We start from the raw sequence: 230,686 nt of genomic DNA on the forward strand, positions 1-230,686 counted from the left end.
CTCTCAACCCGGCGGCCGGTAAGCCGTTGTTCCGTGTCGATGGAGGCGCATTATAGGGAGTTCTCGACGGCTGACAACCCCTAATTTTAGAAAAATAGCGCGTTCGCTGCATTCCACAGCAAAAGGGCTATTTATACGCATTTACCCACAAACTTATCCACATTCGTCGGCGCACTTAAATTTAGACGAGCATCACGCAAACGTTTTCGCTACAATGCCCCCGAAAAATCCCGGCCCCCATTTGGGGGCGTTACCTGAATCTTCGCGTGCTTCTTTCTCTATATAGAAGCGAAAAGCTAAGATTGATGTAACGCTCTTATCTATGCGAACCAAAGCCAAGGGATAAAACCTCATGCAACAACCTCGTCCTGTACGCCGCGCTCTGCTCAGCGTGTCCGACAAAGCCGGTATCCTCGAATTTGCTCAGGCGCTGTCAGCGCGCGGTGTTGAGCTGCTTTCCACTGGCGGCACCGCCCGCCTGCTGGCAGAAGCGGGCCTGCCCGTTACTGAAGTGTCTGACTACACCGGTTTTCCGGAAATGATGGATGGACGCGTCAAAACACTGCATCCAAAAGTACACGGCGGCATTCTGGGACGCCGTGGCCAGGATGACGACATTATGCAGCAGCACAGCATCGCGCCTATCGACATGGTTGTCGTAAACCTTTATCCCTTTGCCCAGACGGTCGCCCGCGAAGGCTGCTCGCTGGAAGATGCGGTAGAAAATATTGATATCGGCGGCCCAACGATGGTGCGCTCGGCGGCCAAGAATCATAAAGACGTGGCTATCGTAGTAAAGAGCAGCGACTACGCGGCTATTATTGCGGAGATGGATGCCAACGATAACTCGCTGCAGCTGACCACCCGTTTCGATCTGGCTATTAAAGCTTTTGAGCATACCGCAGCCTACGACAGCATGATCGCCAATTACTTCGGTAGTATGGTTCCTGCTTATCATGGCGAAACCACCGAGCCTGCCGGACGTTTCCCGCGTACGCTTAACCTGAACTTTATTAAGAAGCAGGATATGCGCTACGGCGAGAACAGCCATCAGGATGCTGCCTTCTATATAGAAGAGAACGTCACCGAAGCTTCCGTTGCCACCGCGCAGCAGGTTCAGGGTAAAGCGCTTTCCTATAACAACATCGCGGATACCGACGCCGCGCTGGAGTGCGTGAAGGAATTCAGCGAACCGGCCTGCGTGATCGTCAAGCATGCTAATCCTTGCGGCGTTGCGGTCAGCGATTCCATTCTGGGCGCTTACGAGCTGGCTTACAAAACTGACCCAACTTCTGCTTTTGGCGGCATCATCGCTTTCAACCGCGAGCTGGATGAAGCCACCGCACAAGCCATCGTTAGCCGCCAGTTTGTTGAAGTGATTATTGCGCCTTCAGCAAGCGAAGCTGCATTAAAGGTTACCTCGGCCAAGCAGAACGTTCGCGTCCTGATCTGCGGCCAGTGGCAGCAGCGTCAGGCTGGTTTAGATTTCAAACGCGTTAACGGCGGTCTGCTGGTACAGGATCGCGACCTGGGCATGGTTGAAGAAAGCCAGCTGCGCGTGGTCAGCAAGCGCCAGCCAACCGAGCAGGAATTGCGTGATGCGCTGTTCTGCTGGAAAGTCGCCAAGTTTGTGAAGTCAAACGCCATCGTTTATGCACGCGACAACATGACCGTGGGTATTGGCGCGGGCCAGATGAGCCGCGTTTACTCCGCTAAAATTGCCGGCATCAAAGCAAAAGACGAAGGTCTGGTGGTGGAAGGCTGCGCGCTGGCCTCGGATGCCTTTTTCCCGTTCCGTGATGGCATTGACGCCGCCGCCGCTGCTGGCGTGCGCTGCGTTATCCAGCCTGGCGGTTCCATTCGTGATGAAGAAGTTATCGCTGCCGCTGACGAACACGACATCGCGATGATCTTTACTAACATGCGCCACTTCCGCCATTAATTAAGGAACCAGACTATGAAAATTTTAGTAATCGGCAATGGCGGCCGCGAGCATGCGCTGGCATGGAAAGCTTCTCAGTCGCCGCTGGCGGAAACCGTTTTTGTCGCGCCCGGCAATGCCGGTACCGCACTTGAGCCTGCTTTGCAGAACGTGGCTATCAGCGCCACCGATATCCCCGCTCTGCTGGACTTTGCACAGCGTGAAAATATTGACCTGACCATCGTTGGCCCGGAAGCCCCACTGGTGATTGGCGTCGTGGATGCTTTCCAGGCTGCCGGACTGAAAATTTTTGGCCCAACCCAGGCTGCCGCCCAGCTGGAAGGATCTAAAGCTTTCACTAAAGATTTCCTGGCCCGTCATAAGATCCCAACCGCGGAATACCAGAACTTTACCGATGTAGACGCCGCGCTGGCCTACACGCGCAGTAAAGGCGCACCGATCGTTATTAAGGCCGATGGCCTGGCGGCGGGTAAAGGCGTGATTGTGGCGATGACGCTACAGGAAGCAGAAGAAGCGATTAAAGATATGCTGGCCGGCAACGCGTTTGGCGACGCTGGACACCGCATCGTGGTGGAAGAGTTTCTGGACGGTGAAGAAGCCAGCTTTATCGTGATGGTTGATGGTGAAAACGTTCTGCCGATGGCAACCAGCCAGGATCATAAACGCGTAGGCGATGGCGACACCGGCCCGAACACCGGCGGCATGGGCGCGTACTCTCCTGCTCCGGTGGTCACCGATGAGATCCACCAGCGCGTAATGGACGAAGTTATCTGGCCAACCGTTCGCGGCATGGCGGCCGAAGGTAACGTTTATACCGGTTTTCTGTATGCCGGCCTGATGATTGATAAAAGCGGCCAGCCGAAGGTGATTGAATTTAACTGCCGCTTTGGCGACCCGGAAACGCAGCCGATCATGCTGCGTTTGCAGTCGGATCTGATCGAGCTTTGCCTGGCGGCCGTTGACGGCAAGCTGAACACGAAAGATTCGGTCTGGGATCCTCGTCCTGCGCTGGGCGTGGTTCTGGCGGCTGGCGGCTATCCTGGCGACTACAGCACCGGTGACCAGATCCACGGTTTACCGCTGGAAGAGACGCCAGACGGCAAAATCTTCCATGCCGGCACCAGAATGCAGGATGATTTAGTGGTGACTAACGGCGGCCGCGTCCTGTGCGTAACGGCGCTGGGTGAAGACGTTGCGGCAGCACAGCGCCATGCCTACGAACTGGCTAAGCCTGTTTCGTGGAACGGTAGCTTCTGCCGTAAAGATATCGGCTATCGCGCCATCGGCCGTAAATAAGACAGACCAGCAGGGGATGAAGCTTTTCGTCCCCTGACCTCCCCCCTTTCCGCTAACTCCCTGGCAGAACGTTACCACGCGGCTAGAAACTGTCGGCCTGCGGTTCCTCAGGGCAAATGTCTTTGGGCGTTGCCAGCAGCAGCTGTGTGCCACCCGGCGCTTTCAGCCATGCGATGCTGAGCGGCTGACCTGACTCCTGCTGATGCTGAGTAATATAGCGAGCGTCGTTACTTTCGAAGTCTGGCGTGGTTTTCCCGCCATGGCAAAGCATAACCGTGCCTGAAGGCGTCCAGTGCCCCTGGAGAAGCGTAACCCGGCCTTTCAGCAGATCGTCGCTGATGGCCCGCATACGGCCTGCATCAAACTGATAGAGCGCTATCGCATCGGCGGAGAGCGATTCTCGTCGACCCGCCAGCTGACGCTGCATAAAGTTCAGGCTACCATCGCGATCGAAGCGGAGAGTGACGCTTTCCTGCTGTTTCCCGGCAATATGTCGCGCAATCGAAATCAGCTTATCCTGTTGCCAGTAATAGTCGGTTGTTTCTTCGCCCTGCCCGGTAAACGGGGTATAGACGGTTTGCAGATGGGTAGTATGAGAAGGTGCTTTGCGCCAGATACGGACCGCGCCGCGATCGGCCAGATAACCGCTGGCGGTAAAATCAGGCGTGTGCCGAGAGCTACAGCCTGCTAACAGCAGGAGCGGCAAAAACAGTAAGGTACGGGAGGAAAGGTTCACGAGCCCCTCAAAGCGAGAAGAACGTCGTCACAGCTTGCAAGGTTTAACAAAAGGGGCTTAACGCCCCCCTGTTTAAAACTTTTCACTGTCGATTATTTAACAGCGTCTTTCAGAGCTTTACCAGAAACGAATGCCGGTACGTTAGCAGCTGCAATTTTGATTTCGTTGCCAGTCTGCGGGTTGCGGCCAGTACGCTCAGCACGGTGGTTAACTTTAAAAGTACCAAAACCAACCAGTTGTACAGCATCACCTTCTTTCAGAGACTCAGTAATCGCAGCCAGGGTGGATTCCAGAGCAGCTTTAGCCTGGGTCTTAGACAGGTCCGCTTTGTCCGCAATTACATCAATCAGTTGAGTCTTGTTCATAAGTTATCCTTACAGTGTATTTATCGCTTGCTAAGCATCGAGTGCGAGGGAAAAACCAGTTTCTGGCACTCTCCTGCATACACGCACCGATAGCCACATTTTTCAGCCCCCCAAATGTAGACCAGACTGGGGGCGAATGTGAAGCCTTAAGGCGCTACAAATCAGGCCTGAAGTCACGTTTTATCGTCTTACTGCTGAAAATTTATACCGATATTGCTGATCCCCGATTCCCGCAGGTCAGAACGCAGTCCTTTTATCAGTTCGAGATCCCTTTCCTCACAGGCGCTGAGCAGGCGAAAAATTTCCCACTGGATGTCCCATTCCTCTTCGACGGCGGGATTCGCTTTTAGCTCTTCATCGGTCATTTCGCGTTCGGCCTGGGTCATTTCCAGCATCGCAACGCTGGTGACAGATGCCTCGCTAACGGCAATTGCATGCACCAGCGTTTCGCCACTCAGGCGAGAGTGCAGCAGTTCGCTTAATGCCACGCAGGCATCGATAGCAGGATAAACGCCGTAAAGGTCGTAATCCTCAGCGACCGGAATCGCCTCTTCCAGCTTTTCCAGCTGCGAGTCGAAATTAACTTTGGCATCCTTCACGACCAGCGTTTCCCATATCAGATCGAGAATACGGCGATAAAGCTGGCCGTCGCCAAAGCCGGTCTGCTGGCAAAACGCCCAGTAATTGGGATACATGCGCTCACACAGGCAGGCCATAAAAGTAACGTGCTGCCAGCTTTCCAGCTTTTCGAGCCGCAGGTGAATCGGATTACGTAACATGTTGGGATCTCATAAACAAAATTGCGCGGCCTGCAGTGTAACCGAAAAGCGGACGCCTCACACCGTTATAGCGGGATGCCAAGCCGCGCAAAAGCGGGCCGGTTTGATGCCACTGCGTCGGCCCAGCGCGTCGGTTCGGGTAGACGATAGCCTTGCAGACAGGTTTCGACCCACTGCAGCGCCGTATCGACGCTGACGCGATGGCCCGGCGAGATAAAGAGTGGGTTACAACGCTTCTTACTGCGCAGTACCCAGCCAATCTGCTCACCTTTGTCGATCAAAGGTTGCCGGGAACCCGGCTCCTCGTCCAGAGGCTCAAACTTGCCGCACAGGCGCCGCTTGGCCACGCCGATGGTCGGCACGTCCACCAGCATACCAAAATGGCTGGCAACACCCAGGCGGCGTGGATGCGCAATGCCCTGGCCGTCAACGAACAGCAGATCGGGCTTTTGTTCCAGCAGCTCCCACGCGGCCAGCAAGGCGGGATATTCACGAAACGACAGGAAGCCGGGTATATAGGGCATGGTTGTGGCTATTCGCGCAACGCGATGTTCAATCATCTTTAGCGACGGATATTCCAGAACCACCAGCGCGGCGCGTGTTACCTCGCCGCCCTGTTCAAATCCTACGTCCGCCCCTGCAATGTAGCGCGGCGGCATTACGTCAAAATCATCAGCGCGTACCACTTCTGCCGCACGCGTTGTCTGTTCCTGCTTTAATGCCTGTATATCCATAACTAATCCTGGTGATACTGTGGTGACAGTTTGTGAACGGCCTCCACAAAAGCACCCGCGTGTTCTGGCGGCACATCCTGATGAATGCCGTGGCCCAGGTTGAACACGTGGCCCGTGCCGTTGCCGAAGCCCTGAAGTATACCCGCAACTTCTTGTTCAATACGGGCAGGAGAAGCATAGAGCATAGAAGGATCCATGTTGCCCTGCAGCGCCACTTTATGACCAACGCGACGGCGCGCTTCGCCGATATCTGTGGTCCAGTCCAGACCCAGCGCGTCACAGCCGGTTTCCGCCATCGCTTCCAGCCACTGCCCGCCGCCCTTGGTAAACAGCGTCACGGGAACGCGGCGACCGTCGTTTTCACGCAGCAGGCCGTCAACGATTTTGTGCATGTAGTGCAGCGAGAATTCCAGATAATCGCGCCCGGTCAGCACGCCGCCCCAGGTATCGAAAATCATCACCGACTGCGCGCCAGCGCGGATCTGCGCGTTCAGGTAGAGCGTGACGCTGTCCGCCAGCTTATCCAGCATCAGATGCAGCGTTGCCGGCTCGGCGTACATCATCTTTTTCAGTTTGGTAAAGGCTTTGCTGCTGCCGCCTTCCACCATATAGGTTGCCAGCGTCCACGGACTGCCGGAGAAGCCAATCAGCGGCACCTGGCCCTGCAGATTCTTGCGGATAGTGCGCACCGCGTTCATCACGTAGCCCAGCTCCTGTTCGGGATCGAACACGGGCAGCTTTTCTACGTCGGCGCGGCAGGTAACCGGCGAGGAGAAGCGCGGGCCTTCGCCAGCTTCAAAATAGAGTCCCAGCCCCATCGCATCAGGAATGGTCAAAATATCGGAGAAGAGGATCGCCGCATCCAGCGCATAGCGCCGCAGCGGTTGCAGCGTAACTTCACAGGCCAGCTCGGCATTTTTACACAGCGACATAAAGTCGCCGGCCTGCGCGCGCGTGGCTTTATACTCTGGCAAATAGCGTCCGGCCTGGCGCATCATCCATACGGGCGTAACGTCTACCGGCTGACGCAGCAGAGCACGCAAATAACGATCGTTCTTCAGTTCACTCATCTTCAGGACTCTTTTTCATTCAGACGCACAGTATATCAGTTATTCCGCCTCGGCGCGGCAGAGCGCAACCGTGTCTTCAATCAGCCGACGGGCCACGGTTCCGGCTGGCGGCAGCTGCGGCAGGGCGTCAAAGCGATACCAGTTAGCGTCCAGCAGCTCTTTAGGATCGATAACGATTTCGCCGCTCTCAAAGTCGGCCATAAAAGCCATCATCAGCGACTGCGGGAAAGGCCAGGGCTGCGAGGTAACGTAGCGCAGATTTTTGACTTTAATACCGCTCTCTTCCATCACTTCCCGTGCAACGGTCTGCTCCAGCGTTTCGCCCACTTCAACAAAGCCCGCCAGTACCGTATAAATGCCGTTGCGATGGCGAGTATGCTGAGCAAGCAAAATTTCATCACCGCGACGAATGGCCACGATGATGCAAGGAGAAATTTGCGGATAATAGCGCTGGCGGCAGTGGCTGCACAGGCAGGCCCATTCCGTTTTGCTACGGTGCATGGTATGCCCGCAGTAGCCACACCACTTGTGCGCACGATAGAATTCCGCCAGCTGGACGCCGCGTCCCGCAAGCTGAAACAGAACGGCATCCTGATCAAGAAGTTGTCGTAACGAGGCCATTCCCTCGGGGCGATTTTCACACACCAGCCGTACCGGTTCGCCTTGCCATTCTCCGATAAGCGATGCGGTTCGGCCCGTCAGGTCTAAATCTTGTGCAGTACCGTACGGTAATTGACCTTTCGGCAACCAAAGTTTCTGTTCATGGCTGACAACCCACCAGCCAGCGTCTACGCTTGAAATCTCAAGTTCCATAAATTGCTCATCCTCACTTCACGTACTACCGGATCGGGATAGACAGTTAAAAATAACACTTTTGGAGTCACTCATGCTTGACCAGCTGGAAGTTCTGACCTCACGCGTAGGCGGATGTAGCGAACTCGTAGATTTTTGTCTTCACTCACGCAAGCAGTTATTAGTTGCTTATTATCAAATGGTTGGCATTAAGCCTAACAAGGAATCGCTGACCACGCTCGACGAAAATGCGCTGGATAACTTTTGTCAAAGCCTGGTAGATTATTTGTCAACCGGCCACTTTACGGCGTATGAACGTTTTATTCAGGAGATGGAAGGCACTGAGCAGCTGGCGAAAGCCGCGCTAATCTATCCTTCTTTGCAGGGAAATACCGAGCACATTATGAGTATTTATGATGCTCATCTGGAAAATGCTATCGACCACGATAACTACCTGGAGTTTCAACAGGCGCTCTCCATGGTTGGCGAAGCGCTGGAAGCCCGTTTTACGCTTGAAGATAAGTTTATCCAGCTGGCGCTGGAGAAGTTTGCAACCACCCCGGCCGCCAACGATGCCGCGATGGCTCGTCCTGCCTGAAAAGTTATAAACTTGTAAAATCCTTGAGCTTTCCATAAAGCCCCTTTATGCTGAATGGGCAATCACCTAGCGATTGCCTGGCAACAGCCAGAATTCTTCTTGTCGGAGTGCCCTTTGGGGCTGAGACCGTTTATTCGGGATCCGCGGAACCTGACCAGGTTAGTACCTGCGTAGGGAACAAGAGTAAAGATTCAAGTCGGGGCTTTGACTGCCCGCGCTTACTCCTCCGAACTCCGGACAAGCAAATTTCCCTTATATCAGGAACTTGCTATGTCTACCCATACCAAACCCACTCGCCGCGAACAGCGTGCCGAAGCCCAGCAGTTTATCGACTCTTTACAGGGCACCGCTTTTCCCAATTCAAAACGCATTTACCTGACCGGCTCGCGGCCCGATTTACGTGTGCCAATGCGCGAGATCCAGCTCAGCCCCACGATGACCGGCAGCAAAGATAATCCGCAGTTCACCGAGAACGAGCCGGTGCCGGTTTACGATACGGCTGGCCCTTATGGCGATCCTGAAGCCACCATTGACGTTCACGCCGGACTCGCCAGGCTGCGAGAAGCGTGGATAACCGAGCGCGGCGATACGCAGCCGATAGAAAAACTCAGCTCGGTTTATACCCAGCAGCGACTGGCTGACGAAGGGCTGGATCATCTGCGTTTCGATAACCTGCCTTGCCCGAGGCGCGCGCTGGCCGGACGCTGCGTTACCCAGCTGCACTATGCCCGCCTTGGCGTCATTACGCCGGAAATGGAATTTATCGCCGTGCGTGAAAATATGGGTCGCGAACGTATCCGCAGCGAAGTGCTGTTACAGCAGCACCCAGGAGAGGCTTTTGGTGCCCATCTGCCGGAAAATATCACCGCTGAGTTTGTCCGTCAGGAAGTGGCCGCCGGACGTGCCATTATTCCGGCCAATATTAATCACCCCGAATCGGAGCCGATGATCATTGGCCGCAATTTTCTGGTGAAGATTAACGCCAACATCGGCAACTCTGCGGTCAGCTCCTCCATCGAAGAAGAAGTTGAAAAACTGGTCTGGTCGGCACGCTGGGGCGCAGATACGGTAATGGACCTCTCCACCGGCCGTAATATCCATGAAACGCGCGAGTGGATTTTGCGTAATAGTCCGGTGCCGATCGGCACGGTTCCCATCTATCAGGCGCTGGAGAAGGTAAACGGCGTAGCGGAAAATCTTAACTGGGATGTCTTCCGCGACACGCTGCTGGAGCAGGCTGAGCAAGGCGTGGATTACTTTACTATCCATGCTGGCGTTCTGCTGCGCTACGTGCCAATGACCGCCAAACGCCTGACCGGCATCGTCTCGCGCGGCGGTTCGATTATGGCGAAATGGTGCCTCTCCCATCATCGTGAAAGCTTCCTGTACGAACATTTCCGCGAAATCTGTGAAATCTGTGCCGCTTACGACGTCTCGCTGTCGCTGGGCGATGGCCTGCGCCCCGGCTCGATTCAGGATGCCAATGACGAAGCCCAGTTTGCCGAGCTAAGAACGCTGGGCGAGCTGACAAAAATCGCCTGGGAATATGACGTCCAGGTGATGATTGAAGGGCCAGGCCATGTGCCGATGCAGATGATCCGTCGCAACATGACCGAACAGCTGGAACACTGTCACGAAGCGCCTTTTTATACGCTTGGCCCGCTAACCACGGATATCGCGCCGGGTTATGACCATTTTACCTCCGGGATTGGCGCAGCGATGATCGGCTGGTTTGGCTGCGCCATGCTCTGCTACGTCACGCCAAAAGAGCATCTTGGTTTGCCTGACAAAGAAGACGTTAAGCAGGGGTTAATCACCTATAAAATTGCGGCGCATGCGGCTGACCTGGCGAAAGGCCATCCTGGCGCACAAATCCGCGATAACGCCATGTCGAAAGCGCGGTTTGAATTCCGCTGGGAAGATCAGTTTAACCTGGCGCTCGACCCCCATACCGCTCGCGCCTATCACGACGAAACGCTACCGCAGGAATCCGGCAAGGTCGCCCATTTCTGCTCAATGTGTGGCCCTAAATTCTGCTCGATGAAGATCTCTCAGGAGGTGCGCGAATACGCGGCCAAACAGGAAGAAGCCCAGCCCATCGAAATTGGCATGAAGGAGATGTCGCGGGCGTTCCGCAGCCGCGGCGGTGAGCTTTATCATTCTGCCGATAGCCTGAACACAGAGGAGAACGTATGAGTCGCGGTGCCTTTCCCCTGACTAAGGAAAAACTGGGCCTTTATCCGGTAGTGGATACGGTGGAATGGATTGAGCGCCTGTTAGAAGCGGGTGTACGTACCCTTCAGCTGCGTATTAAGGATCTGCCGGAGAAAGCTGTCGAGCAGGATATCGCCGCCGCTATCGCGCTGGGCAAACGTTATAACGCCCGGCTGTTCATCAATGACTACTGGCGGCTGGCGATCAAACACCAGGCTTATGGCGTGCATCTCGGTCAGGAGGATCTGGATATTGCCGATCTGGATGCAATTTATCATGCCGGACTGCGTCTGGGCCTTTCCACGCATGACGACGCAGAGCTGGATCGCGCGCTGGCCGAACGCCCTTCCTACATTGCGCTCGGCCACGTTTTTCCTACCCAAACCAAAGAGATGCCTTCTTCACCTCAGGGACTCCATGAGCTGAAGCGGCACGTTGCGCGCCTGGCGGGCGTTTCTACCGTCGCCATTGGCGGAATTTCTCTGGAAAAAGCGCCTGACGTGCTGGCAACCGGCGTCGGCAGCATCGCCGTGGTCAGCGCTATTACCAAAGCCGCAGACTGGCGCTCGGCCACGGCACAGCTGCTGGCGCTGGCCGGGACAGGAGATGCCCATGCTTAACGACAGCGAATTTATGCGCTACAGCCGCCAGCTGCTGCTGGAAGAGTTTGGCGTAGAGGGTCAGGAAAAGCTCCGGGCAGCCAGCGTGCTGCTTGTTGGCCTGGGAGGGTTAGGCTCACCCGCCGCGGCTTACCTTGCCGCAGCGGGCGTGGGAAAACTGCTGCTGGCCGATGACGATAATCTTCATATCAGTAACTTACAGCGGCAGACCCTGTATGACAGCAACAAGATCGGACAGCCAAAAGCTGACCTGGCGAAAGAGCGTTTACAGGCGCTCAATCCGCAGGTTGAGTTTATTGCGCTTAAGCAACGTATGGATGCCAGCACCTTACAGGAAGCGGTGCAGTGGGTCGATCTGGTACTGGATTGCAGCGATAACATGCAAACGCGTCATGCCGTTAACGCTGCCTGCGTAGCAAGTAATACGCCGTTGATCAGCGCCAGCGCCGTGGGTCTGGGCGGTCAGCTGCTGGTGATTACGCCGCCGTTCCACCATGGTTGTTATTGCTGTCTGTGGCCGGATGAGATCGAACCGCAGCGCAATTGCCGCACGGCGGGCGTACTTGGGCCAGTGGTAGGCGTAATGGGAACGCTTCAGGCGCTGGAAGCGTTGAAAATGCTGGCGGGTCAGCCGTCGACGCTTGATGGCAAGCTCCGACTGTTTGATGGTAAGCAGCAAACATGGCGCACGCTTAATCTTGAACGTAGTCCGGGCTGTCCGATTTGCGGAGGCGACCGTGAACGTCATCATTAATGATGAAGCGCATACGCTTGTCCCGCCCCTGACGCTGGCCGACCTGCTGACGCAGCTTTGCTGTCAGCAGGCCGGTACGGCGCTGGCCGTCAACCAACAGATTGTGTCGCGCGATCGCTGGTCCACTTACCCCTTACAGGAAGGCGATGAACTGGTGATTTTCCAGGCTATTGCCGGAGGCTGAGTATGTTGCAGATTGCTGATAAAACCTTTTCTTCCCGGCTGTTTACCGGCACGGGCAAATTTTCCAGCCCGTCCGTCATGCTCGCGGCGTTAAAAGAATCCGGCACGCAGCTGGTTACCATGGCCATGAAGCGCGTGGACTTACGCGGTGGCGATGACGGTATCCTGCGGCCTCTCCAGCAGCTGGGCGTACAGCTTTTGCCTAACACTTCAGGTGCCAAAACGGCGGAAGAAGCCGTGTTTGCTGCACGTCTGGCACGCGAAGCGCTGGGAACCCACTGGGTTAAGCTGGAAATTCATCCCGACGTTCGCTATCTGCTGCCCGATGGTATCGAAACACTGAAGGCGGCCGAAACGCTGGTCAGAGAGGGCTTCACCGTGCTTCCTTATTGCCACGCTGACCCGGTGCTGTGTAAAAGGCTGGAGGAAGCTGGCTGTGCCGCCGTCATGCCGCTTGGTGCGCCTATCGGCAGTAATCAGGGCCTGAAAACCCGCGATCTGCTGGCGATAATCATTGAGCAGTCTGGCGTACCTGTGGTGATCGATGCCGGTATCGGCGCGCCCAGCCATGCCAGCGAAGCGTTAGAAATGGGCGCTGACGCGGTGCTGGTTAATACCGCTATGGCTTCAGCACGCGATCCGGTGCAGATGGCACGCGCTTTTCGTCTGGCGGTTGAGGCGGGTAGCCTGGCGTGCGAAAGCGGACTCGGCAGTCAACAGCAGCAGGCTATTGCCACCAGCCCGTTAACCAGTTTTCTGCAAAGCGGAGCAACAGCATGAAGAGTTTTGTAGCGCAATGGGAAACGCTGGAGTGGGACGACATTCGGCTACGGATCAACAGCAAAACCTCTGCTGACGTGGAACGGGCGCTTAATGCCCCTAAGGTTGGCCGCGAAGAGCTGATGGCGCTGCTTTCCCCGGCCGCGCAGGCATGGCTTGAACCGATGGCGCGCAAAGCGCAGCTGCTGACGCGACAGCGCTTTGGCCACGCCGTTAACCTTTTCGTCCCGCTTTATCTTTCTAATCTGTGCGCCAATGACTGCACCTACTGCGGCTTTTCTATGAGCAATCGTATTAAGCGTAAGACGCTGGACGCGCAGGAAATTGAGCGTGAGTGCCGGGCGATACGGGCAATGGGCTTCGATCAGCTGCTGCTGGTCACCGGCGAGCATCAGAGTAAGGTTGGGATGAACTATTTTCGTCAGCACCTTCCCGCGATCCGTTCTCACTTTAGCTCGCTAATGATGGAAGTTCAGCCACTGGGTGAAGAAGAGTATGCCGAGCTGAAGACGCTGGGGCTGGACGGCGTGCTGGTCTATCAGGAAACCTATCATTCTGCGGTTTACGGCCAGCATCACTTAAAGGGTAACAAGCAGGATTTCTTTTTCCGCCTGGAAACGCCGGACAGGCTGGGGCGCGCGGGTATCGATAAAATTGGTCTTGGTGCGCTGATTGGCCTCTCGGACAGCTGGCGCACCGACTGCTATATGATGGCAGAACACCTGCTCTGGCTGCAAAAAACGTACTGGCAAAGCCGCTATTCCGTTGCTTTCCCGCGGCTGCGTCCCTGTGCTGGTGGCATCCAGCCGGCCTCTCTGATGGATGAAGCCCAGCTGGTGCAGGTTATCTGCGCGTTTCGGCTTTTTGCGCCAGAAGTAGAGCAGTCATTATCAACACGTGAATCACCGCAGTTCCGTGACAAAGTGGTGCCGCTGGCGATCAATACGGTTAGCGCCTTTTCAAAAACGCAGCCGGGCGGCTATGCTGACGGACAAAGCGAGCTGGAACAGTTTTCTCCGCACGATAACCGTCGTCCACAGCAGGTCGCCGAGGCGCTTATCCAGGCCGGCATGCAGCCGGTCTGGAAAGACTGGGACAGCTGGCTGGGCAGAGCACCGGCTACTTAAGCGTTACCGGCGCGCGGCCAGGCATCTCGGCTATCGATGTGTCTGGCTGCTTTTGCGGCACGTCGGCAAACAGGACCTCGCCCAGCAGACTGTCTTTATTGATTACGCCATACTTCAGGTTAGTGCTGAGATATTTACGATCGAGCCCGGTCAGCTTGATAATCGGCGGCAATACCTCAGGTAATTTATCGACCATTATCATTCGACTTAGCTGAACCGCGTCCCAACTGACCAGCCGCTGATAGTAGATAGCGTTCGCCTCGCATTTCCTTAAGTAAAAATTATACTGATTATATTCACGCAGTGCCTGCTGCTGAGTAATATTCAAAATAAGATATTGTGGATTGGTGATCTTCTGGGCAATCTCTTTGTAATTCGGCAGCTGTTGTAATCGATTGAACATGGCTGCCGCGCCTTCCTCAATAATAGGTTTAAAATAGCGCAGCCAATTTTCAATAAAATGGTTCTTTTCAGGTACCGCCATAAACCACGTTTCAATAACTGGATAACGTTGATCAACGGTTGATACTTCACGATAAAAGGCGATCATGTCATAGCGGTTATCTTCGTTAACCGCTAAAAATGCATCCAGCGGCTGATTGAGTATGATGCTGGCGTCCATCCAGACGCCACCGTATTTGTACAGCAGCTCAAGACGAATAACGTCGCTACGGTGTGCCACCAGCAGATCCTGACGTGTAAACGTTAGCTCCGGCAGATACTGTGACAGGTTGCTGTCGTTCACTACGTTCACCGTCCAGGCTGGATTTTCACGTGCCACCTTATTGACGAAACTCTGAATTTCAACGGGTACCAGGGTTCCAGCCCAAAACATCCAGACTTTTTTTGGAATAGCATTTAATTGCTTATTATGAATAACGATATTCAGATCGTGTTCAAGAGCTGGATTATATTCCGCCATTTTTCTGCGCCTGGCTAACGCTTTTTCAATACGTAAACGCAGCGACACCGCATTTTTTAAAACGGGAAGCGCAAGCGCTTTTAGCTTGTTTTTATTCATAATTACCTCAAAAAGCGGCTGGCATAATTGAATAAAAAGCAGCGCGCCATTTACCGCAGAGTGGCAGAAGGTTTTTATAAAATTAGCAGGGGAGTGAAATAACCACAACAGCCAAAATGCCTGGCAAATAAGTTTAAGATAAAGCTCAAGGAGATATTTAAATTTATAAGGCGTTTTATATCCAGCTTACTCCAGTTGGAACTATTATTATTTAATAATATTCGGACCATCTGAAAATCAATGTAGCGATATCGACACTTTTTAATTTATTGAGATAAGCGGCAAGACTATAAAAAATCTTCGGCACGGCTTCCACAAACGATCTCTTTTTCTGACCGGATCTGTTAACAGGCGTAGAGTTGGTGCTGGCGTTATCAGCTAGCGCCCAGGCCCGGAACCGCCTTCCCTTTTCCCGGGCCTGCCTCACCTTACCGCTTGCTCAGAAAGGCTTGCTTCCATCGCCTCCTCTATCATCTTGCCCAGCAGCTTCAGCGCTTCTTCTGTTTGTTCTGTAAAGGGTAACCCGTAGTTCAGCCGTAAGCAGTTGTCATACTTGCCGGAAGCGGAAAACATTGAGCCTACGGCAATCTGAATTCGATGCTTACGCATTTGCTTATCCAGCCATGTCGTGTCCACGGTTTCCGGTAGCTCTATCCACAGCAGGTAACCCCCCTGTGGACGAGTCACACAGACGCCACAAGGGAAATGCTGTAATACACAGGCGGTAAAAACGTCCAGGCTGCGCTGGTAACACTGCCTCATTCGCCGAAGATGCGCGTGGTAAAATCCCTGACGGACAAACTCCGCTACGGCAAGTTGCGTGTGCTGGACGGTGGCCCCCGTGACGATGTATTTCATGTGCAGTACGCGGTCCAGATAACGCCCGGGACTAACCCAGCCTACGCGAAGGCCCGGGGCCAGCGTTTTGGAAAAAGAGCTGCACAGCAGGACGCGACCTTCCTGATCGAATGATTTTATGGTGCAGGGCCGTGGATATTGCCACGCCAGCTCGCCATAAACATCGTCTTCAATAATGGCGATATTAAAGCGTTGCGCCAGCGACAGTAGTGCGCGCTTGCGCGCTTGCGGCATAATAAACCCCAGTGGATTATTACAGTTGGGCACCACAATAGCCGCCTTAATCGGCCACTGCTCCAGCGCCAGCTCCAGCGCTTCAAGGCTGATACCCGTTTGTGAGTCTGTCGGAATTTCAATAACCTTAACGCCAAAGCCGCGAAGGGTCTGCATGATGCCGTGATAGGCAGGCGACTCGACCGCTACGATATCGCCAGGCTGGCAAACCGCACGTACAGAGACCGAGAGCGCTTCCTGGCAGCCGTTAGTGATAACAATTTCTTCCGGCATCAGCTGGCAGCCGCTGTCGATAGCCAGACGCGCTATCTGTTCCCTCAGCTCATACACGCCATAAATGTCGTCGTAATCCAGCATTGCTGCATCCTGCTGCTGCCCGATGCGGGTGATAATTTTCCATAGCGGCTTGAGGGTAGGCTGCGTCAAATCAGGTCTGCCGTAGCCAAGCCGAAAAAGACCTTTCTCCTGTCGCGTGCTCAGCATCGCCAGGACTTCGTCCCACTGGGTGACATCCACCGGCTGTTGAACCGGGCGCGTTAAAGCAGGTAAAGGATGCCCCAGCTTATGCGGCGTCACAAAATAGCCAGAACGAGGCTGGGGCGTAATCAGCCGCTGCTCTTCCAGCAGATAATAAGCCTGCTGTACCGTACTGATACTGACGCCATGCTCTTTGCTTAGCGCTCTGACTGATGGCAGCCGTTCGCCACAGAGATAAAGCCCCTGGTTGATTCTCTCCGCCAATAACTTAGCCAGATGCTCGTAACGTGTCATCGCTTCCTGTCTCTTTCAGGTAGAAAACCAGTACAGATCCTAAGGTAGATCGCCATTCAGAACTACTATCGCGCAGACTGTATGTTAAATAAAAGTGATTATTGCATCTGTCTCACTGATTTCTTTCCGCGCAGAATAAACCTACGGCGGAACAGTGGGAGGCAGGCATGGAATTCAATGAAAACAAGGGCGGAAAACCTTTTAGCGCATCACCTTTTGTATTGATGTTCAGGTTACCGCGGCGATTGTGGCTGGCCTGGCGGCACCGGGTGCAGAGCCAAAAAGTATTAGCACGACTGAGCGATGCACAGCTAAAAGATATTGGGCTGACCAGCGAAGACGTAAAGAGATTCAGATAATCAGGACCAGTAATACCCGGATAATGCAGGGCAGACAGAAATAAAAAACCCCGTCAGAACGGGGTTTTTTATTTCAAAACAGAATTGCCGTCCCGTTTTGAACTGTACAACTTAAAGTGCAAAAGCAAGCCAGTCGATGGTTAATATATAGACAGCAAGAGTAAAAGACCAGCTATTTTTTGTGGTGAAGTCTTTAGAGGTTATTAACGCTACTAAGATCACGAAATTGCCGTGATATTATAATAAATACAATAATTTAATGCGTAAAATATCGCATATTGTTGATGAAGATATGCCGCTCGGTCTTACAGTTGTTATTGTGGCGGCGGGACCATCTCACCTGTTGCCGCAGGCCACCGGAGTAAGGAGAAGGGTTCTGCTATACCGTGAACGCAAGCCAGTCAATGTGCTTGTTTCGTTTGTAGCGTTCCGGTGGGCCATAAACGATAGCGGTTCCTGAGAAAGGAATCTCCCATGCAAAGACGCTATTTTTTTCTGTTGGTTGCGTTATTCATGGTACTGATGCTGAGCGGGAAAGGAAGCTGGCAGGTACACGTGTCAGATATCCATATCTTGTTCAACGTGCATCAGAACAGGTAAGGCCGTAAGCCGCTCTTCGGAGCGGCTTTTTTAATATCTGCGGCCAGCAATAAACGTAGCGTATTTTTTGCTCTGTATCCTTAAATTATGGGTATAAAAAAACCCCACCGAGGTGGGGTTTTTACGGTCAGCAAAAACGGCGATTAATCGTCGTTTCCACCCAGACCCGCGTTCAGCAGTTCCGCCAGGCTGGCAGAAGCTTCGTCTGCGGTCACCTGAGGCACAACCGGCGCTTCGCCTGCCGCTTTACGACGCATACGATCCTGGTGATAGGCGTAACCGGTACCGGCTGGGATCAGACGGCCAACGATAACGTTCTCTTTCAGGCCGCGCAGTTCGTCGCGTTTGCCCGCAACAGCTGCTTCGGTCAGTACGCGCGTCGTTTCCTGGAAGGATGCAGCCGAGATAAAGGACTCGGTTGCCAGCGACGCTTTGGTGATACCCAGCAGATCGCGCATATAGGTTGCCGCGATTTTGCCGTTGGCTTCCAGTTCACGGTTAGAAATCTTAACGCGTGAAACTTCAACCTGCTCGCCGTCCAGGAAGTCGGAGCTGCCTGCGCTTTCGATGGTTGCTTTACGCAGCATCTGACGAACGATGACTTCGATGTGCTTATCGTTAATCTTAACGCCCTGCAGGCGGTAAACTTCCTGCACTTCGTTAGTGATATAACGGGTCACCGCATGCACGCCACGCAGACGCAGAATGTCATGTGGAGACTCTGGGCCATCGGAAACCACGTCACCACGCTCCACGCGCTCACCTTCGAACACGTTCAGCTGACGCCATTTCGGAATCATCTCTTCGTACGGATCGCTACCGTCAACCGGCGTAATGACCAGACGACGTTTGCCTTTGGTCTCTTTACCGAAGGAGATAATACCGCTGATCTCCGCCAGGATCGCTGGCTCTTTCGGACGACGCGCTTCGAACAGGTCAGCAACGCGTGGCAGACCACCGGTGATGTCCTTGGTACCGCCAGATTCCTGCGGAACACGAGCCAGGGTATCACCCGAGCTGATCTTCACGCCATCTTCCAGCTGCACAATCGCTTTACCCGGCAGGAAGTACTGAGCAGGCATATCGGAGCCTGGGATCATTACATCGTTACCGTTAGCATCAACGATTTTCAGCGCAGGACGCAGATCTTTACCGCCGGAAGTACGTTCTGCACTGTCCAGGATCACCAGAGAAGAAAGACCGGTCAGGTCATCCGTCTGGCGGGTAATGGTCTGGCCGTCAATCATGTCGGTGAAGCGAATGAAACCGCTCACTTCGGTGATTACCGGCATGGTGTGCGGATCCCAGTTTGCTACGGTTTCGCCCGCTGCAACCTGCTCGCCGTCGCCTTTCGCCATGGTAGAACCGTAAGGAACCTTATAGCTCTCTTTGGTACGACCGAATTCATCGATCATTTTCAGCTCGGTGTTACGCGAGGTGACAACCAGTTTGCCAGCGGAGTTGGTAACCGACTTGGCGTTAGAGAGTTTAATGGTACCTTTGTTCTTCACCTGAATGCTGGATTCGGCTGCCGCACGCGATGCCGCACCACCGATGTGGAACGTACGCATGGTCAGCTGAGTACCCGGCTCACCGATGGACTGTGCTGCGATAACGCCGATGGCCTCACCTTTGTTGATGATGTGACCACGCGCCAGATCGCGTCCATAACAGTGGGCGCACACGCCGAAGTCAGTTTCACAACTAACAACGGAGCGGACTTTCAGGCTGTCGACAGAGTGCTCTTCCAACAGGTCACACTGCTGTTCGTGCAGCAGGGTGTTGCGTGGCAGCAGGATGTCGGCCGTACCCGGCTTCAGCACGTCTTCTGCGGTTACACGACCCAGTACGCGTTCGCGCAGCGGCTCTTTCACGTCGCCACCTTCGATAACCGGAGTCATCATGATGCCTTCGTGCGTACCACAGTCGTCCTCGGTCACCACCAGATCCTGCGCAACGTCTACCAGACGACGAGTCAGGTAACCGGAGTTCGCGGTTTTCAGTGCGGTATCCGCAAGACCTTTACGAGCACCGTGGGTCGAGATGAAGTACTGCAGTACGTTCAGACCTTCACGGAAGTTCGCGGTAATTGGCGTTTCGATGATGGAGCCGTCTGGCTTCGCCATCAGACCACGCATACCGGCCAGCTGACGGATCTGCGCAGCAGAACCACGAGCACCGGAGTCGGCCATCATAAAGATGCTGTTGAAGGAAACCTGACGCTCTTCTTCGCCGTCGCGGTTGATCACGACTTCGGTAGAGAGGTTTTCCATCATCGCTTTCGCAACGCGTTCGTTGGCCGCAGCCCAGATATCGATCACTTTGTTATAGCGTTCGCCAGCGGTTACCAGACCAGACTGGAACTGCTCCTGGATTTCGGCAACTTCGGTTTCCGCTTCGCTGATGATCTCGACTTTCTTCTCCGGGATCACCATGTCGTCGATACCCACAGACGCGCCGGAGCGTGCTGCATAGGCAAAGCCGGTGTACATGGTCTGGTCAGCAAAGATAACCGTCGGCTTCAGGCCCAGGATGCGGTAACAGGTGTTCAGCATCTTAGAGATCGCTTTCTTACCCAGCGCCTGGTTGACGATAGAGTAAGGCAGACCTTTCGGCACGATCATCCACAGGATCGCACGGCCTACGGTCGTATCGATCAGGCTGGTTTTCGACGTCCACTCGCCCTGCTCGCTTTTCTCGTGTTCGGTGATACGCACCTTAACGCGAGCGTGCAGAGAGGCCAGGCCAGCACGGTAAATGCGCTCGGCTTCTTTTGGACCAGTCAGCACCATGCCTTCGCCTTTGGCGTTAACACAGTCGCGGGTCATGTAGTACAGACCCAGTACAACGTCCTGAGAAGGAACGATGATTGGCTCACCGTTCGCTGGCGACAGGATGTTGTTGGTAGACATCATCAGCGCACGCGCTTCCAGCTGGGCTTCCAGCGTCAGCGGTACGTGAACAGCCATCTGGTCACCATCGAAGTCGGCGTTATAGGCCGCACAAACCAGCGGGTGCAGCTGGATAGCTTTACCTTCGATCAGGACTGGCTCAAATGCCTGGATACCCAAACGGTGCAGCGTTGGTGCACGGTTCAGCAGTACCGGGTGTTCGCGGATCACTTCATCCAGGATATCCCAGACGACAGCTTCTTCACGCTCAACCATTTTCTTGGCGGCTTTGATGGTGGTAGCAAGACCACGCAGCTCCAGCTTGCCGTAGATGAACGGTTTGAACAGCTCCAGTGCCATTTTCTTCGGCAGACCACACTGGTGCAGACGCAGGTATGGACCAACGGTGATAACGGAACGGCCAGAGTAGTCAACACGTTTACCCAGCAGGTTCTGACGGAAACGACCCTGCTTACCTTTGATCATATCGGCCAAAGATTTCAGCGGACGCTTGTTAGAACCGGTAATCGCACGACCACGACGGCCGTTATCCAGCAGCGCATCAACCGCTTCCTGCAGCATACGTTTTTCGTTACGTACGATGATGTCAGGTGCAGCCAGATCCAGCAGGCGCTTCAGACGGTTGTTACGGTTGATCACGCGACGGTACAGATCGTTCAGATCGCTTGTCGCGAAACGACCGCCGTCCAGCGGCACCAGCGGACGCAGATCCGGTGGCAACACAGGCAGCACGGTCAGGATCATCCACTCTGGCTTGTTGCCAGACTGTACGAACGCTTCCAGCAGCTTGATGCGCTTGGTCAGCTTTTTACGCTTGGTTTCAGAGTTGGTTTCGTTCAGCTCTTCACGCAGCTGCTCGCACTCCTGCTCCAGATCCATGTTTTTCAACAGGGCCTGAACCGCTTCCGCACCCATCTTGGCGTCAAATTCGTCACCGAACTCTTCCAGCGCGTCCAGATACTGCTCTTCAGTCAGGATCTGACGGCGCTCAAGGTTGGTCATGCCGCCTTCAACAACCACATAAGATTCGAAGTACAGCACGCGTTCGATGTCGCGCAGTGGCATATCCAGCAGCAAACCGATGCGTGATGGCAGCGATTTCAGGAACCAGATGTGCGCAGTAGGCGAAGCCAGCTCGATGTGGCCCATACGCTCACGACGAACCTTGGTCTGTGTAACTTCAACGCCACACTTCTCACAGATCACGCCGCGATGTTTTAAACGCTTGTACTTACCGCACAGGCATTCGTAATCTTTTACCGGCCCGAAAATACGCGCACAGAAAAGCCCGTCACGTTCTGGTTTGAACGTACGGTAGTTAATGGTTTCTGGCTTTTTAACTTCACCAAAAGACCAGGAACGGATCATGTCTGGCGAGGCCAGAGCAATTTTGATCGCATCAAACTCTTCGGTCTTAGTTTGCGCTTTCAGAAACTTAAGTAAGTCTTTCACGGATTAGCTCCCGTCGGAGTGAGACTTCTCAAGATGGCCCGGCAAGCCGGGCCATCCTGTAACCAGTACGAACTCGAGATATTCCCGACTATCTTTCAGGCCGCGGCGGTATCGACCGCAGCCCGAAATCAGGGAGTTACTCGTCTTCCAGCTCGATGTTAATGCCCAGCGAGCGGATCTCTTTCAACAGTACGTTGAAGGATTCCGGCATGCCCGGCTCCATCTGATGGTTGCCGTCAACGATGTTTTTATACATCTTGGTACGGCCGTTTACGTCATCAGACTTCACGGTCAGCATTTCCTGCAGGGTATAAGCGGCACCGTATGCTTCCAGTGCCCACACTTCCATCTCACCAAAGCGCTGTCCACCGAACTGCGCCTTACCACCCAGCGGCTGCTGAGTAACCAGGCTATAAGAACCGGTAGAACGTGCATGCATTTTGTCATCCACTAAGTGGTTGAGTTTCAGCATGTACATGTAGCCAACGGTAACCTGACGCTCAAACTGCTCGCCGGTACGGCCATCAAACAGCGTAATCTGACCGGAAGAAGGCAGGCCGCCGAGCTGCAGCAGCTCTTTAATCTCGCTCTCTTTCGCACCATCAAACACCGGAGTGGCAATCGGCATACCTTTTTTCAGGTTCTCAGCCAGACGCAGCACTTCATCGTCGGTGAAGGTATTCAGGTCAACTTTCTGACGCACGTCGGTGCCCAGATCGTAGGCGCGCTGAATAAACTCACGCAGCTTGCTCACTTCTTCCTGCTTTTTCAGCATGGCGTTAATTTTCTCGCCGATGCCTTTTGCAGCCATACCCAGGTGGGTTTCAAGAATCTGACCAATGTTCATACGTGACGGTACGCCCAGCGGGTTCAATACGATGTCGACCGGCGTGCCGTTCTCATCGTATGGCATATCTTCGATCGGGTTGATCTTGGAGATAACACCTTTGTTCCCGTGACGACCTGCCATTTTGTCACCAGGCTGAATCTGACGCTTAACGGCCAGATACACTTTAACGATTTTCAGCACGCCAGGTGCCAGGTCATCGCCCTGAGTGATTTTGCGGCGTTTCGCTTCGAGTTTCTTCTCAAACTCGTGCTTCAGCTCGTCGTACTGCTCCGCCAGCTGTTCCAGCTGACTCTGTTTTTCTTCGTCGGTCAGGCCGAGTTCCAGCCAGCGCTCGCGCGGCAGCTTGTCCAGTTTTTCCGCTTCAACGCCGCCGGAAACCAGCAGGTAGTTGATACGGCTGAACAGGCCAGCTTCGAGGATCTGCAGTTCTTCAGACAGGTCTTTCTTCGCCTGCTTCAGCTGCATCTCTTCGATTTCCAGCGCGCGCTTGTCTTTTTCCACGCCATCGCGGGTAAAGACCTGCACGTCGATAACGGTACCGGACACGCCGTTTGGTACACGCAGAGAAGAGTCTTTAACGTCAGACGCTTTCTCACCGAAGATCGCACGCAGCAGTTTTTCTTCTGGCGTCAGCTGGGTTTCGCCTTTAGGCGTTACCTTACCGACCAGAATGTCGCCGCCGGTCACTTCAGCACCGATATAGACGATACCGGATTCATCCAGCTTGGAGAGCGCTGCTTCACCCACGTTAGGGATGTCGGCGGTGATCTCTTCTGGCCCCAGCTTGGTGTCACGAGACACGCACGCCAGTTCCTGAATGTGGATGGTGGTGAAGCGATCTTCCTGTACCACGCGCTCGGAGACCAGAATGGAGTCTTCGAAGTTGTAGCCGTTCCACGGCATGAACGCGACGCGCATGTTCTGACCCAGCGCCAGCTCACCCAGATCCGTTGAAGGACCATCGGCCAGCACGTCACCACGTTCAATTGGTTCGCCCAGGTTGACACACGGCATCTGGTTGATACAGGTGTTCTGGTTAGAACGGGTGTACTTGGTCAGGTTGTAAATGTCGATACCGGCTTCGCCCGGGTACATTTCGTCTTCGTTAACTTTAATAACGATACGGGATGCATCCACGTACTGAACGGTACCACCACGTTTCGCTACGGCTGTTACACCGGAGTCAACCGCTACCGCGCGTTCCATACCGGTACCAACCAGCGGCTTATCAGCACGCAGAGTAGGAACCGCCTGACGTTGCATGTTTGCACCCATCAATGCGCGGTTGGCGTCATCGTGCTCCAGGAACGGGATCAGTGACGCACCGACGGAAACCACCTGCTGGGTGGAAACGTCCATGTAGTCAACCTGATCGCGGCTGAACAGGCTCGATTCGCCTTTGCTACGGCAGGTCACCAGGTCGTCTACGAAGTGACCTTCGTCGTCGAGGTTGGTGTTCGCCTGAGCGATAACGTAGTTACCCTCTTCAATTGCAGAGAGGTAATGAATTTCGTCGGTCACCACGCCTTCGCGTACGCGACGGTATGGGGTTTCCAGGAAACCGTACTCGTTGGTCTGTGCGTACACGGACAGCGAGTTGATCAGACCGATGTTTGGACCTTCAGGCGTTTCGATTGGGCACACGCGACCGTAGTGAGTCGGGTGAACGTCTCGAACTTCAAAGCCTGCGCGCTCACGCGTCAGACCGCCCGGGCCAAGTGCCGAGATACGACGCTTGTGCGTAATCTCAGACAGCGGGTTGTTCTGGTCCATAAACTGTGACAGCTGGCTGGAACCAAAGAACTCTTTCACTGCTGCAGAAATCGGCTTGGCGTTGATCATGTCCTGCGGCATCAGGGTATCCAGATCGCCCAGAGACAGACGCTCTTTCACCGCACGCTCAACGCGCACCAGACCTACACGGAACTGGTTTTCAGCCATTTCGCCGACGGAACGGATACGACGGTTGCCGAGGTGGTCGATATCATCCACTTCGCCAATACCGTTACGGATACCGATGAGCTTCTTCATCACTTCAATGATGTCGTCTTTGCTCAGGATACCGGAACCTTCGATCTCGTCACGCAGCAGAGAACGGTTGAACTTCATACGGCCAACCGCAGAAAGATCGTAGCGGTCTTCAGAGAAGAACAGGTTCTCGAACAGGTTTTCAGCCGCTTCACGCGTTGGCGGTTCGCCAGGACGCATCATGCGGTAGATCTCAACCAGCGCGCTCAGGCGATCGGTGGTTGGGTCGACGCGTACGGTCTCAGAGATGTACGGGCCGTGATCCAGATCGTTGGTAAACAGCGTTTCAATGCGCTTGTGGCCGGACTGGCTCAGTTTGGCCAGCAGATCCAGCGACAGCTCCATGTTCGCGGCAACGATCAGTTCGCCGGTGCTTTCGTCGATGTAATCTTTAGCGACGACTTTACCTGCGATGTATTCAACCGGAACTTCGATGTGCTCAACGCCATCTTTTTCCAGCTGACGAATATGACGTGCAGTAATGCGACGGCCTTTCTCAACGTAGGTCGTACCGTTGGCTTCGATATCGAAGGAGGCAGTTTCACCGCGCAGGCGCTCTGGCACCAGTTCCATCTGCAGCTTGTTGTTGCGGATTTCATACACGACTTTTTCGAAGAACAGGTCAAGGATCTGCTCAGTGGTGTAGTTCAGCGCGCGCAGAATGATGGTCGCAGGCAGCTTACGGCGACGGTCAATACGAACAAACAGGTTGTCTTTCGGGTCAAACTCGAAGTCTAACCAGGAACCACGGTAAGGGATGATACGTGCGTTATACAGCACTTTACCCGATGAGTGGGTTTTACCCTTATCGCTGTCAAAAAAGACGCCAGGACTACGATGCAGCTGAGAAACGATAACCCTTTCCGTACCGTTGATGACAAAGGTACCGTTATCGGTCATGAGCGGAATTTCGCCCATGTAAACTTCCTGCTCTTTGATGTCTTTAACGGTGCCTTCCGGCGCTTCACGCTCGTAGATCACCAGACGCAGCTTAACGCGCAGAGGCGCAGAATACGTGACGCCACGAATCTGACACTCTTTCACATCAAAAACAGGTTCGCCTAAACGGTAGCTGACATACTGCAGCTCGGAATTACCGCTATAGCTTTGGATAGGGAACACGGAACGGAAGGCAGCTTCCAGACCATATTGACCTTCCGGATCTTGCTCGATGAACTTCTGGAACGAGTCAAGCTGGATAGAAAGGAGATAAGGAATGTCCAGAACTTGTGGACGCTTTCCAAAATCCTTACGAATACGTTTTTTCTCGGTATAGGAGTAAACCATAGGGTTCCTCAGCTCGCTGAAAAGTAGAACCTCTCTGTCCGTCCAGGGGGGACAGTTCATGCAACACTATTTTGTTGGCCCGGAATGACTATCTTCCGTAATACCTCTTTCTATCACTCTTAAATCATTTCATCGCCGTTGCCCGGCAGGGAACCGTGCAGGAAGGCAGTATATTAAGGCGTCGATAGAGAAAGATATTAAGCAAATCAACAGCTAAACAGTGTGAAAGGCCGTTGACGCTGTAGAGCGCAAAAAGGCTGGTGACCGAAAAGTCACCAGCCATCAGCCTGATTAACTCAGGCTGCAACCTGAAAGGTTGGCTTATTTAACTTCAACTTCTGCGCCAGCTTCTTCCAGTGCTTTCTTCAGAGCTTCTGCGTCGTCTTTGCTGATGCCTTCTTTCAGGGCAGCAGGTGCAGACTCAACCAGGTCTTTAGCTTCTTTCAGGCCCAGACCAGTTGCGCCACGTACTGCTTTGATCACGGCAACTTTGTTAGCGCCGATAGCTTTCAGTACAACGTCGAACTCAGTTTTTTCTTCAGCAGCTTCAGCAGGGCCAGCAGAAACAGCTACAGCGGCAGCAGCAGAAACACCGAATTTTTCTTCCATAGCGGAAACCAGCTCAACAACGTCCATTACAGACATAGCCGCTACTGCTTCCAGAATTTGATCTTTAGTGATAGACATGACAATTGTTCCTGTGAATCAGAAATAGTTTATACGTTAAAGTGCAACAGGCAAAAAAGCTTATGCAGCTTCTTTTGCGTCGCGTACGGCAGCCAGAGTGCGGACCAGTTTGCCTGCAGCGGCTTCTTTCATGGTCGACATCAGACGTGCCAGTGCTTCTTCGTAAGTTGGCAGAGTTGCCAGACGGTCGATATTCGCCGCCGTGATCAGCTCACCTTCAAAGGCCGCAGCTTTGACCTCAAATTTTGCATTCGCTTTCGCGAACTCTTTGAACAGACGAGCAGCAGCGCCCGGGTGTTCCATAGAGTATGCAATCAGGGTCGGACCAACAAACGTGTCTTTCAGGATCTCAAACTGAGTTCCTTCAACGACGCGGCGCAGCAGGGTGTTACGAACAACACGCATGTAAACGCCAGCTTCACGACCTGCTTTACGCAGTTCAGTCATTTTGCCTACTGGTACGCCGCGAGAATCCGCAACTACCGCAGACAGCGCGCCTTTGGCTACTTCGGTGACTTCAGCAACAATCGCTTGTTTGTCTTGAAGATTTAATGCCATTAGCTTTTGCTCCTGGATTTTTACCGGAGAAGGATTCCTCCGGAACTCACATCACCTGCCGACATCACTGAAGGCAGGCGCTCAAACACGGTGAGCAGAATCCAGCAAAGACTATAAAAATATTCTTCAGGTTCTGTCACCGTCTACGCAGGAAATTAAGTCTCTCGCGAAACACCTGCGGTCTTGGACGGAGGCCTGGATAAGGCCAGGCTCCAACCGAAAATTCTTTCTGCTCTGTATAAATACAGGACAACGGGCGTAAGATTCTAGACGAAACTTTCGCCCGCGTAAAGCAGATTAGTTAGCAGCAGCGTTCAGGCCAGCCTGATCAACCGCCACACCTGCACCCATAGTGGTGGAGATGCTAACTTTCTTGATGAAAACGCCTTTCGCCTGAGACGGTTTCGCTTTTTTCAGCGCAACCAGCAGGGATTCCAGGTTTTCTTTCAGTTTGTCCGTATCGAAATCAACCTTACCGATAGTGGTATGGATGATGCCGTTTTTGTCGTTACGGTAACGAACCTGGCCCGCTTTAGCGTTTTTAACCGCTTCAGCAACGTTAGGAGTAACGGTGCCTACTTTCGGGTTTGGCATCAGACCGCGTGGGCCCAGAACCTGGCCCAGCTGGCCAACAACGCGCATTGCATCAGGAGATGCGATAACCACGTCAAAGTTCATTTCGCCTTTTTTGATCTGGTCAGCCAGATCTTCCATACCTACCAGCTCTGCGCCAGCAGCTTTAGCTGCTTCGGCGTTTGCGCCCTGGGTAAATACGGCAACGCGTACTGAACGACCGGTACCGTGTGGCAGTACGGTTGCACCGCGCACGTTCTGGTCAGATTTACGAGCATCAATGCCCAGGTTTACCGCTACATCAACGCTTTCTACGAACTTAGCAGTTGCCAGTTCCTTCAGCAGAGCGACAGCTTCGTTGATGTCATACTGTTTAGTTGCATCAACTTTGTCACGGATCACGCGCATGCGCTTGGTCAGCTTAGCCATTTCTTAGTCCTCTACCACCAGGCCCATGGAACGAGCAGTACCTTCGATTGAGCGAGTCATCGCTTCAACGTCAGCACCAGTCATGTCCGCAGCTTTAGTTTCTGCGATTTCACGTACCTGAGCACGTGATACTTTACCTACTTTGTCTTTGTTCGGCTTGCCGGAACCAGACTTGATACCAGCCGCTTTCTTCAGCAGTACTGCTGCCGGAGGCGTTTTGGTAACGAAGGTGAAAGAACGGTCGGAATAAACGGTAATAACAACCGGAGTAGGCAGGCCTTTTTCCAGGGATTCTGTTTTGGCGTTAAACGCTTTACAGAATTCCATGATGTTAACGCCCTGCTGACCCAGTGCTGGACCAACTGGTGGACTCGGGTTTGCCATACCGGCTGCAACCTGCAGCTTAACGTAGGCTTGTACTTTCTTAGCCATGATAATTCCTCTATTGGGTGCGAACGCTCCGTAAAGAGCTCCCCGTGATTAATATTCACGCGCTGAACCAGCGCATAAAAACAAAAGGCGCGAAATTGTAGGGCAATTTCGCGCCTCTCGCAACTGATATCTGTATTCCGGCCTACATTTTGCGCAAGCCGGACCCAGCGTCAGCCTTTCTCAACCTGTCCAAAATCCAGCTCTACCGGCGTTGCACGGCCAAAGATGGAAACGGAAACTTTCAGGCGGCTTTTCTCATAGTCCACTTCTTCAACCACACCGTTAAAGTCGGCAAACGGGCCGTCGTTAACGCGAACCATTTCACCTGGTTCAAACAGGGTTTTCGGACGTGGCTTATCACCCGCAGACTGCAGGCGATTCATAATCGCGTCGACTTCTTTATCGCTAATAGGTGCCGGACGATCGGAGGTACCACCAATGAATCCCATGACGCGGGGCACGCTGCGCACCAGGTGCCAGCTTGCATCGTTCATGACCATTTGTACCAGAACATAACCGGGGAAGAACTTGCGTTCGCTTTTACGACGCTGCCCGCCACGGATCTCAACCACTTCTTCGGTTGGAACCATGACGTCGCCAAAAAGCTCTTCCATGTTATGTAATTTGATATGCTCGCGCAGCGACTGGGCTACACGGCCTTCAAAGCCGGAAAACGCCTGAACGACGTACCAGCGCTTTTTTGGAGCTTCAGACATCTCAGAACCTCAGGCCAGTGATAAACGATACGAGACGAACCAGAATACCATCCAGTCCCCACAAAATCAGTGACATCACGGCAGTAACCGCGGCAACGATTAACGTGGTATGCAACGTTTCCTGACGAGTCGGCCAAATAACCTTGCGAACTTCCGTGCGCGCTTCACGGGCAAATGCCAGCGTTGCTTTGCCTTTCGTCGTCAGCAGCGCAATGCCACCTGCTGCTGCGATCAGGATTACAACGGCCAGCGCGCGCAGTGGGAGGGTAACTTCACGGTAATAGTAGTTGCCGACAACGGCCACGAGCAGCAGCACAGCTACCGCTAACCATTTTACCGTTTCCAGTCCGCGCCCGCTCCCTTGAGCTTCGGTATTAGCACTCATAAACCAACCTGCCACAATAGATCAGAAACTATTTTGCCGCGTCATACGCGGCAACCGAACCGAATGATGCTGTCAGGCGAAACTCGGCATATAACGCCGTGCTACAGAGCCTGCCTCAGCAATGATTATGGTTGAAAATCACTGATGAGCCAGGTTCTATGTTACAGCGTGCAAAAAGGGCATCAAATGATGCCCTCTTCTTGTGCGTTGCGTCAAATATTATCAGCGATTAAGCGATAACTTTAGCAACAACGCCCGCACCAACAGTACGGCCGCCTTCACGGATTGCGAAACGCAGACCGTCGTCCATCGCGATTGGGTGGATCAGGGTAACGACCATCTGAATGTTGTCGCCTGGCATTACCATCTCAACGCCTTCTGGCAGTTCGATGGTACCGGTCACGTCAGTTGTACGGAAGTAGAACTGTGGACGGTAGCCTTTGAAGAACGGAGTATGACGGCCGCCTTCGTCTTTGGACAGGATGTACACTTCAGATTCGAACTTGGTGTGTGGCTTGATTGAGCCTGGCTTAGCCAGAACCTGACCACGCTGGATATCTTCGCGCTTGATACCGCGCAGCAGGATACCACAGTTCTCACCCGCACGGCCTTCGTCCAGCAGCTTACGGAACATTTCAACGCCAGTACAGGTTGATTTCACGGTATCTTTGATACCAACGATTTCAACTTCTTCACCAACTTTAACGATACCGCGCTCTACACGACCGGTAACAACGGTACCACGGCCGGAGATAGAGAACACGTCTTCGATTGGCAGCAGGAACGGCTTGTCGATTGCGCGCTCTGGCTCTGGGATGTAGGTATCCAGGTGACCAGCCAGCTCGATGATCTTAGCTTCCCACTCTGCTTCGCCCTGCAGTGCTTTCAGTGCAGAACCGCGAACGATTGGCAGGTCGTCGCCAGGGAAATCATAAGCAGACAGCAGCTCACGCACTTCCATTTCAACCAGTTCCAGCAGCTCTTCATCATCAACCATGTCGCACTTGTTCATGAACACGATGATGAATGGAACGCCAACCTGACGACCCAGCAGGATGTGCTCACGGGTCTGCGGCATTGGGCCGTCAGTCGCAGCAACAACCAGGATCGCGCCGTCCATCTGCGCAGCACCGGTGATCATGTTTTTCACATAGTCGGCGTGGCCTGGGCAGTCAACGTGCGCGTAGTGGCGAGTCGGGGTGTCATATTCAACGTGAGAGGTGTTGATGGTGATACCACGAGCTTTTTCTTCTGGTGCGTTATCGATCTGGTCGAATGCACGAGCAGAACCGCCGTAGGTTTTAGCCAGAACGGTGGTGATAGCAGCAGTCAGGGTAGTTTTACCGTGGTCAACGTGGCCGATAGTACCAACGTTGACGTGCGGTTTGGAACGTTCAAATTTTTCTTTAGACATCGCTTGTCCCTCTAAGACACGGATAAATCGGTGATATCACCACATCAACCAGGCAGTGCCTGAACTGTTGAATTTTAACGTACAGAGAAGAATCAGGGAGGGAGATTTAGAAGTGGTGCTGATACCCAGAGTCGAACTGGGGACCTCACCCTTACCAAGGGTGCGCTCTACCAACTGAGCCATATCAGCACGGCTTGGAGCGGGCAGCGGGAATCGAACCCGCATCATCAGCTTGGAAGGCTGAGGTAATAGCCATTATACGATGCCCGCATCCTGGAACTCGGCTACCTGTTCTGTCTGTAGCTTATGAATAACAGAAATGCTTTCCTGCTACTCGAGTCAACCCGCATTTGCTTGATGACTCTGACTGTGCTTGTGCTCAGCCTGAAATCTGTATTTGCAGCCTGATGGTGCAAGGCTGAAATGGTGGTGGGAAAAGGATGAAGTCGCGCTGCTCCTTGCCCTACCGGGTCAAACCTTCGAGGTCGAAGCTTCTCGTCCTTCCCCGTGGGGAAGCTGGAGAACTTTGCCTCTTATTAACACTGCGAACAATGTTAATGGTGGTGGGAGAAGGATTCGAACCTTCGAAGTCGATGACGGCAGATTTACAGTCTGCTCCCTTTGGCCGCTCGGGAATCCCACCTGGGGTACTTGATGGTGCCGGCTACCGGAATCGAACTGGTGACCTACTGATTACAAGTCAGTTGCTCTACCAACTGAGCTAAGCCGGCATCAAGTGGTGCGCATTCTAGGAAGACTGGAGGCGGGATGCAACAAAAAAATTGCGATAAAAGTTCTTATGCCTGTTATTTGTGCAATTCTTCGCAAAATCCTGCTTTGTATCAATGGAAATGCGCAAAGAAACAGCGATAGCGTTATTTTTTAACCAGCACGAAGGCGCGGATTTCGGCGGTTTACCCATGAACTATCGTCGCGTTTTTCTAAATGTCCGAAGAATCGCGGCTTGTTTCAGAGAATCGTAGCGCTAATTTTTCAATAAATGCGGCGGCCGTTGCGTTTGCACCCGCAAATTTTATTTTTCCTTCTGGTTACGCCCCGTCTGGTGTTAACCTCCTGCCCATTGTTTTCTGAAATTTACCTTAGTTACGCGTTTAGAAAGAGCCGATACGTTCGCTCTGTCTATCCTGGCGTCACCACAGGCGAGTTCTTGCTGGCAGAAGCATGCATATGAAAAAAGAGTCCTTGTTGACCACACCCTATCTGCAATTTAATCGTTCGCAATGGGCCGCGCTGCGTGATTCCGTGCCGATGACCCTGAGTAAAGAAGAAATTGCGCAGCTGGAAGGGATAAACGAAGATCTCTCTCTGAATGAAGTCGCAGAGATTTATCTGCCGTTGTCCAGACTTCTTAACTTCTATATCAATTCTGATTTACGTCGTCAGGCGGTACTTGAACAGTTTCTTGGCACTAACGGCCAGAAGGTTCCTTATATTATAAGTATCGCTGGCAGCGTGGCCGTAGGAAAAAGCACGACCGCACGCGTTTTGCAGGCGCTGCTGAGCCGCTGGCCGGAACATCGCCGCGTTGAGCTGATTACCACCGACGGCTTTTTGCATCCAAACCAGATATTAAAAGAACGCGGGCTGATGAAGAAAAAAGGCTTCCCGCAGTCTTACGATATGCATCGCTTAGTGAATTTTGTATCCGACCTTAAATCAGGCGCGGCGCAGGTCACGGCCCCCGTTTATTCGCATTTAATTTACGACGTCATTCCCGATGGCGATAAAGTCGTACAGCAGCCGGATATTTTGATTCTGGAAGGATTAAATGTTCTGCAAAGCGGCATGGATTATCCACACGATCCCCATCACGTGTTTGTCTCGGACTTTGTGGACTTTTCCATTTATGTCGATGCGCCAGAAGATCTGCTGCGCCACTGGTATATCAATCGCTTCCTGAAGTTCCGCAAAGGCGCTTTTACCGATCCGGATTCTTATTTTCATAACTATGCGCAGCTGCCTGAAGATGAAGCCGTGGGCATCGCTACTCAGCTGTGGGAAGAAATTAATCTGATGAACCTGAAAGAGAATATTTTGCCGACGCGTGAGAGAGCCAGTCTGATTATGACCAAGAGCACCGATCACGCGGTGGATCTGGTCAGGCTCAGAAAGTAGCGCCTACCGGTTACGCCACGGATGGCGTGTAAACCCCTACCGCTGCCGGGAAATCTTTCTCTGCTTAACGGCGCGAGGCCAGCCAGACGGCATAGGCTTCGTCCCAGATAGCCGCAGGCGTTCCTGCCCTGCCCAGTCCAAACCCGTGCCCACCCCGCGTAATTTTAATCTGCTCAACCGGTACGCCCATGCGGCGACAGGCATCGTGCATAATCTGCGTATTGTGCGGATTAGAGGTATGGTCATCTTCCGCCTGCGCTAAAAACGTCGGCGGAAACCTGCGCGTAACGTAATTTTCTACCGACCAGCCGGCTTCGTCAGCCGGTGAAGCATTTTTCCCAACAAGCTCGATATGCGTATGCGTGTGGGTATAAGGTGCTTCCAGCGTAATCACCGGATAAATCAGCCCGACGCTGTCCGCAACCGGCGCGACGTTGTCCAGGGCATCCCGTGGAGAGTAGGTGACAAAATCTGGCCGCGCGGCCGTCATCCCCATCAGGTGGCCGCCAGCAGAAAAGCCCAGTAAGTGCACTTTTCTTTCCATAGACCGTACCAGCCTGATAGCGCGCTGCGCATCCTGGAAAGGCGCCAGCCTGCCCGCGTGCCATTTTTCGTGTGGCAGACGATAGCTCAGCACATAAGCCGTATAGCCGCGAGCGTTCAGCCAGCGCGCCACGGGCCACGCTTCGCCGCCCATCCCTATCCAGCGATAGCCGCCGCCCGCCGCAATCAGCACGGCCGAACCGTTCGGCTCCTGCGGCTGAAAGCGCTGGATGGCCGGACTGACAATGTTTGACCAGGAACCGTTCGAGGAAATATGCAGGTCGCCGCTGGGGCCGCCGCCGCCCGGCGGTTCATCCTGCCATAAAGGAATGATGTCCTCTCTGGCAAACAATTTCCCGGCCGTCATGGCAAGCATCGCTGCGCCTGTTCCCATTATTAACCGACGTCGACTAATCATCTGACAGAGTTTTCCTCAGTAACCTAACTATGCTGTCCCGTTTCGGGCACGGTTCGTCCGCTCATTGATGCGCCAGATGCCAGAAAGTAACGGCAGTGCAGAAGATAATGGCCGGGCTTTTTATTTATCGGTCAGAAAAACCGTTTTTTTATGCGATTTTGCCCTGTACAAGCAAGCAAAATTAACGATGCGGGGAAAAACAGGTGAATATGCCCGGAACAGGCCGGGCAGAAGACAAAACGATCAGTGAATGCTGCCTTTTTCCCTACGTGACATGGCGTCCAGGTAACCCATGACGAAAGCGGAAAGAACAAAGGCCAGATGGATAATCACATACCACATCAGCTTATTGTCGGGAATGTTTCTCGCGTCCATAAATACGCGCAACAGGTGAATAGAAGAAATCGCCACAATAGAAGCGGCTACCTTGTTTTTCAGCGAGCCGGAGTCCATTTTTCCCAGCCAGCTCAGCTTTTCCTTGTGCTCGGAAATATCCAGTCTGGAGACAAAGTTTTCATAACCGGACAGCATCACCATAACCAGCAGGCCGCCAACCAGCGTGAGATCGATCATCGACAACAGAACCAGCACCAGATCGTTCTCCGCCATGCTCAAAATGTTTGGCAACAGATGAAAAACTTCCTGGAAGAATTTGATCGCCAGCGCCAGCAGGCCTAATGAGAGGCCAAGGTAGATGGGCGCCAGCAGCCAACGCGAGGCATAAATAAGGTTTTCAGTGAAACGTTCCATAGCATTCCGTCAACAAATTAACACGGGCGTTAGTATACCTGATGGAATGTTAAAATTTTCACGCTTGCAGCGCGGCCGGCCGCAATTCTCCGGGTTTATTCTGTCACGGCATCCGCAGCCCCGGTGGAGGCAGGTTCAAGGACGCGGCGTATCTGGCGATCGAGACCGCGTATTCCCTGCACCAGCTCATTCCCCGCTTTCACTGAAGTGAAGCAAAAGCCCGGATCGCATTGAGCAGCTTCAGCCAGCGTCGGCGGGTTACCGACGGCAGCAAAGCTGGCATTGTTGATAACCAGCAACATAAGAAGACAATATTTTTTCATGGGATGCTTCTGCCTGCGCGAGTGGAAAATCAGTGCAGCTCGCGATGCTGATTGCGATAGTCTCTTGGCGTCACGTTAAAATGCTTTTTAAATACGCGCTGGAAACACTGTTGTGAAGAAAATCCCAGATCCATTGAGATGGTCATAATGGTTTTATGCGATGTTACCAGGCTTCTGGCCGCTTCATCCAGGCGACGGCAGCGGATAAAACTGCCCAGCGTCATACCTTTTTTCTCTTTAAAGGCGCGCTGTAAGTGCCATTTAGAATAACCAGAGCGAGCCGCTACGGCCTCAATATTTAAACCATCGTCCAGATGCGCCTCGATCCAGTCGATAATGACGTCTACGATTTCACCTTTCACTTGCTTTCTCCTGCGACAGCACGCTGCAAACCGCGCCGCCCGCCCACGATGTAATTTTATATCTATATGTTTTTATTAGTTAAATTAAGATATGCAAAAAAGTACGTAACATATCAAAATTTGATGGCAGGAAGGATATAAAGAAGCATAAAATAGTTCAAATAGATAATTTTAATCTTCGTTTATAGATATCATCTATAGAGGCAGGAAATGTTAGATCTCAACCTGGTGCGCGTTTTCACCGCTATCTATGAAACCCGCAGCGTCAGCGGTGCCGCCGATCGTCTTTTTATCACTCAGCCTTCCGCCAGCTACGCGCTGGCCCGCTTGCGCAGTGAAACAAATGATGAGCTGTTTAAGCGCAGCCGCAAAGGAATGGAGCCTACGCCAACGGCTACCCAACTGTATAAAGTGTTTAAAAAATCGCTAACCGGCATTGAAAAAGCCGTAGCGGAAACGCGGGTCTTTTCGCCGGAGACCTCGCGCTATAAGTTTCGCCTCGCGCTTTCCGATTTGGGCGAACTGTTATTGCTGCCAAAACTGATCGCGCTTTTCCGCAATGTCGCGCCGCATATCCAGCTGGAAGTGGTGCCGGTAGATGTGCACAGGCTGGATGAATGGCTGCTCACGGGAAAAATCGATGCGGCGCTCTGTAGCCGCAACGAATCCGTTTCTTCCGCTCAGCGCGAACTTATGGTGTATGAACGTTACGTCTGCCTGTTGAACGTTGATCATCCCCGCATTGGCGAAACCCTGTCGCTGGATGAATATATGCAGGAGCGCCATGTGGTGGTTGCCGCCACCAGCGGCCATCATATTGTGGAAGACAGGCTGAAAGAGTTTGAGCTGGAAAGGGAAATTGCGCTGGAGGTTCCGCATTTTGCCGCGCTTGGCGAACTGATCGCTTCCAGCGAACTGCTGGTCACGCTGCCTTCCAGCGCCGCCAGAATTTATGCCCGCCGTGGCAATGGCCGCATGCTGGAGCTGCCTTTCCACGTTCCCAATCAGGAGGTTTTTCTCTACGCGCACACGGAAATTGGCGACATCACCGCAAAAACCTGGTTTTACAACGTTTTAAGAATTGCCGGCCCGACCATGATCGATCCCTGACGGCCCGCCGTCATAGATGAGTTTTTCTACAGAAAAGCAGACGGAGACCACATTCCCCACGGCCCCTTTCGCTGGTAAAGCGAATAACTCACGGAATGTGAACCGCTTCAAGCCGCCTTGTGCATTCCTCCTGATTTACCGCTTTTTCGAGGTACCAATTCCGGCAATCGCATAATGACCCGCCGTAAAGCCTCTTCCTATAGTTGATCCAACCCTCATCAGCGGCGGTTTTCTTCGCTGCCTGCCGCTGTGACCAGTGTCGAATTCCGCTATCTGTGCGCGCGGTTGTAGCACGATCAATAAAAGGTTTATCACTATGATTGCCAAAAACGGATCGCACGTACGCGTGTGGATACTCATGCTGATACTGTTTCTCTCCGTCATCGCCTACGCGGATCGCTCAATTCTTTCTATTGCGGGCGGCGCTATTAAAGATGAATTTGGCCTGTCGCCAGTGCAGCTCGGTTTTATTCTGTCGGCTTTTAGCTGGGCCTACGTGATTGGCCAAATCCCCGGCGGCCTGTTTCTCGATCGTTACGGCACGAAAAGGGTGTATGGCGTCACGCTGGTGCTCTGGTCGCTTGCCACGCTGGCCATGGGATTTATCGGCGAATTCTCTTCGGGCGTGACCGGCGCGCTGATACTGATGTTTACGCTGCGCTTTCTGCTGGGATTGATCGAAGCGCCCAGCTTTCCCGCCAACGCCCGCGTCGCCATTATGTGGTTTCCCAAAGCCGAGCGCGGCCGTGCCTCGTCGCTGTTTGCCTCTTCGCAATATTTCGCCGTCGCGATTTTCTCACCGTTGTCGGGCTGGCTGGTTTCGCGGTTCGGCTGGCCGTGGCCGTTCTTTGTTCTGGGAACAATCGGCATCGCCGCTTTCTTTGTCTGGCTCTGGTATATGCAGGAGCCGCGTACGCATCGCAGCGTTTCCTCACAAGAGCTGGACTATATTGCAGCAGGCGGCGGACTGGTTGATATCGACTCCGTTGCGCAGCGTAAAGAGAAAGCGCCCGTTTCACGCGATATGTTCCGCAAGCTATTAACCAATCGCATGTTGTGGTGCGCCTATATTGGTCAGTACTGCATTATAGCGCTGAGCTACTTCTTTATTACCTGGTTCCCCATTTATCTGGTGCAGGATCGCGGGATGGATATCCTGCACGCCGGATTTGCGACCGTAGCCCCTGCCCTGTTTGGTTTTGCGGGCGGTATTTCCGGCGGCATTATCTCTGACTATCTGATCCGTACGGGCTGGTCGGTTTCCTGGGCACGAAAAACGCCCTATATCGTCGGCATGCTGATGGCGGCCACGCTGATTGCCGCAGCGGGCGTTAACAGCAACTTCTGGGTAATTGCCATTATGTCTTTTGCCTTTTACGGCAAAGGCGTGGCGGCGGGAGCGGGGACCTGGGCAGTGATTAGCGATACGGCTCCTAAAGAGGCGGTCGGCCTCGCCGGTGCCATTTTTAACTGCGTCGGCAATATCGCCGGGATCGTTACGCCGGTTATCTTCGGTTATCTGGTTGCGCTAACCGGCAGCTATAGCGTGGGTCTGTTCTTTGTTGGCGCTCACTGTGTAGTGGCGGCGTGCTGTTTTCTGTTTGTTATGGGGCCAATTGAGCGCGTCGGCGGCGAAACGCGGGAAGATAAGCCGCTGCCCGGCGGGATTTCCGTACCGCGCCAGCTTTAACGGCCCGTGCGGTAATGGCGGAAGAGATTGATCCCGGCTCGCAAAATCGTCACTTTAGCGTCATGGTTATCGGATACGCATAAAGATGGAGTCTCCCGATGTCGCTAACCCTCCTGACGCAGTTGGCCTCACTTCCCGCCAGTCAGTGGGATGCTTTGCTCCCTGACGATCAGCCTTTTCTCCGCCACGCCTTTCTCAGCACGCTGGAGGAGAGCGGCTGCGTGGGCCGGGGAACCGGCTGGCAGCCCGAGCATCTGCTGTGGGAAGAACAAGGCGAAGTCCGCGCCGCGCTGCCGGGCTATCGGAAAAGCCATTCGATGGGTGAATACGTTTTCGACCATGCCTGGGCAGATGCCTGCCAGCGTGCAGGCTTGCCCTACTACCCTAAATGGCTGGCCGCCGTACCGTTTAGCCCCGTTACCGGCGCACGCCTGCTGGGCGAGGCCGGGATGGCAGCAAAGTTGCTGCATCACGTGCCGGATTTTTTACAGCAGCGCCAGCTGCACAGCGCCCATATCAATTTTGGCAATGCGCAAACCCGCGAGCTGCTGGCGGGCGAGGAGCACTGGCTGTCGCGTTTCGGCTGCCAGTATCACTGGCACAACCCGGGCTACCGTGATTTTCAGGATTTCCTGGATACGCTGATGTCGCGCAAGCGCAAGCAGATGCGCAAAGAGCGTGAGCTGGTCGCCAGCCAGGGCTTTGAATTTGAGTGGCTGGCTGGCCATCAGCTTAGTGAAGCGCACTGGGATTTTGTCTACGCCTGCTATGCCAACACCTATGCGGTTCGCGGCCAGCGCCCTTACCTGACGCGCGAATTTTTTAGTCTGTTAGCGCAAAGAATGCCGCAGGCTATTCGCGTAGTACTGGCAACGCAAAACGGCCTGCCGGTGGCAATGGCGTTTAGCCTGGTTGATGGCGAGACGCTTTATGGCCGCTACTGGGGCTGCCTGGAGGAATTTAACCGGCTGCATTTTGAAACCTGCTTTTATCAGGGCATGGACTATGCCATTGCGCACGGTTTGAAGCGGTTCGATGCGGGCGCGCAGGGGGAGCACAAGCTGGTGCGAGGCTTTGAACCGGTGATCACTGAATCCTGGCACTATCTGCGCCACGAAGGTTTATACGAGGCGGTAGCCGATTATCTGCAACAGGAGCGGCCCGGCGTGCAGGCCTGGGCAGAAGAGGCCCGTGAATCGTTGCCTTATCGCAGGGAAGAGAAATAGAAAGGCCGTTTACGGTGTTTAAAGCGTGCCGCGCGATAAACTGCGCGGCACGAATTACAACAGGCAGTCAGGATTCACCCACAAAGCCGCCGGTCTGATGACGCCACAGTCGGGCATACAGTCCGTTGTGCGCCAGCAGTTCGCTGTGGCTGCCCATCTCGGCGATGCGGCCATTTTCCAGCACCACCAGCCGGTCCATTTTGGCGATGGTGGAGAGGCGGTGCGCGATGGCAATGACCGTTTTACCGCCCATCAGCGTTTCCAGGCTCTCCTGAATGGCCGCTTCTACCTCGGAATCCAGCGCGGAAGTCGCCTCATCCATAATCAGAATCGGCGCATCTTTCAGCAGCACCCTGGCGATAGCGATACGCTGACGCTGGCCACCGGACAGCTTCACGCCACGCTCACCGACATGCGCGTCCAGCCCCAGGCGGCCCTGCGGATCGGAAAGCAGCGGGATAAACTCGTCGGCTTTCGCCCGATGAATCGCCTGCTGTAGTTCCTCTTCCGTGGCGTTGGGACGACCGTACAGCAGGTTGTCGCGAATGGAACGATGCAGTAGCGAAGTATCCTGCGTAATCATCCCAATCTGCGCGCGCAGGCTCTCCTGGCTGACCTGAGCGATGTCCTGGCCATCAATCACAATACGCCCGCCATCAAGGTCATACAGCCGCAGTAGCAGATTAACCAGCGTCGATTTACCCGCGCCCGAAGGCCCGATCAGACCAATTTTTTCGCCGGGACGGATAGTCAGCTGGAAATCTTCGATTACCCGACGCTCTTTGCCGTAGTTAAAGTTAACGTGGTCATAACGGATTTCCCCGCTGTGTACCTTCAGCGCAGGCGCCTGTGGCTTATCCGCCACGCTGACCGGCTGAGCAATAGTCTGTAAACCATCCTGCACCATGCCGATATTTTCAAAAATGCCGTTAACCACCCACATAATCCAGCCGGACATATTGACGATGCGGATAACCAGACCGGTGGCCAGCGCGATAGCGCCTACGCTGATCAAGGATTGCGTCCACAGCCACAGCGAGAGGCCGGTTGTCCCGACAATCAGCAGACCGTTCAGCGTGGTGATGGCCACATCCATATTGGTGACCATGCGGCCCTGCTGGCGGGTTTTATCGGTTTGATCGCCAATCGCTTCCCGCGCATAGGCGCGTTCCAGATCGCTGTGCGCAAACAGTTTGAGCGTGGTGATGTTGGTATAGCCATCCACGATGGTGCCCATCAGCTTTGAGCGCGCATCGGAAGAGGCTACCGAGCGGGCTTTTACCCGCGGCACAAAATACTTCAGGCTAATAATGTAACCGGCGATCCAAAGCAGCAGCGGGATCATTAGCCGCCAGTCGGCTTCGGCAAACAGCACCAGCGAGGTGATGGCGTAGATCAGCACGTGCCAGAGTGCATCCACGGCCTGCACTGCGGAATCACGCAGCGCGTTGCCGGTTTGCATGATGCGCTGCGCGATGCGGCCGGAAAAATCGCTTTGAAAAAAATTCAGGCTCTGGCGCAGTACGTAGTTATGGTTCTGCCAGCGGATCATACTGGTCATGCCGGGGTTGATCGTTTGATGCACCAGCAGATCGTGCAGCCCGATAAAGATCGGCCGCATGACCAGCGCGACGACCACCATCCAGATTAGCTCGCCGGCATGCTCGCTGAAAAAGCTGGCGGCTGGCGTCGTGTTAACCATATCAATAATGGTGCTGAGAAAACGGAACAGCGCGACCTCAATCAGCGAGGCGATTAGCCCTATCACCAGCAGCAGGGCAAAACTTGGCCAAACCTGGCGTAGATAGTAGACGTAAAAGGCCCAGACGCTATTTGGCGGCGTGTCGCTGGGGGCGTCCTGAAAAATGTCGATCAGTTTCTCGAAGCGGCGATACAGCATAGTCAACTCACTTTCCCAACCAAAAGAACTGATAGTAGTGCATATTTTTATTTCCTGAAGGCAGAGGCACGCTGGCGGCAACAAGGCGGCGGCAACGTTGGCTGGCTTGCCGACGCTTTTTTTTATACTCTCGGACGGCCCGGTAAACGAGGCGACGGCTGGCGCGGGGAAGTGCTGGCGATACCTTTCAGGGAAGAAAAACGACGGACAGAGAGGGAAAAAGATGGAACGGCTTGATTGCGATCGCATGCTGGTGGCGGTAATGGAGCTGGGCAGCTTTGCCGCCGCGGCCGAACGCCTTGGTACCAGCAGCGGCCAGGCGTCTAAACTGATCTCCCGGCTGGAGAGCCAGCTGGGCGTACAGCTGCTGAAGCGCAGTACCCGCGCACTTTTCCCTACCGAAATCGGCCAGGCTTATTTTGAACGGATCAAAAGCATCCTGGATGAATTTGACGCGCTGGACGCCTCCGTGCGCCAGGCTTCCGGTAAACCTTCCGGCCGGTTGAAGCTGACTGCGCCCCTTACTTTTGGTACGCATAACCTGGCGCCCGTGCTGATTGCATTTGCCAAAGAGTATCCAGAGATAGAACTGGACGTCAGCTTTTCCGATCGTACGGTAAATATCGTCGACGAAGGCTTCGATCTGGCGCTGCGCATCGGCAAGCTAAACGACAGCAGCCTGATTGCCCGTCGGCTTAGCGATATTCGCATTATTGTCGCGGCCAGCAAAGCGTGGCTGGACAAGCACGGCGCGCCTGACGATCTGCACCAGCTGGCGGAGCATGACTGTATTATTGATACGAACTTTCGCGACCCTTTTAACTGGCAGTTTCAGGATGAAAATAGCCGTATCCTCTCTGTCGCCGTTACGGGCAGGCTTCGTTTTGCCAATGCCGAAGCCTGCCTGAAGGCGGCGCAGGCGGGCCTGGGCGTGGTGCGGCTGCCCACTTTTATTGCCGGAGATCATCTGCGTAGCGGCGCTATCATCCCGCTGTTCCGCGAGTATGAAATGCCGCCGCTGGGTCTTTATGCCGTTTATCCGCCTGCAAGGCACCTGGCGCATAAAGTTCGTACGCTGACGGATTTTTTGGAAGCGCACTTCTCTGGCGAAGCAGAATGGGATCGCGGCTGGTGATTCATTCCAGAACGGAAATAATATCGGTTTTATAACGGGTATTATCATCATAATGGAATCAGTGTAGCCTTGTCGGCGACCGTTTCCGTGGGGGAAAGCGGCCGAGCCGGAGAATGAAGATGACAAAGGGACTGATCGTTTTGCTGCATGGCGTAGGGAGCAATGGCCGGGACCTGGCCGATTTGGGTGAATATTGGGCCAGTACGCTACCGCAGATTGCCTTTGCCAGTCCTGATGCCCCAGACCTTTTTGAACACGGCGAGGGCTATCAATGGTTTAGCCTGAGCGGCGTCACGCCCGCCAATCGTGCGCAGCGGGTTTTTAACGCGCGGCAAGCGTTTGACCAAAAGCTGGCTGCCATTCTGACGCAGCATCAGATGCAGGATCGGCTGGACAGAGTGGTGCTGGTTGGCTTTTCTCAGGGAACCATCATGGGGCTGGATGCCGTCGTGTCCGGACGCTGGCCGGTCGCCGGACTGGTAGCCTTTTCAGGTCGGCTGGCCTCGCCTGCCCCTTACCAGCCCGCAAAAAACACGCCCGTTATGGTGGTCCACGGCATGGCCGACAGCGTTATCCCGTATGCGGAAAGCGAAGCGGCGGCGGCGCAGCTGCGCGATCTGGGGATGGTCGTTAGTACGCAGTTTGAGCCGTCGGTTGGCCATACTATCTCTGCCCGGTCTGTTCGCAGCGCAGGCGAATTTATCGGGCAATGCCTGGCGCAGTAGCCTCGTCATTCAGCCGCTTTTGATAAAACGCGAGGTTCAGCCAGCGATCGAATTTCCAGGCAACCTCGTGTAGCGTTCCGGCCAGCGTGAAACCCTTTTTCTCATGCAGCGCAATACTGGCGCGGTTATCCGCATCAATACTGCCAATCATCAGATGCATCCCTTTCTCACGCCCTTGCTGAATAATTTCATCAAGCAGCAGATTGCCGAGGCCCTGGCCGCGAAAATCGGGATGGATATAGATAGAGTGCTCCACCGTAAACTGGCAGGCCGCATGCGTGCGGAAAGTGCCGTAGCTGGCAAATCCCATCAGCCTGCCTTCGTCATTCTCAACGCCGATAACCGGAAAATCATTCTGCCGTTTGCTGGCGAACCAGCTCTGCATACTTTCCGGTGGACGCGGCTGATAATCATAAAGCGCGGTGGAGTTGACGATAGCATCGTTAAATATGGCCAGAATCCCGGCGCTGTGTCGGTCTTCATCACAAATAATAAGCTTCATTGCAGGCTACTGTCCTCAGAAACGAGATAAAGGCGGCGGCTGGCATACGAACACACCCGGACGGCGCTCGCCCCGCGCCGTCCGGGGCATTAATCGTGTTTTGTGCCAGCCATACCGTAAATTTTTCCGCATATTGCTACGACCCGGAAGCCGTTTCGGCGTGGCGTCAGGTTGTTAATAACGTATGTAGCGCCTGCAGATTACGCTTAACTACAGCGGCATCTTCCGCAAACTTTTCATCAGAGGTAAACGGCTGGCGGAAAAGCGTAATCAGCACTTCTGCCCCTTCTTCATTCCCAACCACCCGCATGGGTACGTAGATCTCCTTGCCAAAACCGGTATCCACATAGTGATCCATTACGCCGAAGGGATTGTGCTCGGTAAACCGAATTTTTACTTCGCCTTCCGGCCCGACAGCTTTCCAGTAGCTACCGTCCTGTTCCAGCGCCGACTGGCTAAGGCCGCTGGCCCATTTGGGAAAATAGTCGGGTTTCCAGATGGTTTCGTACAGATCAACCCAGTTACGGGGGATGGTGAGACTGATGGTTTGCGATGGCAGCACAGGACCTCCTGAATTTTTATCGTTCGGAGATTTAACCATTCGCACGTGAGGATGGAAAGGGCGGCGCGCCGCCCTTAGTCAGATTTTAACGCCACTTTTGCCGTTTCTGCGTCATAGCTCCCATTGAGGCTGAGATCGATGGGGTGCGGCTGCCAGCGGATCAGGCCGCGGATTTCAAACAGGATCTGGCTGTTTTTTCCGGCATGCTCTTTATCCGGCCAGGGACGAACCAGCAACGTCTCCGGGATAATGCGTGGTTCGAAACGCAGCAGAGCATTCCTGATATTTTTCTCAATAATCGACCAGTTGTGATGATGGGAATACTTTCCTACCAGTGGCGCAACGCCATAATTGATTACCGAAGCCATCACCAGACCATGCTTATCTTCATCGAGTAGCTCTTCAAGATTGGCGCTGTTAAGCAAGCAGGCGATATCCTTTTGCACCAAAGCGCGCATTTGCCTGGCGTCGATATAGACAGCATCGTAACTTTCATGCTGTTTTTTTGGCTCGTAGTCCAGCAAGCGTTCAAGCAACGTTGGGGTAAATCCTTGTTTTTTGTCTGTTATCATAATTATGCAAAGCTGATTTCTGCAATTTCCAGCAGAGAAAACTCACCGCTGTCGGTAATCAGCACTTTCCTGCCTGCGCCTGTCGATAAGCTTGCCGAAACCTCCTGCCATTCACTGCGCCACCCCAGCTTTTCACTTTGTGCCGCATTGGCAGAAAGCGGATAGCGAGACGGTACATAACCGTAGTAAAACTGTCCGCCTGCTTGGATATGGGCGGGTGCCCAGACCAGATCCAGTAAATCGCCGGGCCGTTTAACGTGCAGCAGCTGCAAGGAAGCAAACGGCACCTGCCGATAGCCGCCCGCGCTGATAAATTCGCACGCTGGCCCAATACGACCGTCGCTATCTGCGATCCAGGCAAAGTCTCCCGTTATCCGACCGCCGCCAGCGCTTTCCGGGGCAAGCTGAAAGGCCTTCTGGCGTAGGGTTTCAGCACGCTGGTGCTCGTTTTGCATATGGGCGCGGTTTGCCTGCTGTGTAAGCGACATCCATTCGGGAAAGTTCTCTTCCAGTAATCCGGGGCTGCGCGCGCCGGTCAGCACCTCTTCTCTGATCAGTTCGCTGAACACCAGGTTTTTATACAGCTCGCACTGCTTCTGCGCGGCGTCATCCAGCAGCGCTATTGTTTGCAGCTGCATTAACGCCTTTTCCCATTCTCCTTCAATGCAGTAAAGTCGAAACAGCGTATTCCTTAACATCAGATTGTCCGGCTTCGCTTTTACCTGGCTCAATACATCGGCCAGGACCTCATCCAGCCGCGAAGTCTTCAGCTGTTCGCTTAACGAATTAGCATCACACATTTTGTCTACCTCTCCCTGGTTAATAAGGGCTGTCCAGCCCCGGTTTATAAAGATCGTGGAACACCAGTTCTGGAACCGGCTTTTTCTCTCTGGATGAGATATTTTCCGGGGCCAGCAGTTTTAAAATATCGGTTTTTTCTTCTGCAAAAAGCAGCTCGTCTGAGGCGCCGTCTACGTTGAGTTCATCCCAGACCTTATCGATAAGCGAAGGCGTCTGGATAATGCACTCCGTCAGCGTCTTAGCTTTCATCTCTTCACGTACGGCCTCAAAGTAATCGTCACTGCCGGGCAATCTGCTGTTTAAAATGGCGTTATCGGCCGAACTGGTTCTGGACTGCTCGCCCCAGATAAGGAATTTTTTATATTCAATTTCCAGATTTTTGAGCACGTCGCGCTCCGTTTCTGCCACATCCGCATCGCTAAGATAGCGGTAGTCGCCGGTAAAATGGCCGCCGTTTGGCAAGATATCTTCGACTTCCGGTACGATAAGATTGGCCTGCTGCTGCTCAGAACGAGTATCAAACAGGTCGTGAATAATATCCTGATGCGCTTCTTCGCGGTCGCCTGCGTGGAGTTCAAACGCATAGTGGCCAACCTGCACGATTGAATTAAAGCGCAAAGCATAATGCTGCCCGGCTTCAACCGTCGTTTCGTCAACCCGGCAAATGCTCTCCCTGCAGGTATTGAAAATAACCGGTCCACCAGCCGTATGATAGAACCACACGACCTCTTCCTGTTCAGCGGGCCTGGCTTCACTAAATTGCCCACTCTTCAGGCTAAAACAGGCCGGGTTTTCCTTGTTAAAACGCTCAAGCGCGAAAGCGGGCTGGTTAGCGGGCCAGATCGTTAGCAATTGCATCGTTTAGCCACCAATAAAAACATCACCCGAACCGCTGACGACGGGGGCGCCGCAGCCGGTTATATCTCCCATCCGCGCCGCGTTACAGCCGTTGATAAATACGCTGCCTGAACCGGTGACGACGGGAGCCGCCCCGTGAAACGGGCAAGGCGCGACGCTCATCCCTACTGCGGCGGCAGAACAGTTATTGGTATTTACATCTCCGGAACCACTTACCAACGCTCCACCGTGCCCTGTAGCATCCCCTACTCTCGCAGCCGCTTGCGACATAACGCTCTCCTTTAAAAGTCCTTTAAAATCAGTTCATTAAAACATTCATCCCGTTAACTCTGCGGATCGCCTTTTTCATCCTCTGCGGATGGGTTGTCAGGAATAACGTCATCTTCGTCATTGCTCAGCACAAGGTGCCTTAATAACCAGGTGGTGGTGGTGGTGGGCGTAGCCGTTGGCATGTTTGTTATGGTTGGCGTAACGGTAATTGTTGGCGTAATGGTGATGGTGACCGTTTTCGTTACCGTCGGGAGAGGCGGCAACGGCAGGATCACGCCAATAAAGCAGAAAGGTTTCAGGCTGGGTACGCCGCAAACTGCACCGCCGCCACCGCCGCCACCGCCGCAACTGCAGCAGCAGCTGTCGCCGGGGTTCAAATCAACCTGACCGCCCTGAAGCACAATGTGGTTAGCCACCAGCTTGATCTTACCGGCACAAATGCAAAGTTCTCCGCCAGCTGAAATCATAAAAGCACCGCCAGCTGCCATTGCAGCCGCACCGCCCACGGCCAGAGAATAATAACCGCCAACGGCCAGAGAGTAATAACCGCCGACGTTGTTCATAAAGGCACCGCCGACGTTAATCCCTTTTGCGCCACCGACATTGTCAGCCTGTAGCCCGGCAACGTTGATGGTATAGGCTCCCCCGATGGCCAGCGTACTGGCCCCGCCGATGGTCACGGCCTGCAAGCCGCCTACGGTTCGCGTATTGACGCCCACCACGCTAACGGAACGATCGGCCCCGACTAAAATGTCGGAGTTGACCCCTATCGTTTGCGACTCATTGCGCTTGGTCAGCCGCGACATATCCCGCTCGGCCTGTTCCCAGTACTGTTCCCGCCCCGGTTTATCCTCAAACTGGATACCGTTAAAGTTGGTGCGGCCCCCGCCCACCGTTCGGCTCACCAGCCCGCTTTGCGTAGCGTTTGCGGGAAGATCCCAGGGCGGCATCGTTACATTGTTATAAAGGTTACCCAGCACCATCGGACGATCCGGATCGCCGTTAATAAAATCGACGATCACTTCATGTCCCACGCGGGGAATATAAATGGCGCCAAAATTATTGCCGGCCCAGGCCTGATTAACGCGTATCCAGCAGGAATCCGTTTCGCGGTTTTTACCATAACGATCCCACAGAAAGCGGACTTTGATGCGGCCATAGGTGTCAGTCCAGATATCTTCGCCGGGCGGTCCCACCACGACAGCGGTTTGCGGGCCGCAGGTTTTTGGACGTTGTGCGAGCTGAGGATGACGATAGATTTTGGTGGTGGGCTGCACCACAAAGTTGCATTTGTAGTTAAACTCGCCCAGCCCCGTAACCTGGCTGACCTCTGTAATGATTAACTCGCTGGTCAACACCATATATTCGCGGTTGGCCTTGTCCAGCGGGCAGCCCTGCAACTTAAAATTGGTTCCGCAGACGATGCCTCTTAACTCACCCGAGCCTGCCGCGCGCGAGCCCAGCGCGCCCCGCTCTTCAATGCGGATCTTCGCCAGCTGCTCCCCCGTTCCCGGCTGGTCGTAGTCTCCCGGCCAGTGATAAAGCTCCATATCGTTAAAGCTGGTATGGCGAGGCTTGCTGTCGGCGGCCGAGATATCCGCGCGCGATTTGGTAAAGTCATAATCGTTTGTATACCATCTGCCGGAAGCGATCGTTTCCTGGTGCTCAAAGCTGCTGATATATTCCCGATCGGCCTTGGGTTCACTCGGCATATAGTGGATAACGTGATATGCCTCGCTGGAAAAGCGTTTGTGCGCGCCAACGTGATCCACCAGTACCAGCTTGTGCTTTTGATCCTGGTGTTCAAAAAACCAGTAGATCCCCCACTCTTCCATCAGGCGCTCAATAAAATTGAAATCCGTTTCGCCATACTGCACCTGAAAATCCAGCGAAGGGTAGATTGCGGTTAAGCGCTTTTCGAGCGGGAAATTATAATCGGCCAGCACTTCGTCAATAATCTCGACTACCGTTTTCTGCTGGAAAATTTTAAAGTCGGAAGTGAGTTCAGCCAGGTAAAGCCACGGCCTGATAATAATTTCAAAGATGGCCTGATTGGCGTCCTGGCCTAAAAATCGCGCTCGCTGCACCAGACCAGAAATTTCTCGCGTGCCGCCGCCAGTACCGATTAGTTCATCCAGACCATTGCCGTCCAGCTCAATGGCAACCGTCATCTCTTTTCCGATCAGTGCCTTAATATCGACATTTGAGGCGGTCTGCCACGGGATGAGATCGTTGGCAGGCGTCTTAACGGTCAGCGTGTAGGTATAGAGGGTAGAAAAAGATTCCTCACCTTCGAGCTTTGTTAACAATAACGCCGCCTCACCCAGCAGCTGAGGCATGGCGGGGCTGATTAGAGTAATGGTTCTTGACATAGAAATACCCGATCCTTGGTTTATTTTATGACGAGGGAAAAATCGCTTTCTCGCTCACAGTAGAAACTTTTGCGAATCAATAATCTTTCCATAACGGCTCTGCCGCCAGAGCCAGGCTTGTTTATCTGCCTGAATACAGTCAGGCCATCCTTGCCATGGCATTACGCTAACCCCTTCTTTTTCAGTTAACTTTTCATCATACCTACACAGACCAGAAAGCAGCAGATCTGCGTTATTGGCAAATTTATAGCGGTCGTTCAGCAAGAATTCTTTTATCGGTGCATAAGAACACTGCAAGGCATTGAGCCACTTTCTCAGCGTCATTTCCGCGTGGATAACGCCGCTTTTATTTTGTAAAGCGAGGGTTATACGGGCCAGCCAGAAAGCCAGATGAAAATCAGACTGCAGGTTTTTACTAAGCCACTGTTGGTTGACCTGTGCATAAAAAGCAAAAACCGGGCAGCTTTCCTCCTGCTTTTCACAGGCGTTCAATGCGCCAAGCAGATAATCTTTCCGGTTAGCGGCTGGCAGTACGAAACACCAGGGATAATCCGCAGGAATATCCTCTCCGGGTAAAGTGACGCCTATCCGTGCAATCACTTCTTCTTTTAACCGCACGGCCGTTTTTTTACGTTCTGCCCGGCCGGGTAAGAAATAAGACCTTTCTTCCAGCGCAACAATTTTTATAGCCATATCTCTTCCCTGAAAAACGAGCTGTTAAAATGCACCGGGACAATGAAAGTTTTTTAATAAATCGACGATCAGCTCCTCACCCGACGTTAAGCCTGATACCTCTATTTTAATATTTCGCTTGTCCAGGTGAAAAATCAGTATTGGCTGGCCGGTGTCCGAGGTAGCAATATCTTCTACCGTGTCCAGCCATCTCATTAGTGACCAGGGCCCGGTTAGCGTCATTCCATTAGGTTGGGCAATAGCGCGCGGTTTGGTACTCATATTGACGACGGATTCGGCGCGGTTTCCCGGCCAGTGGAATAATCTGGGCGTTACCGGGCCGTGGGTATAGGTCATGCTGCTGCCGTCAAAGTTCAGATTGAGCTGGGTGATAGCCGGATCCATATAAGGAATGGCAACGGAAAAATTTATCCCCAGCTGCGTGCCGTTGTTCTGGAAAAAAGCCGCACGGATCGCTTCGGCACGTTCAAAAACATCCAGCGCTTCCGAATCCTGCGTATCAATGTCGCCACGGTAACGCCAGGGACTGGCCGACGTATCTACTTTGTCGGCCAAATTCTTTTTAAAGTAATTATCCGCCAGGCCGCCAGTAGCAAAGAAGCGCTCAAAATCCCGCATGCTGACTTCTTCGCTATTATCCGCAAAGGGATAACGTCCCTGTAAGGTATTGCGGCATATCTCACCTAATCCTGCTGCAATCGTCTTGTTGCTGCTGTAAACAACCTGATGATTAACGCGCCGGTACGCGCCGTTCAGCAGCGGGGCAATAATATATTTAAACGGATCGGGCCAGACGGCGGATTCCGCACTCAGTCGCTGGCCGGCATCCGAGACGGCAGGCTGATTGCCGTTTTTTATGGCGCTGTCGGAAATCACCAGCAGCGTATACTGATCGTTTAATACGCCCATCACCTGATGCAGTTTGGTGCCGGTGGCCGCCCCCGTTCCCATTTCGCCGCCGCCGACAAATTCCCGCAGCGGCAGGAAATAGTTATCCACCCCCTGCCGCAGGATCTTTTTTTCGTGCGCCGCCAGCGCCAGGTTGAGTTTTGATGCTGCGTCCAGCAGCTGGCTGTTTGCCAGACCAGTTCCGCTAAGACCTTGCCCTTTGAGCAGGCCTTCAGGGCGATCTTCCGCTAACGTCGTTTCTCTTACCGCTCTTCTGGCGAGATTGATCAGAGGTGAATTCACAGACACCAGCGTGCGCATCATATAGATGTCAAAAGAGAGCCCCACGTTGTTATTATCCAGGCCTTCGGTTTTCAGCCGGATATTTTGCAAAAATGCCTGCCAGCGCCGGGTATAGTCTTTTAAATAAAGCTTCATCAGCGCGTCACGAACGGGATCGACAAACCCGGCTTCACGATCGATCCCGATCGTCTTTAACGGCTGCGGATCGCCCATTATCCAGCGATCTTCCGCCTGTAGCGCCCTGACCATTTCACCCAACTTTTTTTTAAAAACCTGATGATACCCTTCATAAGTGAAGAGGCCGGAAATGCCTTTTTCCGCCAGCTCTGGATCGATAACGGTAAAGATTTGCCCCGCTTCCTCGTCGGTCATCTTTCCCAACGTCAGGTTTTCCGGGGCCTCCGTTTGTAGCTGGCTCATCACGCGTTCGTACAGACGGCTACCAATCTGTTTACGGCCCAGAAGATAACGCGCCTCCTCGACCAGTTCCTTATCGAGCGGCTGACCATACTGGCGCCAGTCCGCCAGGCCGAACAGCGTATTCAGATGGGCGATAAACAGGCTTCTTTCTTCGTAGGGCTGGAGTTTGCCGGCGCTATCCCAGGATTTGGCAATTTCGCCAGTCAGATATTGCTGATTCAGTTTCCCCTGGCCGGAAAGCATCAGATAGATTTTAAGACTGTTATAAATATCGCTATTGTCGCGTCCGTAAACCGCGTTGCGTAACGTCGTCAGCGCCTGGCTTTCAATCAGCGGAAACAGGATCCGCCGCAGGAAATAGTGATATAGACCGTCGGCGTTTCTGGCCAGCTCTTTTCCCGTATACAGTCCATAGCGGAAAGCAAGTTCGGGATGAAGCACGTCCAGGCCGCGAAATTCCGGCAGATACTGCGCCATATTGAGCAAAAGAGGCAGCCGGTTGGGGTTGGCGTTCTTTTGATAGGTTTTGACTTCGCCTTCCAGCGTGAGAAGCCTGGTTTCTACCGCGTGCAGATAGTCGCCGTTGTTGTGGTAACTTTGATAAAATCCCTTTAATAACAGTACACTGACGCCAATACAAAGAGCGTGCCCAAAGAAGTTCTGGAACCGGTATTTTGATTCCACCCGCAGGTTATGACGAACCAGATCGACATCTTTCAGGATAATTTCTGAAAACAGCTGCTTGAGAAAATATTGCCTCCCCCATGAAACATCCGTTACCAGCGCATTATCCTGCTGCTGTAAGGTAGCGGGACAGGCCTGTGCGGCCGGATGGTGGTTGCCGATAAAATTACGCCATTTCTGTACGAGCGTGCTGTTATTGACCATCACCACCTCTTCAGGCTGATGGCTGCTGACAAAATAGATGCCGCGCAACGAGGTGTAGCCCTGATTTTCGTCATAGCGAGAAGCCAGGAAGGTGTTTTTCATCACCTCTGTAACGCCTTCCAACAGCATCCTGAAATCCTGCGGCAGGGCGTACATCCGTTTCCTGTCCGCATTGTCATACTCTTCCTGCTGGCGCACGGTCATGTATCTTTCCAGACGTTTTTCCAGCAGCAAAAGCTCTGTTTCGACACGTTCGTGAAGATCGCCATGCGCTGTTTTTATCTCTTCACCATAGGGGAAGGTTACCCCCCAGAGCTGTTCCCGCTCCTGCTCCGTCAGGCTTCTGAAATATTCGGCAAACCCCGACAGCTGGTCCAGCCGGGTGATCAGTACATAAACCGGAAAGCGCACGCCTAACATTTTGCGTATGTCATCAAGCCGGGCGCGGATTTTAGCGGACAGATCGTAAAGCTCCGTTTTTCCGCGGCCCATAATGTCCGTCATACTTAAGGTGACGATAGCGCCATTTATCGGCTGGATAGCCCGGTATTTACCTATCGCTTTTAAGATGCCGTTCCATTCCGGCAGGTGGCTGTGCGCCTGCTCAACATACTTTCCTGCGGTATCGATAAACAGCGCTTCGTTAGCAAACCAGCACTCACAGTTGCGGGTTGGCGTACTTTCTTTGCAGACGCGGTTTAGCTGTTCCGGCAGCGGAAAATATTGTCCCGAAGACAGGATGGCGGTGGTTTTTCCTGCGCCTGCCGTACCGATAACCAGATACCAGGGAAGTTCACCGTCTGGTTTCCCCGGCAAAAAAAAGCGCCGGATAAAAGAAGCGTTTTTACGAATCTTTCTGATATAAGCCGCGGCATCGCGGATGGTCGCGTTGACTTCTGAAGCGTCATCATCGGGTTTAGCTTCTTTACTGCCGAACAGGGTGTCGAGCAGCCTGGGATTATTTTTTAACGCCAGCAGAAGCTTCCAGATACCGTAGAGCAGCGTAAAAAACAAAATAATGCCGATAAGGGTCAGCCGGTTCGTGATATTTCCCAGCGGGTAGCCATTACCAATAAGAATATAAGGGCCGATGACCCAGACAACGACGCAGGCGGTTGCTGCCATCAGGACAAAAATCGGTACGTTGAACCACAGTCCGGTCAGACAGAGCAAGGCCAGGCAGATAAAAATAATGCGGGCTTCCATGCCTTCCAGCGGCCGCGTTTCGCCAAATCCCAGTAAAGGTCCAAGAAACCAGATTGCCGCAACGATCAGCGCAAACAGCACGATGACCATTAAAATCTTCATGGAGCGACGCGAGAACATCCTGTTCAGATTAACCATGTTTTACCCATCAATAAGTCACAAAAAATTCCACACGCCGATTTTGCGCACGCCCTTGTTTATCGTTATTACTGCCTACTGGCTGGCTGTCTCCGGCTCCCTGAATCTGGATTTTACCAGGCGTAAGGCCGGCTTCGGTAAAATAGTGAGCCACCTCAGCGGCGCGTTTTTCTGATAACACCTGGTTATTGGGGAAAGTTTTTGACCTGACCGGTGTGGAGTCGGTATGGCCAACAATAAGCACCTGACCTTTTACGCGGTGCACCTCTTTCGCTACACGCCTGATAATCGGCTCCATTTCCGGAATGACCTTGTCCGATCCGGATAAGAAAACGGAATCGCCGCGAAAGACCACCTTGCTCTGGGTCTGCGTTTCATCCACGCTGACCAGCCGCTTTTTTATCTCCTCTTTCAGCAGGATGGCCAGCCTTAAGCGTGCGGCGATAACCGGCTTATTAATCGTAAGGTGCTGCATGGCGTAAATTCGCTGCTGCAGATTGAGCTGCTGCGTGGACAGCCAGTATTTGCACCAGATGTAGGTCATCCCGACCAGCAGCAGCGCCAGCAAAAAGGTGATGCGTACCGGCAGGATTAGCCGCTCTCGCTTTTTCTTACCGCGCGTTACCAGACCATGAGGCGAGAGCGCCGTTGGCATAGAGTCGCGCGTACTCTGAATAAGCGTCAGCAGGCGCTGACGAATTTTAGTGAGCTGGCGGTCGCCGTCTTCAAGGATGCTGTAGCGCCCTTCAAAACCCAGCCCAAGGATGCGCAGCAAGACTTCCAGCACATCCACATACTCGTGGGGATTCATCGACAGGCGGCCGACCAGCAGGAAAAACTTATTCCCCCCGTCGTTGTCGCCCTCAAAGTGGTTGAGAATATTGCTTTGCGACCATCCTGTTTGCAGGCCCCACGGCGTCGTGTGCGCTGCCTCATCCAGCGCCGTACAAATGCAATAGCGTACGATCGCCATTTTTTTCCAGGATATGTTTACTTCATCGCAAACCACGCTGAACAGATTGATTTCATTTTTCAGGCTGCGTTTAAGAAGTTCGACATGTTCAGGCACGGAGACGGATTCTGGCATATCGCTCAACGCGCGTAACAGCGGCTGCGCCGCCTCCAGCAACGGATTGTCCGCCATTTTCACCTTACGCACGCGCTGCTGCACACCTTCGCTTTTCAGCGTGCTCTCATTTTTCTGGTAATGATCGATAAGGATAAAATCGTCCGGACCGGCCTGGATGCTGTCAGCCTCTGCCCCCTCATCAAGCAGAAATTTACCCAGAGCCTGGGGCGTCAGCTCCTCTTTTTCCGCCGGGTCGGGCATAGCCTGTGCCCGTGCCAGGTTTTCCTCGCTCATCAGCTTCTGACTCCCCAAAGCTCCATTTTCAAATCAGGGAAGTCACCCGCAACGTGTAAAGCCAGCGCGCCGGTGGCGGCAATTTTCTCCCAGAAAGGGCCGCTTTTTAGCAGATCGAAATAGACATAACCGGAGCTGTAAGGGATCTGCCGAGGTGGCACGGGCAGTCCCTGCAATACCAGGCCAGGCAAATGCGAACGAACCAGCTCGTGCAGCTGCTGCGGCGCGCTAATTTTGGCCTGTGCCGAAAACTGCTGTTGCAGGACATCCATCGGTAGCTGGGCATGAACAGCCAGCACCAGGTTGGAGAAATCGCGAAGCTCTCCCGGCAGCATGGCGGCGGTCCAGACGCCGTTACCTTTCGGATGAAGGTCTATCAGCTGACCTGCACGAATAAGAATTTGGTTCAGCAGATAGTGAAGCTCTTCCACCAGAGGACGAATTGAGTGATAAAGCCTGGCGTGATCGTATCCCGGCGCAGCGACTGGCCGACGGGTTTTGGTACGGATAAAGGTCGACAGCTCGCCCGAGAACTTAGCCAGCTCCTGGTAAAGCATAATCGGCGGCAGCTCAGGAATATGGCGCAGATGATCCAGGATCGGCTCGTATTTGTTGAAGATCTGCAATAGCAGATAGTCCACGACCTCTGCGCTGGCGCTCGCTTTGCCGTCGCTGTTGGATAAACGCGCCGCCAGCATTTCGGCCCGCATTTTCACCAGGCCATTCAGATGAGTGAGCCACTCGACCAGCAGCGTATTAGCGGCGTAGCTGGTCACGGGCGGAATATAATCCTCTGTATGCAGCAATACGCTGCCGTCCGGCTGGATAGCCCTGACCTTTGCCAGCGGCAGACCAATCCAGGACTCCGTCATTTCGCTTTCAGACACCAGATTTAGCCGCAGCCGTGCCAGCTGCACGGGCTTTGGCCCCTGACGGATAGCATTGGTGTCGCTTAGCTCCGTTTCAAAAGCCGCAAACCGCGCCAGCGAGCCGCGTTCGCTAAGGTCGAAGATAGTCTCATCGCTGTTATCCAGCCGTAGCGGAACCGCCAGCCAGATAGTTTTCCCCAGGTGTTCTGCGGCAATCGTCAGCGGCTCGGGCAGTTCGGCATGGCCAGGAATATCAAAAGGCGTGCCGTCCGGCAGAACGCCGCGCCCGGTGCGTAAAACCAGCTTGCCGTAGGACAGCGCCTCGCGATCGATTTCATAGTGGGCGAATCCCCAGAAGAAAGGCGTAATCGTTGCCGCTCGCTTGTGAGCATAATATTCAAAATAGCGTTCCTGCTGCTGGAATAATTGCGGGCGCAGGAAGAGTCCTTCGCTCCAAATCACTTTATTTGTTCTCATTGGCTAGTCCATTTTATCCGTTGAGATGGCTAATTCGTCAAAATGCACCGTCAATGCAACTGATTGACCAGGGATAACTTTTCTCCACCAGGATTGCTTCTTATGTTTTTTGTACATTTCCCATATGTCGCTCCAGCCAGCCCGGTCGATTTCGCGATAGGCAGCGACAATACCCAGCGCGACGGTTTCGCTGGCTGGTGACAGGCTGATTATTCTGTTTTCACCAGGTTGTAATATGCCTTCATAAACCTTTCTGGCTTCCGCCTTTAACGTCTGGCTGCTGCCATCGCTGATAGTAAAAAAGTCGCTGTTTACAAAATTATCTGCCGACTTAAGCTCATAGAGGGAAACAGCAAGCGGTGCGGGCTTTCCCTTTTCATTGGGATTAATATTATCTGCTGCGACAAGGCGCACCTGAAACTCTGGCGGCTTGCTGGTAGAAAAAGGGGAGCGGCAGCCCGCTAATAATAAAATAACGATAATAATAATCCCGCTTGCGTAGCTGTTTTTTTGTTTTAATTTCTGCATATTTTTACCTCGGATAGCAGAACCAGCACACGTCCATATTAATAATAACTATGCTACCAACACGCCGGTAAAAGCTTGCCCTCTACAGGGCAAGCTTTTATTTAAAGGCCAGTCAGCTACTCTGGTTAGCCTTGACGTCATAGCTTGCAGAGATCACGCCAGACTTCGTACCTTCAGAATTTTGCATAACATAATCCTGAGTGACCTTAGTGAAGGAGAATTTAATCTGCTCGCGAGGACGGCTTTCATCTTCAGAACTTCCACACATATCTACGCGAGTAATAATCGTATCGGTAAAAGTAATCGTCAGATATTCAAGCGGATCGCCCCCCGCTTTACGTATAACAAAGACAATCTTTTTAATGTGCTTACCCGTCAGGCAATAGCTCAACAGGTTTGGACTTGCTTTGTCGGTATAATGCGTAAAGCAAAAATCATCGACCGTCGCTTTGCCCGACCCGCCGCCTGAACCCGCGTGCATATTAGAATGCTGAGCCACATCCCAATGCCAGTCCAGCACCTCTATTTCGTTGGTATGTGCAGCATCCAGTGATTCACCTTCGATGCCGTCAATCTTAATAAACATATCTTGTGCCATGATATTTCCCTTATTCAGCACTGATAGAATTGTTGCATTACTATGCAACACGCGCAGTTAACGACAGCGGTAACAAAAAAGAGTTACCTGATTTATCCGCTGCCGATAACACTACTTCCTGGATATCACTCTCTTGTTAATACGTTATTCAGGCTGCGCCTTTTAGCGAAGGCAGTTTTGCCACCATCCGCAGTGAAACGGTCAGGCCCTCCAGCTGGAAATGCGGACGCAGGAAAAATTTTGCCTGGTAATAGCCGGGGTTGCCTTCAACGTCTTCCACTATCACTTCTGCCGCAGCCAGCGGACGACGAGCCTTGGTTTCAAACGTAGAGTTTGCCGGATCGCCATCGACATAGTTCATGATCCAGTTATTTAGCCACTTTTGCATTTCGTCACGCTCTTTAAAGGTGCCGATTTTGTCGCGGACAATACACTTGAGATAATGAGCGAAACGCGAGCAGGCAAACATATAGGGCAGACGCGCAGAAAGATTGGCGTTAGCGGTAGCGTCGGCATCGTAATATTCCGCAGGCTTTTGCAGCGACTGTGCGCCGATAAAAGCGGCATAATCCGTATTTTTACGGTGGATTAACGGGATAAAACCGTTTTTTGCCAGCTCCGCTTCGCGGCGGTCGGAAATAGCAATTTCCGTCGGGCATTTCATATCGATGCCGCCATCATCCGTCGGGAAAGTATGGCACGGCAATCCTTCGACTACGCCACCGCTTTCCACACCACGGATCAGCGTACACCAGCCGTAATGCTTGAATGAGCGATTAATATTAACGGCCATCGCATAGGCCGCGTTTGACCAGGCGTATTTACTGTGGTCCGCGCCATCGGTGGTTTCTTCAAAATTGAAATCATCAACGGGATTAGTGCGAATACCATAAGGCAGACGCGACAGGAATCGCGGCATCGCCAGGCCGATGTAGCGTGAATCTTCCGACTGGCGCAGCGAATTCCAGGCGGAATATTCCAGATTCTGCGTAAAGATTTTGGTCAGATCGCGCGGGTTTGCCAGTTCCTGCCAGGAATCCATCTGCAGCACGGACGGTGCCGCGCCGGTAATAAACGGCACGTGGGCAGAGGCGGCCACTTTACCAATGGAAGCCAGCAGGTCAACGTCCGGCGCAGTATGGTCAAAATAGTAATCGGCAACCAGACAGCCATAAGGTTCGCCGCCCAGCTGTCCATATTCTTCCTCATAAATTTGCTTGAAGAGCGGGCTTTGATCCCAGGCAATACCCTTGTAGCGCCGCATATTGCGCCGTAGTTCATCCTTTGAGATATCCATAAAGCGTAGCTTCAGTTTCTCATCGGTTTCGGTGTTATGAACCAGGTAATGCAACCCGCGCCAGGCGCTCTCCAGAGCCTGAAACTGAGGGTGATGTAAGATCAGGTTAATCTGTACGGAGAGCTTACTGTCTATCTCGGCAATAATCGCCGCAATGTTTTTATAGGCATCGTCTGCCATAGTAACCGAGCTGGAAAGCGCCTGTTCGGCCAGCGTTTTTACCGCGCTCTCTACGGCCGACTTTGCCTGCTCGGATTTGGGTTTAAATTCTTTGCTCAGCAGCGATGCAAAATCGCTATGGCTAACCGCAGGCTTAGTTTTCTCAATTTGCAGTGACATGATATCCCTCTCACGTATCAATCTTTTGATGGTGCGCTACGGTTCGGCGTTTCGGGTTTAGGTGCCGATGCCAGGGTATTAAGCAGCGTTTTATCCTGCAGCACTTTCATTACCAGCCCCTCGGCGCCTGCCTTTCCATCCATATAGGTTTGCAGGTTGGCCAGCTGGGTCCGCGCCTCCAGCAGTTGCGCCAGCGAATCCACTTTTTTTGCTATTTCGTCCGGAGAAAAGTCGTGAATACTCTCAAACGTCATATCAATCATCAGTTGCCCTTCACCGGTTAAGGTATTGGGAACAGCAAAGGCAACGCGTGGCTTCATAGCTTTCATACGTTCGTCGAAATTATCGATATCAATGCTCAAAAACTTTCTGTCCGCCACGGGCGGCAAAGGTTCCAGCGCCTTACCCGATAAGTCAGCTAACACTCCCATAACAAAGGGCAGCTCAATTTTCTTTTCGCTACCGTAAATTTCAACGTCATATTCTATCTGCACGCGTGGTGCCCTGTTGCGGGCAATAAATTTTTGCGAACTGCTTTTATTTACACTCATGATTTCCCTTTCACCGAGTAGAATTAACTGTCAGACAGAGCATCTGGCCCCGCTCTGCTGCTTTGATTAAAATAATTTTCATTCAGTATGTTAATAGCAATATCCCCCTGACCTCTCCTATTTGTAAACCAATTCAACGCCAGCTATTGCTCTTATATTTCCCGCCGTTACGGCAGAACCTTTGGCATAATAGCTTGCCCGATAATAGTGATTAACATCTGAACCTGATGAAGAAATCTGGTAATCTTGCCCGCTACTGGCGTTATCGATAATTATCCGCGAACCATTTTCTTTACGAATCCTTATCTGCACATGCTGACTGTAACCTTCTCCCACCGTATTCAAAAGATTACCCGTTATGGTATCTGCGGAAGATAAATTGCTAATGAAGGTTACCGCAACCGTACGATCGGCCGGGCATTGTTTTAACGCAATAGCAAATTGCCTGCTGCCCGCTTCGTTGCCGTCTTTATCTAATGAAGCAACGGAAACAGGGGGTAAAGATACGGTTTCCGTGTAGGTTCCACCATTAATACTGATAATGCAGGTTTCGTCTGTGTAGGTCCCCTGGAATAAAACACTTATGCTACAGGATGTGCAGTTAGTATCGGCGCTCACGTAAAATACGGGCAGCAGAAAGACAATCAAAATATGCCACTTCCTTTTCAGCGTACGCATATAACCTCCAGCCTGGCAATACTATTTTCGGGCGTTATTTCGACGCGGCTTTCCGGCACTGCCTGGCATTTTACAGACTTATCGTCCGCTACAAACAATGCACCGCTTGCTGCCGTCCAGCCACGGATAAAGGCCTGGCCTTGTTGGCCTACAATGGTCTGGCTGATGGCCTGAGCATCGATCAGTTCCGTACCGATAGGCATATAGGCATGGTTTGCATCTCTGACGGTCAATATCATCGGTTTACCGACCAGCGTTTTCATCGTAATAAAAAGCGCGGAACCCGCTCGCGGTACGACGATATCCTCATTCTCTAAAATATCGAGCGTGTCGGGTAATCCTTTGGCATCAACCGAAACGGTGTTTTTTCTGTAAGCCGTTAGCGCAGGCATTATGGCGTAGCCGTGGCTATCGACAACCGAGCCGTAGCCGTTCAGCAGCTTCGCCCCTTCGCCGCCAGGCACATTAACGATAGCAAAAGCAGAGTCGCCCAGCTGCGGCCCCAGCGTTACGCCGCCCTGATGTATTACCGCGCTGCCGCTCGCCAGCAGGGAGAACTGTTTAGCCGAATTATTAGTAGCGGAACCGGTCAGGCCAAACTGGCCATAAGAGGATCGGTAACGCATATTGCCCGTTACCCTCTTCCTGTCTGAAGCGGAACGGTAGCGTCCCACAGATGTCCCCATGCCATAGGTCAATTCATTCCGCTCCCCCTGAGAGCCGTTAGCACTGGCCTGCAGTGAAGCGTTACCCGCGTTATCGCGCGAATAAGAGCTATAAAGCGAGCTGAACAGCGGTTTTTCGTTAACATTAGCGGCCCCGAGCGGCACATTGACGGAAAACATTACGTTATTCAGGTTTTCACCGTTACCGCGCCGCGAGCGCGTTGCCGACAGAGACCAGGAAAAATAGCGCTGCGACTGGCTGTAACCTAGCGCATATTGCTTAGCCGAAGTGCGGTTATCCCAGTAGCGATACAGGCTGCCGGAAAGGTTAAGATAAGCACCGTTCCACAGGCGCTGCCCCATCGTTATCGCCAGGCGCTGGCGCGTACGGTAATCGGACTCATAGCGATCATAGTGAGAACCGTAGCGAGCTATATTCGCTTCCCGCAAAGAATAAAAACCCTGGGTAGAATAACGCCAGGCGGCTAGCGTGACGTTGGTGTCGGTTGGTTCCAGATATTTGCTGTAGGCAAGCCGAAAACTGTTCCCGCTGGTGGTTTTGTTATTCGCCAGATCGCTGGTGGCGTGGGTAGCCTCTACAGAAATCCCACCAGCCGGCGTGTTAAAAGCGTTACCCGCAGCCAGTGCCCGATAGTGCTCAGCTATCTGCGCACCGCCATAGAGCGTGTACATATTAGCCAGACCATACTGCCAGATACCCTGCATGATTTTCGGATGCTTGTTCAGCGCAGTATCTTTCACCTGGCCAATAGAGAAGCCGAATCGGGAAGTCCCCTGGTGCAACAGCATCGGCGGCGTAGAAAAGGGAATAGTTTGACTACGTTCGCTACCGCTGGCCTCGGTAATGGTCATCGTTAAATCACCGCCATAGCCCATTGCGCCCACGTCCATCAGCTCAAAAGGCCCCGGCGGCACGGTAGTTTCATAAATGGTTTGCCCGCGCTGCGTCACTTTTACTCTGGCATTGGTCTCTGCCGTACCGCGCAGTACCGGTACATAATTACGCAATCCTTCCGGCAACATACGTTCGTCAGACTGTAGCTGTATGCCACGCAGCGTAAAGCTATCGAATATTTCACCACGCGTGCTGCTGTCGCCAATGGTTAGCTGGCTACTTAATGCGGTGATATCCGTCTGACCGTAGCCATAAAGACTGCTGGTGCTCATCCCTTCGCGGTTTGACCATCCTGTATTGAGCCGTTTTCTTAAACGCCACCGGCCAATATTGGCTGCCATCGTTAAATTAAGATTATTACTGTAGATATCTTTCTGCTTGCCCGATCCTGAATAAAAGCTGTAAAGGTTATCGCTATAATCAAAGAAAAGAGCAGGTACGCCAGCATCCCAACTGTTTGGATCAATATAGCCGCGCGGTAAATTTCTCAGATAAATTTGCGGAATAACCAGTGAAAGGCGTAGATTGCCGCTGTCGTAATTTTCACTGCTGCCATTAATAATTTTTCCTATAGGCAGGCACTGATTGGTTTGCAGTGCTTTTTCCGCAAAGTTTTGCTTTATTTCCTTACTGATTTCTACGCCCAGTTTTTGCAGATCGTCCAGTAAAAAACAGGGCGACGCGCTGGTCTGCCCCGCCTGGAGGCCAAAGTTAAGATTATGCTGTCCACGGCTTTCATTATTCACCAGCACGGTTACGCGATAATTACCTGGCGCAATAAAATTCCCTGCAGAAAAGCGGGAAACATCGACAACCGTGCCGTGAATAAAAACAGGATTATATTCAACAAAAGCAGAATTCGGCACCACTTCGCTGTCTTCAGAGACGGCAAGCGTTGGCGAAGCCCAGCCTGCGGGGCAAACTATCATGGCATATACCATCCCTGTTGTGATGAGAGTCCTGTTCGCACAAGGGCATAGCTGCTTTTTGTGGAATATCTTTTCTGCATGCCGCACCTGATAAACTCCTTTTCCAGCGGACTATCTGCCGGCATCTTGCTGGCCTGGCCGCTTTCCCTGTTCGGCTTTTATACGTTTCAGCGGAAGGATCCCTGTAGCACTAACTCTTTGCCATTCTTCGGGATCAGCTTTCCTTCATAAGCAGAGCCATAATCATTAATGAGACGAAACGAGGCTCCCGTGACGCCCGATATCGTTCCTTTCTTTAACGGGAAAAACTTACGGCTAAAAGGTGCGATCATATCTGTTTCCAGTTCGCTAACGCGGGTAGCGTTTTGTAAAGTAGCGCTATCGAAAGACAGGTAGTACGCCGTTGGGTTAGTGACATTAATCCCTTTATTTTCTGCCAGTTCCCACTGAACTTTTCCTACCTGCGCCGTACCTGAACTTAAAAGCGAGGCAGGCCGATAAAACAATTTAATCCGTGTTCTGAAAGCCAGTTCCAGGCGATCGACGTTAGTCATTTCTTTATGCAAAGGGGGAACTTCCAGCATGTTAAACCAGAAAACAGACTCCCGATCGGCGGGCAACGCCGCCCCGTTATAGATCAGGCGGACGCTTTGTCCTTTGCCTGGCTCAACCCGGAAAACGGGCGGCGTAATGACAAAAGGTAGATTGACAGCATTAAGATCGGCTTTGAGATCGCCATCATCTATCCATACCTGCACCAGAGCCGGTTTTTTACCTTTATTATTCATGCGGACGCTTTGCTCTTTCTGATTGCCCGGAAAAATAATACGCGTGCCGCCGATCGTCATGGCTGCCGATACTTCAGTAATAAAAAACAGGAAAATAATGAAAGAGATTATTCTGACAAGCATGCCGTCACCCGTTCGGATAAAATTATATTGCTAATAATAAAACCAGGCTAAGGATTCGCGTTTTATAATATGCAGAATCAAGAGCGGCCGTTTTATTATCTTCTGGCCGCTCTTCTCAAACCTGCTCTTTTATTATGGGTAGCTTAACGTATATCGCGCTTTAGCATGAACGAGACCGGCAGTGGTTTTCCCTGTCGCGTAATAGCCACCGTAATAGCGCATTGATGCTTTACCCGTGGAATCGACCGCCGCTGCACTGCCTGTAGCGCCTAACGCCAGCGGTTTTTCATCTGAATTGTACAGGCGTATCTGTACGTTAGTGGCCGCCACATCATCTCCTGATGCCTTAGCATCATTCGTTAAGTTACCGGTAGACGCATCAGAGCCTGAACCACCGATAGCTTCAAAATGCGCGGCAACTTTAGTAATAGAAGCGGGACATGAATTTACGCTGATATCAAAAAGCCTGGAGCCGCCGGTATCGCCTGCTGCGGTTAAAGTTTGTGTAGAAAGCGTAGGCAGCTGAACAACAATATCAACGCTGTCGTCGTCAATTTTACAGGTTTCATTAATCAGTTTGCCGTTGAATTCAACGGTACCCTGGGTTGCTGCATGTGTAAAACCAGATACCAAACCCAGCGATAAAACGCACAGAGCCAGTTTAAAATTACGCATATAAGACCTTTTGAGATATGAATTAATTGCATTGGCCTACACGCAACGCGTGTGCCTTCCCTTGCTACTCATATTTTTTTTGGGACGTTCACTCCTCTGTTTGAAAAATAATTTCTATATTTTCTTTATTGTCGATAGTTATATAAATGCTGTGCCCCTGAAGGCTTTCTTCGCTGCTTAATAAGCGACGGCTGGTTTCCGGGACAATATTTTGCTCAATAAAACGTATCAACATTCTTGCGCCGGTTTCAGCTACGGGACAGCTATCGACAATATGCCGGACCAGCTGGTCACTGTAGCGCAGCGCAGCACCGTGCTGTTCCCGTAGCCGCTGGCCGATTCTGTCGAGATGCAGGCGTACAATACGTATCAGCGACTCCTGCTGGAGCGGCAGATAAGGCACCACCGCGAGGCGCCCTAAAAATGCCGCAGGGAAGGTCTTCAGCAATTCCGGCTGCAGCATTTTCCTGACGCTTTCGGCTTCGGGCGCGGTATCCGCATCGGCAAACAGCGTGCTCATCATTTCGCTGCCCACGTTGCTGGTCAGCAACAGAACGGTATTTTTAAAATCGATATGCCGCCCTTCGCCGTCTTCCATGCTGCCTTTATCAAATACCTGGAAAAACAGCTCGTGCACGTCCGGATGCGCCTTTTCGATTTCATCCAGCAGTACGACACTGTAAGGCTTACGGCGTACGGCTTCCGTTAACACACCACCTTCACCATAGCCGACGTAACCCGGCGGCGATCCTTTTAGCGACGAGACGGTGTGCGCCTCCTGATACTCGCTCATGTTAATGGTGATTAAGTTTTGTTCGCCACCGTAAAGCTGCTCGGCAAGCGCCAGCGCCGTTTCGGTTTTGCCTACGCCAGATGGTCCCACCAGCATAAAGACACCGACAGGCTTGCGGGGATCTGCCAGCCCAGCCCTGGCGGTCTGGATACTTTCGCTAACCTGATGAAGCGCATAGTCCTGGCCGGTAACCCTTTCCGCCAGTCGCTGTGGCAGTTCCAGTACGGCGCGAATATCGTCTTTAAGCATCTGCCCGACGGGAATACCCGTCCAGTCGGACACGATAGCGCCGATAACTTCAGCATTCACCTCTGCCTGTACCAGCGGCTGCTCCTGACGAACTTCCCGTAAACGGTTTTCCAGTTCCGCAAGCTCAGTTTGCAATTCCGATGCGGATTTCATCCCTCGCGTCGCCGGTGCCGGTGCCTGTGCCTGTGCCTGTGCCTGTGCCTGTGCCTGTGCCTGTGCCTGTGCCTGTGCCTGTAGCTCATTACGAACCGCCACAATGGCGTTGACCAGCTCTTTTTCCTGCTCCCAGCGGCGCTCAAGCTGCCCGGCGGCGTCTGCCTGCTCACCAATCTGCTGCTGAAGCTGGTCAGCATATGATCGTTCGCCCCTGCCAAAATGCAGCGCTTTTTCAACCAGCGTCAATTCCGTACGAGCGGTTTCGGTTTGAAACTGGAGGATCTGTAGCGCTGTCGGCGGCGCATGCTGTGCGACGGCCACGCGTGCGCAGGCCGTATCCAGCAGGCTTATGGCTTTGTCCGGCAGTTGGCGAGCCGGAATATAGCGATGTGAAAGCCGGACGGCTGCCTGCAAAGCCTCGTCCATTATCCAGACGCCGTGGTGCTTCTCCAGCACGGGAAGCAGGCCACGCAGCATGCAAACTGCCGTCGCTTCATCAGGCTCGGCCACCTGCAATACCTGAAAACGGCGGGTTAGCGCCGGATCTTTTTCAATATGGCGTTTAAACTCGCGCCAGGTTGTAGCACCAATAGTACGCAGCTGACCGCGAGCCAGCGCTGGCTTTAGCAGATTCGCCGCATCGCCTGTTCCGGCGTTACCGCCCGCACCGACCAGCGTATGGACTTCATCGATAAAGAGAATCACCGGCTCGGGAGAAGCGATGGCCTCATCCAGAACGGCTTTTAGCCTGGCTTCAAATTCGCCTTTCATGCTGGCCCCGGCAGCGAGCGCCACAACGTCCAGCGCCAGCAATCGCACTTTCGCCAGCGCTGGCGGCACGTTGCCGGCCACAATCGCCTGCGCCAGTCCCTCTACTACGGCCGTCTTGCCTACTCCTGCTTCGCCAGTCAGCAAAGGATTGTTCTGTCGCCGACGCAGTAAGATATCCGTTATGGTGCCAATTTCACGGTCGCGGCCCAGCACGGGGTCGATTTTTCCTTCGCGTGCCAGAGCGGTCAGGTCTGTGGAATAGTGCACCAGGCCACCGCTACTCTTCTGACCAGCCAGCGCGTTATTTACCTCACCCGGCAGAATACCGTCCTGAGGGATGCTGCCGTCGTTAGCGGCCTCTGAAACTTCAGGAGAAGATTGCGTGATATAACCAAAATCGCTGGTCAGGTGTTCCAGAGAAATACGCTCAAAAGCCGGAGAGATGGCGAACAAAGCGCGACGCAGTTCCATTGTGGTCAGCATTGCAATCAACAAATGGCCACTGCGAATACGGCTATCAAAGCATTCCAGGCTGGCATAAATCCAGGCCCGCTCAATAGCCAGTTCGATATGGTATGAAAAATCGGAGATCGTACTGGCTCCGGCAGGCAACCGCGTTAATGCCTGAGAAAAACCTCTTTCCAGTGCTTCCGCATCGACTTCAAAATGACGGGCAATAAGACGTAAATCATTTTGCTCTTGCTGCCAGAGCTGATTGATCCAGTGAACTAATTCAACATAAGGATTTCCGCGCAATTTACAAAGCGTAGTTGCACTTTCAATACTTCTGAACAAGGTTTCGTCCAGCTTGCCAAATAAGTTCTTCCTTGTCACCGCCACTTTTGATCCCTCTCTTATAATAGCCTTACTCTAAAACCGAGCCGACACCGGATTTATCCTACCCATAAAAATAAAAAAAAAAAGCTTTGTTTAAAGCAATTTTCCTATTTAGGAATTTCGCCCGAAAATTATTCCTGGAATAAATAAAACCTCAAGAAGATAGTTACATAACTGGTTGATTGTTTTTATAAAAAAACAAAAGGCACTGGCAGCGCGCTAAGTCATAAAGATAATAGTATTGAGCGAGCATGGTTCGCATGTTATAAACCAAGCCAAATAACAAGGGGAGATCCCTTTATTAAAACCAAGTTTCCAGATAGCAAAAAATATATTGAATATTTCTAAAGCGGTGATTATATGGTGCGAAATCGCTTTACAGCCATCTAAATATAAGAACATTTACTATGGGGAAGGTCAGTGGATCATAAATTTCTTGATTATTATAATCAGGAACTCACCTTTATGAGAGAAATGGCGCGTGAGTTTGCTGAAAAACATCCTAAAATAGCGGCGCGCTTAGGTATGCACGGCATTGATACCGCCGATCCGTACGTTGAAAGATTAATTGAATCTTTTTGCTTTTTATCCGCGAGAACGCAAATAAAGCTGGACGCGGAATTCCCAAAATTCACGCAAAGATTACTGGATATCGTTTACCCCAATTATAATTCACCCACTCCCTCCATCGGCGTGGTTCAGCTTACGCCTGATGCTAAAGAAGGCGATTTGAGTCAAGGCTATCGGGTTCCTCGCGACAGCGCTTTTTATTCCAGGATCTTGCCTGGCGAAAACAGCCGCTGTGAGTTTCGCAGCAGCCAGGATGTCAGGCTCTGGCCGGTAGAAATAGCAGAAGTGCGCTTGACCTCTGTCCCACCCGATATACCGAGCCTGGAAAAATACCATATCCCTTATGCCAGCTTAAAGGGCGCATTGCGCATCAGGCTACGTGTCCAGGACGATAAGGTTTTTTCGCAGCTGTCAGGTTTCGACCAGCTGCCTGTCTATATCAACGGGGATGAAAGAATCGTTTCGCACATCTTTGAACTGCTGCATACCAGTAGCGTAGCGATGATTATTCGCACCGGCGATACAAAAAAGAATGATGTGGTTATCAGCAAAAAGCCGTTAATTTTTGAAGGAATTAATCCCGATCAAACGCTGCTTCCCCTTGCCTGGAATATGTTCCACGGCCATAACCTGATTCATGAATACTTTGCCTGCCGCCAGCGCTTCTACTTTTTTACTCTTACTCAGTTGGCCGCTGGTTTTCAACACAATCATACTGGTGAGGCCGAACTGATTATTCTGCTGGATCGCCTCCCGCCAGAGCTAACGGGCCATATCAACCCCTCTAAATTTCTGCTGTTTTGTACGCCAGTAATCAATCTCTTTCCTAAGGTTGTCGACAGGATTGAGGTCAACAGAGCCCTGAACTTTTTTCATGTAGTACCGGATCGCAGCCGCCCGCTGGATTTTGAAATTTTTTCCATTCACAAGGTATTAGGCCAGCAGGCAGAAAGCAGCCAGGAGGTAGTGTTTAACCCGCTTTACCAGACGCGCCACTGTGATTATGGCAATTTTGGCCGTTATTTTTCGCTTACCCGTGAAATCAGGGCAAAAGGCGAAGGAAAAAGAAAATATGACACCAGAACGCCTTATCTGGGTACCGAAGTCTTTGTTTCTTTGGTCGATCAGCAGGAAGCACCCTACGCCGACGCTATTCGTTATCTGACGGTGGAAGCGATGGTCACCAACCGGGACTTGCCTCGCCTGATAGCCAGAAGCGGTAGCTTTGATCTTACGATGTCTGATGCCGTTCCCGTCACGGGCGCGGCCTTTATCTGCGAACCCAGCACGCCGCGTGAGCCTTTTGCCCGGGGCGAATCGGCCTGGCGTCTTATTCGCCAGCTTAGCTTTAACTATTTACCGCTTTCAGACATGGAGCATGGGTCAGGTGGAGAATCTTTACGCAATATGCTGCGCCTGTTTTTAAACAGTGCCGACCGGGAATCTAACGCGCAGGTAGATAGCCTGATTGGCTGTAAAACGGAATCGGTCACGCGTCGTCTGCCGGGTGACGGTTTATTGGTTTATGGCCGGGGCGTCCGCTGTATGTTAACGGTGGATGAAGAAGGCTTTTCCGGCATTAGCCCCTATTTATTTGGGCTGATTATGGAAAATTACCTTTCACGTCATGCCGCCATCAATATTTTTACCGAAACAGAGCTGCATTCAATGCAGAGAGGAAAAGTGGCCTCGTGGCAGGCTCGCCCGGGAAAAAGAGGGGCGTTCTGATGAAGGAGAAAAGCCCGCAACGCGATACGGCATCGCTGCTGTCAGTCTGGTTCGACGAAGCAAAGCCCTGGAAGGCAGGGTTTATCAGCATGATGCGCGCTATCGCGGCTAAAAATGCCGAAATGTCTTTGCCCGGTACCGCCACCCTGCCCAATCAGGAACCGTTTCGCATCGGGCAGATCCCTGTGATGGCCTTTCCTCCACGTGAAATAGCTTATATAGAGAGGGAACAGGGTCTGCTCAGGCTACAGCTTTTTGGCCTGGGCGTCTGGGGTCCGCAAGGCGCTCTGCCGCTGCATCTGTCGGAGCTGGCGCTTTCGCGCTCGGCAGCACAAGATGAGACGTTAACGGATTTCCTCAACATTTTTCATCATCGCGCCTTAGCCCTTTTCTACCGTGCCTGGTTCACCGCTCAGGATACCGCTTCGCTGGACAGACCCGACGATGAAAAATTCTCTTTCTATATTGCCAGCCTTATTGGCATGGATCCGCAGGAGCTGAACGGTGAACGCCTGCCCACGCATGCCCGCCTGGCCTCTTCTGCCCATCTGGTTCGTGAAGCCCGTAATCCTGAAGGCCTGCTTGGCGCGATTCGCTACTACTTTCAGGTGCAGGCAAGCCTGGAAGAGTTTGCCAGTCAGTGGATTGTACTCGACGTGCATGACCAGTCCATTTTGGGCGAGGTCAATGCGGCCATGTCGCTGGGCGATGGCGCGATTCTGGGCAATACGGTCAGAGACAGGCAGCACAAATTTAAGCTCGTTCTCGGCCCATTGACGCTGAATCAATATATGCGTTTTAGCCCCTGGGGCAGGGATCTACCCGTCTTAAAAGAGTGGGTACGCAACTTTGTCGGCTTTGAATATGCCTGGGATACGCAGCTGGTGCTGGCCGCCAGTGAAGTGCCGCAGGCGACGCTCGACGGCGGTCACCAGCTTGGCTATGCCACCTGGCTGGAAAGAGCAGACGACCAAACGCCGGTATACGGCATGAGCTTCGAGCCAGAACGCTATCACTAACAGGTAATCACCGCGCCTGACGGCAAGCCGTGCGCGGCAAAGCAAACAAGGACACTATTGTGGCGGAAAAAAACAGAACGGGCGCGTGGTATCAGGAACTGCTACAGCCGATCTCAGACGAGATGCCCTGTGGAGAAAATCTGGAATATGACGCCGGGTTTATCATGTTGCAGTCAAAGTTACAGCCCAGGCTGGATGCCGAATATGGCAGCTTTGTTGAAGCAGCGGAGCCGATAAACTGGGCGGAAACGGAGCGTGACTGCCTGGCGCTGTTGCAAAGAAGCCGGGATATTCGGCTCATCATCATCCTCATGCGCTGTCGTATCAGGCAGATTGGCCTTGGTGCCCTGACGGAGGGCTTACGGGCTTTACGTGATTTACTGATCGCCTTTCCAGCCGCTATTTATCCGCAGCTATCGGAAGAAGGCGTATACGATCCTGTTATGCGAGCGAACGCTTTATCTGAACTGGAAGACATCAACGGTTTGCTAGCTGATATCAGAAACCAGCCCCTGCCGAAAGCCGCCGGTTTACACATCACTATCAAAGAATTTGAGAAAGCGCATGCCTTTCCGCGAGAAGAAGGCGCTTTGCCAGAAGGCACCATTACCGCTTTGCTTCACGAGTGGGCCATGCAGGAAGAGCCGACCATTTCGTTGCTGCAGGAAGCATGGCACAACTTAACGGAACTCAGGCGGTTACTGGCCGAGCCGTTAGGCAACGAAACGCCCGACTTTGCCCATCTGGAACGTCTTCTGCATTTATTTGTTATTAATGCCGAAAACGATGAGGCTGCACTTCCCTGCCCCGTACAGCAGCCGACTGAACAACAGCGGCCACAGAATGAGGAGCCGCAGCCGCAGGATCTTCCGGTCGTTACGCCAAAAGAGATGGGGAACCGCTCAGATGCGCTGCATAAATTAAGAGAGCTACGGTTATGGTTTATGAAAATGGAGCCCAGCAGCCCGGTTATTCAGCTGCTCAAATTTGCTGAAGCAACCGTGGGGAAAAGCTTTGCTGAACTGCTGAAAATGCTGCCGGCCGAAATCATCGAAAAACTGGATGTCGAGAAGGAATAACCATGTTAAGGATAATTTTGTTCCTGATAGTACAGGCGCTGCTGGCCGAAGCGGCTCACGCGCTCTGTCAGCTTGCTCCTGACTCTGCCTCGCCGCAAACGCTCACCATTGCTGCACAAACCATCATAATCAGAGCGGATGCGCCCGGCGATACCACCACGCCAATCGCCAGCTATGACTCTTCTGCTACCGCAGGAACGATCAGATACATCAACTGCAGTCAGGGCAACGTACACGGCAAAGATGTTACCTATCTGACCGGTCAGGATACCTCGACAAAAATTTATCCGACACGATTGCCCGGCATTGGCATAAAAATAAAAGATTATAATGGCTTCGCCATGAGCGATCTGCCCTCGTCCGGAACCATCGCCGAATTTGGATCGGCAGCCTTTGCATCAGGTTCTTTCTTCCGTATAGAATTTTATAAAACTAAAGAGACGTTAACTTTAACTCAGGCCACGGGTGATGAGCTGCTACCCGGTGGCGATCTTGCCTATAGCTATATCAACTCAAAAGACGTGGCCTATTACGCTAAAAAACTTAATACCGGTGTTTTTAAAATAATCAGCACACCCGTTTGCTCGACCGATAATGCCAGGACGATTGATTTTGGCACCGTTACGCCAGCAATAATGAAGGCGGGTGGCGTTGAGCGCAACCTTGATTTTTCTTTAAGCTGTAAAACTGATTACGGCAGCTGGTCTGCTATCGCCGGCATTATCACTACTACGCCTTCTTCTAATGGTAAATACATAAAAGTAACGGATGCGGCCAAAAATAGTGACGCATTGGGAATAGAAATATACGACAGCACTAACAGATTACTTACCGTCGACGGATCTACAACGGAGCAATCGGCGGCCACGGTTAGTAACGCCTCAGTACAGTTTAACTGGAAAGCTAAACTTATCGATACGCTCACCCGAAACGCCCGCCCGCAAAATGGACAGTTCACCGCGCGCGCCGAAATAGTGATACAGATTAAATAAGATTAAAAAGGTGATTATATGGAAATAAAGCCTGAAATTTTTATCAGTATCGCCAGCTATCGTGATACCGAACTGATACCGACGCTGCGCGATATGATCCAACAATCGTCAGGGAAATATGCTCTTTCTGTTGCCGTTTGCTGGCAGGATGAAGAAGATACCACCCTGTTTAATCAGGCCGGTATGAAGCTGTGTGAAAAGAAAAACTTTGAAGGAAATGTTTTATATATTTACCACTATGAAGGGGCCAGGATTCAGATAATTAGCCTGCACTATTTTCAAAGCCAGGGCGCGTGCTGGGCAAGACACCAGAGCGAAAAGCTTTACCAGCAAGAAGACTATTTTCTCCAGATAGATGCCCATTGCCGTTTTATTGACAACTGGGACTGTGAAATCGTCACTATGCTACAGCAGCTCAAACAGCACAGTGAAAAGCCCGTCCTCTCGACTTATCCGCCAGGCTACGAGCCTGATAAAGAAGAAAGAACGCACTCTGTCTTCAGGCTAGGTCTACGTGGCTTCACCAGTGAAGGCATTCCTCAGTTAAGCAACGCTATGGTAGAGGGAGATTCGCCGGTACGTGGAAGCTATCTGGCGGGTGGGTTTATCTTTGCCGATGGCTCCTTTGTTAATGAAGTCCCCAACGATCCGCATATCTTTTTTGAAGGCGAAGAAATCTCCATGGCTATACGCGCCTTTACGCATGGCTACGATGTCTGGCACCCGCATAAAATTCTTCTGTGGCATTATTACGGCAGAGAGGAAAGCGCCCGCATCTGGAGCGATCATACCGATAAAGCAAAAAGCGCCGGCTCCGTCTCGCAAACATGGTATGAAAGGGATAAAAAATCCAAAAGGAAAGTCAGAACGCTTCTTGGCCTGGAAGAAGGCAATGATTATTTACAGAGTATTTATAAAACAGGAACCGTACGGACGGTTGAACAGTTTGAAGAGATAACCGGGGTTGATTTTAAAAAACGTCTTGCGCTTCCTGAGGCAACAGATAGCCGGGCTATTGCATGGGTCCCTCTTCCACGTGAAAAGAGCTGGCGTCGCAGGTTGACCAATACAGTAAAAAAACAGATTTCTGTTTCTCAAAGCGAACTGGATATCACCTGGGATAACGTAACGACTTTATATGTGGGCGTTTACAGCAGCAATAATGATTTAATGTACAAAAAAAACCTTACCAAAAAGGATATTGCTACAGCCCTTGTCGGTGAAGATCTTAATCTTTTTCTCACTCTTTCTTTTGCCGCAATGCTTACGCCAGACGTTATTCGCTTCAGCTCTTACGATACCAACGAGGGTTGGGGAAAAACAGTGGAGAAGCCCTGGTGAACAGTGAAGCTATTTTTAAGCGACTGCTGTGTATAGATGCGCTGATTTTTTTTGATGGTGTTATTCCATCGCTGCCAGACTTTCAGCTAAAGATGGTAAATCTCATTGAGCTGTTCAGTAAAGCATTGATATCTGAAGGCGAAGATGAACAGCTTAGCGACAGGTTGTGTAACAGCATTTGCTGCTATTTCGACGGCCAGATTTCCTTATGCCTTAGCGAACCCAACCTCTCCTGGCAGCGCTATTCCCTACAGCAATATTTTTATGGGCCTGAAAATATTCGAGAAAACCTCGCCGATAAAATCACCCCGCTATTACTAAATGAAGTAGGTAAAATCTTTAGCTATGCCTGTAAGCTCCTTACGCTGATCAACGCCTCGGCTGTCTCGGACGATAAAACAGGCGTTCTTATAAAAAAATATCTTTCAGTGAATAACAGCAGCGAAAAAGTACAGGAAGAAGACGCGAAGAAAGAGTCTACCGAAAAAGTTTTTTTACCCACGGCGCGACGCCGTATGGCCAGCAGCAGGCTTTTCCTGGAACTCGCTATCCTGACAACAGGATTATCGATCGTTTGGCTCTTCTGCTTCATTTATCTGATGGGCTTATATTGAATGCTGACAGCTACGATACCAAAGGCACAGCAAAATGCTGTTGAAGAGGCAAAGCCAGTCATTTTCGTTATTGGCCCGTGGGCCAGGAAATGGTTTACCAATGTACAGTCAGCGCAAGCGCGCTGGATAGTCGTGCCGGAAGATGAAGATCTACAAAAAACGCTAAGCCGTCTGCGAAGAGAAAACCAGTGCGTCAAGGTCAATACGTTTTTCCCCTTCCTTCCGGACGGCCAGGAGGATGACGAACTTACGCTGGCACAACTGGCTAAATGGCAGCGAAAATTTCAGCAGGCAGAAGCTTTTCCCTGCGTTTTTGCTGTTTATGCCCGCCTGAGCAAGAAACCTTCCGCTCATCATCTTCACCACAACTGGTGGTCGGGTCGGTATGAAACAAACAAACGCGTGGCCACGACCATGGAAAGCGAAGCTCGCCAGCTGCTTACCGTGCTCAAACAGGATGCTGCCGGTAACGAACATGCTGCCATACATCGCTACGTTATGGCCGACGCGCTGTTCCTCTGGATGAAAAAGTCAGGCGTAATGGCAGCGCTGCAATCGCTTTTTTCTACCACTTCGTTACGTCTCTCGGCGGTTCTGCTGGCCGACTATGGCGATGGCTTTGTCCGTCACGGCGCATGGGCCCGCTGGATAAATAAAACGTTTCAACTTTACCCTGGCCTCTCATCCGCCGTTGTTCGCCCGCCTTTGCCGTCCGTAGTGGCCGGGTGCCCGAAAGTGAAAGCTTCTACTTTTCCTGCAAAAGCGTCCCCTTTTTGGCGCTGGTTGCCGGTAAGCCTGGCATTATTAATCGCTTTCTATTTAACGAGTGCGGCCTGGTTACAAAGCCAGCATATAAAAGAAGCCAGGCTAGCCCTTGCTGCTTTTACGCAAGCGGATGTTATACGCCCGGAAACGAGGCGCGAGGCTTTTGAAAGGTTATCGCGACAAGGCCAGAAGCTATCAGGTACCTGTAAAAACAGCCTTATTAATTTATGGGGAGAGAAAAACTGCCAAAACATGCTGGATAAGATAGAAACCGCGCTTCGCCACTATAAAAGTTTACCTGCCCTTTTTGCTTCGGTTCCCGCCGCTCTTTTCGCTCCGGGAAGCGCAGTTATCCAGCCAGGCAGTGAGGAAAAATTACTTATGCTATTGCCTTTGCTAAGCAGCGCACGGCAAACAACTTTTATGGTGACGGGCCATTCAGATAATACCGGGACAGACCAACTCAACCGGCAAATCTCTATTCAGAGGGCGACAGCAGTAAGGGACTGGCTTGTCCGGCATACTCGCCTCCCGGCAGAAAACTTTATCATTAAAGGCATGGGCGACGCTGTGCCAGTAGCCAGTAACGAGACCGAAGCGGGCCGTAGAAAGAACAGACGCGTGGAGTTAATACCTTTATCACAGTAAACAGGGATGAAAAAAGGATGAGTAAGAAACAGCCATACATTATCTATGAAGGGAATTTTTTGACAGAGGCCCCAAACTACGACCAGAGCATCAACGTCTTACGTTTTCTGGAGCCTGACGGTGAAGAGTATTCAATTATGGTTAATCGTTCTTTCAAGGTGCAGGATCAGACGCTGGAAGCCTTTTGCGAAAACCAGATGAATTTTTTGGCTAATACCTTGCCCGGTTATGAAAACGAAGGAAAAATGCTACATAATCAGCTGGGCCCGGAAAAGCTCCCGGTTATTCAGATAGCAAATAGTTTTCTGGATAACGGACAAAGGATCAGGCAGGTACAATCTTTTGTTGAGCTACCTTATCACCCTGTTATCAATCCATCGCGGTTAAATCTGATTATTTTTAGTTTGATAGCGCAAAAAGAGTTTACCGAGTATCAGCGAAAACATTACGTGCAAATTATCAATAGCTTTACGCCGGAAACTAAGGCGTTATAAAAAATCCATGCTGAGTTGTTAAAAGAAAAGCGGCCCGTAATAAATGGGCCGCAAATGAATGATAAAGTTAAAACGGGCTTAAAGGGTTATGGGCTTATGGGCTTATGGGCTTACATGCTTATATGCTTACATGCTTACATGCTTATATGCTTATATGCTTATATGCTTATATGCTTATATGCTTATATGCTTACATGCTTACATGCTTACATGCTTATATGCTTATATGCTGCGCGCTTACAGGCACAGCGTATTCCATTCTTTATTTGTACAGCTGGCAACAAAGGAAGCATACTTATAAAATTCGACCCGATTGATCATACCCAGCTTACGAATCGCATTGCGACAATGCGTATTAATGGTTTTTTCAGAGCGGTTAAGCATTCTGGAGATGCACTCTGGGCGATATCCCTTCCCTATTAAAAATATAATTTTATTTTCGGTAGCGGATAGCTGCATAAAATCTTTTAAACCTATTGACCTGTAGTTTCTCTGTCGGGAAAACTGCGTACACTCCGTTTCAGAAATTGTCAGTATTTTCCTTATTTTCCCTGTAATTGCAGGCAGGTTCTCGTTACGGCAAATAAAAGGGATATGCAAAACCACCGTTTTTCCTTCCCCCTCATGCCTGTACCAAAGCTTTTCTTTCTTGTATAAAAATATACTTACCATCATATCTCTGAAGACAATATTCGTTACGCCGGGGGCTTGTTCGTTTTTCGCAGCGACAAAAGAAAACTTTTCCCGCTCATGAGCGTCCATCACATCTTTTATTAATGACTCCAGCCCGCTTATATAATAGATATTATCGCTTGCGATACGGATAGTAGACATAATACAGGCCCCTAAAAAGTAGATAGCGTGATGAAATGAAAAGATTCAGTTTGGCACAGGTTTAAAACCAATAATTTCCCGTAAAAACCATTCAATAATAGCTATACATGCCGAAAAAAACGGTAAAAAATAAATTTTAACTTAAGCGAAACGATGTTATTTACTAAATTAACTAACACTCGTCAAAAATAACCCCCCTTTCTCCCATGACCACCCAACAGGTTATAGCCTGCCAGCAGGCACAAAATGCCGTAACAAGGAGAAACATGACGAAAGAGGGAGTTATTTTCACTGTATAAGGGGAGGGATGCCCTGAGTATTTAATGTCTTTTTGCATAAACTCACCTGTCGGTTACAATCCTTGTATCCATATCACTTAATTAATATCACCAAATAGCCTTAATGTATACCCTGGATTTTATATAGATTAATAAACCGAGAATCATCTGAACAGAAGCTAACAGGGTAAGGACATAAATAGTCTACCCCCGAATTGAAGTGAATACGCAAAAAATATAACAATTTTTATTGTGTAGAAACCTTTCCGGAAACTGTATTTCCTGCCTTAATGTTTAGCGGGTTACTGCCTGCCGCCATCTTTATGGTCGTTTACAGGAAATAAATAAGCAGTAGCGCTTTAACTTAAAAGCGCCAATTAAATCCTGCTCTGGATATCTTACTTTTACCGATTTTTAACGCCGCGCAGAAGGTTTGACGCCTGTCGGACTATGCCTGGTACCCGCGTGAACGACAGGAACACGCGAAGTAGAAAGGCAAAATAATGTGACGTTAATCACGTTCTGGCCGTTAACATCCCTCGTCCGTTAAGGCTTTGTCAGTAGCAAGTGCTGAACTTTACCCTTGCGCACTCGTTATATACTTTACAACATAGCGTTATGCTACCCTTTGCGCGTTCTTTACTTTTACTTTCATTCTGACAGCACTTTACTGCTGCAATACGGGCAAGGCATTACAATAAAATGAGCATTATTCAATCACCGCGAGCGGTTAAAAGCACGCTATGCGTACTGATTTTTATGGCAATCCAGGCACAGGCACAGGATAAGACACTTACCGTTAGCGCCGCACCATCAACGGAAGTCGCAGCGCCGGATAAACAGGCCACGCTGGGTAACCTTGGCAAGCAAGACATTCGTAATACCCCTTATTCCGTGCAGGTCGTTTCCCCTTCGCTGATGAAGCACCAGCAGCTAAAAAGCATCACCGATATTTATCGCTATATGCCTTCCGTTCAGGGCGATGGCGCGCGCCCGCAAACGCGCGGTATGCAGGGCAGCGTCGTGCAGAACTCGATGATTGACGGCCTGAATGTCGTCTCGACTACCGATTACGCCGCCGAGCAGTTTGATCATATAGAAGTATTAAATGGCCTGGGCGGCTCACTATACGGTCCGGCTAATCCCGCTGGACTGTTTAACTTTGTGGCAAAACGTCCGGCCGATATTGCTCAGCACAGTCTGACCTTTGGTGCAGGCACTGGCCTTAGCCATCTTGTCTCCGGCGACTTTAGCGGCCCGCTGGACGATAACGATCGCCTGCGCTATCGCGCTAATTTTCTGGATGATGAGGGCAACGGCTACGTTAGCGGCAGTAAAAAACGTCGCCAGCTGTTTAGCCTGGGGCTGGATGCAAACCTGACCGACCGCACCGTACTGGAAAGCAACTTCAGCTACTACCACTATTACGAGAAAGGCCTGCCGGGCAAATTTGCCTTAGGCAACGGGCTTTCTTTCCCCTCTGCACCCAATCCTAAAACGGCGCATTTGGGGCAATATTATGCCGGAAGCGATAACCATACGCTGACTGCCAGCCTGCATCTGAAGCACGATTTTGATGGCAACTGGCAGGGCGAGCTGGGCGTCCTGCGGCAGATTGCCGACCGGGAATCGACGGCGGTGACCAATACGTTTACCGATCGCGCAGGTGATTACAAAACGACAACTTCATCTTCTACTGCCAGCCGCTTTACTATTAACAGCTATATGGCGAACCTGAATGGCGAAGTTGAAACCGGCTGGCTACATCACCAGATTTCCACCGGCGTGCGCGGCTTTGTCTGGAAAAACTATAATCCGCTTAACGGCGGCACCACTACGCTGGGCAGCGCTTCGCTTGACGATCCGCAATCTTTTGCCGAGCCGGATTATCCTGATTTTAGCCATCGCTACCATTCCGCCACCGCCACGCAGCAGGCATTTCTGTTAAGCGATACGCTGACCTTCTCGCCACAGTGGAGCCTGCTGCTGGCAGGCAGTGAAAGCTTCCTGACCTCTGCCAACTATGCCAAAACCGGCAGTCGCAGCAGCCATTCCGACGACAGCGGCTTTAGCGGTTCGGCCAGCCTGATGTATAAGCCTGTTGATCCGTTAACGCTATACGTCACCTGGGCTGACAGCCTGCAACAGGGCGATACGGCCCCGTCAGGTTCAAACAACGCCGGTTCCATTTTGTCGCCTTATCGCAGTAAGCAGGTAGAAGTGGGCAGCAAGCTGGCGGTAGATAAAGTGCTGCTGACCGCCGCACTGTTTCAGATCGACCGTCCTTTTGCCTATACCACGACCAGCGGCGACTATGCAGTAGATGGCAACCAGCGTAACCGTGGACTGGAGCTAATGGCCGATGGCGATGTGACCGACAACCTGCATCTGTACGGCGGCATGACCTGGCTCGATCCACGCCTGCGCGATACCGCCAGCGCGGCGACAACCGACAAGCAGATTGTGGGACTGGCTCGCTACACCGCCAGCCTGTTTGCGGCCTACGACCTGCCTTTCCTTAGCGGCACAGATGTGCATGGCGGCATGCATTACGTAGGACGCCGCAGCACGGACAACGCCAATGACAGCTGGGTCGGCAGCTACGCTACTTTCGATATTGGCAGCAGCTATAAAACGCGCCTGTTCAACACCGATACCACCTTCCGACTGGATATGACCAACCTGACCAATCGCCACTACTGGACAAATATTGTGCCAGGCGGCCTGAACGGTTATAGCGGTGCCGGTTATGCCAGCGCCCAGCTGGGTGAGCCGCGCATGGTGCAGGTGTCAATGCAGCTGAATTTCTGAGGAGATTTTTATGAAGATGCGCCTGATTATGCCGCTGCTGGCATTGAGCCTGGCTTTTGGCCCATCAGCCTTTGCCCGCACGGTGACCGATGACGCCGGTAATAAAGTAACGGTAAAAGCGCAGGCCCATCGTATTGCCGACGGCTGGTATGCGCATCACTCGCTGTTAATGACGTTAGGCGCAGGCGATCGCATCGTGGCCACGGTTAACCATGCCAGCGATCGCCCCTGGATGTTTAAAATCCAGCCGTCGCTGAATCAGGCGCTGTCCGTTCATGGCCGCAGCTTCAATAGCGAAGCGCTGCTGGCCGCGAAGGTAGATACGGTATTTGTGGCAGCAGAGGATGCGGATGCCGACGCCTACCGTCGTGCCGGACTGCCTACGCTGGTTATGCGTTTTGACGATTTTCCGTCAATGGAGCACTCTTTGCTGACCACGGCTGACGTGGTCGGCACACCACAGGCCCGGCAGCGTGCTGACGCCTATAACGCTTATCTTGAGCAGCAGATTGCGGCTATTCAGGCAAAAACCGCCGGGCTTAGCGATAGCCAGCGCCCGCGCGTGTTACATATTCAGTCGCTACATCCGCTGAAAGTCGACGGGCGCAACACGCTGATCGATACCTGGATAAAACTGGCTGGAGGCCGCAACGCCGCGGCGGAAGTTAATGGCAATATGAAGGAAACGTCGCCAGAAAATATCCTTTTCTGGCAGCCGGACATAATCATTATTGGCGCTGGCGCCGGTTCGCTTGCCGATTCTGATTACGCGACGCTGTTCAGTAACCTGAAAGCGGTTAAAAATCATCAGGTATGGCAAAATCCAGCGGGTGTCTTTCCATGGGATCGCTACGGTACGGAAGCCGCGCTGCAGATCCAGTGGGCGGCTAAACTGCTGCATCCGCAGCTTTTTCCGGCGCTGGATATGATAAAAACGACGCAGGATTTTTACCGTCGCTTTTTTGATTACCCGCTGACGGCCGTCCAGGCCCAGCGAATATTGCAGGCTAAAGGGCCGGAGTAAGCTTAAGCGGCTAGCCGATCCCTGTTTTTCCCCATCAGGTTACCAATATAAAGCCGTTATGGGTTACCCGGTACGTTCCAGTCGCAGTCAATCTCATCACTGTGGCTGGAACATTCGGCCATACTGGCCTGGCTATCTCTAAAGCCAGCCGTTTTATTCTGCCCCATGCAGCCGCACAGACAAAAAAAGCAGCTTATAATCAGAATCATTTTTTTCATAGCTATCGCGTCAACGGAAACCCCTGTTTAATCCGTAGCGATAATAAAAAGTGATGATTCAATATTACATCAATCGACCTTGCGAATAATTAACTTCCCTTTTTAAATTACAACGAAGCAACAAAACTTATAAATAATAAACACAATCACTCTTCATAAAGTAATAGAGCTAACTTGTTATTGCAGATGGAAAATTTCTTATAAATAAAGTATGCGACGTTCGTTTAATAAGAGTTAATAAGAATAAATTTGTTTGTCATGCTCTGAGCATGCAACCCGCGACCGGCGCGGGTCATCCATTGACGGCGAGATCTGGCCCGCTTCCGTCATTGACGCAAATTTTTAATCAATGCCTGGTTAAACATAACCGGATCTTCCATTTGTGGTGCATGTCCCATGCCTTTAAATTCTATCAGCGTGGCGTGCGGGATGGTGTTTGCGGTTTCTTTGCCTAAACGATCGTAATGGCCAATTTTTGCTTTCACTTCCGGTGGTGCAATATCGCTGCCAATCGCGGTCGTGTCCGCTGTTCCAATCATCAGCGTGGTGGGAACGGTCAAATTTTTGAATTCATAATAAACAGGCTGGGTAAAAATCATGTCGTACAGCAGCGCAGAATTCCATGCCACCTCTTTTTTCCCCGGACCGTTATTAAGACCAGCCAGCATAGTTACCCAGCGATCGTATTCAGGTTTCCAGCTGCCGCCGTAATAGGTTTTCTGCTCATACTTTTTAATGCTCTCTGCGCTGGTTTTTAATTCACGCTGATACCAGTCATCAACGCTGCGCCACGGTACGCCTTTCGCCTTCCAGTCCTCCAGCCCAATAGGATTAACCAGCACCATCTTTTCTACCTGATCGGGATACATCAGCGCGTAACGCGTAGCCAGCATGCCGCCGGTGGAGTGGCCGACCAGCGTGATTTTATCAATATGTAAGCTGGCAAGCAGCTGATGGGTATTCAGAGCCAGCTGCTGAAAACTATATTGATAGTGCCCGGGTTTGCTGGACGTACAGAAACCAATTTGATCCGGTGCAATAACCCGATAACCCGCGCGTTTCAGCGCCTCAATCGAATCCTGCCAGGTTACGCCACAAAAATTTTTGCCGTGCAGCAGCACAACCGTGCGGCCATTCGCCTGATGTTCAGGTTTGACGTCAATGTAGCCCATCGACAGCGTCTGTTGCTGAGAGGAAAAGGAGTAGCGGGCAATGTGATAAGGAAAATCAAAGCCTTGTAATTCGATACCGTACTGCGGCGTAGGCTGCGCCCCAGCGCTAAAAGCAACCAGCATGCCGGCAGCCATAAAAATTCGGGTTCTTTTTAACACGTTAATTATCCTCAATATTATGCTGAAACTATTGGGCTTACGCGTTTAACCTTAGCGGATAAAATGAATAATAATGACTATTTTGCTGCGTTTCAGAACGGTTTACCCCTTCTCTGTCACGTTAGCAAAAAGAGCTACAGGTGTGGCGGATTTTAATCTGGCGATTAAAGTTAATTTGTTAAGGCGTGTTAAAAAGGAAAGGAAATGTTAAACAATACGGCCTGGATGATGTCGCTGCTGTGGCTAAGCCTTTGCTGCCGCCTGGAACCACAGGCGCCAGAACGATCAAGCTTTTTTATGAGCGCATAGCCATGCGGCTAAAAACTTGCCTGTAGAAGGCGACTGCCTGACGCTTCTACAGGCAAGTTATTTACTGACCCTGTGAAAAATCGATAACCATACGGCCCTTAATTTTCCCTGCAATCATCTCCTCAAAGATATCATTAATATCCTCTACGGGACGCCTGGTCACTTTAGGCACGACTTTTCCTTCCGCAGCAAACTGGAAAGCCTCAGCCAGATCCTCACGTGTGCCAACCAGCGATCCCACAACCTGAATGCCGTCCAGCACCAGCCGTGGAATATTCAGGCTCATCGACTCCGGCGGCAGGCCTACGGCCACAATGCGGCCGCCTGCACGCATGGCGTCTACGGCAGAATTAAAGGCGGCTTTCGCGACGGCCGTGACTACCGCAGCATGCGCGCCCCCCGTTTTCTCCTGAATGACCTTAGCCGCATCTTCTTTAGCGGAGTTAACCACCAGATCGGCACCCATTTCCGTCGCGAACTGGAGCTGAGCATCATTAACATCAACGGCAATCACTTTGGCATTAAAAACGTTTTTTGCGTACTGCAACGCCAGATTGCCCAGACCGCCTAAGCCATAGATAGCTATCCACTTGCCGGGCTGAATACCGGAAACCTTAACGGCCTTATAGGTTGTCACTCCGGCACAGGTTACGCTGCTCGCCGCCGCCGAATCCAGACCGTCCGGCACCTTCACCGCATAGTCGGCTACCACGATGCACTCTTCCGCCATACCGCCGTCCGCGGTAAAACCGGCGTTCAACACATCACGGCACAGCGTCTCATTGCCCGTGGTGCAATACTCGCAGTGCCCACAGCCTTTATAAAACCATGCCACGCTGGCGCGATCGCCCGGCTTGAGCGACGTGACGCCCGGACCGATTTCCTTTACCACGCCCACGCCTTCATGACCGAGCACAATGCCGGTACGGTCACCAAAGTCGCCATTTTTAACATGCAGATCGGTATGGCACACGCCACAGCAATCCATTTTCAGCAGTGCCTCACCGTAGGCCAATGCTCGCAATTTTTTATCAACGATATCAACAGAATGATCTTTATTCACCACGGCAGCTTTCATTGTTATTTCCTCCTGAAGGTTGTTTGCCTTTTAACTATAGGAATATTTACGAACGCAACTTTGATTTAACACGATATAGTCTGCTTTATCTGTCTTCTGCCGCACAGAAAAAGAAATGGCCCTACGATTCAATAAAAATGAAACGCTATTTTATTAAACGGCGATCCTGGCCATCAGCATCTTCTTTTTTCCGCCATTTCCACCTGCCCGTTGGCAAAATCGCAAAGGTTTTCCGGCCGCCTTAAAACTAACTTAGCTCATCCCCCGACATACAGCCGGGCTGTGCAGGTTGGCTAATCAGGACGGAAACTATGACAACACGTAAACCAGGAACGCTTAATTACCTTGCCTATGGATCAGGAGATTTTCTCGGTGCCGGAACAATGGCCCTGACGTCAGCCTGGCTGCTGTATTTTTACACCACGTTTTGCGGCCTCAGTCCGATTGAGGCGACCTCGATTTTTGCCATGGCCCGTATCGTCGACGGCGTGGTCAGCCCGCTGATGGGCTATCTGACCGACCACTTTGGTTCGACACGGCTCGGTAAACGGTTTGGCCGTCGTAAGTTCTTTATTCTTATTGGTATTCCGCTGGTCTTTAGCTATAGCCTGATGTGGGTCGGTGAGATGACTTACCTCTATTACTTGCTGACTTACCTTGTTTTTGAAGTGGTCTATACCTCTATCCTGGTGCCGTATGAAACGCTGGTGCCGGAAATGACCGACGACTTCAAAGAAAAAACGAAGTTCTCCGGTGCGCGCATCGCGCTGGCTCAGCTTTCCGCTATCCTGGCGGCCTTTTTGCCGGGGATCTTGCTGAGCTGGTTCGGCAAAGATAATCCGCTCTCCTTTTTCTACTCCAGCCTGGTGTTTTCCGTACTCTGCGCGGTAGTGCTGACGCTGGTTTACCTCTATACGTGGGAACGCCCGGCAGAAAAAAAATCTGCGGCTGCGCTGGCGGCGGAGCAGCAAAAGCTCACGCTGGGACAGAGCCTCAACCGCCTGAAAATCGAGCTTCTTTCTACGCTGCGCATCCGTATTTTCCGCCAGCATTTGGGAATGTACCTGGGCGGCTATATCGCGCAGGACGTTTTCAACGCCGTCTTTACCTATTACGTCGTCTTCGTGTTAATGCAGGAGGCAACCGTCGCTTCCAGCCTGATGGGCACCATGGCCACCCTGCAGTTTGTAGCCGTCATCGGCATGATCCCACTCTGTATCCGCATTGGGCCCGCGCCTTCTTACCGTATCGTCGTCGCACTGTTTGCCCTCAGTACGCTTTCTTATGGCGTGCTCTACTACAGCGGCATGAGCGACGTCTTCTCTCTGTTACTGCTGATTTCTGCGGTGGCGGGACTGGGACGCGGCGGCATTAACTATGTTCCCTGGAATATTTATACCTATATCGCCGATGTGGACGAAGTCATCACCGGCCAGCGCCGGGAAGGTATCTTTGCCGGCATTATGACGCTGACGCGCAAGGCTTCCCAGGCGGGTGCCGTCATGCTGGTCGGTATCCTGATGCAGCTTTCCGGCTTCGTGGCGGGCAGCGCGGAGCAAACGCCCGAGGTCGGCCATGCCATCCTGCTGATTATGTGCGGCGGTACCCTTATCGTCCTTTGCCTGGGCTTTCTGATCTCCCTGCGCTTCAGGCTGAATCTGGCTACTCACCGGGTGCTGCGTGAAGAAACAGAAAAAATGCGCCAGGCCGGCAACATTGTGCCTGCAAACGTAACGCCAGAGGCACGCGCCACCGTCGAAATGCTGGCCGGAATGCCCTACGAATCGCTCTGGGGCAACAACAATATCGGTTACCTGAACCGTAACAAGCCCGCCGCTGGCCCTCTGCCCGCCAACGCCGCCAGCCCGAGAGATAACCCGAGCGACAACCTGACCCATTTATAAACCCTGGAGCCACGAGGACAGCGCAATTATGGTCGTATACCCAGTAAAACAGAGTCCGCTTCTGTGCCAGCCGGAAAGATTTATCGCCGGCCACGAACTTCATCAGCTGATCAATAAGCTGGTAGATAACCTGGTGAATATTACCGACGAAACCGGCGAATTTTTACTGAGGCTGGATGATGGTCGGGTAATAGACACCAAGGGCTGGGCTGGATGGGAATGGACGCACGGCATCGGCCTGTACGGCATCCATCAATATTATCGCCAGACGGGTGATGACCGCCTGCGAGCCATCATTGATGACTGGTTCAGCGATCGTTTTGCGGAAGGGTCAACCACCCGCAACGTTAATACGGTTTGCCCGTTTCTGACGCTGGCTTACCGTTATGAAGAAACACGAGATCCCCGCTGGCTACCCTATCTCGAAAGCTGGGCGGACTGGATCATGCATAGCATGCCGCGCACGCGGATGGGCGGCCTGCAGCATATTACGCTGGCGGAAGAAAACCATCAGCAGCTGTGGGATGACACGCTGATGATGACCGTGATGCCCCTGGCAAAAATTGGCAGGTTGCTCAATCGTCCGGCCTATGTCGAAGAAGCTAAATATCAGTTCCTGCTGCATACCCAGCACCTGATGGATAAGGAAACCGGACTGTGGTTTCACGGCTGGACTTTCGAGGGTAATCACAATTTTGCCAACGCTCGCTGGGCGCGCGGTAACAGCTGGCTGACGATTGTTATCCCGGAATTTCTGGAACTGCTCGATTTGCCCGAAACGGATGCGACTCGCCGCTATTTACAGGAAATCCTGGCATGCCAGCTGGCCGCACTCGAAAAATGCCAGCACGAAAGCGGCCTTTGGCACACACTGCTTGACGATCCGACCTCTTATCTTGAAGCCTCCGCTACCGCTGGTTTTGCTTTCGGCATGCTGAAAGCGGCCCGTCGCCACTACGCTGACGCTCGCTACGTCGCCGTGGCGGAAAAAGCCATTAAAGGAATAATTTCCCGCATCAATAAGGAAGGAGAACTGACTCAGGTCTCCTTTGGCACAGGGATGGGTAAAGACCTCGACTTCTACCGCCAGATACCGCTTACCTCCATGCCTTACGGGCAGGCGATGGCGATCCTGTGCCTGGTGGAATACCTGCATGTCTATTTATAAAAAAGGAAAGCCGCATGATTCTTGAAGATTTCTCTCTGCAAGGGAAGGTGGCCGTGGTCACCGGTTGCAATACAGGCCTGGGGAAAAGTATGGCCGTGGGTCTGGCCCAGGCGGGCTGTGACATTGTGGCCATTAACCGCAGTGAACCAGACGAAACCGCTGGCGAGGTACTGTCGCTGGGCCGCCGTTTTCTTAGCCTTAACGCCGACCTTGGCCGTCAGGAGGAACTCTCCTCGCTGTTGGAACGTGCAGTTCAGGAAATGGGACACATCGACATTCTGGTCAATAACGCGGGCCTGATACGCCGTGAAGACGCGCTGAACTTCAGCGAAAAGGACTGGGATGACGTAATGAATGTGAATCTCAAAACGCTGTTCTTTCTTTCGCAGCTGGCGGCTCGTCAGTTTATCCAACAGGGCCACGGCGGCAAAATTATTAATATCGCCTCCATGCTCTCTTTTCAGGGCGGCGTGCGCGTCCCCTCTTACACCGCATCTAAAAGCGCGGTCATGGGCCTGACGCGCCAGCTGGCGAACGAATGGGCCAGATATGGCATCAATGTGAACGCGCTAGCGCCGGGTTATATGGAAACCAATAACACAAAGCAATTGCGTGATGATGAGGCGCGCAGTGGAGAAATCCTGGCGCGTATTCCTGCCGGACGCTGGGGCATACCGCAAGATCTTATGGGGCCAGTGGTTTTTCTGGCGTCACCGGCAGCAGATTACATTAATGGTTACACCCTGGCAGTCGATGGCGGCTGGCTGGCGCGCTAGTGCGCCGTTCCCCAAACAACCAATGAACAGCGGAGATAAAAATGAATATTGCCCTGATGATGGAAAACAGCCAGGCGGCGAAAAACGCCATGGTGCTGGAACAGCTACAGGCCGTGGCCGCAGAGAATAAAGATACGGTATTTAACGTTGGTATGAGTGATGAAAACGATCATCATCTGACCTATATCCACCTGGGTATTATGGCCAGCATCCTGCTAAACGCCAAAGCGGTAGATTTTGTCATAACGGGCTGCGGTACGGGTCAGGGCGCAATGATGTCGCTGAATATCCATCCGGGCGTGGTTTGCGGCTATTGCCTGGATCCAGCGGATGCCTTTCTGTTTTCGCAGATTAACAACGGCAACGCGCTTTCTCTGGCTTTCGCCAAAGGTTTTGGCTGGGGTGCAGAACTGAACGTCCGCTATATGTTTGAAAAGGCGTTTACCGGCCGCCGTGGCGAAGGGTATCCCGTTGAGCGTAAAGAACCACAGGTACGCAATGCCGGCATCCTCAATCAGGTGAAAAGTGCAGTCATGAAGGACAATTATCTGGATACGCTGCGTGCCATCGATCCTGAGCTTATTAAAACGGCTATCAGCGGAGAACGTTTCCAGAAGTGTTTGTTTACGCAAGGTAAAGATGCAGAAATTATCGCCTGGGTTAAGCAGCAGCTGCTGAAATAAGCGCTTCGCAGTGGTCACCCGACGGTGGCCACACTTTCATATAACGCACAGATAAAAGGTCAATGAGCGCCTCTGCCTGACATTATTTCCGCATACTTCTACTTTTTTATAAAATATATCTTTTGATTTTAATAAATAAATATTCCCCGGACGCATCCTTACAAAAAACAACGCTCAATCACTTATTTATGTTTTTACAAAATTAATAACCCTGGCAACTATTAGGGCGCACTTAAATAATAATGATCCTAATCAACCTCTGCCACGCAATATTAATCATTAATAATGGCGTTTAATTATCATTTAGCTTTCTCTGCTATTTTGGTTTTTATTATAGACACAACACCACGGAGAGAATGAATGAAAACGGGATTAATAGGTTTGATGATTGCTGGCGTGCTGACCAGCTCTGCGGCTTTTGCCCACGAAAAAACAGCCTGCGTTAAAATGACGGAGCAGGAAGTTGCCGCCATGTTCGACCGCTGGAATGATTCGTTGAAAACAGGCGATGCGGAGAAAGTCTCGCAGAATTATCTTTCTGATGCCGTACTGCTGCCCACGCTGTCGAACAAGGTTCGATTGACGGACGAAGAACGTATTGATTATTTTAATAAGTTTCTGGCGAAAAAGCCGACGGGCCATATTGATAGCCGTACCATCCGCACCGGCTGTAATAAAGCTATCGATACCGGCACCTACACGTTTACCTTTGGCGACGGTTCTAAAGCCGCTGCACGTTACACCTTTACCTATAGCTGGGACGGTCAGAAGTGGTTAATTTCAAGCCATCATTCTTCTGCCATGCCTGAAGGTTAACGATAACGAGTCGAAAAAAGGTTATACATCATTATTTATTATCTTTTTTGACATTATAGTTACTTCTGCATATTGCGTTTTTTCTCGCCTGTTGAGAAAAAGTCGGGCTGGCAGGGAAAATTTAGCCAGCCCGAATTATTATTTTTTTGATTCAGCTTCCGGCAACGCATGCTCTCATTATATAAAATCTACGGGTTTCTATCACTTTGTCTTTTAACCCGGATAAATACAGGGAGTTTTTATGCAGCTATCCACCCATAAATTGTCTGGCGATATCGCCGTCACTATGCGTACCCCCGCCAGCAATTCTGCACCCGCTATTATTCTTTGCCACGGATTTTGCGGCATCCAGGAAATTTTGTTACCCGCTTTTGCCGAGGCTTTTACCCGAGCGGGCTTTATTACTCTTACTTTTGACTATCGTGGTTTTGGTGCCAGCGGCGGCGAACGTGGTCGTCTGGTGCCTGCCATGCAAATCGACGATATCCTGACCGTCGTTGACTGGGCCAGCGCGCTACCCAACGTGCAGCATGTTGGCCTGTGGGGCACGTCGTTTGGCGGATGCCACGTTATGGGCGCGGCCGCGCAAAGCCCTGCCGTAAAATGCGTGGTCAGCCAGCTGGCCTTTGCCGACGGCGAAACAGTGGTCACGGGCAAAATGACGGCGGACGAAAAAGCCGGTTTTGTCGCCGCGCTGGATAAAATGGCGGAGAAAAAGGCGGCAACCGGTAAAGAGATGTTCGTTGCCATTACGCGCGTGCTTAATGACGATGAGTCAAAGACCTTTTTCGACAGTCATAAAGCGCAGTTTCCGGCGATGGATATTAAAATCCCCTTCCTGACAATACGTGAAACGCTGCATTACCAGCCGGCGGAAAATGCCCGTCAGGTTTGCTGCCCAGCGCTGGTAGTCGTTGCGGGCGCTGACAGCGTAAACCCACCGGAACAGGGTATTGCCCTGTTTGAGGCGCTAGGATCGCCTGAGAAAAAGCTGCACGTTGAGAAAAATGCAAAGCATTACGATATGTATAGCGGCAGCCACTTTGACAATATCATCGGACAGCAGATCGACTGGTTCAGGAACTGGCTGTAAATTAAGATTTTCTGTAGCCTTGCCATGCTGAGATATCGGCCGGATAAACGGAAACAATGCGGTTATCCGCTACCCTTAACGGGTAACGCAGAAAAAACTTACCGTACGACGGTACGAATTGCTGAACGACAATCCTTTAGAAGGAGCAGGTATGAAAAAAGTTATGCTGCTGCTTGCCGCTCTGGCGGCGACCAGCGCAGCGCAGGCTGCGGACTCAGACTCAGATGCAAACGATCCAGCTCAGGGTTACATCGCTAATCTTTGTACGCTAGTCACGCAGGAGAAAACCACGGGTTCGGCGGACAGCTACATTGCGAAACTGAAAGCGCTAAACGTACGTGGCCAGTCGCCTTCCGCGCAGGAGAAACCAGATTTTGATGAAGACGAAGCCAGAACCGTCGTTGCCGCCTGGCTAAACCTGAACGAAGATCAGAAAAAGCAGGCTCGCCAGAGCACGGAAGCCTGCCAGAGCGCGACGCTCGACGAGTATCAGAGCCAGGATTAATCTCTCTTTTTTCCGCCCTGTTGTTTGCCAGACAAGCAACAGCGGCGGCTTTCCCGTCCTGTATAACGGCAAAATAAAGGTGCGCAGAAGAAAACAGAACGCCCGGTGAAACGGCCAGCGCAAGCGTATAACGAAAAAAACGATAGCAGGCGAGAATAAATCAGGCAGACAGAATAAGCATTATCAGCCAGGCAGATTAAGCATTATCAGTCAGGCAGAGAAAGCATTACCAGCCAGGCAGAGAAAACATTACCAGCCAGGCAGAGAGCGGGATACGAAGCGAGACGATTTACAGCGAAGCGGGAGTGATAACCATCGGTCTTTCCCTGACCGCGGCTATCGAGGGTTTCTGGCCAGCACCATTAATACATGGCGCCTGGCGGTACGTGTTTGAAGGTTTCAACATAGCTACGGAACACGTACTTAAAAATCTTTTTCATCACTTCACCTGGTTAAACTTTTATTGAAAAACGCAAAAAAATTATACAAGAAGAGCAAATTCCAGGCAAATAATTTTGAAACAGATCACAAAATCAGCGCAATTATGGCGAAAGAAACGTAAACAGAAGCTAAACGACCTGCCCACAAACGTTACAGCAGACCCAGATGCTCTACCAGGATGCTGGTGCCAATACCAATCAGCACGACACCACCGAAAATCTCCGCCCATTTCCCCATCACCGGTCCCAGAAAGCGGCCCAGTAAAATGCCGGCTGAAGCCATAATCATGGTAGAAGCACCGATCGCCAGCGCGGTCGTTACAATATTAACCTGCAAGAAGGCCAGACCCACGCCAACCGCCATAGCATCCAGGCTGGTTGCTACCGCCGTCGTGGCCAGTACCCAAAAACCATGACGTTCCGGCGCTTCACAAACTTCATCTTTTTTACGGAAGCCCTCAACGATCATGCGCGCGCCAAGAACAAACAGCAGCGTAAAAGCAACCCAGTGATCCCATGCCATCACATAGCGGCTGGCGGCAATGCCTACGGCCCAGCCAATCAGCGGCGTCAGCGCCTCAATGACGCCAAAGATTAAGCCCGTACGCAGCGCTTCTTTCAGGCCGGGACGCTGCAGGCTTGCGCCTTTACCGATCGCGGCGGCAAAAGCGTCCATCGACATACCAAAGGCCAGGATAAGGGTTGCATATAGATTCATTGTGGTTATACCCATCTGACGGTTATCTCACCGCTCAGACATCAAAAGAGCTGTTTTAGTCGAAAAAATAAGCGCACCAGGCGCAATGTGGGTGCATCCTACCACGACATTTGAAAATAAAAAAGACAATAAAATCATGTGTTTAAGTATAGCCTTGGCTATACTTTTTAACGAATGCTAATTTCGCCTTAAAAACAGACTGAAAAACTCTAAAGGAATTACTGGTTTATCTTATTCATCCTTTCAGCTACCAGAGGATTAAGCGGCGCTATGGCTTAAGGTTGAACCCGTTAGCGGTTTACCGGAAAATGGCGGCTCCTGAGCTAAATGGAACCGCCATGAACAATCCTTTTGTGACCTTTTTAATGCCGATGAGCACGCTGATGCTGGGTTTCCTTTCCGCACTGCTGCTGCCCGCGCCCTGGTTCGGCCTTGCCCTGACCTACAAACTTATGGCGATGTTCCATCTACATGACGTCAATCAGCTTTATACGCTGGTCTTCTGCCTGTGGTTTTTGCTGCTGGGCGCGGTTGAATACTTTGTTATCCGTTTTGTTTACGTGCGCTTTTTCAAGGTGTAAAAAAGGCGGACCTGTTGTCCGCCTGAATTTATTGCCCGTTTTGCCTTTTTAAAACCACTGACCAAAACGGCGGATATAGATGTGCTTCATTCCCTGAGCCACGACGCAATAGCCAAACAGCGTTGCCACCAGCCATGGGAAGTAAGACCACGGCAGCGGCACCAGTCCGACAGTACTGCCCAACGGTGAAAACGGAATATAGATCCCCAGCGCCATCACCAGGCCGGTCATTACCATCACCGGCAGGGCTGCGCGGCTTTGAATAAACGGAATCTTTTGCGTACGCAGCAGATGCACGACCAACGTTTGCGACAGCAGCCCTTCAACAAACCAGCCGGACTGAAACAGCGCCTGATGCTCGACGCTGTTAGCAGCGAAAACGTGCCACATCACTAAAAAAGTCGTGATATCAAACAGCGAAGAGGTTGGCCCCATCCACAGCATAAAGCGGCCGATGTTTTTTGCGTCCCACTTACGCGGCTTGCGCAAAAACTCTTTATCCATTTTGTCCCAGGGCAACGCCAGCTGGGAAAGGTCATACATCAGGTTCTGAATCAGCAAATGAATAGCCAGCATCGGTAAAAAAGGAATAAAAGCGCTGGCGACCAGCACGGAAAAAACGTTACCGAAGTTGGAGCTGGCGGTCATATTTAAATATTTGATGATATTACCGAAGGTCTCGCGGCCTTTAATAACCCCCTGCTCCAGCACCAGCAGATTTTTTTCGAGCAGAATAATATCGGCAGATTCTTTGGCGATATCCGTGGCGCTATCAACGGAAATGCCGATATCCGCGTCCCGCAGCGCGGGCGCGTCGTTAATGCCGTCGCCCAAAAATCCTACGGTGTGGCCGTTCTGCTGCAATATCTGTAGCACGCGCGATTTTTGCTGTGGCGTCAGGCGGCAAAAAATCGTGCGCGACTCGACCAGCCCGGCCAGCTCCTTATCATCCAGCCGCTCAATATCGTTGCCGCACAGCGGCTCGCCAGGTGCCAGCCCCACGTCACGGCAGATCTTGCTGGTAATGGTGGCGTTATCACCGGTCAGTACTTTCACCGTGACGCCATGCTCGTGCAGCGCGGCAATCGCTTCTCTGGCGCTCTCTTTAGGCGGATCGAGAAAAGTTAGCAGGCCGCAAAGCGTCAGATCCCGCTCGTCGTCTTTATGCAGCGGCAGCGACAAAGGCGTATCGCCCAGCTCTCTTTCGCCTACCATCAATACGCGGAAACCTTGCTGATTCCAGCCTTCAGCCTGCGCAAGCCACTGCTGACGCGCGGCTTCATCCAGCGGACGCCGTTCGTTACCGTCCAGCCAGTGAGTCGCGACCGACAGCATCTCTTCTACCGCACCTTTGCAAATTAACTTTTGCTGGTTATTGCCATCGGCAACCACCACAGAGAGGCGGCGGCGCTCAAAATCAAACGGCAGCTCGTCGATTTTCCGATAGCGCCACAGGCCGCTGACCGCTTTACTCCCGTGGCTGAAGCTGAGGATCGCTTTATCCATCAGATTTTTGACGCCGGTTTGATGGCGGCTGTTCAGCCAGGCGAGCTGTAAAACATGTTCGTTGTCCTGACCGTGCACGTCCAGATGATGCTCCAGAATAATGCGGTCCTGCGTCAGGGTGCCGGTTTTATCGGTACAAAGTACATCCATCGCGCCAAAGTTCTGAATGGCATTCAAGCGCTTAACCACAACTTTACGCTTTGCCATGGCAATAGCGCCTTTTGCAAGGTTAGAGCTGACAATCATCGGCAGCATTTCCGGCGTCAGGCCAACCGCAACGGCCAGCGCAAACATCAGCGCGTCCGTCCAGTCGCCTTTGGTAAAGCCGTTAATAAACAGCACCACGGGCACCATCACCAGCATAAAACGGATTAGCAGCCAGCTGACGCTGTTCACACCGCGATCGAAAGCCGTCTGTGGTCGACTACCGACCAGGGATTTGGCCAGCGAGCCAAACCAGGTATGGCTACCGGTTGCCACCACCACCGCCGTGGCCGTGCCGCTGGCGACGTTGGTGCCCATCAGGCAAATATCGGGCTTATTCAGTAAATCTTCTTCGTCCGTCGCCGCTCTCCCCTCCGCCTGCGGATCGTATTTTTCAACAGGAACCGCCTCACCGCTGAGCGAGGCCTGGCTGACAAACAGATCGCGTGAAGAGAGAAGACGAACATCCGCCGGGATCATATCGCCGGCTGACAGGAAGATAACGTCGCCCGGGACCACTTCCTGCAGGGCAATTTCCATTTTGACCGGCTGACTACTTTCGCTGCCGCGACGCATCACCGTAGCGGTCGTGCGCACCAGAGATTTCAACGCTTCCGCAGCTTTATTAGTACGATACTCCTGCCAGAAACGCAGCACGCCGCTCAGCGTCACCATCACCACCATGATAATAACGCCGGTCAGATCGGTCTCTTCGCCATGGCGCAACGGCAGCAGGTAGTCAGTAAAAAAGCTGATGGTCGCCAGCGCCATCAGTACCCAGATAAAGGGATTATTAAAAGCCTGTACCAGCTGGACCAACGCATGCGGCGCTTTTTCGGTGGCTACCTGATTTTTGCCATATTCTTCCAGCCGCCCGGCGGCCTCGTTGAGGGTTAATCCGTTGCGCTGTACGTTAAGGCGGGCCAGGGTGCTGTCCAGACTCTGCCTGGCTTCGCGAGCGATAGCCAGATCGCAGGCGTGTTTGATGTTGGCGTTTTTCATTTGCCGAATCCTTAATTTATTTTTATTCAGGCGCGGGGAAAGAGTCCTGCGCGCTGGAAAATTGTTTATTTCGGGATTGGGCGAGGCGGGGAAGAAGAAAAGAGGAAGATTACGGGAAGCTTGCGCTCCTTACTCTGCCTGTTTGCCATCGCCCGTCGCTGGTCGGAGGTTCTTTCATTGTTAATCCTTGCCCGGCGGCTGCGCGGGGAGAAAATGAAATACGGGGAGGTCATTCAGGACACTGCCCGCCGAGTTTCGGCAAGCAGACTGCGGAGTTAGCTTGCCTTGTTTAATTGTTTAAAACGTAAAGGGTGACTGTCCAATTTTTGGCTCCGTAGGAAAAATCGCCGTCACTATAATCCCGGCAGGTGGCGAAGTAAACGCAAAATAAGCCGCTTAGAATAGTCAGATAAATTAATAATAAATGTTAATAATCAATATATTAAAAGCACCACCTGCCATTTTTCATCCTAAACCGTTTCTCAACGTTTTGTATTTAGCGCGCTTGTCGACGAACGGACGCGAAATAATGTCGTTTAATGCTAACTGCCTGATCCACTCTATACTCTCAGCGAACCGGGCCGGAAAGGATTGATCATGTTACAACGCACCAGATTTTGGCTGCGGCGCATAGCGATACTGTTGACGATAGTCTTGCTGGTATTGCTAACGCTGCGTGTTGCCATGACCGAACGTGGGCCGGCACTTCAGCTGTGGCATACGTGGCTGCCCGATGAGCTTAGCGACAGCGAGATGGATAACACCGACTGGGCTGGTTATCTGCAAAACGAACAGCAAATTTTCGTGCAGATGAAGCGCAACGTCAGCGACAAAATTCAGGACAGCAGCGGGGAAACCTACAACCGCTACGCGGAGAACAGTCCGGTCTATCCGGGCCATTTTGCTACCGACTGGAACCGTTCTTATCAGCTTCTGCCAAAAGGAAAACCACGCGGTGCGGTTGTCCTGTTGCACGGCCTGACGGATTCGCCCTATAGCCTGCGCCATTTTGCCGTCGACTATCAGCAAAAAGGTTATGTGGTGGTGGCAATACGCTTGCCGGGTCACGGCACCGTACCCGCCGCGCTGACGCAGACGGAATGGGAGGACTGGATGGCGGCGACAAGACTGGCCGTACGTGAAGCACATCGACGCATTCCTGCTGGCGCACCGCTGCAAATCATGGGCTTTTCTAATGGCGGCGCGCTGGCGATGAAATATGCGCTGGATGCGCTGGAAGACCCGGCACTGCCTGCGCCCGGTCGCCTGATTTTGATTTCGCCGATGATCGGCGTCAGCAGCTATGCCCGTTATGCAGGACTGGCCGGGCTGCCCTCGCTACTCCCTGCGTTTGCACAATCGGCGTGGCTAAGTATTCTGCCGGAGTTTAACCCCTTTAAATACAACTCCTTTCCGGTAAAAGCCGCTCGCCAGTCGTGGCTGTTAACCCGCGCATTACAAAGCCAGCTGCATCGGGAACAGGATAGTCATTTACTCAATAAGTTACCGCCGGTGCTGACGTTCCAGTCGGTGGCCGACGCGACGGTCAGCACGCCCGCAGTCGTGCGTGGACTCTATAATTTACTGCCTGCTAACGGCAGCGAACTGGTGCTGTTTGACGTCAACAAATCCGTGCGTCTTTCTCCACTAATGCGTCCCGGAGCTCTGCACGCGGCGGACAATCTGTTGCCGCCCCCGCCCCGCAACTACAGGGTCACGCTGGTGACGGATGCCACCCCAGGCAGCAGCGCCGCCGTCGCGCAAACCACGCCTTCAGGTTCGACTATCACCACCAGCGTGCCGCTGGGACTAAGCTATCCGCCAGACGTTTATTCCCTTTCACACGTTGCGCTGCCCTTTCCGCCTGATGATTCGCTCTATGGCCGCCAGCCTGAGCATCCTGGTGAATTTGGCGTTAGCTTTGGCATGCTGACGCCACGCGGCGAACGTTCGGTGCTGATGGTCAGTCTGGATATGCTGATGCGCCAGTCTTCCAACCCTTTCTGGCCGTGGATGCGGCAGCGCGTTGATCAGACGCTGCAATAAGCCCGTCGTAGGAGCAGCGCCGGTTTTTATTTCTCCGGCGTTGCTCCGGCGCAATCTTATCTCTGTACCAGGCCGCCGATGCTAAAAAGATAGCAATCAGCCTTCGCATATTGATTAGCGGCCATAATCACCTATTTTCATCACGTCTTCGAACGCCGGATTCTTATTGATGACCTTGTACATCTGCTCCATCACCTGCTGCGTGATGGGTAAGACCGCGCTATCCGGGAGCTGAACGCTAATCAGCAGATAGCCTTCCTCTTCCTGAGCCACAAAACCGCCGGTTAACTGCTGATAGCCAAACCAGGTAACGGCCCCTGCGGCCAGCATAACGATCGCAGTAGTAGCCGCATAGCGATTGATTTTTGTGCTCACCCACCCGTAGCCGTCACGCCATCGCCTGACAAGCAACAAAGGTAAATAGCGCGTTAGCGCACGAGGACTTATTGATAGCATCCGGACGACACCTTGCATTCTGGAAACGTAAACAGAACAAGTTTAATTACCGTTGCCTGTTGCGGGCTGTTTTCGATCACGGAAAGGTTACATGGCGTCAGGAAAAACGTCTTGATTTAAGGATGATTTAGTCTGCACTGCGATGATGGGTAATCGCTTCTGGCAACTGGGAAAAAGCGATATGGATAGCGTAAAATCTGGCACCCTGCGCAAATAACAGACAAAACCAGGCATTTTTACCTGAGACGATACTTTTTATTAGCCCTTTCTTAGTGAATATTGCCATAAAAAGCCCTTTTCCCCTCGCTATCAGCCAGCAATGACGACATCTCACGAACGATCCTCTTTTCCGGCGCCAGGGCACGCCGCTGCTGGCTTTTCGGCATTGAACGTGCGGGATCCAATGCGTAAGATTATTTTTCACGTATTACAAATAAGAAACAATTATGCAAGCCTCCATCGCACCAACGCTCGACGCCGACAACGATACCCAGCCCGTAAATTCACGCGGTAAAGTGCTGGTCGCTTCGCTGGTCGGCACCGCTATCGAATTTTTTGATTTCTATATCTACGCCACTGCGGCAGTGATCGTTTTTCCGCATATTTTCTTTCCACAGGGAGACGCCACCGTTGCCACCCTACAGTCGCTGGCCACTTTTGCCATCGCCTTCGTTGCGCGGCCGATCGGCTCGGCGCTGTTTGGCCATTTTGGCGATCGCGCTGGCCGCAAAGTCACGCTGGTGGCTTCGCTGCTGACGATGGGAATCTCTACCGTAGTCATTGGCCTGCTGCCGGGATATAGCACTATCGGCGTTTTTGCCCCGATGCTGCTTGCGCTGGCGCGTTTTGGCCAGGGGCTGGGACTGGGTGGTGAATGGGGCGGCGCGGCGCTGCTGGCTACCGAAAATGCACCGGCAAAAAAACGCGCGCTTTATGGCTCCTTCCCGCAGCTTGGCGCACCCATCGGTTTCTTTTTCGCTAACGGGACTTTTCTGCTGCTTTCCTGGCTGCTGACCGACGAGCAGTTTATGCAGTGGGGCTGGCGCGTGCCTTTTATTCTCTCTGCGGTGCTGGTGCTGATTGGCCTGTACGTTCGTGTTTCACTGAACGAATCGCCGGTTTTCGCGAAGGTAAAAAAAGAGAAGAAACAGGTAAAAGTGCCTATCGGCACGCTGCTGTCAAAGCATCTGAAAGCCACCATTCTGGGGACGTTCATCATGCTGGCAACCTATACGCTGTTTTACATCATGACCGTTTACTCAATGAGTTATGGCACCGCGCCTGCACCAGACGGCCTTGGATTCCCACGTAATACCATGCTGTGGATGCTGATGCTGGCGGTGCTGGGCTTTGGCGTTATGGTGCCGATTGCCGGGCTGCTGGCGGATCGCTTCGGCCGTCGTAAGACTATGATAGTTATTACGCTGATGATTATCGTTTTTGCGCTGGTTTTCCCTTTCATGCTCGGATCCGGTAATGAGCTGCTGGTGATGGCGTTTCTGCTGTGCGGACTAAGCGTGATGGGACTGACCTTTGGCCCTATGGGCGCGCTGCTGCCGGAGCTGTTTCCAACCGAGGTCCGCTATACCGGCGCGTCGTTCTCTTATAATCTGTCGTCGATTCTTGGGGCTTCCGTTGCGCCCTATATCGCGGCCTGGCTGGCACATACCTACGGGCTGTTTTACGTTGGCGTTTACCTTGCGGCAATGGCTTGCCTGACGCTGTTTGCTCTGCTTGCCAGCCGGGAAACCCAACACGAATCGCTGTTCGACTGATAGCGCAAAAATATTAAAGGCGCACTGGCTGGTAACCGGAGCGCCTTAATTACGTTTTACCGACTATTTTTTCTCGTAATCACTCGCATCACTGCGACGATGATTTCGACGACCAGCCTGATAATGGTCAGGATCGTTATCATCCGCTTTTCTTTTCGGAAAAAGGAAGCGGCGGGTTTTACTTGCACACTGCAATTTTGCAAGTAACCTTGCCTTTGTTGGGGATTGCTTGCCTTCCTTTCAGGAACGTAGCGTTAAGCGATGCAAAAAAAATCCGGCACGATGGCCGGATTTTTACGTCAGCAGTAAAGTGCCTGCCTCATTTTTACTTTTTCATTTCCCGCAGTACGTTAACGCACTCATTTTTTTCATTGTCGCTGGGTGAAATCAGCGCCAGCAGCGCGGCGGCAGGTGCAACTACCGTTCCCAGCGCGGCCGCGGCAACGCCACGAGCAATCAACGGCCCGGCTTTTACGCCTGCATCCGGATTTTTAAATGTGCCTTTCACATAAAGCGGCGAACGCAACGTGACGATTCGCATACCTTTGCTGTCAGGATCGATCGACAGATCCATACGCTCATTAGCAAAGTTGGTGGTTCCGCTGATGTTGATTACCGCGTTTTCCGTATCGAACACGAAGAGTTTGGTTGAAGCCAGCCCGTTTTCGATATTTAAATCGGCGGCCGCACAGTTGATACGCACCTCGTCGTCACCAAACAGCTTGCCGACTACATAGTTACCGACGTTAAGCCCAACGATTTCCATCAGGTTGCGGCTAATCACGCCGTCGTTCATTAACAACTTCAGGCTACCGTTGCTGGTTGCCAGAATATCGGCAACGGAATTCCCTGTTCCGCTTAGCGTGGCGTCGCCGTTGATCTGCCCCATGCTGCTTTGCATCGACTGCACGCCAGGGAAAAGCTGTTTAAGCTTGAGATTACGTGCATGAAGATCGGCCCGAGCGCGCATAGGCGTATGGTCGCCTTCCATATGAATAGTAGAGTTAAGGTTGCCGCCAGCTACACCAAAACGTAGCGGATCGAGCAGCAAATCACCGTTTTTCAGTACCAGATGCGTATAAAGATCGCTGACAGGTAAAGAATCACTGTGTTCGATACGTTTGCCGCTAAACTTCACGTCGGCATCCATCACGTCCCAGCTTTTGGTATCAAACTTATCGTGCGGCAGGACGCGGTCGGCAGGCTGGCTGGCCGAATCGCCTCTTTCCGACTTCGCTTTCGCCGTTTTTGCGCTGCCCTTGCCGGAATTAACGCCAATCAGCGGCCCAAGATCGGCCATACGCAGCTGCCGGGATTCCAGCGAACCTTCCAGCTTCGGACGCGGTTTGCTCTGACTGTAGGTTAGTGAGCCGCGAATATCGCTGTCGCCAATATGCCCGTTAAAATCGTTATAGTGGAAAACCGGGCCGCCTTTCTGCTGAAAGCGCGCAATCAGGTGCCCATCGGTTTCGTAGGGAGGTGTATCCGGCAGCAGGATACCGGTCAGACCGTACAGATTGGCCAGCGTATCGCCGGAAAAGCGCAGCCGGATATCCAGCCCGCCCAGGTTCATAGGATCCTGTAAACTACCGGCCACCTGCACCCGGGTCGTGCCGTTATGTACGTCCGCCTGAACAGGGAAAGGATTGGTTTTACTACGCAGCGACAGCATGCCGCCAATTTTACCGTCTCCGGTTAGCTTCTCGCCGTTGTAAGTGCCCACGGCTTTCCAGCCAAAGACAAAATCGGACGCGCCTTTCTGCCCCGCTTTATCCTTGCCGCCAGCAACCTGCTCATAGGGAACCGGTTTGCCCAGCGGATCGACCGTAACCTGTACATCCGCTTTATTGATGGCGTCGCGATAGCCAATTTTGCCCTGGTCGAAGAGGACGTTATCAAGGCGAAAGCTCCAGGCCGAAGGCTGCTGGTTTGCCGCAGCGTTATCGCTGGCAGCCAGATCGAACGTCCAGTTGTTTTTACCTTCGGCAGTTTGAATCAGGCGCGCGTTCGGCTGCTGTAGTTTGATCCACGGTAAAAAAACTTCTTTATGCAGCAGCGCCAGCGGCGACAGGGTCGCATCCACGCGCTGCAGATGTACCATCGTGACATCGGCAATAGCCGGAGGATTCCCCAGCATAATATCTTCAGCATGCACATGCGGCCACGGTACCCAGCTGCGCCAGCCCGGCTCGTCGCGGTTACGTTCCCAGGCAACGCCCAGATCGCCACGAATGGCAAAAGGACGATTCAGCTCCGCTGAAACTTTCTGATTAATAGTCGGCTTGAGGCGATTCCAGTTAAATGTGGCGATAATGATGACTAATGCCACGATCAGCAACAAAAAAACCCCGATAATCCAACTAATTACTTTTCCCGTGCGCGACACTTGTTATCTCCTTACTCGCTTCGTCTTCTGTAAAGATAGACGAGGGGAAGGAAAAGGGGATCACGCCAGCGTCAACGGCAGTGCCTCCAGCTGATCAAAAGGCAAAGGCCTGGCAAAATAGTAGCCCTGAGCTGCGCAGGCAAAAGAGTTCTGCACCTGGGTCCACTCTTCAAGCGTTTCCACGCCTTCCACGATGACGCCTTTGCAGTAGCGATTGATCAATGCCAGCAGCATATTAAACAGGCTGCGGCCTTCTTCCGATTTCCTTAACAGGATAAACAGCTCGCGCGCCAGCTTAATGTAATCGTACTTAAGCTCGGAAAGCGCTGAAAAATTAGCCAGACCCGAACCGAAATCGTCCAGCCACAGCGGCCCCAATTCCGGCATCTGTGCAACCAGCTCTTCCTGCGGTAAGACATGATGTTCCACCAGCTCAAAACGTACCCACGGAGAACGGGCGATTAGCTGGCGTACCGCCGGGTTGTGTTGTACAGCCTGAAGCGTCGGTCCATCAATATTGACCGAGGCGACGACGTCGCTATCGATAAATTTTGTTTTCCACGTTTCCAACAGCTCCAGCTGTTCACGAATAATCAGCATCCGCTCCGTGGTATCAAGCGCAGCAAAATAGGACTCCGGCGATAATCTTTGGCCCGGCGCGGCAGGATGAAAAACCGCAGTGAGCAACTCAATTGCCATCAGGCTGCCGGTTACCCGGTAGATAGGCTGAAACGTATAGGTGCGCTGGCACTCTCGCCAGTAAGAATGCTCCTCTTGCTGCTGTTTCACGACAATTGAAGGAGAAAGCCGGTGTCTGATGTTCTTCAGCACCATGTTGAAATCCTTAATTCAATGGGGGACCGCGTTGGATAAGGTCTCTGCATGGGTTATCGGCATGCGGCTGCATAACTTTAAAACGTTCTTTACCACGGGCTCTGTTGCTGGCGTCACCTCTACAAAATTAAAACAGTGTTTTAAAAACATTGACTGCGGCTGACGGCACAGCGAAACTGGGGTCAAAACGTAGCGAGCGGATAATCATGAACAGAATAAATATCGCCGTTATTGGCGAATGTATGATTGAACTTTCTCAGAAAGAAAACGGACTGAACCGGGGTTTTGGCGGCGACACGCTGAATACGGCAGTATACCTTGCGCGGCAGAACAGCAGCCTGTCGGTAAATTACGTGACCGCCCTGGGTACGGATAGCTTCAGCGATGAAATGATCGCGGCCTGGCAGCAGGAAAATATCCATACATCGCTGATCCAGCAAATGGAAAACAAATTACCGGGTCTGTATGTCATAGAAACCGACGCGCAGGGCGAACGTACATTTTACTACTGGCGCAATGACGCTGCCGCGCGCTACTGGCTGGAAAGCGACAGGGCAGATGAAATCTGCCAGCAGCTGGCCCATTTTGACTATCTCTACCTGAGCGGCATCAGTCTGGCAATCCTGACGCCATCGGGTCGGGATAAGCTCATGGCACTGCTGGTTGCCTGTCGCCGTAACGGCGGCAAAATCATATTCGACAATAACTATCGTCCACGCCTCTGGCCTTCTATAACGGATGCGCAGGCTGCTTATGCCGCCATGCTGGCCTGTACGGATATTGCTTTTCTGACGCTGGACGACGAACAGCTGCTGTGGGGAGAAAACCCCGTGGATAAGGTGATTGCCAGAACGCATGCGGCGGGCGTAGCGGAAGTGGTTATCAAACGCGGCGCGGAATCCTGCCTGGTATCGCTGGCCGACCAGCCGGTAATTGAAGTTCCTGCTATGCGTTTACCGCCCAACCGCATTGTGGACACGACCGCAGCCGGTGACTCTTTTAGCGCGGGTTATCTGGCCGTTCGCCTTGGCGGCGGCAACGTGCAGGAAGCCGCCAGACGAGGCCACCTGACGGCCAGCACGGTTATTCAGCATCGCGGCGCAATTATTCCTCTTTCTGCCATGCCTGATTAACTTTCACAGGCAACTGTTTCTCTTCTCGCCATGCCTGATTAACTTTCAGCAGCAGTTATTTCATCCGGCCTGGTGAACCTTCAGGCAAGCCGCAGCACCGTCAGAGCGCTGCGGTTTTTTAAGGCAGATTAATGCGCGATTTGCGTGAGCTTTTCTGCTGAAATCCCTGTGATCTGTTGCACGATGGCAAAGTTCAACCCCTCTTCCAGCATCCGGGCAGCGATTCTGGCCGCTTCTTCCTCGCGACCACGCTGGGCACCCAGCAGAATGCCTTTTTCTATGCCTTTTTTTATGCCTGTTTGTTCCAGTTGTTCTGCAATAGTCATCAGCTTCTCTCCATGTTGCGGTACTTTTTGCACAAGTTGGCGTATTAAGGCGGCGGCGTCTGCCGTTTCGCCGGCCTGGACGATATAGTTTACCAGCGATACTACCTGCTCTTTTGTCAGATGACCAGCCAGCAGCAAAGTTGCCAGCCTGTCGGTTAATTCGGCCAGATCGCGCTGGTGAATATGCTTTTGCAGCAGCGTCAGCGCGGCCATACTGCGATGCTGCATAATCTCGTCATCGGGAATAGCGGTCACATCAACCAGGGGAAAATCGCGGCTGTATACCTGTTTCGCCAGATCGGGGCGCGAAAAATTTTCTAACCAGTTGGTTGAGTAAGGATAAGGCCTGCGTTTTCCGGCATAAAACAGCACGGGGATCACCAGCGGCAGTTTTGTGTGGCCGGCATCAAGATGGCGCTGCATAGCGGCAATCGCATAGCGCATAAGCCTGAACGCCATCTGCTTGTCCGGGCTGCTCTGATGTTCAATCAACACATGGATATAGCCTTCGCCTGCTGACGTCTTCAGGCTATAAAGCACATCGCTGTAGTAAGGACGCAGATCGTCCTCAATAAAGCTGCCTGACATTAGCCTGAGCGTGTTCAAATCGCAGAGCGCCCGCAGGTCGGCAGGCAGATGCAGCAGGATAAAATCCCTGGCCGTAGCCGTCGTGGTTAAAAACTGTTTGAAAGCGGCATCGTGCGGCGTCGGTACACTATTTTTCTTTTTCATCAACCCTGACCCAGAAAAATTTGGCATAGTGCCGTGAGTAATCAACTTCCTCCCTGAACAAGTCCGGACTCTACAACAGGCGACGTTAATAACGAACAGGCAAAACTGGATTGCCCAGCACTGCTCGAAAAAATTAATGGTTCCATGAGGGTGGCTTACATAAAAGTGTGAGAAAGGCAGGAAAAGCCGACCATTAGCTGCTCCAGCCGGAGGAAATTATAAAAGCAGAGGCGTTCAACCAGTCTATTTACAATGCGCGGTGTCGTGATTGACTTCGATAAATTTGCCTAAAGGCAGAATATAAATCTGTGCAAAAAAACTTTAAGCGCTATGTAAAATAAAAACCTAATCAATGCACTTAATTTGCATTAAGAGAAAGCCTCAAGACAGATGAATATCTTTCCCTTTACTGTTAAAGAAATCAGACAGATAACAACATGAGGACTTATTTTAAAACAATCAAATAAACAGCATAAAGTAAAATTAAAGCTCTCAGTGCGAAGATACAAACATAATTATAATAGTGGCAAAATTCTGAAATCCTTTAAATCCATTTTAAACTCTGGACGTTACGTTTATAAATCGGCGATCCTGTATTCTTACAAAAAGATAAAACCTGATATTTTTTCAGGCTTACCTATACTTTTATAAAATGTTGCTCAGGAGCGCTTATGAACACCGAAATAATTAATATCTGGCCTCAAGGCGACGCTCCTGGCGCCAGTGATTCTCGCGTCCGTCCACAAATTGTCGATCTGGCAAAAGAGTATGAGCCTTTCGACCGCGCCGCTTCCGGCGTACGCTGCCCGGAACTCGCTTTCTGGTATCCGGAAACGTCTAACGGCGTTACGCTGCTGGTTGCGCCCGGCGGCGGTTTTGAACGCATTATGATCGATAAAGAAGGCAGCGCGCTGGCGATGTTTTTTACCGCTATGGGCTACACGCTGGCGGTGATGACCTATCGTTTTCCTCAGGACGGCCACCATGAAGCGGCCGATGCACCGCTGGCGGATGCCCAGCGCGCCGTACGTGTTCTGCGCCACCGCGCTGCACGCGGTCTGAACGGTAAGCGCATCGTGATGATGGGCTTCTCCGCTGGCGGTTACGTAGCGGCCAGCGCAGGAACGCGCTTTGCCGAAAAACTTTATCCCGTGCAGGATATCGCCGATTCTCTCGCCGCCAAACCGGATGCTCTGGTACTGCTTTATCCGGTCATCAGCATGCGTGAAGGTCTGGCGCACGCCGGTTCGCGGCTGCGACTGCTGGGCGAATGCCCAACCCAGCGCGAAATCGATGCTTATTCGCTGGAAACCCGCGTTACGGAGCAGACGCCGCAAACGCTGTTAATTCATGCGGTAAACGATGAGTCAGTGCCCATTAACAACAGCATGATGATGTTCAGCGCGCTGCGGGAACATGGCGTCCCCAGCGAGCTGCACTTCTATGAGAAAGGCGGTCACGGCTTTGGCATCCGCAACGTCGCCGATCTGCCGCTCGCCAGCTGGCCGATGCTGGTCAACGAATGGTTACGCGCGCGCAAATGGTAACACGAGCGGCGCGCTTTTCGTCTTAGCAACAGGCGCATAACCTTTTCGTTAAGCTGTCGGGCAGGCGTAAAAACCTGCCCGACTGGCCACTAGTTTTGCGAAGCGGGAATATCTGACACTTCAGGTTTGGTTTCGTCAATTACGGCTGGCGTCGCTTCGGTGGCAGGTTTCATCACCTTATCCCAGCTGTCATAAAGCGTCTGCACGTTGGTTTCTGCTTCACCCTGCGGCTGCATCAGCATCATGGTCAGCGGCTGCGACAGCTGTTGACGCAGCTCCTGATTCATCATTTGCAGCGTCAGCTCCGAAAGGAATTTTTGCCGCAGTTTCTGATATTGTTCTGGCGCAATATCGACGACCGCGTTCTGCTGCGAACGCAGACGCTGGCTCATCAGCACGTCCGTATTGGTACGCGCGTAGGTAGCAAAGAGTTTATTCAGCTCAGCGGTTTTCTGCGCCATCAGCGCGTCAAACTCTTCCTGCGGCAGGCCGTTATCGCGAATATTAGCCATTTCGTGTGCGACCAAGCTCAGGTTACTGTTTAACGAATCGTTATTAGCATCCATATTAATGGCGCACTGCGCACGCTGGTAAAGCACCCGGCAATCGAATCCTACCTGAACTTTCTGCGCTTTATTGTCGCTTAACACGCGCTGCACGTGCCAGAACAGCGCTTCGCGTGCCAGGTCGCTCTGCCAGTAACGTAACAAACTTTGCGAATCGCGGATTGGCTGCCAGGGATTATCCCAGACCAGCGACAGGCGATCCTGACTCAGATTGCTGTTAACCAGGTTAACGGGCTGCTGCGGTAAAGGCGAAAGCGTTGGCACTGGCGCAGGCGTCTGCCGTTTTCCCTGTAACGGGGAAAACGTCTTGTTGATCTGCTCAGCAAGGCTACGGCTTTCAACGTTGCCCACCACAAACAGCGTCATGGCATCCGGCGTGTACCACTGCTTATAAAATTCGTTCAGCTTTGCCATATCAACGGGCACGCTAACCGGCGAGGCGGGATCGTGTCCCAGCAGCGCCGACCCTTTCAGACGGTAGCGCCACCATGGATCCTGCGGACTGGCGGGCCAGGTGGCAATGGGATCGTCTGCATTTAGCGCGGTATTGACCGTTTGCTCATTGACCGTCATATCGCCAATGGTCGCCGCCAGCCAGTTCATCGCTTCTTTCAGCACTTCAGGACGGTTATTCGGCAGGCTGAGGGAATAGAGCGTAAAGTCATAAGAGGTCACTGCCGGCGGCTGCGGCCGATCCGGGTTGATGCTTTGCTGCCACAGCGAGCGCTGCTGCGCCGTATCCAGCCTGGCATTGTGTACCAGCGCCAGGCGAGGCAAAAGATGGCTGTAGCCAGCCTGTTGAGTATTCTCTACCAGCGATCCGGCATCGACCATCAGGCGAACTTCAATGCGGTCACTGGGGCGTTGCGGCGTTGTTAACACCTGCCAGCGAAAACCATTATCCAGTTTTCCCTGCTGCCAGGCAGGATCGGGTTGGAGTGTTTCCGCCTGCACCGTACTGCTGGCGAAGGCCAGCACTATCCCACCGATTAAAAGACGAATTCTGGTGCCCTGCATGTGAACCCCTACTCAATCACAAACCAAAAAAATCACTGGCGATCTACGGCCTGCGGCTATCAGGATGAAGGATAACTCAGGAGGCCAACGGACAGTTTGTTAGACCACGCGTCAGCGGGGATGTCCCAGCGAAAAGTAAAAAATGTTCAAACAATGGGGGTTATTATGCAAATGCCCGTCGCGAGGGCAAGTCGCGATGGGCATTCAGGGGGAATATTTACGCCGTTGGCGGCTTAGCGATGGGTTTCTGACAGATTTTTCGCCTTTTTCGAGGCATTAAGCGTCTCATTTAGCTGTTTCTTATCCAGCTGATCGACCCACTTCGCCACGAATACCGTTGCCACGCCGTTGCCGACCAGGTTAGTCAGCGCGCGCGCTTCGGACATAAAGCGATCGATACCTAAAATCAGCGCCAGGCCCGCCACCGGCAAATGCCCGACGGCGGACAGCGTGGCGGCCAGCACGATAAAGCCGCTTCCCGTTACGCCAGCCGCGCCTTTTGACGACAGCAGCAGCACCACCAGCAGCGTAATCTGATGCACAATATCCATATGCGCATTGGTTGCCTGGGCGATAAATACGGCAGCCATCGTCAGATAAATAGAGGTGCCGTCGAGGTTGAATGAATAACCGGTCGGGATAACCAGTCCGACCACCGACTTCTTACAGCCCAGCTTTTCCATCTTGTCGAGCATGCGCGGCAGCGCCGATTCTGACGAAGAAGTACCCAGTACGATCAGTAATTCTTCTTTGATATAGGCGATAAATTTGAAGATATTAAAGCCCGTGATACGGGCAATCAGCCCCAGCACCACCACCACAAACAGGACGCAGGTGATATAGAAGCAGATAATCAGCTGGCCGAGCTGTACCAGCGAACCGACGCCATATTTACCAATCGTAAAGGCCATTGCGCCAAAAGCCCCGATCGGTGCCAGGCGCATGATCATATTGATAATGCCGAAAATGACCTTCGAAAAGCTGTCGATAAAGTTAAACACCAGCGTGCCTTTATCGCCCATACGGTGCAGCGCGAAGCCAAACAGGATGGCGAACAGCAGCACCTGTAAAATATTACCGCTGGCGAAAGCGCCAATCACGCTGCCGGGAATAATATCCAGCAGAAAAGCGACGATGCCCTGCTGCTCGGCCTGCTGCGCATAAACGGCAACGGCCTTTGCGTCCAGCGTGGCGGGATCGACATTCATTCCCGCGCCCGGCTGCAGCACGTTAACCACCACCAGACCGATAATCAGCGCAATAGTACTGACTACTTCGAAATAAAGCAGCGCTACCGCACCGGTACGGCCAACGGCTTTCATACTCTCCATGCCGGCAATCCCTGTCACTACCGTACAGAAGATGACCGGCGCGATAATCATTTTAATCAGCTTAACAAAAGCATCGCCCAGCGGTTTCATCTGTGCGCCTAACTCTGGATAAAAATGGCCCAGTACTACACCGAGAGCGATCGCGGTTAGCACCTGAAAATAAAGGCTTTTGAACAGGGAAGTTTTCATAAAGTATCCGTTAACACCTGGGGAAGGCGACATTGCTATAGTTATAATGGGCTACAGGCCAAAAATAACACTACGTTAACCGGATTGATATAAATTGACACATATAGCCAGATCGGACATGTAATTTTATGAGCTGAATCACTTCAGCTAGCAAAACATGTCCAAAGCGGGGCGAAGGGACAGAGTAAAAAAGCAGCGTTAACGGCTATCAGGCCACGCCCGGGGGTTGAGCAGTCTGATGCCAGAGGTCTGAAAATGACGTTATCGCGCTCTGGTTCGAATTCGATATCCGCCACACCCGGCATGGCAAGCGCGCCCTGAATATTACGACGCAAGCCGGTCAGCCTTTTATACCCTGCAAAAGTAAGCATACGCGCGCAGGTTTACCTGACGCCGGTTATCAACGCGTGACGGCTCATGCAAAGTAAGCATACGCGCGCAGGTTTACCTCGTTCCGTAATATAAACAGGCCCGGTTTCCGCTGCCTGCCTGGCCGCAGAGTAGCCAGCGGCGTTCCTTTGTTACGCGTCTGGCGCTTGCCCGATACGCACGCCGTCAAAAATAGCGCTGCTCGAACTGCGCAACCGGCAGCGCTTCGGAATAGAGATAGCCCTGGCCGATTTGAATACCCCGTGCCAGCAGCCAGTCGCGCTGGTCGCAGGTTTCTACCCCTTCAGCAATCACGTCCAGCTTGATGATATCCGCGATAGCCGCAACGATGCGCACCATCGTATCGTCTTCCGGCAGGATGCAGACAAAACTGCGATCCATCTTCAGCTTGCTGACCGGCAGTGACTTAAACTGGCTTAGCCAGTTCAGGTTAGCGTAGCCCATGCCGAAATCGTCCAGCGCCACGGAAACGCCCGCCTGCTGTAAGTCGTTCAGCAGCCGCAGCACCAGCTCCGGTTCTCCCGGCTGCGCCGTTTCGGTAATTTCCAGCATCAGGCTGCCCGGCTTGATTTGATACTGCTGGATCAGCTCGCGCAGATGCGCCACCCGATCCGCCTCGCGCAGCTGTACGGCAGAAATATTGACGCTGAGCGGCAGGGTAATCCCGCGCTTTTGCCAGTCAGCCAGCACGCGGCAGGCTTCCTCAAAGACCCAGCGTCCCAGCGCGGTGATCACGCCAGACTCTTCTGCGTTAACAATCAAATCTTCCGGCAGGCTCCAGCTTCCGTCCGGCTGACGCATTCGCAGCAGCGCTTCTGCTCCGACGGGCTGGCCGCTGCGCATATCAATCTGCGGCTGTAAAAACAGCGCAAACTGACCGTCGCTCAAACCTTGCAGAATATCGTGCTCCTGCGTCAGCCGCCTGTGGGCTCGTTCAGTCATCAACGGATTGAAAAACAGAATCTGGTTTTTGCCTTCCAGGCGCGCCGACATCATCGCCGAAGCGGCGCGGTTTAAGAGATCCTGTGCGTTAAGATGGCTATCTTCACGTGCCGCCATGCCAATGCTGATAGTGGGCCGCACCTGCATCTGCTGTAGCGCTACCGCCTGGGTCAGGCGTATCTGCAACAAACGCGCCATGCGCATCGCGCGTTCGGGCGTGCTGGCTCGCTTCATTAACAGCACAAAGTCGCTGTCGGACAGCTGGCCGATAACCGTCTGGCTGTCGATACAGTTGCGGATTTTATCCAGCAGCGCCAGCGCCAGCACGTCACGCTGCTCGTCCGTCACGACGCCGTTGGCTTCCTGTAGGGTTTCAATACGCAGCACCAGCAGCGTAAAAATATCTTTTTCCGCAACGGCGTTTAAATGCTGCTCCAGCAGCGCCAGAAACAGCGTTTGGTTGGGCAGGTTGGTTAACGCAAAGCGCGTGGTCAGACGGCTCATTTCGTCATGGACCGTTTCAATAATCTGCTGGTTATGGTTATAGCTGCGGATCATCATACCCAGCTCATCGTCGCGATGGCGGTCGGGCAGCTTCAACTGATGAGCAATGGTTTCCTGCGGCGGCAGGTCGCGCAGCTCAACCGCGATCCTGCGCAGCGGCCGGACGATCAGCCGGTTGATACACCAGCTGATAGCGACTGACAGGATCAGCGCCAGCAGCAGATAGGTGGTGACCATGGTAGAGAGCGCGCTGAGAATAAACTGGTAAACGCGCCATGAATCCGCCTGCAATACCAGCAGCGCCAGCGGTTTGGGATTGGAAGGCTCTACCGAATAGAGCGGCACGGTGATCTGCACGGGCAGCTCGAAGATTTTAGCAATCAGCTTTGGCACCGGTTTTGTTGGGGCAAAGTCAGCGTGCAGCGCCTGTAAACCACCCGGCAGAACGACGTCGGCACGCGCCAGGATCCCGGCGGGCTTAAGCGAATTCAGAATGCGTTCGGCCTGGCCGATGTCCGCCTTGAGTACCGCCTGCGACAGCGGTTGACGCACGGTATGCGCGACGTTTTCCATCTGCTGGGCATAGTCAATCCTGCGCTGCTGCACAAAATGAAAAAGTTGAATGACGATAAAGACAGAAATGGTGACTACCGCAACGCCCGATACCGTCGCCATCTGTTTTATCGTTAATGAACGACTAACGCGCAAGCCTGTTCTCCGCAAAGCTGAATGCCGCCGGGGACGGCGGCAAAAACAGCCCTGAGTATATCCTATGAGAGGCGCTTGTTAAGGTATCCCTTTTCGGCTGGCGAGCGATTAAGCCTTTTCCGAGGGAAAATTCCCGCAAGAACGACGCAAAACGCTACTTAAAGTCTGCATAAGGCGTCAGCGGCTGAAGCGGCATATCTAAATCCCCTTCCCAACCGGCCATCGAGTAACGCAGATAAATCATGCCGTGGCTTGGCGTATAATCTTTCGCCTGCTGGATATCCATACCCAGCCCCAGCGTCCAGTGTGCGCTCAGCCTGCGTTCCACCGCCACCTGTAGCGTATAGCCAAAACCGCTGCTGCTGCTACTGCTACTGGATGGGTTATCGCTGGTCAGCGTGCCGAAGCTCAACGGATAGCGCGGCTCGCCGCTAGTGCGGGAATGGGACCAGGAAACGGAGCCGCCCAGATCGAAAGACCAGTTGTCCGTGCGCTGACGCCAGGTTAAGGGGACGGACAGCGAGTTATAGGTTTGCGGACTGTAGTAGCCACCCTGGCCCAGAGAATAATCGCTTAAATCACGCGCGTAGTGCCACAGCATGCCGTTCAGGCCGATAGTCGCTCGACGGTTGTTTTCGTTAAGCAGCTTATAGTAGTAGCCCACCATCAGCCGCTCGCGGGAGTTATCCTTGACGTTCTCTCCGGTAATCTGGTGCGCGCTGATGTCGGCCCAGACGCCGTGCGGGCCGCCTTTGTCATAGCTCAGGCCAACCGCGCCGCCGGTCGCGACCACGCCGCCCCAGGTTTTACCGCTGGCGGTATTGGGATCGCGCGCGCCAGCATAGGCCAGCAGCGAACTGGAAATCGGACGGCGCGAAGCGGTCAGTGAGACACCAAGATCTTTTACGCTGGTGTTCCAGGTAAAGCCGCCGACCCAGTTAGTCACCTCAAAGCCCAGTGGCGTGGTACCGATATCCGCTGACCATTTATCACTGTTGTAGCCAATGCCAACGCTGGTGCCGTTCTGATGCTGGCGGAAATCGCGGTTACAGGTTGCGTCGCCGTTAGCGCAGGTGCCGAAGGTTTCATTGATATTGCCAAGGCTGTTCGGCGAAAAAGTGCCTGCCGACAGATCTACGTTATCCAGCCGCAGCCAGCCCTTGCCCTGCGCCAGCGGCGTTTCCGCCTGCATCATAGTGGTATGCGCGGTAAAATCAGAGACGCCGCCGGTGCCTTTATTCCTGGCGTAATCTTCTGCCAGCGTTAGCGTCGTGTCCTGCTGACGTGCCAGGTCGGCCGCTTCGCTGCGGATGCCGCGTTTCAGCCAGTCGTCCTGCTCATTGTTACGCGTTAGCCGCGTGTAATCTTCCGTGCTTTGCGGCGGCGTAGCCGTAATGCCGCTGGCGACCATCGCCTGGCGATAGTCATACTGCGCGGCGGCAGGCTGGTTTTGTGCGGCCTCCAGGCGAGCCGCGTCGCGGAATACCAGCGCGCTGCTTTGCGAAGGCATCTCTTTGGCCGCCTTTGGTTTGAGCAAGCCATACAGCATGGCGGCACGATCGGCATCGCCAACGCTTTGCGCCGCATTGGCCACGCGGCGGCCGGTATTAACGCTCTCTTCCGCCACGGTTGCGGGCAATGCCTGTAGCCGTGCCTTCGCGGCCGGCAGATCTTTTAACGCTACCAGCGCTTCGATTTCCCCCAGGCGGGCGTCGTTGTTTTGCGGCTCTTTTGCGCTGACTTCACGATAGCGTGCCAGCGCCTGCTGTGCGTCGCCTCGCTCCAGTGCCCAGTCCGCTTCGGTCAGCGTAATACGGCTGGAAGGCGGAAGCTGATTGAGTAACGCCACGGCCTGGCTCTCCTGCCCGCTGGCGCGAAGCTGTCCGGCGCGGGCCACTACCGTATCCGTTTCCAGGCGGCTGTTGAGATCTTTAATGTTTTGATCCCATTTATCCGCAGGCAACGCATGCAGCTGCCGCAACGCGTCACTGGCGCGATCGCTGCCGGAAAGATACAGCGCATAGGCATAAACCTGCGTCGGCACGCCCGGCTGCCGCTGTGCCATCGCGGCCATCTGCCGGTCTGCTTCCTGCCGCTGGTCCGCCTGGCGTAGCGCGCCAGCCAGCCGGTAGTTCAGCCAGATATCATCCGGCGCGCCCTGCTGCGCCTGGCGATAGAGTTCCGCCGCCTGCGCCCAGCGTCCTGTCGCCGCCTGCTTATCGCCTTCCGCGCTTAGCGTACTGCTGCGCAGGCTGGCGAGAGTTGTACCGAGCGAACGTTTTTGCGCAGCCGGTAGCCCGTTGATAAAGGCCAGCGCTTTCTCTGGCGACTGCTGCTGGTAAAGGTTAACCAGCCGCTGCACCGCCGTGGTATTACCGGGATCGAGTTGCCGCGCCCGACGGAAAAGTCCTTCCGCCGCCTGCGCATTTTTTTGCGCCAGCGCCACGTCGCCCAGACCGATTAGCGCATAGCCGTCGGTACTGTCCAGGCTTTGTGCCTGCTGATAGCTACGCGTCGCCCCGCGAATGTCGCCCGCAGCTAATGCCTTATCACCTGCGGCGATAGCCAGCCAGTAGCGGTTAGACTGCAACAGGCTTTTCCATTTGCCGATATCTGTCCCTTCAGCGTCTGCCGCGATGGCACGCTGAAAATAGCCGTCTGCCTCTTCGCGATTGTTGGCGCGCGCCAGTGCCTGGCCCATCGCGCCAAGCAGCGCCGGATCGTTCGGACTGGCCTGCAGGGCCACGCGCAGCGCCGGAATGGCCGCATTGCTTTCGCCTTTATCAATCAATGCCAGCCCACGAAGCCGCTGTTGATAAGCGGGATCGGCCAACATTTTCTGCTGCCGTGCCAGCTCAAGCTGGCCGTCGGCCTGCGGTTTGTCGCTGGTAAAAGTAGCCAGATAGGTTTGCAGCTGCGCCACGGTTTGCGGCGTAACCGGCTGTGATTTGATGTCGCTTAGCCATAGCTCCGCGGCCTGGTCGCGGCCAGCCGGTTCGTTAGCCACTTCCTGCAGCTGCTTAATCGCCGCCGCGCGGTTGTCCTGGCTTAGCTGCATCTGCGCAATGGCCATTTCGACATTAATATTGCCCGGCGCATCGCGATCCAGTGCCTGTAACTGCGTCAGAGCCTGCCCCTGTTGGTCAGGCAGACGCGCCACCAGCCGCCAGTATTCCAGCGCCAGGTCGCTGGAAGGAAAAACGCCGTGAAAAAGCTTGTCCCAGGCCGCGCGCGCCTCCGGCAGATGTCCGGAAGCGGACAGCAGCCTTGCCTGTTGCAGCTGCTGTCGGCCTTCGTCGGTGATCAGCAGCAGGTTTGCTTCCGCCTGGCGAGTCGCTGGCGAGTCCGGCGCGATCTTTTTCAGCCTCGCCAGCCTCTCCCGCGCCCGATCCTGCTGCCCCATGCGCAGATCCTGCCGGATCTGCGCCGCCAGTACCTGCGGGTTGTCCGGCGCAATCTTCTCCAGGCGATAAAGCGACTGGCTCACCAGATCGAACTTGTTGCTCGCTTCACCGACCCGCACCTGTTGCAGCAGCCAGTCAAGGGGCGAAACTTCCGCCGCCTGGGCCGACATGCAGCCCAGCGGCAGCAGCAACGCTGGCATTATCCAACGCGAGTTCACTATAGATCGTCCTCATCGCCCAAACGGCGGCGGCTTATGCTGCGCATTAAACGCCACAACAGCAGCGCGAACAGAATCACGACGACGGCGGCAAACAGCGCCAGCAGTACCGGATGCGTTGCCAGCGTGTTCCAGACGCGTTCCCACCATGGCAAATGGCCGACGTACCAGGTATCGCCCACGCGCAGGCTGTTTACGCCGGATTCACGGATAATCGATGCTGAACCAAAAATCGCCGCGCGTTTACCGCTGTCGATCAGCGCGCCGTTCAGCAACTGCCATGCACGCGGACTGTCGGCTAACAGCGCTACGACGCTGCGCTGGTCAAAGAAAGGCGATTTAAAGCTGACGATTGCCGCCATCGGGCCTGCCGAACTAATGGCGGTCTGGCTTTCTGCATGCATGTCGTCATTCGACAAAGGCTGGGTAGAGAAATCGTTCTGGCGGTTAGGCTTGTTAACCTGGCTTTTCGTCGCCTCTACCAGCAGGTTGATTTTGCTGTCGTCCTTTAGCTCCTGCGGAATTTCGCCAATCATCAGCAGATCGTCATCCTGCCCTTTGGCTTTGCTCCAGTCGTCGGTCATTTGCACTTTCAGCGCCGGATAACCGGTTTGCGCGGAAATGTTGCCCAACGCGTTCAGCAGCGCGCTGACCTTGTCCGCTTCAGGATGGCTGTTAACCAGCACCAGCGTCTGCGCCAGATCGGCGTTGCGGCTGAACGGGAATCCCGCATTAGCAAAGGCGCGCAGCGACGGCATTTCCATATAGTGACGATAGCCGGAGAAATCGATTGTGGAATTGTCGTCAATCACCACATGGTTTGGCACCGCACTGACGGTTTCGCAGCGTCCTTCGTTGGTGGCATTGTTATAAGTGCCACCGATAAAGATACTGGCGTAATCAAAGTCGAAACGCAGCTGGTTAACGACTCCCAGACGCAGCGCCGGAATAGTCAGCTGCGTACTGCCGTCGGTAAGTCCCTGAATCAGCGGGATACGCAGCAGCTGCTTGCCGTTATCCTTTTTGCCCGGCAGCGGGTAATCCTGCACAAACTGGTTATTCAGATTAACCGCCAGCCTTGAGCCATCGTCCTGAAGCGGCGTGGTGTAGCGATAGTTAATCTTCATATCGATGCCGCGCGCGCGGACGAGGAAAAGATCCGGCGGCAGTTTCAGCGTCACCGCGATTGGGTTCGGCTGTAACCCATCGCTTTGTAGCTGATTGGCATATTGCTGTAGTTCGCCAAAGGTGGTCGGTCTGTCGGTACGTACCCAGTTTGGAGCGTCATACAGTTTGCGAGGCGCCAGTTCTTTAACTTCATCTACCGTCGCGCTTTGGCCGCGCAGCAGTACGTCGCCCTGGGCAATGCCCTGCACCGCTTTCAGCAAATCGTTATCATCACGGCCTAAAACCAGCAGCATTTTCTCATAAGGATTCTGCGGCTGATTGACGATGGCGATAGTCGGCTTGTCTACCGGCGGCATCGCTTTTAAAAAGTCCGGGCGTTTATCGTTGGTGGCAAACACGACGGCATGCTGCTGATCCGGCAGCTGGTTATAAAGCACCGGGAAGGACTGACCGCGCCAGTCTGCTTTAGTGCCAAACCATGAAGCCAGCACGGCGGCGGCTTTCTGCTGTCCCAGATCGGGCGAGTCGGCGAACACCATCGGCAGGACCAGTGGACGATTATCGCGGGTATCGAAAAACGGTTCCGGGAAGTGAGAGAGGTCGTCCTGTACCGGCAGCTTTTGTAGCGTCAGCGCCAGCGAACTGTCTTTGCCGATATCCATCCAGATAGTGCTGTTAGCCGGGTTTTCACACAGGTTGGTATAGTGGCCGACCAGCTCCAGACGGATGCGGTTAAAGTCGCCGATAAAACGCGGGTCGAGCGGCAGCTGGATCTGGTTGGTCTTGCCCAGTTGCTCTTGAGTAACCGGCACCAGGCCAATCATCTCATCGTTCAGATAGACTTTCAGATGCGAGAGGGAAGGCAGCAGCGAAGGCGAAGGGCGGTAGCTCAAATTTAGCACCGCTTTGGTCACCACTTCGTCACTGCGCACGCCAAATTCAATCTGGCCCTGAGTGCGCGTTCCCGTCAGGTTGAACACGCCTGGCGGCGGCGCAATCTGCGCGAAGGTTTGCGTCACGTCGCGAACCGGCGCAGCAGGAGCAATATTAACAGGTGCGGCAGAGGCAGAATCTTCGGTAGTAGCGGACGTGGAAGATGCGGTAGGCGCAGACTCTCCGGTAGCCACCGGCATAGCCGATGCGGCAGATGCAGCATCCTCGACAGCAACCGGCATAGCCGATGCGGCAGATGCGGCATCCTCGACAGCAACCGGCATAGCCGATGCGGCAGGCACAGGATTTTCAGCGACCGGCATAGCCGATGGAGCCATCGGTGTAGCAGGCATGGAAAGCCCGGCGTCGGCAGGCGCGTCCAGATGGATTATCGGCTGCGGCCCCGCATGCGCCAGCGGCATAGCACCCATTAATAAAGCGGTAAACCAGGGTAATTTTCTCGTCATCGTTTCATCATCAACTTGAGTCAGAGGAGTGTGGGATCGTTGCGACCCACGCCCTTCGGGAAAAATGAAGCCAACCAGGCGGTTAAACGCGTCAGTACGGCAAACAGCCCGCGCAGCGGCTGCGGCCCATACTCTGCCAGACGCAGATAGCCCTTAAAGCCCAGCACCATAATGTCGGCAAAACTTTGCATCGGTTTATCTTCGGGAAAGCTGTCCTGCCACAGCGCCCAGGTGTCGGCGCGCGCGAAAGTACACTGGATAAATTCAACATGCTGTTCGGTGGTCAGCTCATGCAGGCGGATACCGGCACGGCGACCAAAGGTTCGCTGCACAAAACAGGGAAAACTGAACTCCTGCTGCCCACGGCGCAGCAAAAGCCAGACTTTTTCATTCTCTTTCAGCAGGTTCTCTTCCCGTAGCTCCAGGCCCACGCCACCGTCCGAGTAGTCACGCAGCGTACAGGGCAGCATGTGACCATCTTCACGCGCCAGCGCCGCAGGCATGGCAATCTCCACCCTGTGCGCCTCGCGGAGCTGACGCGCTTCAACGGAAACCGCTACCGCGCCACCCAGGATAATCATGTTGTAAATTACCCAGATCACGCTGACGAACACCGTCAGAATTTCGTTCGGCGGACCATAGTTAAGGCGCCAGACCGCAGCGATAAGACCGGCCACGTTAATCAGTACCAAAAACATATAAGGCCGCGTGATCACCCAGTCGAGATGCTGCTGCTCGACCAGGCCGCCTTTCGCCGTCACGTTAAACTTTCCTTTGTGCGGATTGAACAGCGCCACGGTGGTGGGCCGCGCGATATACCATGCCAGCACGGTTTCGTACACTTCACTCCAGAACGAATGTCGCCAGCGCCCCTGAATGCGTGAGTTGGTCAGGCTGGTATGCAACATGTGCGGCAGCACGAAAATGGCAATGGCCAGCGCGGGCGCAAAAATGATGTAGGCGTGACACAACAGGAAAGCCAGCGGCGCCAGCAGGAAGATAAGCCTCGGAATACCCGATAAAAAGTGCAGCATGGCGTTGGCGTAGCAAAGGCGCTGTACCAGTTTTAATCCTTTGCCAAACAGCGGGTTATCCAGCCGGAAAATCTGCACCATGCCGCGTGCCCAGCGAATACGCTGTCCGATATGCGCCGACAGGCTTTCGGTCGCCAGACCCGCCGCCTGCGGAATACGGATATAGGCCGAGGTATAGCCCTTTCGATGCAGACGCAGCGAGGTGTGCGCATCTTCGGTAACGGTATCTACCGCAATGCCGCCAATTTCATCCAGCGCGGTACGCCGAATCACCGCACAGGAACCGCAGAAAAAGGCTGCGTCCCAAACGTCGTTGCCATCCTGTACCAGGCCATAAAAAAGCGTACCTTCATTTGGCGTACGGCGAAAACGGCCCAGGTTGCGCTCAAAAGGATCGGGCGAGAAGAAGTGGTGCGGCGTTTGCAGCATTGCCAGCTTCGGATCTTTCACAAACCAGCCCAGCGCCATCTGTAAGAACGAGCGTGTTGGCACGTGGTCGCAGTCAAAAATCGACACAAACTCGCTGCGGCATGCGGTACGCAAAGCATGGTTGATGTTGCCCGCTTTGGCATGCTCGTGCGTCGGCCGCGCAATATAGTGCACGCCGATCTCCTCGGCAAAGGCACGAAACTCTGCCCTGTTACCGTCGTCCAGCACGTAAACGTTAAGCTTATCCTTTGGCCAGTCGATGCCCAGCGCGGCATACAGCGTAGGCTTCACCACGCTCAGCGGCTCGTTATAGGTCGGCACCAGCAGATCCACCGTCGGCCAGGTCGTAATATCTTCCGGCATCGAAACGGGTGGACGGTTCAGCGGCCACAGCGTCTGGAAATAACCCAGGATCAGCACGACCCAGGAGTAGGTTTCCGCCGCAATCAGCAGGACGCCGAAGGTCAGGCTTAGCGGATCGTCCCAGTTCAGCGTCGAGGTATAGCGCCACCACAGATAGCGGCAGGAGATAGTCAGCGACAGCACGATCAGCATCATGGTCGATAAACGGCCGGGAATGCGCCGCACCACCATCGCCACGCCCCACAGCAGCAGCACAAAAATAAACTGCGTGAAAAGATCGAACGGCTGGGAAATACAGAGGATCGCCAGCGCCGTGGCCATGACGATAGCCACGCCGAACAGCGTTTTCCGCAGCCAGCCGGGCAGGCGCCGCAGCTGCCGCTCGGCTTTACTTTCTACATTGCGCGCTTCGGCCCGTTCCGGCAGCTTATCCAGCCAGTTGTAAAAGCGCTGGCGCCGCGTCCTTAATGTATAGCGGCCCGCGCGGTCGCTGAGCGATACGCCGTTGAACGGGATCACCAGCAGCAGCCAGAGCGTTTGCAGCAGATAGCGCAGAATATCCGCCGGATGCGGCCTTTCCGGCGAAATATGCGGATAAAGACGCCGACGCTGCGCCTGTACGCGCTGCCAGGCAGGCGTTTCAAAACGCAGCAAAGTCCAGCCGAGCGCAACCCAAAAGCACTGGATAGCTGCCGTGACGGAAGCCGCGCCGTGCTGACGATAGCCTGCATAGCGCCGATGAAGCGCCGCGGTGATATCCGGCATTAGTAGCCAGCGCAGCAGCCTCATGATTTTTCCCGCAGATTGATTAGCGCCCAGTTGGCGAAGGTCGTCATACCTTCTGCCGCCAGGCAGTGTGGCCGATATTCGCCCAGCGGCTGCTTATTCAGCAATGCTTCCGCCATGGCTTCATCACGATGAATGGTTAAAGGGATAAAATTTCTCAGGCTGTTAACCCAAAGCTGATGCAGATCCTGCTGCGCCTTGCTGACCGGCGAAAACTGGTTGAGCAAAAACAGCGAGTTGTGCGGAAATGTTTGCTGATGCAGACGAATATGGCAGTTGGCATCCGGCACGACGATGGCCAGCACGCGATCGGCCAGCGCCAGCATGGCTCGCGTCCAGGGCGTATCACCAGCCGGGACATCCAGCAAAATCCAGGGATAGAGCTTCTTTAACTCTGCAATCTGCGTCGCCCAGCTGCGGCTATAGCGTTCCGGATCGCGAATGAAGGTCATCCGCTCATCGTCATTCACTCTGCCCGCAGGAATAAAATCCAGGCCGGGCGCGTAGCGCAATGCGCTTTGCTGCCAGGGCAGGCCGTCGAAGGCGGCACGCAGCCAGCCACGGGATTGTCCAACGGGCATATTAAAGTGCATTCGCAGCAGATTATCGGCGGATAAATCGACGGTGATGACCTGTTCGCCAAGGCGATTGAGCGCCCAGGCAAGGGCTGCGGTCAATGAAGTCGCGCCTGCTCCGCCTCTGACGCCCTGTAGCGCAATAACCGCCATCACTGCCCCTTATGCTGCGATGCGCCGGACAATTCCGCCAGCAGCGGCCAGCGGTTCATAATTCCGGCCAGTCTTTCCTGGCGATCGATATCGATATAGCGCCAGTTTTGTAGTGAAAAAGCGCGCTCCAGCGCCAGAATATCATCCTGCGATTCGCGCGCTGACGGCAGCGCGGTATCCGATAATTGACTCATAGTGATAGCCCCAAGCGGCAGAATAAAAATTATCCGCACCAGAAAATTCTTAGGTCTAGTTTATGTCGGTTTGCTATAAGTTGTAATGTATATTAGCCAGAATACAATGATGCTCCTTCATTTTTTAACTGGGCTACACTCTAGCCGTGGAACAAGCCGGGTTGCGAAATATCTTATGACACCTCCATTTACGTTAGGATTTGCCCAGGTCAGAGATGAGTTGATGCTGATGCAGCCGTCGGGATGCTACTGGCTGACCGCCAACCGGCAGGAAGATGCCCGCGTTTTAGCGCGTCAGTGTATTGCCGCCCAACGCTCGGTAACGCTGATTAGCGCAGGCCTGACGCCCGAATCGCTACTGACGCCAGCCCCTACTGGCGGGCCGGCCTCTATCCCACTTTTTTCTCTGCCGGAAACCCGGAAAGCGTTGCTGGCTTTTACTGACGATTTAGCGCGCGTGCTGCCGGAAAAACCTCGTCTGGTCCTGTTTTTTGCCCCGGCTTCCCTGTGGGAAAAGTTAAGCCCGGAAGAGTTGCGGCTGTGGACAAAACGGCTACAAAACTTTCTTAGCGCTAAACCCATCACGCTGCTAATCATTAGCTTTTCTTCAGTAATCAACGGACTGCGTACGCAGCTACAGACCCTTTATCGCCACGTTGATGGCCTGGCGCAGCTGGACTGGCAGCAGGACAGCTGGGACTACCGCATTAACTGGTGGGCAAACGGCGGCGGTATGCTGGCCGATCGTGCATTACGTCTGGTACTGAATGCGGACCAGTTTACGCTGTTGGAGCAGGCGCAGAGTACGCCGCTGACGCTGAACGACGAAACGCTATATCTGGCGGAAAAATCGGTGCTGGAAGGCGCGCCGCCGCTTTCGAGCCAGTGGACGCTGTTTGATAATAATGGTGAGCTGTATAACCGCGCGCAGCAGGCGAACGCCTCGACGATCATCTTTACTTTGCAGCATAACGACCAGATCCCCGCGCTGGCGGAACAGATCCACGCTCTGCGCCGCACGCGCGGTAGCGGCCTGAAGATTGTCGTGCGTGAAATGCGTCCGTCACTGCGCTACAGCGATGAGCGCCTGCTGCTGGCCTGCGGCGTCAACAGTATTGTGCCGGTTAACGCTTCTATGTCCCGCTTTCTGACCATGCTGGAAGGTATTCAGGGACAGTCGTATAACCGTCACGTGCCTGCCGATCTGCAAGCGCTGATGAAATCAATGCAGCCTTTGCAGGAGCGCGGTTATCTGCCGCTAACGGAGTTTTGCCAGTCGGTGACGCTGCTGGTCAACAACACGCTGCTGCCGGAAAATGGTAAAGGGCTGCTGGTGGCGCTGCGCCCGGTGCCCGAACTAAAGACCGAACAGGCGCTGACCCTTTGCAAACCGCGTCGCTACGGCGATCTGGTCACGCTGCTGGATGACAGGCTTTACCTGTTTCTCTCTTCCTGCCGCTTTAGCGATCTGGATACCGCGCTGAAATTCATTTTCCAGCTGCCGCACGACGAAATCTTCACTAACCGGCTGGTCTGGTATGAAGATTTGCAGATTTTGTCGGAAGTCCGGCAGATGACAACGCAGGTGCCGACCGCCTGGCGCGATGCGCCAGCGCCGCAGCAGGAAACGACGACGCCCGCGCCCGTTACGGCAGAGCGTCGCCAGCCGCACAATATCACTCTGGGCCAGGACCTGGCGGACAATACACCATGACATTAACAGATGACGTGCAGATCCTGATCCTGCTGGTTCTGCTGCTGATTTTATTAAAACCTGTTTACGCTCGCTGGCTGCCCCGGCAGTGGCGAGGGCTGGTGCTGCGGGTCACGCCGCCTCGCGCACTGAAATATGAAGGCATCTGGCGGCGTAACTCTTCAGAATCGGATAAGACATGAGTCAACCAACAAGCCAACCGGCTGTTCTGCTGCGCTGGCGCGGTCTCGGCGGCTGGAATTTTTATTTCCTGATTAAATTTGCGCTGTTGTGGTTTGGTTATCTGAACTTCCACGCGCTGACTAACCTGGTGTTTCTCGCCTGGCTGCTTTTTCCGCTGCCTTCCGCAAGATTGCATCGCTGGCGCAACTGGATCTCTGTTCCGATTGGGCTGGGTCTGTTCTGGCACGACACCTGGCTGCCCGGCCCGCAAAGTATCGCCAGCGAAGGGAGCCAGCTGGTCGGCTTCTCCGGCGCTTATCTGCTGGACCTGGTTAATCGCTTTGTGAACTGGCAAATGGTCGGCGTCGGTTTTGTGATGCTGGTGATCTACCTGTTTATTTCGCACTGGGTGCGCGTGTCTGTACTGGTTTCGCTGATGCTGCTGTGGATCAACGTGGTGAATATGGCGGGGCCTTCCTTTGTGCTTCTTCCCAGTAAAGAAGCGACGCCGCCGGTCGCCTTGAATACCGCAGCCCAGCCCAACAAGGCCGCCGCCAGCGCCAACGCGATGGATCAATCCGCGCCGCCCACCAGCGCCAATCTGACCGCCTATCTTAATAAGTTTTACGAGAGCGAAAAGCAGCGCACCACGCGTTTCCCGGATTCGCTGCCTGCCGATTCCGCGCCTTTCGATATTCTGGTCATCAACATCTGTTCGCTCTCCTGGTCCGATCTGGACGTGGCGCAGCTGCGCGATCATCCGCTGTGGAAGCACTTTGATATCGTGCTGAACAACTACAACTCCGCGACCGGCTACAGCGGCCCGGCGGGTATCCGTCTGCTGCGCGCCAGCTGCGGCCAGACCTCGCACAGCGATCTGTATAAGCCTGCCGATCAGCGCTGCTATCTGTTCGATAATCTGGCGAAGCTGGGCTTTAAAGAGCAGCTGATGATGGACCATACTGGCGTATTCGGTAACTATCTGCAGGAACTGCGCGACGATGGCGATCTGCAAGCGCCGCTGATGTCGCAGGCGGGTATCAATCCGTCGTGGACCTCGTTTGACAGCACGCCGGTCTTTAACGATGGCGAGCTGATGCAGCGCTGGCTGGATAACCGCCAGAAAAGCGCGGATGCCCGTACCGCCACCTTCTATAACCTGATCCCGTTGCACGACGGCACGCGAGAACTGGGCAGCACCAAAACCGCTGCCTGGCAGCCGCGCGCCAAACTGTTGTTCGATCAGCTTGATACCTTCCTGACTAACCTGGAGAAATCAGGCCGTCGCGTGATGGTTCTGGTGGTGCCGGAGCACGGCGCAGCGTTGCAAGGTGACAAAATGCAGATGTCAGGCCTGCGCGATATCCCAAGCCCGAGCATCACGCACGTGCCCGTTGGCATTAAGTTCGTTGGCATGAAAGCGCCGCATCAGGGACAGCCGCTGGTGGTAGATGCGCCAACCAGCCTGCTGGCGATTTCCGACCTGGTCTCCCGCGTGGTGGACGGACAGGTGTTTAACGCCGCTAACGTCAATATGTCGGTGCTGACCGAAAACCTGCCGCAAAGCCAGGTGGTATCGGAAAACGACAACGCCATCGTGATGATGTATCAGGGAAAACCCTGGATAAGGCTGAACGGCGGCGACTGGGTCGCTTATCCACAGTAAGAAAGCAGGCTGGCTGTGCAGTCGGCCATAAGGTTCAAACCGTTGTGGACTGTTAAAAGCCTGAGCAGCGCTAAGCCGCTCAGGCTTTTTTATGCGGTCATTAAAGCAGCCGGCATTCGCCTGTGCTCATCATCCTGTCCTACAGGCGGCGGCACATTTCAGCGTGCGGCACCGCACTCAGCTCATCTTTTCACCGTTCAGATTATAAACCGTGCGCCGCCACTGTGCGTCGGGCCGGTTAACAAAGGAAGCAAGCTCGACCGCTTTTACCGCGCCGGTAACTTTGCCGTCAGCATCCGTCGTCACCGTGTTCCAGTTTGCGGAACAGTGCAGATAGTCTGCCGCCAGCCTGTTAATTTCCGCTTCGGTAAAGCCGACAGTTTCCCGACCATGACGCACGGCGTGGCTCAACGCGATGGCCTTGTCACAGAGATGCTGGAGTTGCGACGGCAAAGCCAGCGCTTCCCCCGCGTCATCAATAGCGTTAAACGCCACGCCCGCCGCCGTAGCGGCATCGATCATCACTCTGAGCGCTATCTTCGCCCAGTCATTGTGCGCCTTGCGCCGCAGCACCACTGCCGCCCCGCTGCGTTTTTGCAGCATCCCGTAACGATCGGCGGCTATACAATCATCAGACCAGGTACAGATTTCTACCTCACCGCTCTCCAGGTAAGGGGCAATGGTCGGATAGCGGCGCAGCGCTTTCAGCTCTTCGCTGGCAGCACGGTAAACTCTGGTTGCATCGTCAGCCGTGGTTAGCGGCACGGTTTCAAACCGTGGGCGGGTTAAAAAGCAGACTTCCTCTTCTACCGCATGATAGCCGCCGCCGATATCCGAGTGCACGCCGGGCAGCGCCACTTCCGGCCAGGCTGGCTGTACGCTGTTTAGCGCAAAGTTAAAACGGCATTCGTGCTGTGCGGTAAGATGAAAAACTTTCTCCGCCACGCCGGGACGCAGTTCCAGCATGACATCGCCATTGTCTGCGCTGTTGGGATCCATGCCGTTTTCCAGCGTGGCGACGGCGGCTACCGTATCGAAAAGCCCCAGAAAGCGCGTTTTTCCGGCGGCCGTCCCGCGATACTCCACGCCCTCCAGTCCTCTTTTAATCGCAGCAATAATTTCATCGTCCCGGTAGAAAACCCGGTTAGCAAAATGGCGGGCGGCGGCGGCGCCACGGCTAAAGCCAAAAATATCGAACTGAAGTTCATTAATAATCAGGTTCGGTTGCCGGATAACGAAGCCGCGCAGAACCTCGACTATAGCGGCAACGGCTTTATCAGTTTTAGCCACAATGCCCCTTTCGCCCGTACCAAACGCCATGCTTAGCGCCGTGTCCGCCTCGCCTTCTGCCGTACCGATGCCTTCAATGTAAAGGTTCTGCTGGATCTGCCCCTCGGTAAGGTCGGTGGCGTACAGCATGTTAAGCCAGTGAATGTTGGTGTAATAGCCGATATGGCTGGTGATGGCCCGACCGCCAAGCCCTAAGTCTGCGCTGGCTGCTTCTGTCCAGGCCTCCAGCGCATCGCTGTCTTCCAGCCGGAGATCGTCCAGCGCGCTGGCTTCCAGCCGACGGCGAATATTCAGCGCATTATTGGTTGTGCCGTCAAAGAAAATGCCAAGGGTAAAAGTGACGGCAGCTTTTTCTGATGCGCTCTGGCCGTCCGCAGAGGCGCGCAAAAACAGGCTCATCTGGGTGTCCGGTGGTTGGTGAAGCGCCCAGTAAGCCCGCCGCTGCGGTGATACACAATGGCCTGGCCCTTGCGAAATTTACGGGCTTTAGCCCAAAAATTGGTAATTTATTCAGAAGGTTGGCTTTTATGGTAAAAAGCTTTTATTAACGGAGGGTCAATGGAGAGTGCGCAGGACAGGACGCATACGACAGTTAAAACACCGCGCAACGATAGCTACCGTTGCGCGGTATAAATCAGCTACTGATTTTTATAAGCCAGCCAGGAAAGCAGCTGCAGGCTGGCGGAATAGTAATCCTGTTTATCCGTCAGCTGATCGTTGAGATAGCCAGTCTGGTTCATCACCAGGTCGCGCACCGCCAGCAGGCCGCCCGCCATATTGTAAGGCGCCTTATTGTTGTTGGTGACGTCGATCCACGCCGGGGTTTTATCGCGGTCGAAGCCCATCCAGAAATGCTGGAAAGGCACCAGCTGTAAGCCTTGCGCGTCATACCAGTAAAGGTAAAGCGGGACGCGAATGGCATCGTAGCTAAAGCGCGGCGGCCAGCCAATGGCAGGCGCGACGCTGCCGTCGGCGTTTAGCGCTACCCAGTCCGTCGGCAGATTTGTTTCGCCAAAGCGCATTTTCGTCAGCAGATCCATACTGCTGTCGATCAGGTTGGTCCAGACTTTCAAATGGCTACGCGCGGCAAAATCACGCCATGCCGGGAACAGGAAATAGGACGGATTGACCACCACGTAGCTGGTTTTATTAAAGCCCTGATCGCCAGGCAGGATCACCGTATGGCCAGCGTAAGTCGTGACTTCTTTATCGACAATAGCCCGCTGAATACGGTCAGATGCCTGCAAATAAGCGTTATTTTGCCATTTCTGGCCCGCTTTCAGCAGCGCCCAGGCAATCAGCAGGTCGCCATCCGACGCGCTGTTTTTATCCGCCACCGGATCGGCAGCGTCAGGAATATATTTCCAGTAAAACAGCCCGTTTTTCTGATTCTTCAGGTGCTTCTGCGTCCAGTTCCACAGGCTGTCAAAACTGCTGCGGTCGTTGGCCGCAACCGCCAGCAACATCCCATAGCCCTGCCCTTCGGTATGGCTGATATTTTTATTGCCGGTGTCCTGAATGCGGCCTTCGCTGGTCATAAAACGGCTTTTAAAGCTGCTCCAGCCGTCGGCGGCGCTGGCCTGCATGCAGCCCAGCATCATTGCAATCATCAACACGCTCGCCCTGAGCAGAATCATAATTATGTTCCTTACATCTGATAGCGGAAAGTAAGCGAAGCCGCGCTGCCGACATCGGAGCAGGTCAGCGCAACGGCGGGACTGCCGCCCTGATCGCTCAGCCAGCGGGCATAAAGTCCGGTCAATACCGCGCCCAGTGCCTGACGCCACTGGCGGGCGTCCATCTGTCCGTCGCCCGGTGGCAGCGCCATATGGCAAATCACCAGCGCGGTTTCATGCGGCTGCACGTCGACAAATCCCCAGTTAAAGCGCGCCAGCACCTGGTTAATCTGCTTTTCCAGCTCGCCCACGGTCAGCGCGGCGCTAAGCGGATAGCGGCTGGCCAGGTTGTCGCCCATCTGCTGTAAAAAAGCATGGCTTTCGCTTTCGCCAGCGTTGCGCAACATGCCGCCAATCATCACGCTCAGCAGATCGAACCAGCCGGGCTGGTACTGCTGCTGGCGATAGTAGCTCAGGGTTTGTTCCTGAATGTCACTCATTATTTGTCTCCGAGCATGTAGCGGAAGTAGAGTTGAGCAGTGCTCTCGTTGTAGTCGCCAAAGGTGTCATAACCCAGCTGGCCCCCAACGGTGACATCTTTACTCACCTTATAATCCGCGCCCGCATGCAGATTATAGCCAATGCCGTTTTTACTGCCGCCCGCATAGTAAGCTTCGGTGGCGTATCCGGCGTCATAATAGCTTTGCAGCTGCGCCTGTTTTGCCGGATCGGTCGGGAAGTACGCGCTGCGATCCTGGGAGTAAGACTGATAACCCACGGAACCGCCGACTTTTACCTTCAGATCGTCGTAGTTTTTGCTCCAGTCCACCGGGAAAGAAACGGCGACAAAATCTTGCGGGCTGAAGTAGCCGCCCTGACCGTAGCTGTAGTAGCTCAGGTTTTTCGAGAAATCCATCCAGCTCATGCTGATGCCGGTTTTCAGCTCGCTGTTGTCGTCGTGATAAGGACGTACGTAAGCGCCCGCCGTGCCGTTCAGGCTCTGGTTGCTGGCCACGTTTTCGCCGATATAGCTGTAGCCGCCTGCGCCAATATAGAAACCGGCATCGCCGTTATCGTAGCTCAACAGCGCGTCGCCGCCGTTTTTGGTCACGCGGCCCCATTTTTTGCCGCTCAGCTTGTCTTCGGTACCGACGTAGGAAAGCAGGCTGTCGGTCACGGCGCGGCGTTCGCCGGTCAGGATCAGCGTCAGATAGTCGGTCAGCTTTGGCGACCACTGAATGCCGCCCACTAGCGTGCTGAGATCCTGGCCCAGCGGCGTGGAACCCAGGTCAACCTTGAAGCTGTCGTTGGTCAGGCCCAGATTGACTTCCACGCCGGAAGCGGTTTGCGCTCCCGGTGAGTCCAGCAGCACGCTGGATGGCGTAATTTTATTCGCCTGCGCGATGCGGCCCTGCTCCAGCGCCTGCGTTCCTGAACGGGCAATAGCGGTGTCCGACGCGCTGCCTGCACTCAGCGTGACCGGCGTCAGCGTAAAGTTAAAGCGCGTGTTGCCATAAGGCACGCTTGACCAGGTCAGCGGCGCTTTGGCTTCGGTCAGCTTGCTCAGGCCGGATTCGCCGTCGCGCCCTCTGACCTGTACGCCACCCTGCGCCCAGGTGCCGGTACGTTCCTGTAAATCGTCCATCATGGTATCGATTTGATGCAGCGTCTGCGCCTGCTGCGAAACGACTTTTGTTCCGTCAGGTACAGAGCCGTCTTCCGTCTGGCCCTGCTGCCACGGCATCACGCCGCCGTAGGCGGACGGCGATTTCCTGGCATTCAGCGTGGTGCGGTTGACGAAAGGATTGTCCGCCAGCGCCAGTCCACCAATAGTTGGCGTCGAGCCGCTTTCCGCCTCCTGCAGGCCAATCATCTTGCCGCGTGCGGTGCGCAGGTAAGCCAGCGCCTGCTGGTGATCGCCCTCGGCTTCGGCCACGCGCGCCATCAGCAGCAGCCTTTGCGGCGTCTGTTCGCCATGCAGCCCGGCCATCAGCGCTTTTGCTTTCGGCAGATCGTGCATGGCCAGCGCCACATCGATAGCGCCGACGCGCGCATCCTGGTCCGGCGTATCGCGCGTCATCAGATAGTCGTAAACCACGCCCGCTTCTTTGTTCATTTTACCGGACTGATAGAGCCGGCCCATCGCGAACATCAGATCGCTGTTTTGCGGATCGTGTTGCAGCGCGCCGATCAGCTTGTCATAGGCCGACGCATATTTACCCTGGCTACGCAGACGATCGGCTTCGTTGATCAGATAGCCGTTCTGAATACCGGCCAGCTGCTCTGGCGTACTTTTTGCCTGAAGTTCAGGATTATTGAGGAAGCTTTGCGCTTCGCTGCTTAGCCCGGCCTGATTAAGTACGGCGACCTGGGCCGCGTAATCGCCCGCGTTGCCCTGTACGCCGCGCTGCATATTATTGCGCACTACGGCGACGGCGCTATTAAGATCGCCAGCGGCGGCCAGCCCTTTCGCCAGCTTCCCTGCATCCGCCGGATTGGCGGGTGGCGTGAGTGCCAGCGCCTTCAGCGTGTTGGCGGCAGCGACGGTAGAACCCTGCGCCAGATACTGCTGCGCTACCGCCATTTGCAGATTGAAGTTAACGCGGCGCGACAGTTCGCGCATTTCACCGTTCTGGTTGTGCAGCCGCGACAGCAGCATTTGCGCCTGCTGCCAGGCACCGCTTTCGCTGGCAAACAGCGCGGCGGCATAGATGTCGTTGCTGCTGGCCGAGGGGCGGAAAGCGGGCTGCATGACGCCAGCCGCCTGCGCGCTATCGCCCTGCTGTTGATAGAGACGCGCCAGATCGAGCCGTAGCCATGGGTCATTCGGAAAGCGCTGGATACCGGTGGTCAACAGTGTAATGGCGCGCTGTGGGTTACCTGCCGCAAGCGCCTGCTTCGCTTCACGTCGCAGCGGATCGCTGGTGGTGCCCGGACGTGGCGCGACGCTTGCACGCACGCTTTCCGGCAGGGAAGAGAGCAACGCGTTGGCCTCGCTACCGCGATTTTGCTGGCGCAGAACGTAAAACAGCCCTTCTTTCGCCGCGCGGTTATCCGCATCGCTTTGTAAAATTGCGCGATAGGTTTGCTCGGCGGCGTCCAGCTGGTTATTGCGGCGCTGCACGTCGGCACGGAACAGCTTCGCCGCCACGCCTTTCTCGCCTTCGGCCTGCGTCAGCGGTTCGCTCAGGCTTAGCGCCTGCGCCGTATCGCCCGTTTTCAGCGCCTGCTGCGCGCTGGCCAGTTGGCCATAAAAACGCGCGTCGGCGGCCTGTTTCTGGCGCTGCTCGCTGTTATCGCCGCCCAGCTTCGCCGCGCGTTCCAGATAATCTGCGGCGGCGGCATAGTTCCCGCTGCGCTGCGCCACGTAGCCCAGCCCCGCCAGCGCATCGGCATCTTCCGGGTTAGCCTGCAAAACGTGAGCGAAAGCGGTCTGCGCGCCGGAAACGTTGCCGCTGTTCAGCTCGGTAAAGCCTTCGCCTTTTTCTGCCCCGCCCGCGTTTTTACGGAAATAGTCCATCACCGCACGATCTTGCGGATGGCGCTGTTGATAAGTCTGGTAAAGCGGCGCGTCTTCCGGTTTCGGGCCAAGCCACAGCAGCGCCTGACGCAGCGAGCGATCGGCATCCTCGTTGCCGTCCGCCATGCCGCTCAGAATTTGTATGCCCTCGTGACGCGTCGATTCCTGATAGGTCAGCGCCTTACCCAGCGCCAGCTTTGCGCCGGTATCCTGCGGATGCGCGGTGGCGAATTGCTGTAGGGCATCGATAGCCTGCGGCAGCAACGTACGATCGCCCGCCATCGTCAGATAATATTCAGCGGCCACGCTGGCTGGCGGCTCGTTACCGCTAAAAGTGTTGCGCCAGGTTTGCAGCGAAGCAGCAATGTTGCCGCCGCGCGCCTGCTGGCGCGCCAGCGCGAGCTGCGCCGTTGGAATAGACTGGAGCTGGCGTGCGTTATCCAGCTCGCTGAGCTTCGCATTGCCGGGAGAAACCTGGCTCAGCCGCTCGCGCCATTGGGTCGAGGCCGCGCTGTCGCCGCTCTGCTGCGCCCACAGCGCCATCAGATAAAGCGCCTGAACGTTGTTGCCGTCCACCATTAACACTTTGTTTAGCGCGTCGCGCGCCAGCTCGTCATGTGCCTTCTGGTGCCAGTAGTTGGCCTGATCAAACAGCGCCTGGATGGCCGGGTTTTCAGCCGCCAGTACCGGAAATGCGCTTGCCGTCAGCACCAGGCCCGGCAGCCACAGCTGACGAAGGGCGATCAGCGTTTTATTTACATTCATCTTCATTTCTTCTCGCCGGAATGGTCATGCTGCGGATTGAGACGCTTCCAGGCATGATGCTTCAACAGAACAAAAGTGCTCAGGCCAACAATAACGGAGATCAGCAGCGCTATCAGCGCCAGCACGACCGCATGCTGATTGGCATACCACACCACCATCATGTACCACGGCATTTCGCCGTTCGGGAACTGCGCGCCCACGCGGAAGCTGCGAATGCCGTTTTCATCGGTGATGATGGCGGTATCGCCGCGAATGCCGGCGTTAATGCGTTGCAGTTTCAAATCGTCATGCAGGCGTGCAAGCTGCGCGTCGTCGGTAGCGATAGTCATTACCACCACGCGCGAGCCGCTCCACGGTGAGCGATAGCTGACAAAGCCGCGCCAGTCTTCATTAGAAGAGAAGTAGCGATCTGCATCCATCACCTGGCGATTCCAGTCGCCGGAAAGCCAGCCGCGCAGGTTGTCCAGCAGCGTTGGTTCTTTCACGCCCAGCGTGCGGCCGTTAACGTCAAAAGGAGAGTGTTGCAGCAGCGCCTGGTTAAACTCGCCCTGCGCCAGCGTGGAGATGGCCAGCACGTCGCTGTTGCGTAAACGTTCCAGCTGCGCGCCGCTTTGCGGTACGCCAAACATTACGCTGTTGTGGCTCAGCGCGACGCCGGTTGCGTTACCAGAGCGTCCGGCCATATCCAGCAGCGCGCCGATTTCAGCATTGCTGGGGGCGGCGGGCAGCATCAGCACAGTTTGTGAATAGTCCGCAAAGCGGCTGAACGGGAACGACGCGCCGACGAAATAGGAAAGATTCGGCAGCAGGCTAAAGTGACGCGTATGGCTCAGGTCGATCCACGAGTCATCCTCAATGCGGCTTTTAATATTGTTGTTAGTCAACACGCTGCACGGCGCGCTGGCCTTGGGTTTGATATTGAAATAGAGCTGCAGCTGGTTGTCGCCGTAAATCAGATACGGATCGAACTTCAGCGTATATTTCTCCTGGCGCGCGTCGCCGCCCAGCCGATGCCAGATGTTTTCCAGCAGGCCGACTTTATTGACCGTCAGATTACGCAAAAAGGTGCCGTTCAGGCCCACGTTCAGGAAGGATTTTTCTTCGTCGATCCAGCTTTCCGCGGGAAAACGGTAGTTCAGCTGCACCGGCACCGTTTCGCCATCCCACAGAAACAGATCGGGCGCGGCGCGGAAGTTAACTCTCAGCGCATCGTGCCAGATCCCTGTAGTCGTCAGGCTTTGATCTTTGCGCAGCAGATCGCTGAGGCGTACCGGACGATCGGTATTGATCCAGCGCGGCGCGTCGTAAGCCTTACTCATCGGAATGCTTTGCGAGGCAACAGACAAGGAATCACTGTCCACGCTCAACGGCTGCGTTAGCCGCCAGGCAGCCTGGCGCAGTTCGTCGTCGCTGTTGCCAATCACCAGCATTAGCTTGTAAACCGGATTGACCGGATTATCGACCATTTGCAGCGTCGGCCCCTTCACCTGCGGCACGGTTAAGCCTGCAATGATTTCGCCCGGTCGGGCAAAGACGATGCCATTTTTCTCGGGCATCTCATTACGCAATACCGGGAAATTGATGCCGCGATAGTCGGTCTGAATGCCCATCCACGAAGAAAGGGTGGCCGCCGCGCTGACTTCGCCCGGCGTCACTTCTGAGCCAAACACCATCGCTACGCTGGACGGCGTCATCCGCTGCCGATCGATAAACGGACGCGGGAAGTTGCGCAGCTTATTGCCTGTATTCAGCTGCTGGCCTTCCAGCGCCAGCGTGGTTTCCGGCAGGATGGTGACCTGGTACTGGCTGTCGCTATCGCGCTCGCACAGTAGCTGGTCTGCATCGTTGATTTTAAAACTCAGGTTATTGCTGGAAACCACCATCGCGGCCGGAATATCCAGCTGATACTCTTCGCTGGCGCTGTCGGAAGCGCTCAGCGGCAGCGTTCCCAGCGGCTGGCCGTTAAGCATCAGCTGCATAGAAGTGTTGCGTGCCGCCAGCGCTTTAGAGACTTTCAGCGACAGGTTCAGATGTGCATTCGTAATCACTTCATCCGCAGGCAGCGTAAAAACGATACCGGACTGTAGCTGGCCGCCGGTTAACAGAATGCCGTTGGTCTGGCCCATCTGTGCGACGGAAATGGTGCTGGCAAGCGGCTGGTTCAGCAAAATAGTGGCCGTGGACTGCGCATCGCCGATGGGCGGCAGCGGCGGCAAATCGCCTGCCTGACCGGTTCCGGCTGGCGGCGGGATCTGCGACAGCGCGCTGCTGTCCTGGGTAACGTTGTCGGCGGCATGGGCATGACCCAGCGTAACGATGCCAAAACAGAGAACGGCTAAAAGCTTTTTCATACAGCGCCGTCCTCTTTCGCTTTCATCGCCTGGCGTTTTGCGCGCCGGTCTTTCCAGGTCAGCCAGAACAGATCAAAAACGGTACGGATAATGGTGACCAGCGAGCGCAGCGGATTATCCTTTGGCCCTTCCGGCTTAAGCCAGGCGTCGGCGCGCGACAGCACCACGCGCACCAGTTCACGACGGCGCGACAGCGGGATTTCAGTAAACATCAAACGGATAACGCCGTTTTCTGCGCCGATAGTGCTGACAGGGAAGGAGATGGTGCCGGACTGCAACATCAGATCGACCGCTTCAATAACGTCCGTTTCATGGCGATTATCCGGTGCCGTTACCTGCGCGCCGCCCATCGACAGGTTCACCGTGGTTGAACGCGAGGAAATGCCGCTGGCGTAGTGAATAATCACCGGAATTTTCACGTCAATACGGATGGTTTTACGCGTTTGCTTAGTTTCGCGCGCCACGGCAATCGCCGCCATCAGAATCACCAGGCTAAACAGCGCCCAGCCAACGTTAAGCGCGATAACGTAAGGGTCAACGCCAAAATAGTTATGCGCCACGGCGCGAATAATGCCGCTCGTGACACCCGCAATCAGCAGCGCGGCACAGATAATATGTGGACGCACGATATTAAGATCAAAGAAGCCAGTATTCAGCAGGCCGCCTTTGTCCGTAACGTTAAATTTGCCGTGCTTTGGCGAAATCATGGTTAGCAGCGTGGGAATAACCAGATGGAAAGCCATCACCGTTTCGTAAATCTCGCCCCAGAAGGTGGCGCGGAAGCGGCCGTTCATACGCGAGTTAACGTACAGCGACATCACCAGATGCGGCAGCACGTAAGCAAAAATCAGGCTGGCGGAAGAGTGGATAATATTCAGGTCGAACAACAGATAAGCCAGCGGCGCGGTCAGGAAGATCACGCGCGGCAGGCCGAACTGGAAGTGCAGCATGGCGTTAAGGTAGCAAAGGCGCTGTTGCCATTTCAGACCACGGCCCAGCAGCGGGTTATCGACGCGGAAAATCTGCGTCATGCCGCGCGCCCAGCGGGTACGCTGGATAATATGCAGGCCCAGACGCTCGGTTGCCAGGCCAGCCGCCAGCGGCAGGGCCAGAAAGGCAGACTTCCAGCCGCGACGCTGCATTTTCAGCGCGGTGTGCGCATCTTCCGTCACGGTTTCAGTAGCAAAGCCGCCAATCTCTTCCAGCGCGCTACGGCGGATTACCGCACAGGAGCCGCAGAAGAAGGTCGCGTTCCAGTTATCGTTGCCCTGCTGAACCGGGCCATAAAACAGTGCGCCTTCGTTCGGGATTTCCCGCGCGCCTTGCAGGTTGCGTTCAAAAGGATCGGGCGAATAGAAATAGTGTGGCGTCTGTAATAGCGCCAGCTTTGGATCTTTCAGGAAAGGCGCAACGGTAGCCTGCAGGAAAGTACGCGTCGCCACATGATCGCAGTCAAAAACGGTAATCAGTTCGCCTTTGGTGATGCGCATGGCATGGTTCAGGTTGCCCGCTTTAGCGTGGCGGTTGTCGTCACGCGTGATATAGCCAACGCCAACGTCGGCGGCGAAAACCGCGAATTCGCTGCGCTTGCCGTCATCCAGCAGATAGATTTTAATCTTGTCGCGCGGATAGTCGATGCACTGGGCAGCCAGCACGGTATCTCGTACCACGTCCAGGCTCTCGTTATAGCTCGGTACGTAGATATCGACGGTTGGCCACAGGCTGACATCATCCGGCATGGGTTCAATCGTTCTTTTTAACGGCCAGGACGTTTGCAGATAGCCTAAAAGTAAAATAACCCAAACGTAAACCTCGGCGATAAATAAGCCGACGCCAAGGATCGCTTCGATTTCGGAATTAAAAGCCAGGGTTTCAGTCGCGCGCCAGTATATATAACGCGTTGACATCAGTGCTGAAAGAAACACCATTACCATAGAGATTTTATGGCTTTTGCTCAGCCCCAGCACAAAAAGAATGGCGATGCCGATCAGGCCGAAAATATATTGTTTCTGGCTGTCCATGGGCGTGATAACAATCACTGCGGCCAGCGGAAATAATATCAGCAGCTGCAGGTAATACAGGACTTTTTTCATAAGTCATCCTGAAAACAAAACGAGAGTTAACGGGGCGCAACAGCGCCCCGGAATGACAGGTATCCATTCCGTACGGCGAAGCCGCGTTACCGCGAGGTCAGCGGCGCCTGCATCTCGCCATCGCCTACTTTGATATCCAGCAGCGCGGCAACTCTTTTGCCGACCAGCTCAATATCGAAAGCGGCGGCGGAAACCGGGCTGAAATCAAATACGGACTGCTGTGAAGCGTTGGCTTCCGCGACGCTTTCGTCACGATTGACCACGCCCAGCAACCGGTCGCCCAGGCGCTGCTGCATAAAAGCCGTCACGTCACGGCTGATATTACGCCGGCTGTCGCTCTGGTTGAGCACGAAGAAGTGACCGGCCCGCTGATTCAGCGCGCCACCGATCATTTTGTCGTTTTCAATCTGCGGCAGCAGCGACAGCGAAGCGGTATCCGCCAGCATCACTACAAGATGTAAATCGGCAAGATCGGTCATGGCCTTTAGGGCTGGACCCGGTCCGGGCGGAAAATCAGCAACAATAACCAGGCCGGGATAGTTGAGGACGGTTTGTAAACCGCGGGCAAGAAAATGGGGGTCGGACAAATTACTTTCAAATTCAACGCGCTGCTCTTCCGACACGTCGCCGTAGGGCAACACAAAAATATTGCCGCCGGTGGTTAAGATCGACTGGCTCCAGTCCGGCGATTCCGCCGACTTCGCCACAAAACCACGGCCATCGGAAAGCGGCACGCCAAAATGCAGGCGCAGCGCGTTCTGCACGTCAAAATCAATTGCCAGTACTTTACTGCCGCCACGCGCCAGGGTATAGGCCAGGTTAGCAGCCAGCGTGGTTTTACCCACGCCGCCCTTCGGAGAACAAACACAAACTAACGGCATGAGGCAATTCGCTCCAGCAGGGGTTGTAGCAGAGTTTCTTTCGGTAACAGGGTAGCATCCCGCGGGCCGGAAGCGCTGAACAGCTGCTTAAAGCGTTCCGGTTCGGCAGGCCGGGCAGCGCCCAGCGGTGAAGCTGGCTGCTGCGAATGTGCGGCGGTATCCAGCGGCGAAGCTGGCTGTTGCGAAGGCGCGGCGGTATTTACCGGTGAAGCTGGCTGTTGCGAACGTACGGCATCCAGCAACGAAGAAGTTGGCGATACGCGCGCTGCTTCTGTCCGTGAAGCGGTTTGCGGTGCGAGCATAGTATCCAGCGGTGAAGCTGGCTGCTGCGAAGGCGCGGCGGTATTTACCGGTGAAGCTGGCTGTTGCGAACGTACGGCATCCAGCAATGAAGAAGTTGGCGATACGCGCGCTGCTTCTGTCCGTGAAGCGGCTTGCGGTGCGAGCATAGTATCCAGCGGCGCTGATTTTTCGAATGGCGTCGCCTGCAATACTTCAGCAGCCCTTAATGACTCTGGCAGCACGGACTGTGCCTGTGCGGTCGGCTTGAGCGAGGCGGCAATGCTGTCCAGCAGCGAACCGCCCTGCGCGACCGGTTTGGCCGTAACAAAAGCAGCCACGCCTGTCGCAGGCGACGCAGAAATTTTCGTCACGCTTTTTTGCGGTAGCGCCGGTATAGCCGACTGATTAAAGAGATCGGCAGCAGGCTGTGGCGCGGTAATATCGGTTCGCTGGCCGTTCCCTAAGGCCGACGCTGCACCCTCGTTCATCAACTGTCTGATGATGGCCCAGTCCGTATTATCGGCATTCCGTGTCTGTTCAGACATATCTTTGAATTCGATATGGTTTGTTTGCGTTTTTTCTTTAAAACGCTGCAGGTCGTCATAACTTTTCATGGGAACGATCGCGGAGAGTGAGGAAACAAGCGGCAATATATCATACAATTTTTATTTACATCAGAATATTCTTACCGCTCACAAAAAAAGCTGAACTGATTAATTATATTAACAAACCATGATGCGGCGATAATTACGCAGGCTATCAATCAGCCCTGTTATTATTTGCCTTAATTAAATAATTTCTCTCAGTTAATTAATCAGCATGCTGCTTTAATAACGGGCAGCGGCGGGCAGAATTACACACATTTTTTTAATCGCGCAATGCGTTAGCAGAATTTAATAAATAATATGCTGATACAGGCATTAATTTGACATAAAACACTTTTAACCGGCCCTGATACCCGGCTTTATGCCACAGCCTGAGCGCATCGTTAAGTGATTATAAAACGAACAAACTAAGTCAAATTGATCACAACCTCTGCTGGTTGCGCGTTTTTGCTAATCGATGGTACAGAAAAGAGAGGAAGTTAAGGCATCTGGCCGCAAGGTCTGCGGCCTGAAATGCATTACTCTCGCTGGGCTACCGTTATTTTTAAATATAAACGACCACCGCTCAGCAAAGGCCTGTAGCCATCCTGGCAGATACGATAATCTGCCTACGTGGTCATAATTTTGTAAAAATCCTCTCTGGTCAGGTTCAGTATTTAGACTGACGGCACAGGTTGCAGCCAGTCTTTGAGGCGGGTTCCAGAAATGTTCTACACGTCATGAACAGGAAAAATTGCAGGCCGCTTTTCGACAATAGCGGCCTGCGGTTAGTTTGGCACCGGCTGTCCTTCATCCTGGTCGACGGCAAAGCAGGCAATCTGCTGGTCGCCATACTGCTTCAGGCGTGGCTGGATACTGGTGCAGGGGCCAAATCGGCGGCGGCAGCGGGCGTTAAAAGCGCAGCCCGCTGGCGGATTAAGCGGGCTTGGCAGTTCACCGGTCAGCTTAATGCGTTCGCGGCGCTCGTCCGGATTCAGCCGTGGCGTGGCGGAGAGCAGCGCCTGAGTATAGGGATGGCGCGGGTTGGCAAAAATCGCCTCTTTACTGCCGCGCTCTACGCAACGTCCCAGATACATCACCATCACCTCGTCTGCAATATGCTCTACCACCGACAGATCGTGCGAGATAAAGACGTACGAAAGGCCCAGCTCCTGCTGTAAGTCCATCATCAGATTCAGCACCTGGGCGCGCACCGAGACGTCGAGCGCAGAAACCGGCTCATCGGCGATCAGCACGTCCGGATCGAGCATCAGCCCGCGCGCAATCGCAATACGCTGGCGCTGGCCGCCGGAAAACATGTGCGGATAGCGATCGTAGTGTTCCGGCTTCAGCCCTACTTTCGCCATCATCGCCAGCGTCTTTTCACGACGTTCCGCTTTGCTAAGCCCGGTATTAATCAGCAGCGGCTCTTCCAGTATCTGACTGACTTTTTTACGCGGGTTCAGCGAGCCATAAGGGTTTTGAAAAACGATCTGAATCTTCTGGCGACGCAGCTTTTGCGCTGACGGATCGTGTTTCAACAGATCCTGTCCCTGATAAAACAGCTGCCCTTCCGTCGGGGTTTCGATCATCGTTAACAGCCGACCCAGCGTCGATTTTCCACAGCCGGATTCACCTACTACCGCCAGCGTCTTACCACGCTCCAGATTAAAAGAGACGCCGTCCAGCGCTTTTACCAGCCGTTCCTGACCAAATAAGCCTTTTTTTACCGGGTAGTGTTTTTTTAAATCAATCGCCTGCATCAGCAGGGTGGAATCAGATGGTTGCATAAGTCGGTCTCCCGGCATCATCCAGAGGGTAATGACATTTGGACTGGCGTCCCGGAATATCACGGAGTTCAGGCTCTTCAACGCGGCAGCGATCGTTAGCGTACGGACAACGCGGATTAAGCAGGCAGCCGTTGGGCCGATCGTATTTGCCCGGCACCACGCCCGGCAGCGAAGCCAGCCGCGCTTTGTCGGCGGCAAACTCCGGCAGCGCGCGCAGCAATGCCTGCGTATAAGGGTGGCGCGGCGCTTTGAAGATATCGGCCGCCTTACCGGTCTCTACCACCTGTCCCGCGTACATCACGATAATATGCTGTGCCGCTTCAGCCACCAGCGCCAGATCGTGGGTGATCAGGATCAGCGCCATATTTTCCTGCCGCTGAAGATCGAGCAGCAGCTCAATGATCTGCGCCTGGATGGTGACATCGAGCGCCGTGGTCGGCTCATCCGCAATCAGCAGCTTTGGCCGACAGGCGATAGCCATGGCAATCATCACGCGCTGGCTCATGCCGCCGGAAAGCTGGTGTGGATAAACGTCCAGCCGCGAGGCCGGATCGGGAATGCCTACCTGGTTCAACAGATCGATAGCCCGCTGGCGGCGCGTGCTTTTATTGCCGCCCTGATGCACCTTGATCGCTTCCATAATCTGGTAGCCTACGGTATAGCAAGGATTCAGGCTGGTCATCGGGTCCTGAAAGATCATCGCCACTTCGGAACCCACCAGCTGGCGGCGCTCTTTTTCTGAAATGCGCTTCAGGTCGCGCTGGTTGAACTCCAGCTTGTCGGCCATCACCTTGCCGGGATAGTCAATCAGCCCCATGATCGCCAGCGAGCTGACCGATTTACCGGAGCCGGACTCGCCGACAATACCAACGACCTGGCCCTGCTCAACCTGATAGCTGATGCGGTCTACCGCACGAAACGGTGCCTTCTCGTCGCCGAAATGCACCGACAGTTTGTCTACATTTAATAACGCCATCGCTGCCTCTTACTGCTTGAGTTTCGGGTCAAGGGCATCGCGTAAGCCATCGCCCATCAGGTTAAATGCCAGTACGGTCAGCAGAATAGCCAGACCCGGAAAGGTCACGACCCACCAGGCACTTTGCGCATACTGCAGCACGTCGGAGAGCATGGTGCCCCACTCCGGCGTCGGCGGCTGCGCGCCCATTCCCAGAAAACCCAGCGCGGCCATATCAAGGATGGCGTTAGAGAAGCCCAGCGAGGCCTGCACGATTAACGGCGCCAGGCAGTTGGGCAAAATATTCACGAACATCTGACGAACCGCACCCGCGCCCGCCACGCTGGAAGCGGTCACGTAGTCGCGATTGACTTCGACCAGCACCGCCGCGCGCGTCAGGCGAATATAGTGCGGCAGCGCCACAAAGGTCAGCGCGATGGAGGCGTTAACGATGGACGGCCCGAAAATCGCCACCAGCACCAGCGCCAGCAGCAGGCTCGGCAGCGCCAGCATAATATCCACCAGCCGCATGATGACCGCATCGGTGGCGCCGCCGACGTAGCCCGCGATCAGCCCAAAAATCACGCCAAAGATCAGCGACAGCACCACCACCAGGCAGCCGACCAGCAGCGACAGCCGCGCGCCGTACATCAGACGCGACAGCACATCGCGACCAACGTCGTCGGTGCCCAGGATATAGTGCCAGCTCCCGCCATCCTGCCAGACCGGCGGATGCAGCAGCGCGTCACGGAACTGCTCGGCAGGCGAATGCGGCGCGATAAAGTTGGCGAAAATGGCGATAACAAACACCAGAACCACGTAAGCCAGGCCAATTACCGCGCCTTTGTTACGTTTAAAGTAGTGCCAGAACTCCTGGAAAGGGGTCATGGGTTTGGGTGCGGCAGGTACGCTGCCCGGATCGACTAAAGACATGCAGCCCCCTATTTTCTGTGGCGAATGCGCGGGTTGACCACGCCGTAAAGCACGTCAACCAGCAGGTTGACCAGAATGATCAAGATCGCCACCATCAGCACGCCGCCCTGCACCACAGGGTAGTCGCGCCGCTGCAGCGCATCGATCAGCCAGCGGCCAAGGCCGGGCCACGAAAAGATAGTTTCGGTCAGAATGGCACCGGCCAGCATGGTGCCGACCTGCAGGCCAATCACCGTTACCACCGGCAGCATGGCGTTACGTAACGCATGCACCACTATGACGCGCATCCGCGTCAGCCCTTTGGCGCGCGCGGTGCGAATGTAGTCTTCGCCCAGCACTTCCAGCATGGCTGAACGGGTCATACGCACAATCACCGCCAGCGGAATCGTCCCCAGCACGATGGCGGGCAGAAGCATATGCATAACGGCATCTTTAAAGTCGCCCGCTTCGCCCCACAGCAAGGTGTCTATCAACATAAAGCCGGTTAGCGGCTTGCTGTCATCCAGGAACACCGTGTCGCCAATACGCCCCGAAACGGGCGTCAGGTTAAGCTGCACCGATACCAGCATAATCAGCATCATGCCCCACCAGAAAATCGGCATAGAGTAGCCGGTCAGCGAGATGCCGACGGCGGTGTGGTCGAAGATGGATCCGCGCTTGACCGCTGCCAGCACGCCAACCGGAATGCCAACCGCGACGGCAAAAATCATCGCGCAGATGCCCAGCTCCAGCGTAGCCTTAAAGCGCGGTACAAACTCCTGCCAGACGGGAAGACGGCTTTTCAGCGAGATGCCAAGATCGCCATGCAGCACGCCCCAGACGTAAGAAACGTATTGTTGCCACAGCGGTTTATCCAGCCCCATCTGGGCCAGCAGCTGGGCGTGGCGCTCGGCGGACATGCCGCGCTCACCGGCCATAATCAGTACCGGATCGCCGGGTATCATGTGTACAAAAGCGAAGGTTAACAGGGTGATGCCAATAAACGTCGGGATGACAAGTCCCAGACGTCGGAGTATGAACTGCAGCATAATCCGGATTCTCTGTAGGTTCCCGCAGGCCGTAACCCGGGGGATTATTATTGCTCACATCTTGCGGTCGGGTAATCCCGTCCGCGACGCCGTTATCGCGTCTTGACCATTTTTTGCTTCCGGACGACGGGCTGACGAACGCAGCCCACAGGGACGGATAAAGCGGCCAGCAAGCTGGCCGCTCCGGTTATTCCTGAATATCGACGTTCTCGAAGTGGTGCTTGCCTAAAGGATCGACCACGTAGCCAGTGACTTTTTTACTGACCGGCTCATACACGGTGGAATGAGCGATAATCAGCGCAGGTGCCTGGTCATGCATCACGACCTGAGCCTGCTTGTAATATTCAATACGCTTGTTGTGATCGGCTTCGGCACGCGCCGGCTGGATCTGATCCTCAAACGGCTTGTAGCACCAGCGAGAGTAGTTAGAGCCGTCTTTCGCGGCGGCGCAGCTAAACAGCGTGGCGAAGAAGTTGTCCGGATCGCCATTGTCGCCCGTCCAGCCCATCATCACGGTCTGATGCTCGCCCGCTTTGGCGCGCTTCAGGTATTCGCCCCACTCGTAGGTGACGATTTTGGCTTTGACGCCGATTTTTGCCCAGTCGGCCTGGATCATTTCCGCCATGCGGCGAGCGTTCGGGTTATAAGGACGCTGCACCGGCATCGCCCACAGATCGATAGAGAAACCGTCCGCCATACCGGCCTCTTTCAGCAATTCTTTCGCTTTAGCCGGGTCGTACGGATAGTCCTGCACCGAATCGTTATAGCCCCACATGGTCGGCGGGATCAGGTTTTTCGCTGGCTGCCCTGCGCCCTGGTAAACCGCATCAATAATCGCTTTTTTATTGACGGCCAGGGTTAGCGCCTGACGCACCTTGACGTTATCCAGCGGCTTTTTCTCGACGTTGAACGACAGATAGCCGACGTTTAAGCCCGGCATCTGCATCAGGTTGATATTTTTATCTTCCTTCATGCGCGCGATATCGGCCGGATTAGGGAACGGCATCACCTGGCACTCGCCTTTTTGCAGCTTGGCGTAGCGCACGGAAGCGTCTGGCGTAATGGAGAAGACCAGGCGATCGATTTTTGGTTTGGTGCCCCAGAACTGATCGAACGCCTTGTACAGAATGCGGGAATCTTTCTGGTATTGCAGCAGCTGGAACGGTCCGGTGCCGACCGGATTGAGATCGACTTTTTCCGGCGTGCCCGCTTTCAGCATGTTGTCGGCATATTCAGACGACAGGATCGAGGCAAAATCCATCCCCAAATCGGCCAGGAACGGTGCTTCCGGACGCGTCAGCACAAAGCGCACCGTGTAGTCGTCCACCTTTTCGACTTTGCTAATCAGCTTTGGCATATCCATGCCTTCAAAGTACTCATAGCTGCCGCCGGAAACGCCGTGATACTTGTTGTTTTTATCCAGCTGGCGCTCAAAAGAGAAGACGACGTCATCAGCATTGAAGTCGCGGCTCGGTTTGAAATCTTTGGTGGTTTGCCACTTCACGCCTTTGCGCAGATGGAAGGTATAGGTTTTGCCATCGTCGCTGACATCCCATTTTTCTGCCAGGCCTGGCTGAATCTCCGTGGTGCCGATTTTGAATTCTACCAGCCGGTTATAAATTGGCACGGAACTGGCATCGTAAGTGGTGCCGGAGGTAAACAGCTGTGGGTTAAAGCCTTCCGGCGAGCCTTCGGAACAATAGACGAGGGTTTTGGCCTGGACGCCGGCGGCCACGGTCATGGCAATCAGGCTCAGACCCGCCAACAGCGTTTTTTTAGCCAGGGAGTTACGCATGCTTCTGCTCCAGTTGTGATGGTGTGTTGTACCTGACGGGCCTGTATTTTTTTATGTTGGCCCGTGCATGTCGCAGACGGTGGCAGCGAGTAAGTTGGCCCGTGCAGGCCGTCTGGCGACGGTAGCGAGTAGGAAGCGACGGCGCTGAGTGCTATCAGACAAATCCGTATCCTTTCTCGGCTTAGCGATCAATTTGTCAACAGTTGCAGAAAACGTCAATACGGTCGTTGGCTATTTACACAGAGTATGCGAGGCAGCAGGCAAATATAAAAAATAACCTAAAGCAGGCAATTGCAGCGCATATAATGCGCCATTAACGTCATATGCCGCTTAAAATGTCGCCGTGGAATTTTTAACCAGTGAAACGCGTTGTAAAAAAACGGCCAAAAAAATTTTCCGTAAGGCTCTTTTTTTAACGATACGCTTTGCTTATACCTGCCATCGCAGGCAAAAATTCTGCAATGGCAGAATAAAAAACGTACAGAGGCGGGCTGAAGCGGCAAAGCGAAACGCGACGCGAATTAACGGGGCGATACAGGACAGACAAGGCTTTTTTACCGCTTTTATCTGTAAAAAAAGGGCAAGGCGAAAAGGCTTAAAAGGTCAGCAACAGCATAATATGCTGACAAAAATAGCGATGCCGTTGTGGCCACGTCAGAGGCGCTGAAAAAGGCTGGCTCAGCGCGGCACGCCTGTCGCGCCGTCACACAAACGGTAAAGGCGACCTGCTTTTAATGCGAGACCGAGCGGGAAAGCGTATTGATAACGATCACCCCGATAATGATAAACGCCAGGCCAATCAGGGCGGGCAGATCCAGCCGCTGGCCTTGCCATAGCCAGGCGACCAGCGAAATCAGCACGATACCGACGCCGGACCAGATAGCATAAGCGATGCCGGTAGGTATATGTTGCAGCGTCAGAGAAAGGCAGTAAAAAGCAATTCCGTAGCAGAGCAAGGTGCCGAGGCTTGGCCAGAGCCGGGTAAAGCTTTCGGATGTTTTTAATAACGTGGTACCAATCACCTCCGCCACGATGGCGATAAAAAGCATGATGTAGTGCATGTTGACCGCTCCCCTGCTCATCCGGCTAAAAGGCTAATACGCGCGGCATATCTTGCAAGAAAATGCCGAAGGATTATTGATCCCGCACATAGCTCCTTCTTTTTCTCTGGAAATCGCTGACGCCTGGGACAATAAAAAACCCCCGGCCTGAAGGCTTCGGGGGTTTTTATCACGCAGCGACAGCGTTAAATTTTGCCGCCTGGCGCCGGCGTCTGAGCCGGATCTGCACACCAGTTATTTGCCTGTTTGATCCCACCGTCAGGAGAAGTGTAGCCCAGGCAGCCCAGGATAGAATCGAACAGCTCAACGTGGCGATGCGTTGTGCCTACGCGCTGCTGCGCCTGTAAACGCTCAAAACGGCTTTTGTTTGCCGCATCGGCCAGATACTTATCCGAAGCCCAGACGATCATCGGCACGCGAAACTGCTCCGGCGGTGCCATCTGTCGCGGCGTGCCGTGCAGGTGCATATTCTCGCTGATCGATTCGCCATGATCGGCGGCATAAAAGACGATGGCTTTTTTGTCGCGCAGCCGGTCGAAGACGCTTTCCAGCACCGTATCCGTATAGAGCACCGAATTATCAAACGCGTTAATCAGCATCGCCTTGCTGCATTTGTCATCGACGCCCATACATTCAGGCTGATAGCGCGCAAATTCTCGCGGATAGCGCTGTGAATAAAGGTAGTGAGAACCTTTGGTGTGCAGTACAACCAGATGTTTACCGTTCGGATGGCGATCCAGCGACTTTTGCAGCTCCGGCACCAGCAGCATATCATCCACCGATTTGCCCTGGTTTTGCTTCTCGGAACCAATCTGTTCGCGAAACGCGAAGTTATCCGCATTGGTATTGTTATAGAACCAGACTTCGCTCTGCATAGCGAAAAGCTCTGAACTAAAGCCCAGCTCTTTCAGTACGGCAAAGACGTTTTGTTCCTTCAGCGTGCGGCCTGGCCCTTCATCGGTGCCGCCTTCACGGACGAACATACAGCGCAGTGAAAGCTTGGTCGCGGTGTCGCAGGACTCGCCGCGAAACGCCACCAGGTTTTTCTCGTGGGAAAGTTTTGGCGTGGTGTCGCGGTTATAGCCCAGCAGGCCCATATGGTCCCAGCGGGTAGTTTCGCCAATCACAAACACGACATAGGTATCATCCAGCCCGGCTGGTGCGGTATAGGTAAATTTCTTTGCCGGATCGAACAGGTCTTTACTGTCCATGGTTTCGTCGTAGCTGGTATAGGCAAACAACCCCAGCGCCGTCAGCCAGTTCGAGGGCAGATAAGAGTGGGCCACCACGCCGCCGTAGCTTGGCAGATCGATATTAGTCAGCTTTTCATTGATGTTCTGCTGCTTGTCAAAATAGCGAATCGGCAGCCAGACCAGCGCGACGGCCAGTAGCAGAATGCCTACCGGCTGTAGTCGATGGCCGGGTGTTTTCAGCTGTTCAATCAGCGTCAGGCGCAGCGAGTTGCGCCAGATCAGCAGCAGCGGCAGCGCGCTGACCAGCACCATCCACAGCAGAAAATGGTAGCCAATCACCTCTTTCGACAGATCGGTATCGGTGGTCATGACCGACGCAACGATGCCGTAGCCGATCACCACGTTAAAGAAGCTCATATAATAGCTGGCCGCGACGGAAATCAGCACCAGCGCGGTGGCGGCGATACGCCAGAAAACCTTGCCGCCGAGCGACAGCAAGCGCATCAGAAAGAAGGTCAGCAGGACAATAGCGACCACTTCCGCCACGGCGGAAAGCCATTCAGAGATATTGAAATGAGCAAGAAAAGGATCAAAACGGCGGTAAAAAACTGGAATATTCAGGAAGATACCGATGTAAAACGCCAGCAAAAACGACAGTTTTTGCTGCGTCAGTGATTTTATATAGTTCATTAAACCTTTATCCCGGCGTAACTAAAAACAGAGATGAAACGCTAATCAGACCGTACCGTTGCGCCAGAGTTCGGAAAGCAGAGCGATTATCACCCGGAGAAACTTTTCCCGGACGATTCTGAAGGACGGAAGCGCCCTCATGCGTAAGCGGCGTAGTTAACCATAACGGCGAAAAAATAGCAGTTCAATTGCGCGGGATAAGGTGAAGTAAGGCCAGAAGTGGTGACAGAACCGCAACAGATTTATGCAGGCGTAGAGAGGCAGTTAGCGGGTTTTATAAAGTAGTGGCGTAGGCCAGCGGTGAGTGAGAGAAAAGCGTCCCGCGCCGGCAAGGGCACGGGACGAACGGGCTTAGTTAATGATGTTCAGCGTCACGTCAATGTTGCCGCGAGTGGCGTTAGAATAAGGACAAACGATATGCGCAGCGTCGACCAGCTTTTTCGCTTCCGCCGCGTCCATGCCTTGCAGATGAATATTCAGCTGGGCTTCAATACCAAAACCGTTCGGAATTGGGCCGATGCCTACTTCACCTTCGATAAAAGCGTCTTTCGGCATAGTGATTTTGTCGCGACCGGCCACAAATTTCATTGCGCCCAGGAAGCAAGCAGAATAACCGGCAGCAAACAGCTGCTCGGGGTTGGTTGCTTCGCCGCCTGCACCGCCCATCTCTTTTGGCACGCCCAGCTTCACGTCCAGCACGTTATCAGAAGAAGTAGCGCGGCCGTCACGACCACCGGTAGCTTTTGCTTTGGCGCGGTAAACAACTTTTTCTAAAGACATCAGGTGACTCCTTTTAAGGATTTATAGTGTCCGCAATTAAATCGCGAACGATTTAAAATGGTATCAGTAGCTTTAACGATTCCTGTTTGGTGGGCATTGCCGCCCACCTGCCCCACGCTAGCCGTTAAGGCTATCGCGTAAGGCTTCTAACTCTTTTTTCAGCGCCTGCATCCTGTCGACGTCGCAGGCTGCGGCACAGCTGACCGCCTGCGGCAGTCCAACCGCTTTATGACGAAGCTCGCGGCCCTGGTCCGTCAGCGTCACTGCGACCTGTCGCTCATCCTTGCGCGAACGCTGCCGATTGACCAGGCCAGCGGCTTCCAGCCTTTTCAGCAGCGGCGTTAGCGTGGCCGAATCCAGAAACAGACGTTCACCAATATCGGAAACCGTAACGTCATCGCGTTCCCACAGCACCAGCATCACCAGATATTGCGGATAGGTGAGATCGAGCTGCGCCAGCAGCTGTCGATAGAGCTTGTGCAGCGCCAGGTTAGCGGAATAGAGCGCGAAGCAGAGCTGCTGGTCAAGCAGCAGTGGCGATGCCTGCGCTTTTTTGTCATCTTTATCTGTGGTCATGTCAAAAATATAGATAGCGCACTACATAATTGCAAGCAAATTTTAACTCTCGGGAGGGGAACGATGTACTCACTGGAAGAACAGGCCCGGCGTTACGCAACCAAAGCGCATGCTGAAGCGGGCCAGCGCCGCAAATATACCGATGAGCCTTATATTGTTCACCCGGCCGCCGTCGTGGAGCTGGTCAGAAGCGTGACGGATAACGAAGCCATGCTGGCCGCCGCATGGCTGCACGATACGGTGGAAGATACGCCCAGCACGCTGGCGGATATCGAAAGCCATTTTGGTGCAGAAGTTGCCGAACTGGTGGCGATGCTGACGGACAGTAAACAGCCCCAGGCAAAAAACCGTGCAGCGCGAAAGGTCGCCCATTTTCAGCACACCGCGCGGGCCTCAAAGGATGCGCAAACCATTAAGCTGGCCGACATTATTGATAATACGCGCTCTATTATTCACTTCGATCCGCATTTTGCCCGCGTTTATCTGGTCGAAAAGCGCGTACAGATCGATTTGCTGCGGGCAGGAAACGCTGACCTTTGGCAGCAGGCTTCCACCATTATCGAACGGGGAATTGAACAGTTAACGCTGGCGCCGCATCATGTGCCGCCGGTCTGGTTTACGCGCCAGCAGGAGAAATACGTATTGCAGGAATAAGCGGTACTTTCGTCCTGACGCCCACTGCTTTTTATAATATCTCTGCCGCCGCTGCGCTATCCGCAGCGGCATTTATTGGTAAACCCTTGCCAGGTAGCTACTTATAATCGTCCCCGACAAGAATAAGGGACATTATGCAAACTGATTTACTTTTTATCCGCCGTAAGGCGCTGGCTTTTATTGGCTGCGCGTTGTTTCTCGCTGCCATGATGGGCATGATTTTCATCGACGTTAGCTGGATGAATGACGGCGTCCATGAAACCTCATTTACCGAAGTTTCCCAGGAATTAATCCTGCTGGTTATTGCGCTGCTGTTTTTTCACCGTGCATATCGCCAGCCTGCGATGCGATCGACACTGGTATTAGTCGGCGGCTTTTTCAGCTGCATGTTAATCCGTGAACTGGACTTTCTGTTCGATGAAATTTCACACGGTAGCTGGGTCTGGTTTGCCCTGGCCGTTACCGCCATCTGCCTCGTTATCGCCATGCTGCACCCTAAACGAGCGATTGTCGGACTTGCTACTCTTCTGCGGCATCCGGGCTGGGGAATGATGAGTGCAGGGCTGCTGACCATACTAGTCTTTTCCCGCCTGTTTGGTATGGGGGTTCTCTGGCGGCATCTGATGCTGGATGGCTATAACCATACGGTGAAAAATATGGTGGAGGAAGGCTGTGAACTGCTGGGCTATAGCCTCTGCCTGCTGGCTTCGCTGAGCTATTTGTACAGCGACCGTATTACCCCGAAGGAAGAACTTTCCTGACGCGAGAGCCTGGCGAGCCTGTTTACCCGCCGGACTTACCAGAACGCTGCAAGCCCGGCCTGATATTGCCGGGCTTTTTATCGCTTACTGCTTATAGAAAATATCGCCGGACTCGGCCTTAAGGATCTTGCCATCCGCTTTGGAAATCAGCACGTAGTTGCCGCCCATATAGGTCCAGTTGGTACCCTGCTCGGGCGCGGGCAGATTACGGGTTTTCCAGTCGACGATTTCATATTTTTTAGTGCGGTAACGATCCGGCACCACGCTGCCGATGGCAAAGCGCTGGAAATCTGCAAAGAAATATTGAATCTCATAAGGATGAGCCGGATCGCGCTGAGGCGCGGCCGTTTCGCCCGACGGCGTTTGCGCCTGTGAAGGCGTCTGCGCTTCTGGCGCAACCGGAGCCTGGGCTGCCGGACTCTGCGGCGCTGTTGCTGCCGGGTCTTGCGAAGCTGGCGCATCCGTTGCTGGCGCTTGTGCATCCGGCGCGGCGACGGCTGAATCCTGCGCGGCTGGCTGGCTATCTTCGGCGAAAGCCGTTGACACTAACGGCATTGCCGCAAATAAAAGGGCTGAAAACAGAACGTGCTTACTCATGAGTTTCTCCGCTGAGAAAATTGATTATCAGGTGGCACCAGTCAGCGAGGAAGCGCCACTTCGTCACGCGCACATTATCTCTTCTTTCCGGGCAAGGGAAGCAGGAAAGCGGCTCTTCTTTCGCCAGGCTGATTAAATCGACTTTTTAATCGGCAGGCTTGCCAGCGGCTTGATCTCTTTCAGCACAAACATGCTTTGCATCTCTTTAATACCGGGCAAGCGGCGAACCACCGACATGGCAAAATCGGCGTAGGCGTCAAGATCCTGCGCCACGACCTGCAGTAAGAAATCCGCATCGCCGCCAATGCTATAACAGGAAACCACCTCCTCCAGCGCGGTTACCTCCTCTTCGAACTTGCGTGCTTCGGCCTCGCTGTGGCTGTCGATAACAACCCGCACGAATACCATCACGCCTAGCCCAATCTTTTTGCGGTTCAGCACCGCTCGGTAGCCCTGAATCACATCATCCTCTTCCAGCTTGCGTACTTTACGCCAGCAGGGTGAGGCCGACATACCGCTCTTTTCCGCTAAAACCTGATTAGTGATGCGAGCGTCATCCTGCAACAGCTTCAGGATTTTGATTTCTGCCGCGCCAAGCGTCATAACGAGTCATTCCTTTCTTTTTTCAGCCTCTGTCAGGTTATTTTTTCCTGATACTGTTTATTAAGCAAGCAATAAAGGCAGCACTTTTCCGTTTTTATCAGGCAAAATAGCCTCACTTAATTAATGACATTATTTCAAAAGGTTACGCACAGCCTCACCCTCCGTTAAAAATACGGAAAAACGGGATGCAACAATTTAAAAAGAAATGCCACCACCAGGGAATGCCTTAAAAGTAAATAAAGCGATTACTATCCCCTCAGTAAGGAGTAAAGATGAAATTCGACGCCAGCCAGCATCGCTGCACGATTATTATTGATAAAGATTTGCCAGCCGGACTGGCCATCAACGCCGCCAGCGTTATCGGCATCAGTTTTGGTCGTACCACGGAAAATCTGGTTGGGCCAGACAGGCAAAGTATGGATGCCGTTAACTACCCCGGCGTCATCTATAGTCCCCTGCCTGTCCTGCTGGCCTCTGGCGAATATATTCAGGAATTGCAGCGTATTGCTAAAGAGGAAGCGATTTATACCATGCCTTTTAGCGCGCTGGCGCAATCCTGTAAAACCTATGATGAATATGGCGCAAGGATTTCTTCTGTTAGCAGCGAAGAGATAGAACTGGTCGCAATAGGGCTGATTGGCCCTAAAAAGAGAATAACCAAACTGACCGGTAACCTGGCTCTTTTTAAATAGGTATCCTGTGTCTGCAACGTTCAGCCTGACGTTATATTGCTGAACGCCGCAGGTATGCCAGCACCAACCTTGTAGCCCTCAGCTTTGGCAGCGAAACGGATGCGATCTTGTCTTGATCAGTAGATTTGAGGATCAAAGATTACCGTTACGGCACCTCGATACGTGTCCGGCCGGGTTTTCAGCATGGTATCCACGTCCCGCTGCTCCACCAGAAAATCGATGCTGCCGCTTTTGTTCTCACCATAGGATTTGGTAATAAAAGTGTTTCTGGTTAAATCTCTACCCAACGCAAGCGGCCTTTGGGAGACGGTGGAACCGGTTGTGCTGTCCACGATATTGTCAGGCAGCGTCAGCAGTGTTTGTACCGGCACCAGCTGCGCCGAGTTGTCGCTTTTCAGCGCGCAGTTTGTGCCGCTCTGCTGTTCACACGCCAGATAAACGGTAAAAGCTCCGGAGCTGGAAAGAGTAAAATTGCTGCGGCCGGTTAGCTGCGGCGTGATGCGGGTAACCATCCAGCGCTCCCAGTTTGCTTTCCCCTCTTCCTCCGTACAGGTTCTTCCCTGTGCACAAGGTCTAAGGTTAACCTTCTGAGCTTCTGCGGTGGTGGTTAATTTCAGTTCATGGTTAACAGAAAGGGTGAAATTGATCGTAAGCTGGCTATCTGATGCCTGATAGTTATCGCCAAAGTCAAAATCGCCACCGGGACCAACGGTTAAATGCAGCGCACCTTTATAAATACCAGAACTCATCCGAAGTGGATCTGGCGATACCAGCTCATATGCCACGCTCATATTAAAAAAGCTTGAGGGTTCAGTTCTGTCTATAGTGCTTATTTTATAGCATGCACCGCTGTCAGAAGTAACTGACCATAAAAAGTGATACCAATTCCCTCCCCCCCAACTTGCCCCACTAGATTTACAAGGTAGATTAGGAAACCTAAAGCTAGAATTTACCCAGTCATATTGGCCGATGTTATTAGTATAACGAGAACTAAATCCACTCACACGAAAGGAAACTTTCGCAATATCACCAGCCTCATTTGTTACATTTAATGTTACGAGTTTATTTGGAAAGGCGAAATAGGGATTATTTCTTGGAGTATCATTTGCTTTTATTGGATTTATTATAGCCAGGTTTAAAGGTAATGCAATGCTGAAAACATTGCTCGAACATGAGTCTGGCCATGTCGCACAATACCCACTCTGTGGCGTAGTGTTGGTAAACTGATTATTCTCCGGTTGACTCATGGATGGCGTAAAAGCGGCAGTGATTTCCATGGTCGCCGCATTAGCAGCCAGCCCTGCGATAAGTAATCCTGCCCCCGCCAGAGCCGATAGCATCTTCATTATTTGTCTGCTCCCGTATTTACTGTCCGGCAGCGGACAGCATCAATAAACTGCACTTTTTTGGCGCGATCGAGACCTGACGGCAGCGTGCAGGTCAGCGCCGGCTGGCCGGGTTCCGCCCTGACCGTCAGCACGCTGTTTGCCACGCCGGAATCCAGCGTCAGCACCCCTTCGGCATTAATCACGCCGCTGGAAACATCACTGCTGACAAAACGATTTTTCAGCAGGTTACCCTGTTCATCGTGCAGCATGCCGACCAGCGTAAAGGTTTTTACCGCCTTCACTTTTATGTACTGCACGCTGCCCCGGTTCATCTGCACGCTCTGGTTCTGTGGAAAGAGCTGTACGCTTTCACCGCCGCGTGCCGCGAACTGAATGTTGTTCTGTTTCCACAGCCCGGTTGGCACGATATTGCGTCCTGCCGACAGCCGCGTTTCCGCCATCGTGCCGGAAGCGATAACACCGGTATCGTCATCCGCGTCCACGTCGACAATCAGCGCCGACTCCATGCTGCGACTGTTGCTGTTTACCGACGCCACTTTGCCGCCGCCCACCACCAGCACCTGGCTCAGGTTTCCACCCAGCGTAGTCGTATCGCCCTGCGTATTGTGCTGCGCATACGCATCGCCGCTGGCATAAGGCGTGTCCACCGAAGCGTTGCTGCTGATAACCGTGTTATGCGGGCTATAAGAAACGCCGCCGCCAAGCGTGCGGATAACGCTCCCTTCGCCCGGCTGCCACTGATAGTTCAGGCTGGAGTATCCCTGATTCTGGTTGATGCCGGTTTCGGCTGAAACAAGATGGCGGGCTGCCGGGGCCAGCGACACGCTGACGCCAAAGGAGACGCCACGGTCTCGGCTATTATTGTTAAAGCCGGGCCGGTCATAAGCGCTGAACCGGAAGTTCATATCGCGTCCTGACAGGTTCGCCAGCGTGGTGACCGATGCGTCGGTGCCAAAGCCTTGCCGCCAGGCGGTATCCATATACTGGCCGTTCAGCATCAGCTGCGTAGAGTGAGGCAGGCGCAGCGACAGCGAGGTGCCCCAGGTATCGCCCTGCTGACGAGACGTGGTACGCTGACTGAACAGGCCGTGACCATATACGTCAGTGGTGGTGGAACGCCAGAACAGACTGGCCGAGCCGCCGCCGGGAATGTTGCGGTAGTAGCGGATGTCGGTGTCCTGGTTTGTGCGGTATTCCGAATTGCCCAGCGTGTACTGGGCAAACAGCGAATCATCTGGCGAAAGCGTAACGTTGGCACGGGTTCTGAGCCGATGCTCTTTCTCCGTCGCCGCGCCGCTAAAACCTAATACGGCGCGCGGATGCACCAGAATATCCACGCCGCCGCCCGCCGCAAAAGGGTTATCCTCACGCACGCGGCCATCACCGGAGGCCAGCGTTCTGCGCTGTCCGCTCCAGAGATTCATGCGCCAGCGCCTGTCCGGATTGGCCCAGCCCTGCGGCTTGTAAATCTGCGCCTGCTGCGTGTCCACCACCTGGCCATTTTCGATAATTTTTATCGTAATATCGTAAATGCCGCCGGGCAGCTGGCGAGTGTTCAGCGCCTGGACACCGGCCTGCAGCTGCTGGGTATGGATAAGCCTGCCGTCGCGCCAGACCTCGGCAATGGACTGATTGCGCCCGGTCACGTAAACCGGCCAGGCGCTGACGCTGTCCTTGCTGGCCAGCAGCGCGTCGGAGGTGGCCCACATGGCCCCCGCCACCGTGTCAAAGCCAAACCCGGCCGTCTGTACGTTGCCGGTATCGCCGTCGGGCGTAAAAAACCCCAACCGCAAAAAACTGCCCTGTAGCTCTTTCTGTGAGTAAAGCTCATACAGGCTCGAACTGCTGTAACGGTAGCGCCCATCCGTGCCGGACGACTGAAAAGACACCTTCTGGCTCCATCCTGCAAAAGATGAAGTCAGGGAAGAGTTAATGCCCCAGCTGCGCATTGTGCCGCTGTTGGTAGCAGACACGTCGTTATACATAATTACGCCGCCGGGCGTTTCAGGTAGCGAGAGAAACGCGCTTTGCGATCGGCTTGTTTCATACTGTGAGGTGTATAGCTTTAATATCGAGTTATCCAGTCGGTATTCCACTGCCATCAAGCCGGACGGGCAAGCTGCTGTGCATTTTCCGACGGTGACACCCTGTTGCAGAATGCCGAACCATAGCGCCCTGACGGCCGGGTCTACCTCCTGCGCATCGCTAACGGTACGCAACAGTCGGATATCGCCGTTCTCCTTCAGGGAAACTGCCGCGTCAAATAGCGGCATGTCGTTCAGATATACCTGAACCATCACTTCAGAGTCATAAAAATAACGCCTGAAATCTTCAGGTAGCCCCCGCGTGTTGACCGCCAGTGACATATCGGCTGCCGACGCAAACAGAGGAGCCATAGCAAGAACAAGCAGAGTTTTTTTCATTAATAAAGCCGCCGCATCCTGCGGCGGCCTCCAGTCAGTTAGCATCAGGACAATGCGGTTACGGCGCAGGGGTGTCGACCACCGGTTCAAAAATCATCGCTACGCTACCGGTAAAGTATCCGTTTACCTCCAGCGCTGTATCGGCAGCCTGAGTAATGCGCAGAGCCGTACGGCCTCCGGCTTTCGCAGCCTCTGCAGCTACTACCGGAACTGCCGTTTTTGTAATGGCGATATTATTAAACGTTACGGCCAGGGGGATGACAGCGGTGCCGTTAGAGAGCTGCGGCTTACCGTCACTGTTCAGGTTACCCGTCAGCTTGGCCTGAATTGCACCGGCAGTATTTTTATACTGGAACTGTTTTTCAAACGGCTGCAGTTTGCTGCTGGCGATGTCGTATCCCATGGTTTGGGTCTGATCAATCCAGCCCGTATCGACTGGAAGAACCTGGAAGTTGTCTGAAGGTACCGTCGCGGTCAGGTTGATGGTATAGCTCTGGCTTTCCGCCGCATGGGCAACGGATGCACCCAGGGCTGCACAGGACAGCAGCGCTACGGCCAGCGTGTTTTTAAATGTTTTCTTTTTCATAACTTGTTCCTTAAGGTTTCAATCTTCCCCAACTATGCGCATTGCCACGCATGGCTCATGTGACGTTAAAACGTTAACGTCCGTTTATTATTTCCCTCAATCAGAGTGAAATTCGTTTTATAACCGATTTTTTTATCAAGGCTGACACTTCTTCCCGGCAAGATAAATTCACGCGTAACGGGGCTACAGTCCGTGTCGATTGATTTACAATGGCGGATATCTTCCAGAGAAATAGTCGTATCGCCGTTATTTTTTACGGTCAACACACCTGCTGAACTGTTATCCATTACGGTTTTAAAAGTGGGGCTATCCGGTTGAACAATCACCACTGTGCCATAGCCTGTCAGCACGTTTAATCCGGCATGCAGACTATTTTTACGATATTCATCTATCGCCTGCTTATTCAGGCCAAAGCTGTCATCGGCTTCGGGCATAACGGGGGTAAACCGAACGCGAAAGTAACGTTCCTTTTCTCTCTCTCCGGGCCACATAATACGTACAGACTGAAAACCAGCGGGCGGAATAATCAGGCGCAGCGGCGTAACTATCAGCCGATTTTTTTCAAGCTGGTTATTAATAGTTTCTTTTTGTGGCGTTTCCTGCGCCTCTTTTTTACCGGGATGAATCTCCAGCAGCTCCACGCGTATAAATGCCGTAGAGTCACCAGTATTGTAAATCCGCTTGGTTATGCTCTGCATTCCGGGCGTCAGCACATCGTACATGCTGCCAATACCGATAACCGGCGTGGCTGGTACCACTGGAGAGAAGGTCAAAAGAGACGCTCCTGCAATCAATAAAAATCTTTTAAACAGATTCATCATATTTTATTCCAGGCTCGTATTCAGGACAATAAAGAAGCCAGCTTGTAAAAATAGTGATATATAATTATCAATCCTGAAAGATTCGTTAACTTAAAAACACACCCTACGTTTACTATGTCACCCACTGATTTATACGGATTACTCCGCCGGGATAGGTTTAATCTGAAAACATTATTTGAAAATATTCATCGCTCGTCAATAGCGGACACAAACCCTATTAACAGCAATATTGGCTATAGGAAAAAACTCAATCTCCTGGTTAAGGCTATCGACTATTTTCATAAAAACGAGATAACCCCAAGTTTTCAAAAGGAAAACCAACCCTGGTATACGGCAATGAGAAAATTGAAATGAAAAAATTCAATAAATCATTAACAGAATCAACAGAGGGGATTTAAAAAAATAAAAGGCAGACTCGTTTAGGTTACGTTTTTACAGGAGACAATCCTGAGACCTTTAAATTACAAATAATTAATTATTAATACTTGCGCAATTTCGGTAAATGTACGCATTCATCACTACCTGTTGTGATTTTTTTAAAAAAAATAAACCGCAATAATAAACCCATATCTTTATGTCTACTTTCGATTGTAATTTATTCTTCCTGAGGAACCGGCAAGATGTTGTCTTTTCCTTATCTAAAGCAGGCCGCTGCTAATATCTGCAAAAAGAACCGGCGCCTCCGCCAGCACTACAGGTTGTCCTGACACAACGTCATCCTGTCCGTTTTTGGCCTTACGCCAGCCTGCACTCCGCGTCATGATTGTGTTCCCGCTATCCCCTGCCGGAGTTGAAAATGACCAGTACCGCCCTTTTAGTAATTGACGCTCAGCAATCCTTCTATCATCGTGGCTATCAGGAAACGGCGGAAACACCTGCCTTTGAGCAGCAAATCCGCAAGCTGATTGCGGGCTGCCAGCGCCGGAAAATTCCAGTTATAGATGTGTTTCATCTCGAAGAGGACGGGCCGTTTTCGCTGGCTTCAGGTTTGGTAAAGCGCCTGCCCTTCCTCGATCATCACGCCACGCTAAGGGTACAAAAGAAAGTGCACAACGCGCTGACCGATTCCGGGCTGGCGGCATGGTTGCAGGAACATCAGATAAAAAACCTGATCGTTAGCGGATTACGTACCGAGCAGTGTTGTGAAACAACGGCACGTGTTGCCTCCGATCTGGGCTATCACGTCACCTTTGTAACCGAAGCGACGCTGACCTTTCCGATTACGCATAATGGCATCACGCTTGATATTGCAGATTTACGCCATCGCACCGAAAGCGTGCTGATAAACCGCTTTGCCACTATTGCTACCGTTGAGCAGTGCTTACACGCCCTGGCATAAAGCTATTGCTAAAAAGGATCGAAAACATGGCTATTCCCGTTTGGTTTTTGACGCTGCCGGGCGTCATGACGCTCGATATAACCGGCCCGGCAGAAACGCTACAGCTGGCCGGTGACGCGTTCGAACTGCGCTACATCGGGCCAGAGGAGAGCGTGATGACCTCAACCAGAATGACCGTCAGCCAGCTTGAGCCATTGCCGGAAAGCTTACCGGAAGGAAGCTTGCTGATTATTCCGGGCATGGCGGATTCCAGCGTCGATTTCGATACGCCAGCCAGCGTCAAAGCACGTAACTGGCTGACGCGCATGCAGCCAATAATCCATGCCGGACGGATTACGCTGGTTTGCATCTGTTCAGGATCTATCCTGGCGGCGCGCAGCGGTCTGCTTTATAACGTGCAGTGCACCACGCATCATGAAGTGATCGAGCGGCTAAGAAGCGCCGAACCGACCGCCATCGTGAAGGAAAATCGCATTTTTGTGGAAGATAACGGCATCTGGACCAGCGCAGGTATTACTGCGGGAATCGATCTGGCGCTGCATCTTATCCAGCGTCTTTGCGGTTCGCAGGCTGCCCTTAACGTAGCGCGCGAAATGGTTGTCTGGTTTCGCCGTTCGGATGACGATCCACAGCTTTCGCCGTGGTTGCGCCATCGCAATCATATTAATCCAGCCATCCACCGCACCCAGGATTTGCTGATTGCCCAGCCGGAGCGCGTTTGGCCGCTGGAAGAGATCGCCAACCGCGTTCACGTCAGCGCACGCCATCTGACGCGCCTGTTCAGACAACATTTAGGCATAAGCGTACGGGAATATCATGAGCAACTAAAACTGGCGATGGCGAAGCAGCGGCTGCAGCAGGGCGAAGGCACAGAGAAAGCGGCCCTGGCGGCAGGATTTACCTCATCGCGTCAGCTAAGGCGGGCCATTCAGCGCTGGGCGAACTAGCACGGCCTTCTTTATGTGGCGCGGCCCTGTCTGCATACGGCGTTTCAACAGGGAGTTGCGCTACATTTTTTCGCCGCGTTAACCGGATGACGGCAGAGCAGTCACCCTTCCTGCTAACTCACAAAGTGGCGCTTATCAAGCTTGCGTAATCCCATCGCCAGCAGCAGACTGCCCAGCAGCGTGCTGGCAAAGACCAGCGGGATATCCAACAGCGGATGACTGGTATGGTCAAAATGATGGGTACGGATAAAGTGAATGAACAGCGCGTGAAAACCGTAAATTGGCAGTGAATAACGCGAGATAGTGCCCAGAACCGGTAAAATTCGCTCATTTAAGGTGTTTTTAAACAGCACCAGCAAACTCACCGCGGCGATAAAGACCACCGGGCCGCAATAGAGATACCAGGTATCGGCAAACGCGCCGTTAATCGCCGTCTGCTGTTTAGTGCCCATCGCAATCCCCGCCACGCAGGCGACAAAAATCACGCCAGCAGCCCAGCTAACACCGCGACCACGGGTATCCATGGTGCCAATCGCCCTGCCAAACAGCGCATACAGCACGTAATAGAAGCTGTCGCCGTTGATGTAGAGATTGAGCGGCAGCCAGTGAAAATTGCCGATGGACTGATCGACCGTATTAGGATTGGCCAGCACCGCCAGTATAAGCGTCACCACGGCAAGGTAGCCCGCACGCACGTTTTTTACCTGAATCAGGGGTGAAAGCAGATAAACAGCGATAATGGCGAAGAAGAACCACAGATGATAGAAAACGGGCTTTTGCAAAAGCATGCGAACAGAAATGCCCTGGCTGATTGGCGTTAGCCAGGTGATATAAAGCAGCGCCACCGCGCTGTAGAACACCAGGCAAAGGACAATACGCAGAAAATGGCGGCCCTGAGCGCTGCGTTCGCCAAAAAACAGATAGCCTGAAATCATAAAAAAGACAGGTACGCAGACGCGCGAGGCGGAATTCAGCAGATTAGAAAGATCCCATGTATGTTCTCCCACTACCGGCGCGTTGGTGATGTACCAGGTCGTGGTGTGGATCATGATTACCATCAGGCAGGCCACCGCGCGCAGGTTATCTATCCAGGCAATCTTCTGCTTCATTTTGTTCCTCGTTTCGCATTAATGCGTATCAGAGGGTAGCCGGACGGTGCATATTCAACAACTTGCGGCAGATGAATTCAGACCAGGCCGTAAAAAAACGGATAGAAAAACATCAGGCCTTCTGATTTTTTTGCGGTTTTCCCTTTCCGGCGTCATCTTTCTTCGCCATCACGTCAGGCACTTTTACTGACTAACCGACGGTCAAAGGGTATACTGACGCCCACTTTTAAAACCGTCTCGCGTGCGAAAACAACATGCAAAAGTTTGATACCAAGACATTTCAGGGTCTGATCCTGACCTTACAGGATTACTGGGCACGCCAGGGCTGCACTATTGTGCAACCGCTGGATATGGAAGTCGGCGCGGGTACCTCTCACCCGATGACCTGCCTGCGCGCGCTGGGGCCAGAGCCGATTGCCGCCGCCTACGTGCAGCCTTCACGTCGTCCTACCGATGGCCGCTACGGCGAAAACCCAAACCGCCTGCAGCACTATTATCAGTTCCAGGTGATTATCAAGCCTTCACCGGACAATATTCAGGAACTCTATCTCGGCTCGCTGAAAGAGCTGGGGATGGATCCGACCATCCATGACATCCGCTTTGTGGAAGATAACTGGGAAAACCCAACGCTGGGCGCGTGGGGCCTGGGCTGGGAAGTCTGGCTGAACGGCATGGAAGTAACGCAGTTCACCTATTTCCAGCAGGTTGGCGGCCTGGAGTGTAAGCCGGTCACTGGCGAAATCACCTACGGCCTGGAGCGCCTGGCGATGTACATCCAGGGCGTGGATAGCGTTTACGATCTGGTCTGGAGCGACGGCCCGCTGGGCAAAACGACCTACGGCGACGTGTTCCACCAGAACGAAGTAGAGCAGTCCACCTATAACTTCGAATATGCCGACGTTGATTTCCTGTTCACCTGCTTCGAGCAGTACGAGAAAGAGGCGCAAAGCCTGCTGGCGCTGGAAAAACCGCTGCCGCTGCCGGCCTATGAACGCATTCTGAAAGCGGGCCACACGTTTAACCTGCTGGACGCGCGTAAGGCCATCTCCGTCACCGAACGCCAGCGCTATATTCTGCGTATTCGCACCCTGACCAAAGCCGTGGCTGAAGCGTACTATGCGTCTCGTGAGGCGCTGGGCTTCCCGATGTGCAATAAAAAATAAGAGGCAGCCATGACTGAAAAAACGTTTCTGGTGGAGATCGGCACCGAAGAGCTGCCGCCGAAGGCGCTGCGTAATCTCGCCGAATCTTTTGCCGCCAATTTGACCGCCGAGCTGGATGCCGCAGGCTTAACGCACGGCGAAGTAAACTGGTATGCCGCGCCGCGCCGTCTGGCGGTGAAGGTTGCCAGCCTGAGCGCCGCGCAACCCGACCGCGAAGTTGAAAAGCGCGGCCCGGCTATTGCCGCCGCGTTTGATGCCAACGGCGTCGCCACTAAAGCCGCAGAAGGCTGGGCACGCGGCTGTGGCATTACGGTAGATCAGGCTGAGCGCCTTAGCACCGACAAAGGTGAATGGCTGCTGTATCGCGCACACGTGAAAGGCGAAAGCGCGCAGTCGCTGCTGCCAAACATGGTCGCTACCTCGCTGGCGAAGCTGCCGATCCCTAAGCTGATGCGCTGGGGCGATTCCGACGTGCAGTTTGTCCGTCCGGTGCATACCGTTACGCTGCTGCTGGGCGAAGAGAGCATTCCGGCCACTATTCTGGGCGTTGATTCTGCACGCACCATCCGCGGCCACCGCTTTATGGGCGAGCCGGAATTCACTATCGACAACGCCGATAGCTATCCGCAGATCCTGCTGGAGCGCGGCAAAGTTCAGGCTGATTTCGAAGCGCGTAAAGCGCAGATCAAAGCCGATGCCGAAGCCGCCGCGCGCAAGATTGGCGGCCACGCCGATCTGAGCGACAGCCTGCTTGAAGAGGTAACCTCACTGGTTGAATGGCCGGTGGTGCTGACCGCGAAGTTTGAAGAAAAATTCCTGGCCGTGCCTGCCGAAGCGCTGGTTTACACCATGAAGGGCGACCAGAAGTACTTCCCGGTCTACGATGACGCGGGCAAGCTGCTGCCAAACTTTATCTTTGTGACCAATATTGAATCGAAAGATCCTGCGCAGATTATTGCCGGTAACGAAAAAGTGGTGCGTCCACGCCTGGCCGATGCGGAATTCTTCTTTAATACCGACCGCAAAAAGCGTCTGGAAGATAATCTGCCGCGTCTGGAAACCGTACTGTTCCAGAAAGAGCTGGGCACGCTGCGCGATAAAACCGATCGTATCCAGGCGCTGGCGGGATGGATTGCCGGGCAGATCGGGGCTGATGTCAATCACGCCACGCGCGCTGGCCTGCTGTCCAAGTGCGATCTGATGACCAACATGGTGTTTGAGTTTACCGACACGCAAGGCGTGATGGGCATGCACTATGCGCGTCATGACGGCGAAGCGGAAGACGTGGCGGTAGCGCTGAACGAGCAGTATCAGCCGCGCTTTGCGGGTGACGATCTGCCGTCCAGCCCGGTTGCCTGCGCGCTGGCAATTGCCGATAAGATGGATACGCTGGCGGGCATTTTCGGCATTGGCCAGCATCCAAAAGGCGATAAAGATCCGTTTGCGCTGCGTCGTGCCGCGCTGGGCGTGCTGCGCATCATCGTTGAAAAGAACCTGCCGCTGGATCTGCAAACGCTGACCGAAGAAGCGGTGCGCCTGTATGGCAGCAAGCTGAGCAACGCGAAAGTGGTTGATGACGTGATCGACTTTATGCTGGGACGTTTCCGTACCTGGTATCAGGAAGAAGGTCACAGCGTTGACACTATTCAGGCCGTGCTGGCTCGTCGTCCTACTCGTCCGGCAGACTTTAACGCACGCATGAAGGCCGTTTCCCACTTCCGTACTCTGGAAGAGGCGGCCGCGCTGGCCGCGGCTAACAAACGCGTTTCGAATATTCTGGCGAAATCGAGCGAGCCGCTGAACGACAACGTGCAGGCTGCGCTGCTGAAAGAGAACGAAGAGATCCAGCTGGCGACCTACGTTTCCGCCTTAAGCAGCAAGCTGGCGCCTTATTTTGCCGAAGGCCGCTACCAGGACGCGCTGATCGAGCTGGCGCAGCTGCGTACCGCCGTGGATAACTTCTTTGAGAAGGTAATGGTAAACGCAGAAGAGAGCGAGGTGCGGATTAATCGCCTGACGCTGCTGACCAAACTGCGCGAGCTGTTCCTGCAGGTTGCGGATATTTCGCTGCTGCAGTAAGTCACACCATGCCCGCCTTTATGGCGGGTTTAGCGGGGAATAATAGATCCAACTAAGTCTGTTATTCCCCGCACCTGACTATGGCTTAATTAATATATACTTTTTTATCCGGCCGAAGCGGGCTGGCGTTAATAATGAACAGGGCCGGTTACAAATGTTCTAATGGGATTATTTCTGACAGGAAATTGCTCGTTTCTCGTTACTGCAATCGCCCATATCTTTTTGACAGGAAAAGCGTTTTTTAAAAAACTGATAAGTTCACCTATCCCTTTTTCAAAAACCCAGGCGCCAAAAGCGGGATTGAAACAGACCCAGAACTCTCTTTTCACCAGAACAATCCCATGTCCGGTTCCATCAAGCAGGCTCATATTAATAAGGTAAACACCGGGGTGTAAATCCAGCAATTTTTCCCAGTGTGGAGTCACTCTGCTTAATCTGGCATTTAAATCGTCTTCCGGTATTATACTTTGCCAGCGTTTAATTCTGTCATACTGGTAATCATACATGTACTTTAACTGTCTTGCTATAAACTTTGCCGATCCAGAATAATAAATAACATATTCAAGAGGCACCAGTGGACGGTGAAATCCTGATAGCTCATTATAACAAAATTCTATTGATGCAGCACTACATACGCCGAGAGAAGCTTCAGTTCCATGAAGCTGAGATATTAATACTCTACGATTTATCTCAAATAACTTTATCATAAAGATCCTTTTCAGAAAGAAGATAATAAGTTCGGATAAAATATTAATTGAATTAAACGGCCTCAAAGAGAAAAGAAGACTAATGCGCAGAATAATTTAACCCTTCGTGCAATGCAATATCTTCTCTATTAAGTATGACTGCAATACACGCTACCAGATTTATTAACTTATAAAAAAATAGCGGCATCGCTACCGCTATTTAGATTAACAAAAATAGTATTGCGGGCTGGTACAGTATCGTGCTATTTATGCCTCTACCAGCCGTTACATATTTTAACTTTTGGCTTTCATATCAATGACGAAACGATACTTCACGTCACCTTTCAACATCCGCTCAAACGCCGCTTCAACGTCATGCAGACGAATCACCTCTACATCCGACACGATATTGTGCTCGCCGCAGAAATCGAGCATCTGCTGCGTTTCCTGAATACTACCAATCGACGTTCCGGAAATGCTCAGGCGCTTAAATACCACTGGCGTCACGTTTGGTGACTTGTGCGGCGCATCGGGAATACCAACCAGCACCAGATGGCCGTTGGTTTTCAGCGTATTAAGGTACGGATCGAGATCGTGCGGTGCGGCTACGCAGTCGAGAATAAAGTCCAGGCTGTTGGCTTCTGCCGCCATTTGATCGGTATCTTTAGAGATCACTACCTTACTGGCACCCAGGCGCAGCGCATCTTCACCTTTCGCAGGCGAGGTGGTAAACAGCACCACTTCCGCACCCAGCGCGCGGGCAAGTTTTACCGCCATGTGGCCCAGGCCGCCCAGACCAATAACGCCTACGCGCTGACCCGGCTGGATGTTCCAGTGCTTTAGCGGTGACCAGGTTGTGACGCCCGCGCACAGCAGCGGCGCAACCGCGCTTAACTCCAGGTTTTCCGGTACGTTAACCACAAACTTGCTGTCGACAACGATGCTTTCGGAATAGCCGCCGAAGGTTTTGCCGCCGATAACTTTTTCTTCGCCGTTGTAGGTAGCGGTAAAGCCCGCTTCGCAATACTGTTCTTCGCCCTGGCTGCACTGCGAACAGTGGCCGCAGGAGTCAACCATCACGCCAACGCCAACCAGATCGCCTGCTTTAAACGCGGTGACATCGCTGCCGGTGCTAATGACACGGCCGACAATTTCATGGCCCGGCACCAGCGGAAAAGTACTGACGCCCCATTCGTTGCGTGCCATGTGCAGATCGGAATGGCATACGCCGCAGTAATGAATATCAATGTGTACATCGCCAGACTGTAGTTCGCGGCGCTGGAATTCGAAGGGTTCGAGAGAAGTGGTGGCAGATTTTGCTGCCAGGCCTTTAACCTGCATGTGGCTGTCCCCTGTTGGGCAAAGCGGCCCAGGATAAAGAAATGTGCAGGCGTTGGCAAGGCGGAATTGCAGTGATGAAGAGAACCAGTCGTGCTAATCATAAAACCCGCCGGGCGGCGGGTTTTTTCTGACTATCCCAGCAGCTCACGGCTGAGACAAGGATTAGACTGAATCAGTAGCATTAATTTTTGAGCACTGCGCGAAGGTTTGCTGCGCTTCGCTTCCCAGCTCTTAACCGATGAAACGCTGACGCCCATTGCCAGGGCAAATTCGTCTACTTCCATGCCGGTAATTTCCCTGATGCGTTTTGGTTCGGGCATGGATACTTCACCCTTTAATGCGGGAGCGGCCTGGATAACTTCACGCGTAAGCACGATGTGCTCAAGACTGGACAACAACTCACTCATTGGGTCTTTTACTTCCATAGAGCACTCCTCATAAAAATCACTAATGTGAACAACCAGAGGGAGGATCTGAGACCCAGATCCCGAATGCTGGCGAACAACAGCCTGAGAAGCTCAATGAGACCGCGCAGGAAAACGCCAGGATTTTTAGTATGGGCGCAAAAGCAGAAATTTGCGCTCAAATTTTTGACTATTTTTTGCACCTGCTTGCTGAAAAAATATACGGGGAGAAGAGGCGCGTCAGGCCAGGCCAGACGCGGCCTGAAGTGGTAGCGATTACAGCGTGGATCTGGCAAGAACAAGGGCAAAAGCCGGTGGCGGAAAACCGGCTGGCAGAAAATTTTTGGCAAGCGTTAAACCAGTAGTAAAAAGCTTTACAGCAGATTAAGCGTGACCGTTATCGCAGTAGTTTTGGTTCCGGTAGTGGGTGCTGTGCCATACAACCTGATATCGATAACCTGACGCTGTTCCACTGCAAAAGGTTCGCCGCTGGCAATCAGGTCGGCGCCGTAATTATAAGAGAGTCGCATATAGACATCGTCGCCCAGAAGAAAATCATTGAGAAGATGCGGGCCTGAAAAAGTCAGAGTAAATTTAGAATTGCCTGCTGCGATGACAGTTATCTTGTGGTCGACGTCCACACCTTTTTTTATCTGATCGGCAGTAAAGTTTCCTAAATCTATATTATTAGGTAAACTTACAGAACAGACTTTCGCTGCCGGGGCAGTTATAGTTGTGGATTGGCCATTTTCCCACGATTCGGAAACATGCTTTGCAGAAAACGTTACCGACCTTGAATCTGCTGAACTATTTTTCATAATTAAAGTGACGCTGACATCTGCATCTAAATAAGCATGCTCATAATTATAACTATAATCTCTCAAGTCACATATTGCAGCGTGCGTTATATGTTCTCCGGTTTTATTATTTGTTATGGAAAAAGTGAAGTCACCAGAGGAATCAATACTTTGGCAACGGTAATTTATAAAACTATTAGCGATGGGATTAAAATCAGATTTTTTTACTCTAAGCGTTCCTTGCTGTTCTGAAGGATTAACAGCTGAGATAATGTCAGCTAAAGAGTAACTGGTCGGCAACAGGATAACCGCGATAAAAAATAAAAATTTCCCTGTGAAATTTCGCACTTTCACTCCTGATAAAAGAGCCAGTGATAAAAAGGGCAGCTATCGCTAAATTTTTTGCGGATAAGCGCCCTTTACATCGTTAAAAACGCCCGTGCAATGGCCAAAATTTATCACCGCGCAGCATTACAAAGGCGCGATAGTTACCGTCATAGATCCGCTATAATCGCCCGCCGTCGGGGCTTTTGACCCACGTGCCGGGACAACTTTAATCGTCTCGGAGGTAACGGTCGTTTCTCTTTCCAGCGTCGTTCCTGCCGCAGCCAGGTTTATTTTGGCTGAGCCGCTATACAGGCAAAATGCCAGCTCTTCGCTGCTGGCGGCCAGACAGCCATTGCTGGTTTTCGCGGGGGTAAGGGTCAAAGAATATTTACTTGCCCCGGCGCAGGATGTCTTGATAGCAAAATTTTTATCGTATCCGCTAATTTCTTCATTTGCACTTTTGTCGTTAAATGCCGTAGCCGGAATATTACCTAATGCGATCAATGGATCTACGGATATATCGCACACTGCCTTGATAGTGGCAGTAATGTTAACTTGCTGCTCCGCCGCTGCGTTTTTAATACCCATACCAGGCAATGCCGCCAATAAAAGCGCAGCTACGCCAGCCGACAGAGAATTCTTTTTTGTTTTCACAGGACACCTTTAATTATGATTAATAATCCGTTGATAGAAAAGTCAGGGACAGGCTATAAAGGAGAAATGGTCACCGTCATTGTCCCGGTTCCCTTGCCTGCCGCCAGTGAAGAAAGACGCATCGGTGTCGCCTTAATAGTGATGCTGCTTCCCTCTGCCTTTACTACTCTTTCCGTCGAGCTGGCCAGGTTAATCCGGCGATCTTCATTGCCCACTACGTCAAGACAAAAGGCGACATTCCCCCCTGACAGGCAACCGTAGTTCACTACCGCCCCGTTAAACGTCAGGTTATAACTGTTTGTGCCAGTGCATGACGTCGATATTGTGAAAGTTTTGCTGTATGCCGGCAGTTCATCCCTGACGGCCAGTGCTGAAAGAGCACTATAGGGTATTTCACCTAAATCGACGTTTCCCGGCGCAGAGATTGAACATACCGCCGTTACCGTTGCGGAAAAATTTATTGTTGTTGACGAAGCTGCATCAGAAGCGCCGGGTAAACAGGCAAGCATACTGGCTCCTGTCAGCAATATTTTTCTGTATGAAAATATCATTTCTTTCCTTTTAACTTTAAGTCACCGTATTAACGGCATTCTGCCTCATGCCGCACCAGTACACTTTTGCTTTCCTTATCGGTAACCCTGTAGACCGCCGTACAGTGCTGCGCCTGGCCTGTCCCCCAGCGCGCTTCCAGCTTGCCTTCGGCTTGCAGGCCGGAAAGAAATACCTGGCCCTCGTCACCGACAATGCTGCTGTTTTCACCTGTGCTGACAGTGGTACCAAACGGTAGCGGTTTTCCTTTATATGTCAGCGTCATCAGCACGCGCAGTCCGCTATGGGTAACGAAATCGGCCCGGCTTATCGCTCCGCGCGTCGGCACCACGCGTCTGACCGCGTTTTCAATCTCCGTTCTGTCATCCAGCCGGCTGGTATCCAGCGCGACGCGGTTTTCGCGATAGCTGATGGCAAAAGGCCAAATCGTATAGCCGCGCCAGTCAGTGGCGATCCCCGTACCGTTCTCCAGCGGAATACCTGCCGCGCCGGGTGCGGCTACCAATACGCTGGTGTCACCCAGCGGCTGCCCCAGCGTCAGCCCGTCGCGATGTAATAGCGCGCCGCCTGATATGCCATAGCTGGTTTGCTGATGGTCATTGCTGTAGCTGTAACCCAGGTTGGCGTTGCCGTAGGTTCCCTGATAACCCAGGCTCGCATTGCCGCTACTGCCGCCGGAACGGGAATAGCCCTGCATCACGTTCCAGTTCAAATTATGCTGTGCCAGCAGAGTGCCGCTCAGCCCGGCCTGCTGCATCACGTCGCCCTGATTGTTCTGGCTGAGGGTTGCCGTGGCAAAAACGTTTTGGTCTCTGCTTTCAGATAACGGCACGGATAAGCTTATAAACAGCGATTTATCAGTACGCGCCAGCCCGGCCGTGCGATTCTGACTTAGCGACAGGCTGTAGCTAACCGACCGCCACGAACTGCTAAAGCCAGCCTGTAGCGATTCGCTGATGCCGCGACGATTCCAGAAAGTTTCGCGGCTGCCGGTCAGATAAAGCGACCCAACATCGCCGAGACGTTGTGAAACGTTAGCCTGTAGCTTTTGTCTTTTATTGTCATAGAGGTTGTAGTAATCCGTTACCGGACGCGGAACTCTGCGCCCTTCGGCATCGACCGTATCTGACTCATAGCGCCAGCCGCTCATGCCCTTAAGCGCCGTTTCATCCAGCGTATAGAATCCCTGCGTGGAATAACGCCAGCCGGTCAGCTGAAAGGTGGTGCCGAAATCATTCAGCGAGCGGCCATATAAAAAGCGCAGCGACTGGCCTTCATGGCGGCTTTCATCCGCCAGTTTGCTGTTGGCATGCGTTACGTCCGCTGAGAAGGCCCCCCACCCGCCCAGGTTAATCCCGAATCCCAGCGTACTCGCCTGATAGTTGTCGGCGTACTGCATGCCACCATAGGCGGTCAGGCCATGCGGTAAACCCCAGACCAGCGTGGACTGGACGAAAGAAGGGTCGCTATAGCGCTCGCTGTTATGGCGCAGCTTTCCGGCGGTGATGCCATATTTGATGCGGCCCTCGCGCAGCAACAGCGGCACAGAGGAATAAGGAACGGTAAACGTCCGCACCGTGCCGTCGGCTTCCGTTACGGTGACTTCCAGATCGCCGCTGTCATACATGGGGAACAGATCGTCAATAACAAAATTACCCGGAGCAACGTTCAGCCGATAAACTTCATAGCCGTTTTGCCGGATACTAATCTGTGCGTTTGACATGGCGGTGCCGCGAATAACAGGCGCAAAGCCGCGCTGGCTGTCGGGAAGCATGCTGTCATCGGTCATTAACCGCACGCCACGAAACCCCACTGAATCAAAAATGTCGCCGTCGGTCGTTGCTTCGCCCAGCGTCAGGCGACTACGCCACGGAACGATGGCTCTTTCCAGCCAGGTACTGCCATGCTGCCAGTACCGATGACGATACTGCCTGTTGCGGTATTCGTTCCAGGTACGATCGTCGCGTAGCCGCCACGGGCCAAGGTTAAAACCACTGGTCAGCCGCAAAAAATGGCTGCTGCTGTTGCCATAGCGACTCCGGTTTTCGCTACCGCTAAAGCTATAGTTGAGCAGTCCGGCCGTAATGCCGTCGTCCCAACGTTCTGGCGCAATCCAGCCGCGCGGCCGGTTGAGCAGAAAAGCCTGCGGGATGCTGAGCATCAGCCGCATCTTTTCAAAATCGAAGCGTGTTGTAGCCTGCGGAATAAAATGTTCCAGCGGCTGGCAGCCCTCGTCTTCATCCACGCCTGCTTTATTTATTACTTCAGGCCGAACGCCCAGCTTCATTAACCCTTTTTTTGTCAGGCACGCCATCAGACCGCTACTGTCCGCTTTATAGAGATCGCCATCCTTTGTTGGCAAAGCAAACCGCACGTTCCTTGTATCTACCTGATTTTCATTTAAAAAGAGTTCAACCTGATAGGTTCCCGGAAGCTGGCCACCTTTTGCGAACTGCGTAAGGTCGGCGACGTTCTGGCTATCTTCAGCAATCAACGAGGGCGGAAACCAGAATTCCGGCTGTTCAGCCGTCGCGTTTTTTATGCCCAGCAAGACCATTAGCGCCAGAAAAGGACAGCGATAAATAAACTGAGAAAATAAACTCCTTTTTATTATCATTCTGCAGCTTTCCTTAAAATACGCTTTGCTTACTGCATTACGCCTTTTTGTGCCGGTGTCACACCACCAAAATCATTAACGGTACTGAAATAAACATCTCCACGGCTTCCTGGCGGTAATGGAACAGAATCGCTGGCCATCGGCGCAACCATAATGTCCTTTAACTCTTTATTGCCTGCTTTTAAATTAGTTACCGTCAGGTAATAGGGCGTTGGATTATATATTTCCAGTTTCTCGCCAGCTCTTTTAAAACGCAACGCTGAAGGCGCGTCATCCGATGAGGGCTTTAACCCTGCCGGGCGAACAAAGAGTTTAATACGGGTAACAGCGGCAAGGATCAGCGTATTTTTCCCTTCCAGCGCCGCTTTATCTACTGAAGGAATGGCCTTTGTATTAAGAAAATAGAGGCTCTCCCTGTCGCGTGGCAGCTCGCTGCCGCTGTAGATTACGCGCAGGATATTTTCGCTGCCTGGCCTGCTGGTATATAAAGGCGGTGTAATAACAAAGTCTTTTGTTTTGCTGCCATCTTTATTTTCAACCCAGGACTGCACCAGGAAAGTTCCTTTCTCTGATGTATTTCTCACCGAAACGCTGCTCTGTTTCGCATCCTGAGGATAAATAACTCTGGTAGTGTTAAGCGTAATTCCGCCAGAAGCGGATGCGCAAAATGGCAGAAGCGTCATCAGGCAGAGCATGACGCCACCAGCTTTACGAGAAAACTTTTTCATTATTATTCACCGGATTTATTGCGGTGCCACAGAAGATGGCACCTTTTTTCACACTATAAATAGGTTACGGTAAAGTTCGCGGTGGCATTAGCTGCACCTGGCGTTACTTTACTGTTCAGAGCAATATATTGTGCCTGGAATGCCAGTGTGTTGTCGCCTACGTTTAAATTAAAGGCAGAGGAGGCGGTAGTTCCGTCTACCTTCAGCGCCTTGTCATTTTGCAGGATTTGAATGCCCACCCCGGTTGCGCCGCCGTTTACTGCCAGTGCTTCACTGTTTCCGCCAACCGTCGCGCCATTAAAGGTGATGGACGCTTTCGAGTAGGTTTCCGTAGCGCAGTTGTCCAGTTTGATATTGAACAGGCGAGCCGCAGAGACATCGCCAGCGGCCTTGAAATCCGCCACGCGATACTGGCCCAACTCAACGCTATGACCTCCGGCACCGATATTAATGGCACAAGGCGCATTAACAATAGAACCGGAGAACTGGACTGTACCGCCGTTAACCGTGACGGGAACAACATCGTCGGTGTCTTCTGCAAATACAGAATGTGAAGCAATGAGGGTCAAAGGTAACAAAGCAGCAATAATGTTTTTTTTCATCATGAAAGTATAACTCCTGGTTAAATTATAAATATTATTCAGCTACCGAGAGCACGCTCCTTTTCGGCAAGCTCTTTATACTTATATTTCCAGAAAATGCAAACAAGCGTATAAGGGTCAATTTGCGTTGACGGACAGTTAAAAATTATTATTTTCCCGTAAATGAATATCTCGCCCGATCATTGCCATAACAGGAGAGCAACGACATATATTTAGCATCAAGGGTTTATCTGATTTACAAAACGTCTGGGAGAGCGAAAATGAACAGGAGAAAAATAAATAACTAACACCTCTTAAACAAGGCGCATACCCTGCAATAAGAAATACCTGTAGCATGTTTAGCTAATGTTTAACGATTGCAAATAAAATCTCTCGGTAAAGTTTTTTTTCACCTCGTTTTTATGAATGTTCAAATCAATACCTTTTAATATTTCCGCTTATAACCACAATGGGCGCAACCAACGACAAGGCTTTTTCCTGTTTTTATCAACCTACGGTTGAAGCAGGAAAATAAAGATGCAGGGTGTTATTTGCCTCTGTAAAACGCCATTTAATTTTTACTTCAATAAACTAAATTTAAAAATAAACCTGGCCAGATAGTAATTTGAGTATCGAAATCTTTTTCCATTAACTCACTTTTGAATTATCCCCTTTTACGACAGGCAGGCTGCCATTATCGCTACGGAGGCTGGTGATAAAATGCAGGCGCAGCGAGCTGATGTTTTTCACAAAGGTTTCCTCGCCGCAGCCGTTCAGCACCGGCCTGCTAAATGGTTTTAACCAAAAAGGTGAAATTTCTTCACGCTAAAGACGCGCTTTACCGTATCCTCACCTGGCGAGTTGAACTATTCTTCAAAGGCGACCTGTGTCGCCCTTATTGCTTGTAAGCCTTTCTATTACAGGAGTTACTTCTGATGACGACAGGAATTATCCGCGGCTGGATGCGGCTGCTGTCCCCTTTTATCGCACTGTTACTGGTATTCCAGTTAACGGGTTGTGGCGATAAAGAAGCGGACCAGCGCAAAGCCTTTATCGACTTTTTGCAGAATACGGCGATGCGCAGCGGCGAGCATCTTCCCGCGCTCAGCGAAGATCAAAAGCAGCGTTTTGGCAATTATGCCAGCGATTACGCGATTGTTTACGGTTTCTCCCGGCAGGTTAACCAGGCGGTAGACAGCGGTATGAAGCCGGTCGTGGACGAGCTGGCGGCTATCCGTACCCCGCAGGATTATCTGACGCGCCGCGATTCTCTCCGTCAGGCCAGCGGTTCGCTGAACGTGCTGGCCCAGCAAATTCAAACGGCGAAAACGCAGGCGGACAGCAGCAAAGCCGGACTGAAGCAGCCGTCCGAACTGAAAACGGTTTACGATAATCTTTATAATAAAGTCGTGACGCAGCCAGCTAATTCGCTGCTGCCGCTGCTGCCTTCTTTACAGAAGCTAAGCCAGGATGCGGTGCAAACGGGTGACTTCCTGCAACAGCAAGGTTCACAGGTGACCTTTAACGGCCAGACGGTTCAGTTCCCCAGCCAGCAACAGGCAACGCAATACAATACGCTGATGAGCAATATCTCTGCCAATGTTCAGGCGTTAAACCAGGCGCAAAGCGCGCTACGTGGTGGCTTCCAGTAATCACACTCTCTATTGTTATGCAGTGACTTTAAGGCGGGCCGCTTTTTCTTCCGGCCCGCTTTTCACAGCAACCTCAGGTTTTAGCGCGTAAATGACTAAATAAGCGCGGGCCGAAAATAAATTGTGATTACTGTCACGCATTGAGCATAAAGTTCGCTGAACAAAGCGTGATATCAATCACATACCGCCCTACCTTTTGCGCATTTATTGAGCGCACCAGCACTGCTTTCCGGCTTTAATGTGATCTTCATCACTTAAATAAACCCCTGATGCGTACGCATCTCGTGACATGGATCACACTTATTGCCGTGACTACGCAGCGTCATATTCGCGTGCTAGAGTCCGCCTGCACAGGGCAACGTTTTAAACAAAATTCAGCGCGCTCTCTTGTCGGCGCGTACCAATAAGGGGTGTGCTTTTATGTCCTCATCAGATATCAAGATCAAGGTACAAAACTTTGGTCGCTTTCTGAGCAACATGGTAATGCCAAATATCGGGGCTTTTATCGCCTGGGGTATTATCACGGCGCTGTTTATTCCAACCGGCTGGCTGCCAAACGAAACGATGGCCAAACTGGTTGGCCCAATGATTACCTATCTGCTGCCGTTACTGATCGGCTATACGGGCGGACGCCTGGTTGGCGGCGATCGCGGTGGCGTGGTGGGTGCAATTACCACGATGGGCGTAATCGTCGGCGCGGATATGCCGATGTTTCTTGGCTCAATGATTGCTGGTCCATTAGGCGGCTGGGCGATCAAGAAATTTGACCAGGCTATCGACGGTAAAATCAAAAGCGGCTTTGAGATGCTGGTTAACAACTTCTCTGCCGGTATTATCGGTATGCTGCTGGCGATTCTGGCTTTCCTGGCCATCGGGCCGCTGGTAGAAGGTCTGTCGCATATTCTGGCCGCTGGCGTCAACCTGATGGTACAGCACAACCTGCTGCCGCTGACCTCCATCTTTGTTGAACCGGCAAAAATCCTGTTCCTGAATAACGCCATCAACCACGGCATCTTCTCGCCACTGGGTATTCAGCAGGCCAGCGAAGCCGGTAAATCAATTTTCTTCCTGATTGAAGCTAACCCCGGCCCGGGTATGGGCGTGCTGATGGCTTACATGTTCTTTGGCCGCGGCAATGCTAAACAGTCCGCTGGCGGCGCAGCCATCATCCACTTCCTGGGCGGGATTCACGAAATCTACTTCCCTTATGTGCTGATGAATCCACGTCTGATTATCGCCGTCATTCTGGGCGGTATGACCGGCGTCTTTACCCTGACGCTGCTGAACGGCGGTCTGGTTTCTCCGGCCTCGCCTGGTTCGATTCTGGCCGTGCTGGCTATGACGCCAAAAGGTACCTACTTCGCCAATATTGCCGCCATCGTGGCTGCTTTTGCGGTTTCCTTCGTGGTTTCCGCTGTGCTGCTGAAAACCAGCAAAGCGAAAGAAGAAGATGATATCGAGGCAGCAGCGCGCCGCGTGAGCGAGATGAAAGCGCAGTCTAAAGGCCAGACCGTTGCCGGTGCTACCAGCGGCGCGAACGGCGACCTGAGCCACGTACGTAAGATCATCGTTGCCTGCGATGCCGGCATGGGATCCAGTGCGATGGGCGCGGGCGTGCTGCGTAAAAAGGTCAATGACGCTGGCCTGAGCATGATTTCCGTTACCAATACCGCGATTAACAACCTGCCGGGCGATGTGGATCTGGTGATTACCCACCGCGATCTGACCGAACGCGCGATGCGCCAGGCACCGCATGCTCAGCATATTTCCCTGACCAATTTCCTGGACAGCGGCCTTTATACCGACCTGACTTCGCGCCTGGTCGAGGCAAACCGCAGCGCGGGCCATCGTGAAAAAGTGACGGCAGCGCTGAGCGACAGCTATGACGATGGTCAACAGCACCTGTTTAAGCTGGGCGCGGGCAACATTTTCCTTGGCAACCGCGCCGACAACAAAGAGCAGGCAATCCGCTTTGCCGGTGAGCAACTGGTGAAAGGCGGCTACGTGGAGCCGGAATATGTTGAAGCGATGCTGGATCGTGAAAAGCTGACGCCAACCTATCTGGGCGAATCTATTGCCGTACCGCACGGCACCATTGAAGCGAAAGATCGCGTGCTGAAAACCGGTATCGTGTTCTGTCAGTATCCGCAAGGCGTGCGCTTTGGTGAAGAAGATGACGAAATCGCTAAGCTGGTGATTGGTATTGCGGCGCGCAATAATGAGCATATCCAGGTGATTACCAGCCTGACCAATGCGCTGGATGACGACAGCGTCATCGCACGGCTCGCGACGACCACCAGCGTGCAGGAAGTGCTGGATCTGCTTTCAGGTAAACAGCCAGCGTAGTTCGCAACGGTTAACAAAATACCCCAGGGCCGGGCATGCCCGGCTCTTTTTCGGGTCGGACTGTCCGGCCTTTCATCAATATGGGAAAAATTATGAAAGCTCTTCATTTCGGTGCCGGTAATATCGGCCGTGGTTTTATTGGCAAGCTGCTGGCGGATGCCGGTGTGCAGCTCACTTTCGCGGACGTTAACCAGACGGTACTGGACGCGCTTAACGCCAGGCACGAATATTCGGTACACGTTGTTGGGGAACAGGCGCAGGTCGACGTCGTTAAAGGCGTCAACGCCGTTAACAGCGCCAGCGACGAGATTATTCCGCTGATTGCCGAAGTGGATCTGGTTACCACGGCGGTCGGCCCGCAAATTCTGGAGCGTATCGCTGGCGGTATTGCCAGGGGGCTGATCCAGCGTAGCGAAAGCGGCAACGAGCGCCCGCTGAATATTATCGCCTGTGAAAACATGGTGCGCGGCACCACGCAGCTGAAAGGCCACGTGTTAAAGGCGCTGCCGGAACAGTATCATGCCTGGCTCGAAGCCAACGTTGGCTTTGTGGACTCCGCCGTAGACCGCATCGTGCCCCCTTCCGCCGCCGGAACAACCGACCCGCTGGAAGTAACGGTAGAAACGTTCAGCGAGTGGATCGTTGATAAAACCCAGTTTAAGGGCAATCTGCCTGCCATTCCGGGCATGGAACCAACCGATAACCTGATGGCTTTTGTCGAGCGCAAGCTGTTTACCCTGAACACCGGCCACGCGATTACCGCCTATCTTGGCCAGCTGGCCGGTCACGCCACCATTCGTGACGCGATTCTGGATGAGAAAGTCCGCGCGGTAGTAAAAGGCGCAATGGAAGAGAGCGGCGCGGTGCTGATTGCCCGTTACGGCTTTGAAGCGGATAAGCACGCGGCCTATATCCAGAAAATTTTGGGTCGTTTTGAAAACCCTTATTTGCAGGACGATGTGGAACGCGTGGGCCGCCAGCCGCTGCGTAAGCTGAGCGCGGGCGACCGCCTGATTAAACCAACGCTGGGTACGATAGAGTATCAGCTGCCGCATACGAATCTGGTCAAAGGTATTGCGGCGGCGCTGCACTATCACAGCGATCAGGATCCTCAGGCGCAGGAGCTGGCCGAACTGATTAACCGCCTGGGCGTGCAGGCCGCGCTGGCGCAGGTTTCCGGTCTGGAAGCCGACGGTGAAGTGGTCAGGGCAGCCGTTGCCGCCTGGCACGCCATGGCGAAATAAAACGCGTTCAGGGATGGAAACGGGCGCAATCACCTTGCGCCCGCAGGCGGAAACCGAAAAGGAGCACGGGCGCACCCCGCGCCAGGGTTAAGATGATGCAGGCTCTTATGGAAAAACCACAGGCTTTCGAAAATCGGGTGCTGGAGCGCCTGAATGCCGAACGAACGGCCAGACGTTTTTTTGCTACGGCCGTCGAACTGCTGAGCGAAGCGATTGATATGCTGGTGGTACAGGTATTCCGTAAGGATGATTACGCGGTGAAATACGCGGTTGAGCCTTTGCTGCTGGGCAACGGCCCGCTTGGCGAACTTTCGGTCAGGCTTAAGCTGGTTTACGGTCTTGGCGTGATTGGTCGAGACGAATATGAAGATGCCGAACTGCTGCTGGCACTACGCGAAGCGCTGTTCGATGAGGGTAGCGAATACCGATTTACGGATGATGAACTGCTTGGCCCCTTTGGCGAACTACACTGCGTGGTATCTTTGCCTCCCGGCCCGGACGTCAACAGTGCCGATGAAGAGCTGCGCGCTATGCTGCAACAGCGCTATCAGCAGATGGTGCGTTCCACGCTGGTCCTGTCGCTGACGGAACTGATTTCCCGCCTTGGTGCTCGCCAGGCTTTTAAAAAGTAGCGGGCGCTTCCTGCGCTGAATGACGCTTTCGTGTATCCTTGCCTCAATGAATCACTCAATGGTTAATGACAATGAAAGAACAAATCCAGGCAGAAATTAAAACGCTCAGCGACAAGCTGGATGCCTTGACGCGTAAAGAACCGCTGCTGCTGGAATCCGGCGATGCGGAAAAGCTGGGCGAGCTGATGAAGGAAAAAGAGAAGCTGGTGGTTGAGCTGGAACGCCTGCGCGGCGTTCGCGAGCAGAAGCTCAGCAAAGAGGCGCAGAAGCTAAAACAGCTGCCTTTCAGCCGCGCCATCACTAAAAAAGAGCAGGCCAACATGGGTGCGCTGAAGAAAAGCGTGCGCGGTATCGTGGTCGTACATCCGATGACCGCGCTGGGCCGCGAGATGGGACTACAGGAAGTGACTGGCTTCGCCAGAACCACGTTTTAAGCCCGCTAAGGCAGGCACAGAAAACGCTTCCGTGCCTGCTTTTAAAAATTACCGAATAAAGCCGTTGCAAATAGCGCCGGGCAGAGCCGTTTCAACATTACCGGCCGAAGCCGTTGCAAAGGGCACCGGGCAGAGCCGTTTCAACATTACCGGCCGAAGCCGTTGCAAATAGCGCCGGGCAGAGCCGTTTCAATATTACCGGCCGAAGCCGTTGCAAATAGCGCCGGGCGGAGCCGTTTCAACATTACCGGCCGAAGCCGTTGCAAATAGCGCCGGTTAAAGCCACCTCAAAACCGCCAGCTCGCGCCTGCCGTGACGTTCCACGGCGACTCAACGTGTTTTCCCTTCATGTAGCCAGCACCAACGTGCGTGGAGAACGTGGGGCTTAGCTGCGCCCGAATGCCCGCCTGATAATGCCCCCGCCTGCCGCTCAGGTCATTTTTAAACCAGTCGTGATTTACTTTCACCCGATTTTTCCTGATGTTTTCCTGTTCCAGACTGATGCTGGCCCACGGGCGCAGCTCCGCCTGACTAACCTTAACCGCGTATTCTGCCCGGATGCCTGCCGCCGTCAGCAGTGAACGCTGCGGTCCAATATGGGCTTTCATACCGTTATTTAAGGTCAGGTGACTGCTTTTTCCGGTAAATCCGGTTAGCGACACAAAAGGCGTAACGGTTGCTGCCCCCAGGCGAAACGCTTTTCCCGCGTTAACATTACTCCCCACGCCCAGAGTATTAAAACGGCCATTCGCCGCGCCCCCGCCGGTCATCCTGCCGTGAACGTCGTGTACAAAGCGGTTAAGCTTCAGCGTGCCGTCCAGCCAGTAGCCGCTATCGTGCTGCCACAGGCCATACCCTCCCCCTGACCAGCTTTCTATATCGGCCTTGCCGAGCCCTTTACCGCGGAAACCCATATCGCTGTGGCTGTAGCTGAAGAACACGCCCTGTACGGCCAGGCTTTCTTCATTACGCTGCGCGCGATCGGCACCAATGGTCAGCGCGTTAACCTTCATTCGATAACTGGCGCCCGCTTCGTTACTGACGTTCAGCCGACTATCGCGGAATGTTCCCCAAACGTTGCGTTCGTGGTTGCGGAACGCCATACCAGCCAGACGCTCGCTAAGGATTTCCAGTTCCTGTCTGAAAATTAAAGGATCGGCCGTGGCCACCGAGAGCACGGCGGCGGTTGCAGGCGTGATGGAATAGTCAATGGCGGGCGCAGGCACCGGCGTAACATCTGTCGGCGTATCGGTGCCGTTATCTGTGTCGATATCTGCGTCAGTATCTGTATCGGTTGGGCCATCCGTTTCCTCAGCGTCGGCCTGGGGATTATCCTGCGGCTCGTCCGGATTGGTCTGAGGTTCATCTGGTTTGGGCTGAGGATTGTCGGGTTCGATTGCTGGCTGTTCGGGTTCAGTCCCTGGTTCGTCTGGTTCAGGCTGCGGATCGTCCGGCTCGCTATTGTCATCCGGCAGCGGTGCCGGTTCAACGCGCTGCGGCGTTAAGGACCAGCCTCCCTGCCCGTCGGCTATCAGATAATATTGATAAGTTCCCAGATCCACTACGTTGCCGCTATTCGCCAGGGTAAAAGAAGCGTCACCCTTCCCGATCTGGATAATTTGCAGGCTCTCTTCGCGTTCAGGGCTGGTGCCCTTGTCTTCAACATAGACAGCAAAATTGCCGGTCGCGCTGCCTGTTACGCTAAGGAAATCCCCTTTCAGCTGATTGAGCATAGTATTCATGTAAAAAGAACCGCTACCGGCAAGGCTCTTCATCGTTAACGTGGAATAGCCCACTTTGTCGTAATTAATCGTGCCGCCAGCCAGCGTCACGTCGCCCAGCGAAAAATGGTAGGAACCAGATTGAGATTCGTTAGTTGCCAGCCAAATATAGCCAGAGCCGGAAACGGTATAAACAGCGTTTCCCGTGTCTGAACCAACATTAATACACAGTCGCCCACCATCGTTTATCGCAATATTTCCCCGCAGCGAAGAAAGAATACTCCAGTCGAAATAATTAGGCGCAACGTTCAAAGAGCCGTTGATGGTGGCATCGGTAATAGTACCGGAATTAAGGTTCCCATAACCGTTTTTATTAATAGTGAGATTTTGCGACCAGGCCTGCGTTTTGCCGCCCAAAATATAGAGATCCTTATTAATCACGGTATCAATATCCGTACCCGCGATATTAACAAAGTTACCGCTATTCAGCGTCGTGCCGACCATTTTTCCGGTTTTTAACCAGACGTAACCAGAATTAATCCGGGTATTATTCATCACGGCGCTGGAACCTTCCAGGAAAACATAATTCCTTGGTTCTATTTCAATGGTCCAGTTATTGGTCTGCGCATAGTCATTAACAGTGGCGGTTGCACCCGTAGCTATAAAAGCATTATCAGAGACGGCGATAGCGCCAGCCTGACCGCCCACCGTAAAGATTCCGCCTGAATTTACGGTGGTATTACTATCTCGCCCGCCCTGATTGAGTAAAGTGCCGCCAGAATTAATCACCGAACTTTCCGTTATACCGCCAGGGTTGAGGATCTGTACGCCACCGGAGTTGATAGTCGTGTCGGTTGCCGTACCGTAAACCTGCTGTGTGTTACTGCTACCGCTATCATCAAGCGTCTCGCCCGCTACCGAACGACCGGCAGCAACTTCTTCAGTGAACGCGAGTGCCACATCGGGCAGCATAAAAGGGATAAGCGAAGCCGCTATACTTGTTAGTATCGATCCTGCTGTTTTCATGAATTGCTGTCATCCATTAGAAATAAATTAATGAGGCAACCGATAGGGATTAATGCCATACCGCCATCTGCCCGCACTTTTAACAGAAATAAATTACCATTCCTTTTCATTTTAATAACACATTTAAAGGTTTTACCAATTATTTTTTATCACCTCCTTTTAAAGTATATTTTACATTGCCATTAACAATCACAACACAACTGTTATTAACAATTATTTCCTGAACTCACTTAATAATAAAAAATAACATTTTAAAAGCCCCTCTGTTACACTCGTTGATATAGCATAGCGGGGTAAAATAATTTGGCGAGAAAAAGAAAGTTTTTTGCCTTTAGTTAAGACGTTTTATCTTGAAGAGTGGCGTGATGGCGTAGAAAAGACGGGAGGGTATTAGAATTTTTTTAGCAAAAAATTCACATAAAACGGCCGATAAAATACGCCGCACCTTACTCAGTCAATAACACAACCTTTCGGGCGCGGCGGACGGGACAAGCGATTATTTTTTAGCGTACTTAGCGCTAAGCGTGGCGAACCACGGCGCCACGAAATCCTGTGACTCCCCCCAACCCGGAATAATACGGTTCAGAGTAGCGACATTAACGGCCTGGCCTTCCAGCTGTGACTGGGCGATTGCAGAGGCTTTAAACTGGTAGGTTGCCGGCGTCGCTTCCCCTGCCAGCTTCTTCGCGACCAGGCGCATATTTATCGCGCCAATCAGCTTGCTGTCTACCGCCACGGTCTGCTTCCACGGGCTGTTTTTTTCACGCATCAGCTGCAAATCCTGATTGGACGCATCAATGCTGTAGAGTTTTATTTCGGTGCGCCCGTTTTCCTGCAGTGCCTTATAAGCTCCCTGAGCAAAAGCATCCCATGAGGCCCAGATGGCATCGATTTTCCCTTTTGGGTATTTGGCAAGAATAGCGCCGATTTTATTGGCGGTATCACCCTGTACGTCAGAAGAAACCGCGCCGATAGATTCCAGTTGATGAATGCCCGGATTCGCTTTCAGAACTTTTTCGTAAACTACCTGGCGACGCTCCATTGCCGGAAAACCTGCTACCCACAGCTTGACGATATTGGCTTTGCCGCCGGTATCCTTAATCAGCTTGTCGAGAGAAAGCTGCGCGAGGGAAGCATCATCCTGCGCGGTAACGGTAACGCCTTCCACAGGCTGGTTCACTGGCGTATCAAAGACCGACACTTTTATCCCGGCGTCGGCAATACGTTTTACCAGCGCCGTTGAGTAAGGATCTTTTCCGTGGGAAAGAATAATGCCGTCATATTTCTGGCTGATTGCCTGGTTAACAAAATCCTGAAAACGCGCGTCGTCGCCGTTGCTCAGAAAAGTACTGACCTTAAAACCCAGCTGGCGTCCCTGCTGGATAGCGCCCGCAACAAACTGCGTCGTGTTATCGTCGGAACCCAAATTGCGGATTACCGCAATGCGGACTGGCCCCTGATGGCTGGTAAACGCGGCAGAAATATCGGCAGGTGCGGCAAAGGTCGGCAGCGCCGTTAACAGGCTTACGGCCAGCAGTGATACGTTAAGTTTTTTCATTGTTGTCCCTACGCCTGACGGCGCTGAATGTAGGTAATTGCCAGTGCCACAGCCAGCACCAGACCTTTGATAATATCCATGGCGTAATAAGGCACGGAAAGCATGACCAGCCCGTTTTGTAATACGCCAAGGATCACCGCGCCAAGCAGCGTGCCCAGCGCGTTAGGCTTCCCGGAGCCGGCCAGAGAGAGACCAATCCAGGCCGCCGCGACCGCATCCATCAAATAACCGCTGCCCGCGTTAACCTGCGAGGAACCAATACGGGAAGCCAGCAGTATGCCGCCCAGTCCGGCCAGCAAGGAGGCCAGCACGTAAGCCAGCACGCGATAGCGATGAGTACGAATACCGGAAAGGCGGGCCGCCTCCGGGTTGCCGCCAATCGCATACATACGGCGGCCATGCTTGGTTAGCGACAGCCCGAGCTGCGCCACAACCGTGACCACCACCATCACGATAACAATGGTCGGCACCTGGCCCAGCAGCGAAAAATTAGCGGGGATTGCGCCTTCCGCCATATCTCCATTCGGCATCACCATATTTTCAGTAATGGAGCCGCCAAAGCTGTAGGTCATCGCCACGCCCTGCACGATAAACAAGCTGGCCAGCGTGGCTAACATATCGGGAATTTTCAGGACGACGATCAGAAAGGCGTTAAACAAACCAACCAGCGTACACAGCAGCAGGGTGAGCGCAATCGCCTCGGCCGAACCAAAGCCGTACCAGACGAATAGCGAGATAACCAGCGAGTTGGCCAGCGATGCCGTAGAGCCGACGGAGAGATCGAAACCGCCGATAGTTAACGAAATCGACACGCCGGTCGCGATGACCGTGACGATAGCGATGGCGCGCAAAATATTGATAATGTTGGTTGGTTCCAGAAAACTGTCCGAAGCCAGGCCAAAAGCGGCGATCAGGATCGCCACCGTCAGCAGCATTCCCCATTTATAAAGAAATTCAAACAGCTGATGTCGCGTCGCCTTCAGGGTTAGTTCTTTGCTGCTCACGCAGGCGCTCCTCCGGTGGAATAAAGTAAAAGAGTTTCTTCATCGGCCTCGCTGGCATCCATTTCCGCCACGATTTTGCCGTCCCAGAGCACGCAGATACGGTCGCACAGGCCGACCAGCTCGGCAAATTCGCCCGAGGCATAAATCACCCCTTTTCCCTGGCGGGCCAGCGTGTCGATTAAAGAAAAAAGATCGGTTTTAGCTTTGATATCAACGCCTTTTGTCGGCTCGTCAAAAATCAGCACGTCCGCGTCGTTGCGCAGCCATTTGCCAATAGCCACTTTTTGCTGATTGCCGCCGGACAGGCGGCGCAGCGTTTGTTGCGGGCCGGTGGTGCGAATACCCAGCTTTTGAATGACTTCCTCGGCCCAGCGCCACGCCTGGCGATGCCCGAAGATGCCCCATTGTGAAAAGCTGTTATCGGCGCTGACGCTCAGGTTCATCGTCACCGGCTCATCGATGAAAATGCCTTCTTTGCGTCGCTCTTCCGGAATGAGCGCCATGCCCTGCGCCACTGAAGCGGAGGGCGAGGCGGGCTTCCAGGCTTTGCCGTGCAGTTCACCGCGCGCAATACGGCTACGGCTGGCACCAAACAACGCTTTGCACAGTTCAGTTTTCCCTGCGCCAGCCAGACCGGCAATGCCCAGGATTTCGCCTTTGCGCAGCGTCAGCGAGATATTTTTCAGCAAGGTGTCATCGTGCAGCGCCTCAACGCTCAACAGCGTTTCGCCGTGGTTGTCCTTACGGCGCGGCGGATAGATATCTGCCAGCTGATGGCCCAGCATTTTCTCAACGATCTGTTCGCCGCTGAGCGAGGCCATTGGCACCGCTTCAATCAAACGACCGTCGCGTAATACCGTCAGCCGATCGCATATAGCGCGCAGTTCGTGAATGCGATGGGAAATAAAAACCACGCCGATCCCGCTGTTTTGCAAACGGCGAACAACCGCAAACAGCCGTTCGCTTTCGTGCCGATCCAGCGGCGCGGTCGGTTCATCCAGGATCAGAAAACGGCAGTGATGGGAAAGCGCGCGGGCCAGCAAAATCTGCTGTTTTTCCGCCAGCGTACACTGGTCAATACGACGCCTGACATCCAGAGAAACATCCAGCTGCGCCAGCAGCGCGCGTGCCTGGCGACGAATTTCGCGCCAGCGGTACAGCTGACCGCCTTCGGCCAGCCTGTCCAGCATGATGTTTTCCGCCACGCTAAGCGTTGGCACCAGCGCCACGTCCACTTCCTGCTGCACAAGATGAATGCCCAACTGTTTTGCATCGCGTGGAGAACGGATTGAAACGGGCTGACCGTCCAGCAGAATTTCGCCGCGATAGTGATCATATGCGCCGGAAAGCACGGCCATTAGCGTCGATTTCCCCGCGCCGTTAGCGCCGGTTAACGCATGTACGCTATGGCCTGCAAGCGTGAAATCCACGCTGCTAAGCGCGCTAAACCCGCCAAATTCGATAGAGATTTGCCGCATTTCAAGACGGTTAACTGCGCTCATAAAAATGACTCTCTGGCTGGAAGCTGCCTTATTTTTCAGGGCTTAGTCACGGCAGGCAACGAACGAAAGCGCATAAGCTAACACAAAATATTATTAGCCATCCAGACGCCCGGACATTTAAGCATCTAAATTCAGCAGCAGCGTATAAATCAACACAAACCAGCGCAATACCTTGCTTTAACAATATTTAACTCGGGAGCCAGGATTTTTTAACATGCGGCGGAGAGAACATTTTCAGTAAAGAAAATCAGAGTGATAGCAGGAGGGGAAACAGCAGATGAGCAGTTAACAGGCAAAAAAAAACCGACGAGCCAGGCTCATCGGTTTCGTCATCAGGTGATGGCATTATTTCGCAGCGGCGAAATTCTGTGCTGCCACGTCCCAGTTTACTACGTCCCAGAACGCCTTGATGTAGTCAGGGCGTTTGTTCTGGTATTTCAGGTAGTAAGCGTGTTCCCACACGTCCAGGCCGATAACTGGCGTACCGGAAGCGCCAGAAATCGCTTCACCCATCAGCGGGCTATCCTGGTTAGCAGTTGAAACAACCGCCAGCTTGCCGTCTTTCTTAACCAGCCATGCCCAGCCGGAACCGAAACGGGTTGCTGCCGCTTTTTCAAATGCTTCTTTGAACGCTTCAACGCTGCCGAAATCTTTTTCGATAGCCGCTTTCAGCTCGCCGCTCAGGGTGGTGCCGGTTTTCAGGCCTTTCCAGAAGAAGCTGTGGTTAGCGTGGCCGCCCGCGTTATTACGCAGCACGGTTTTTTTGTCGGCAGGAACCTGATCCAGTTTAGTAATCAGTTCTTCAACCGGCAGATCAGCAAACTCGGTGCCTTCCAGCGCGGCGTTCGCGTTGTTCACGTAAGTCTGGTGGTGTTTGGTATGATGGATTTCCATCGTCTGCTTGTCGAAATGCGGTTCCAGTGCGTCGTATGCGTAAGGCAGGGATGGCAGTGAATAACTCATGTTCATCATCTCCATTGGTTTTTTGTGCAGCACATCTCAAGGGCGTGCCGCGTAAGCAGTCGGATCATTATAGTTAAATTAATGATCCGGAAAAGGGTTATCAATGCCCCGTCCTTTATAAGGTTATTGCCTCTGGCCTGCCTGTGGCACGCCTTAGATGCTTAACCTGGCTCTACAGAGCAAAAAGGTATAAGCCGCCAGGGGTAAAAGGCGCGGATAACGGCGGCTTTCCCGGATCGCTCAGCTTTTACCGGTGCTGGCACGCGGTTGTAGCTTAACGGGTAGCTCATTCCAGCCCGGCGGCTCTTCCCCCCGTAGTGCCGCCAGCAGCCGTTTCCCGGCCAGCTTGCCCATTTCCGCATAGGGTAAAACCACCGTAGTCAGCGGCGGCGAACAGACAGCGGCCAGATGACCGCCGCCGATACTGGCGACGGCCAGCTGGCTGGGGATAGCAATACCGGAAGCGTGACAGGCCATAATGACGCCGCAGGCAACCTCGTCGCTGGTACAAATCAGCACGTCGATTTCAGGCCAGGTCAGCTGGATTTCCGGTAGCAACGCATGCCCGGCCGCAAATCCCGCAGGCTGGGGTGACGTAACCACGCGATGAGGCGACAAATTATGCGCCAGCATGCCGCTGTGCCAGCCGTTCAACAGCTGGCTGAAAATGGTATTACTGGTTTGCGTACACAGCAGGCCCGGATGCCGAAAACCCTTCTCTATCAGCGCCTGAATCAGCTGCCGAATGGCTTTAGCATAATCGACACCGATGCTGATCCCGGCGGAATCGTGATGCACGCCGCCGATATCCATCACCGGTAAGCCAGAATGGCTTAACTGCCGGTGGGCCGCTTCCGGATTATCAAAATTAAAATGCACCATCGCTGCCGGATTGTAAGAAAGCAGCATTTCGATCAGTTCGTTTTCGCCAGCTGCCGAGTGCCTGGCTTCCGCCAGCATCACGTTGTATCCCTCAGGCCGCAATACCGCCTGTAGCGCCTCCGACACGGCCGCGCAGCCTGGCGTGGCGAAAGAAGGAACTACCATAGTAATCAGCTTTGAGGAAGCCGAAGCCAGGTTGCGCGCCTGAAGATTGGGGACATAGCCCAGCTCGGCTACCGCCGCGTCAATCTTTTCCCGGATATCGGAAGAGACCTTTTCCGGCATTCGCAACGCGCGTGAGGCCGTCATAGTGCTTACGCCAACCAGTCGGGCGACATCGGCCAGCGTACTTTTCCCGGTATTGCGCCGCCGTTTTTCTGCCATGAATTCTCCTGCAGCCAGCTGTTTCAACTGGACGCAGCTTAAAACCAAACGCCCTGCCGCGCCATGTTAAAAAAGCGGCGTTGTCCCCGCCAGGCGTAAATGTTAGCGATAACACAAAAATTAACATTTCTGATGTTAGCGCTAACTTTTGCGACAACAATCACGGAAAAGCGGGCAGAAAAGCGCCTAAAGTGCAGGCTATCGGGCAACAACGGGAGAAGCACAATGCTGGCAAACTGGCTTACGTCTGGAAATATTCAACTTACTGAATGGGTCGATGACTGGCAGGATGCGGTTCGGCAGGCCGCCGCGCCGTTGCTGGCACAGCAGGCGATCGCGCCTGATTATCTCCAGGCCATTTTCCATTCCCATGCTCAGCTTGGCCCTTATTACGTGCTGGCTCCCGGTCTTGCCATGCCGCATGCGCGGCCTGAAGAAGGCGCGTTAAAAAACGGGCTGTCGCTGTTACGCATCAATCAGGGCGTCAGTTTTAACAGTGCGGAAAACGATCCCGTTTACGTGGTCATCATGCTTTGCGCCGTGTCGGGCGAAGAGCATCTCAACATGATCGGCGAGCTGGCCGATCTGTTTAGCGACGAGTCGCGCCTGCAACAGCTGTTGTCGGCTACTACTCTGGCAGCCATTCAGGCCGCCATTAGCCAGCCATCCGTGGAGAAAACACCATGAAAAAAGTACTGATCGTTTGTGGAAATGGGTTAGGCAGCAGCTTTATTGTCGAAATGAACGTTAAAAAAATTCTTGCTGAATTAGGTAAGACCGCCGAGGTCAGCCACACCGATTTGACCACCGCGCGCTCAGAAACTGCCGATCTGATATTAAGCGCGCAGGATATTGCCGACCGCCTCACCGATCACAGCGCGCAGGTATTTGGCCTGAGCAACCTGCTGGATAACGCCAGAATAAAAGCGATCCTCGCTGAACATCTGTAAACCAGGCCCTTCAAACGCACGGAGTCGTTTATGCTGCAGTTTATTATTAAGGATGTTCTCGGAACACCGGCAATACTGGTCGGCATTTTTTCACTCATCGGCTTACTATTGCAGAAAAAAGCGTTTTCAGAAGTTATTTCCGGCACGCTGAAAACCATTATGGGCTTTTTAATTCTGATTGCAGGAGCAAATTTAATTGCGGCCACGCTGACCATATTCAGCCAGCTTTTTGAACACTCATTTAATATTCAGGGCGTCGTACCCAATACCGATGCCATGGCCGCGCTGGCGCAAAAGAATTACGGCACGGCCACGGCTATGATTATGGTGTTCGGGATGCTGATTAATATTTTACTGGCGAGAATTACGCCGCTGAAATATATCTTCCTGACCGGCCACCATACGCTTTATATGTCGGCCATGCTCGCCGTCATCCTGTCCGTGGGCGGCTTTAGCGGCTTCTGGCTGGTGGCGACCGGCGCGCTGATTTTGGGCGCAATGATGGTGGTTTCCCCGGCCATTTTGCAGCCTTTTACCCGTAAAATTACGCGTTCTGACGATCTGGCGCTCGGCCATTTTGGTTCTACCGGCTATCTGCTGGCCGCGCTGGTCGGTAAGGTGGTGGGCAAAGGCAGCCCCTCAACGGAAGAGCTAAAGGTGCCGAAGTCGCTGAACTTTCTGCGCGACTCTTCGGTAGCCATTTCCCTGACCATGATGATTTTGTTTGTGGCGCTGGTGCTGATTGCCGGTAAAACCTTTACCGAAAGCCAGGTCAGCGACGGCCAGAACTTCCTGGTTTTCGCCATTATCCAGTCCATTACCTTTGCCGCTGGCGTTTACATTATCCTGGCCGGCGTGCGCATGGTAATAGCGGAAATTGTTCCGGCTTTTAAGGGCATTGCCGACAAGCTGGTAAAAGACGCCAAACCGGCGCTCGACTGCCCGACGGTTTTCCCCTTCGCGCCGAACGCGGTTATTATCGGATTTCTGTGTAGCTTTGCCGCGGGTCTGATCAGCATGTTTCTCTGTCCGCTGTTTGGCCTGAGCGTGATCGTTCCCGGCCTGGTGCCCCACTTCTTCTGCGGCGCAACCGCTGGCGTCTATGGCAACATCACCGGCGGCCGACGCGGCGCGATAATAGGTGCTTTTGTCCAGGGCCTGCTGATCTCTTTCCTGCCCGCTATTTTACTGCCGCTGATGGGCGATCTGGGCTTTGCCTCCACCACCTTCGGCGACGCCGACTTTGGCGTGATGGGCATTATTCTCGGCAAGCTGATTGCTTTCTTTCATTAACGCTCTGACGACAGGAAGAACGTATGAACGCAAAATTTTCACCTTCATTAATGTGTATGGACTTAACCCGTTTTCGTGAGCAGATTGAAGCAATGAACGACAAGGCCGCTTTCTATCACGTGGATATTATGGACGGCAGCTATGTAAAAAATATTACGCTGTCGCCATTTTTTATTGAGAACCTGCGCAAGATTACCACTGTGCCCATTGACGTGCATTTAATGGTTAACCATCCGGAAGATATTATTCCGATGTGCCTGGCGGCGGGCGCGGATATTATCAGCTTTCATCCGGAGACGGCGAATAACAAAATATTCCGTCTGCTGACGCAAATAAGAGAGGCGGGGAAACGCTGCGGCGTGGTTTTAAATCCGGCTACGCCTGCCGAGGCTATTAATGAATATGCGCATTTGCTGGATAAAGTTACGGTAATGTCGGTCGATCCTGGTTTCGCCGGACAGCAATTTATTCCGCAGACGCTGGATAAGATCCGCCAGCTGATCCGCATGCGAGAACAGCGCGGCTGGCACTATCTGACGGAAATTGACGGCTCCTGTAACGCGCGTACGTTTAAACAGGTCGCCGCTTCCGGCGTGGAGGTATTTATTGTCGGCACGTCCGGTCTCTTCAGCCTGGCGGAAGATATGAATGAGGCCTGGGCATGCATGGAGGCCAGCTTCTGTCAGGAAACCGCCGTGGCGTAGAAAAGCTGGCGGCCAGCGCCGCCAGCTTTTTTAACGTAGCGCGGCGCTCAGCGATTTATCCAGCGCGCCCACCAGCCAGTCGATATCGCTTTCCTGAAACGCCAACGGTGGACGCAGCTTCAGCACGTTACCGTATGGGCCAGCCACCGAGGTCAGCACGCGGTTTTCCCGTAGTTTTTCAGTCACGTCCAGCGCCAGCTGCTTGTCCGGCGTTTTGCTGGCTTTATCTTTCACCAGCTCAAAGCCGATAAACAGGCCTGCGCCACGCACGTCGCCCACACACTCATACTTCTCTTTTAGCGTTAACAGCTCTTTAAGCAGTTTTTCCCCCACGACGCGGCTGTGCTCCTGGAGCTGCTCTTCTTTAATCACTTTCAGCACGGCCTGCGCCGCCGCCATCGCCACCGGATTGCCGCCAAAGGTATTAAAGTAAGGAATATCATCGCTGAAGGCGGCCAGCACGTCGCTTTTCGCCAGCAGCGCGGAAACCGGGATGCCGTTACCCATTGGCTTGCCGGTCGTCACGATGTCCGGCACCACGTCATGGCGCGCAAAGCCCCAGAACGCCTCGCCGGTGCGGGCGAAACCAGGCTGCACCTCATCGGCAATAAAGATGCCGCCGTTTTTATGCACTACCTCAACCGCCTTTTGCAGAAAGCCTTTCGGGCCGGGCAGCACGCCGTCGGAAGAGAAAATCGAATCCGCCAGAAAACCGGCAAACTTAATGCCGTGCGCGGCCATATCGTCAATCTGCCGCTGGATTTCACTGGCGAACCAGTCGCCCAAATCCGGCGCGTTAACGCGATAGCGGTCGGGCGGCGACACCAGGCGGGTGGTAGCCGCCAGCGGCTGGCCGGAGCCTAACGCAGGCGATACGCCGGACGTCAGATCGCTGGTGCCGTGATAGGCTTCCTGGCTGACGATAATCCCCGTTCCGCCGCTGTAGGCGCGCGCCACGCGAATAGCCAGATCGTTCGCTTCCGAGCCGGTACACATATACATAGCGCGATCGATTGCGCCGGGCATCGTTGCCAACAGATCTTCTGAATAATCCAGAATACGCTCGTGCAGATAGCGCGTGTGGGTGTTCAGCTGCTGCATCTGCTGGTACACCGCATCAATCACCGCAGGATGGCAGTGGCCAATACTCGCCACGTTATTGTAGGCATCCAGATACTTCTCTCCGGCCGCATCCCACAAGTATTGCCCTTCGCCCCGTACCAGATGAACCGGCTTGCGGTAAAACAGACGATAGGATTCGCCCAGAATTTTGCTGCGCTTATCGGTTAGTTTACGCACGTCGGCATCCAGACCGGCGGCGTGTTCTGCGCGAAAGCTGTTGGTATCCATGATGGTCGAACGTGTAGCCATGATAACTCCCGTTGCGAAGCGAAAGGTGAGAAGGCCAGGCGGCCGGTCTGCTTTCATCATGCCAACATTTGGCACAAATGCAACCAAATACACAAAAGCAATAAAATACACATGCGGCGGCGGGGATTATCGGTTAGGCTACAGGTATTGTCTCTGCTGGTCCTTGCCCGTCGGCCAGGCTTTTAAGGAAATTATCCATGCTTCAGGAAACGCGCCTGCATCGGATCCGCGCGCTGCTGTCTACGCTGGGTCACGTCAGTACCGAGCGCATTATCAAAGAGTTAGGCATCTCACGCGAAACGGCGAGAAGAGACATTATCGAGCTGGAAGCGTCAGGTGCTGCACGTCGCGTGCACGGCGGCCTGATGGCAATGGATGCAGAACCGGAACCGCCGCTGACCGTGCGTAGCGCAGTCCGAGCCAGAGAAAAACGCGCTATCGCTCGCGCTGCTACCCGGCTGTTAAAAGCGGGGCAAACGCTGTTTATTGATGCGGGCAGTACGACAACTATGCTGGCAGAAGAGCTGCGCACCATGTCGGGCCTGACCATTATTACCAATAGCCTGAACGCCGCGCTGACGCTTTCTGCCGCTGACGAAGGCGAAAAACTCAATAACGACATTATCCTGCTGGGCGGCAGCATGCTGGCCGGGGCGCAGGAAACGCGCGGCGAACTCACCGTAGAAGAGATTCATCGTTACCGGGCGGAGGTGGCGATGCTGTCGCCGACGGGCATCGACAGCCGCCAGGGTGCCAGCAGCTTTCATCCGCACGAGGCGGCGATTGCCCGCGCGATGGTACGCCAGGCCAGCCAGTCAATTTTGCTGGCCGACCACAGCAAACTGGGCCTTGCCAGCCGCGTCTCTTATGCCAGCGTGCAGCAGATCGCCACCCTGGTAACGGATAGCGGTGCGGCAGACTCGCCGGCCTTTGCCGAGCTGGAAAGCGTTTTGCCGCAGATAATCGTGGCTTAAACCAGCCGCTGCGGATGCGTGTAGACCGTGGCGCGGCCTGGTTTGCTGAAGCCCACCAGCGTCAGGTTGCTGCGTTGGGCAACCTCAACCGCCAGCCGGGTAGCGGCGGAAACGGCAAACAAAATTTCTACGCCGCACATTGCGGACTTCTGCACCATCTCGTAGCTGGCACGGCTGGAAACCAGCACCGCGCCGGACTGCCACCCAGGTTGCTGGCTGCGTAAACCAAGCAGCTTATCCAGCGCCACGTGGCGGCCAACATCTTCGCAGCCACCGGCCAGATTACCGTCCGGCATCATCCAGGCCGCCGCGTGCGTACAGCCCGTCAGCTGGCCTACGGGCTGATAGCTTTTTAGCTGCGCCAGCGCGACATCCAGCCGATCCAGCGCGAATGTCTGGGTGAAAGGCAGCGGCTGCACGGGTTTGCCGATTTCCGCCAGCTGCTCCACGCCGCACACGCCGCAGCCGGTACGCCCCGCCATGGCCCGCCGCTGCTCTTTTAGCCCCATAAAACGACGGCTCGACAGCTCTACCTGAACCTCAAGGCCGCCGCAGGAAGGCTGGATATCGATACCGTAAATATCGCCAGGCGCCGCGATAATCCCTTCCGACAGCGAGAAACCAATGGCAAACGCCTCCAGATCTTTTGGCGTCGCCATCATCACCACATGAGAAATCCCGTTGTAGACCAGCGCAACCGGCACTTCATCCGCCAGCCAGTCTTCTTTTGCCGTCTGCAGCGAATCGCGCTGCCAGACCTGCACCTGGCCTGCGCCAGCCGTTGCACTGCTTATGTCATCTTTAACCATTGTGCCCACCTGAAAAACGCTCTCTGACGATAGCATCGCCTATGATAACGCCGTCGTCACGTTCAGGGTTTAACCTTTCTCTGCATAGCCGCAGGTAAAAAATTCATAAAATTGCCCAAAACAGGGAAGCGTTAGCCGGGGGACGCTATAATTTCTTACAGGGGAACCCTTATTATTCGCGCAGGTGATAAAGCCCTGCTTTGCCGTCAGCGGCCGGATTTGCCAGTAAACAGGAAAATTTCATGAGTATTCGCATTCTTCCGCAGGGGCAGTTGGCAAAAGGCGAGGCAATAACGGCGGAGCGAGTCCCGCCGTTGCTTTTCCCCCGTCTGAAAAATTTATATTCCCGTCGCGCGGCGCGGTTGTATCAACTGGCGGAGAAAAACCCGCTGGGCGACTACCTGCGTTTTGCAGCCGTTATCGCCAGCGCGCAGGAAATTGTGCTTTACGATCATCCTTTACAAATGGATCTGCACGCGAGGCTGAGCGAGTCCGCCGCCCTGGACAAGCCGCCGCTGGACAGCCAGACGCTGCCGCGCGACGCGCACTGGCGGCGCTTGCTGCAGTCGCTGATTGCAGAAATGAAGCCGGAAATGACCGGTCAGGCGCTGGCCGTGCTGGAAAATCTGGAAAAGACGTCCGCGAACGAGCTGGAAACCATGGCGTCTGCCCTGCTGGCTGGCGACTTTGCTCTGGTCAGCAGCGATAAATCGCCTTTTATCTGGGCGGCGCTTTCGCTGTACTGGGCGCAGATGGCGGCGCTGATCCCCGGCAAAGCCTATACGGAATCTCATGGCCAGCGGCCGTTTTGCCCGGTATGCGGCAGTGTTCCGGTGGCGGGCATGGTGCATATCGGCGCACGGCAGGATGATGAACGCTACCTGCACTGCAATCTTTGCGAAAGCGAATGGCTTGCGGCGAGAGGAAAATGCAGCAACTGTCAGCAGAGCGACAATCTGCATGACTGGTCGCAGAATGCGGTTTCACCCGTTAAAGTAGAAAGCTGCGGCGACTGCGGCACCTATATGAAGATGCTGTCTCAGGAAAAAGACCCGGCCGTTGAACCGGTTGCCGACGATCTCGCGTCGCTGGTGTTCGACGCCCGGATGGAACAGGAAGGTTTTTCACGCAGCAGCCTGAATCCTTTTCTGTTTCCAGGAGAATAATTTTATAAACAGAGGCTGACCAGAAAAGCGGTCATAACGGGGAAGCGCGTAATGAAACTTATCGGCAGTTACACCAGTCCTTTTGTACGAAAAATTTCGGTCATCCTGCTGGAAAAAGGCATTACGTTTGAATTTATCAACGAATCGCCCTGGACCGATGAGAGCCACGTACCGCATTACAATCCGCTGGGGAAAGTGCCCGCGCTGGTCGCCGGACAGGAAACCTGGTACGACTCGCATATCATTGCGGCCTATCTGGAACAGCTGGATATTGCGCCCGCGCTGATGCCGCGCGACAGGCTGGCGGCATTGAAAGTGCAGCAGCTGGAGGCGCTGGCAGACGGTATTGGCGATGCGGCGGTGATCCTGCTGCGCGAACAGATGCGGCCGCCGGAACAACAGATGGAAGGCCAGCTGCTACGCCAGCGCGAAAAAATTCTGCGTGGTCTGGACGCGCTGGAAAAAGAAGCGGTTAAAGGCATCACGCTAAACAGCGGTAAGCTGAACGTGGCAGATATTGCCACCGCCTGCCTGATTGGCTTTTTAAATTTCCGCCGCATCGTCCCTAACTGGTGCGTGGATCGGCCAGCGCTGGTCAAGCTGGCGGAAAACATGTTCCAGCGTGAAAGCTTTGCCCGCACGGTGCCGCCAACGGCCTGAGTAAACTCACTTCCCTTTCGGCCAGGCTCTCGCCTGGCTGCTGCCTTTCTCTTTTTCTCTTCGCGTAACGCTGTACTTCTTGATTAGCCACAAACTTAGCCCGCGAATTTTGTGGGATAAGTAGCTGCGTTTTTTTATGTAGCGATATCCATAGATTACAGGAGTTTATATGGAAGTTTTCAGCAAGGTCGGCTGGCGGTTTGGCCTGCTTGTTATTCTTGCCGTGGCGGGCGTTCTGCTGGTCATTGCGGGCGGCGTCACCGTGCTGCACAAAACCAGCGACACGGCTTTTTGCGTCTCCTGCCACAGTATGGAGAGGCCGCTGGCGGAGTATCAGGGCAGCATTCACTTCCAGAATCACGCCGGTATTCGTGCCGAATGCGCCGACTGCCACATTCCCGAACAGCCGATCGGCTGGATGACGACCAAGCTGGCCGCGACAAAAGATCTGCTGGGCGAGCTGACCGGCAAGCTGGACAGCGAAGAAAAATATAACGCGCACAAGCTGGCCATGGCGAAATCGGTGTGGAAGAAAATGAAGGCCGACGATTCCGCTACCTGCCGCAGCTGCCATAGCTTTGCGGCGATGGATATCCTCGCGCAGCAGCCTGAAGCGCGGAAAGCGCATCCCGTTGCGATGAAAGAAGGGCAAACCTGCATCGACTGCCACCGGGGCGTGGCGCATATTCTGCCCGATATGCGCGACAGCAATGCTTCCGGCGCGGCGCAGCTGGTTGCGCTGGCCTCGGCCACCAAAACCGGTAACGGCCCGCTTTACCCCATCAGCACGCAGCCTTTTACCCTTTCGCCTGAAAGCGGCCCGGCGGCAGGTACGCTGTTTCCGGCCACCAGGCTCACGGCTTATCAACAAAAGAACGGCCGCACCGAGGCGGAACTTCAGGGCTGGCAGCAGGACGGCGCGCCCGGCGTGATTTACGCCGCAATGGGCAAGCGCATAATCAGCGCGCTGGTCACGGACGACGCCGCGCCGCAGATAAAAATCCTCTCTTCGCAGCAGGACCAACAAACGGAAACGCTGTGGCATCGGGTTTCATTACGTCTGTGGACGGCAACGGACGGGCTGGTTGAGGACAGGGAAAAAATCTGGCAATACGCCGCTGGCCTGATGAGCGCTAACTGCACGGGCTGCCACGGACTGACCGCGCCCGATCACTATACGGCGAACCAATGGACGGGGGTAATCAAAGGAATGGCGTCGCGAACCTCGCTGGATAAGGAACAGCTACGCCTGCTGACGCGCTATGCCCAGCAGCACGCCAGCGATATGGCCCAGCATGCGCAAGGAGAGAAAAATGGACAATAAAGCAATTACCCGCCGCTATTTTCTGCAGGCCAGCGGTACTTTACTGGCGGCAGGCTCGCTCGATCTTGTTTACAGCAAATCGGTACTGGCGCAGGCCATCGATAAAGCGCTACCGCTGTTTAAGGCGCTACGCCCGGCGCAACAGGGCATTCTGACCGCCGCACACTGGGGCGCCTTTGAAGCGCTGACGGAAAACGGAAAAATGGTCGGCGTGCGCGCCGTGCAGGATGACCCGGCGGCCAACGAGCTGATCGAAATGGCTCCTTACCAGGTTCACGCCAGCAACCGCATCACCGCGCCGATGGTGCGCCAGAGCTGGCTGGAGAACGGGCCGGGTAGCCGCCCCGATCTGCGCGGGCGCGATCGGTGGGTAAAAGTGAGCTGGGACAAGGCAATTGAGCTGGTCAGCGACCAGATCCGCAGGCTACAAAAAGAGCACGGCCCTTCGGCTATCTATGCCGGATCCTACGGCTGGAAAAGCACCGGCATGCTGCATAACTGTCGCGCGCTGCTGCATCGGCTGATGAACCTGTCCGGGGGGTTTCTGGGCTACAGCGGTGACTACTCTACCGGAGCCGCACAGGTGATTATGTCGCATGTAGTTGGCTCAATGGAGGTGTACGAACAGCAGACCAGCTGGCCGGTGGTGATTGAACACAGCGAGCTGGTGGTGCTGTGGGGCTGCAATCCTTCGGTGACGCTGAAAAACAGCTGGAACGTGCCGGATCACGTCGGGCTGGAAGGGTTTGCCGCGCTGGCGGCCAAAGGCACGCCGGTTATCTGCATCGATCCCATTTTTAACGCCAGCGCCCGAGAGCTGAACGCCGAATGGATAGCGCCGAAAGCCTATACCGACGCCGCGATGATCCTCGGTCTGGCGCATACGCTGCTGGTAGAGAAGCGCCACGATGAAGCTTTTTTGCAGCGTTATACGACGGGCTTCGATAAGTTTCGCGCTTATCTGCTGGGCGAAAGCGACGGCACGGTGAAAAGCGCGGAATGGGCCAGCGAAATTTGCGGCATTGCGCCGGAACAGCTGCGTCAGCTGGCAAGAAGAATGGCCAGCCAGCGCACCATGATCATGGCCGGATGGGGCATTCAGCGCCAGCATCACGGCGAGCAGCCGCACTGGCTGCTGGTCACCCTGGCCGCCATGCTCGGCCAGATTGGCCTGCCCGGCGGCGGTTTCGGCTTTAGCTATCACTACTCGTCCGGCGGCAGCCCGACGGCAAAAGGCGGCATCCTTTCCGGCATCAGCGCAGGCAACGCGCCAGCCGGCTCGCCGCCCCCCATCCCCGTTGCCCGCATCGCCGACTGCCTGGCCAATCCGGGCAAAAAGCTGGCGTTTAACGGCAAAGAGGTGACCTATCCTGACGTCAAAATGGTTTACGTGGCGGGCGGTAATCCTTTCCATCATCACCAGGACACCAATAATTTACGCCAGGCCTGGCAACGGCCGGAAACCATTGTGGTGCACGAGCCGTACTGGACGGCGACCGCCAGATACGCTGACATCGTGCTGCCCTGCACCACCAGCTTTGAGCGCAACGATATGGATATGGGCGGCGACTATTCGCAGCTTTATCTTTTCCCGATGCGTCAGTGCGTGCCGCCGCAGCATCAGGCGCGTAACGACTTCGACATTTTTCAGGCGATAGCGGCGCGGCTGGGCGTGGAGCAGGCTTTTACCGAAGGCCGGGACGAGATGCTGTGGCTGAAAACGATGTATGACGGGATGAAGCAGCAGGCAAGAAACGCCGGGGTCGCGCTGCCGCCGTTTGACATGTTCTGGCAGTCTGACAGCTACATTCGCTTTCCTGTTCCGCCGGAGAACAAACGGTGGGTACGCTTTGCCGATTACCGCGAAGATCCGCTGCTTAATCCTCTGGGAACGCCCAGCGGGAAAATTGAAATCTACTCGAAAACCATCGCCAGTATGCGCTACGACGACTGCGCCGGGCTGCCGGGCTGGCAGCCGCCTTATGAGTGGCACGGCAGCCCGATAGCACAGCGTTATCCGCTGTCGTTAAACACTGCCCATCCGGTGAACCGCCTGCATTCCCAGCTGGATAACACGCCGCTGCGCGAAAAATATGCCGTCAGCAATCGTGAGGCGATCCTGATTAATCCGCAGGATGCCGCGGCCAGAGATATCCGCTCGGGGGATCTGGTCAGGGCCTTTAACGATCGCGGCCAGATTCTGGTTGGCGCGGTGGTCACCAGCGATATCCGCGCTGGCGTGGTGCGCATCAGCGAAGGCGCCTGGTACGATCCTGCCGATCCCGCTGAACCGATGGCGCTGTGCAAAAATGGCAACGTTAACTGCCTGACTTTTGATCTCGGCAGCTCGCGGCTGGCGCAGGGAAACTGCGGTCAGATGGCACAGCTGGAAATAGAAAAATTTACCGCCGCCGCGCCGGTCAATACCGCTCATGCGGTGCCGGAAAGCGCTGTGTAGGTGGCAGGCTCAGGCGCGACAGGCCGTCGCGCCCCTTTTCTTTTAAAAGCGCGCGCTCACGCCCAGGTTATACATAAACTGTTCGCCAGAGCTAAGGCCACCGGTCTGCGACACCGAAGCAAAAGCCGCCACGCTGTCGCCCAGCGGCAGATGCGCGCCAACCGTTACGTCTACCCAGTTAGTGTCCTGCTGTGCCGAATCGCGCACGAAGGACGTCTGCGTCGATTTCAAACCGCCACCGGCACGCCAGACGTTATCGCCAAACTGGTGGTTATAGCTGACTTCCGCCCACGGATTGATCCAGCCCAGCTCGGAATCTACTCGCCAGCCCAGTGCGCCCGTTTGCGAATGGTAGTTTTGATCGGCAAAACGCATTGCGGTGCTGCTGGCTCCCCTTTCGCTATAGCCGTCGACCGAACTGTAATCGAGCGCGTACTGCGCCACCGGCCCGGTAGTCAGCCAGTTTGCCAGCGGGAAATCCCAGCCTGTCGTTACCCGCGCGCCCAGCTGTTTACCGTCCGTGTCACCTTTTTCCGTACGGCTCGCCGGGCCGATCGTCATGCTGCGGTTGATATCGTCATAGCTGGCGAAAGCGTAGTGCGCATCTGCATTGATCCAGCCGTGGTCAAAAAAGGCCAGCTCACTGTAGGCCGACAGCAGCCAGCCGCGCATTTTGTAGTCATAGCGCGACGAGGGATGCTGCGTATCGTCAGAGCCGGAGACCAGCGCCCCCACCAGCAGATTATCGGTCAGCTTATAATCCAGGCCCAGCGTCAGATTATGGCTGGTGGCGTTGCCGTCGCCCGCCGCCTGGTTCGCTGCATAGTCATAGTGCTGTCCGGCATAGCCGCCAAAAAGCGTTAGCGAGCCTTGCGGATTGTCACCGTGGCGCTGCTGCTGCAAGCGGCTGTCGAGCGTGGACCGCGCATCGCGGGACATTGCCAGCGTGGCCTGATTCAGCGCCACAACCTGAGCGGGCCCGTCGAGTATGGACTGAATATAATCGGCAATCAGCTGATGCGTGCCGGGGCCGGGATGCAAATGGTCGGCAAACAGAAACGCCTGCTCGCTGGAAAAACCAGGCGTAGAGGTACCGCAAACCGCAGCCGAAACGCCGGGCGGACAGGCCATACCGACGGTATTGGTCAGCCCATAGCTGGCCGGATCGCTGAGAATTTCCTTAAACAGGTCGTTGATATCCACGCGCACAATGTTGCCCTTAAGCTGCGCCAGCTGGCTCTCTTCCTGCTGGTTATAGCTGTCGGTCAGCGCGCTGGCCTGTTCGCTCAGGCTTTGCCAGGCGGCATAGAGCTGGTTGGCTATCGTTTGCCGCACCGCCGCCACGCTGCTGACCTGCCCGGCGGCGGCGTATAAAGCCTGCTGAATTGCCTGGTTACGGCTGTCGGACGTCAGCGTTGGCTGGCTGTTTAACGAGGCAAACGCGGCGGTAAGCGCCGCGCTGGCGACGGGTGCCAGCGTGGCCTGAATAAGGGTCTCAAGCAGCACGGGCGCCGCACCGATATTGGGCACGGTGGGCACGATAACCGTATCGGCTCCGGCCGCCAGCAGCGTCTGTACCTGGCTGGCGGCGGCAGAGGCGCTGCCGCTGATAATGCTTTGCGCCTGCACAGGATTCAGGGCGGCGGCGGCGAGATCGTTGCCGCCAACCCAATGAATATAAAGGCCGTCGCTGTCCGCTGCGCCGCCGTTCGCGGCAAGATAGGCGGCAACCTGGCTGGCCGTATTGTTTTCAGCATTGAGCGAAGCCGAAGCCACGGCATCACCGGCAGCATAGTTGGTGCCGCCCGTAGAGGAGGGCTGAAGCGACTGATTGATTTTCGCCGCCAGGATCTCATCGTACAAAGGATGGCGGCTGCTATCCCACGTATAGCGGCCGTTATTGCCGCCATCGCTTAAGCTGTCGCCGAACACATAAACCTGGTCCCAGCCAAACAGCGGTGACGTTGAAAACAGGTACAGCATGCCTGCGCTCCCAACAGCGCACAGATTTAAGCTTTTCTTTAACATGAAGGTGACTCCAGAAAAGAGCCCAAAGACGCAGAGCCGCGCCGGTTATTTTGTTGCTATCATCATCAACCCGTCAGATAACTATTGCCCGATCCGCGATTACGTCAAGCGATTTCAGGCTAATTTTTAATCACATTTAATAAGGGACTTTACTATGCAGCGCTGCGGCTGGGTGACTCAGCATCCCCTTTATCTTGCCTATCACGATACGGAATGGGGCATTCCGCTGACCGACACGCAAAGTTTGTTTGAGATGCTGTGCCTGGAGGGACAAATGGCTGGCCTGTCCTGGCTGACGGTTCTGAAAAAACGCGAGAACTACCGCCGGGCGTTTTTTCATTTCGATCCGCAAAGGCTGGCTCTGATGGAGGAGTCGGACGTGGATAGGTTGATGCTCGACAGTGGTTTAATTCGCCATCGCGGCAAGCTCTCCGCCATTATCGCCAACGCGCGTGCGCTGCTGGCCATGGAAGCAAAAGGCGAAGCTTTTAATACTTTTGTCTGGCAGTTTGTCGACGGAAGGCCGCAAGTTCAGCGCCACAGCAATTATCGTGACGCACCGACCTGTAGCGATGCTTCCCTTGCTATGTCTAAAGCGTTAAAAAAACGGGGTTTTAAATTTGTTGGCACGACCACCTGTTATTCGTTTATGCAGGCCTGCGGTCTGATCAGCGACCATATTACCGGCTGTTTTTGCCATCCGGATAATCTTAAGTAGTCTCTCTTTACAATTTAAGAAGATAACACGGTTTTTTTTCTGCACGGCGACGGCATAATCGTTTTTTTCGGGCAATTTTGCCTGCCGCTGTTCAGGAATAGCTACTTATGAAAAAACGTTTAATTACGCTCGCTCTGGTTTTGAGCGGCACTCTTGCGGTGTCCGGCTGTACCACTAATCCTTATACTGGCGAACGCCAGGCGGGCAAAGCCGGCATCGGCGCGGGCCTGGGCGCGGCGCTGGGCGCTGGCGTGGGCGTGCTCTCTTCGTCGAAAAAAGACCGTGGCAAAGGCGCGCTGATTGGCGCAGCGGCGGGTGCGGCGCTCGGCGGCGGCGCGGGCTACTATATGGATGTTCAGGAAGCCAAACTGCGCGATAAAATGCGTGGCACCGGCGTCAGCGTGACCCGCTCGGGCGACAATATCATCCTGAATATGCCAAACAATGTAACTTTTGACAGCAGCAGCAGCACGCTGAAACCAGCAGGTGCCAACACGCTCAGCGGCGTGGCGATGGTGTTGAAAGAGTATCCGAAAACCGCCGTCAACATTGTGGGCTATACCGACAGCACCGGCAGCCGCCAGCTCAATATGACGCTGTCACAGCAGCGCGCCGACAGCGTAGGCAGCTCGCTGATTACCCAGGGCGTTGCGGCAGGCCGCATTCGCACCAGCGGTATGGGCCCGGCAAATCCTGTCGCTTCTAACAGTACCGCAGAAGGCAAAGCGCAGAACCGTCGCGTAGAAATTACGCTTAGCCCGCTACAGTAAGCATTTACGGCCTCACCTCACCAGGCGTGCTGCTGAGGCTGTTGCTCCAGGGCGCAGAAAACGCCCGCTCAGCCCGGACCGTTCATGGTCCGGGCTGCTTTATACCGCGCTCGTCTGATTTTGCCTTTCTGCTGATTTGATTTCTCCCCTCTTTTTAGCTTTCTGCTCTGTTAACCCCGGCTGGCGGTGTGCGGACCTGTACTTATGCTTTATGATGGCGCGATCCGCTGTCGATCATGACAACCGGCCTGACCATCGGGCCCGCTAATGATCAAAGCCACGCTTATTTTTTTACTCGTTCAAGGATCGCCATGAACCGCCAGGCCGCACGCGCGACTATCAGCGACGTTGCCAAAGCAGCAAAAACCGGTAAAACCAGCGTTTCTCGTTACCTCAACGGCGAGCAACATCTTTTGTCCGCTGATTTAAAACAGCGCATTGAAACGGCTATCGCGGCGCTGAACTATCGTCCCAGCCAGATGGCGCGCGGGCTGAAACGCGGACGCACAAGGTTGATTGGGCTGATCATTGCGGATATCACCAACCCCTATTCCGTTGACGTGATGTGCGGCATTGAAGCGGCGTGCCGTACGCGGGGCTTTACGCTGCTAATGTGTAACACCAATAACGAGGTGGATCAGGAGCAGCATTACCTGAATTTATTAAGCAGCTATCAGGTAGAGGGCATCGTGGTCAATGCCGTGGGCATGCGTGAAGAAGCGCTAAGCCACCTGCAGCAATCTCTGCTGCCAATGGTGTTGATTGACCGTAAAATTCCCGATTTCGCCTGCGATGTGGTAGGGCTGAACAACAAGGAAGCGGCAAGCCTGGTTACGCGTCATCTGATGGATCAGGGCTTTGAGTCGGTGCTGTTTGTTACCGAGCCGCTCGGCACCGTTAATACCCGGCACGAGCGTCTACAGGCATTTAAAGAGATCATGACGGCTTATCCGCAGCGGCACGCTGAACAGGCTGAAGTGAAGCTGAACGACGTGCAGCGGCTGGATGAACTGCTCCAGGATTTTTATCAGCGCCAGCGCGATCGGCGTGCGGCGGTGCTGGTGGTAAACGGTGCGCTAACGCTTCAGGTTACGCGCGCCATGAAGCGCCTTGGCCTCGACTGGGGCAAAGAGCTGGGCCTGCTGGGGTTTGATGAGCTGGAATGGGCAGAGCTGGCTGGCGGCGGTATTACCACGCTGAAGCAGCCTACCCGCCAGATCGGCTATGCCGCGCTGGAGCAGGTTATTCGCCGTATTGAAGGCGACGAAGCGCCGCCGCTCGAGCAGGTTTTCTCTGGTGAACTGATTGTGCGGGGATCGACGAAATTCGCCTGATTTAAGCCTGTAATCAGTAAAAAAAGCCCGTTTTCTCTCCCTTTCTCTTTTTCCAGTCACGGACAAAATAATTGTCCACACCGTGAGCGCGATCATAAAACCGCGCTCTCCCCCTTCCTATTGGAACCGGTTCCATTTAACGTTTTTATAACGTCAGGGCGTCGCCCGGAGGAAAAGTGAAACCTGAAATAATTGTAGTGACGGCCGCCTATGGCCGCGACCGCCTTGATGAGCTGGGTGGACAGCAGGCCGTTGTGCCGATGATTGCCGCCGCAGGCGCGGACGGCGTGGAGATTCGCCGTGAACTGTTTAACGATGCGGAACTCAGCGATCTTGCCGCCCTGGGCAAAGTGATTGCCGATCACCGCCTTACCGCGTTTTATTCCGTACCGGAAGCGCTGTTCGCGCCCGACGGCACGCTGAATCCCAATCTGGATCGCCATTTTGCGGAAGCGGCGCAATTAAATGCCCAGCTACTAAAATATTCATTAGGCCATTATCAACAAGGTAGCAACTGGTCGGCGCTGCGTGAAAAGCTGGCCGCCCGGACGCTTTGTCTGGTGGTAGAAAACGATCAGACGGCATGTGGTCGCCTGGCCGCGCTGGAAAACTATTTTCATCAGCATAGCGAAACGCGCGTCGGCAACGGCATGACTTTCGATATGGGCAACTGGCTGTGGACGGGCGACAGTCCAACGGCGGCGGCGGCGCGGCTGGCCGATTTTGTCAGTTATATCCACGTAAAAGCGGTAGCGCCGATGGGCGATAGCTGGCGGGCAGTGGCGCTGGATGACGCCGACAGCCTGTGGCGCGAAACCCTGGCGCTGTTGCCCGCTGGCGTACCGCGCGGCATCGAGTTCCCGCTGGAAGGCGAAGATCTTGTCGCCGTTACGCGCCACTATGTCGAACTGCTTTCAGAGGTATAAACCATGACCATCCATGAAAACGGCACGCTGGATGCGGTCACCATCGGCGAAGCAATGGCGATGTTTATTGCCAGCGATACGGGTGACCTGGCGGCGGCAGAGCACTTTACCAAACGCATTGCCGGAGCCGAGCTAAACGTGGCTATCGGCCTGGCGCGGCTCGGGCTAAAAGTGGGCTGGGTCAGCCGGGTAGGCAATGACTCTTTTGGCCGCTTTACTCGCCAGCAGCTGGAAAAAGAGGGCGTCGATAGCCGTCAGGTGACGACCGACCCGCAATACCCTACTGGTTTTCAACTGAAATCCCGCGTGGAGGACGGTTCCGATCCGCTGGTGGAGTACTTTCGCAAAGGCTCGGCGGCAAGCCATCTTTCCATTGAAGATTTTAATCGCGACTATTTTGGCGCGGCGCGGCACCTGCATTTAAGCGGCGTTGCGGCCGCGATCTCCGACAGCTCGCTGGCGTTAGCAAAACATGCGGCGCAGGAGATGAAGCGGATGGGTAAAACTCTCTCTTTCGATCCTAATCTGCGCCCGGTGCTCTGGTCGAGCGAACGGGAAATGGTCACGCAGCTGAATACGCTGGCGGGCTTTGCCGACTGGGTATTGCCGGGCATCAGCGAGGGCAAAATACTCACGGGCCATAGCCAGCCGGAAGCGATCGCCGATTTCTATCTGGCGATGGGTGTTAAAGCGGTAATTATTAAAACGGGCTGCGAAGGCGCCTGGTTTAAAACCGCCGAGGGTGAAAAAGGTCTGGTGGCCGCGATCCAGACTGCCAACGTGGTGGATACCGTCGGCGCGGGCGATGGCTTTGCCGTAGGCGTGATCAGCGCTCTACTGGAAGGTAAAACGCTGCCGCAGGCGATTAAGCGCGGCAATAAAATCGGCTCGCTGGCTATTCAGGTGAGCGGCGACAGCGAAGGCTTACCCACGCGCGAAAAGCTGGGTGATTTCTGACGCTGAGCCAGCAATGGGGCACGCCCCGCAACGTTCTTAACAAGAAACGCCAGGTATTTCCGTTCCTGACCCAACCATAACGAGCCGCAACGTACCCTACAGTAAGAGTGCGGCCGCCGCCAACAGAGGAAGAGATGATGAACGAGCAAAAAATCGCGCCTAAACGCTGGTGGTATATCATGCCCATCGTGTTTATCACCTATAGCCTGGCGTACCTTGACCGGGCCAATTTTAGCTTCGCCTCCGCCGCCGGTATCAATACTGATTTAGGCATCACGCACGGCATGTCGTCGCTGCTGGGCGCCCTGTTCTTTCTCGGCTACTTCTTTTTTCAAATCCCCGGCGCGATTTATGCCGAACGCCGTAGCGTTAAAAAACTGGTTTTTGTCTGCCTGGTGCTGTGGGGCGTTTGTGCTTCGCTGACCGGCATGGTCAGCAATGTTGCCATGCTGGCGGTTATCCGCTTTGTGCTTGGCGTGGTGGAAGCGGCGGTGATGCCTGCCATGCTGATCTATATCAGCAACTGGTTTACCAAATCAGAACGCTCGCGCGCCAATACCTTCCTGATTTTAGGTAACCCGGTGACGGTGCTGTGGATGTCCGTGGTGTCCGGCTATCTGATTAACGCCTTCGGCTGGCGAGAAATGTTTATTTTCGAAGGGATTCCGGCGGTAATCTGGGCCGTGGCCTGGTGGTTTATGGTGCAGGATAAGCCCGCCCAGGCCAAATGGCTGAGCGAAGATGAAAAAGCCGCGCTGCAGGCGCAGTTACAGAAAGAGCAGGAAAATATCAAAGCGGTGCGCAACTACAGCGAAGCCTTCCGTTCGCGCAACGTGATTATTCTTTGCATCCAGTTCTTTACCTGGAGTATTGGCGTATACGGCTTTGTGCTCTGGCTGCCGTCTATCCTGCGTAATAGCATGCAGATGGGCATGGTAGAAGCAGGCTGGCTCTCTGCCGTACCCTATCTGGCCGCGACCGTGGCGATGATCCTCGCTTCCTGGGCTTCCGATAAGTTACAGAACCGCAAACTCTTTGTCTGGCCGCTGCTGTTAATTGGCGCGCTGGCATTTTTAGGCTCTTATCTGGTGGGCGCGCACAGCTTCTGGCTGTCGTTCAGCCTGCTGGTGCTGGCCGGTGCGGCAATGTATGCGCCCTATGGCCCGTTCTTTGCCATTATTCCAGAGATGCTGCCGCGTAACGTGGCGGGCGGCGCGATGGCGCTTATCAACGCGATGGGCGCGCTGGGCTCTTTCCTCGGCTCCTGGGTAGTGGGTTATTTGAACGGCGCCACCGGCAGTCCTTCAGCTTCGTATATCTTTATGGGGGCATCGCTGCTTATTTCGGCCTGGCTAACGCTGATTGTAAAGCCCGCAGCCAATGAGCAGCCTCCGATGCCGCATGGCGCTAAACACGCTTAATACGACGGGCCAGCCGGCCCGTTTTTTAACGAAACAGGGAGACAAGAATGAAACCATCTGTGGTGCTGTATAAATCGCTGCCGCAAGATCTGCGTTCGCAACTGGATGAGCATTTCAACGTCACCGAAATCAAAGGGCTGACGCCGGAAACCCTGAGCGAACACGCCGAGGCTTTCCAGCAGGCCGAAGGCATTTTAGGTTCTGGCGGCAAAGTCGATGCCGAATTTCTGCAAAAAGCGCCAAAGCTGCGCGTCGCCTCTTCCGTGTCGGTAGGCGTCGATAATTTTGATATCAAGGCGCTGAGCGAACGCGGCGTGCTGCTGATGCATACGCCTACCGTGCTGACCGAAACCGTTGCCGATACCATGATGGCGCTGGTACTGACCAGCGCCCGTCGCGTGGTGGAATCTGCTGAGCGCGTGAAGCAAGGCGAATGGCAAGGCAGTATTGGCGCTGACTGGTTTGGGACGGACGTGCACCATAAGAAAATGGGTATCCTCGGCATGGGCCGCATCGGCCTGGCGCTGGCGCAGCGCGCGCATCTTGGCTTTAGCATGCCCATTCTCTACAACGCCCGCTCGCAGCATAAAGAAGCGGAGCAGCGTTTTGACGCGCAGTACTGCGATCTGGATACGCTGCTGAAAGAATCTGACTTTTTATGTATCAGCCTGCCGCTGACCGAGCAGACGCATCACCTGATTGGCCGTGAAGAGCTGGCGAAAATGAAAAAGTCGGCGGTGCTGATTAACGCAGGACGCGGCCCGGTGGTTGACGAACAGGCGCTGATTGCGGCACTCAAAGAAGGCACTATTCACGCTGCCGGTCTGGACGTCTTTGAAAAAGAGCCGCTGCCAAAAGATTCACCGCTGCTGACCATGCCTAACGTGGTGGCGCTGCCGCACATTGGTTCTGCCACGCATGAAACCCGTTACGGTATGGCAAAAGACGCCGTAGAAAACCTGATTGCCGCCCTGAACGGTAACGTGGAGAAAAACTGCGTTAATCCGGAAATAGCGAAGTAACGTTTTGGCCTGGTTTTGTTCACGGAACCGGGCCGTTTTATGCCTCAACCCCGACCGCAGTTTCCCGTAAAAATTCCCTTCCCTGCCTCAACAGGCGCTAAACAAACCCAAATAACTCCAGATAATGCCAAATGGATAATGTTATAGCGATTATATTCCGCTGTGAAATTATCCTCGCAGTTTACTTAAACAAAAAATAAACAGCGATCTGAATATTAACCCTCATAAAGATAAATTAACTTCATTGTAAATAAATTGTTTACTTCAAAAAAAGAAAAATAACCTTCCTGATATATTACTGTTATTTACAGAGCCAGCACAATTTTGACGCCACATTGTATCAACTTAAGATTGTGATATAACTACGCCCCATTCAGAAACCTCTTTATCGGCATAGCCAGCGCCGAGGGGTTCATATTGCCAGTTAAAAATAACTCATTGATAAAAGGAGATAAACCTTCAAGAAACCGAAGCATTATTTTCTATTTCAAGGTCAGCAGATCGGAGTGAAAGTTTACTATTCACGGTAATCAACCTGAATAAAGACAGCACGCTCGCGCTGGCTACATTCACCCTTAATTAACCTGAAAAAATGAATAGCAAACACAATAACAAACCGCAATGGTTATATCGCCTGACCTGGCTGACTATTGCCGTGCAAAGCGTTTTTCCCGTGACCTGTGCTTTAACTCCGGCGATGGCTGCCGCGCAACAGCATTTTTTAAACCGCTCTGACGATATTAATGCGCTGCAAACGCGGGTTTATACGCTCGCTCAGGGCGAAACCGTCAGTGACGTTGCCAAAAAATATCATATAAGCGTCGACGCGCTGCGTCAGCTAAATCAGCTGAGAACCTTTGCCCACGGCTTTGAGCGTTTGCAGGCCGGCGACGAGCTGGATATTCCTCTCTCTCCTTTACCAAAAGTACAGTGGCGCGACGCTGAGGCTACCGATGCGCTTCAGCTAAAAACCGCGGGCCTGGCCGCACAGGCTGGCGCTTCGCTGGATAACCGTTCCGGTAATAGCAATGCTGCCGCTGCCGCGACCAATATCGCCGCTGGCGAAGCGGGCGCGCAGGCGCAACAGTGGCTGAGCCAGTTTGGTACGGCTCAGGTGCAGCTGGACAGCGACAAAAACTTTTCGCTCAAAAACTCCCGCTTCGATCTGCTGCTGCCTTTAAGCGATCGCAAAGACCGCCTTATTTTTACCCAGGGAAGCTTTCATCGTACGGACGATCGTAATCAGGCCAATCTGGGCTTGGGTATGCGCCATTTCGCCGATAACTTTATGACCGGCGCGAATGCTTTTCTGGATTATGACCTTTCCCGCGATCATGCCCGTTCAGGGCTGGGCGTTGAATACTGGCGTGATTTTGTCAGGCTGGCGGCCAATGGCTATATCCGTCTGACCAGCTGGAAGGATTCTAAAGATTTCTCGGGCTATGAAGAGCGCCCGGCTAACGGCTGGGATATTCGTAGCGAAGCGTTTCTGCCTGCCTGGCCACAGCTGGGCGCAAAGCTCAACTATGAACAATATTACGGTAACGAAGTCGCCCTGTTCGGCACCAACGACCGGCAGAAAAATCCCCACGCTATCACCGCCGGCATTACTTTTACCCCTTTCCCACTGGTGACGCTGGAAGCCGAGCAGCGCCAGGGTAAAGCGGGCGAAAACGATACCCGGCTGGGTCTGACGCTTAACTATCAAATCGGTATGCCGTGGCAGAAACAGCTGGACAGCGATGCCGTCGCGACGCTGCGCAGCCTGGCCGGTAATCGCTACGATCTGGTTAATCGTAATAACGATATTATTCTGGATTACCGTAAAAACGAGGTCATCACGCTTCATGACGCGCGGCTTATTACCGGCTTTACCGGCGAGCAGAAAACGCTGAACGTTTCCGTAAACAGCAAATATGGTCTGGATCGTATTGAGTGGTCTGCCGCCTCGCTGCTGGCCAACGGCGGCAAGATTGTCGCCAACGGCCCGACCGACTTTAGCATGGTGCTACCGAGCTGGCATAACGACGCCAGCGGCGTGAACACTTACACTATCAGCGGCGTCGCCATTGATAAAAGAGGCAACGTCTCGCGCCGGACGGAAACGCAGGTAACGGTGGCCGAAGCGACCATTAACGTCAGTAATAGCCTGTTGCTGCCTGCAAACAGCGAGCTGCCTGCCGACAATCATTCACAGCAAACGCTGACCCTGACGTTGAAAGATAACCAGGGAAATCCTGTTGATATTGATGACAAAGAGATTAGCGTGGCGAAAAGCACGCGAGATGCTGATAACGCAAAAATCACCGCCTTTACGCGTCAGCGCGTGGGAGTCTATAGCCTCGTGGTTACCGCAGGCACGCACCCGGAAACCTTAACGATTACGCCGACCGCACGGAACATGACTTTCCCTTCTGCTACGGTAACGATTGGTGCCGACACGACCACGGCGCGCCTGGCCAGCCTCACCGTCGTTAACGATAACGTGGTAGCGGATGGCAAAGACAAGGATCGGGTAACCGCGACGGTAACCGACGCGCAGGGTAATCCGCTGGCGGGGCAAACCGTCAACTTTAGTGCCGATCATAGCGCTGCAATAGTGCATTCAGCGGTAACCAATGCTAAAGGCGAAGCGCAAGCAACAATTACCGACCTGAAATCTGGTGAAAGCACGGTAACGGCACGGCTGGGCAGCCAGCAAACGCAAAGCGCCAAAGTGCATTTTGTCGCGGGCAAGGTTACGCAGTTTGATCTGGAAGCCGTGGCCAGACTTAGCCACGTTGATACCAGCGCACCGCTTAATTTGTATGTCAGCGCGAAAGACGCTAACGGTAATCCCGTTACTGGCCGAGCGGTAACGATAAAGGCAAACGACGCCCATCTGCAGTTGCCGTCATCCGTCATGCTGAGGGATGGGGGCAACGCGATGTTCAGAGCTGGCAGCACCTATGCCGCACCTTTTTATGTGACGGGCTCAATTGATGGCCATTCCCGCACCGTTGAACTCGACTTTATTCCCGGCGAGGAAGTACTGAGCAATACCAGCTTTACTGCCGAGAACAAGAACGTTCCCGCAGATGGCGTGAGCGAAATGAAGATAACATTTACCCCAAGGGATAAATTTAACAATCTGCTCAGCAATTCGAATTACGCTAACCACGCTAACGATGTGCATTTCGATCTGAGCGGCCTGCCCGGCAGTAAAATTGTCCGCTCCGCCTACGACAAAGGCGTCTATATCATCAAGCTGAGCTCAACACAGGCGGGTTCCGGCACCATTAAGGCGCAATATAAAAACGCTAAAGTCATTAAGTCCTTAGACGTTTCGTTTACCCGGGCAGTAAAAAGGTAGCAGCGCGAAAAAACAGAGAGGCTCTCTCCTCTCTGTTCAGATCGCTGACAAGTTTAAATGGTCCATGCGTTCCGGCATTTTTTTAGCCATACCGCCAGCGGAGGGCAACCGGATAAGCGGACCGTTCTGGCGCATGGACGCGCCCACAGGCTTATTCGACCGCTATCGGCTTCTCATCCACGGCGATTTTGGTTTCGCCCTGAATCGTTTTGATCCGCTGCTCAACTTTCTGCACCGCGCTGGCGTCCTTAAGCAAAGAATAGGTCAGCGTAAACTCCGTGCTTTGGCCCGGCTGAAGCTGCTTCACTCTGCCCTGCTCTTTTTCGATCGTCACCGGATAGGCGTAGTTGGTGCCCGGTTCGATACCGGTGACGTAGCCCTGTTTCACGGTGTCAGTGTTTTTCCACATCGTCAGCAGCGGTAGCTGGCGGGTATCAAATTCAATTGACGCCCCCTTATCACCCTTACTGTTAACCACGGCGGCCACGGTTTTGCCATTGCTGTCAGCAATCGGCTGGAGGTTAAAGACCATTTCATCAAAGTCTTTGGTTGGCGCGCCGTAGGTTTGCCAGTTTTGCAGCCCTTTCTTCGCGTAGTCGTTAAATGGCGAAACGGATTTTACCGCGGCCAGGAAACGGGCATTCTCTTCCAGAATTGGCGTGCTGAAGTTGCTGTGGTAGATAATTTCGTAGTCGTGCGGATAGTCAGCCTTATTGGTCAGCACATCATGCAGGGTAAAAGAGTCCGAGCCGGGCACGTACCGCAGCTCGGTCCAGGTTTCCAGCGCCGCCTTTTTAAAGGTGTGCTCTTTCAGCAGGCCGCGAATACGAATTTCATGCGGCGCCTTATCGTCCACGATAACTTCTACCTGTGACGCTGGCGTATTGCCCGCTTTGCCGTGCAGCGTATAAATGCGGCCCTCTTTGGTGACCGGGTGGCCCGTCCACTCATAGCCGCAGCGCACCATCATTTCGTTAAAGCCTTCCAGCCAGCCCAGGCCGTTGCGGCTTTCCAGATTGATATAGGCCGGGTTAACCACCTCATCAACCGGCGAATCCCAGCCAAGACGCACGCCGTGGCCGTTAACATGCAGCAGATCCATGCCGCGCGTTGGGCTGAGCGCAATGGTCAGGCCGTTTTTACTGGTCAGCGTCAGCACTTTAGAGCCTTCCTGCTTGCCGCCGTGCAGCACCTGCTGCTGAATGCTGAACGGTTCGCCGCCCATTTTCAGCTGCTCGCTGCTTATCTGCCAGTTACCTTTTTCCGTGTTGGCATCAGTCAGTACAAAGCTTTGCGCTGCCGCCTGCCCGCTCACTATCGCCATTACCGCGCCTGCTAATAAGGTTTTCATCTGTGCTCGCCCTTGCTGAAATGATTTAGCTAAAGAGCGGTCAGCCTACAAAGAGCGGCTCAGCGCGACTGTGATTCACATCACTTCACGGATTTTTAAGAGATTTTTATCAATAAGTCGTGCTATTCGTCACAAAATATTAACGCCACGCGCTGTCGGCAACAAAATAACCGTGACCTGGCGTCGCAAAAAGCGCTCGCCAGTTGAAACGATTCAACCAAGAGGCCGTCATGTTTTTACCCTGCTCGCTTTTTTGGAGGCTTTTACCCGCAGCCCGCTAACGTTGCATCGCGCCGGGCCTGGCGTTAAGGTTAACCCTCACTTGCCTATAATAAGCAGTTAATACGCTATGAGCTTTTCCGCTTTCGGTAATAAATTTACGCGCCATACAGGCATTGCCCGCCTGATGGAAGATATGGGCGAAGGCCTGCGCAAGCCCGGTTCGGTGATGCTGGGCGGCGGTAATCCGGCCCAGATCCCGGCGATGAACGACTATTTTCAGCAGCTGCTGCAAGAGATGCACAACGAAGGCAAACTGGCCGAGGCGCTCTGCAACTATGATGGCCCAAGAGGCAAAAGCACGCTGCTGGAATCCCTTGCCGCTCTGCTGAGCGAGCAGCACGGCTGGCAGATTGGCCCGCAGAATATCGCCCTGACCAACGGCAGCCAAAGCGCCTTCTTTTATCTGTTTAACCTGTATGCCGGACGCCGTGAAGATGGCCGCAAAAAGCGCGTGCTGTTCCCGCTGGCCCCGGAATATCTCGGCTATGCCGATGCCGGTCTGGATGAAGATCTGTTTGTTTCTGCGCGCCCCGATATCGAGATGCTGCCCGAAGGACAGTTCAAATATCACGTCAACTTCGAGCAGCTGCACGTGACGGAGGATACCGGCCTGATCTGCGTTTCGCGGCCGACCAACCCAACCGGCAACGTCATTACTGATGAAGAGCTAATGAGGCTGGATGCGCTGGCGCAGCAGCATGACATTCCGCTGCTGATCGATAACGCCTATGGCGTGCCCTTCCCCGGCATTATCTTTAGCGACGTTCGCCCGCTGTGGAATCCCAATATTATTCTGTGCATGAGCCTGTCCAAGCTGGGCCTGCCGGGTTCGCGCTGCGGCATTATTATTGCGGATGAGAAAGTGATTTCCGCTATCGGTAACATGAACGGCATTATCAGCCTTGCGCCCGGCGGTATCGGGCCAGCCATTGCCCACGAGATGATCCAGCGAGGCGACCTGCTGCGCCTGTCGCAAGAGGTCATCAAGCCTTTCTATCAGGAGCGCGTTAAGCAGACGATTGCGGTTATTCGCCGCTATTTGTCGGAAGATCGCTGTCTGATCCATAAACCCGAGGGCGCGATATTTCTTTGGTTATGGTTTAAAGATCTGCCCATTTCTACAGAAATTTTGTACCAGCGCCTGAAGGCGCGTGGCGTGCTGATGGTGCCTGGCCACTTTTTCTTTCCGGGGCTGGAGCATGAATGGCCGCATACGCACCAGTGTATGCGCATGAACTACGTGCCGGACAGCGACAAGATTGAGAAAGGCATCGCCATTCTGGCGGAAGAAATCGAGCGAGCGCACAGCGAGCTATAAACAAAAAAGGCCGCACAATGTGCGGCCTTAATTTTACGCGGCTGACTCTTATTTCAAGATTTCAATGCGGCGTGGCTTGTTCGCTTCAGGAACGATGCGTTCCAGATCGATATAGAGCAGGCCGTTTTCCAGCCGCGCGTCGCGCACGTTGACGTGCTCGGCCAGCTGGAACTTGCGCTCAAAGTTGCGCTCGGCGATACCCTGATACAGATAGGTTTTTTCCTGCTGCTCTTCAGGATGGGCACCGCGAACGGTCAGCAGATTGTCGTGAGCGGTGATCTCCAGTTCGCTCTGGGCAAACCCTGCTACGGCAATAGTAATTCGGTACTGGTTTTCCGCCACCAGCTCCACGTTATAAGGAGGGTAGCCGCCGTTGCTCTGGCCCTGATTGGATTCCAGCAGGTTGATCAGACGATCGAAACCAATAGATGAACGGTACAGTGGGGCGAGATCGAAGTTACGCATGGTCATTGCTCCTGAATATCAGCGAGATTGTCATTAAAAACCTTCCACAGTGGACAGGTTGCCGGGCCAGAAGCCATACCCTGTCGGCGTACGTTTCGTGACCCTGAACATAAAATAGTGTCGTTGAGAGAGCTTTCAAGGGGTGGTTGAGGAATTTTTTTAACTACTTCGCCAGGGATGTCATAAACTCAGGAGACAATGTAGCGATGACTAAGCGCTCTGTTTTTAATGCGCGGATAATCAGAACGGCATTACCGTCACTGAAGGGATGATGATGATAGTTAAAAAAAACCAATTTGCCGGGCTGCTGGCATGCCTGTCGCTGGCGGGCACGGGCGGCTGCTCCAGCTTTATGTCTCACTCGGGGCCGGATCAGGGATATTATCCGGGCACGCGGGCAAGCGCGAAAATCGTTGCCGACAGCAACAGCGGCTGGGTAATGCGCCCGCTGGCCGCTATCGATCTGCCTTTTTCCGCCGTAATGGATACGCTGTTGTTACCCTGGGACTATTACCGTTCGGGACGTGACAACGCGGGCGATTCTCCTCGTGAACGCGTTTTGCGTAGCGAAAAGCAGAACAATACTAACGAAAGCCTTTCGCACGCCGCGCCTTTGGTTATCAGTACAGCGCATTCGTCTCCGCAATAAAAATTTGCTGGAAGCCGTCAACGTTTCGTAAATAAGCCACGTGCAGCCCGTCCGGTGAACAGACCACGGCCTCCGCAAGGGGCGCTTCGTCCGTACGCGCCGTCAGGCGGCGCATCTGCCCACTGCCCGTCTCGCAAAGCATCACGCTGTTGTCATTAATGAACGCCACCGACTGGCCGTCAGGATGCCAGCTGAAGGCGGACTGGATATCGCTGGCTGCATGGCTTATCTGACGCGGTTTTCCCCCGACTGGTGGAACCGTCCACAGCTGAACCACGCCCCCATCGTCCTTCATCAGAAAGGCGATTGCTCGACCATCGGGCGAACAGCGCAGCCAGTGGCGAGGCGTTGTCGCCAGCCCCGGAAAAGCCTGGTCGTGCGTAAAAGTCAGACGTCGCTGCGCCACATGTTGCGGCGGTGCTGGTAATGAACTGGCCGTGCCCGCCAGCGGCTTATCGCCTTCCAGCGCATAGTCGGCCATTTTTTCCGGCAGATCGACGATAAACACCTCCGGCACCTTTTCGCCTTTTTCGCTTAGCGTATCGCCAATAAACGCCAGCGCCCAGCGTTGCCGATGCCCATCGCTCTTCAGGTAGCCATCCGTACCCACCCAGCCCTCTTCGTAAGCGCGATTAATCTCGTCGCTGCCGGGCACTGGCGTCGAGGTGGTCTGGCTCACCAGCACGCAAAAATGGCTGCCGGCGTATTCGCGAGGATGATGTAGCGGCGGGCAGACGGGATGCAAAGGCACGGCAACGCCAACGTTGCGCAAATCTTCTTTGCTATCCAGCTCGTGCATAACGTGATCGTTATAGGTAAAGCTTAAGCGGCTGCCGTCAGGGCTGAAGACGTGTACATGCGAGCCTCCCCGCAGCGCACCCGGCGTGAAAGGCGGCGTGATGTCGCAGGCATCCATGTTCTCCACCAGGCCATTTTGAATAATGACGCCGCGCCGGTGGTGAAAATCGTATCGCCAGTGGTTATCCGGATGCTCGGGGCCGTGAATGCAAACGTAGCGCGGCGGCAGATCCGGACTGACCGTCACTACGCCGACGTGCGCGCCATCTTTTGCCTGATAGAGGATTTCAGTCTGGCCGCTGAGGTTAACTCGCTCGATGGTCAGGCTGCTGAAGGTGGCGGCGTCGGGCCGCACGTCGTAAACCAGCCAGTGGCTGTCGGCCGTCCAGATATTGATATTGGTGAGCTGGTGGTTACGCTTTGCAAACGTGAGCTGTTTTTCCGTCATTTTGCTTACCCTTAGCGGTGTCTGCTGCTAAGGGTAATGCATTGCGTCTTTTTTCGGTACCGGGTACTTAATTTTGCCCCTTACAGCGCAAACTTCTCAATGGCATGCGCCACGCCGTCTTCCGTATTGGTTTTAGTAACAAACTGCGCGGCAGCTTTTACCGCATCAATGCCGTTACCCATCGCTACGCCCGTACCGGCAAATTCCAGCATGGCCAGATCGTTTTCCTGATCGCCAATCGCCATCACTTCATCCCGGGACAGGCCCAGCCGCTCCGCTAATGCTTTTACGCCTGCGCCTTTGTTAACGTCTTTGCTAAGTATTTCAAGGAAGTAAGGCGAACTTTTCATAATGGTGTAGCGATCGTGAGCCTCCTGCGGAATGCGGGTGATAGCCTCATCCAGCTTTTCCGGTGGGTCAATCATCATCACTTTAGGGAAGGTCGCGCTCTTATCCATTTCCTCTACCGCGCGATAGCGTAGCGGCATACCGGTCAGCGAAGCTTCATGGACCGTGTATTCGCTGATGTCCTTATTTGGCGTAAACAGCAGAGATTTGGTCAGCGCCTGGAAATGCACGCCCAGCTCGCGCGCCAGCTTTTCGACATACAGATAATCGTCATAGTTAAGCGTCGATTCTGCAACGCAATCGCCGGTGGCGGCTTGCTGTACCAGCGCGCCATTATTGGTGATGCAGTACTGGCCTTCCTGTTGCAGGTCCAGCTCCTCCAGGTAACGCTGTATGCCTATAAAAGGCCGTCCGGTCGCCAACACAATCGCTACGCCTTTGTCCCGCGCCGCCTGAATCGCCCGCTTCACGCCGGGGGTAACCTCATGCTGAGGGTTAAGCAGAGTGCCGTCCATATCAATCGCAATCAGTTTTATCGCCATCTCGTCCTCTTAAGCATCGTGGTTTCTTTTTATGCTAGCGCGATTCAGCTAATAGTGACCAGTTGAATTGCAGAATGTGTATCGGGGCTTCCGGTTCAGGCCGTCGTTCAGAAGTTCAGGTAAAAGCTTGCTGGCCTGATAAGCGTTAAAAAGGAGATGTTAAGTGCAAAAAGGCGCGTAATGGCTGTGGTTTAAAAATAAACATGTCACACTTGCCTCACGACATTTCATGGAGGAAATAGTGTGAATATTTTGATTGTCAGCAAGGACATTTTCTTTATCTCGGGCGTGATTACCGTGGTTACACGAGCATGGCGACCTGATTATAAAACCCATCCGGTCTTTCTTATCTCTGACGACGCTAATCAGTCGCTGTTATTACCGGATATCATCATTAATGACGTCATTGAAGCAGAAGCGGGTAAACATCGTGCCCTAAAGAAGACGCGTTTTTCAGGGCGTTTTGTCACCCTTGTTTTAGCCGCACAGCACAGGGAGTGTGAAAATATCCGTTGTGCAAAACACTCTATCCGACTGAATAAAAAAGAGGCGGCGACGCAGCTTTCCATGCTCTTTGGTCATCCCGACTCCGTGATCTTTTCATCGTCAGCGTCTTTACCGCCCACGGCAGGCAATTACCCGCCCCAGATTGAATTAAGTAAACAGCAGGCGATGGTGGTGAGGTATATTCGCCAGGGCCTGTCGCTAACGGACATCTCCCATCTGACCAGGCTCAGCGTCAAAACCATCAGTACCCATAAGCGCGCTATCATGCGCAAGCTGGGCATGAAAAATAACAGCGAGTTTTATCAGTACACGCTGGCAGATCCTCTGCGCCGTTGAGCGGGAAGTAATCATGCTGTAAATGACTCCTCGGCCGGGAAGCCACAAACAATAAAAAAGGCAGATCTGACGATCTGCCTTTTGTTTTTCTGCCAGTGCGCCTGGCGCGTTAAATGTCGATATTCGCCGCTTTCAGCGCATTCTCTTCGATAAACGCGCGACGAGGCTCGACCGCATCACCCATCAGCGTGGTAAACAGCTGATCGGCAGCAATCGCATCCTTCACCGTAACGCGCAGCATGCGGCGGCTGTCCGGATCCATTGTGGTTTCCCACAGCTGTTCCGGGTTCATCTCGCCCAGGCCTTTGTAACGCTGTACGGAAAGACCACGGCGCGACTCTTTCACCAGCCAGTCCATCGCCTGCTCAAAGTTAGCGATCGGCTGACGGCGTTCACCGCGTTCGATAAAGGCGTCTTCTTCGATCAGCCCGCGCAGCTTCTCGCCCAGCGCACAGATTTTGCGATATTCGCCGCCGAAGACAAATTCGCTATCCAGTGGATAATCGGTGTCTACGCCGTGCGTACGGATCCGCACTACCGGTTCAAAGATGTGCAGCTCGCGGTTTTCGCGTACTACGCCAGCATAGGTGCTGCCGTGCTGCTCATTTTCGTTCAGGCGAACCACCAGCTCCTCAATCCACTGACGTACCGGCGCCTCCGCAGAGATATCGCTCAGCGTCGGGTGGTAAATCAGCGAATTTAACAGCGCCAGCGGATAACGGCGTTCCATACGCTTGATCATCTTACGCGCGCTGTTGAACTCGGCTACCAGGCTTTCCAGCTGCTCGCCGCCCAGTGCAGGCGCGTGCGCGTTGGTGTGCAGCGTCGCGCCATCCAGCGCAATGGCGATCTGATACTGATCCATCGCCTCATCGTCTTTGATGTACTGCTCCTGCTTGCCTTTTTTCACTTTATACAGCGGCGGCTGGGCAATATAAACGTGACCGCGCTCGATGATTTCCGGCATCTGACGATAGAAGAACGTCAGCAGCAGCGTACGGATGTGCGAACCATCTACGTCAGCATCGGTCATGATGATAATGCTGTGATAGCGCAGCTTGTCCGGGTTGTATTCATCACGGCCAATACCGCAGCCCAGCGCGGTAATCAGCGTGGCGACTTCCTGCGAAGCAAGCATCTTGTCGAAGCGCGCTTTCTCCACGTTCAGGATTTTTCCTTTCAGCGGCAGAATCGCCTGGTTTTTACGGTTGCGGCCCTGCTTGGCGGAACCGCCTGCAGAATCCCCTTCCACCAGATAAATTTCAGACAGCGCCGGATCGCGTTCCTGACAGTCCGCCAGTTTGCCCGGCAGGCCAGCCAAATCCAGCGCGCCTTTACGACGGGTCATTTCACGCGCGCGACGAGCCGCTTCACGAGCGCGGGCCGCATCGATAATTTTACCGACCACGATTTTAGCGTCGCCCGGATTTTCCAGCAGGTACTCTGCCAGCAGTTCGTTCATCTGCTGCTCTACCGCAGATTTCACTTCGGAAGAGACCAGCTTGTCTTTGGTCTGCGAAGAGAATTTTGGATCCGGCACTTTTACCGAAACCACTGCAATCAGGCCTTCACGCGCATCGTCACCGGTGGCGCTGACTTTGGCTTTCTTGCTGTAGCCTTCTTTATCCATATAGGCGTTCAGGGTACGCGTCATAGCGGCACGGAAGCCGGCCAGGTGCGTACCGCCGTCGCGCTGCGGGATGTTGTTGGTGAAGCAGTAGATGTTTTCCTGGAAACCATCGTTCCACTGCAGCGCCACTTCCACGCCGATGCCGTCTTTCTCGGTCGAGAAATAGAACACGTTTGGATGAATAGGCGTTTTGTTTTTGTTCAGGTACTCAACGAACGCTTTAATGCCGCCTTCATAGTGGTAGTGATCTTTCTTGTCGTCGCGCTTGTCTTCCAGCTTGATAGAAACGCCGGAGTTCAGGAAGGAGAGTTCACGCAGGCGCTTCGCCAGGATCTCATATTCAAAGTCGGTCACGTTGGTAAAGGTTTCGTGGCTTGGCCAGAAACGCACGCGGGTACCGGTCAGATCCGTTTCACCCGTGACGTGCAGCGGTGCCTGAGGCACGCCGTGCACGTAGATCTGCTGGTGAACTTTGCCTTCGCGACGAATGGTCAGCTCCAGCTTTTCCGACAGGGCGTTAACGACGGAAACGCCCACGCCATGCAGACCGCCGGACACTTTATAAGAGTTGTCATCGAACTTACCGCCTGCGTGCAGCACGGTCATGATCACTTCTGCCGCGGAAACGCCTTCTTCTTCGTGGATACCGGTAGGAATGCCGCGGCCATCATCCTGTACGGAAACGGAGTTATCCGCGTGGATGGTGACAAGAATATCTTTACAGTGGCCGGCGAGGGCTTCGTCAATGGCGTTGTCCACAACCTCGAATACCATATGGTGTAGACCGGTGCCGTCATCCGTATCGCCGATATACATACCCGGGCGCTTGCGTACCGCATCCAGCCCTTTCAGAACTTTGATACTTGAGGAGTCATAAGAATTCGACATCAACGTTTCTCGCTCGTTTAATCTTCAGGTTGAACTGCTATTTTACCCTGTTCCACGTGGAACATCTTGCCCTTTTCGTCAGCCATATCGAATACATGATCGGCACTGATAGCGCTGACAAAAACCTGGGCTTGCGTCGCTTTCAGCCGCGAGGCCAGCAGGTGGCGTCGCGTGTCATCCAGCTCGGAGGCAAAGTCATCTATCAGATACAGGCAGCGTCGCCCGTTCTGTCGGGTAAGAAACTCACCCTGCGCCAGTCTCAGGGCGCACATCAGCAGCTTTAACTGGCCGCGTGACAATAAATCTTCTACCGGCGTGCCGTCAGCGCGAATGCGAAAATCCGCCTTATGCGGGCCGCTGGCGGTATAGGTTAACGCGCGATCGCGCTCAAACTGGCGCTCCAGCAGCTCAGCGTAGTCGGTCTCTTTATCCCAGCCGCGCTGGAAAGAGAAGTTCAGCGCAAACTCCGGCAGAAACTGCGCGCAGGTTGTGTTGATATCTTCGGCAATAGCTTCGCTGTAGGCCGCACGCCATGCGCTTATCTGCTCCGCCAGCGGGGCCAGCTCCTGATCCCAGGCGCGGATTTGCTGATAGCGCGTGACCTGGCGTAACGCCGCGTTGCGCTGCTTCAGCAGCCTGCGCAGATTGCTCCATGCCGTAAAGAAGCCCGGTTCGTTATGAAAACAGCCCCAGTCAACGTAGGCGCGACGGTATTTCGGGCCGCCGTTAAGCAGGGTAAACCCTTCCGGCGTAATCAGCTGCATCGGCAACAGCTGCGCAAGCTCCGCCACCTTATGGCCGTCGCTGCCGTCAATGCGTACCTTGCTGTCGCCCGCGCGGTTTTTGGTCAGGCCAACGGTCGTTTCGCGCTCGGCACCTTCAATGCGGCCGTGCAGCACAAAAGCGTCCTGCTCGTGACGAATGACGCGGCCAGCCTGCAAACTGCGGAAGGCCCGACCGTGGCCCAGCGTGTAGATGGCTTCCAGCACGCTGGTTTTACCGCTGCCGTTAGCGCCTACCAGAAAGTTGAAGCCTGGCGCCAGAGCCAGATCGGCGTTTTCGATGTTGCGAAAATCTTTGATAAGCAGGCGGGTTAAAGCCATAGGTGGAGTCATTCCGCAGACAGTAAATCAAATAAAACGGTAGCCGTTGATAAAACAGGCCAGGGCGTCAACGGCACAGCCAGTTTGTGTAGGGTCAGCACGCAGCCACCGCAGCGTACTTAAGCACGTGAGAATGGCGAGTTCTGCCCGAACGCAAACTGGCAAGTAAGTAGCCCGATAAAGATCACACTACAGGCGCATTGGCATCACGACATAGGCCGCACTCTGGCTGGCCGCATCTTCAATCTGCACGCTGGAAACAGAGTCGGTGAGCAGCAAACGCACGTTTTCGCACTTCAGCGCGTTAAGCACGTCCAGCACGTAGCTGACGTTAAAGCCGATTTCCAGATCGGTGCCGCCGTAGGAGACATCCAGAATTTCTTCCGCCTCTTCCTGTTCCGGGTTATTAGCGGTGATTTTCAGCTGATTTTCGCTGATATAGAGGCGAACGCCACGAAACTTCTCGTTCGACAAAATGGCGGCGCGGGCAAACGCCTGCTTCAGCAGATCGCAGCCGGCATCCAGCGTTTTGTCCGGATTTTTGGGCAGGACGCGACGATAGTCAGGGAAGCGACCGTCCACCAGCTTGGAGGTAAAGATAAAGTCGCCCACGTGCGCGCGAATGTTATTACTGCCAATCTGCACCTGCAGCGGGGTATCGCCGCCGTCCAGCAGACGCACCAGTTCGATAACGCCTTTACGCGGCACGATCACCGAGTGGTTTGGCAGCGCCTGGCCCACCGGCATAGAGCAAACCGCCAGACGGTGCCCGTCGGTGGCAACGGTACGTAACTCTTCGCCTTCGGTCTCAAACAGCATACCGTTCAAATAGTAACGTACGTCCTGATGCGCCATTGAAAACTGGGTCGCCTCAATAAGGCGCTTCATCGTTGCCTGCGGCAGCGTAAATTCGACTTCGCTTTGCCAGTCGTCCAGGTTCGGGAAGTCGCTGGCGGGCAGCGTGGAAAGCGAGAAACGGCTGCGGCCGGAGCGCACCAGCATTCTTTCGCCTTCCAGGATGACGGTAATCTCCGCGCCTTCGGGCAGGCCACGGCAGATATCAAAAAATTTGCGAGCGGGGACGGTTGTCGCACCCGGTTCGTGATCCTGCGTCAGCGCGACGCGGGCCACCATCTCCATTTCCAGGTCCGTACCGGTCAGCAGCAGGCTGCCGTCGTTAACCTGTAAAAGAAGGTTGCCAAGGATAGGCAGAGTCGGACGGCCGCCCAGCGGGCTGCTGACCTGTTGTAAGGGCTTGAGTAAATGCTCACGTTCTACAATAAATTTCATAGCGTCAGGAAGATAATGTTCTGATTAGATTTGAGAAATCTTCTTTAATATCGTGACTCTCTTCACGCAGCTGTTCGATTTTACGACAGGCATGCAGCACCGTAGTGTGGTCACGACCCCCGAAAGCATCACCGATTTCCGGCAAACTGTGGTTGGTCAGCTCTTTCGCCATCGCCATCGCCATCTGGCGAGGACGGGCCACGGAGCGAGAGCGGCGCTTGGACAGCAAGTCCGCCACTTTAATTTTGTAATACTCGGCCACCGTCTTCTGAATATTGTCGATGGTGACCAGCTTTTCCTGGAGCGCCAGCAGATCGCGCAGCGCTTCACGCACAAAATCGATAGTGATCGCGCGGCCGGTAAAATTGGCGTTGGCGATAACGCGGTTCAGCGCCCCTTCCAGCTCGCGCACGTTCGAGCGCAGACGCTTGGCAATAAAGAAGGCCACTTCGCCAGGCAGGCGAATATCGTTTTCATCCGCTTTTTTCATCAGGATGGCCACGCGCGTTTCCAGCTCCGGCGGCTCAATGGCGACCGTCAGCCCCCAGCCGAAGCGGGATTTAAGGCGATCTTCAACGCCGTTAATCTCTTTTGGATAGCGATCCGAGGTCAGAATGATCTGCTGATTGCCTTCCAGCAGCGCGTTGAAAGTGTGAAAAAACTCCTCCTGCGAGCGCTCCTTGTTGGCAAAAAACTGAATATCATCGATCAGCAGCGCGTCTACGGAACGGTAGTAGCGCTTAAATTCTTCTATCGCATTATTTTGCAGCGCCTTAACCATGTCCTGCACAAAACGCTCCGAGTGCATATACACCACTTTAGCATTGGGCTTGCGCGCCATAATTCCGTTGCCAACAGCGTGCAGCAGGTGGGTTTTCCCCAGGCCCGTACCGCCATACAGGAACAGAGGGTTATAGGCACCGCCCGGATTATCGGCCACCTGACGCGCGGCCGCGCGAGCCAGCTGGTTCGATTTACCCTCAACGAAGTTATCGAAGTTGTGCTTGGTGTTCACGTTAGAGCGATAGGAAAGCTCTGCCGGTGCCGGCATGCTGTCCCAGCTTGGACGCACCGGCGCAGGGCGGTGTCCCGTCGGCGCTGGCGTGCTGGCGTGGCTCATCACCGGCTGGCTTACCTGTTGCGTGACCGGTTTGCTGCCCACTTCAAAGCGCAGCAAAGGGGCGTCCGCGCCGCAGAAGTCGTTGAGCAATCCATTGATATTATTGATGTACTTATCACGGACCCAATCGAGCACAAAGCGGTTTGGTGCATACAAGGCCAGCGTATTGTCGTTCAATTCAGCCTGTAGAGGACGTATCCACATGCTGAATTCGGTGGCAGGTAGTTCATCCTGCAAACGGGCAAGACACTGTTGCCAGAGCGTAAGTGACACGGCGGACTCCACTCGAAAAAATTCGATAAGAAAAAAAGGCGCTGAAGCGATAAATTCATCATTGTTGACGCATGCAGATGACGCACATACGAACCGCTGTCCACGGTTTCTCCGCTACTGATCGACCCGGAGGATCGCTAACGGAAGGGCGGATCATAGCGCAAAGCGCCGCAGAGATCTTCACTTTCTACACAGTTTTCTTCCAATTTATCCACAGGAGAAAACCAGCAGGCACAAGTTTACTCGTTCATGCCTAAAAGACATTCAGGATCCTCCGCATTAGATGAATTTTTACGGTGCCGTCACGTTATTTTACCCGTCGGCCTGCAATAAGATCGGCTGAAGATCCTGAACGATCCTTGCGCTTTATCCCAGACCCCGTATAATTCTCGCCCCGGCGTGTTGCGCTCTGGCCCGTACCGGCTGGTTTTGCGGTCGAACGGGATAACCAGACGCGCCTTTATAAGCGAAGTAAATTGACTCCGGACTGTACAATTATTACAATCCCGCCTCTTTATTAAAGATACACTGAGGCGTCGGTCGGTTTTCGGACCTTTCAAGCGCGTCAACAAGTGAAATTTTCCAAGTTTAGGTAGAAATCGCCATGAAACGCACTTTTCAACCGTCCGTACTGAAGCGCAACCGTTCACACGGTTTCCGTGCTCGTATGGCAACAAAAAATGGTCGTCAGGTTCTGGCACGTCGTCGTGCTAAAGGCCGTTCACGTCTGACCGTTTCTAAGTAATAAAAGCTAACCGCTGAGTGGTTAAGCTCGCATTTCCCAGGGAGTTACGTTTGTTAACTCCCACTCATTTCACTTTCGTCTTCCAGCAGCCACAAAGAGCCGGTACGCCGCAAATCACCATCCTCGGCCGCCTTAACTCGCTGGGGCATCCCCGCATCGGTCTTACCGTCGCCAAAAAACATGTTAAGCGCGCGCATGAACGCAACCGGATCAAGCGATTGACCCGCGAAAGCTTTCGTCTGCGTCAGCACGACCTGCCCGCTATGGATTTTGTAGTGGTGGCGAAAAAAGGCGTGGCCGATCTGGATAACAGTGCGCTAATGGAAGCGTTGGAGAAGATGTGGCGTCGTCACTGTCGCCTGGCTCGCGGCTCCTGATTGCGCTGATTCGCGTCTATCAACGCGTAATCAGTCCGCTTTTAGGACCCCACTGTCGTTTCCATCCAACCTGCTCGCAATACGGTATTGAGGCATTGCGCAGGTTTGGCATGGTAAAAGGCAGTTGGTTGACGATGAAACGCGTATTAAAATGCCACCCTTTGAACCCGGGTGGCGACGATCCGGTGCCGCCAAAAACCGACGATAACTGAGAACATTAACGATGGATTCGCAACGCAATCTTTTTCTCATCGCTTTTCTGTTCGTGTCTTTTATGATCTGGCAAACCTGGCAAACGGACCATGCTCCGCAGCCTGCGCAAACCCAGACCACACAAAACACGACAGCAGCCGGTGATGCCGCAAACCAGGGTGTACCCGCCAGCGGCCAGGGCAAAACGATCACCGTTAAGACTGACGTCCTGTCTTTACAGATCAATACTCGCGGTGGCGATATTGAGCAGGCGCAGCTGCTGACTTACCCGGACAAGCTGGGCTCTTCACAGCCTTTCCAGCTGTTGGAAACCTCGCCAGGCTTTCTTTATCAGGCGCAGAGCGGTCTGACCGGACGCAACGGCCCGGATAACCCGGCCAACGGCGCTCGTCCTCTCTATACCACTACCCAGGACAACTTTGTACTGGCTGATGGCGCCAGCGAGCTGCGGATTCCGATGACCTTTACGGCGGAAAACGGCGCGACCTATACCAAAACTTTCGTGCTGAAGCGCGGTGAGTTTGCCGTCAACGTCGATTATCAGGTTAACAACACCACCCAGCAGCCGCTGGAAGTGGCCATGTTTGGTCAGCTGAAGCAGACCATCGACCTGCCAAAACATCGCGATACTGGCAGCAACAACTTTGCGTTGCATACCTTCCGTGGCGCGGCTTACTCCAGCAGTGAGACCAACTACGAAAAGTATAAGTTCGACAAAATCAGCGATAACGAAAACCTGAACGTCAACACCAACAACGGTTGGGTAGCGATGCTTCAGCAGTATTTCGCTACGGCCTGGGTGCCGCGCACCAACGGCGCCAATACGCTTTACACCAGCAACCTGGGTAACGGTATTGCCGCAGTAGGCTATAAATCTACGCCGGTTTCCGTTGCGCCTGGCGCGCAGCAGAACCTGTCCGCCACGCTGTGGGTTGGCCCGGAAATTCAGGACAAAATGGCGGCCATCGCGCCTCACCTTGACCTGACCGTGGACTACGGCTGGCTGTGGTTTATCTCTCAGCCGCTGTTTAAGCTGCTGAAGTTCCTGCACAGCTTTATCGGTAACTGGGGCTTCTCCATTATCGTTATCACCTTTATCGTTCGTGGCATCATGTACCCGCTGACCAAAGCGCAGTACACCTCCATGGCGAAAATGCGTATGCTGCAGCCGAAAATTCAGGCGATGCGTGAGCGTTTAGGTGAAGACAAGCAGCGTATGAGCCAGGAGATGATGGCGCTGTATAAAGCAGAGAAGGTTAACCCGCTGGGTGGCTGTCTGCCGCTGGTTATCCAGATGCCAATCTTCCTTGCGCTTTACTATATGCTGATGGGTTCTATCGAGCTGCGCCACGCGCCGTTCGCCCTGTGGATCCATGACCTGTCTGCGCAGGACCCATACTACATTCTGCCAATCCTGATGGGCATGACGATGTTCTTCATCCAGAAGATGTCGCCAACCACCGTGACTGACCCAATGCAGCAGAAGATCATGACCTTTATGCCGGTCATCTTCACCGTGTTCTTCCTGTGGTTCCCGTCTGGTCTGGTGCTGTACTACATCGTCAGTAACCTGGTGACCATTATCCAGCAGCAGCTGATTTATCGCGGGCTGGAAAAACGTGGCCTGCATAGCCGCGACAAGAAAAAAGCATAACGGATACCCATCCACAGATTTAGTGGGTGCTATCATAAGGCGGTCAACTGACCGCCTTATTTTTTTGCCTTAAAAAGAGATCAGAACATGAGTCATAGCGAGACTATCGTTGCCCAGGCGACGCCGCCAGGACGCGGTGGCGTCGGTATTCTGCGCGTTTCCGGCCCCGGGGCCGCCGACGTGGCCCA

Annotated in this window: 192 protein-coding genes, 4 tRNA genes and 1 riboswitch (1 of these 197 cut by a window edge); of the genes, 81 read left to right on the forward strand and 115 right to left on the reverse strand. The window is 53.6% G+C overall.

The annotated features are described in order from the left end of the window. The first annotated feature begins 352 nt into the window (after positions 1-352). Positions 353-1,942 (forward strand): bifunctional phosphoribosylaminoimidazolecarboxamide formyltransferase/IMP cyclohydrolase, encoded by a 1,590-nt coding sequence (purH, locus tag KUE00_RS11985; protein WP_246760132.1) that lies wholly within the window; start codon positions 353-355, stop codon positions 1,940-1,942. 15 nt (positions 1,943-1,957) lie between these two features. Beyond that, entirely contained in the window at positions 1,958-3,238 is a 1,281-nt protein-coding gene (gene purD / locus KUE00_RS11990) for a phosphoribosylamine--glycine ligase (protein ID WP_246760133.1), read from the forward strand. Between the two features lie 82 nt (positions 3,239-3,320). Here the strand turns inward: purD and KUE00_RS11995 are convergent, their stop codons facing one another. The 6 genes from KUE00_RS11995 to nudC all read right to left on the reverse strand — a co-directional run bounded on the left by KUE00_RS11995 (position 3,321) and on the right by nudC (position 7,735). Further along, a complete protein-coding gene (locus KUE00_RS11995; protein ID WP_246760134.1) occupies positions 3,321-3,974 on the reverse strand; it encodes a DUF1481 domain-containing protein in 654 nt (217 codons plus the stop codon). Between the two features lie 92 nt (positions 3,975-4,066). Beyond that, on the reverse strand, positions 4,067-4,339 hold the full coding sequence (gene hupA / locus KUE00_RS12000; RefSeq protein WP_017803060.1) for a nucleoid-associated protein HU-alpha: 273 nt from the start codon (positions 4,337-4,339) through the stop codon (positions 4,067-4,069). A 188-nt stretch (positions 4,340-4,527) separates the two neighbouring features. Beyond that, positions 4,528-5,118, reverse strand: coding sequence for a YjaG family protein (locus KUE00_RS12005; protein ID WP_246760135.1), 591 nt, complete (start codon positions 5,116-5,118; stop codon positions 4,528-4,530). A 65-nt stretch (positions 5,119-5,183) separates the two neighbouring features. Continuing rightward, positions 5,184-5,852 carry a deoxyribonuclease V gene (nfi, locus tag KUE00_RS12010; RefSeq protein ID WP_246760136.1) on the reverse strand — a complete coding sequence of 223 codons (669 nt, stop codon included), beginning with the start codon at positions 5,850-5,852 and terminating at the stop codon, positions 5,184-5,186. Between the two features lie 2 nt (positions 5,853-5,854). Next, positions 5,855-6,922, reverse strand: coding sequence for a uroporphyrinogen decarboxylase (gene hemE, locus KUE00_RS12015; RefSeq protein WP_246760137.1), 1,068 nt, complete (start codon positions 6,920-6,922; stop codon positions 5,855-5,857). 39 nt (positions 6,923-6,961) lie between these two features. After that, positions 6,962-7,735 (reverse strand): NAD(+) diphosphatase, encoded by a 774-nt coding sequence (gene nudC, locus KUE00_RS12020; protein WP_246760138.1) that lies wholly within the window; start codon positions 7,733-7,735, stop codon positions 6,962-6,964. Positions 7,736-7,808: 73 nt separating this feature from the next. On the opposite strand from nudC, the gene rsd reads away from it, so the two are divergent. From rsd to thiH, 7 genes are all read left to right on the forward strand, one after another. Then, entirely contained in the window at positions 7,809-8,312 is a 504-nt protein-coding gene (gene rsd / locus KUE00_RS12025; protein WP_246760139.1) for a sigma D regulator, read from the forward strand. A 93-nt stretch (positions 8,313-8,405) separates the two neighbouring features. After that, a riboswitch (TPP riboswitch) is annotated at positions 8,406-8,506 on the forward strand. Between the two features lie 76 nt (positions 8,507-8,582). Next, positions 8,583-10,508, forward strand: coding sequence for a phosphomethylpyrimidine synthase ThiC (thiC, locus tag KUE00_RS12030; RefSeq protein ID WP_246760140.1), 1,926 nt, complete (start codon positions 8,583-8,585; stop codon positions 10,506-10,508). Further along, positions 10,505-11,146: a thiamine phosphate synthase gene (thiE, locus tag KUE00_RS12035; RefSeq protein WP_246760141.1), complete on the forward strand. Its 642-nt coding sequence runs from the start codon at positions 10,505-10,507 to the stop codon at positions 11,144-11,146. Before thiC ends, thiE begins: the two co-directional genes overlap by 4 nt. Further along, positions 11,139-11,900: a HesA/MoeB/ThiF family protein gene (locus tag KUE00_RS12040; RefSeq protein WP_246760142.1), complete on the forward strand. Its 762-nt coding sequence runs from the start codon at positions 11,139-11,141 to the stop codon at positions 11,898-11,900. Before thiE ends, KUE00_RS12040 begins: the two co-directional genes overlap by 8 nt. Next, a complete protein-coding gene (gene thiS / locus KUE00_RS12045) occupies positions 11,884-12,084 on the forward strand; it encodes a sulfur carrier protein ThiS (protein WP_246760143.1) in 201 nt (66 codons plus the stop codon). The genes KUE00_RS12040 and thiS overlap by 17 nt, the downstream gene beginning before the upstream one ends. 2 nt (positions 12,085-12,086) lie before the next feature. Next, on the forward strand, positions 12,087-12,863 hold the full coding sequence (locus KUE00_RS12050) for a thiazole synthase (RefSeq protein ID WP_246760144.1): 777 nt from the start codon (positions 12,087-12,089) through the stop codon (positions 12,861-12,863). Next, positions 12,860-13,990 (forward strand): 2-iminoacetate synthase ThiH, encoded by a 1,131-nt coding sequence (gene thiH / locus KUE00_RS12055; protein ID WP_246760145.1) that lies wholly within the window; start codon positions 12,860-12,862, stop codon positions 13,988-13,990. The genes KUE00_RS12050 and thiH overlap by 4 nt, the downstream gene beginning before the upstream one ends. Here thiH and KUE00_RS12060 read toward each other — a convergent pair. Then, on the reverse strand, positions 13,983-15,011 hold the full coding sequence (locus KUE00_RS12060; RefSeq protein ID WP_246760146.1) for a glycosyltransferase family 32 protein: 1,029 nt from the start codon (positions 15,009-15,011) through the stop codon (positions 13,983-13,985). The genes thiH and KUE00_RS12060 overlap by 8 nt on opposite strands. Before the next feature lie 423 nt (positions 15,012-15,434). Continuing rightward, positions 15,435-16,874: an aminotransferase-like domain-containing protein gene (locus KUE00_RS12065; RefSeq protein ID WP_246760147.1), complete on the reverse strand. Its 1,440-nt coding sequence runs from the start codon at positions 16,872-16,874 to the stop codon at positions 15,435-15,437. A 167-nt stretch (positions 16,875-17,041) separates the two neighbouring features. On the opposite strand from KUE00_RS12065, the gene KUE00_RS12070 reads away from it, so the two are divergent. After that, positions 17,042-17,233 (forward strand): DUF1127 domain-containing protein, encoded by a 192-nt coding sequence (locus KUE00_RS12070; RefSeq protein ID WP_246760148.1) that lies wholly within the window; start codon positions 17,042-17,044, stop codon positions 17,231-17,233. Between the two features lie 474 nt (positions 17,234-17,707). After that, positions 17,708-17,833, forward strand: a complete 126-nt coding sequence (locus tag KUE00_RS21865; RefSeq protein ID WP_281434603.1) for a hypothetical protein — start codon at positions 17,708-17,710, stop codon at positions 17,831-17,833. 143 nt (positions 17,834-17,976) lie between these two features. On the opposite strand, the gene rpoC is transcribed toward KUE00_RS21865, so the two are convergent. From rpoC to KUE00_RS12135, 13 genes are all read right to left on the reverse strand, one after another. Beyond that, positions 17,977-22,197, reverse strand: coding sequence for a DNA-directed RNA polymerase subunit beta' (gene rpoC / locus KUE00_RS12075; RefSeq protein ID WP_246760149.1), 4,221 nt, complete (start codon positions 22,195-22,197; stop codon positions 17,977-17,979). A 136-nt stretch (positions 22,198-22,333) separates the two neighbouring features. Next, complete coding sequence (gene rpoB, locus KUE00_RS12080) at positions 22,334-26,362, reverse strand: DNA-directed RNA polymerase subunit beta (RefSeq protein ID WP_246760150.1); 4,029 nt, start codon at positions 26,360-26,362, stop codon at positions 22,334-22,336. Positions 26,363-26,683: 321 nt separating this feature from the next. Next, complete coding sequence (gene rplL, locus KUE00_RS12085) at positions 26,684-27,049, reverse strand: 50S ribosomal protein L7/L12 (RefSeq protein ID WP_246760151.1); 366 nt, start codon at positions 27,047-27,049, stop codon at positions 26,684-26,686. 60 nt (positions 27,050-27,109) lie between these two features. Continuing rightward, the gene (rplJ, locus tag KUE00_RS12090) at positions 27,110-27,607 is read right to left on the reverse strand and encodes a 50S ribosomal protein L10 (RefSeq protein WP_246760152.1); all 498 of its coding nucleotides are present in this window, start codon (positions 27,605-27,607) and stop codon (positions 27,110-27,112) included. A 297-nt stretch (positions 27,608-27,904) separates the two neighbouring features. Further along, on the reverse strand, positions 27,905-28,609 hold the full coding sequence (rplA, locus tag KUE00_RS12095) for a 50S ribosomal protein L1 (protein ID WP_246760153.1): 705 nt from the start codon (positions 28,607-28,609) through the stop codon (positions 27,905-27,907). Between the two features lie 3 nt (positions 28,610-28,612). Next, positions 28,613-29,041: a 50S ribosomal protein L11 gene (gene rplK / locus KUE00_RS12100; protein WP_034828899.1), complete on the reverse strand. Its 429-nt coding sequence runs from the start codon at positions 29,039-29,041 to the stop codon at positions 28,613-28,615. A 170-nt stretch (positions 29,042-29,211) separates the two neighbouring features. Beyond that, a complete protein-coding gene (gene nusG, locus KUE00_RS12105) occupies positions 29,212-29,757 on the reverse strand; it encodes a transcription termination/antitermination protein NusG (protein ID WP_024966040.1) in 546 nt (181 codons plus the stop codon). A 1-nt stretch (position 29,758) separates the two neighbouring features. After that, positions 29,759-30,142, reverse strand: a complete 384-nt coding sequence (gene secE / locus KUE00_RS12110; protein WP_246760154.1) for a preprotein translocase subunit SecE — start codon at positions 30,140-30,142, stop codon at positions 29,759-29,761. A 229-nt stretch (positions 30,143-30,371) separates the two neighbouring features. After that, on the reverse strand, positions 30,372-31,556 hold the full coding sequence (gene tuf, locus KUE00_RS12115; RefSeq protein WP_147193965.1) for an elongation factor Tu: 1,185 nt from the start codon (positions 31,554-31,556) through the stop codon (positions 30,372-30,374). A gap of 113 nt (positions 31,557-31,669) precedes the next feature. Then, positions 31,670-31,745: transfer RNA gene (locus tag KUE00_RS12120), tRNA-Thr, on the reverse strand. A gap of 6 nt (positions 31,746-31,751) precedes the next feature. After that, positions 31,752-31,826, reverse strand: a tRNA-Gly gene (locus KUE00_RS12125). Positions 31,827-32,114: 288 nt separating this feature from the next. Beyond that, positions 32,115-32,199 (reverse strand) — tRNA-Tyr (locus tag KUE00_RS12130). A 12-nt stretch (positions 32,200-32,211) separates the two neighbouring features. Next, a tRNA-Thr gene (locus KUE00_RS12135) sits at positions 32,212-32,287 on the reverse strand. Between the two features lie 451 nt (positions 32,288-32,738). On the opposite strand from KUE00_RS12135, the gene coaA reads away from it, so the two are divergent. Then, positions 32,739-33,692, forward strand: coding sequence for a type I pantothenate kinase (gene coaA / locus KUE00_RS12140; RefSeq protein ID WP_246760155.1), 954 nt, complete (start codon positions 32,739-32,741; stop codon positions 33,690-33,692). A gap of 64 nt (positions 33,693-33,756) precedes the next feature. Here the strand turns inward: coaA and KUE00_RS12145 are convergent, their stop codons facing one another. Beyond that, positions 33,757-34,653: an alpha/beta hydrolase gene (locus KUE00_RS12145; RefSeq protein ID WP_246760156.1), complete on the reverse strand. Its 897-nt coding sequence runs from the start codon at positions 34,651-34,653 to the stop codon at positions 33,757-33,759. Between the two features lie 76 nt (positions 34,654-34,729). On the opposite strand from KUE00_RS12145, the gene KUE00_RS12150 reads away from it, so the two are divergent. Continuing rightward, on the forward strand, positions 34,730-34,903 hold the full coding sequence (locus KUE00_RS12150) for a hypothetical protein (RefSeq protein ID WP_246760157.1): 174 nt from the start codon (positions 34,730-34,732) through the stop codon (positions 34,901-34,903). Here the strand turns inward: KUE00_RS12150 and KUE00_RS12155 are convergent. From KUE00_RS12155 to KUE00_RS12165, 3 genes are all read right to left on the reverse strand, one after another. Beyond that, entirely contained in the window at positions 34,897-35,403 is a 507-nt protein-coding gene (locus KUE00_RS12155; RefSeq protein WP_246760158.1) for a TIGR00645 family protein, read from the reverse strand. The two genes, KUE00_RS12150 and KUE00_RS12155, sit on opposite strands and share 7 nt — an antisense overlap. 95 nt (positions 35,404-35,498) lie before the next feature. Further along, positions 35,499-35,726, reverse strand: a complete 228-nt coding sequence (locus tag KUE00_RS12160) for a hypothetical protein (protein ID WP_246760159.1) — start codon at positions 35,724-35,726, stop codon at positions 35,499-35,501. A 29-nt stretch (positions 35,727-35,755) separates the two neighbouring features. Then, positions 35,756-36,088 carry a helix-turn-helix domain-containing protein gene (locus tag KUE00_RS12165; RefSeq protein ID WP_246760160.1) on the reverse strand — a complete coding sequence of 111 codons (333 nt, stop codon included), beginning with the start codon at positions 36,086-36,088 and terminating at the stop codon, positions 35,756-35,758. 210 nt (positions 36,089-36,298) lie between these two features. On the opposite strand from KUE00_RS12165, the gene KUE00_RS12170 reads away from it, so the two are divergent. The 3 genes from KUE00_RS12170 (at position 36,299) to KUE00_RS12180 (ending at position 40,114) form a co-directional block, all read left to right on the forward strand. After that, positions 36,299-37,198 carry a LysR family transcriptional regulator gene (locus KUE00_RS12170; RefSeq protein WP_246760161.1) on the forward strand — a complete coding sequence of 300 codons (900 nt, stop codon included), beginning with the start codon at positions 36,299-36,301 and terminating at the stop codon, positions 37,196-37,198. 316 nt (positions 37,199-37,514) lie between these two features. Continuing rightward, positions 37,515-38,888, forward strand: coding sequence for an MFS transporter (locus KUE00_RS12175; protein WP_246760162.1), 1,374 nt, complete (start codon positions 37,515-37,517; stop codon positions 38,886-38,888). A 98-nt stretch (positions 38,889-38,986) separates the two neighbouring features. Beyond that, positions 38,987-40,114, forward strand: a complete 1,128-nt coding sequence (locus KUE00_RS12180; protein ID WP_246760163.1) for a GNAT family N-acetyltransferase — start codon at positions 38,987-38,989, stop codon at positions 40,112-40,114. 67 nt (positions 40,115-40,181) lie between these two features. On the opposite strand, the gene KUE00_RS12185 is transcribed toward KUE00_RS12180, so the two are convergent. Then, positions 40,182-42,014 carry an ABC transporter ATP-binding protein gene (locus KUE00_RS12185; protein ID WP_246760164.1) on the reverse strand — a complete coding sequence of 611 codons (1,833 nt, stop codon included), beginning with the start codon at positions 42,012-42,014 and terminating at the stop codon, positions 40,182-40,184. 223 nt (positions 42,015-42,237) lie between these two features. Between KUE00_RS12185 and KUE00_RS12190 the strand changes: the two genes are divergently transcribed. Further along, positions 42,238-43,149, forward strand: coding sequence for a LysR family transcriptional regulator (locus tag KUE00_RS12190; RefSeq protein ID WP_246760165.1), 912 nt, complete (start codon positions 42,238-42,240; stop codon positions 43,147-43,149). Between the two features lie 119 nt (positions 43,150-43,268). Beyond that, positions 43,269-43,874, forward strand: coding sequence for an alpha/beta hydrolase (locus KUE00_RS12195; protein WP_246760166.1), 606 nt, complete (start codon positions 43,269-43,271; stop codon positions 43,872-43,874). Here KUE00_RS12195 and KUE00_RS12200 read toward each other — a convergent pair. From KUE00_RS12200 to tssH, 20 genes are all read right to left on the reverse strand, one after another. Further along, positions 43,849-44,376 carry a GNAT family N-acetyltransferase gene (locus KUE00_RS12200; protein WP_246760167.1) on the reverse strand — a complete coding sequence of 176 codons (528 nt, stop codon included), beginning with the start codon at positions 44,374-44,376 and terminating at the stop codon, positions 43,849-43,851. The two genes, KUE00_RS12195 and KUE00_RS12200, sit on opposite strands and share 26 nt — an antisense overlap. 166 nt (positions 44,377-44,542) lie before the next feature. Next, the gene (locus KUE00_RS12205; RefSeq protein WP_246760168.1) at positions 44,543-44,938 is read right to left on the reverse strand and encodes a polyketide cyclase; all 396 of its coding nucleotides are present in this window, start codon (positions 44,936-44,938) and stop codon (positions 44,543-44,545) included. Between the two features lie 74 nt (positions 44,939-45,012). Beyond that, positions 45,013-45,510 carry a type VI secretion system baseplate subunit TssE gene (locus KUE00_RS12210; RefSeq protein WP_246760169.1) on the reverse strand — a complete coding sequence of 166 codons (498 nt, stop codon included), beginning with the start codon at positions 45,508-45,510 and terminating at the stop codon, positions 45,013-45,015. A gap of 2 nt (positions 45,511-45,512) precedes the next feature. Continuing rightward, positions 45,513-46,310, reverse strand: a complete 798-nt coding sequence (locus KUE00_RS12215; RefSeq protein WP_246760170.1) for a type VI secretion system accessory protein TagJ — start codon at positions 46,308-46,310, stop codon at positions 45,513-45,515. Between the two features lie 19 nt (positions 46,311-46,329). Beyond that, the gene (locus tag KUE00_RS12220; RefSeq protein WP_246760171.1) at positions 46,330-47,169 is read right to left on the reverse strand and encodes a TagK domain-containing protein; all 840 of its coding nucleotides are present in this window, start codon (positions 47,167-47,169) and stop codon (positions 46,330-46,332) included. A gap of 3 nt (positions 47,170-47,172) precedes the next feature. After that, entirely contained in the window at positions 47,173-47,439 is a 267-nt protein-coding gene (locus KUE00_RS12225; protein WP_246760172.1) for a PAAR domain-containing protein, read from the reverse strand. A gap of 53 nt (positions 47,440-47,492) precedes the next feature. Then, positions 47,493-49,778, reverse strand: coding sequence for a type VI secretion system Vgr family protein (locus KUE00_RS12230; RefSeq protein ID WP_246760354.1), 2,286 nt, complete (start codon positions 49,776-49,778; stop codon positions 47,493-47,495). 87 nt (positions 49,779-49,865) lie between these two features. After that, entirely contained in the window at positions 49,866-50,504 is a 639-nt protein-coding gene (locus tag KUE00_RS12235; RefSeq protein WP_246760173.1) for a hypothetical protein, read from the reverse strand. 24 nt (positions 50,505-50,528) lie between these two features. Further along, a complete protein-coding gene (gene tssM / locus KUE00_RS12240; RefSeq protein WP_246760174.1) occupies positions 50,529-54,347 on the reverse strand; it encodes a type VI secretion system membrane subunit TssM in 3,819 nt (1,272 codons plus the stop codon). Between the two features lie 10 nt (positions 54,348-54,357). After that, a complete protein-coding gene (gene tssL / locus KUE00_RS12245) occupies positions 54,358-55,710 on the reverse strand; it encodes a type VI secretion system protein TssL, long form (protein WP_425523578.1) in 1,353 nt (450 codons plus the stop codon). Further along, complete coding sequence (gene tssK / locus KUE00_RS12250; RefSeq protein WP_246760175.1) at positions 55,710-57,056, reverse strand: type VI secretion system baseplate subunit TssK; 1,347 nt, start codon at positions 57,054-57,056, stop codon at positions 55,710-55,712. The genes tssL and tssK overlap by 1 nt, the downstream gene beginning before the upstream one ends. 3 nt (positions 57,057-57,059) lie before the next feature. After that, positions 57,060-57,584, reverse strand: a complete 525-nt coding sequence (gene tssJ / locus KUE00_RS12255; RefSeq protein WP_246760176.1) for a type VI secretion system lipoprotein TssJ — start codon at positions 57,582-57,584, stop codon at positions 57,060-57,062. 112 nt (positions 57,585-57,696) lie between these two features. Next, positions 57,697-58,182, reverse strand: coding sequence for an Hcp family type VI secretion system effector (locus KUE00_RS12260; protein ID WP_246760177.1), 486 nt, complete (start codon positions 58,180-58,182; stop codon positions 57,697-57,699). A gap of 148 nt (positions 58,183-58,330) precedes the next feature. Beyond that, positions 58,331-59,818, reverse strand: coding sequence for a type VI secretion system contractile sheath large subunit (gene tssC, locus KUE00_RS12265; RefSeq protein WP_246760178.1), 1,488 nt, complete (start codon positions 59,816-59,818; stop codon positions 58,331-58,333). A gap of 17 nt (positions 59,819-59,835) precedes the next feature. Further along, positions 59,836-60,369 carry a type VI secretion system contractile sheath small subunit gene (tssB, locus tag KUE00_RS12270; protein WP_246760179.1) on the reverse strand — a complete coding sequence of 178 codons (534 nt, stop codon included), beginning with the start codon at positions 60,367-60,369 and terminating at the stop codon, positions 59,836-59,838. 117 nt (positions 60,370-60,486) lie between these two features. Further along, complete coding sequence (locus tag KUE00_RS12275) at positions 60,487-61,047, reverse strand: fimbrial protein (protein WP_246760180.1); 561 nt, start codon at positions 61,045-61,047, stop codon at positions 60,487-60,489. Continuing rightward, positions 61,035-63,557: a fimbria/pilus outer membrane usher protein gene (locus tag KUE00_RS12280; protein WP_246760181.1), complete on the reverse strand. Its 2,523-nt coding sequence runs from the start codon at positions 63,555-63,557 to the stop codon at positions 61,035-61,037. Before KUE00_RS12280 ends, KUE00_RS12275 begins: the two co-directional genes overlap by 13 nt. 167 nt (positions 63,558-63,724) lie before the next feature. Continuing rightward, positions 63,725-64,468 carry a fimbria/pilus periplasmic chaperone gene (locus KUE00_RS12285; protein ID WP_246760182.1) on the reverse strand — a complete coding sequence of 248 codons (744 nt, stop codon included), beginning with the start codon at positions 64,466-64,468 and terminating at the stop codon, positions 63,725-63,727. A 132-nt stretch (positions 64,469-64,600) separates the two neighbouring features. Continuing rightward, positions 64,601-65,143 (reverse strand): fimbrial protein, encoded by a 543-nt coding sequence (locus KUE00_RS12290; protein WP_246760183.1) that lies wholly within the window; start codon positions 65,141-65,143, stop codon positions 64,601-64,603. A gap of 88 nt (positions 65,144-65,231) precedes the next feature. Beyond that, positions 65,232-67,973, reverse strand: a complete 2,742-nt coding sequence (tssH, locus tag KUE00_RS12295) for a type VI secretion system ATPase TssH (protein WP_425523581.1) — start codon at positions 67,971-67,973, stop codon at positions 65,232-65,234. 396 nt (positions 67,974-68,369) lie between these two features. Between tssH and tssF the strand changes: the two genes are divergently transcribed. From tssF to KUE00_RS12335, 8 genes are read left to right on the forward strand one after another with little or no spacing between them, the layout of a single operon-like run. After that, complete coding sequence (gene tssF / locus KUE00_RS12300; protein WP_246760185.1) at positions 68,370-70,247, forward strand: type VI secretion system baseplate subunit TssF; 1,878 nt, start codon at positions 68,370-68,372, stop codon at positions 70,245-70,247. Then, positions 70,244-71,266 (forward strand): type VI secretion system baseplate subunit TssG, encoded by a 1,023-nt coding sequence (tssG, locus tag KUE00_RS12305; RefSeq protein WP_246760356.1) that lies wholly within the window; start codon positions 70,244-70,246, stop codon positions 71,264-71,266. The genes tssF and tssG overlap by 4 nt, the downstream gene beginning before the upstream one ends. Positions 71,267-71,322: 56 nt before the next feature. After that, complete coding sequence (locus tag KUE00_RS12310) at positions 71,323-72,345, forward strand: type VI secretion system protein TssA (protein WP_425523582.1); 1,023 nt, start codon at positions 71,323-71,325, stop codon at positions 72,343-72,345. A 2-nt stretch (positions 72,346-72,347) separates the two neighbouring features. Next, positions 72,348-73,337 (forward strand): fimbrial protein, encoded by a 990-nt coding sequence (locus KUE00_RS12315; protein WP_246760187.1) that lies wholly within the window; start codon positions 72,348-72,350, stop codon positions 73,335-73,337. Positions 73,338-73,355: 18 nt separating this feature from the next. Then, positions 73,356-74,678 carry a GlcNAc-transferase family protein gene (locus tag KUE00_RS12320; RefSeq protein ID WP_281434604.1) on the forward strand — a complete coding sequence of 441 codons (1,323 nt, stop codon included), beginning with the start codon at positions 73,356-73,358 and terminating at the stop codon, positions 74,676-74,678. Beyond that, complete coding sequence (locus KUE00_RS12325) at positions 74,648-75,292, forward strand: hypothetical protein (RefSeq protein WP_246760188.1); 645 nt, start codon at positions 74,648-74,650, stop codon at positions 75,290-75,292. Before KUE00_RS12320 ends, KUE00_RS12325 begins: the two co-directional genes overlap by 31 nt. Beyond that, entirely contained in the window at positions 75,293-76,705 is a 1,413-nt protein-coding gene (locus KUE00_RS12330) for an OmpA family protein (protein ID WP_246760189.1), read from the forward strand. 17 nt (positions 76,706-76,722) lie between these two features. Next, a complete protein-coding gene (locus KUE00_RS12335; RefSeq protein ID WP_246760190.1) occupies positions 76,723-77,199 on the forward strand; it encodes a DcrB-related protein in 477 nt (158 codons plus the stop codon). Between the two features lie 237 nt (positions 77,200-77,436). Here the strand turns inward: KUE00_RS12335 and KUE00_RS12340 are convergent, their stop codons facing one another. Then, positions 77,437-78,033 (reverse strand): helix-turn-helix transcriptional regulator, encoded by a 597-nt coding sequence (locus tag KUE00_RS12340; protein ID WP_246760191.1) that lies wholly within the window; start codon positions 78,031-78,033, stop codon positions 77,437-77,439. A gap of 980 nt (positions 78,034-79,013) precedes the next feature. Between KUE00_RS12340 and KUE00_RS12345 the strand changes: the two genes are divergently transcribed. Together KUE00_RS12345 and KUE00_RS12350 are read left to right on the forward strand one after the other, a co-directional pair. Further along, positions 79,014-81,122, forward strand: a complete 2,109-nt coding sequence (locus KUE00_RS12345; protein WP_246760192.1) for a TonB-dependent receptor — start codon at positions 79,014-79,016, stop codon at positions 81,120-81,122. 10 nt (positions 81,123-81,132) lie between these two features. Further along, on the forward strand, positions 81,133-82,146 hold the full coding sequence (locus KUE00_RS12350) for an ABC transporter substrate-binding protein (RefSeq protein WP_246760193.1): 1,014 nt from the start codon (positions 81,133-81,135) through the stop codon (positions 82,144-82,146). 544 nt (positions 82,147-82,690) lie between these two features. Here KUE00_RS12350 and KUE00_RS12355 read toward each other — a convergent pair. Both KUE00_RS12355 and adhP read right to left on the reverse strand, forming a co-directional pair. Beyond that, positions 82,691-83,695, reverse strand: a complete 1,005-nt coding sequence (locus tag KUE00_RS12355; RefSeq protein WP_425523579.1) for an alpha/beta fold hydrolase — start codon at positions 83,693-83,695, stop codon at positions 82,691-82,693. Between the two features lie 370 nt (positions 83,696-84,065). Beyond that, on the reverse strand, positions 84,066-85,082 hold the full coding sequence (gene adhP / locus KUE00_RS12360; RefSeq protein WP_246760194.1) for an alcohol dehydrogenase AdhP: 1,017 nt from the start codon (positions 85,080-85,082) through the stop codon (positions 84,066-84,068). A gap of 311 nt (positions 85,083-85,393) precedes the next feature. Between adhP and KUE00_RS12365 the strand changes: the two genes are divergently transcribed. From KUE00_RS12365 to KUE00_RS12395, 7 genes are all read left to right on the forward strand, one after another. Further along, positions 85,394-86,986, forward strand: a complete 1,593-nt coding sequence (locus KUE00_RS12365) for an MFS transporter (RefSeq protein WP_246760195.1) — start codon at positions 85,394-85,396, stop codon at positions 86,984-86,986. Positions 86,987-87,014: 28 nt separating this feature from the next. Next, positions 87,015-88,154, forward strand: a complete 1,140-nt coding sequence (gene bglB, locus KUE00_RS12370; protein ID WP_246760196.1) for a beta-galactosidase BglB — start codon at positions 87,015-87,017, stop codon at positions 88,152-88,154. 14 nt (positions 88,155-88,168) lie between these two features. Then, positions 88,169-88,930, forward strand: a complete 762-nt coding sequence (kduD, locus tag KUE00_RS12375; protein ID WP_246760197.1) for a 2-dehydro-3-deoxy-D-gluconate 5-dehydrogenase KduD — start codon at positions 88,169-88,171, stop codon at positions 88,928-88,930. Between the two features lie 41 nt (positions 88,931-88,971). Beyond that, a complete protein-coding gene (locus KUE00_RS12380; protein WP_246760198.1) occupies positions 88,972-89,613 on the forward strand; it encodes an RpiB/LacA/LacB family sugar-phosphate isomerase in 642 nt (213 codons plus the stop codon). A 360-nt stretch (positions 89,614-89,973) separates the two neighbouring features. Continuing rightward, positions 89,974-90,429, forward strand: a complete 456-nt coding sequence (locus KUE00_RS12385; protein ID WP_246760199.1) for an SgcJ/EcaC family oxidoreductase — start codon at positions 89,974-89,976, stop codon at positions 90,427-90,429. A 241-nt stretch (positions 90,430-90,670) separates the two neighbouring features. After that, the gene (gene uilS / locus KUE00_RS12390) at positions 90,671-91,522 is read left to right on the forward strand and encodes a UilS family quorum-quenching N-acyl-homoserine lactonase (protein WP_246760200.1); all 852 of its coding nucleotides are present in this window, start codon (positions 90,671-90,673) and stop codon (positions 91,520-91,522) included. Between the two features lie 151 nt (positions 91,523-91,673). Next, the gene (locus KUE00_RS12395) at positions 91,674-92,027 is read left to right on the forward strand and encodes a hypothetical protein (RefSeq protein ID WP_246760201.1); all 354 of its coding nucleotides are present in this window, start codon (positions 91,674-91,676) and stop codon (positions 92,025-92,027) included. A 362-nt stretch (positions 92,028-92,389) separates the two neighbouring features. Here the strand turns inward: KUE00_RS12395 and azuC are convergent, their stop codons facing one another. Both azuC and mntP read right to left on the reverse strand, forming a co-directional pair. Next, on the reverse strand, positions 92,390-92,467 hold the full coding sequence (gene azuC, locus KUE00_RS21960) for a stress response protein AzuC (RefSeq protein ID WP_414149008.1): 78 nt from the start codon (positions 92,465-92,467) through the stop codon (positions 92,390-92,392). Positions 92,468-92,618: 151 nt separating this feature from the next. Next, a complete protein-coding gene (gene mntP, locus KUE00_RS12400) occupies positions 92,619-93,185 on the reverse strand; it encodes a manganese efflux pump MntP (RefSeq protein ID WP_246760202.1) in 567 nt (188 codons plus the stop codon). Positions 93,186-93,523: 338 nt separating this feature from the next. On the opposite strand from mntP, the gene KUE00_RS12405 reads away from it, so the two are divergent. Continuing rightward, a complete protein-coding gene (locus tag KUE00_RS12405; protein ID WP_246760203.1) occupies positions 93,524-93,766 on the forward strand; it encodes a DUF1158 family protein in 243 nt (80 codons plus the stop codon). Between the two features lie 48 nt (positions 93,767-93,814). Here the strand turns inward: KUE00_RS12405 and mgtA are convergent, their stop codons facing one another. Beyond that, positions 93,815-96,508: a magnesium-translocating P-type ATPase gene (mgtA, locus tag KUE00_RS12410; RefSeq protein WP_281434616.1), complete on the reverse strand. Its 2,694-nt coding sequence runs from the start codon at positions 96,506-96,508 to the stop codon at positions 93,815-93,817. A gap of 567 nt (positions 96,509-97,075) precedes the next feature. On the opposite strand from mgtA, the gene KUE00_RS12415 reads away from it, so the two are divergent. Next, the gene (locus KUE00_RS12415; RefSeq protein WP_246760205.1) at positions 97,076-98,524 is read left to right on the forward strand and encodes an alpha/beta hydrolase; all 1,449 of its coding nucleotides are present in this window, start codon (positions 97,076-97,078) and stop codon (positions 98,522-98,524) included. A 114-nt stretch (positions 98,525-98,638) separates the two neighbouring features. Here the strand turns inward: KUE00_RS12415 and KUE00_RS12420 are convergent, their stop codons facing one another. After that, entirely contained in the window at positions 98,639-98,980 is a 342-nt protein-coding gene (locus KUE00_RS12420) for an efflux RND transporter permease subunit (RefSeq protein ID WP_246760206.1), read from the reverse strand. Positions 98,981-99,107: 127 nt separating this feature from the next. Beyond that, positions 99,108-99,266 carry a hypothetical protein gene (locus KUE00_RS12425; protein ID WP_246760207.1) on the reverse strand — a complete coding sequence of 53 codons (159 nt, stop codon included), beginning with the start codon at positions 99,264-99,266 and terminating at the stop codon, positions 99,108-99,110. 160 nt (positions 99,267-99,426) lie between these two features. On the opposite strand from KUE00_RS12425, the gene KUE00_RS12430 reads away from it, so the two are divergent. Next, complete coding sequence (locus KUE00_RS12430) at positions 99,427-100,755, forward strand: MFS transporter (protein WP_246760208.1); 1,329 nt, start codon at positions 99,427-99,429, stop codon at positions 100,753-100,755. Positions 100,756-101,080: 325 nt separating this feature from the next. Here KUE00_RS12430 and KUE00_RS12435 read toward each other — a convergent pair whose 3' ends face one another. After that, entirely contained in the window at positions 101,081-103,141 is a 2,061-nt protein-coding gene (locus KUE00_RS12435) for an AsmA family protein (protein ID WP_246760209.1), read from the reverse strand. A 60-nt stretch (positions 103,142-103,201) separates the two neighbouring features. Then, positions 103,202-103,975: a cyclic-guanylate-specific phosphodiesterase gene (pdeH, locus tag KUE00_RS12440; RefSeq protein WP_246760210.1), complete on the reverse strand. Its 774-nt coding sequence runs from the start codon at positions 103,973-103,975 to the stop codon at positions 103,202-103,204. A gap of 206 nt (positions 103,976-104,181) precedes the next feature. Between pdeH and kdgK the strand changes: the two genes are divergently transcribed. After that, a complete protein-coding gene (kdgK, locus tag KUE00_RS12445) occupies positions 104,182-105,108 on the forward strand; it encodes a 2-dehydro-3-deoxygluconokinase (RefSeq protein ID WP_246760211.1) in 927 nt (308 codons plus the stop codon). A gap of 128 nt (positions 105,109-105,236) precedes the next feature. On the opposite strand, the gene KUE00_RS12450 is transcribed toward kdgK, so the two are convergent. Continuing rightward, the gene (locus KUE00_RS12450; protein WP_246760212.1) at positions 105,237-106,166 is read right to left on the reverse strand and encodes an Rpn family recombination-promoting nuclease/putative transposase; all 930 of its coding nucleotides are present in this window, start codon (positions 106,164-106,166) and stop codon (positions 105,237-105,239) included. Between the two features lie 671 nt (positions 106,167-106,837). Between KUE00_RS12450 and KUE00_RS12455 the strand changes: the two genes are divergently transcribed. Further along, entirely contained in the window at positions 106,838-107,713 is an 876-nt protein-coding gene (locus KUE00_RS12455) for an alpha/beta hydrolase (RefSeq protein WP_246760213.1), read from the forward strand. Positions 107,714-107,802: 89 nt separating this feature from the next. Here KUE00_RS12455 and KUE00_RS12460 read toward each other — a convergent pair whose 3' ends face one another. The 8 genes from KUE00_RS12460 to bcsR all read right to left on the reverse strand — a co-directional run bounded on the left by KUE00_RS12460 (position 107,803) and on the right by bcsR (position 123,044). After that, positions 107,803-109,296: a M16 family metallopeptidase gene (locus KUE00_RS12460; protein ID WP_246760214.1), complete on the reverse strand. Its 1,494-nt coding sequence runs from the start codon at positions 109,294-109,296 to the stop codon at positions 107,803-107,805. Positions 109,297-109,529: 233 nt separating this feature from the next. After that, positions 109,530-110,816: a dicarboxylate/amino acid:cation symporter gene (locus KUE00_RS12465; RefSeq protein WP_246760215.1), complete on the reverse strand. Its 1,287-nt coding sequence runs from the start codon at positions 110,814-110,816 to the stop codon at positions 109,530-109,532. A gap of 555 nt (positions 110,817-111,371) precedes the next feature. Then, a complete protein-coding gene (hmsP, locus tag KUE00_RS12470) occupies positions 111,372-113,360 on the reverse strand; it encodes a biofilm formation regulator HmsP (protein WP_246760216.1) in 1,989 nt (662 codons plus the stop codon). Between the two features lie 154 nt (positions 113,361-113,514). Further along, the gene (gene bcsC, locus KUE00_RS12475; RefSeq protein WP_246760359.1) at positions 113,515-116,964 is read right to left on the reverse strand and encodes a cellulose synthase complex outer membrane protein BcsC; all 3,450 of its coding nucleotides are present in this window, start codon (positions 116,962-116,964) and stop codon (positions 113,515-113,517) included. Between the two features lie 17 nt (positions 116,965-116,981). After that, positions 116,982-119,327 (reverse strand): cellulose biosynthesis cyclic di-GMP-binding regulatory protein BcsB, encoded by a 2,346-nt coding sequence (bcsB, locus tag KUE00_RS12480; RefSeq protein WP_425523583.1) that lies wholly within the window; start codon positions 119,325-119,327, stop codon positions 116,982-116,984. A 203-nt stretch (positions 119,328-119,530) separates the two neighbouring features. After that, entirely contained in the window at positions 119,531-122,125 is a 2,595-nt protein-coding gene (gene bcsA, locus KUE00_RS12485) for a UDP-forming cellulose synthase catalytic subunit (RefSeq protein ID WP_246760218.1), read from the reverse strand. After that, the gene (bcsQ, locus tag KUE00_RS12490) at positions 122,122-122,850 is read right to left on the reverse strand and encodes a cellulose biosynthesis protein BcsQ (protein ID WP_246760219.1); all 729 of its coding nucleotides are present in this window, start codon (positions 122,848-122,850) and stop codon (positions 122,122-122,124) included. Before bcsQ (KUE00_RS12490) ends, bcsA (KUE00_RS12485) begins: the two co-directional genes overlap by 4 nt. Next, entirely contained in the window at positions 122,850-123,044 is a 195-nt protein-coding gene (gene bcsR / locus KUE00_RS12495; protein ID WP_246760220.1) for a cellulose biosynthesis protein BcsR, read from the reverse strand. The genes bcsQ (KUE00_RS12490) and bcsR overlap by 1 nt, the downstream gene beginning before the upstream one ends. A 175-nt stretch (positions 123,045-123,219) precedes the next feature. Here bcsR and bcsE point away from each other — a divergent pair, with 175 nt between their 5' ends. From bcsE to bcsG, 3 genes are read left to right on the forward strand one after another with little or no spacing between them, the layout of a single operon-like run. Next, positions 123,220-124,758: a cellulose biosynthesis protein BcsE gene (bcsE, locus tag KUE00_RS12500; RefSeq protein WP_246760221.1), complete on the forward strand. Its 1,539-nt coding sequence runs from the start codon at positions 123,220-123,222 to the stop codon at positions 124,756-124,758. Next, the gene (gene bcsF / locus KUE00_RS12505) at positions 124,755-124,940 is read left to right on the forward strand and encodes a cellulose biosynthesis protein BcsF (RefSeq protein WP_246760222.1); all 186 of its coding nucleotides are present in this window, start codon (positions 124,755-124,757) and stop codon (positions 124,938-124,940) included. The genes bcsE and bcsF overlap by 4 nt, the downstream gene beginning before the upstream one ends. Further along, positions 124,937-126,586, forward strand: a complete 1,650-nt coding sequence (bcsG, locus tag KUE00_RS12510; RefSeq protein ID WP_246760223.1) for a cellulose biosynthesis protein BcsG — start codon at positions 124,937-124,939, stop codon at positions 126,584-126,586. Before bcsF ends, bcsG begins: the two co-directional genes overlap by 4 nt. 177 nt (positions 126,587-126,763) lie before the next feature. Here the strand turns inward: bcsG and KUE00_RS12515 are convergent, their stop codons facing one another. From KUE00_RS12515 to KUE00_RS12600, 17 genes are all read right to left on the reverse strand, one after another. Next, on the reverse strand, positions 126,764-128,275 hold the full coding sequence (locus tag KUE00_RS12515; protein WP_246760224.1) for a phospholipase effector Tle1 domain-containing protein: 1,512 nt from the start codon (positions 128,273-128,275) through the stop codon (positions 126,764-126,766). A gap of 239 nt (positions 128,276-128,514) precedes the next feature. Then, the gene (locus KUE00_RS12520; protein ID WP_246760225.1) at positions 128,515-129,513 is read right to left on the reverse strand and encodes a family 8 glycosyl hydrolase; all 999 of its coding nucleotides are present in this window, start codon (positions 129,511-129,513) and stop codon (positions 128,515-128,517) included. 11 nt (positions 129,514-129,524) lie between these two features. Continuing rightward, on the reverse strand, positions 129,525-129,992 hold the full coding sequence (bcsD, locus tag KUE00_RS12525; RefSeq protein WP_246760226.1) for a cellulose biosynthesis protein BcsD: 468 nt from the start codon (positions 129,990-129,992) through the stop codon (positions 129,525-129,527). Next, positions 129,992-133,777, reverse strand: coding sequence for a cellulose biosynthesis protein BcsC (locus KUE00_RS12530; RefSeq protein WP_246760227.1), 3,786 nt, complete (start codon positions 133,775-133,777; stop codon positions 129,992-129,994). Before KUE00_RS12530 ends, bcsD begins: the two co-directional genes overlap by 1 nt. Positions 133,778-133,779: 2 nt before the next feature. Then, entirely contained in the window at positions 133,780-136,128 is a 2,349-nt protein-coding gene (bcsB, locus tag KUE00_RS12535) for a cellulose biosynthesis cyclic di-GMP-binding regulatory protein BcsB (protein ID WP_246760228.1), read from the reverse strand. Next, the gene (gene bcsA, locus KUE00_RS12540; RefSeq protein WP_246760229.1) at positions 136,125-138,221 is read right to left on the reverse strand and encodes a UDP-forming cellulose synthase catalytic subunit; all 2,097 of its coding nucleotides are present in this window, start codon (positions 138,219-138,221) and stop codon (positions 136,125-136,127) included. The genes bcsB (KUE00_RS12535) and bcsA (KUE00_RS12540) overlap by 4 nt, the downstream gene beginning before the upstream one ends. Positions 138,222-138,307: 86 nt before the next feature. Beyond that, entirely contained in the window at positions 138,308-139,102 is a 795-nt protein-coding gene (gene bcsQ / locus KUE00_RS12545; RefSeq protein ID WP_246760230.1) for a cellulose biosynthesis protein BcsQ, read from the reverse strand. Beyond that, positions 139,093-139,998 carry a cellulose biosynthesis protein BcsO gene (gene bcsO, locus KUE00_RS12550; protein ID WP_246760231.1) on the reverse strand — a complete coding sequence of 302 codons (906 nt, stop codon included), beginning with the start codon at positions 139,996-139,998 and terminating at the stop codon, positions 139,093-139,095. Before bcsO ends, bcsQ (KUE00_RS12545) begins: the two co-directional genes overlap by 10 nt. Positions 139,999-140,756: 758 nt before the next feature. Then, complete coding sequence (gene dppF / locus KUE00_RS12560; protein WP_246760232.1) at positions 140,757-141,758, reverse strand: dipeptide ABC transporter ATP-binding subunit DppF; 1,002 nt, start codon at positions 141,756-141,758, stop codon at positions 140,757-140,759. Continuing rightward, entirely contained in the window at positions 141,745-142,734 is a 990-nt protein-coding gene (gene dppD, locus KUE00_RS12565) for a dipeptide ABC transporter ATP-binding protein (RefSeq protein WP_246760233.1), read from the reverse strand. Before dppD ends, dppF begins: the two co-directional genes overlap by 14 nt. Positions 142,735-142,743: 9 nt before the next feature. Continuing rightward, positions 142,744-143,646 carry a dipeptide ABC transporter permease DppC gene (dppC, locus tag KUE00_RS12570; protein WP_246760234.1) on the reverse strand — a complete coding sequence of 301 codons (903 nt, stop codon included), beginning with the start codon at positions 143,644-143,646 and terminating at the stop codon, positions 142,744-142,746. Positions 143,647-143,654: 8 nt separating this feature from the next. Then, positions 143,655-144,674: a dipeptide ABC transporter permease DppB gene (dppB, locus tag KUE00_RS12575; protein ID WP_246760235.1), complete on the reverse strand. Its 1,020-nt coding sequence runs from the start codon at positions 144,672-144,674 to the stop codon at positions 143,655-143,657. Between the two features lie 187 nt (positions 144,675-144,861). After that, positions 144,862-146,469: a dipeptide ABC transporter periplasmic-binding protein DppA gene (gene dppA, locus KUE00_RS12580; RefSeq protein ID WP_246760236.1), complete on the reverse strand. Its 1,608-nt coding sequence runs from the start codon at positions 146,467-146,469 to the stop codon at positions 144,862-144,864. A 731-nt stretch (positions 146,470-147,200) separates the two neighbouring features. Next, positions 147,201-147,530, reverse strand: a complete 330-nt coding sequence (locus tag KUE00_RS12585) for an SMR family transporter (RefSeq protein ID WP_246760237.1) — start codon at positions 147,528-147,530, stop codon at positions 147,201-147,203. A 185-nt stretch (positions 147,531-147,715) separates the two neighbouring features. After that, complete coding sequence (gene eptB / locus KUE00_RS12590; RefSeq protein WP_246760238.1) at positions 147,716-149,413, reverse strand: kdo(2)-lipid A phosphoethanolamine 7''-transferase; 1,698 nt, start codon at positions 149,411-149,413, stop codon at positions 147,716-147,718. 351 nt (positions 149,414-149,764) lie between these two features. Further along, positions 149,765-150,193, reverse strand: a complete 429-nt coding sequence (locus KUE00_RS12595) for an organic hydroperoxide resistance protein (protein WP_246760239.1) — start codon at positions 150,191-150,193, stop codon at positions 149,765-149,767. A 117-nt stretch (positions 150,194-150,310) separates the two neighbouring features. Continuing rightward, a complete protein-coding gene (locus KUE00_RS12600) occupies positions 150,311-150,769 on the reverse strand; it encodes a MarR family winged helix-turn-helix transcriptional regulator (RefSeq protein ID WP_246760240.1) in 459 nt (152 codons plus the stop codon). Positions 150,770-150,832: 63 nt separating this feature from the next. On the opposite strand from KUE00_RS12600, the gene KUE00_RS12605 reads away from it, so the two are divergent. Both KUE00_RS12605 and KUE00_RS12610 read left to right on the forward strand, forming a co-directional pair. Continuing rightward, positions 150,833-151,423, forward strand: coding sequence for an HD domain-containing protein (locus KUE00_RS12605; protein ID WP_246760241.1), 591 nt, complete (start codon positions 150,833-150,835; stop codon positions 151,421-151,423). Between the two features lie 134 nt (positions 151,424-151,557). Next, positions 151,558-152,184: a hypothetical protein gene (locus KUE00_RS12610; RefSeq protein ID WP_246760242.1), complete on the forward strand. Its 627-nt coding sequence runs from the start codon at positions 151,558-151,560 to the stop codon at positions 152,182-152,184. 84 nt (positions 152,185-152,268) lie between these two features. Here the strand turns inward: KUE00_RS12610 and KUE00_RS12615 are convergent, their stop codons facing one another. Together KUE00_RS12615 and KUE00_RS12620 are read right to left on the reverse strand one after the other, a co-directional pair. Continuing rightward, positions 152,269-152,781, reverse strand: a complete 513-nt coding sequence (locus KUE00_RS12615) for an RcnB family protein (protein WP_246760243.1) — start codon at positions 152,779-152,781, stop codon at positions 152,269-152,271. A gap of 132 nt (positions 152,782-152,913) precedes the next feature. Further along, positions 152,914-153,384: an Lrp/AsnC family transcriptional regulator gene (locus tag KUE00_RS12620; RefSeq protein ID WP_246760244.1), complete on the reverse strand. Its 471-nt coding sequence runs from the start codon at positions 153,382-153,384 to the stop codon at positions 152,914-152,916. Positions 153,385-153,656: 272 nt separating this feature from the next. Here KUE00_RS12620 and KUE00_RS12625 point away from each other — a divergent pair, with 272 nt between their 5' ends. Further along, entirely contained in the window at positions 153,657-154,076 is a 420-nt protein-coding gene (locus KUE00_RS12625; protein WP_246760245.1) for a DUF2000 domain-containing protein, read from the forward strand. Positions 154,077-154,192: 116 nt separating this feature from the next. Here the strand turns inward: KUE00_RS12625 and KUE00_RS12630 are convergent, their stop codons facing one another. The 4 genes from KUE00_RS12630 to KUE00_RS12645 all read right to left on the reverse strand — a co-directional run bounded on the left by KUE00_RS12630 (position 154,193) and on the right by KUE00_RS12645 (position 159,255). Further along, positions 154,193-155,422, reverse strand: coding sequence for a hypothetical protein (locus KUE00_RS12630; RefSeq protein WP_246760246.1), 1,230 nt, complete (start codon positions 155,420-155,422; stop codon positions 154,193-154,195). Next, positions 155,422-157,848, reverse strand: coding sequence for a TcfC E-set like domain-containing protein (locus tag KUE00_RS12635; RefSeq protein ID WP_246760247.1), 2,427 nt, complete (start codon positions 157,846-157,848; stop codon positions 155,422-155,424). Before KUE00_RS12635 ends, KUE00_RS12630 begins: the two co-directional genes overlap by 1 nt. Positions 157,849-157,906: 58 nt before the next feature. Beyond that, entirely contained in the window at positions 157,907-158,434 is a 528-nt protein-coding gene (locus KUE00_RS12640; RefSeq protein ID WP_246760248.1) for a CS1 type fimbrial major subunit, read from the reverse strand. Positions 158,435-158,499: 65 nt separating this feature from the next. Beyond that, complete coding sequence (locus KUE00_RS12645) at positions 158,500-159,255, reverse strand: hypothetical protein (RefSeq protein WP_484840045.1); 756 nt, start codon at positions 159,253-159,255, stop codon at positions 158,500-158,502. Between the two features lie 796 nt (positions 159,256-160,051). On the opposite strand from KUE00_RS12645, the gene KUE00_RS12650 reads away from it, so the two are divergent. Continuing rightward, positions 160,052-160,594, forward strand: a complete 543-nt coding sequence (locus tag KUE00_RS12650; RefSeq protein WP_246760250.1) for an isochorismatase family protein — start codon at positions 160,052-160,054, stop codon at positions 160,592-160,594. Positions 160,595-160,620: 26 nt separating this feature from the next. Then, a complete protein-coding gene (locus KUE00_RS12655; RefSeq protein ID WP_246760251.1) occupies positions 160,621-161,541 on the forward strand; it encodes a GlxA family transcriptional regulator in 921 nt (306 codons plus the stop codon). A 113-nt stretch (positions 161,542-161,654) separates the two neighbouring features. Here KUE00_RS12655 and KUE00_RS12660 read toward each other — a convergent pair whose 3' ends face one another. Continuing rightward, positions 161,655-162,650, reverse strand: coding sequence for an acyltransferase (locus KUE00_RS12660; RefSeq protein WP_246760252.1), 996 nt, complete (start codon positions 162,648-162,650; stop codon positions 161,655-161,657). Positions 162,651-162,904: 254 nt separating this feature from the next. On the opposite strand from KUE00_RS12660, the gene glyQ reads away from it, so the two are divergent. Together glyQ and glyS are read left to right on the forward strand one after the other, a co-directional pair. Next, a complete protein-coding gene (gene glyQ, locus KUE00_RS12665) occupies positions 162,905-163,813 on the forward strand; it encodes a glycine--tRNA ligase subunit alpha (protein WP_246760253.1) in 909 nt (302 codons plus the stop codon). Positions 163,814-163,822: 9 nt separating this feature from the next. Beyond that, positions 163,823-165,892 (forward strand): glycine--tRNA ligase subunit beta, encoded by a 2,070-nt coding sequence (glyS, locus tag KUE00_RS12670; RefSeq protein WP_246760254.1) that lies wholly within the window; start codon positions 163,823-163,825, stop codon positions 165,890-165,892. A gap of 128 nt (positions 165,893-166,020) precedes the next feature. On the opposite strand, the gene KUE00_RS12675 is transcribed toward glyS, so the two are convergent. From KUE00_RS12675 to KUE00_RS12685, 3 genes are all read right to left on the reverse strand, one after another. Beyond that, a complete protein-coding gene (locus KUE00_RS12675; RefSeq protein ID WP_246760255.1) occupies positions 166,021-166,599 on the reverse strand; it encodes a hypothetical protein in 579 nt (192 codons plus the stop codon). 273 nt (positions 166,600-166,872) lie between these two features. Beyond that, positions 166,873-167,919 (reverse strand): NAD(P)-dependent alcohol dehydrogenase, encoded by a 1,047-nt coding sequence (locus KUE00_RS12680; protein ID WP_246760256.1) that lies wholly within the window; start codon positions 167,917-167,919, stop codon positions 166,873-166,875. A 131-nt stretch (positions 167,920-168,050) separates the two neighbouring features. Continuing rightward, positions 168,051-168,344, reverse strand: a complete 294-nt coding sequence (locus tag KUE00_RS12685) for an HTH-type transcriptional regulator (RefSeq protein WP_246760257.1) — start codon at positions 168,342-168,344, stop codon at positions 168,051-168,053. Between the two features lie 131 nt (positions 168,345-168,475). On the opposite strand from KUE00_RS12685, the gene KUE00_RS12690 reads away from it, so the two are divergent. Then, positions 168,476-168,688 carry a hypothetical protein gene (locus KUE00_RS12690; RefSeq protein WP_246760258.1) on the forward strand — a complete coding sequence of 71 codons (213 nt, stop codon included), beginning with the start codon at positions 168,476-168,478 and terminating at the stop codon, positions 168,686-168,688. A gap of 9 nt (positions 168,689-168,697) precedes the next feature. Here KUE00_RS12690 and KUE00_RS12695 read toward each other — a convergent pair whose 3' ends face one another. The 6 genes from KUE00_RS12695 to KUE00_RS12720 all read right to left on the reverse strand — a co-directional run bounded on the left by KUE00_RS12695 (position 168,698) and on the right by KUE00_RS12720 (position 174,600). Beyond that, positions 168,698-169,468 (reverse strand): lipocalin/fatty acid-binding family protein, encoded by a 771-nt coding sequence (locus KUE00_RS12695; RefSeq protein ID WP_246760259.1) that lies wholly within the window; start codon positions 169,466-169,468, stop codon positions 168,698-168,700. A gap of 123 nt (positions 169,469-169,591) precedes the next feature. Continuing rightward, complete coding sequence (locus KUE00_RS12700; protein WP_246760260.1) at positions 169,592-170,101, reverse strand: spore coat protein U domain-containing protein; 510 nt, start codon at positions 170,099-170,101, stop codon at positions 169,592-169,594. A 53-nt stretch (positions 170,102-170,154) separates the two neighbouring features. Continuing rightward, entirely contained in the window at positions 170,155-170,367 is a 213-nt protein-coding gene (locus tag KUE00_RS12705) for a hypothetical protein (RefSeq protein ID WP_246760261.1), read from the reverse strand. A gap of 314 nt (positions 170,368-170,681) precedes the next feature. Beyond that, positions 170,682-173,267, reverse strand: coding sequence for a fimbria/pilus outer membrane usher protein (locus tag KUE00_RS12710; protein WP_246760262.1), 2,586 nt, complete (start codon positions 173,265-173,267; stop codon positions 170,682-170,684). A 29-nt stretch (positions 173,268-173,296) separates the two neighbouring features. Continuing rightward, positions 173,297-173,995 (reverse strand): fimbria/pilus periplasmic chaperone, encoded by a 699-nt coding sequence (locus KUE00_RS12715; protein ID WP_246760263.1) that lies wholly within the window; start codon positions 173,993-173,995, stop codon positions 173,297-173,299. 53 nt (positions 173,996-174,048) lie between these two features. Beyond that, the gene (locus KUE00_RS12720) at positions 174,049-174,600 is read right to left on the reverse strand and encodes a fimbrial protein (RefSeq protein ID WP_246760264.1); all 552 of its coding nucleotides are present in this window, start codon (positions 174,598-174,600) and stop codon (positions 174,049-174,051) included. 911 nt (positions 174,601-175,511) lie between these two features. Between KUE00_RS12720 and KUE00_RS12725 the strand changes: the two genes are divergently transcribed. From KUE00_RS12725 to KUE00_RS12745, 5 genes are all read left to right on the forward strand, one after another. After that, positions 175,512-176,228, forward strand: a complete 717-nt coding sequence (locus KUE00_RS12725; RefSeq protein WP_246760265.1) for a DUF3053 domain-containing protein — start codon at positions 175,512-175,514, stop codon at positions 176,226-176,228. A 420-nt stretch (positions 176,229-176,648) separates the two neighbouring features. Next, positions 176,649-178,574, forward strand: coding sequence for a PTS mannitol transporter subunit IICBA (locus tag KUE00_RS12730; protein ID WP_246760266.1), 1,926 nt, complete (start codon positions 176,649-176,651; stop codon positions 178,572-178,574). A 92-nt stretch (positions 178,575-178,666) separates the two neighbouring features. Further along, on the forward strand, positions 178,667-179,818 hold the full coding sequence (gene mtlD / locus KUE00_RS12735) for a mannitol-1-phosphate 5-dehydrogenase (protein WP_246760267.1): 1,152 nt from the start codon (positions 178,667-178,669) through the stop codon (positions 179,816-179,818). 92 nt (positions 179,819-179,910) lie between these two features. Further along, the gene (locus KUE00_RS12740; RefSeq protein WP_281434605.1) at positions 179,911-180,450 is read left to right on the forward strand and encodes an MltR family transcriptional regulator; all 540 of its coding nucleotides are present in this window, start codon (positions 179,911-179,913) and stop codon (positions 180,448-180,450) included. Between the two features lie 71 nt (positions 180,451-180,521). Next, positions 180,522-180,884: a YibL family ribosome-associated protein gene (locus KUE00_RS12745; protein ID WP_246760268.1), complete on the forward strand. Its 363-nt coding sequence runs from the start codon at positions 180,522-180,524 to the stop codon at positions 180,882-180,884. A 287-nt stretch (positions 180,885-181,171) separates the two neighbouring features. Here the strand turns inward: KUE00_RS12745 and KUE00_RS12750 are convergent, their stop codons facing one another. From KUE00_RS12750 to KUE00_RS12775, 6 genes are all read right to left on the reverse strand, one after another. Then, on the reverse strand, positions 181,172-183,631 hold the full coding sequence (locus tag KUE00_RS12750; RefSeq protein ID WP_246760269.1) for an autotransporter outer membrane beta-barrel domain-containing protein: 2,460 nt from the start codon (positions 183,629-183,631) through the stop codon (positions 181,172-181,174). Between the two features lie 496 nt (positions 183,632-184,127). Continuing rightward, positions 184,128-185,189, reverse strand: coding sequence for a sugar ABC transporter substrate-binding protein (locus KUE00_RS12755; RefSeq protein WP_246760270.1), 1,062 nt, complete (start codon positions 185,187-185,189; stop codon positions 184,128-184,130). An 8-nt stretch (positions 185,190-185,197) separates the two neighbouring features. Continuing rightward, positions 185,198-186,193: an ABC transporter permease gene (locus KUE00_RS12760; RefSeq protein ID WP_246760271.1), complete on the reverse strand. Its 996-nt coding sequence runs from the start codon at positions 186,191-186,193 to the stop codon at positions 185,198-185,200. Beyond that, entirely contained in the window at positions 186,190-187,695 is a 1,506-nt protein-coding gene (locus tag KUE00_RS12765) for a sugar ABC transporter ATP-binding protein (protein WP_246760272.1), read from the reverse strand. Before KUE00_RS12765 ends, KUE00_RS12760 begins: the two co-directional genes overlap by 4 nt. 345 nt (positions 187,696-188,040) lie before the next feature. After that, complete coding sequence (sodA, locus tag KUE00_RS12770; protein WP_246760273.1) at positions 188,041-188,658, reverse strand: superoxide dismutase [Mn]; 618 nt, start codon at positions 188,656-188,658, stop codon at positions 188,041-188,043. A gap of 240 nt (positions 188,659-188,898) precedes the next feature. Continuing rightward, complete coding sequence (locus KUE00_RS12775; RefSeq protein WP_246760274.1) at positions 188,899-189,924, reverse strand: LacI family DNA-binding transcriptional regulator; 1,026 nt, start codon at positions 189,922-189,924, stop codon at positions 188,899-188,901. A gap of 225 nt (positions 189,925-190,149) precedes the next feature. Here KUE00_RS12775 and KUE00_RS12780 point away from each other — a divergent pair, with 225 nt between their 5' ends. Genes KUE00_RS12780 through alsE form a run of 4 tightly spaced genes read left to right on the forward strand, consistent with a single transcriptional unit; the run spans position 190,150 to position 192,871 of the window. Next, on the forward strand, positions 190,150-190,611 hold the full coding sequence (locus KUE00_RS12780) for a PTS sugar transporter subunit IIA (protein ID WP_246760275.1): 462 nt from the start codon (positions 190,150-190,152) through the stop codon (positions 190,609-190,611). Then, complete coding sequence (locus tag KUE00_RS12785; protein ID WP_246760276.1) at positions 190,608-190,874, forward strand: PTS sugar transporter subunit IIB; 267 nt, start codon at positions 190,608-190,610, stop codon at positions 190,872-190,874. Before KUE00_RS12780 ends, KUE00_RS12785 begins: the two co-directional genes overlap by 4 nt. A gap of 30 nt (positions 190,875-190,904) precedes the next feature. After that, positions 190,905-192,167, forward strand: coding sequence for a PTS ascorbate transporter subunit IIC (gene ulaA / locus KUE00_RS12790; RefSeq protein WP_246760277.1), 1,263 nt, complete (start codon positions 190,905-190,907; stop codon positions 192,165-192,167). Between the two features lie 23 nt (positions 192,168-192,190). Next, on the forward strand, positions 192,191-192,871 hold the full coding sequence (gene alsE, locus KUE00_RS12795; protein ID WP_246760278.1) for a D-allulose 6-phosphate 3-epimerase: 681 nt from the start codon (positions 192,191-192,193) through the stop codon (positions 192,869-192,871). A 30-nt stretch (positions 192,872-192,901) separates the two neighbouring features. Here alsE and KUE00_RS12800 read toward each other — a convergent pair whose 3' ends face one another. Then, complete coding sequence (locus KUE00_RS12800; RefSeq protein ID WP_246760279.1) at positions 192,902-194,242, reverse strand: aspartate aminotransferase family protein; 1,341 nt, start codon at positions 194,240-194,242, stop codon at positions 192,902-192,904. A gap of 197 nt (positions 194,243-194,439) precedes the next feature. On the opposite strand from KUE00_RS12800, the gene KUE00_RS12805 reads away from it, so the two are divergent. Then, positions 194,440-195,216 (forward strand): DeoR/GlpR family DNA-binding transcription regulator, encoded by a 777-nt coding sequence (locus KUE00_RS12805; protein ID WP_246760280.1) that lies wholly within the window; start codon positions 194,440-194,442, stop codon positions 195,214-195,216. On the opposite strand, the gene fdhD is transcribed toward KUE00_RS12805, so the two are convergent. Continuing rightward, entirely contained in the window at positions 195,213-196,025 is an 813-nt protein-coding gene (gene fdhD / locus KUE00_RS12810) for a formate dehydrogenase accessory sulfurtransferase FdhD (RefSeq protein ID WP_246760281.1), read from the reverse strand. The two genes, KUE00_RS12805 and fdhD, sit on opposite strands and share 4 nt — an antisense overlap. Positions 196,026-196,267: 242 nt before the next feature. Here fdhD and fdhE point away from each other — a divergent pair, with 242 nt between their 5' ends. The 4 genes from fdhE (at position 196,268) to torA (ending at position 201,633) form a co-directional block, all read left to right on the forward strand. Next, entirely contained in the window at positions 196,268-197,191 is a 924-nt protein-coding gene (gene fdhE / locus KUE00_RS12815) for a formate dehydrogenase accessory protein FdhE (RefSeq protein WP_246760282.1), read from the forward strand. A gap of 51 nt (positions 197,192-197,242) precedes the next feature. Beyond that, the gene (locus tag KUE00_RS12820) at positions 197,243-197,851 is read left to right on the forward strand and encodes a glutathione S-transferase (RefSeq protein ID WP_246760283.1); all 609 of its coding nucleotides are present in this window, start codon (positions 197,243-197,245) and stop codon (positions 197,849-197,851) included. 169 nt (positions 197,852-198,020) lie between these two features. Next, entirely contained in the window at positions 198,021-199,175 is a 1,155-nt protein-coding gene (locus KUE00_RS12825) for a NapC/NirT family cytochrome c (protein WP_246760284.1), read from the forward strand. Further along, positions 199,165-201,633 (forward strand): trimethylamine-N-oxide reductase TorA, encoded by a 2,469-nt coding sequence (torA, locus tag KUE00_RS12830; protein ID WP_414147792.1) that lies wholly within the window; start codon positions 199,165-199,167, stop codon positions 201,631-201,633. The genes KUE00_RS12825 and torA overlap by 11 nt, the downstream gene beginning before the upstream one ends. A gap of 42 nt (positions 201,634-201,675) precedes the next feature. On the opposite strand, the gene KUE00_RS12835 is transcribed toward torA, so the two are convergent. Beyond that, complete coding sequence (locus KUE00_RS12835; protein ID WP_246760286.1) at positions 201,676-203,616, reverse strand: autotransporter outer membrane beta-barrel domain-containing protein; 1,941 nt, start codon at positions 203,614-203,616, stop codon at positions 201,676-201,678. A gap of 199 nt (positions 203,617-203,815) precedes the next feature. Between KUE00_RS12835 and KUE00_RS12840 the strand changes: the two genes are divergently transcribed. The 8 genes from KUE00_RS12840 (at position 203,816) to KUE00_RS12875 (ending at position 214,161) form a co-directional block, all read left to right on the forward strand. Then, positions 203,816-204,379 carry a DNA-3-methyladenine glycosylase I gene (locus tag KUE00_RS12840; protein ID WP_246760287.1) on the forward strand — a complete coding sequence of 188 codons (564 nt, stop codon included), beginning with the start codon at positions 203,816-203,818 and terminating at the stop codon, positions 204,377-204,379. 107 nt (positions 204,380-204,486) lie between these two features. Next, positions 204,487-205,149, forward strand: a complete 663-nt coding sequence (locus KUE00_RS12845) for an OmpA family lipoprotein (protein WP_246760288.1) — start codon at positions 204,487-204,489, stop codon at positions 205,147-205,149. A gap of 311 nt (positions 205,150-205,460) precedes the next feature. Continuing rightward, positions 205,461-206,483, forward strand: coding sequence for a LacI family DNA-binding transcriptional regulator (locus tag KUE00_RS12850; protein ID WP_246760289.1), 1,023 nt, complete (start codon positions 205,461-205,463; stop codon positions 206,481-206,483). Positions 206,484-206,659: 176 nt separating this feature from the next. Further along, positions 206,660-207,409 (forward strand): sugar phosphate isomerase/epimerase family protein, encoded by a 750-nt coding sequence (locus KUE00_RS12855; RefSeq protein WP_246760290.1) that lies wholly within the window; start codon positions 206,660-206,662, stop codon positions 207,407-207,409. A gap of 3 nt (positions 207,410-207,412) precedes the next feature. Further along, positions 207,413-208,366, forward strand: coding sequence for a sugar kinase (locus KUE00_RS12860; RefSeq protein WP_246760291.1), 954 nt, complete (start codon positions 207,413-207,415; stop codon positions 208,364-208,366). 137 nt (positions 208,367-208,503) lie between these two features. Next, entirely contained in the window at positions 208,504-209,787 is a 1,284-nt protein-coding gene (locus KUE00_RS12865; protein WP_246760292.1) for an MFS transporter, read from the forward strand. A 47-nt stretch (positions 209,788-209,834) separates the two neighbouring features. Continuing rightward, positions 209,835-210,809: a glyoxylate/hydroxypyruvate reductase GhrB gene (ghrB, locus tag KUE00_RS12870; protein WP_246760293.1), complete on the forward strand. Its 975-nt coding sequence runs from the start codon at positions 209,835-209,837 to the stop codon at positions 210,807-210,809. 592 nt (positions 210,810-211,401) lie between these two features. Next, a complete protein-coding gene (locus KUE00_RS12875; RefSeq protein WP_246760294.1) occupies positions 211,402-214,161 on the forward strand; it encodes an inverse autotransporter beta domain-containing protein in 2,760 nt (919 codons plus the stop codon). 151 nt (positions 214,162-214,312) lie between these two features. Here KUE00_RS12875 and KUE00_RS12880 read toward each other — a convergent pair whose 3' ends face one another. After that, on the reverse strand, positions 214,313-215,512 hold the full coding sequence (locus KUE00_RS12880) for an aldose 1-epimerase family protein (protein ID WP_246760295.1): 1,200 nt from the start codon (positions 215,510-215,512) through the stop codon (positions 214,313-214,315). Positions 215,513-215,861: 349 nt separating this feature from the next. Here KUE00_RS12880 and KUE00_RS12885 point away from each other — a divergent pair, with 349 nt between their 5' ends. Beyond that, entirely contained in the window at positions 215,862-217,112 is a 1,251-nt protein-coding gene (locus KUE00_RS12885; protein WP_246760296.1) for a valine--pyruvate transaminase, read from the forward strand. 48 nt (positions 217,113-217,160) lie between these two features. On the opposite strand, the gene ibpA is transcribed toward KUE00_RS12885, so the two are convergent. After that, positions 217,161-217,577, reverse strand: coding sequence for a small heat shock chaperone IbpA (gene ibpA, locus KUE00_RS12890; protein ID WP_246760297.1), 417 nt, complete (start codon positions 217,575-217,577; stop codon positions 217,161-217,163). A 271-nt stretch (positions 217,578-217,848) separates the two neighbouring features. On the opposite strand from ibpA, the gene KUE00_RS12895 reads away from it, so the two are divergent. Beyond that, positions 217,849-218,226, forward strand: coding sequence for a YceK/YidQ family lipoprotein (locus KUE00_RS12895; RefSeq protein WP_246760298.1), 378 nt, complete (start codon positions 217,849-217,851; stop codon positions 218,224-218,226). Here the strand turns inward: KUE00_RS12895 and KUE00_RS12900 are convergent. Then, complete coding sequence (locus tag KUE00_RS12900) at positions 218,198-219,472, reverse strand: YidR family protein (protein WP_246760299.1); 1,275 nt, start codon at positions 219,470-219,472, stop codon at positions 218,198-218,200. The genes KUE00_RS12895 and KUE00_RS12900 overlap by 29 nt on opposite strands. 80 nt (positions 219,473-219,552) lie before the next feature. Then, positions 219,553-220,362, reverse strand: coding sequence for a sugar-phosphatase (gene yidA / locus KUE00_RS12905; RefSeq protein WP_246760300.1), 810 nt, complete (start codon positions 220,360-220,362; stop codon positions 219,553-219,555). Between the two features lie 243 nt (positions 220,363-220,605). Between yidA and KUE00_RS12910 the strand changes: the two genes are divergently transcribed. Next, the gene (locus KUE00_RS12910; RefSeq protein ID WP_246760301.1) at positions 220,606-221,205 is read left to right on the forward strand and encodes a response regulator transcription factor; all 600 of its coding nucleotides are present in this window, start codon (positions 220,606-220,608) and stop codon (positions 221,203-221,205) included. Positions 221,206-221,314: 109 nt separating this feature from the next. Here the strand turns inward: KUE00_RS12910 and gyrB are convergent, their stop codons facing one another. The 4 genes from gyrB to dnaA all read right to left on the reverse strand — a co-directional run bounded on the left by gyrB (position 221,315) and on the right by dnaA (position 227,509). After that, the gene (gyrB, locus tag KUE00_RS12915; RefSeq protein WP_246760302.1) at positions 221,315-223,723 is read right to left on the reverse strand and encodes a DNA topoisomerase (ATP-hydrolyzing) subunit B; all 2,409 of its coding nucleotides are present in this window, start codon (positions 223,721-223,723) and stop codon (positions 221,315-221,317) included. Between the two features lie 17 nt (positions 223,724-223,740). After that, positions 223,741-224,826, reverse strand: coding sequence for a DNA replication/repair protein RecF (gene recF, locus KUE00_RS12920; RefSeq protein WP_246760303.1), 1,086 nt, complete (start codon positions 224,824-224,826; stop codon positions 223,741-223,743). Between the two features lie 189 nt (positions 224,827-225,015). Continuing rightward, a complete protein-coding gene (gene dnaN / locus KUE00_RS12925) occupies positions 225,016-226,116 on the reverse strand; it encodes a DNA polymerase III subunit beta (RefSeq protein ID WP_246760304.1) in 1,101 nt (366 codons plus the stop codon). A gap of 4 nt (positions 226,117-226,120) precedes the next feature. After that, positions 226,121-227,509 (reverse strand): chromosomal replication initiator protein DnaA, encoded by a 1,389-nt coding sequence (gene dnaA, locus KUE00_RS12930; RefSeq protein ID WP_246760305.1) that lies wholly within the window; start codon positions 227,507-227,509, stop codon positions 226,121-226,123. Between the two features lie 604 nt (positions 227,510-228,113). Between dnaA and rpmH the strand changes: the two genes are divergently transcribed. The 5 genes from rpmH to mnmE form a co-directional block, all read left to right on the forward strand. Then, positions 228,114-228,254: a 50S ribosomal protein L34 gene (gene rpmH, locus KUE00_RS12935; RefSeq protein ID WP_003849659.1), complete on the forward strand. Its 141-nt coding sequence runs from the start codon at positions 228,114-228,116 to the stop codon at positions 228,252-228,254. A 17-nt stretch (positions 228,255-228,271) separates the two neighbouring features. Further along, positions 228,272-228,631: a ribonuclease P protein component gene (rnpA, locus tag KUE00_RS12940; RefSeq protein WP_246760306.1), complete on the forward strand. Its 360-nt coding sequence runs from the start codon at positions 228,272-228,274 to the stop codon at positions 228,629-228,631. Next, on the forward strand, positions 228,595-228,843 hold the full coding sequence (gene yidD, locus KUE00_RS12945) for a membrane protein insertion efficiency factor YidD (RefSeq protein ID WP_246760307.1): 249 nt from the start codon (positions 228,595-228,597) through the stop codon (positions 228,841-228,843). The genes rnpA and yidD overlap by 37 nt, the downstream gene beginning before the upstream one ends. Positions 228,844-228,854: 11 nt before the next feature. Then, a complete protein-coding gene (yidC, locus tag KUE00_RS12950; protein ID WP_246760308.1) occupies positions 228,855-230,498 on the forward strand; it encodes a membrane protein insertase YidC in 1,644 nt (547 codons plus the stop codon). Between the two features lie 87 nt (positions 230,499-230,585). Beyond that, a protein-coding gene (mnmE, locus tag KUE00_RS12955) for a tRNA uridine-5-carboxymethylaminomethyl(34) synthesis GTPase MnmE (protein WP_246760309.1) crosses the window boundary here: on the forward strand, positions 230,586-230,686 show its 5' end (the start). It continues 1,264 nt past the right edge of the window; 101 of the gene's 1,365 nt are visible here — the first part of the coding sequence; its start codon is at positions 230,586-230,588; the stop codon falls past the right edge of the window.

It is taken from the genome of Erwinia phyllosphaerae (assembly GCF_019132875.1).
Classification (GTDB): domain Bacteria; phylum Pseudomonadota; class Gammaproteobacteria; order Enterobacterales; family Enterobacteriaceae; genus Erwinia; species Erwinia phyllosphaerae.

Excerpts from the sequence above, each read along its gene's own strand:
- purH (WP_246760132.1), top strand. The coding sequence starts at position 353 with ATGCAACAACCTCGTCCTGTACGCCGCGCTCTGCTCAGCGTGTCCGAC.
- purD (WP_246760133.1), top strand. The coding sequence starts at position 1,958 with ATGAAAATTTTAGTAATCGGCAATGGCGGCCGCGAGCATGCGCTGGCA.
- hupA (WP_017803060.1), bottom strand. The coding sequence starts at position 4,339 with ATGAACAAGACTCAACTGATTGATGTAATTGCGGACAAAGCGGACCTG.
- KUE00_RS12005 (WP_246760135.1), bottom strand. The coding sequence starts at position 5,118 with ATGTTACGTAATCCGATTCACCTGCGGCTCGAAAAGCTGGAAAGCTGG.
- nfi (WP_246760136.1), bottom strand. The coding sequence starts at position 5,852 with ATGGATATACAGGCATTAAAGCAGGAACAGACAACGCGTGCGGCAGAA.
- hemE (WP_246760137.1), bottom strand. The coding sequence starts at position 6,922 with ATGAGTGAACTGAAGAACGATCGTTATTTGCGTGCTCTGCTGCGTCAG.
- nudC (WP_246760138.1), bottom strand. The coding sequence starts at position 7,735 with ATGGAACTTGAGATTTCAAGCGTAGACGCTGGCTGGTGGGTTGTCAGC.
- rsd (WP_246760139.1), top strand. The coding sequence starts at position 7,809 with ATGCTTGACCAGCTGGAAGTTCTGACCTCACGCGTAGGCGGATGTAGC.
- thiC (WP_246760140.1), top strand. The coding sequence starts at position 8,583 with ATGTCTACCCATACCAAACCCACTCGCCGCGAACAGCGTGCCGAAGCC.
- thiE (WP_246760141.1), top strand. The coding sequence starts at position 10,505 with ATGAGTCGCGGTGCCTTTCCCCTGACTAAGGAAAAACTGGGCCTTTAT.
- KUE00_RS12040 (WP_246760142.1), top strand. The coding sequence starts at position 11,139 with ATGCTTAACGACAGCGAATTTATGCGCTACAGCCGCCAGCTGCTGCTG.
- KUE00_RS12050 (WP_246760144.1), top strand. The coding sequence starts at position 12,087 with ATGTTGCAGATTGCTGATAAAACCTTTTCTTCCCGGCTGTTTACCGGC.
- thiH (WP_246760145.1), top strand. The coding sequence starts at position 12,860 with ATGAAGAGTTTTGTAGCGCAATGGGAAACGCTGGAGTGGGACGACATT.
- KUE00_RS12060 (WP_246760146.1), bottom strand. The coding sequence starts at position 15,011 with ATGAATAAAAACAAGCTAAAAGCGCTTGCGCTTCCCGTTTTAAAAAAT.
- KUE00_RS12065 (WP_246760147.1), bottom strand. The coding sequence starts at position 16,874 with ATGACACGTTACGAGCATCTGGCTAAGTTATTGGCGGAGAGAATCAAC.
- KUE00_RS12070 (WP_246760148.1), top strand. The coding sequence starts at position 17,042 with ATGGAATTCAATGAAAACAAGGGCGGAAAACCTTTTAGCGCATCACCT.
- KUE00_RS21865 (WP_281434603.1), top strand. The coding sequence starts at position 17,708 with ATGCAAAGACGCTATTTTTTTCTGTTGGTTGCGTTATTCATGGTACTG.
- rpoB (WP_246760150.1), bottom strand. The coding sequence starts at position 26,362 with ATGGTTTACTCCTATACCGAGAAAAAACGTATTCGTAAGGATTTTGGA.
- rplL (WP_246760151.1), bottom strand. The coding sequence starts at position 27,049 with ATGTCTATCACTAAAGATCAAATTCTGGAAGCAGTAGCGGCTATGTCT.
- rplJ (WP_246760152.1), bottom strand. The coding sequence starts at position 27,607 with ATGGCATTAAATCTTCAAGACAAACAAGCGATTGTTGCTGAAGTCACC.
- rplA (WP_246760153.1), bottom strand. The coding sequence starts at position 28,609 with ATGGCTAAGCTGACCAAGCGCATGCGCGTGATCCGTGACAAAGTTGAT.
- rplK (WP_034828899.1), bottom strand. The coding sequence starts at position 29,041 with ATGGCTAAGAAAGTACAAGCCTACGTTAAGCTGCAGGTTGCAGCCGGT.
- nusG (WP_024966040.1), bottom strand. The coding sequence starts at position 29,757 with ATGTCTGAAGCTCCAAAAAAGCGCTGGTACGTCGTTCAGGCGTTTTCC.
- secE (WP_246760154.1), bottom strand. The coding sequence starts at position 30,142 with ATGAGTGCTAATACCGAAGCTCAAGGGAGCGGGCGCGGACTGGAAACG.
- tuf (WP_147193965.1), bottom strand. The coding sequence starts at position 31,556 with ATGTCTAAAGAAAAATTTGAACGTTCCAAACCGCACGTCAACGTTGGT.
- coaA (WP_246760155.1), top strand. The coding sequence starts at position 32,739 with ATGCATATGAAAAAAGAGTCCTTGTTGACCACACCCTATCTGCAATTT.
- KUE00_RS12145 (WP_246760156.1), bottom strand. The coding sequence starts at position 34,653 with ATGATTAGTCGACGTCGGTTAATAATGGGAACAGGCGCAGCGATGCTT.
- KUE00_RS12150 (WP_246760157.1), top strand. The coding sequence starts at position 34,730 with ATGCCAGAAAGTAACGGCAGTGCAGAAGATAATGGCCGGGCTTTTTAT.
- KUE00_RS12155 (WP_246760158.1), bottom strand. The coding sequence starts at position 35,403 with ATGGAACGTTTCACTGAAAACCTTATTTATGCCTCGCGTTGGCTGCTG.
- KUE00_RS12160 (WP_246760159.1), bottom strand. The coding sequence starts at position 35,726 with ATGAAAAAATATTGTCTTCTTATGTTGCTGGTTATCAACAATGCCAGC.
- KUE00_RS12170 (WP_246760161.1), top strand. The coding sequence starts at position 36,299 with ATGTTAGATCTCAACCTGGTGCGCGTTTTCACCGCTATCTATGAAACC.
- KUE00_RS12175 (WP_246760162.1), top strand. The coding sequence starts at position 37,515 with ATGATTGCCAAAAACGGATCGCACGTACGCGTGTGGATACTCATGCTG.
- KUE00_RS12180 (WP_246760163.1), top strand. The coding sequence starts at position 38,987 with ATGTCGCTAACCCTCCTGACGCAGTTGGCCTCACTTCCCGCCAGTCAG.
- KUE00_RS12185 (WP_246760164.1), bottom strand. The coding sequence starts at position 42,014 with ATGCTGTATCGCCGCTTCGAGAAACTGATCGACATTTTTCAGGACGCC.
- KUE00_RS12190 (WP_246760165.1), top strand. The coding sequence starts at position 42,238 with ATGGAACGGCTTGATTGCGATCGCATGCTGGTGGCGGTAATGGAGCTG.
- KUE00_RS12195 (WP_246760166.1), top strand. The coding sequence starts at position 43,269 with ATGACAAAGGGACTGATCGTTTTGCTGCATGGCGTAGGGAGCAATGGC.
- KUE00_RS12200 (WP_246760167.1), bottom strand. The coding sequence starts at position 44,376 with ATGAAGCTTATTATTTGTGATGAAGACCGACACAGCGCCGGGATTCTG.
- KUE00_RS12210 (WP_246760169.1), bottom strand. The coding sequence starts at position 45,510 with ATGATAACAGACAAAAAACAAGGATTTACCCCAACGTTGCTTGAACGC.
- KUE00_RS12215 (WP_246760170.1), bottom strand. The coding sequence starts at position 46,310 with ATGTGTGATGCTAATTCGTTAAGCGAACAGCTGAAGACTTCGCGGCTG.
- KUE00_RS12220 (WP_246760171.1), bottom strand. The coding sequence starts at position 47,169 with ATGCAATTGCTAACGATCTGGCCCGCTAACCAGCCCGCTTTCGCGCTT.
- KUE00_RS12225 (WP_246760172.1), bottom strand. The coding sequence starts at position 47,439 with ATGTCGCAAGCGGCTGCGAGAGTAGGGGATGCTACAGGGCACGGTGGA.
- KUE00_RS12230 (WP_246760354.1), bottom strand. The coding sequence starts at position 49,778 with ATGCCTCAGCTGCTGGGTGAGGCGGCGTTATTGTTAACAAAGCTCGAA.
- KUE00_RS12235 (WP_246760173.1), bottom strand. The coding sequence starts at position 50,504 with ATGGCTATAAAAATTGTTGCGCTGGAAGAAAGGTCTTATTTCTTACCC.
- tssM (WP_246760174.1), bottom strand. The coding sequence starts at position 54,347 with ATGGTTAATCTGAACAGGATGTTCTCGCGTCGCTCCATGAAGATTTTA.
- tssL (WP_425523578.1), bottom strand. The coding sequence starts at position 55,710 with ATGAGCGAGGAAAACCTGGCACGGGCACAGGCTATGCCCGACCCGGCG.
- tssK (WP_246760175.1), bottom strand. The coding sequence starts at position 57,056 with ATGAGAACAAATAAAGTGATTTGGAGCGAAGGACTCTTCCTGCGCCCG.
- tssJ (WP_246760176.1), bottom strand. The coding sequence starts at position 57,584 with ATGCAGAAATTAAAACAAAAAAACAGCTACGCAAGCGGGATTATTATT.
- KUE00_RS12260 (WP_246760177.1), bottom strand. The coding sequence starts at position 58,182 with ATGGCACAAGATATGTTTATTAAGATTGACGGCATCGAAGGTGAATCA.
- tssC (WP_246760178.1), bottom strand. The coding sequence starts at position 59,818 with ATGTCACTGCAAATTGAGAAAACTAAGCCTGCGGTTAGCCATAGCGAT.
- tssB (WP_246760179.1), bottom strand. The coding sequence starts at position 60,369 with ATGAGTGTAAATAAAAGCAGTTCGCAAAAATTTATTGCCCGCAACAGG.
- KUE00_RS12275 (WP_246760180.1), bottom strand. The coding sequence starts at position 61,047 with ATGCGTACGCTGAAAAGGAAGTGGCATATTTTGATTGTCTTTCTGCTG.
- KUE00_RS12280 (WP_246760181.1), bottom strand. The coding sequence starts at position 63,557 with ATGATAGTTTGCCCCGCAGGCTGGGCTTCGCCAACGCTTGCCGTCTCT.
- KUE00_RS12285 (WP_246760182.1), bottom strand. The coding sequence starts at position 64,468 with ATGCTTGTCAGAATAATCTCTTTCATTATTTTCCTGTTTTTTATTACT.
- KUE00_RS12290 (WP_246760183.1), bottom strand. The coding sequence starts at position 65,143 with ATGCGTAATTTTAAACTGGCTCTGTGCGTTTTATCGCTGGGTTTGGTA.
- KUE00_RS12315 (WP_246760187.1), top strand. The coding sequence starts at position 72,348 with ATGTTAAGGATAATTTTGTTCCTGATAGTACAGGCGCTGCTGGCCGAA.
- KUE00_RS12320 (WP_281434604.1), top strand. The coding sequence starts at position 73,356 with ATGGAAATAAAGCCTGAAATTTTTATCAGTATCGCCAGCTATCGTGAT.
- KUE00_RS12330 (WP_246760189.1), top strand. The coding sequence starts at position 75,293 with ATGCTGACAGCTACGATACCAAAGGCACAGCAAAATGCTGTTGAAGAG.
- KUE00_RS12335 (WP_246760190.1), top strand. The coding sequence starts at position 76,723 with ATGAGTAAGAAACAGCCATACATTATCTATGAAGGGAATTTTTTGACA.
- KUE00_RS12340 (WP_246760191.1), bottom strand. The coding sequence starts at position 78,033 with ATGTCTACTATCCGTATCGCAAGCGATAATATCTATTATATAAGCGGG.
- KUE00_RS12345 (WP_246760192.1), top strand. The coding sequence starts at position 79,014 with ATGAGCATTATTCAATCACCGCGAGCGGTTAAAAGCACGCTATGCGTA.
- KUE00_RS12350 (WP_246760193.1), top strand. The coding sequence starts at position 81,133 with ATGAAGATGCGCCTGATTATGCCGCTGCTGGCATTGAGCCTGGCTTTT.
- adhP (WP_246760194.1), bottom strand. The coding sequence starts at position 85,082 with ATGAAAGCTGCCGTGGTGAATAAAGATCATTCTGTTGATATCGTTGAT.
- KUE00_RS12365 (WP_246760195.1), top strand. The coding sequence starts at position 85,394 with ATGACAACACGTAAACCAGGAACGCTTAATTACCTTGCCTATGGATCA.
- bglB (WP_246760196.1), top strand. The coding sequence starts at position 87,015 with ATGGTCGTATACCCAGTAAAACAGAGTCCGCTTCTGTGCCAGCCGGAA.
- kduD (WP_246760197.1), top strand. The coding sequence starts at position 88,169 with ATGATTCTTGAAGATTTCTCTCTGCAAGGGAAGGTGGCCGTGGTCACC.
- KUE00_RS12380 (WP_246760198.1), top strand. The coding sequence starts at position 88,972 with ATGAATATTGCCCTGATGATGGAAAACAGCCAGGCGGCGAAAAACGCC.
- KUE00_RS12385 (WP_246760199.1), top strand. The coding sequence starts at position 89,974 with ATGAAAACGGGATTAATAGGTTTGATGATTGCTGGCGTGCTGACCAGC.
- uilS (WP_246760200.1), top strand. The coding sequence starts at position 90,671 with ATGCAGCTATCCACCCATAAATTGTCTGGCGATATCGCCGTCACTATG.
- KUE00_RS12395 (WP_246760201.1), top strand. The coding sequence starts at position 91,674 with ATGAAAAAAGTTATGCTGCTGCTTGCCGCTCTGGCGGCGACCAGCGCA.
- azuC (WP_414149008.1), bottom strand. The coding sequence starts at position 92,467 with ATGAAAAAGATTTTTAAGTACGTGTTCCGTAGCTATGTTGAAACCTTC.
- mntP (WP_246760202.1), bottom strand. The coding sequence starts at position 93,185 with ATGAATCTATATGCAACCCTTATCCTGGCCTTTGGTATGTCGATGGAC.
- KUE00_RS12405 (WP_246760203.1), top strand. The coding sequence starts at position 93,524 with ATGAACAATCCTTTTGTGACCTTTTTAATGCCGATGAGCACGCTGATG.
- KUE00_RS12415 (WP_246760205.1), top strand. The coding sequence starts at position 97,076 with ATGTTACAACGCACCAGATTTTGGCTGCGGCGCATAGCGATACTGTTG.
- KUE00_RS12420 (WP_246760206.1), bottom strand. The coding sequence starts at position 98,980 with ATGCTATCAATAAGTCCTCGTGCGCTAACGCGCTATTTACCTTTGTTG.
- KUE00_RS12425 (WP_246760207.1), bottom strand. The coding sequence starts at position 99,266 with ATGGCAATATTCACTAAGAAAGGGCTAATAAAAAGTATCGTCTCAGGT.
- KUE00_RS12430 (WP_246760208.1), top strand. The coding sequence starts at position 99,427 with ATGCAAGCCTCCATCGCACCAACGCTCGACGCCGACAACGATACCCAG.
- pdeH (WP_246760210.1), bottom strand. The coding sequence starts at position 103,975 with ATGGTGCTGAAGAACATCAGACACCGGCTTTCTCCTTCAATTGTCGTG.
- kdgK (WP_246760211.1), top strand. The coding sequence starts at position 104,182 with ATGAACAGAATAAATATCGCCGTTATTGGCGAATGTATGATTGAACTT.
- KUE00_RS12450 (WP_246760212.1), bottom strand. The coding sequence starts at position 106,166 with ATGAAAAAGAAAAATAGTGTACCGACGCCGCACGATGCCGCTTTCAAA.
- KUE00_RS12455 (WP_246760213.1), top strand. The coding sequence starts at position 106,838 with ATGAACACCGAAATAATTAATATCTGGCCTCAAGGCGACGCTCCTGGC.
- KUE00_RS12460 (WP_246760214.1), bottom strand. The coding sequence starts at position 109,296 with ATGCAGGGCACCAGAATTCGTCTTTTAATCGGTGGGATAGTGCTGGCC.
- KUE00_RS12465 (WP_246760215.1), bottom strand. The coding sequence starts at position 110,816 with ATGAAAACTTCCCTGTTCAAAAGCCTTTATTTTCAGGTGCTAACCGCG.
- bcsC (WP_246760359.1), bottom strand. The coding sequence starts at position 116,964 with ATGCCAGCGTTGCTGCTGCCGCTGGGCTGCATGTCGGCCCAGGCGGCG.
- bcsB (WP_425523583.1), bottom strand. The coding sequence starts at position 119,327 with ATGCCGGTTGCTGTCGAGGATGCCGCATCTGCCGCATCGGCTATGCCG.
- bcsA (WP_246760218.1), bottom strand. The coding sequence starts at position 122,125 with ATGAGGCTGCTGCGCTGGCTACTAATGCCGGATATCACCGCGGCGCTT.
- bcsQ (WP_246760219.1), bottom strand. The coding sequence starts at position 122,850 with ATGGCGGTTATTGCGCTACAGGGCGTCAGAGGCGGAGCAGGCGCGACT.
- bcsR (WP_246760220.1), bottom strand. The coding sequence starts at position 123,044 with ATGAGTCAATTATCGGATACCGCGCTGCCGTCAGCGCGCGAATCGCAG.
- bcsE (WP_246760221.1), top strand. The coding sequence starts at position 123,220 with ATGACACCTCCATTTACGTTAGGATTTGCCCAGGTCAGAGATGAGTTG.
- bcsF (WP_246760222.1), top strand. The coding sequence starts at position 124,755 with ATGACATTAACAGATGACGTGCAGATCCTGATCCTGCTGGTTCTGCTG.
- bcsG (WP_246760223.1), top strand. The coding sequence starts at position 124,937 with ATGAGTCAACCAACAAGCCAACCGGCTGTTCTGCTGCGCTGGCGCGGT.
- KUE00_RS12515 (WP_246760224.1), bottom strand. The coding sequence starts at position 128,275 with ATGAGCCTGTTTTTGCGCGCCTCTGCGGACGGCCAGAGCGCATCAGAA.
- KUE00_RS12520 (WP_246760225.1), bottom strand. The coding sequence starts at position 129,513 with ATGATTCTGCTCAGGGCGAGCGTGTTGATGATTGCAATGATGCTGGGC.
- bcsD (WP_246760226.1), bottom strand. The coding sequence starts at position 129,992 with ATGAGTGACATTCAGGAACAAACCCTGAGCTACTATCGCCAGCAGCAG.
- KUE00_RS12530 (WP_246760227.1), bottom strand. The coding sequence starts at position 133,777 with ATGAATGTAAATAAAACGCTGATCGCCCTTCGTCAGCTGTGGCTGCCG.
- bcsB (WP_246760228.1), bottom strand. The coding sequence starts at position 136,128 with ATGAAAAAGCTTTTAGCCGTTCTCTGTTTTGGCATCGTTACGCTGGGT.
- bcsA (WP_246760229.1), bottom strand. The coding sequence starts at position 138,221 with ATGAAAAAAGTCCTGTATTACCTGCAGCTGCTGATATTATTTCCGCTG.
- bcsQ (WP_246760230.1), bottom strand. The coding sequence starts at position 139,102 with ATGCCGTTAGTTTGTGTTTGTTCTCCGAAGGGCGGCGTGGGTAAAACC.
- bcsO (WP_246760231.1), bottom strand. The coding sequence starts at position 139,998 with ATGAAAAGTTATGACGACCTGCAGCGTTTTAAAGAAAAAACGCAAACA.
- dppF (WP_246760232.1), bottom strand. The coding sequence starts at position 141,758 with ATGCAACCATCTGATTCCACCCTGCTGATGCAGGCGATTGATTTAAAA.
- dppD (WP_246760233.1), bottom strand. The coding sequence starts at position 142,734 with ATGGCGTTATTAAATGTAGACAAACTGTCGGTGCATTTCGGCGACGAG.
- dppC (WP_246760234.1), bottom strand. The coding sequence starts at position 143,646 with ATGTCTTTAGTCGATCCGGGCAGCGTACCTGCCGCACCCAAACCCATG.
- dppB (WP_246760235.1), bottom strand. The coding sequence starts at position 144,674 with ATGCTGCAGTTCATACTCCGACGTCTGGGACTTGTCATCCCGACGTTT.
- dppA (WP_246760236.1), bottom strand. The coding sequence starts at position 146,469 with ATGCGTAACTCCCTGGCTAAAAAAACGCTGTTGGCGGGTCTGAGCCTG.
- KUE00_RS12585 (WP_246760237.1), bottom strand. The coding sequence starts at position 147,530 with ATGCACTACATCATGCTTTTTATCGCCATCGTGGCGGAGGTGATTGGT.
- eptB (WP_246760238.1), bottom strand. The coding sequence starts at position 149,413 with ATGAACTATATAAAATCACTGACGCAGCAAAAACTGTCGTTTTTGCTG.
- KUE00_RS12595 (WP_246760239.1), bottom strand. The coding sequence starts at position 150,193 with ATGTCTTTAGAAAAAGTTGTTTACCGCGCCAAAGCAAAAGCTACCGGT.
- KUE00_RS12600 (WP_246760240.1), bottom strand. The coding sequence starts at position 150,769 with ATGACCACAGATAAAGATGACAAAAAAGCGCAGGCATCGCCACTGCTG.
- KUE00_RS12605 (WP_246760241.1), top strand. The coding sequence starts at position 150,833 with ATGTACTCACTGGAAGAACAGGCCCGGCGTTACGCAACCAAAGCGCAT.
- KUE00_RS12610 (WP_246760242.1), top strand. The coding sequence starts at position 151,558 with ATGCAAACTGATTTACTTTTTATCCGCCGTAAGGCGCTGGCTTTTATT.
- KUE00_RS12615 (WP_246760243.1), bottom strand. The coding sequence starts at position 152,781 with ATGAGTAAGCACGTTCTGTTTTCAGCCCTTTTATTTGCGGCAATGCCG.
- KUE00_RS12620 (WP_246760244.1), bottom strand. The coding sequence starts at position 153,384 with ATGACGCTTGGCGCGGCAGAAATCAAAATCCTGAAGCTGTTGCAGGAT.
- KUE00_RS12625 (WP_246760245.1), top strand. The coding sequence starts at position 153,657 with ATGAAATTCGACGCCAGCCAGCATCGCTGCACGATTATTATTGATAAA.
- KUE00_RS12630 (WP_246760246.1), bottom strand. The coding sequence starts at position 155,422 with ATGAAGATGCTATCGGCTCTGGCGGGGGCAGGATTACTTATCGCAGGG.
- KUE00_RS12635 (WP_246760247.1), bottom strand. The coding sequence starts at position 157,848 with ATGAAAAAAACTCTGCTTGTTCTTGCTATGGCTCCTCTGTTTGCGTCG.
- KUE00_RS12640 (WP_246760248.1), bottom strand. The coding sequence starts at position 158,434 with ATGAAAAAGAAAACATTTAAAAACACGCTGGCCGTAGCGCTGCTGTCC.
- KUE00_RS12645 (WP_484840045.1), bottom strand. The coding sequence starts at position 159,255 with ATGATGAATCTGTTTAAAAGATTTTTATTGATTGCAGGAGCGTCTCTT.
- KUE00_RS12650 (WP_246760250.1), top strand. The coding sequence starts at position 160,052 with ATGACCAGTACCGCCCTTTTAGTAATTGACGCTCAGCAATCCTTCTAT.
- KUE00_RS12655 (WP_246760251.1), top strand. The coding sequence starts at position 160,621 with ATGGCTATTCCCGTTTGGTTTTTGACGCTGCCGGGCGTCATGACGCTC.
- KUE00_RS12660 (WP_246760252.1), bottom strand. The coding sequence starts at position 162,650 with ATGAAGCAGAAGATTGCCTGGATAGATAACCTGCGCGCGGTGGCCTGC.
- glyQ (WP_246760253.1), top strand. The coding sequence starts at position 162,905 with ATGCAAAAGTTTGATACCAAGACATTTCAGGGTCTGATCCTGACCTTA.
- glyS (WP_246760254.1), top strand. The coding sequence starts at position 163,823 with ATGACTGAAAAAACGTTTCTGGTGGAGATCGGCACCGAAGAGCTGCCG.
- KUE00_RS12675 (WP_246760255.1), bottom strand. The coding sequence starts at position 166,599 with ATGATAAAGTTATTTGAGATAAATCGTAGAGTATTAATATCTCAGCTT.
- KUE00_RS12680 (WP_246760256.1), bottom strand. The coding sequence starts at position 167,919 with ATGCAGGTTAAAGGCCTGGCAGCAAAATCTGCCACCACTTCTCTCGAA.
- KUE00_RS12685 (WP_246760257.1), bottom strand. The coding sequence starts at position 168,344 with ATGGAAGTAAAAGACCCAATGAGTGAGTTGTTGTCCAGTCTTGAGCAC.
- KUE00_RS12690 (WP_246760258.1), top strand. The coding sequence starts at position 168,476 with ATGGGCGCAAAAGCAGAAATTTGCGCTCAAATTTTTGACTATTTTTTG.
- KUE00_RS12710 (WP_246760262.1), bottom strand. The coding sequence starts at position 173,267 with ATGATAATAAAAAGGAGTTTATTTTCTCAGTTTATTTATCGCTGTCCT.
- KUE00_RS12715 (WP_246760263.1), bottom strand. The coding sequence starts at position 173,995 with ATGAAAAAGTTTTCTCGTAAAGCTGGTGGCGTCATGCTCTGCCTGATG.
- KUE00_RS12720 (WP_246760264.1), bottom strand. The coding sequence starts at position 174,600 with ATGATGAAAAAAAACATTATTGCTGCTTTGTTACCTTTGACCCTCATT.
- KUE00_RS12725 (WP_246760265.1), top strand. The coding sequence starts at position 175,512 with ATGACGACAGGAATTATCCGCGGCTGGATGCGGCTGCTGTCCCCTTTT.
- KUE00_RS12730 (WP_246760266.1), top strand. The coding sequence starts at position 176,649 with ATGTCCTCATCAGATATCAAGATCAAGGTACAAAACTTTGGTCGCTTT.
- mtlD (WP_246760267.1), top strand. The coding sequence starts at position 178,667 with ATGAAAGCTCTTCATTTCGGTGCCGGTAATATCGGCCGTGGTTTTATT.
- KUE00_RS12740 (WP_281434605.1), top strand. The coding sequence starts at position 179,911 with ATGATGCAGGCTCTTATGGAAAAACCACAGGCTTTCGAAAATCGGGTG.
- KUE00_RS12745 (WP_246760268.1), top strand. The coding sequence starts at position 180,522 with ATGAAAGAACAAATCCAGGCAGAAATTAAAACGCTCAGCGACAAGCTG.
- KUE00_RS12750 (WP_246760269.1), bottom strand. The coding sequence starts at position 183,631 with ATGAAAACAGCAGGATCGATACTAACAAGTATAGCGGCTTCGCTTATC.
- KUE00_RS12755 (WP_246760270.1), bottom strand. The coding sequence starts at position 185,189 with ATGAAAAAACTTAACGTATCACTGCTGGCCGTAAGCCTGTTAACGGCG.
- KUE00_RS12765 (WP_246760272.1), bottom strand. The coding sequence starts at position 187,695 with ATGAGCGCAGTTAACCGTCTTGAAATGCGGCAAATCTCTATCGAATTT.
- sodA (WP_246760273.1), bottom strand. The coding sequence starts at position 188,658 with ATGAGTTATTCACTGCCATCCCTGCCTTACGCATACGACGCACTGGAA.
- KUE00_RS12775 (WP_246760274.1), bottom strand. The coding sequence starts at position 189,924 with ATGGCAGAAAAACGGCGGCGCAATACCGGGAAAAGTACGCTGGCCGAT.
- KUE00_RS12780 (WP_246760275.1), top strand. The coding sequence starts at position 190,150 with ATGCTGGCAAACTGGCTTACGTCTGGAAATATTCAACTTACTGAATGG.
- KUE00_RS12785 (WP_246760276.1), top strand. The coding sequence starts at position 190,608 with ATGAAAAAAGTACTGATCGTTTGTGGAAATGGGTTAGGCAGCAGCTTT.
- ulaA (WP_246760277.1), top strand. The coding sequence starts at position 190,905 with ATGCTGCAGTTTATTATTAAGGATGTTCTCGGAACACCGGCAATACTG.
- alsE (WP_246760278.1), top strand. The coding sequence starts at position 192,191 with ATGAACGCAAAATTTTCACCTTCATTAATGTGTATGGACTTAACCCGT.
- KUE00_RS12800 (WP_246760279.1), bottom strand. The coding sequence starts at position 194,242 with ATGGCTACACGTTCGACCATCATGGATACCAACAGCTTTCGCGCAGAA.
- KUE00_RS12805 (WP_246760280.1), top strand. The coding sequence starts at position 194,440 with ATGCTTCAGGAAACGCGCCTGCATCGGATCCGCGCGCTGCTGTCTACG.
- fdhD (WP_246760281.1), bottom strand. The coding sequence starts at position 196,025 with ATGGTTAAAGATGACATAAGCAGTGCAACGGCTGGCGCAGGCCAGGTG.
- fdhE (WP_246760282.1), top strand. The coding sequence starts at position 196,268 with ATGAGTATTCGCATTCTTCCGCAGGGGCAGTTGGCAAAAGGCGAGGCA.
- KUE00_RS12820 (WP_246760283.1), top strand. The coding sequence starts at position 197,243 with ATGAAACTTATCGGCAGTTACACCAGTCCTTTTGTACGAAAAATTTCG.
- KUE00_RS12825 (WP_246760284.1), top strand. The coding sequence starts at position 198,021 with ATGGAAGTTTTCAGCAAGGTCGGCTGGCGGTTTGGCCTGCTTGTTATT.
- torA (WP_414147792.1), top strand. The coding sequence starts at position 199,165 with ATGGACAATAAAGCAATTACCCGCCGCTATTTTCTGCAGGCCAGCGGT.
- KUE00_RS12835 (WP_246760286.1), bottom strand. The coding sequence starts at position 203,616 with ATGCTGTACCTGTTTTCAACGTCACCGCTGTTTGGCTGGGACCAGGTT.
- KUE00_RS12840 (WP_246760287.1), top strand. The coding sequence starts at position 203,816 with ATGCAGCGCTGCGGCTGGGTGACTCAGCATCCCCTTTATCTTGCCTAT.
- KUE00_RS12845 (WP_246760288.1), top strand. The coding sequence starts at position 204,487 with ATGAAAAAACGTTTAATTACGCTCGCTCTGGTTTTGAGCGGCACTCTT.
- KUE00_RS12850 (WP_246760289.1), top strand. The coding sequence starts at position 205,461 with ATGAACCGCCAGGCCGCACGCGCGACTATCAGCGACGTTGCCAAAGCA.
- KUE00_RS12860 (WP_246760291.1), top strand. The coding sequence starts at position 207,413 with ATGACCATCCATGAAAACGGCACGCTGGATGCGGTCACCATCGGCGAA.
- KUE00_RS12865 (WP_246760292.1), top strand. The coding sequence starts at position 208,504 with ATGAACGAGCAAAAAATCGCGCCTAAACGCTGGTGGTATATCATGCCC.
- ghrB (WP_246760293.1), top strand. The coding sequence starts at position 209,835 with ATGAAACCATCTGTGGTGCTGTATAAATCGCTGCCGCAAGATCTGCGT.
- KUE00_RS12875 (WP_246760294.1), top strand. The coding sequence starts at position 211,402 with ATGAATAGCAAACACAATAACAAACCGCAATGGTTATATCGCCTGACC.
- KUE00_RS12880 (WP_246760295.1), bottom strand. The coding sequence starts at position 215,512 with ATGAAAACCTTATTAGCAGGCGCGGTAATGGCGATAGTGAGCGGGCAG.
- KUE00_RS12885 (WP_246760296.1), top strand. The coding sequence starts at position 215,862 with ATGAGCTTTTCCGCTTTCGGTAATAAATTTACGCGCCATACAGGCATT.
- ibpA (WP_246760297.1), bottom strand. The coding sequence starts at position 217,577 with ATGCGTAACTTCGATCTCGCCCCACTGTACCGTTCATCTATTGGTTTC.
- KUE00_RS12895 (WP_246760298.1), top strand. The coding sequence starts at position 217,849 with ATGATGATAGTTAAAAAAAACCAATTTGCCGGGCTGCTGGCATGCCTG.
- KUE00_RS12900 (WP_246760299.1), bottom strand. The coding sequence starts at position 219,472 with ATGACGGAAAAACAGCTCACGTTTGCAAAGCGTAACCACCAGCTCACC.
- yidA (WP_246760300.1), bottom strand. The coding sequence starts at position 220,362 with ATGGCGATAAAACTGATTGCGATTGATATGGACGGCACTCTGCTTAAC.
- gyrB (WP_246760302.1), bottom strand. The coding sequence starts at position 223,723 with ATGTCGAATTCTTATGACTCCTCAAGTATCAAAGTTCTGAAAGGGCTG.
- recF (WP_246760303.1), bottom strand. The coding sequence starts at position 224,826 with ATGGCTTTAACCCGCCTGCTTATCAAAGATTTTCGCAACATCGAAAAC.
- dnaN (WP_246760304.1), bottom strand. The coding sequence starts at position 226,116 with ATGAAATTTATTGTAGAACGTGAGCATTTACTCAAGCCCTTACAACAG.
- rpmH (WP_003849659.1), top strand. The coding sequence starts at position 228,114 with ATGAAACGCACTTTTCAACCGTCCGTACTGAAGCGCAACCGTTCACAC.
- yidC (WP_246760308.1), top strand. The coding sequence starts at position 228,855 with ATGGATTCGCAACGCAATCTTTTTCTCATCGCTTTTCTGTTCGTGTCT.